The organism is Alkalithermobacter thermoalcaliphilus JW-YL-7 = DSM 7308, from assembly GCA_001584565.1.
Taxonomy (GTDB): Bacteria; Bacillota; Clostridia; order Peptostreptococcales; family Peptostreptococcaceae; genus Alkalithermobacter; species Alkalithermobacter thermoalcaliphilus.
The window spans coordinates 1,390,758-1,621,443 of the sequence record LSFY01000001.1 but is presented as its reverse complement, the minus strand read 5'-3'; the positions used below and the strand labels follow the sequence as shown (position 1 = coordinate 1,621,443).

Genomic DNA, 230,686 nt, shown 5'->3' with positions numbered 1-230,686 from the left:
TCTTCATCAATAGTTCCCTCTTTAGTAAATAATACATAAGTATATATACCTAAAACAGTAATTAAAATCAAAAAAATAAGCCCGACACGTTTCACGATATTTCCTCCTTTTTACATTATATTTTTACAGTATAGTACCATATTTATCAGAAGATATAAATAGATTTTATTGAAATTATTGAAAGAATATGCAAAATATTGTAAGATGGTATTTAGTATATTTAAAGTTTAGTCATAGGAGGATGAAAACATGGAAGAACAAATAGAATTAAGGGAGCTACTCTATATTTTAAGAAAAAGAATAGGAATGATAAGCATAATTACAGTAATAGCTGTAATTATAAGTGCTTTAGTTAGCTATTTTATACTAAAGCCACAATATGAAACAAGCACAACCCTTATAGTAAATAAAGCCTATGAAGAGGATAGAATAAATCACAACGATATAATGCTAAATCAAAGATTAGTTTCAACATATGGAGAGATAGTAAAATCAAGAGCAGTACTTGAAAAAACTATAAAAGATCTAAAACTTGAAAACACATATGAACAACTTCAAGGAAATATAAAAGTAACGCCAGTTAAAGATACACAAATAATGAGAATAACTGTATCTGGAAATGATCCAGCTTTAATAACTAAAATAGCAAATACTACAGCTAAAAACTTCATAGACGAAGTTACTAGAATAATGAACATAGAGAATGTTCAAATAATAGATACAGCAAAACTTCCTAAAAATCCAATTAAACCTAAAAGAAGCCTTAATATAGCAATAGCTTTTGTTTTAGGAATAATGTTAGGAGTATTTATAGCATTTTTAATAGAGTATTTAGATAATACTATAAAGACGCCAAAAGATATAGAAAATCACTTAGATCTTCCTGTGATAGGAGTGATACCACTAAATAAGGAATTAAAAATGTAGAGGTGAAAATATGCAAAACATAATAGTTTTTAAAGATCCAAAATCTCCAATATCTGAAGCATATAGAAATATAAGAACTAATATACTGTTTTCAAATATAGATGAAAACCTTCAAACAATACTAATAACAAGTGCTGGGCAATCTGAAGGGAAAAGTACAACTATAGCAAATATAGCAGCTTCGTTAGCCGAGCTTGGTAAAAAGATTATACTTTTAGACTGCGACTTTAGAAGACCGTCAGTCCATAAAAAATTTAATATAACAAACAACAAAGGAATTACAGATATACTACTAAATAACTATGACTACAAAGACTGCATTCAAAGAATAGTTGAAGGATTTGACATAATAACATGTGGACAAATACCTCCAAATCCTTCAGAAATTATAAGTTCGAATAAATTGAAGAGGTTAGTAGAAGACCTAAAAAAAGACTATGAATATATATTAATAGATGCACCACCAGTAGGAATAGTATCTGATGCAGCGATACTTTCAACATTTATAGACGGAGTTATACTTTTAGCATCATGTGGAGAAACTCAAATAGAACATATAAAAAAAGCCAAAGAAACTTTAGAAAATGTAGGAGCAAAAATTCTAGGAGTAGTTCTTAACAAATTAGAAGTAGAAAAAAATAGAGCTTATGGATACTATGCATATTATTATCAAGACGAAGAAAATACAAAAGGAAAAGGAGCTAAAAATACAAAAGGAAAAAGAGCTAAAAAGAAAAAATAGGTGATAAAATGATAGATATTCACTGCCATATAATAAACAATGTAGATGATGGGTCAAGATCAATAGAAGAATCTATAGAAATGGCAAAAATTGCATCAAATGAAGGGATAAAAAAAATAATAAACACATCCCATTATCACTTATACTCAGATTATATAACAGGAGAGAGTTTAAAAGAAAGAGTAGAAAAATTTAACCATATATTAAAGGAAAAAGGAATAGATATTCAAGTTCTTGTAGGAAATGAAATTTACTATAGCAAAGAACTTATATCAAAACTTGATGAGCTTGACTTTTATTCACTAAACAACAGCAAATATGTTCTTTTAGAATTTCCACCAGATGACTTTCCAGACAACATAGAAGATATAATACATGAATTTAAAATAAGAAATTTTGTTTTAATACTTGCTCATATAGAAAGATATCATAAAACAATAAAAAATCCACTTTTAGTACAAGAGTGTATAGAGCAAGGCGCGTTAATACAAATAAACTCAAACAGTATAGAAGGAAAATATGGAAAAGAAATTCAAAACTTTTGCAAAAAACTTCTTTTAGGTAACTGCATTCATTTTGTAGCATCTGATGCCCACTCGTGCACAAAGAGACCGCCAAAACTAAAAAAAAGCTATGAATATGTGTCGAGCTTAATAGGAAAAGAAAACGCAGACAAAATATTTATCCAAAATCCAAACAAAGTTATAGAAAACGAGGATATACAAATACTACCCTCTAATATACCTACAAATTCAAATTTGCTTCAAAAGATAAGAAATATATTCAAAAAAGGTCGCTAATATTAGCGACTTTTTGAATGGATATACTAAAAAAACATACCTTGCCATGCATTAGATAAACTACTAAAAAAGTCGAATACACTCAAAAATTGTAAAAAGAAAATTGTAAAATATATGGCAGTTTCAATTGAAAAAATAGGCCAAACGGGTTATAATGTATAGGCAAAAAGAAATATACTGTCGTATAAGGGGGAAATATGTGGGATTGATAATAAACAAGATAAGAGTAAGACAAATAATACTCCTAGGACTTGACATAATACTATTTAACTTAGCTGCAATAATATCTTTAGAGCTTATATATAATTTTGATAGATCTGCATCATATATAGCAATCTTTAAACAATGGTCTATTGTATACACAATAGTTGCAGTAGCAATATTTTATACATTTAGATGCTACAAAAGTCTTTGGAGATACGCAAGTATAGAAGAAATGCTATCAATAGTCATCTCATCAATTACAACTATGATAATTATATACCCGATATTTAAACTTAAAAAACTAGACCTATCAGCAAACTTTTATATAATAAATACCTTAATAATGATAGGACTAAACGGAGGACTTAGATTTTCATATAGATTGATTAGAACATTAAAAACAAAACACCTTCTTAAAAAAGGAACTAAAGTCTTAGTAATAGGGGCAGGAGTTGCCGGTACACTAGTTATAAAAGAACTGTTTAATAATCCTCAAATTAAAAAAATACCAGTTGGAATAATAGATGACGACAAAGAAAAACTAGGAAGATTCATACACGGAGTTGAAGTACTAGGAGATAGAGAAAAGATAAAAGAAATAGTCGAAAAGAAAAACATAGACGAAATAATAATTGCAATACCATCTGTAGACAAACAAGAAAAAAGAAAAATAATACAAATATGTAAAGAAACAAAATGCAAACTAAAGATATTACCTGGAGTTTACGAAATAATAGATGGAACAGTAAATATACAAAGTGTAAGAGATGTTGAAATAGAAGATTTACTTGGAAGAGACCCTATAAAAGTTAACTTAAAAGAAATATCAGGATACTTAAAAGATCAAGTAGTTTTAGTAACAGGTGGCGGAGGATCTATAGGATCAGAACTTTGTAGACAAATAGCAAGATTTAACCCTAAAAAGCTTTTAATACTAGATATATACGAAAACAATGCATATGACATACAACAAGAACTAATAAGAAAATATCAGGACAAGCTAAATCTTAAAGTAATAATAGCATCTGTAAGAGACAAAAGAAGAATGGAACAAATATTTACAGAATATAATCCTGACATAGTTTTTCACGCAGCAGCACATAAACACGTTCCACTTATGGAAGCAAATCCAACAGAAGCTATTAAAAACAACGTATTTGGAACTTTAAATGTAGCTGAGCTTTCTGATAAATACAACGTAAAAAGATTCGTACTTATATCAACAGACAAAGCAGTTAACCCAACAAACATAATGGGAGCTACAAAGAGAATTGCAGAGATGATAATACAAACGCTCAATAAACACAGCAAAACAGAATTTGTAGCAGTAAGGTTTGGAAATGTATTAGGAAGCAACGGAAGCGTTATACCACTATTCAAAAAACAAATAGCTGAAGGTGGACCAGTTACAATAACACATCCAGATATTACAAGGTATTTTATGACAATACCAGAAGCTGTGCAGCTCGTAATACAAGCAGGAGCAATGGCAAAAGGTGGAGAAATCTTTATACTAGATATGGGAGATCCAGTAAAAATAGTAGATCTAGCAAGAGACCTTATAAAACTTTCGGGCCTAGAGCCAAATGTAGATATTGAAATTAAGTTCACAGGACTTAGACCAGGAGAGAAACTTCAAGAAGAAACTGCAAGAAAAGATGAAGCAATATTTACCACAGAGTATTATGAAATCTTTATAGAAAAAGACTCTGAAGTTGAAACAGATATAAAAAAGCTTTATACCAAAATACAGATGCTAGAGAGTATATCTAATGGAGATGAATTAGAACTTATGGATATAGTTATAAAGAACATTATTCCAAACTATAAGAAGGTTATTTAGATAAAACAAATCATTATAGGGGGACTCATTATGGAAAAAACAAGTATAGAATCTTATTTTGATGAATGTGCAGTAGCACTTGATAATACTTTATATGTCGAAGATACGTTGATTTACGATTTAATAAAAAGAGCTATAGATATTGTATTGTCTACTATAGGTATTGTTATAGGCATACCCATAATTTTTATTTTTTCAATACTTATAGTATTGGAAACTCCAGGTTCACCTATTTATTCACAAGAAAGAGTAGGAAAAAACGGAAAGAAATTTACTATATATAAATTAAGATCTATGTATAGTGATGCAGAAAAAAATGGTGCTAAGTGGGCAAGCAAAAATGATCCTAGGGTAACAAAAGTAGGTTCTTTTATAAGAAAAACTAGAATAGATGAGTTGCCACAATTATTTAATATACTAAAAGGAGATATGAGTATAGTAGGACCAAGACCAGAAAGACCTGTTTTTACTTATCAATTTAATGAAGAAATCCCTGGATTTATAAATAGGCTTGCTGTTAAACCAGGTCTTACAGGATGGGCACAAGTAAATGGTGGATATGAAATGACACCAAAGGAAAAACTTCAAGCTGATATGTATTATATAAGAAATAGATCACTGATGTTAGATATATATATAATTTTAAAGACAGTAAAGATAATATTTACTGGCGAAGGTGCCAGGTAAGGGGGTAGTATATTGGCAGTATTAGTAACTGGCGGAGCAGGATATATAGGAAGTCATACTTGTGTAGAGCTACTAAACTTAGGATATGATGTAGTTGTTGTTGATGACCTTTCAAATAGTAAAGAAGAATCGATTAAAAGGGTTGAAAAAATAACAGGAAAAAAAATAAAGTTTTATAAAGTTAATTTATTAGAAAGAGATAAATTAGAAAATATTTTTAAACAAAACAAAATTGATGCAGTGATACATTTTGCTGGGCTTAAGGCTGTTGGTGAATCAGTTCAAATTCCTTTAAAGTATTATCATAACAATATTACAGGAACCATTGTTTTGTGTGAAGTTATGAAAAAGTATGGAGTTAAAAAGTTAATATTTAGTTCTTCAGCTACTGTTTATGGAAATGTAGAGAAGGTTCCAATAACAGAAAATTTTCCACTTAGTGCAACAAATCCTTATGGAAGGACTAAGTTGTTTATAGAAGAGATGTTAAGGGATTTATATATTTCAGATAATGACTGGAGTATTGCTCTTTTAAGATACTTTAATCCAATAGGAGCCCATGAAAGTGGTCTTATTGGAGAAGATCCAAATGGAATTCCAAACAATCTAATGCCTTATGTTACTCAAGTTGCAGTTGGGAAATTAGATGAACTTAAAGTTTTTGGTAATGATTATGATACTCACGACGGTACTGGAGTTAGAGATTATATACATGTTGTAGATTTGGCAAAAGGGCATGTAAAGGCATTAAACAAAGTAATGAACTCGAAAGCAATAGAAGCATACAATTTGGGAACAGGTAATGGATATAGTGTGTTAGACTTAGTTCATACTTTCGAAAAGGTTACTGGTCAAAAGGTAGCTTATAAAATTACTGAAAGAAGGCCAGGAGATGTAGCTAAATGTTATGCAGATCCTACAAAGGCAAATAGAGAACTTGGCTGGGTAGCACAAAAGAATTTAGAAGATATGTGTACAGATGCTTGGAGATGGCAAAGTAATAATCCAAATGGATATTAGTGAAGATGCATTATTTATAAATTCGGATATATGTACAAAGATGCAGAAAAAATGGTGCAAAATGGGCAGATAAAGATGACCCTAGAGTAACTAAAATAGGAGCATTTATAAGAAAAACAAGAATAGATGAAATACCACAATTATTAAATGTTTTAAAAGGAGAAATGAGTATAGTTGGCCCAAGGCCAGAAAGACCTTGTTTTACATACGAATTTAATGAAGAAATTCCAGGATTTATAAATAGATTAAAAGTTAAACCTGGATTAACAGGTTGGGCACAAGTTAATGGTGGCTATGAAATGACACCAAAGGAAAAGCTAGAAGCGGATTTATATTATATAGAAAATAGAAGTATATTATTAGATTTGAAAATAATATTTAAAACAATTAAAATTGTATTAACTGGTGAAGGTGCGAGGTAGATTAAAATCGGGTTATAATAAAGGTGGAAATAGTAATGGATAAAAAAGTTAGTGTAATAATACCAACATATAAACGATGTGATTTTTTGCAAAGAGCAATAGATTCTGTACTTAATCAAACATATAAAAATGTTGAAGTTGTAGTCGTAGATGATAATATTCCACAATCGGAATATAGATTAAAAACAGAAAAGATTATGGAGAAATATAAAGATAATATTAATGTAATTTATATAAAAAATACAAAAAATATTGGAGGTGCATTGTCAAGAAATAAAGGTATAAAATTTTCTTCTGGAGACTATATTACTTTTCTTGATGATGATGATATTTATCTTCCTTATAAAATAGAAAAACAGCTCACTTTTATGATTGAACACGATTTAGAAATGTCTTTTACTAATGTTAGAGTGCATAATAGTAAAGATAAACTAATAGATTTTAGAGAACATTCATATATTAAAAATTGGTCCAATGAAGATTTGTTAAAACAACATTTGATGCATCATTTAACACCAACTACAACATATATGTATAAAAAGGATTCACTTAAAAGAATAGGTGGTTTTGAAAAGTCAAAAGTGGGACAAGAATTTATATTAATGTTAAAATCTATTGAAAGAGGATTAAAAATTGGTTATTTGCCTAGAGCAGATGTAATTCAATATGTACATGAAAATGAACGAATATCTGTAGGTCCTAATAAAATGAATAATGAAAGACAAATATATAACTTAAAGAAAAAATATTTTAATAGATTAAAATTTAGAGAAAAACAATATATTAAGTTTAGATATCATGCTGTTATGACAGTTGTTGGAAAAAGGAGTAAAGCATATGTTTTTGCTCTAAAGCACTTATTTCTTGTATTTTTAATATCACCATTAGATTGTGTTTATGAACTTATCAAACAATATAAAAAAATAAAAAAATATAGTAAACAATAAGGGGCGAGAATAAAATGAAAATTGCAGTTGCAGGAATGGGTTATGTAGGTTTATCAATAGCTGTTTTGTTAGCACAACATAACGAAGTGGTAGCAGTAGATATTATTCAAGAAAAAGTAGATATGGTTAATGATAAAACATCTCCAATTGTAGATAAGGAAATACAGGAATTTTTACAATCAAAGAATTAAACTTAAAAGCAACAACAGATACGTATAAGGCATACAAGGATGCTGAATATATTATAATTGCTACTCCAACAGATTATGATCCAGAAAAGAATTACTTTAATACTAGAACAGTAGAAGTAGTTATTGCAAATGTGTTATCTATTAATCCTGATGTAGTAATGGTTATTAAATCAACTATACCATTAGGTTATACAGAAAAAGTGAAAAATATGTTTAATACAGAAAATATAATATTCTCACCAGAATTTTTAAGGGAAGGAAAAGCTTTACATGATAACCTATATCCTTCAAGAATAGTTGTCGGAGAACAGTCAGAGAGAGCGGAGAAATTTGCTAATTTACTTTTAGAAGGTGCAATTGGAAAGGATGTACCAGTATTATTTACAGATTCAACAGAAGCAGAAGCAATTAAACTTTTCGCCAATACTTATCTTGCGCTTCGTGTGGCATATTTCAATGAGCTTGATTCTTATGCTGAAGTGCGAGGGCTTAATACTCAGCAAATTATAGAAGGCGTTGGACTGGATCCGCGTATTGGAAATCATTATAATAACCCATCATTTGGATATGGTGGATACTGTTTACCCAAGGATACTAAACAACTCTTAGCCAATTACCAGAATATCCCTCAAAACATAATGACGGCGGTAGTTGATGCAAATAGAACCAGAAAAGATCATATTGCTGAGATGATATTGAAGAGAAACCCAAGGATAGTAGGTATCTACAGACTTACGATGAAGATGGATTCTGATAATTTTAGACAGTCTGCAATCCAAGGAGTTATGAAGCGTATTAAAGCTAAAGGTATTGAGGTTGTAGTATATGAACCAGCTCTGAAAGAGGATGGATTCTACCACTCAAGAGTGATAAAAGATTTTGATGAATTTAAGCAAATTTCAGATGTTATTGTTGCAAATAGATTATCTGATGAGATTAAAGATGTAGTGGACAAGGTCTATACAAGAGATTTGTTTAGTAGGGATTAATTATAATAGATAGTCCTTACAATTTGGAGGTGCTATATGTATAAGGTAGGAGTATGTGGACATATTGGTATAGGGAAATCCCTTGTAAATGGACAGACTGTCAAGACTAAAGAATTAATAGAAGAACTTAGGATTATACTTGGAGAAGAAGAAGTGTGTTATGTAGATACACATAATTGGAAAAGGAATCCTTTAAAACTAATATTCCAATCAATTTTGCTAATGAAAAAAAGTGAAAATTTGATAATCCTTCCTGCTCATAACGGAGTAAAAATATTCGTTCCATTATTTTCTGTGATGAATAAATTCTACAAGAAAAAAATACATTACTGCGTGATAGGGGGATGGTTGCCTAATCTTGTTGAACGAAATAAATGGTTGATTACATTTCTTCGCCTTTTTAATAATATTTTTGTTGAGACGAATGTGATGCTTAACCAGCTTAATGTAAGAGGATTAACAAATGTTCAAGTAATATCTAATTTCAAGAAGTTAGAGTTTAATGACGAAATTTCAATTGTTGAAAACTATTCAAAACCATATAAGTTATGTATTTTTTCTAGAATCATGAAAGAAAAAGGTGTAGAAGATGCGATCGATACCGTCATGAGAATTAATTCTAAATATAATAACACCATTTACACATTGGATCTTTATGGTCCGATTGAGAGTAGTTATAAAAAAGAATTTGAAGAGTTATTAAAAAAATTACCGGAAACTATTAAGTATAGAGGCGTCATAGAACCTAGCAAATCAGTAGAAATAATTAGCAAGTATTATTTGCTGTTATTTCCAACGCGATTTAAAACAGAAGGAATTCCGGGTACGATTATTGACTCATATACGGCAGGGGTGCCTGTCGTAGCATCAAATTGGGATTCGGCTAATGAAATTATTGAAGATAAAAAAACAGGATTTATTTTTCCGTTAGGCGATTTAGAAAGTTTTTTCTCAATACTAGATGATCTTTCCAAAATGAGTAAGCAAATTGCAGAAATGAGATATGAATGTATCGAAAGAGCGAAAAAATACTCTAGCAATGTTGTTGTAAAAAAAATTTGTGATTTTATGGAAAAATAGTTATGGTTAAGTTTATATTCTTTTGATTTTTAAGAATTAAAATCTTTTACTTATAATTTAGATGAGGTGTGATAATGAAGAAAAAACTGAAAGTAATGCAAATAATTCCTAATTTAGCTCTTGGAGGGGCTGAAATTATGGTTGAAAACTTATCATACGCATTAGATAACGAAGGTGTTGATGTTAAGATCGTTAGCTTATATACTTATTCTTCTCCAATTACTGAGAGGTTGAAAAAATGTAACATCCATGTTTATTTTTTAGGAAAAAGAAAAGGATTTGACATACGAATATTATGGCAATTGTTTAAATTATTCTATAAAGAAAAGCCTGATGTTATACATTCTCATCTTTATGCGACTACATATTCTATACCGGCCGCAATTTTAGCAGGTATTAGTATAAGAGTACACACGATTCATAGCATAGCAAATAAAGAAATAAACTCATTTAAAAGGAAAATTTATAAGTTCTTTTATAAATATTGTAAAGTTATACCAGTTGCGATTAGTTCAAAGGTTAAGGATACCTTTTATGAAGAATATAAGCTACCTAAAATTAGTGTGCCTTTAATATATAATGGAATTAATCTTGCAAGGTGCGAGACGAAACACTACGGACCCAATCCACCAAACATTATTAATATTGTTCATGTTGCCAGTTTTAAAGAAGCTAAAAATCACTCGGGTTTAATAGATAGTTTCAAAATTGTACATAAAAGTAATCCGAGTACAACACTTACACTTATTGGAACAGGGCCATTAGAAGAAAAAATTAAAGAGAAAGTTCGTGACCTAGAATTAGAAAATAGCGTTATTTTTTTAGGGGCTATGGATAATGTATTTCCGTTTCTAAAAGAGGCTGACATATTTGTATTGCCATCCTTATGGGAAGGGATGCCCATGACATTAATTGAAGCTATGGGGACTGGTTTACCAATAGTAGCAACTAATGTGGGAGGTATTCCTGATATGATTGAAGATAAATTTTCAGGTTTGCTTGTTGATGTAAATATTGAAGAAATCGCTCAAGCAATATTGGACTTATCATATAATTATGAACTTAGAAAAGAGATTGGGCATAATGCAAAATCTCAGGTAGAGAGATTTTCTGCAAAAATAATGGCCGTAAACTATTTGAATTTATATTTAGCGAACGATAATAAGAAAGATAGTAGATGACATTAAAGAATAAGGAGTAGACTATGTTAAAAAATAGATACGCAAGTACAAAGTTAAAATTTTTACTAAAGTATTTTTTAATTCTTACATTAGCTCTGGCGCTATCATTACTTTACATAATGGAGGTAATATTGATAGAGTCTGCTTTTGTAGTTGCAATTTTGACTGTAGGGCTTTATCCACTATTAAAGGTGTTGCTAAATAAAAGAATTGAGCCGTTGACCCCAAAGACAATAATTCCTTTTACATATATGTTATATGCGTTAGGACCCTTAGCTTATAAAGAAGAATTTTCATCATCCACTTTATCAATTTATTTATCTTTACAATTATTAGGTATGGTAAGTTTAAATATTGGACTAAGTATGAGGAAAAGAAATAAGCTCAATAAGAATTCATTTAATGAATCCCATCAAAGACAGATCCTAAAAAGGACAAGCATTATATTTTTGTTGGTAGCTTTTGTTTCAACGTTATCTGAGATTATTTCATTCGGTGGAATTGGTAATTTAATAAACATAGGTTATGGTGGAGACAGGTTTTTACATTTAACGACTACTTTTATGATTGGCGGAGGATTTCAATGGTTAATTTTATCAGGAGCAATTATTTGGTATTATGGCTTGAAAACTTCATCAGTAAGTAGTAAACAGTTAGGTATCATAATTATTAGTATCTCAGTAATTGTCTTCTTTCTTATTGGGGGGAGAAGTACACTTGTATATACCTTTATCTTCATAAGTATAGTTTATTATTATCAAAAAAGAAATATTAATGGGAAATTAGTAATTTTTATGCTTATAATTGGAATAATTGCATCTCAGTTATATTCCAATGCTAGGTATTATTTGCCTTATGGCTTTACCGAAACAGTAACAAATACTTGGAGAATTTTCACCAATAATCCAATGGCGTTTATGCCTTTGCCATCAAATATTAATGAATTTAGAATCCCAGCTAAATCGTTACTAGAGGTCATAGAAAATGGAAATGGGTTTGAATTTTACGGACGTTCTTATATATCTGCAATAGGAACCCCTTTTCCATTTATAAATCGATTATTTAATTATATTGGAGTTAACCCGTCGGTATGGTTTTTAGATAAGTACCATCCTGATATTTTAGCAGGAGGTGGTGGTTTAGGTTTTTCTCCTGTAACAGAAGGGTATATGAATTTTGGAATGTTAGGAGTAGTCATTCATATGTTTTTATATGGGTGGACAATCTCATGGATATTTCAAAATTATAAAGAAAAAAGATCAGTTAGCTCATTATTGTTGTATGCAGGAGCTTTGCCAATTTTTGCTCTAGATGGGTTGAGAATACATTTAGGTTCTGCTTTTTATAAATTATTCAGAATCTATCTAATGCCATTTTTCATATATCTTTTAATACATTTATTAAGTAAAAATCGAAGTAAAAATAATGAAGCAACTCGAATTGATTCTTCGAGTAATACGCATTAAGCTTATTTATCTAATAAGTGTTTAAGGAGTAATTATATGAAAAAAACTGCAAAGCAATAATGCTGATAACTATTATTTCTAAAATATTTGGCTTTTTAAGAGACATCATTATATCATATTATTATGGTGCATCTAATGTTAGTGATGCCTATTTGATATCTCAGACAATACCAAGTGTAATTTTCGGGTTTATCATAGCTGGTTTAACAGCAGGATTTATACCAATTTATACAAGTATATTAAAAAATCAAAAAGAAAATGATGCTAATGATTTCATGAATAACATAATTACAATATTACTAATTATATGTACAGTAATAATTGCAATTGTATTTCCGTTCGCTGAAACTGTTGTTAAATTATTCGCAACTGGATTCGAAGGTGAAACCCTTCAATTAGCCATTAGATTATCAAAAATTAGTATATTAGCGATTTATTTTACTGGGGTTATGACTATTTATTCAGGTTTTTTACAAGTTAAAGATAGGTATCTGATACCCGCATTAATTGGATTGCCTTTTAATATTTTAGTAATAGCATCAATTATTTTAAGTAAAAAAATAGACATAATTGTTTTATCAATAGGTTTTGTAGTTGCAACAGCATCACAATTGTTTATATTAGTTCCATTTACGAGGCAAAAAGGTTATAAATACCAATTTAAATTAGATATTAAAGATAATAATATTGTTAATCTTTTCAATATGGCATTACCAGTAATGTTAGGACTCTCAGTTAATCAAATTAATACGTTGGTAGATAGAACATTAGCATCTAATATTGTAATCGGAGGAATTTCATCTTTAAACTACGCTAGTAAATTAACAGGATTTATTCAAGGAATTTTTGTTATGTCAATAGTAACAGTGCTATACCCAAAAATATCTAGAATGATGGTTGATAAAAACACTACCGGCATAAAGGCAGTGTTAAAAAAATCGATTTTAGGAATTATGATTATAGTATTTACCAGCAACAGTAGGGATTATGGTATTATCAAAACCTTTATTCTCTATTTTATTTGGTAGAGGTGCGTTTAATAGCGAAGCTATAGAAATGACTTCAAAAGTACTATTTTATTATTCAATTGGTATGATCGGATATTGGATCTATGTCAATATATTGGACAAAATTTTAGGTTTTTATGATAAAATTACCGCCATCCTTGACAATCCAAACATAAATGCTTTTAAGTTATCACCCGAAGGCGAAGAACTCAAAGCAAACTATGTAAATTCGCCTTCGTGAAGGTGAATTGTAGCATTTATTTATTGGATTATCAAGGACAAGCCCCGTTGGGGTGGCTATTATTCCCCTCAGGCTCGAATCTAAAGCAAACTAAGCTACTTTACATAATTGCTCAAACTCAATAGGTGACATATAATTTATGGCAGAATGAATCCTTTTTCTATTGTAAAAACCTTCTATGTATTTACTGGATTTATTTCTTCGCGAATATAGCCATAGCCTTTTTTAATATTTCATTTTCTTCCTTAAGTCTAGCATTTTCTTTTTTGATTCTATTGATTTCCTCTAGGTTTATAGTACCTTCTTCTGTTTTGATTGGGGCCTTTTTCTTCACCCAATTACGGATTGATGTCTCGCTTAGGCTATATTCGCGGGCTACTTCTTTAACTGATTGTCCAGATGCTACTAACTCAGTAATCATTGTTTTAAATTCTTCTGTAAAAGTTCTTCTTTCAGACATTTTATGGACACTTCCTTTCATGGTTATTAGTATATTAAAAACCTTATTTTGTGTCCATACTTATATACTAACATCACAATTAGTTTTCCATATCATCCAAAGACTATAAGATTCTATAAACAAATTGATCAAGAAGAATTATGCACTACGATTTTAAATATCAAAAATAATAGTGTTTTAAGTATGTTAGAAAGAACACTAGATAAGAATTGGTTAAAAGGTTTTGAGGAAAAAAGAAATTTAATACACCCAAAATTGATGAAAAAAGCATTGCTAAATAAAAACTATATGAAAGAATTTTTAAAACTATAGCTCTTTTTCCAAGCATTAATATTTCCAAGCATTAATAAATGTTTAAATAAATTGATTTTATATAATCTGGTCATAAACTCATCTTAAAAATAATGTAAAGAGGTGAATTGTTTGAAAATACTAATAACAGGTGCAGCTGGATTTATAGGTTTTCACCTATCTAACTTATTACTAGAAAAAAACTATCAAGTAATAGGGATTGATAATTTAAATGACTATTATGATCCAAAATTAAAAGAAGACCGATTAGCAATACTAAAACAAAATTACAACTTTATATTTCACAAAGTAGACCTTAAAGATAAAGTAGAAGTTGATAAAATATTTGAGACATACAAACCAGAATATGTAATACATCTTGCAGCCCAAGCTGGAGTAAGGTATTCTCTTAAAAATCCATATGCCTATGTAGATTCAAATTTAGTAGGATTTATGAATATACTTGAAGCATGTAGAAATTATCCAGTAAAACATTTAATATATGCTTCTTCAAGTTCTGTGTATGGTGGTAATAAAGTTGCTCCATTTTCAACAAATCATAATGTAGATCACCCAGTAAGTTTATATGCCGCTACTAAAAAAGCAAATGAGCTTATGTCCCATACTTATAGCCATTTATACAAAATACCAACAACAGGGCTAAGATTTTTTACAGTTTATGGCCCTTGGGGAAGACCAGATATGGCTTATTTCTCATTTACTAAGGATATAATAGAAGGAAATCCAATAAAAGTATTTAATCATGGTAACATGGAAAGAGACTTTACTTATATTGATGATATTGTAGAAGGAATATATAGATTACTTGATTTAATACCACAACCAAAACTAGATTGGGATGAATCAAAAGATGATATAAGTACAAGTTTTGCACCATATAAGATATATAACATAGGTAATAATAAACCTGTAAAGCTTGAAAAGTTTATTTCAATTTTAGAAGAAAAGATAGGTAAGAAGGCAAATAAAGTGTTTATGGAAATGCAACCAGGAGATGTGCTAAGAACTTATGCAGATGTATCTGACTTAGAAAATGATACTGGATTTAAACCTAGGACAAGCATTGAAGAAGGTTTAGGTAAGTTTGTAGATTGGTACAAAGAATATTATGGTGTATAATTTAAAAACATAAAAAATATTGAATAGGGGGAATTTAAGATGAAAATTGCAGTTGCAGGAATGGGTTATGTAGGTTTATCAATAGCGGTTTTATTAGCACAACATAACGAAGTGGTAGCAGTAGATATTATTCAGGAAAAAGTAGATATGGTTAATAGAAAATTATCACCAATAGTAGATAAAGAAATACAAGAATTTCTAGATACTAAAGAATTAAATTTGGTTGCTACAACTGATAACTTTAAAGCATACAAAGATGCTGATTTTGTAGTTATTGCTACTCCAACGGACTATGATCCAGAAAAGAATTACTTTAATACAAGAACAGTAGAAGCAGTTATTGCTAATGTGTTATCTATTAATCCCGATGCAGTAATGGTTATTAAATCAACTATACCAGTAGGTTATACAGAAAAAGTGAAAAAAATGTTTGAAACTGATAATATAATATTCTCTCCAGAATTTTTAAGGGAAGGAAAGGCTCTTTATGATAACCTTTATCCTTCAAGGATAATTGTAGGAGAACAGTCAGATAGAGCTAAAGTATTTACTGACTTATTATTACAAGGAGCTATAAAAAAAGATGTTCCTGTCTTATTTACTAACCCGACAGAAGCAGAAGCTATAAAACTTTTTTCTAATACATATCTTGCAATGAGAGTTGCATTCTTCAATGAGCTTGATACATATGCAGAACTGAGAGGATTAAATACCAAGCAAATAATAGAAGGGGTATGTTTAGATCCTAGAATAGGAAATCATTACAATAATCCTTCCTTTGGTTATGGCGGATATTGCTTACCTAAAGATACAAAACAATTAAGGGCAAATTATGAAGATGTACCTAATAACATAATTGGAGCAATTGTAGATGCTAATAGAACCAGAAAAGACCATATCGCTGATATGATAATAAAAAGAAATCCAAAAGTTGTTGGAGTATATAGACTTACAATGAAAACAGATTCTGATAATTTTAGACAATCAGCTATTCAAGGGGTAATGAAACGAATTAAAGGAAAGGGTATAGAAGTTGTTATATATGAGCCAGTATTACAAGAAGACACTTTCTACAATTCAAAGGTAATTAGAGATTTAGAAGAATTTAAAAATATATCTGATGTAATTTTAGCTAATAGACTTTCAGAAGATCTACAAGATGTAATGGATAAAGTATATACTAGGGATATTTATTGTAGAGATTAATAGGATGAGGAGAGAACTATTTTGTCAGGAAGTAAAGCAGTAAAATCAATATTTATATTAGCAGTATTTACTCTAATAAGTAAAGTACTTGGATTTTTCAGAGAAGTCCTTATAGCATCAAAATTTGGTGCAGGATTAGAAACAGATGCTTTCTTTGTTGCTTTAACTGCAACAACACTTTTTTCTAGTTTTTTTATTAGTTCCATTAGAACTACTTTAATCCCAATATTATCAGAGATTGAAATTAAAGAAGGTAAAAAAGCAAAAATTAACCATACTAATAACTTTTTAAATTTATTTCTTCTTATATCTTCACTATTAATACTACTTCTCTATTTCTTAGCACCTAATGTTATTAAAATTCTAGCTATTGGATTTGAAGACCAGCAATTATACTTAGCAAAATATCTTATGCGTCTAGGTTTACCTATGATATTCATTACCTGTTTAATAAATATTGTCCGTGGATATTTGCAAAGTGAAATGATATTTACAGAAGAAGGATTATCAAATTTACCTTTTAACATAATTAATATTTTCTTTTTGGTATTTTTATCAGGTATTTTTGGTATCAAAGGATTAATGGTTGCAAGTGTAATTGCTACTTTTTCTCAATTTTTGATTCAAATACCTAATATAAAAAAGATAGGATTTAAATATCAGTTTAAAATCGATTTTAAGGATGAATATCTAAAAAAACTACTTTATTTAATTCCACCAGTATTATTAAGTGTTGCTATTGACGATTTAAATCAAATTATAGACAGATCTTTAGCTTCTACTTTAACAGAAGGAAGTATTTCAGCATTAAATTATGGAAATAGACTAACAAATTTTATTTTTGGAATTTTTATTGCTAACTTATCTACAGTAATTTTTCCTATGCTTTCAAAGGAATCAAACAAAGATAATTTAAATGGTTTTAAAAAGATGTTAAGGTACAGTTTTAATACTATTATACTAATTGCAATACCTGCATCAGTAGGGATGATAGTTTTAGCTGAGCCTATTGTAAGAGTAGCATTTCAAAGGGGAGCCTTTAATCAAGAGGCCACTTATTTAACTGTAGGTGCTATGGTATTTTACTCTGTTGGATTAGTTGGTGTTGCTTTAAAACCTTTGCTAAATAGAGCATTTTATTCATTGCAAGATACCAAAACTCCTATGATAAATGCTGCGATAGCAGTAGCTGTTAATATTATTTTAAATCTTATACTTATAAGATACATGGCCCATAGAGGCTTAGCTTTAGCTACATCTATATCTGCAATTCTAACTTCGATATTATTATTGTATTCTTTAAGAAAAAAAATAGGGCCATTAGGAATCAAAGGATATCTAATTTGTATGTTAAAGTCAGGGATTTCTTCTATTATAATGGGAGTAGTTGTTTATTTTATGTATTATAATTTAGAAGCTATATTTGGTGGAAATAACATAAAAGATTTAATAATACTAATGTTTTCAGCAGGAACAGGTGCTTTATTATATGCAATTTCGATATATTTTATGAAAGTGGAAGAAGTAGAATGGGGTATAAATCTATTTAAAAATAAGTTTTTTAAAAAGAAAGTAGGATAGTAGTAGTTTGTAGTAAGTACTTTTTTCTAGCTGTTTATTTCATGAGGAGGTAATAAAAATGAAAGTACGTAAAGCTATAATACCTGCAGCTGGGCTTGGAACAAGATTTTTGCCAGCAACTAAGGCTCAGCCTAAGGAGATGCTTCCTATAGTTGATAAGCCAACACTTCAATACATAATTGAAGAAGCTGTAGAATCTGGTATAGAAGAAATCCTTATAATAACTGGAAGAAATAAAAAAAGTATAGAAGATCACTTTGACAAATCAGTTGAACTAGAACTAGAACTTGAAACTAAAGGAAAGCATGATCTGTTAGAGGAAGTTAGAAAGATATCTGATATGGTAAATATCCATTATATTAGGCAAAAAGAACCTAAAGGACTTGGGCATGCTATATATTGTGCTAAAAGTTTTATAGGAAATGAACCTTTTGCAGTTTTATTAGGAGATGACATAGTATATAATCCTGATAAGCCTTGTTTAAAACAAATGATAGAGGTTTATGAACAATACAAAACTTCTATACTAGGGGTTCAACAGGTAAAGCTTGAAGATGTAAGTAAGTATGGAATTGTAGATGGAAAGTTTATAGAAGATAGAGTGTATAAGGTTAAGGGATTGGTAGAAAAGCCATCTGTAGAAGATGCTCCGTCTAATGTAGCTATTTTAGGTAGATACATAATTAATCCAGCTATATTTGAAATTTTAGAAGATACAAAGCCAGGAAAAGGTGGAGAGATACAGCTTACAGATGCTTTAAAAGAGCTTGCAAGTAGGGAAGCTATGTATGCTTATGACTTTGAAGGTAAAAGGTATGATGTAGGTGATAAGTTAGGTTTTTTACAGGCAACAGTAGAGTATGCTTTAAGAAGAGAAGATTTAAAAGATGAGTTTCTTAGCTATTTAAAAAGTACTATAGAAAAAGAAAGAGAGTTATCTAAAATAGGAGAAGCTGCGATTACGAAAGAAGTGTAGGTAGTATAAATAGGGCAAAATTTTTGCCCTATTTTTGCATATGAAAACATTTTCATAAAAAATAATTTTTATGATATAATATATAGGAGTTAGTATATATGGAAAGGGGAATTAACATGAGAAAAGTGAAAGCTGAACCTTTTAAGATTAAGATGGTTGAACCTTTAAGACAAATATCAAGACAGGAAAGAGAGAAGGCTTTAATTAATGCAGGATACAATCCATTCTTACTTAAAAGTGAAGATGTGTACATAGACTTACTTACTGATAGTGGTACTGGTGCTATGAGTGATAGACAGTGGGCAGGTATTATGATGGGTGATGAGTCTTATGCAGGTAGTAGAAACTATTATAATCTTCTTCACACATCACAAGATATATTTGGATATGAGTATATAATTCCAACTCATCAAGGAAGGGGAGCTGAGCAGGTTTTATTCCCTCTTTTGATTAAGAAAGGTCAGTATGTTCTTGGTAATATGCACTTTGATACTACTAAGGCTCATATAGAGTTAGCTGGAGGTAGAGCAGTTAACTTTATAACTAAGGAAGCTCTTGATACTATGACTTATCATCCTTTCAAGGGAAATTTTGATCTTTGTGCTATGGAAAGCTTTATAAAAAATACTGATGTTAAGGATATAGCGTTTATACTTATTACTGTAACTTGTAACAGTGCTGGAGGTCAGCCTGTTTCTATGGAGAATATAAAGGGTGTAAAACAGATAGCTGATAAATACGGTATTAGAGTATTTTTAGATGCTGCTAGATTTGCAGAAAATGCTTATTTTATAAAGGAAAGAGAAGAAGGTTATAAGGATAAGTCTATAAAAGAAATAGTAAAAGAAATGTTCTCTTATGCTGAAGGATTTACTATGAGTGCGAAAAAAGATGGTATAGTAAATATAGGAGGACTTTTAGGAATAAAAGAAGACGAAAATCTTTATATAGAAGCTAGAAGTAGGCTTGTTCCACTAGAAGGTTTCCCAACTTATGGAGGTCTTGCAGGTAGAGATATGGAGGCTCTTGCTATAGGTCTTCGCGAAGGAATTGATGAAGATTATTTAGCTTACAGAATAGATCAGGTTAAGTATCTTGGCGATAGACTTATAGAAGGTGGGGTTCCAATTCAGTACCCAACTGGTGGGCATGCAGTATTTGTTGATGCTAAAAAGATGCTTCCACATATTCCATATTATCAATTCCCAGCTCAGGTTTTAGCAAATGAGCTTTATTTAGAGGCTGGCATAAGAGGAGTTGAGATAGGGTCTTTCCTTTTAGGACGCGATCCAGAAACTAATGAGCAGCTTGAATCTCCTCTTGAGCTAGTTAGGCTTACTATTCCAAGAAGGGTTTATACTTACAATCATATGGATGTTATTGCTGAGGCTTTAATTTCTATTAAAGAAAGAGTTCATACTTTAAAGGGTCTTGAGTTTACATTTGAACCAAAAGTTTTAAGACACTTTACTTCAAGACTTAAGCCTGTAGAATAAAAAAAATCCCTAAGGATTAGATTCCTTAGGGATTTTGTGTTATAATACATAAAAATATTCATATAATTTAAAAAATTAAGTTTTTTTGAGGGGTGATATATTGGAAAAGAGAGATCAATGGAAGTCTAGAACAGGATTTCTTATGGGAGCTATAGGGGCTGCAATAGGTCTTGGCAATCTTTGGAGATTTCCGTATCAAGCTTATTCAAGTGGTGGGGGAGCTTTTTTAATTCCTTATATTTTTGCTCTTTTTACAGCAGGAATTCCTCTTATGATTATGGAGCTTGGCTTTGGTAGTAAAATGAAGGGAGCTGCGCCACTTGCTTTTAGAAAACTTGGAGGTAAATGGGAGTTTTTAGGCTGGTGGCAGGTTATGATTCCACTTGTTGTTATGACTTTTTATTCTTGCGTTATTGCTTGGAGTGTAAATTATTTGTTTATGTCTTTTAGTTTAGGTTGGGGAGATGATGCAGGAAGGTTTTTTATTGGAGAGTTTTTAAAGCTTTCTTCTTCTCCTTGGGAGTTTGGAGGTCTTAGAGTTAATATATTGATAGCTGTTTTATTTGTATGGATTATAAATTATAGTATAGTTAAAAGGGGTATTTCAGGTGGAATAGAAAAAGCTTGTAAGTTTATAATGCCGCTTTTAGCTATCTTAATGCTTATTATGACTTTAAGGGGAGTAACTTTACCAGGAGCTAGACATGGTCTTAGTTATTTGTTTAATCCAGATTTTTCAAAGATACTTGACCATAGGGTTTGGATATCTGCATATAGTCAGGTTTTCTTTTCTACTACTTTAGCTGTTGGTGTTATGATTGCATATTCTAGTTATCTTCCAGAAAAGTCTGATATAGTTGGTAATGCTCATATAACTGTACTTGCAAATGCTAGTTTTGATATTTTAGCAGGACTTTGTGTATTTGGTCTTTTAGGTTATTATGCATATAGTTTTAATATTCCTTTTGATGAAGTTATGACTAATGGAGCAGGGCTTGCTTTTGTTGCTTTTCCTACTGCTATTAGTAATCTTCCTATGAATGACTTTTTTAAGAGTTTGTTTGGGTTTATGTTTTTCTTTGCTTTAATTATAGCTGGTATATCTTCAAGTGTTTCTATGCTTGAATCTTTTGCATCAGCTATTCTTGATAAGTATGATATTAAAAGAGATAGATTAATAAAATTTATATCTATATTTGGATTTTTTGGAAGTGCGTTGTTTGCAACTAGAGCAGGGGTATTTTTACTTGATATAGTTGATCACTTTGTAGGAAACTATGGAATAGCACTTATCGGGCTTGTTGAAGCTATTGTGTTAGGATATGTTTATAAGGCTGAGAAAATGAAGGAAGATGTAAATCAATATTCAAGTATGAAAGTTGGAGCTTGGTGGGTATTTTGCATTAAATATATAACTCCTGTGGCTTTAAGTTATTTATTTATTCAAAATGTGATTTCAGAATTTAAAGCACCTTACGGCTCATATCCTATAAGTGCTCTTATTGTATTTGGTCTTAGTGTTGCTTTAGGTATGTTTGTAATATCTCATATTTTAGCTAAGAAACCTTGGAAAAAGGGAGTATTTTCTAAAAATAATTAAAAGGCCTTATTTTAGGCCTTTTATACTCTTTTTCTTCTTTTTAGCATAGCTATATTATACATATTGTTTGCAGTTGCATATTCAACAAAATTTAGATCATTTCTAATTGAGTTCATTTTGCCATCAAGCTTTGATACTTTAAATGTTAAATCATCTATAGCGGCTTTATGAACTTGGCTTGAATGTTCTAAGGCTTTTAGAATTTGTGAATGCTCTTTTTGTTGAATTTTAATTAATTCTACATCTTGTTTAAGAGTATTAACATCAGCTTTAAGAGTATTAACATCTTCTTTAAGAGATCTTATATCTTCTTTCATTTCACTCATATCGCCTTGAATCTGTTTTAATATAGAAAGTATTTCATTTTGCATTTTTATCCCTCCTAAGTGTTATAACAATAATATTTTATCATAAAACTGTAGACTTTGAGAATAATGTATGTAGCTTTCTGATAGCTCTAGATTTTAGCAGTTTTGCATATTTATATGATATATTTAGGTCTTTAGATATGTTTACTAAAGTATCTTTGTTTAGCACATTTTCAATTATGATATATTTTTCTTTATCGCTTAATATAGAAAAAATATCTTGTATATCTATAATAGAAAAGTCTTCTTCATATATGTGTTCTATGTATTCATCTACTATAATTTCTTTTGAGCTTTCTTTTAGCTGCCTTCTTTTTTTGTCCCAGTAAAAACAACTTATCATATATTCTATATATCCTAAAAATCTTGTATTTTTTTCAAAGTCAAAGTCATTTATAAGTTCTATAAGCCTTAAAATGCCATCGCTATAAAGGTCTTCATCGACATATCCAAAGTAGTGTTTACACTTAGCTTTTATAAGTGGGCTTAAAGCATCTATTAAAGACTCTAAAGATTTTTTACATCCATTTTGACAAGATACAACAAGATTATTTATTCTTTCGTAGTTTTTCAAAAATCTCCCCCCTAACACACAAACATATGTTCGGTTAAATTATATAAAAAAATAACGAGTTAATCAATATTTAACTAGTTTTGATATAGAGGTGTTTAAGTGATTTATACTTTCTGTAAGTCTTTCTAGTTTTTCTTCTATTTTAGTAAGTAAATAGATAGAAAGAACTATAGGAAAGCCTACATTAGATATTAAACTTAAAACTTCTGCCATAATATTCTCCTTTCATAAGTTATGAAAAGGCCCAAAGGGCCCTTTTTTAGTCTATATAGACATTGTGAGTGTCTACATTTATGATTTTAGCTTCTTTCTTTTCTGAAATTCCAACTCCTTTAAATGTAAATATATTTTTAGTTACTATAAAGTCCATAAGATTTTTTATATCGGTATCTGTTACATTATCTTTTATATTATCAAATGATATAGTAGTAGTTTTTCCATCTTCTTTTATAAATTTCATCTCAAGTATTCTTTTCATAAATATCCCCCCATTAATATGCTAATTATTCACTTAATATGCTATTGTCTATTCTATTTACTGAAACTAAGAAGTTTTCCTGAAGATTTGAGAGCATATCAGCGAACTGATAAAGGTCATTGTCTAAAATGTTTACCCTAAAGTTTCTTATAGTTTTTGTTTGAAATTTTTCAATTCCATTTTGGTCAAGTCCTAAAGAGTACCTAAGTCTTAAAGATGTTTCTGTTTTGATAGAATTTACTGGCATATTATCAACCCCTTTCACTTATATATATGGACAAGATAAGTTTAAAGGGGAATTAAAATTTAAAAATAATTATACAAAAAAAGTAGTATAATTATATAAATACTTAAAGAAGGTGATGTTGTGAGGATATTTGATGCTCATTGTGATATATTTACAGATATTATTCAAAAAAGAGATATTGGAATAAAAAATGTTTTGCCAAAGCATATTGATAACTTTAAAAAAGGAAATGTATTTGGAAGTATATTTGTTGTATGGACTGAAGAAGAATATAGTTTTTCACAAAAAAGAAGTTTAGATATTTTAAAAGCTGGAGTAGAGGAAATTAAGCTTTGTAGTAAGGATATGACGATTACTAAAAGTTATAAAGAAATATTAAGTGCAATAGATGAAGGAAAGATATTTGCTATATTGGGTTTAGAAGGAATTAGCTTTATTAAAGATAAAATAGATTATATATATGATTTATATAATTTGGGCATTAGACATATTAGCTTAACATGGAATGAAGAAAATTTACTGGCAACAGGAGCTTTAGGAAGCAAAGATAGGGGAGTTACACGTCTTGGAATTGAAGCTATAAATATTATTGAAAGTTTAGGTATAATTTTAGATGTATCTCATTTAAATGAAAAAAGTTTTTGGGATGTTTATAAATATGCTAAAAAGCCCTTTATAGCATCTCATAGCAATGTTTATAATCTTTGCAAAAATGGGAGAAATTTAAAAGATGATCAAATAAAGGCTATAAAAGATGTAGGTGGAGTTATAGGTATAAATGCTTGGCCAAGTTTTGTAGATGAAAAAAATGCTTGTATTGAAAAGGTTGTAGATCATATAGAATATGTTATAGACCTTATAGGATTAGATTATGTAGGATTAGGGTTTGACTTTTGTGAATTTAAATCTCCTAAAGAAATATTAATTTCTAACTTTTATGATCACAGTTATAGTCAAAGTATAATAGATATTTTAAGAAAAAGAGGTCATAAAGATGATGAAATAAGAAAAATAGCTTATCAAAATTTTCTAAGAGTATTAAAGGAAATATTAGTATGATAAAATATAGATATCAAAGGAGGTGTTTTTATGAAGAAAATTACAAGTTTGGCTTTGGTATTAGCTTTAATTTTGTCTATATTTAGTATAAATATATATGGATATGATAAAGATATTCAAATTGTTGTTGATAATAATAGCTACAATGGAGTATTACAAATAAAAAATACAGGTTATAAAAGTTTAGACTCTCTTAGTTTTGATATAATTCCAAAAACAAGCAGTGTTTTATTAAAGGATAGTAAAGAAATAGTTTTGAGAAAAAATATAAGAATATCTAATAATTCAACAAAAGAGGACTTAACAAACTTAAAAGTAATCATAGATATAGGAGAAAGTTTAAGTTCGCTTCATATTAAAGAAAAACAAATAATTTGTAATTATAACTATACTATGGTTTTAGATGAAAATAATGATAGATTAGTCGAGGTTATAATAAATAAAGTTCCAAAAATGTCTAGTGTAGTAGTTAGTATAGATAGAATATATGAAATATCAAATCCTGTTATAGATATAAATAAAGTAAAAGTTAATTATTCACAACAAACTTTAAATTCTTTAAGTAGGTATCTTAGAGAAGAACCAAAAATAGAGGTAAATAATGAGCAAATAAAAAGTAAGGCAATCGAAATTACAAACGGAAAAAATAATATATATGAAAAAGCTTATGCTATATTTTCTTGGGTTAATTTAAACTTAAATTATGATACAAATCCTCAATATGCAAATAAAGGAGCACTTAGTGCTTTCACATACAGAAAAGGTGTATGTGAAGAATTTGCAAAGCTAATGGTAGCAATGTTAAGGAGTGTAAATATTCCGGCTAGAAGTGTAATAGGATACAGACATTATGTAGGCGATTTACATGAAATTCAAGATATTAGTTCATCATACCATGAATGGGTAGAGTTTTATGTGCCTGAAGTTGGATGGGTAGGGGCTGATCCTACAACATTTTGGTATAGAAATGGAAAAAGAGTTGTACCCGATTATGAATTTATAAACTTTAATGGCTTATCTCATATAGTAACAGATTATAATGATGTGAATATAATAAGATTTATTCCTTTGCAAGGATCTAATGCCTTTAAAATTGTAGACGATTTAGATTTTGATAAAGCTGTAATAGCAAGTGGAGAAAACTTTCCAGATGCGCTTTCTATAGCGTCTATTGCTGCAAGTAAGGGTTGGCCGATATTGCTTACTAGAAAAGATAGTATACCAGAAAAAATAAAATCAATTTTAGATGAAAATAATTTAGATAAGGTTTATTTAATAGGAGGAGAAGGCGTTATATCTAAGAAAGTAGAAAATGACATACAAAATTCTCATAGAATTTATGGAAAAGACAGGTTCGAAACTAATGTTCAGATAGCTTCATATTTTAATGACCATATAAATTATGAAAAAGTATATATAGCTATAGGACAAGGACAAATAGGAAATGAGTTTGCAGATGCACTAGCAGCAAGCGCATTAGCAGCTAAGAGTAATTCATTTGTATTTTTAACATCAAATACTATAAGGGAGTTAACTTTAAATCATATAATAAATAATTCAAATAGTTCAACAAACATTATTGCTTTAGGGGGAGAAAAGGTTATTCCACAATCAATTTTAGATGTGATTTTAAGTAAGTTTAGAAATTAATATATGGAGGAATTACATGGAAAAGCTCTTTAATGAGAATTTAATAGTTAAAAAACTTATAACGTTTACAATAAATGCCTCTTTGTTATCAGGCATTTACTTAGCCTCTATACACTTTTTAGACAAATCCTCAATATATGAAAACATTATAGCTTCCATTATAGCGATTATAGTATTTAGCGTTGTAGTGGAAGCTTTGAAAGATAACATAGAATCTTTCATAGATAAAATATTATATAAAGATAATTATTCAAAAATTCAGATACTAAATGATTTTAGCAAAAAAGTAAACAATACATTAGATATAGAGCAGCTTTCTGATCAGATTTTAGAGACAATATTAAGTACTATGAAAATCGATAGTGTTTCACTTTTATTAAAAGAAAATAATAATTATATAACTTTTCAGACAAAGGGTAAGGTAAGCAATATTAGTGATCTTAGACTGAATGAAGAAAGTGATATTTTAAAATATCTTAAAAATAGTGACGTTGTAACGCAATATCAAATATACAAGTTAGCATATTTAGAAAATGATTGTTACAAGGGAATAGGTATTATTGTTCCTATAAGGCTTAGAGAAAATATTATAGGAATGTTTATTTTGCCACAAAGACATAAAGGATATGATAAAAGTGATATAGATTTTCTCCTAGCAATTGCTAATAGCAGTGCTATAGCAATAGAAAATGCAAAACTTTATACTCAAATAAAGTTAGAGTCTATAACAGATAGTTTAACAAAACTTTATAATCGAAGGTATTTTAAGGATGTATTTGAAAATCTTATTGAAAATAAAATTTTAGATAATTTTAGTGTTGCTTTAATTGATGTAGATCATTTCAAACTTTTTAATGATTTATATGGACATTACGAAGGAGATAAAGCTTTAAAAAAACTAGGAGATGTATTAAAAAACTTTACAAGACCTCAAGATATAGTAGCAAGATATGGTGGAGAGGAATTTGCAATAATACTTCCTAATTTATCAGAAAAAGATGCTTTAGAATTATTAGAAAATCTTAGAAAATGTATTCAAAATGAGTTTAATTCATTAAATGATATGAGTAAGTTTTTAACTGTTAGCATAGGGATAGCTAATTTTCCAAGATCAGGAATAACTAAAGAAGATATACTAAAAAAAGCAGATAAGGCTCTTTATTCAGCTAAAAAAAGAGGAAAAAATCAATGCGTTGTATATGAAGAATATGAAAATGAATTTCGAACGGAAGATATAGAGGGAAAAATAGAAAATGCATATTTTTCAGCAGTACATGCTTTAGCTGCAACTATTGATGCAAAAGATAGATATACATATGGGCATTCTGAAAATGTATCAAAATATGCTGTAAAGCTTGCTAAAGCAGCTGGGTTTAGTAAAGAACAAATAGAAATTGTAAAGCATGCGGGCCTTTTGCATGATGTAGGGAAAATAGGAATCCCAGAACATATATTAACTAAGCCGTCTAGGCTTAGTGAAGAAGAAATGGAAATTATGAAAAAGCATGTAGATATGTCTGTAACTATAATAAAGCATATACCAAATTTAGTTAAGGTTTTACCTTCTATAATTTGTCATCACGAAAGGTATGATGGATTAGGGTATCCAAGAAAAATAAAGGGTGAAAGTATACCTATAGAAGGAAGATGTTTAGCTATAGCAGATGCTTTTGATGCGATGACTACAGATAGACCTTATAGGAAAGCTATGAGTATAGAAGATGCACTAAGAGAAATACAAAAAAATAAATCAACTCAATTTGATCCTTATCTTGCTGATATATTTATATCTTTATTTGATAAAGAAACGGTAATATAGTTATATATTTTTTAATAAAACTACATATTCTAATATAGATAATAAATCTTTTAAGTTTTTAAAATTTAAAAGGATAGGAGAAAGTGTATGAAAAAAACATTTATTTTAGCAATATCTATTTTATTAATGTTTGCTATGTTTACTGGATGTACTAATCAAAAACCCGATGAAGATAAGATTAATGATAAGATCGAAGAAAGAGAAAATGATGAGATTAAAGAAGATGAAAATACAAGCAAGGAAAACAAAAGTCCAAAGGAAATAATAGAAGAAAGATCTTATGAAGCTATAAAAGCACTTTCTAAAAAAGATATGAAAACTCTTTCAAATATTGTTCATCCAACAAAAGGAGTTAGATTTACTCCATATACTTATGTAGATGTTGAAAGGGATTTGGTATTTGATAAAGAGAAAATTTCTAATTTCTTTAGTGATGAAAATGTATATATGTGGGGATACTTTGATGGAACTGGAGATGAGATAAAGTTAAAACCATCAGAATACTATGAAAGATTTATATATAGTAAAGATTTTATAAATGCTGAAAAGATAGGGTATAATGAAGTACTAAGCTTTGGAAATATGCTAGAGAATCAATTTAAAGTCTATGACGATCCTATAATTGTAGAGTATTATTTTTCAGGATTTAATCCTGAATATGCTGGAATGGACTGGAGAAGTTTAAGACTTGTATTTGAAGAATATAAAGGTAACTGGTATTTAGTTGGGATAATTAATAATGAGTGGACAATATAAAGAGCAGGTTAATCTGCTCTTTTTTTGTAAATGTTTATATATTTTTAAAAATTACATATCCTAATATAGACATTATAAAAAGGAGGGAGTATATGAATAAAAAAGGATATGTAGTTTCAAAGTTTATAATACTTACAGTTTTGATGGGAATGCTACTTTTTATATTTACTATTTCAAATATAAATACTTCTATTGATGTGTTTAAAACTATAGATTCACATGAATATACTTGGGATCTTACTAAGATATATAAAACAGATAAAGATTGGGAAAGAGATTATAAACGATTAGAACAAATGATACCCGAAATTGAAAAATATAAAGGTAGATTATCAAATTCATCAAAAGATATGAAAAATGCCTTAAAGCATTTAGAAGACATGAAAAGACTAAATGAAAAACTATATATATACGCACATCTTAAAAGCGATGAAGACAAAAGTAATGACAAATACATAGCATTAAAAGAAAAAGCTAAAAACATAAATATAAAACTTCAACTTTCTACTAACTTTATAGAAGGAGAAATTTTAAGTATTCCAAAAGAAAAGATAAATAAGTTTATGAAAGAAGATGATTTTTTAAGAGATTATGATTTTTATTTTAAAGAGCTATTTAGATTAAAGGATAGATATTTATCTGTTGAAGAAGAAAATATAATATCTCTTGCAGGATTTATGGCAAATACACCTAGTAACATATACGATATTTTTAGAAATAGTGAAAGAAACTTTGGAAAGATAAAGGATAGAGATGGAAATGAAATTACTTTAACGCCAGCATTGTATAGAAGTTTGATGGGAAGTAGAGATAGAACTTTAAGAAAAGAAGCTTTTGAAAAAGAGTTTGAAAGTTTTAATCAGAATATAAATATGCTTGCGGCAAACTTAGCAGGAGAAGTTGGAAAAAATATTTTCTACTCAAAAGCAAGAAAATATAATTCATCTCTTGAAGCTTCATTAGATAGAGATAATGTAAGTGTAAAGCTTTATGAAAATATAATAAATACAACAAGTAAAAATTTAAAACCACTTCATAGGTATATATCTTTAAGAAAAGAGGCTTTAGGAATAGATGATAAGGTATATCTTTACGATATGTATATACCTATATCAAATTATCCAGGAAGGAGAATACCTTTTGATGAAGCAAAGGATATTTTGTTAGATGCGTTAAAGCCTTTAGGTCAAGATTATATAAAAGACCTTGAAGTTGCTTTAAATAGTAGATGGATAGATGTATACGAAAGAGAAAATAAAAGAACAGGGGCGTATTCTTTTGGGGTTTATGACACTTATCCTTATGTTCTTTTAAATTATAGCGATAGCTTTTCTGATGTTTCAACTTTAGCACACGAAATGGGTCATGCAATGCACAGTTATTATACTAATAAACATCAGCCTTATATAAAATCAAATTATTCTATATTTACAGCAGAAGTTGCATCTATTACAAATGAAGCTTTACTTTTTGAGTATTTGATAGAAAATGCATCTAGCAAGGAAGAGAAGATATATTTAATAGAAAATTATATAGACCTTATACAATCTGCTATATATACTCAGGTAATGTATGCAGAGTTTGAAAAAATAATTCACGAAAAAGTAGAAAGTGGAAATACATTAAATGCAAGTATTTTAAACGAAATTTGGGCAGATCTTTTAAGAAAATATTACGGAGAAGATTTTGGAGTTCACGAGCTTTCTAAAATTTGGTGGAGTAGAATTCCTCATTTTTATAGAAACTTTTATGTATATAAATATGTTATAGGTTGTAGTGGAGCAATTGCATTGTCAGAAGATATATTAAAAAGCGAAGAGGCAAGGGAAAAATATTTAGAGTTTTTAAAATCAGGTGCAAGTGATTATCCTATTAATCTTTTGAAAAAAGCAGGAGTGGATATGACAAGTAGCAAGCCTCTTGAGAAAGCTTTTAAAAAGTTTGAACAGCTCATAGATGAATTTGAAAAATTATTGAAAGAATAAGGAAAAAGAGCAGGATATCCTGCTCTTTATATATTAAATAGGTTTCTTTTGTACTCTATATAAAGTTTGTTTATTTCATTGATTTTAGAATACATTTCTAGTTGAAGCGAAGATGCAAGGCAGTAATCTTTATTGTCTAGCGCTTCTTTAAGTCTTGTAAATAGGCACTTTCTATCTAAGCTGTTTTTCATCATATATTGTCTTAAATTATTTATTTTTTCCCATCTAACTATATCAAGGTCTGTAGCTTCTTCTATATCGTGAACTTTTTTGCATTCCCTTAAAAAGTTTATATTATCTACAAGTATTCTATCTTTAAGTTCAGTTTCCCATCTTTCGATAGAGCTTGCTATAAATGAGTTTATTATTTCTTCAGTGAATACATCACCATCTAAAAGTACTTTTGTTTTGTCTTCATACTTTTTAAGGTTTAATATATTCTCATAAACTGTTGCAGGAGGTTTTGAAAATAGTGCATTTCTTTCTTCTTCTGTAAAGTGTTCAAAAACATCTTCTTCACTTCTGTAAGCTCTATTTTTTTCAAGATAAAAACTTTCATCTCCAGCTTGTTTTGATATTTCCTTTTCAAGTTCTTTTGCACTTTTTTTGCTCTTAGCAACAGCTAGTATTCCATCTAGCATTGCCTGATACATTGAAGCTATAACTAAATAAGTATTAGATAGTGGGTTAGGAGACCTAAGCTCAAATCTAGTAGCAAGAGGGCTATCTAAATCTCTTATTACACCTACTAGTACAGATCTATTTCTAGTTGGATTTTCAACATCTATTCCTAAAGATGCAACTATACATACAGGAGCTTCAAATCCAGGTTTTAGTCTATTAAATGCATCGTTTGAAGATGTTATAAAAGGATTTAGGGCTTCATAATTTTTCAATAATCCCATAAGTGCCCCATAACCTATTTCACTTAAATAATCTTTTTTCATATCAAGTGGAGAAAATAGGTTCTTAGTTTTTCCATCTTTTAATTTAACACTAACCCCTACATGTGTATGTTCTCCATTTCCAGCAACGCCTTCAAGAGGTTTTGCCATAAATGTAACCTCAAGGCCATAACGTCTAAATGTATCTTCTACTATTTCTCTAACTATTAACTCATTATCTGCTGCTTGAATTGGATTTGAATATTTCCAGTCAACTTCAAGTTGTTCTAAAACATAAGTTGTTTTTCCTTTTATAGATATTTTGCTACTTACTCCTCCAACTTCTTTATGGCCCATTTCAGGTTCTAAGTTATATTTATCAAGCAGTATAAGTGTTTTTTCAAGGGCAGTTCTTACTGTTCCGTGAGTTCTTTTCCAGTATTGTTCTTTTAACATTTGTGATGTTGAAAGTTTTTCTATATCAGCCTTATCATCAGGAGTTTTAACCCAAAACTCAAGTTCAGTAGCACAAGTTAGTACAACATCTTCAATATCTGAAACATCATTTATTCCTATATTTTTCAGAATGTGAGGATATGTTTTTAGTATATCCATTATTTTATTTTTAAAGTTATTTACTGCTTTAAGCAGTATAGATCTTGAATCTACTCTTTTGCCATTGTGAATAAGAAAAGAAGGGATCTCTAGTGTTCCAACAGGAAGGTTATCTTCTATGTAATCATAGTTGTAGTCAATAAACCAGTTTACATCAAGGTCAGGAACAAGATCAACTCTTGCGTTGTTTAAAGATGCGATTTCATGAAGGACAACACTTGATCCATCGGTTTGGATACCATTTTTTAAAAAATCATCTAAATCTTCTAAAAATGCCTTTACAGGAATTTTTTCATCAGTTGCATTTCCGCCTAGATCTATACCAACTAAAGATACAAATCTAATTTCGGGATGTTCATTTAGTATTTTTTTAAGATCACAACTGTTATGCATTTCTTTAGGTATTACATATATTAATTCATCCATGTTTTAACCCCCTAGTAAAATGATTTTTAAATTAATATTTTATTTATACCATAAAAATATTAAGTTTTAAAGAAAAAAATTAAAGAAGATCTTTCGATCTTCTTATGTAAGTTTTAAACTTTTATATACACTTTTTTCTCTATACATCTTTTGATCTGCTAAAAATAAGATTTGTTCGACTGTTTCGCCTTTTTTGCATTCATGTGTTCCATGACTTACACTAATCTCATAAGGTTTTAATTTTTTTTGATTATATTCATAAATATTAGAACATATTCTCCTCCATACATCTTCAGCTTGATTAAACGAGCAGTTAGGAAGTATAACTAAAAATTCATCCCCTCCTAGCCTACAAACTGTATCTTCTTTTCGTAGACTTTGTTTTAATATACGGCCAATTGTTATTATTAGTTCATCTCCTTCTTTATGTCCATACATATCATTAACTAATTTTAAATTGTTTATATCTATAAAAAATACAGAAAGTTTTCCGTTTTCATCTAAAATCTTAAGTTGATTTTTTAAAACTTCTATTCCATTTCTTTTGTTTAAAAACCCAGTCATATAATCTGTTGTAGCATAAATACTTAGAAGGTTATTTTTGTTTTTAAGATCCATACATGTATAATACAAAAAAGAAAAGGCAATACCAATTAAGGAGCTAAGTAAAATATTTATAGCTATAAATGTAGCATTGAAAGTAAAGTCTTTATAAAAAAAAGAATTATATAAAGAAATATAAGTCTAAATGCTATTCCTAAAATGCAACCATTTAATATTATCTTAAACATCTTAAAAACTCCTTTTAGATCCAAAAGTTTTATAGTAATAAAATAACAAATTAGTTCTAAAGACTCAATACATTCGCCAAAAGCAGTCAAAATAACCTAAAAAATTACAAAACAAGTATTTATTGAAAAATAATCCAACTAGTGTAGAATTATTATATGTATAAATTTTATTTTTAAACACTAAGTATATGACAAAAGGGAGGGCAAATCTTTGAAAAAATTAATGTTGATTATTCTTTGTGCTGTATTTGTATTTTCTGGGTGTCAAAAACAGGTAGAGCAACTAGAGCAAGAAACTTTACAAAGTGTGAAAACTTATGAATCTAAAGCTATAGATTTAAGTTTACGTACTGATTTAACAGGTAAAGTAGTTCCTTTTGAAAGGGTTAATTTAAGCCCTAAAATGCCAGGTAAAGTTAGCTCGATAAATGTAAATGTGGGCGATAAGGTAAAAAAAGGAGATATATTATTTACTTTAGACCAAAAGGATATATTAAATGCAATAGCACAAGCACAAGCATCTTATGATTTAGCTTTAGCAAGTTATGAAAATATAAAAAATCAAGTAAAAGTATTTGATGAAAATTATGAAAGAATGAAAAAAATGTTTGAAAGTGGTTTTATATCAAAGGAAGAGCTTGAAAAATACGAAATGAGCAGAGCAAATCTTCCCAATTTAGATATAGCTAAACTTCAGCTTAATCAGTCGAAAGTTATGTTAGATAACGCAAAATCTAATATTGAAGATACTATTATAAGATCTCCTATATCTGGAGTTGTAACTAGTATAAATGTAAATGTAGGGGAAATAGCTTCTTCGGCAGTTTTTTCTGTTGTAGTAATGAATATAGATAAGGTGTATGTAGATGTAAATGTTTCTGAAAGTCTTGTAAATAGATTAAATGTAGGAGATAGTGTTGATATTTACATAGATTCTGTTAAGGCTGATCCTTTTAAAGCAAAAATAAAAAGTATATCTATTTCAAATACTATGACATATCCTGTAAGAATAGAGCTTGATAACAGCGAAAATCTAATAAAACCAGGAATGAATGCAAGAGTAAGTTTTGTTACTGAAAAAAGAGAAAGTGTATTAGCAGTACCATCTTCAGCAGTTGTTGTAAAAAATGGAGAAAGTGTAGTATTTATAGTAGAAAATGATAAGGCAATCATAAGGCCTGTAAAGATAGGTATTGATAATGGAGAATATGTTGAAATAGTAGAAGGATTAGTTGAAGGTGAAAGTGTTGTTGTAAAGGGACAAGAGTATTTAGAAGATAAAAGTAAAGTTGTGGTCGTAGAGTAAAGGAGGAAGTTATGAATATAGCTAAAATATGTGTTAAAAGGCCTGTTACAACACTTATGTTTATGTTAATAGCACTGCTTATAGGGGTTGTATCTATTTTTCAACTTCCTGTTGATTTGTACCCAGAAATAGAAATTCCTGTAGCTATAGTTTCTGTAGATTATTCAGGGGTTGCTCCTGAGGAGATGGAAAAGTTAGTTACAAGACCAATTGAGCAGGCTGTTTCGACGGTAAGCAATCTAAAAAGTGTAAGTTCTTATTCAAGAGAAGGAAATTCAATTGTTATTGTTCAATTTGAGTATGGAACAGATATGGATTTTGCTGCACTAGAGATGAGAGAAAAAGTGGATATGATAAAAAGATTACTTCCAGAAGGATCATCTAATCCATTAGTACTAAAGATAGATCCAAATGCTCAGCCGATAGTTCAGATAGGTGTATCTTCTGATACTCAAATTGATAAACTTCAAAGTATAGTTGAAAACGAGATAGTTCCAAGATTTGAAAGAATAGAAGGGGTAGCATCGGTTTCGATATCTGGAGGCAATGAAAGACAAGTAAAGGTAGAGGTAAGTAGTGAAAAACTAAATGGATATGATCTTACATTATCGCACATTCAAAATATATTAAGATCTGAAAACATAAATCTTCCAGGTGGAACAGTAAATCAAGGAAATAAAAAACTTTTAGTTAGAACTATTGGTGAGTTTGAAAATATAGATCAAATAAGAAATATCCCAATAACTCTTAGAACAGGGGAGGTAATAAGACTTTCTGATATAGCAAATGTAGATCTTGTATTTAAAGATCAAAATAATATATCAAGGGTCAATGGTAAAAATAGTATAGGAATATCTATAACTAAGCAGTCTGTTGCAAATACAGTAAAAGTAGCTCAGAAGGTAATAGATGAAGTATCAAAACTTGATAAAGAATATAAAGATATTGAAATAATAGTTGGAATGGATCAATCAGAATTTATAAATAAATCGATAAAGAATGTATCTCAAAATGCTATATTAGGAGCTATATTTGCTGTAATTGTTCTTTATTTATTTCTTAAAAATATAAGGTCAACCTTTATAGTAGGAGTTGCAATTCCTGTATCTGTAATAACCACGTTTGCTTTTATGTATTTTGGAAAACTTACTATAAACTTAATATCCCTAGGAGGACTTGCTCTTGGGATAGGAATGCTTGTGGATAACTCTATAGTAGTTTTAGAAAATATATACAGATTTAGGCAAGAAGGATATTCTAACGATGAGGCAGCTATAAAAGGAACTAACGAAGTTATAATGGCTGTTTTTGCTTCAACTATGACAACAATAGCAGTGTTTTTACCTATAGTATTTATACAGGGATTTACTGCTATAGTATTTAAGCAGCTTTCGTTTAGTGTAGTTTTTTCTCTTATTTCATCTTTGATTATCTCTTTAACTGTAGTTCCTATGCTTTCGTCTAAAATACTTAAACTAGAAAGTGAATCTAAGAAAAAATTTACATTAACAGATAAAATACTAAATACATTCTCTAAATTTATAAGTAATGTACAAAATAGGTATGAAAAACTACTAAATCTAGCTTTGAGAAAAAGAAAGCTATCAGTTTTTATAGCTATAGCTATATTTATATCATCTATCTTTTTAGTAGGAATGGTAGGAGGAGAGTTTTTTCCAAAACAAGATGAAGGAAGATTTGTTGTAAATATAGAAACTCCATTTGGAAGTAGTATTGATTATTCAAATGAAATAGTACAGAAGGTAGAAAATATAGTAAGTAAAATTCCAGAAAAAGAGAAAATATTTACTCAAATTGGATCATCTGGAGAATTTAGAACATCAGCAGAAAATAGATCAACAGTTACAGTTGTTCTTGTTGACCAAAAGGATAGAAAAAGAAAGACAGAAGATATAGTAATTGATGTTAGAGAAAAGGTAGCAAAAATACCTGGTGCAAAAATAACTGTAAGTGAAGTTTCTTCAATGCAGGGGGCAGGTCCTGAAAGTGATCCTATAGCTATAAGAATAAAAGGAGATGATATAGATAAACTAAGACAAATAGGAGAAGACTTTGCAAACATAATAAGTGATATACCGGGAACATCACAAGTAAATGTAGATATAAAACTAGGAGATCCAGAGCTTAGAATATATGTAAATAGGCAAGTAGCTTCTATTTATGGGATAACTACATTTGAAATAGCAAATACAATAAAAAGCTCTATAGAAGGGGTAAGAGCTACTAGATTTAAGATAGATGCTGATGAAATAGATGTAAATTTATCGTTAGACAGTAATATAAGAAGTTCTGTAGATAATATGAGACAAATAATGATAAGGTCAGCTATGGGTGAAAAAGTTCCGTTAGGAGATCTTGTAACTATTGAATATGGAAATTCTCCAACCCAAATTGCAAGAATAAATCAATCAAGGGTTATAACAGTAACTTCAAAGCTAAAAGGAAGGGACTTAAAATCAGTAACTGATGATATAGAAAGAAAGCTTAACAGCTATAATCTACCAGCTGGATATACATACTCATTTACAGGACAGCAACAAGATATGATAGAAGCGTTTAAGGGACTTATACTTGCTTTGCTGCTTTCAATAGTTATAGTTTATATGATACTTGCATCTCAGTTTGAGTCTTTGATACATCCTTTTACAGTAATGTTTTCAGTTCCATTTGCATTATCAGGAGGATTTATAGGATTGTTTTTAACTAAAAGAACATTATCTGTTCCAGCTTTTATAGGTATAATCATGCTATCTGGTATAGTTGTAAACAATGCAATAGTTTTAGTAGATTATATAAACAAACTAAGAGAAAACTCATTAGAAAGAAAAGATGCTATTATAAAAGCTGGGATTACAAGATTTAGACCTATACTTATGACTACACTTACGACAGTACTTGGTCTTATACCTTTAGCTTTTGGTATAGGAGAAGGAGGAGAAACTCAAGCACCACTTGCTACTGTAGTTATAGGAGGGCTTATTACATCTACGCTCTTAACGCTAGTGTTTATACCAGTTGTATATACAATATTTGACGATATAACTTTAAAATATAAATATAAGCTAAGAAATAAAAGGTAGGAAAGTGTTTTTCTACCTTTTATTTAGTTTCTAAAACTATTATAATTAATATTAAAGATATAAAAACTGGAGGGGCAAAAAGTGAAAAAAAAGATAATGATAGTAGATGATGAAGTGGGGTTAAGATCTCTTCTTAAAGCTATATTTGAATCAGACTATGACATATATTTATGTGAAAGTGGGAAAACTGCAATTGATACAATAAAAGATGAGAATATAGATATTGTATTTTTAGATATGAGACTCAAAGATATGGATGGACTTGAGATACTAAAGAATATAAGAAATATAAACAAAACTGTAAAAGTGATTATTCTAACAGCATTTACAGATCCTAAGAAAGTAGATAGGCTCTATGAGCTTAATATAGAAGATATAGTTCAAAAGCCATTTGATATATTTGAGTTAAAAAATAAAGTTGATAAAATACTATGATAAGGAGTTGAAAAGAATGAAATTATTTATTGATACTGCAAATGTTGATGAAATAAGAGAAGTAAACTCTTGGGGAGTGATAGAAGGGGTTACTACAAATCCTTCTTTAATAGCTAAAGAAGGTAGAGATTTTGTTGAGGTAGTAAAAGAAATAACATCTATAGTAGATGGTCCTATATCAGCAGAAGTTATATCTTTAAATTCTGATGAAATGATAAAAGAAGCACTAGAGCTTTCAAAGATTCATTCTAATATAGTTATAAAAATTCCTATGACTAGTGAAGGATTAAAAGCTGTAAAAGAACTTTCTAAAAAAGGTATAAAAACTAATGTAACTTTAGTGTTCTCACCAAATCAAGCGCTTTTAGCAGCTAAAGCAGGAGCTACATATGTTAGCCCGTTTGTTGGAAGGCTTGATGATATAGGACATGAAGGAGCAAACCTTATATCTGAAATAGCTCAAATATTTGATATACACAAAATAGATACTCAGATAATTTCAGCAAGCATAAGAAACCCTCAGCACGTTATATCATCAGCTCTTGCAGGAGCTCATATAGCTACAATTCCTTATAATGTATTTAAGCAAATGCTTAATCATCCATTAACTGATATAGGTATAGAAAAATTCTTAAAGGATTGGGAGAGTGTACCTAAAAAGTAATGAATTTAAGGTTATGATCAAGATATCTTGGTCATAACCTTTTTTGTTTAGAAAAACATATTAAGAAAAATAAGCTTATTTAATATATCACATTTTTAAAAATATAACACAAACCTTTACAGAATATATAAATATGACATATAATTAATAGTGTAATAAATTAATTAGGGGGTAATAGTTGTGGATAGAAACTTAGCACTTGAACTAGTTAGGGTAACAGAAACGGCTGCATTAGCTTCAGGAAGGTTTATGGGTAGAGGAGATAAAAACGGTGCAGACGGTGCAGCTGTTGAAGGAATGAGAATGGCTTTTGGTACTGTAAAGGTTAGAGGAGAAGTAGTTATAGGAGAAGGAGAACTTGACGAGGCTCCTATGCTTTATATAGGTGAAAAGGTTGGATGTGGAACACAAGAAGATATGGAAGTAGATATAGCAGTAGATCCTATAGAAGGTACAACTCTTATAGCAAAGGGACTTCCAAATGTTATATCGGTTGTTGCTATGGCTCAAAAGGGTTGTCTTTTGAATGCTCCAGATACCTATATGAAAAAAATAATAGTAGGGCCAAGAGCAAAAGGTTGTATAGATATAGATGCTCCTGTAGAGGAGAATGTAAGGAATGTAGCAAAGGCTCTTAATAAAGATATATCTGATGTAACAGTTATAATACAAGATAGAGAAAGACATAGTGATATCATATCTAGTATAAGAAAATTGGGAGCTAGAATAAGAATGTTTGGAGATGGAGATGTTGCAGCAGGTATAGCAACTTGCTTTGAAAATACTGGAGTAGATATGTTGCTAGGAATAGGGGGAGCTCCAGAAGGTGTTATAACAGCGGCTGCTGTAAAGTGTATGGGTGGAGATATGCAGTGTAGACTAAATCCTATGAGTGAGGAAGAAATGAATAGATGTTATGAAATGGGATTTACTGATGAAAAAATAAAAAGAACACTATATCTTGACGATCTTGCAAAAGGTGATGATGTATTCTTTGCAGCAACAGGAATAACAGATGGAGATTTGTTAAAAGGCGTTGTTCACTATGGAAAAAATATGATAAAAACTCATTCAGTAGTTATGAGAAGCAAAACAGGGACTATAAGGTTTGTAGATGCTGTTCATAGGCTTGATAAGAATGAAATAATAAAACACCTTATGGAAAAGTACGGAAAAAAATAATTTAGATATATGGGGGAGAGTATGGATAGAAATTTAGCCTTAGATCTTGTTAGAGTAACAGAGGCAGCAGCTCTTAGTGCTGCAAGGTATTTAGGTAGGGGAGATAAAAATATAGCAGATGCTGCAGCAGTAGATAGTATGAGACGAATGTTTGATACTATAGATATGGATGGAGTTGTAGTTATAGGAGAAGGAGAAATGGATGAAGCACCTATGCTTTACATAGGTGAAAAGATAGGAAACAAAACTCAATCAGCTATAAAGGTAGATATAGCGGTAGATCCTTTAGATGGAACAAACTGTGTAGCTAAGGGTCTACCTAATAGTATAGCAGTAGTAGCTTTAGCTCCTAGAGGACATTTACTAAATGCTCCTGATATGTATATGGAAAAGATAGCAGTAGGACCAAAGGCAAGAGGACATATAAGTTTAGATTTTCCGCTAAAGGCAAACTTGAGCATACTTTCAAGAGCACTTGATAAAAGTTTTGATGATTTAACTGTTACTATATTAGATAGACCAAGGCATGAATGCTTAATTAAAGAGTGTAGAGATGCTGGGGTTAGAATAAAGCTTTTCACAGATGGAGATATAAGTGCTGCTATGGCAACTTGTTTTGAACATTCAGGAGTTGATATGATGATAGGAATAGGAGGAGCTCCTGAAGGTGTATTAGCAGCTGCAGCCATAAAGTGTATGGGTGGAGATTTCCAAGGAAGGCTTGCACCTCAAAATGATCAAGAAAAGAAAAGATGTATTGATATGGGACTTGATTATAACAAGCTCCTAACTCTTGATGATTTAGTAAAGGGCGATGAAGTATATTTTGCAGCAACAGGAGTATCTGATGGTGATTTTTTAAAAGGAGTTGTATACAAACCAAACAAAATAGCTATAACAGATTCCCTTGTTATGAGATCAGAAACAGGAACTATAAGATTTATAAAAGCTATCCATAGATTAGATAAAAAACCTATCTATTAAAGTACTTTGCAAAAGCAAAGTACTTTTTCTTGACCTAATAATTTTATGGTGATATTATAAGTATACTGAATGATTTTCTCTTCATTTCTCACCTTATGTTTTCCCAGTATATAGATTTAAATAACGGAGGCGATAGTTTTTGATAGAAGAACTAAAAGATATGAAACTAGTAGAACTTAGACTACTAGCCAAGGAAAAGGGAATTAAATCTGTTGTAAAATATAAAAAAGATGAGCTTATAGATATGATAATTAAGATAGATAAAGAAAATAGTGAAGAAAAAAAACAAGTAAATACTTTACCAGAGAAGCTTTCAGATGAAGTATGTGATGAAAATATAGCTCAAGGTATCTTAGAGATACTACCTGATGGATATGGTTTTTTAAGAGGAAAAAATTACTTATCAACAGATCAGGACATATACATATCTCCATCTCAAATAAGAAAATTTAATATGAAAACTGGGGACAAGATAACAGGAATAACAAGACCTCCAAAGAGTGGAGAAAAATTTAGAGCACTTCTTTATGTTCAAAAGATAAACGATGAAGATCCTGAAATAGCTTCTAAAAGACCTTCTTTTGATAAATTAACTCCTGTATATCCTGATGAGAGGCTTAACCTAGAAAGAAAAAACTTAGATGTAGCTACAAGGCTTATAGATCTTATATCTCCTATTGGAAAAGGTCAAAGAGGGCTTATTGTTGCACCTCCTAAAGCTGGAAAAACTAGCCTTCTTAAAAATATAGCAAATAGCATAACTGAAAATTATCCTAATATAGAGCTTATAGTTTTACTTATAGATGAAAGACCTGAAGAAGTTACAGATATGAAGGAATCTATAAAAGGAGAAGTTATTTACTCTACATTTGATCAGCTTCCTTCTCATCATATAAAGGTAGCAGAAATGGTTTTAAATAGAGCTCAAAGACTTGTAGAGCAGGGAAGAGATGTTGTTATACTTTTAGATAGTATAACAAGGCTTGCAAGAGCATATAACCTTACAATACCTCCAACAGGAAGAACATTATCAGGAGGTATAGATCCGGGAGCACTTCATGGACCAAAGAGGTTTTTTGGAGCTGCAAGGAATATAAGAGAAGGGGGTTCTCTTACTATACTTGCAACAGCTCTTATAGAAACTGGTTCTAGAATGGATGATGTAATATTTGAAGAATTTAAAGGTACAGGAAATATGGAGCTTCACCTTGATAGAAAATTAGCAGAAAAGAGAATATTCCCAGCTGTAGATATATATAAATCAGGAACGAGAAAAGAAGAACTTTTATTAAAAGAAGAAGAACTTTCAGCTTTATGGAAAGTAAGAAGAGCAATGTCTAACAACACAGTTCAAGAAGTAACAGAAAAAATAATAAACTTACTAGAAAAAACTAAGAATAATGAAGAATTTGTGGCATTAATAGGAAAAAATATTTAGACTTGAAGACAAAACTAAAGTGTGATACAATATAGCAGTTGAATAATCAAAGTATTTAAATAAATATAACATAACGAAAGAGGTGAAACAGAGTGAAAAGAGAAATACAACCAAACTACAAAGAAGTAACTGTACACTGTGCATGCGGAAATACTTTTACAGCAGGGTCAACTAAAGATGAGATAAAAGTAGAAATTTGTTCTCAATGCCACCCATTCTTCACAGGAAAACAAAAGACTGTAGAAAAAGGTGGAAGAATCGATAAGTTCAAAAAGAGATTCAAACTTGACTAATAAAAAGGAGTTGGACGACCCAACTCCTGTTTTTTTTAAGGAGGACGCCAATGTATAGACCAATTCATCATGGATATATAGAAGTTATTATAGGGCCCATGTATAGTGGTAAAAGTGAAGAACTTATAAGAAGACTTAAAAGAGCAAAAATTGCAAAACAAAATGTAATTGCATTTAAGCCTGAAATAGATAATAGATATAGCAGTGAAGATGTAGTATCTCACAATGGAACTAGTATAGATGCTATTCCTATAAAAAGTGCTAAAGAAATTTTATCTTACATAAAGAAAAATGTTCAAGTTGTAGGAATAGATGAAGTTCAGTTTTTTGATGATGAAATAGTGGATATAGCTATCAAACTTGCAGATGAAGGAATAAGAGTTATAGCAGCAGGACTTGATATGGATTTTAAAGGAGAGCCATTTGGACCTACTCCAAAGCTTTTAGCAGTTGCTGAATTTGTAGACAAGCTACAGGCTGTGTGCATGATATGTGGAGAGCCTGCTCACAGAACTCAAAGACTAATAAATGGAGAGCCTGCAAAATATAATGATCCTATAATATTAGTTGGAGCAAAGGAAAGTTATGAAGCTAGATGTAGAAAATGTCATGTTATAGATAAAGATTAGACTGCTTTTTTGGCAGTCTTTTTTTGCACTTTGTGGTATCATAATATAAAGGAGATGAGAAGATGAAAAAAGAATATGTTGGGGGACAGGCGGTTATAGAAGGGGTAATGATGAAAAGCGATAAAAAAGTAGCTGTAGCTGTAAGAAAGCCTGATGGGAAAATAGCTATAAAAAAGAGAAATTTAACTTCAAGGAAAAGTAAGTTTTTTAAAGCCCCGTTCATAAGAGGAAGTTTCATTCTTATTCAGTCTTTAGTTGATGGAATAAAGTCTTTAAATTATTCAGCAGAGTTTTTTGAAGTAGAAGATGAGCCTTCAAGATTTGAAAAGTTTTTAAATAAAATATTCAAAGAAAAAGCAAATGATTTAATGATATATTTTTCTATATTTTTATCGCTTTTGTTTTCTGTAATTTTATTTATGTTACTTCCTACATTCTTAGGCTCGCTTTTTAAATTCTTAGTGAAAAATACACTTGTTTTAAATTTATTTGAAGGAATTATAAGAATATCTATATTTATTGGTTATGTATACCTAATATCGCTAAATGACGATATAAAGAGGGTATTTCAGTATCATGGAGCAGAACATAAGGCTATACACTGTTATGAAAATGATCTTCCTTTAGAAGTAGAAAATGCAAAGAGCTTTACTACTATACATGCAAGATGTGGAACTAATTTTATGTTTGTTGTAATGATAATATCAATGCTTTTATTTTCTTTATTTGGTTGGCCAAATCCATATTTAAGAGTTTTTTATAGACTTATATTGCTTCCAGTAGTTGCAGGTATTTCTTATGAAGTTATAAAACTATTTTCAAAGTATGATAACAAAGTTATTAAAATATTATCGCTTCCAGGTATGTATATTCAAAAGATAACAACTAAAGAGCCAGATGACTCTCAGCTTGAAGTTGCACTTTTAGCATTAAGAGCAGTTATTGAAGATAAGGAGAGTGAATATGACAATAAGGAAGATTTTATTAAAGTCAATTAATGAGCTAAAGCATGAGGATAATATAAAGCTTGATATAGAACTTATGCTTTGCAAAGTACTCAGTGTAGATAGGTTATATATTCATATGAACTTAGATAAAGATCTTACTAAAGAGCAAATAGATGAGTTTAATAAATTACTAGATCAAAGAAAAAAAGGAAGGCCTGTTCAGTATATATTAGGAAAACAGGAATTTATGGGTCTTGATTTTTATGTAGAGGAAGGTGTTTTAATCCCAAGAGCTGATACTGAAGTTTTAGTAGAAGAAGTTATAAATATTTGTAAAAATATAAAAAATCCAACCATACTCGATATTGGAGTAGGTTCAGGAGCTATATCTGTATCATTAGCTAAATATATAAAGGATTGTAAAGTTTATTCTTTAGATATTTCTGAAAAAGCTTTAGATATAGCAAGAAAAAACGCTAAGGCTAATGGTGTTTGTGATAAAATAACATTTATTTATTCAGATTTATTTTCTTCGTTAGATAAAGATTTAAAATTTGATATAATAGTTTCTAATCCACCATATATAAAAAAAGAAGAGTTTGAAACTTTAGATATAAAGGTAAAAAACTTTGAGCCTGAAATAGCTTTACTTGCAGAAGATAACGGACTTATATTTTATAAAAAGATAACTAAAGAAGGATATAATTATCTAAAAAAAGGAGCAGTATTAGCATATGAGGTAGGACATGATCAAGCTAAAGATGTAGGGGCTATTATGAAGGAAAATGGTTTTTTTGATATAAGGTATGTAAAGGATCTTCAAGGAATAGATAGGGTTGTTATAGGGGTTAAATTTTGATATAATGAAATATTGATATGTTTAAAATAGAGAGGTGAAAAAAATGTTTGATAAAGTTGAACTTATAGAGCAAAAATATATTGATTTAACTGAAAAAATAGGAAATCCAGAAATAATTAACAATCAAAGTTTGTGGCAAAAATATATAAAAGAACACGCAGAAATAGAACCAATAGTATTAAAATATAGAGAATATAAACAAATTGTTAATGGAATCAAAGAGTCAAAACAAATACTTCAAGAATCTTCAGATGAAGATTTAAGGGAACTTGCTAAAATGGAACTTTCAGAGCTTGAAGATAAAATAGAAGATGTTGAAAATGAACTTAAGCTTCTTTTAGTTCCTAAAGATCCTAATGATGAGAAAAATGTTATAGTTGAAATAAGAGCAGGTGCAGGTGGAGATGAAGCTGCTTTATTTGCTGGAGACCTTTTTAGAATGTATACAAGATATGCAGAAAGAAGAAGGTGGAAAGTTGAATTTTTAAGTATAAATGAGACAGGAGTTGGAGGATATAAGGAAGTTTCATTTATGATAAAAGGTAAAGGTGCTTATTCAAGACTTAAGTATGAATCTGGAGTTCATAGAGTTCAGAGAATACCAGAAACAGAGTCGGGAGGAAGAATACACACTTCAACGGCAACGGTTGCTGTTTTGCCTGAAGTTGATGATGTTGAAATAGAAATTAATCCAAATGACCTTAGAATAGATGTTTTCCGTTCATCAGGAAACGGTGGACAAAGTGTTAACACTACTGACTCTGCAGTTAGAATTACACACATACCAACTGGAGAGGTAGTATCTTGTCAAGATGAAAAATCTCAGCTTAAAAATAAAGAGAAATGTTTAAAAATCCTTAAAGCTAGGCTTTATGACAGAGCTTTAGAAGAAAAAAATAGAGAAATAGCTCAAGAAAGAAAAAGTCAGGTAGGTACAGGAGATAGATCTGAAAGAATTAGAACTTATAATTTCCCTCAAGGAAGAATTACAGATCACAGAATAAATCTTACTTTATATAAACTAGAAAGTTTCTTAGATGGAGATATAGATGAGATGATAGATACACTAATAACTACAGACCAAACAGAAAAACTTAAAATGGTACAATAATAAGGGGGCATAGTGCCCCTTTTTGCATAAACTTAATATTTTTTTCATACAGTACTACTATAACAGTTATTAGGGGGATTCTTTATGATTTTAGAAATTACTTTGATAGGTTTTGTAGCTGGTATAGTAGGTACTGTTTCAGGAGCTATTATTTCACTTGTATTTAGAAAAAGTATAGATAAATATTTAGATATTTTTATGGGGCTTTGTGGTGGAATAATGTTATCTGTAGTTTCATTTGAGTTAATTACTGAGTCTATACAGCAAATGGGAACGCTAAATTCAGTAATATTCTGTATTGTTGGAGTTTTATCTACATATTTAATAAAAAATTCACTAGAATTTGAAGATAATCTAAGGGGAGGATACCTTATATTTATATCTATGCTTATACATAATTTCCCTGAAGGGCTTGCTATAGGCTCTTCATATTTGTGGAAACAATCTTTAGGTATAACTCTTGCTCTTATAATAGGGCTTCACAATATTCCAGAAGGGCTTGCTATGGCTTTGAGTTTAATAAAAGGAAAGATGAATGTTTTAAAAGTATTTGGGTTAACATTTCTAGCGGGTGTTCCTATGGGGATTGGAAGTTTTGTAGGAGCGTATTTTGGAAATATATTCAGCGATATTATAGGTATATTTTTAGCTATAGCAGCTGGTACTATGCTTTATATAACTATTGATGAAATTTTTCCAAGATCTAAACCAGAATACTGCGTTTTAGGATTTTTGCTGGGTATATTTATAGTTAATTTGAATGGATAAAGGAGATGAAAAAATTGAATACAATAATTACTAGTATAGATAAAGATAATATAGATAATGAAAAAATAGATATACATGCTAATATTTTAAGAAATGGAGGAACGGTTATATTTCCTACTGAAACGGTCTATGGATTAGGAGCTAATGCTTTAGATGAAGAAGCTACTAAAAAAATATTTAAGGCAAAAGGAAGACCTAGTGATAATCCTTTAATAGTTCATATTGCAGATAAAAATGACGTTTATAAGCTTGCTAAAAATGTAAATGAAAGTGCAAAAATAATAATGGATAAATTCTGGCCAGGACCTATTACTATAATACTTCAAAAAAGTGATATACTACCCGCTACAACTACTGCAGGTTTAGATACCGTTGCTATAAGAATGCCATCTCACCCCATAGCACTGAGGTTAATAGAAAGAGCAAATGTCCCAGTGGCAGCTCCATCTGCAAATATATCAGGCAGACCATCTCCAACACAAGAAAGTCATGTTTTAGAAGAAATGAACAAAAAGGTAGAAGGAATAATTCTAGGAGGAGATTGTAGCGTAGGGATAGAATCTACAGTTATTGATATAACTAATGAAACTCCTGTTATATTAAGGCCTGGGAAAATAACTTATGAAGACCTTTTAGAAGCTTTCTTACAAGTTGATATAGATCCTGCTATATTAGAAAAAAATGAAAATATAGTTCCTAGGTCTCCTGGTATGAAATATACTCACTATAGCCCAAAAGCAGATGTATATATAGTAAAAGGAGAAGAAAATAAGGTTATAGAAAAAATAAATAAGTTAATATTAGAAAATAAGGACAAAAAAATAGGAGTTATGTGTCTTGAAAAAAATGCACACAAATATAATGCTCAGGTTATATCGTTAGGAAAAGATATAAATGATGTTGCTAGGAACTTATTTAAAACTTTGAGGGAGATGGATAAAAGAAAGATCGATATAGTCTATTCTGAAAGTTTTGATACTAAAGGTTTAGGACAGGCAGTTATGAACAGATTAAACAAGGCTGCAGGGTATAAAATTATACATGTTTAGGAGGTAATGTTTTGATATTTATAGAAAAAAACTGGAGTATAATAAGTATAGTTTTAATTATGGTAATATTTTCAATATTTTTATATATTCCGCATAGATATCCACAAAAAATATCTAAACTCTTTGACAAAGTAAAAGAGCTTGAAAAAAGATTTGAAAAAAATAAATAAAATAATAAAAAACATATAAAATTAAGAAGGAAAAATTAAATTTATGTAGAAATAATATAAGGTTTATGCTAAATCCTAAATAAGGAGGGAAGTAAATGAAAATAGCTATAGGTAGCGATCATGGAGGATACCTTCTAAAAGAAGAAATAAAAAAGCATCTAATACAAAAAGGATATGAAGTAGTTGATTTTGGGACAAACTCTACTGATTCGTGCGACTATCCAGACTTTGGGTATGCTGTTGCAAAGGCTGTTGTAAACAATGAGTTTGAAACAGGAATACTTTGCTGTGGTACAGGAATAGGAATTTCTATAAGTGCAAATAAGGTAAAGGGAATAAGATGTGCTGTTGTTTCTGATACTTTCTCAGCTAAAATGGCAAAAGCCCACAATAATGCAAATATACTAGCACTTGGAGAAAGAGTTGTTGGAAAGGGACTAGCTTTAGAGATAGTAGATGCATTTATGTCTTCAGAATTTGAAGGAGAAAGACACCAAAGAAGATTAGATAAAATAGCTAAAATTGAACAAAAATACTTAAAATAGTTTAGGGGGAGATAAAAATGGCAGTTATAGTGATAGATCATCCACTTATTCAACACAAATTAACATATATAAGAGACAAAAATACGGGTTCTAAAGATTTTAGAGAAATGGTAAAAGAAGTTGCAATGCTTATGGCTTATGAGGTTACAAGAGATTTACCACTTCAAGATGTTGAAATAGAAACTCCAGTTGCAAAGACTAAAGCAAAGATGATATCAGGTAAAAAGTTAGGTATAATACCTATATTAAGAGCGGGAATAGGTATGGTTGATGGTATACTTCAATTAATACCAGCAGCCAAAGTTGGACATGTTGGGCTTTATAGAGATCCTGAAACATTAAAGCCTGTAGAATATTATTCAAAACTTCCAGCTGATGTTCATGAAAGAGAACTTATAGTTGTAGACCCTATGCTTGCAACGGGTGGTTCAGCAGTTGCAGCTATAGATGTTTTAAAAGCTAAAGGTGCTACTAACATAAAACTTGTTAACTTAATAGCTTCTCCAGAAGGAATTGCTGAGGTTGAAAAATATCATCCAGATATAAATATATATGTTGCTGCTGTAGATGAAAAATTAAATGAACACGGATATATAGTTCCAGGATTAGGAGATGCAGGAGATAGATTGTTCGGAACTAAATAGTAATATTTATAGCATTCGTTTCCTTTAGCGGAAATGAATGCTATAATTGTTATGGGGGTGAATACTGTGAGACCGTCTTGGGATGAATATTTTATGGAAATTGCACAAATAGTAAAGAAAAGATCTACATGTCTTAGAAGAAGCATAGGAGCTGTTATAGTAAAAGATAAACAAATACTTTCAACTGGATACAATGGAGCTCCTAAAAATCTTAAGCATTGTGAACAGTTAGGGTGTGAAAGAGAAAGATTGAATATTCCATCAGGACAAAGGCATGAACTTTGTAGAGCTCTTCACGCAGAGCAAAATGCTATAATACAAGCTGCATATAATGGAGTTAGCGTTAAGGGAGCTACCTTATATACAACGACAAGACCTTGTAGTTTATGTGCAAAAATGTGTATAAATGCAGGAATTGAGAGAATAGTATTTAAAGGAGATTATCCAGATGATATGTCTATAAATTTACTTAAAGAGGCTAATGTAGAGCTTTGTTGCATTGACACAGAGTAATTTAAAGTGTTAAAATTTTAGGGATAATTAAACTTAGAGGTGGATATTATGATTAATTTAATATTAGCTTTAATCACTGCGTTTGGAATATCATACTTTTTCACTCCACTAGCTATAAAGCTTGCACATAAATTAGGAGCTATAGATGTACCAAAAGACAATAGAAGGGTTCACAAAACTCCAATACCTAGACTTGGAGGAATAAGTATATTTTTAGGATTTTTATCGGCTTACTTTTACATAGGAAGCTTTAATTCAAAAATTTTAGGAATGTTTTTAGGCTCTATGTTAATTGTACTTTTAGGAGTAATAGACGATATAAAAGAAATAAATCCTAAAGCAAAACTTACAGGACAGATACTAGCAGCTTTGATAGCTATTTTTTCAGGAATTAGGATATCGTGGGTAACAAATCCTTTTGGAATAGAGTCAAATCTTATTGCCCTAGGAGTTTTGAGCATACCTATTACTATAATTTGGATAGTTGGTATTACAAATACAGTAAATTTAATAGATGGTTTAGATGGACTAGCTGCAGGTGTAAGTGCAATAGCATCTATAACGCTTGCGTTTATTGCATATGTAAACAATCAAGAAATATCAGCTATACTGCTTATGGGTTTAACTGGTGCTGCTTTAGGATTTTTACCTTACAATTTTAATCCTGCAAAAATATTTATGGGAGATACAGGTTCTTTATTTTTAGGATATATACTTTCTGTAATTGCTATAGATGCTGTTATAAAATCAGCTACAGCACTTGCAGTTATTATTCCTGTATTAGCTTTAGGACTTCCTATATTTGATACAACATTTGCCATAGTAAGACGTTTATTAAACGGAAAACCTATAATGCAGGCTGATAAGGGACATCTTCACCATAGACTTTTAAGCAAAGGATTATCTCAAAGACAGACTGTTTTAATACTTTACTGTATTAGTTCGTTTTTATGTATATCTGCTTTGATTTTGAGTAGATCAGATGTATTTGAATCTATACTTGTACTTTCTTTAAATATTGTATTTATATATTATGGAATAACAAAATTAGATTTACTATCACTAGATGATAGCTCTGTTAAAGATAGCAAGGTAATAAAATAGAGGTGAAACTATGAATAAAATAAGAGTCATGACAATATTTGGTACAAGACCTGAAGCTATAAAAATGGCTCCGCTTGTGAAAGAATTTGAAAAAAGACAAGAATTTGAAAGTATAGTTTGCGTTACAGCTCAGCACAGACAAATGCTAGATACAGTATTAGATTTATTTGATATAACTCCTAAATATGATCTTAATATAATGAAGCACGGGCAAAGTATAACAGATATAACAAATAAGGTATTAAAGGGAGTTGAAGATATTTTAAAAACTGAAAATGTAGATATAGTTTTAGTTCACGGCGATACTACTACAACTTTTGCAGGAGCGTTAGCTGCATTTTACAATAAAATTCCTATAGGGCATGTAGAAGCAGGGCTTAGAAGTGACAATATGTATTCTCCGTATCCAGAGGAGATGAATAGAAGACTTACAAGTAAGCTAGCAACGCTTCATTTTGCTCCAACAAATGGAAATAAAGAAAATCTTTTAAGAGAAAATGTAGAAGAAAAAAATATATTTGTAACAGGGAATACAGTAATAGATGCACTTTTATCGGTTGTAAAAAATGACTATAAATTTTCAAATGAGCTAGATAACATAGATTTTGAAAATAAAAAAGTAGTTCTTTTAACTTGCCATAGAAGAGAAAACTGGGGAAGGCCTATGGAAAATATATTTAAAGCTGTAAAAAGACTAGCAATTTCTAATAAAGATATACAAGTAATATTTCCAATGCATATGAACCCTGTAATAAGAGAAGTGGCTACTAATATATTAAAAGATTTAGAAAATGTAAATTTAATAGAACCTCTTGATTATGAGCCTTTTGCGAATTTAATAAATAAATCATATCTTATACTTACAGATTCAGGAGGAATACAAGAAGAAGCACCAGGACTTGGAAAACCAGTTGTGGTTTTAAGAACAGAAACTGAAAGGCCTGAAGCTGTCAAAGCTAAAACAGTAAAAATAGCAGGAATAGAGGAAGATAACATATTCCAAATAGCTAACGAGCTTATAAATGATAAAAAAGAGTATGAAAAAATGGCAAGAGCAATAAATCCATATGGAGATGGAAAAAGCAGTAAAAGAATAGCTGATCATATATTACAATTTTTTCAAAAATAATCTATGTACAAAATATGTCGAATAGTGTAAAATAAAATTGATACATAATATTCATAATGATAAAATTATCTGAGTATACATAGTAATATATTAATGGGCTCTAAATATGAGCCTTTAATTTTAAGACGGAATAACATAAAATTAACAAACATTTAGCAAAAATAAAACAAATCTGAATTTATAAAAAATTTAGAAAAAAATGAAGGTTAATAAAATTGAATGGAGAATATTATTATGAGTAAAAAAAGTAAGTGGATAGATTCTCTCCAAAATTTAAGCTTATTATCTCAGATAGGAATATCTATGGTAACTCCTATAATAGTTTGCGTTCTTATAGGCAATTATATAGACGAGCGTTTAAACTTATCACCTTTGTTTTTATTTATATTTATAGTATTAGGAGTTATATCAGCTTTTATAAATTTATACAAGATAGCATTAAGAGATAAGAAAAAAGGGAAGTGAGCTTTTGAAAGAAACGTTTGATGTTTTTGTGAAAGTTGCTAAAACTGTTTTTTCATTGAATATAATAGCCATTTTAATTGTTTTAATACTCCATAAATTTTCATTAGAATTTTTATACGGATTAATGTTTGGAAGCTTGTTTTCTTTGTTAAATTTTAGGCTCATTTCTATAGCACTTGAAAAGGCAATTTTTATGGATGAAAGCAGTGCCCAAATATATGTATTTACAAGGTATATAATAAGAATGATTATAACAAGTATAATTATTTTAATATCTATAAAAGCACAGCATATAAGTTTATTGGGAACTATCTTAGGTTTATTAATGCCAAAACTAAGTGTATTTGTTATAACTCAAAGAAAACCTTATCTTAAATAAATTTAAAGAAAGGAGGAATAATATGAACGGTCCTAGGATAATGTTTACAATTCCTGTCTTAGGAGGAATACCAGTAACTGAGACCATTACAACTACTTGGCTCATAATACTGCTTTTATCATGTTTTGCGTATTTTGGGACAAGAAACTTTGAAAAACTTCCTAAAGGACTTCAAAATTTTGTAGAGTTAATAGTGGATGCAGTCAACAAACTAGTAAAACAAACTATGGGAGAAGATAAAGTAGGATTTGCACCATATATAGGAAGTATATTTTTATTTTTGATATGTGCAAACCTTGTAGGCCTTTTAGGAATTAGACCACCAACAGCAGACCTTAATACAACTGTAGGTATGGCTCTTATAACATTTATACTTGTTCAATTTAATGGTATAAGAGTTAAGGGACTAAAAGGATATTTAAAAGGATTTTTAGATCCTCTACCATTTTTACTTCCACTTAATGTAATAGGGGAGCTTGCAAACCCTATATCCCTTAGCTTCCGTTTATTTGGTAATATAGCTGGGGGTATGGTTATAACAACTCTTTTATATGGATTTTTATCATTTTTAACTACAAGATTTATAGGAATTTCAATACCTATTCTTCAAGTAGGTATACCAGCAGTACTTCATATATACTTTGACTTGTTTACAGGAGTGTTGCAAGCATTTATATTCGTAATGCTTACTATGGTATTTATTTCTATGGCTATGGATTAAAACAATTACATAAAAATAGTTTAAAGACAAAAAGGAGGAATTTTTTATGGAAAGAGCGTTAATATTAGCAGCTTCAGCTATAGGAGCAGGACTTGCAATGATAGCAGGTATAGGACCTGGAATAGGACAGGGATTTGCAGCAGGTAAAGGTGCAGAAGCAGTAGGAAAACAACCAGAAGCACAAGGAGATATATTAAGAACTATGCTTTTAGGAGCAGCTGTTGCAGAGTCTACAGGTATATATGCTCTAGTTGTTGCTCTTATACTTTTATTTGCTAATCCACTACTTAACTTACTATAATTTTTAGGAGATGATCTTCATCTCCTAAATTATGATTTAAAAAAGGATTAGCAGAAGGGAGGATTAAGATGCAGTTTGCGAGCTTTATATCTCTAGACTGGGGGGTAGTTTTTCAAATTGTAAATACTATAGTGATGTATTTAATACTAAAAAAACTACTATTTAAACCAGTAACTAAGTTTATGAATGATAGACAAGAAAGTATAGCAAACTCTATAAAAGAGGCTGAAGAAACAAAAAAAGAGGCTTATGCTTTAAAAGCAGAGTATGAAGCAAAGATCAATGCTTCAAAAGAAGAAGGACAAGAAATTATAAAAGAAGCTTCTAGAAAAGCTGAAATGAGAGCAGATGAAATCATTAAAAATGCACAAAATGAAGCTAATAGGCTTATGGAAAAAGCTCATATTGAGATAGAAAGAGAAAAGCAAAAAGTTGTAAATGAGCTTAAAGATGAAATCTCTAATATAGCTATTTTAGCAGCTTCTAAAGTTATAGAAGCTGATATAGATAAAAATAAGCACGAGAAGTTAATTAGTGATTTTATTAAAGAGGTAGGGGAAGCTACATGGCAAAATTAGTTGCTACAAGATATGCTAGTGCTATATTTGAGGTTGGTGTAGAGCTTAACAAAGAAGAAATGTTTTATGAAGAACTTAAGATAATATCATCAAATTTTGAAGAAAATGAAAAGTTTTTTAAAATGCTAAAAACACCAATTTTATCAAAACAAGAAAAAAAGGAATTAATAGAAAATATCTATAAAGACAAAGCTTCCTTAGAAATAGTAAACTTTTTAAAAGTGCTTATAGATAAAGATAGAATCTCGATTATAAGGGAAATTGTAGATATATACAAGCAGTTATTAAATGAAAATAAAAATGAAATACAAGCAATTGCAATAACTGCTGTTCCTATGAGTGAGGAAAGCTTAAAAGAGCTTACATATAAGCTTTGTGAAAAAACTAAAAAGAATGTAAAGGTTAAAAATCAAGTAGATCCTACTGTTTTAGGTGGAGTACTTGTTAAGATGGGAAATGAAGAGATAGATGGAACAGTTAAAACTAAGTTAGAAAAACTAAAAAAACAGTTACATCAAATAATTGCTTAGTGAAAGGCGGTGAAACCCATGAATTTAAGACCAGAAGAAATTAGTTCTATTATAAAAGAGCAAATTAAAAGATATGAAAGCAAGATAGAACTTAAAGATGTTGGTACGGTTATTCAAGTAGGAGATGGTATAGCTAGAATTCATGGACTTGAAAAGTGTATGGCAGGAGAGCTTTTAGAGTTTCCAGGTGAAATTTATGGAATGGCTCTAAACCTTGAAGAAGATTTTGTCGGAGCTGTTTTATTAGGTTCTGATGAAAATATAAAAGAAGGAGATACGGTTAAGAGAACAGGAAGAATAGTAGAGGTTCCTGTTGGAGATGCTCTTTTAGGAAGGGTTGTAAACGCTTTAGGACAGCCTATAGATGGAAAAGGCCCTATAAAAGCTGATAAATTTAGACCAATAGAAACACAAGCTCCTGGTATAATCGAAAGAAAATCAGTTCATGAGCCGCTTCAAACAGGTATTAAAGCTATAGATTCTATGATACCAATAGGAAGAGGTCAAAGGGAGCTTATAATTGGAGATAGACAGACAGGAAAAACTTCTATAGCAATAGATACTATAATAAATCAAAAAGGTAAGGATGTTATTTGTATATATGTAGCTATAGGACAGAAGCGTTCAACAGTTGCACAAATAGTTGATAGATTAGAAAAATATGGTGCTATGGATTACACTATAGTAGTTTCAGCTACTGCATCAGAACTTGCACCACTTCAATATATGGCTCCTTATAGTGGATGTGCTATGGGAGAAGAATTTATGCATCAAGGAAAACATGTACTTATAATATATGATGATTTATCTAAACATGCTGTTGCTTATCGTGCAATGTCATTACTTTTAAGAAGACCACCTGGACGTGAAGCATATCCAGGAGATGTATTCTATCTGCATTCAAGACTTTTAGAAAGAGCAGCTAAACTATCTGATGATTTAGGTGGTGGATCATTAACGGCACTTCCTATAATAGAAACTCAAGCTGGGGACGTTTCTGCTTATATTCCAACTAACGTTATATCTATAACAGATGGACAGATATTCCTAGAATCTGAGCTTTTCTACTCAGGTGTTAGACCTGCTGTTAACCCTGGTATTTCTGTATCAAGGGTTGGGGGTAACGCTCAAATAAAAGCTATGAAAAAAGTAGCAGGAACATTAAAGTTAGGATATGCTCAATATAGAGAGCTTCAAGCGTTTGCTCAGTTTGGTTCAGATCTAGATAAAGATACTAGAGAAAGACTTGCTCAAGGAGAAAGAATAGTTGAAGTTTTAAAGCAAGCTGAAACTAAACCAGTAGATGTTGAAAAGCAAGTAATGATAATATATGCTGTTACAAATGGATATTTAAAAGATATACCAGTAGAACAAATCAAAAGATTTGAAGATGAATTCTTTAAATTTATGGACGATATCCATCCTCAAATAGGTAAAAATATATTAGAAACAAAGGATCTAACTAAAGAAAATGAAGAAGCTTTAAAAAATGCCATAGAGGAATTTAAAACTAAGTTCGTAGTTGAAGAGTAGTCCTCTTTACAGGAGGTGATATTATGGCAGGCGTTGGAATGAAAGATATAAAAAGGCGTATGAAAAGTATCAACAACACAAAGCAAATAACTAAAGCTATGGAACTTGTATCTTCTGCAAAATTAAGAAGAGCAAAAGAACAGGCTGAAAAGTCAAGACCTTACTTTTTAACTTTATATAATACTATAAAAAAGATTGCTCAAAATACTAGAGGTGTTTCATCTACATTTCTTGAAAGAAAAGATGTAAAAAGTAAGGCTTTTATTGTTATAGCAGGAGATAGAGGTTTAGCAGGTGGATACAATTCAAACGTCATAAAAACTACACTATCTAGTATGGAAGGTAAAAAAGAAAAAGTAGTCCCTGTAGGAAAAAAATCTATAGACTTTTTCCAAAAGAGAAATTATGACATACTAGGTAAGTTTTCAGGTATTGAAAATATGGACTTTTCTAATGCTAAGGAAATTGCTCAGGTTTGTATAGATGCATATATGAAAAATGAAGTAGATGAAGTATATTTAGTTTATACTGAATTTAAATCTACTTTAATACAAGAACCAAAAGTACTTAAGGTTCTTCCTATTTCTTTTGATAAAGAAGACGAAAACGAGAAAAGAGAAATTATAGAGTATGAGCCTTCTGCAGAAGCTGTTTTAGATTATATAGTTCCAAAGTTTGTAGCAGGAACTATATATGGAGGAATTGTTGAATCATTTGCTTCAGAGCAGGCAGCTAGAAGAACAGCTATGGAGTCTGCTTCTGATAATGCTGATGAAATGATAAGCAAGTTAGAACTTAGCTACAATAGGGCAAGACAGTCCTCTATAACACAAGAAATATCTGAGATAGTTGCAGGAGCAGAGGCCTTAAAATAAGGAGGTATGAAAATGCCAGATAAAAATGTTGGTAAAGTGGTTCAGATAATTGGGCCAGTACTAGACATTAAATTTAGTTCAGATAATTTACCTAATCTACTTAATGCAATAGAGATATATCACGAAGGAAGAAAAATAGTTGCAGAGGTAGCTCAGCATATAGGTGATGATACAGTAAGATGTATAGCTATGAGTTCAACTGATGGACTTGTAAGAGGTATAGATGCTATAGATACAGGAAATGCTATATCTGTTCCAGTTGGAAGAAAAACACTTGGAAGAATATTCAATGTATTAGGAGATCCTGTTGATAACAAGCCTGAAGTTGAAGATGCTCCGAAACTTCCAATACATAGACCAGCACCTTCATTTGAAGACCAAGAAACAGCTACAGAAATTCTTGAAACAGGAATAAAGGTAGTAGACCTTATAGCTCCTTATGCAAAGGGAGGAAAGATAGGTCTATTTGGAGGAGCAGGTGTTGGAAAAACAGTTCTTATAATGGAGCTTATAAACAACATAGCTAAAGAGCATGGAGGTCTTTCAGTATTCTCAGGAGTTGGAGAAAGAACAAGAGAAGGAAATGACCTTTATCACGAGATGATAGATTCGGGAGTTATAGACAAAACAACTCTTGTTTATGGACAAATGAATGAGCCACCAGGAGCTAGAATGAGAGTTGCGTTAACTGGTCTTACAATGGCAGAATATTTTAGAGATCAAGAAGGGCAAGACGTATTATTATTCATAGATAATATATTCAGATTTACTCAAGCAGGTTCTGAAGTTTCAGCACTTCTTGGACGTATGCCATCAGCGGTTGGTTATCAGCCTACATTAGCTACAGAAATGGGTGCTTTACAAGAGAGAATTACATCTACTAAAAAGGGATCTATAACTTCAGTTCAAGCAGTATACGTTCCAGCTGACGACTTAACTGACCCAGCGCCAGCTACAACTTTCGCTCACCTTGATGCAACAACAGTTTTATCAAGACAAATAGCAGCGCTTGGTATATATCCAGCAGTTGATCCGCTAGATTCTACATCAAGAATACTAGATCCAAATATAGTTGGAAGAGAACATTATGAAGTTGCCCGTGGAGTTCAGTCGGTTCTTCAAAGATATAAAGAACTTCAAGATATAATAGCTATACTTGGTATGGATGAACTTTCAGATGAAGATAAATTAATAGTTGCTAGAGCTAGAAAAATCCAAAGATTCTTATCTCAACCATTTAGCGTTGCAGAACAGTTTACAGGAATGGCAGGAAAATATGTACCATTAAAAGAAACTATAAGAGGATTTAGAGAAATTCTTGAAGGAAAACATGATGATTTACCAGAGTCTGCATTCTTATATGTTGGAACTATTGATGAGGCAGTAGAAAAGGCGAAGAAGGGAGAGTAGATTATGGCATCCCTATTCAACCTAGAAGTGGTAACTCCTGAAAGCAAATTTTTCGAAGGAGAAGTAGAAATGGTTGTAGTTAGAACAACAGAAGGAGATGTTGGTATAATGAAAAACCACATAAACTACGTTGCTCCTTTGTCTAAGGGGTTACTAAAGATAAAAAGAAATGGAGAATTCAAAAACGCATCTATAGATGGAGGGTTTATATCTGTAGATAAAGAAAAAACTACTATAGTAACTGATTTTGCATCATGGAATGAATAAAGGACTAATTTAATTAGTCCTTTATTGTTTTTACTTGATTTAAGTTGTCTATAACTATAGGAGCTTTTATATTTATCATTTTCAGATCTTGAGATTGAACAGCTTTTTTAAGGTCCTCTATTGAATATTTTATTTTTAAGAAAGCATCTTTATCTTCTTTTTGAATAGCTTGGCTAACCTTGTTTAAATCATCAGATACATTTTCAAGAGTTTGAAGCGCTTCATCAAATCGTCCTAGATGAGATAAAAGAACTGCCTTTCTAATAGAATATTTCATTCTTTCTATATGAGGATTTACAAGGCTTTTGTAGTGAATATTAAAGTCAGCTATATATTTAGTTAAATTATTAATATATACTAAAGAGTCTAAAACTTTCATTTCATCTACAGATTTTGTAAGAGAAGCTAAATTGTTTTCAAAATTTTCTATTATACTATCTTCGATCGATACAGAATCAAGTTTTGCTTTAACTTCGTTCCAACTTCCATGAATATCTACAACATCTCTTTTTATATCTAGCCAAGCTTGTTCAATTGTAAATGGCAGATCCTTTTTATCTAGATCGTTGACTCTTTTTATGTTCTCTTTTTTGAGTAGTTCATAAATTATTGAATTTTCAAGAGTAAAAGAAGAAATTGAAACCTTTATTTTCTCTTCTTCATGCTTTTTTCTATCTTCTTCTGAAAGTCTGTCATTACTTAAATCGGATATTTCTTTTTCTTTGTTTTGAGCTATTAGATCATTTTTTTTCTTTTCAGAAATTGCCATATTAGTACTAGGAATTAAGTCTATTTTTCCCATTAATATAAGCAAGTCATTAGATAGAGCCTGAATTTCTTCGGGTTGTTTTGGAAGAGAATCATCTTTTTTCTCATTATTTTGTTGGCATCCTGACAGCAAAACTATGCACAATAGCAAAGCAGCTATTTTTTTCATAATATCACCTCATATCTGTATTTTTTCCAAACAGTAATAAAAAATTCAACATATGTAATTATAGATAAAATAATTTTTTAAATTGACGATATATACTTTATGACTAATTTAGATAGAAAGGTTGATGAATGTGTTTTTCCTTAAAAAAGATACGCAGTTAAACTTACAAGAAGATATAATAAAAAAAAGAAAAATACCTTTACTAATAGAAAATGATTCATGGAAAAAATTATTTAATTGTGGAAACAATAATCAAATGCAAGAAATTTATCATAAACTTAAAGATCTTTCGAGAAAAAAGAAAAGTTTAGAAAGTGAAACAACTAAACTTCAGTCTTTAAAAAGAAAATGTATGGCAAAAATAGTATATATATCAGATCAGCTAAATATAAATAGCAGTGAGGAAGCTGAAAAAGAATTGGATAAACTAAAAGATGAAATTAATATTTTAAATGAAAAAATAGAAAAAAGTTTACAGGAGATAGAAGATACATCAAAAGAAATAAAAGAAAAAAATGTTTTGCTTTTAGAAGAGACAATAAAGTTTTCGTACAGTCAAATAAATAGTGGAGAAAAAAGATTAAAAGAAATAGAAAAAACTATATCTGAACTTAGAGAAAAACTAAACAAATCAAGACAAGAAAAGGAAGATATAGAAAAGAAAGTAAATGTTACATACCATTTTCTTCATTCTCTTTTAGGTTATGAAGAAATAGAAAAGCTAGACAAAGAGTTATTAAAATAAAGTATTGGAGGAGAAAATGATTTTTGGAATAGGTATAGATATAGTAGAAATAGAAAGAATAGAAAAAGCAATTGAAAAAAACAGCAAATTTTTGAGCAGAATATTTACAGATAGAGAAATAGATTATTTTAAGTCAAAAAATTTTAAAATAGATACAATAGCAGGTAATTTTGCTGCAAAAGAGGCTGTATCAAAGGCTTTTGGTACAGGAGTTAGAAATTTTAAGTTTAAGGATATAGAAATATTAAGAGACAATCTTGGAAAACCTGAGGTAAAGGTGTATAATAATTTATATGAATTATCTAAAAATTCAAAAATATACAAAATCATGGTATCTATATCGCATAGCAAAAAGTATGCTGTTGCCAATGCGATTTTAATAAAAAAAGGAGATGATACAAGTGAAGGCTAAAGATATAATGACTAGTGAGGTTATAACAGTAAAAAAAGACACACCTATAGAAGATATAGCTAAAATACTTATCGAAAAAAGAATTAGTGGAGTTGTTGTAGTAGATGATGAAAATAAAGTTGTAGGAGTTGTATCAGAAACAGATATAGTTAAAAAAGAAAAGAATATAAAGGTTCCTTCTTTCATAACAATATTACAGGGGGTAGTATTTTTAGACAGTATAAAAGAAATGGAGGAAGATATAAAAAGAGTAGCAGCATATAAGGCAGAAGATATAATGTCTTCGGATGTGCTTACTGTAAATGAAAAAGACGATTTAGAATATGTAGCAAACCTTATGATAGAAAAATCTATAAACAGAGTTCCAGTAGTTGATGATACAAAAACATTAAAAGGGATAATATGTAGATATGATATTATCAAATCTATGTTTAGTAGATAAAGGAGGGATGATGTGAAAAAATGGATATTTTGCTTTCTGATGATAATACTTTTTATCACAGGATGCAGAGAATCCACTGATGAAGAACTGTATTACAAATTACATAAGAAAATATCAAGTATAAACTCTTATACGTGTATAGCTGATATTACAGTTGTAGGAAATAGATCCCCTAGTAGTTATACAGTAATTCACAGCTTTAAAGCACCCGATTATTATAAGTTAGAGGTTTTAGAGCCAGAAAATTTAAAAGGAAAAGTTACTGTATATCAAAATGATAAGGTTATAGTAAAAAACCCTAATATCCCAGATGAATATAAATTTATTCATACTTCAAAAGAAAACAAATACTTATTTATAGGAGATTTTATAAAAAATATACTTGAAAATGAACAGCTCAAGATAAGCTCAAACTCGAATTTTTTAATACTAGATACAATAATACCGAGTAAGTCAATTTATTTTCATTCTTCTAGACTTTATGTAGACAAACAAACACTAAAACCTCATAAAATGGAGATTTTAGACTACAATGGAAAAGTAAGATTTTCCGTAATTTATAGAGAATTTAAGTACAATGTAAATTAGGGGGGCTAACTTTGAGACCAACTTGGGCGGAGATTAATATAAGTAACCTTAGGGAAAATTATAGAAATATAAAAAAATTAGTCAAGGAAGATACAAAAATATGTGGAGTTGTTAAAGCTAATGCTTATGGACACGGATCAGTATACATAGCAAAGGTATTAGTAGAAGAAGGAGTTGATTATCTAGCAGTTGCTACACTTGAGGAGGCATTAGAGCTTAGATTAAACCACATAACCATACCCATACTATGTCTAGGATATATAAATGAGACTGATATACAAATAGCACTAAATCAAGATATAGATATAACTGTTTATTCTTATAATATGGCTAAAAACATAAGCAAGCTAGCAAAGAATCTAAATAAAAAATGCAACATACATATAAAAATAGATACAGGCATGTCTCGACTTGGATTTAAGGCAAATAATGAAACTGTAGAAATTATAGAAAAAATATATAGCCTTCCAGAAATAAATATAGTTGGAATATATACTCATTTTGCTAGAGCTGATGAGATAGATAAAACTTTTACTCATAGTCAATTTGAAGAATTTATGTACATAATAGATAAATTAAAAGAAAAGAACATAAAAATTCCTATAAAACATGCAGCAAATAGTGCTGCACTCATAGATTTGCCACAATATCACTTAGATATGGTAAGGCCAGGAATTATATTATATGGACATTATCCATCAGAAGATGTTAACAAAGAAAAAATTGACCTAAAACCTGTTATGTCTCTAAAAACAAAGGTATCTAATATAAAGGTATTAGACAGCAAAAGAGGGGTTGGATATGGTCATGCATATGTAACAAGTGAAAATGAAAAAATAGCTACTTTGCCTATTGGATATGCTGATGGATTTACTAGAATGCTAAGCTTAAGTGCTGATGTAAAAATAAATGGGAAAAAATTCCCTGTAGTAGGAAGAATTTGCATGGATCAATGTATGATACAGGTAAATAATGCAAATATTAAAGTTGGAGATGAGGTTTTGATATTTGGAGAAGATGAAGATTTAAGAATAGAAAGATTTGGGAAAATACTTAAAACAATAAACTATGAACTTCTATGTATGGTGTCAAGAAGAGTCCCGAGAGTATATTTGGAAGGAAATAGGGTTTTACATATTTTAGATTATTTGTTAAAATAAAATGGTAAGTAGACTCTGGGAGGCGATTTTGTGGCTAATTCTAATCAAAAAAAGATACTAGTAAGTTTACCTAACTCTTTACTTCAGGAAATAGATAGAATAATAGAAGTAGAAAATAAAAATAGATCTGAATTTATCAAGGAAGCTATGAAATTATATTTAAGAGAAAAAAGAAAAGTTGAAACAAGAGAGACTATGATAAAAGGATATAGAGAAATGGGAGTTATAAACCTGGCTTTAGCAGAGATGGGGCTTAGTATGGATGTATCTTCCTTAGAAGGATATGAAGGGAAGATGGCAGAAGGTGAATAATAATGAAGTTAAAAGAGGAGATATATTCTACGCTGACTTAAGTCCTGTTGTTGGATCTGAGCAGGGTGGAGTAAGACCGGTTCTTGTAATTCAAAATGATATAGGTAATAAATATAGCCCTACTGTTATAGTGGCGGCTATAACCTCTCAGATAAATAAAGCTAAACTGCCTATTCACATAGAGATAAAAGCCAATGAATATGGACTGAATAAAGATTCTGTAGTCTTGCTTGAACAAATAAGAACAATAGACAAAAAGAGGCTAAGGGAAAAAATAGGCCATTTTGATGAAGAAAAAATGGAAAAAGTAGATCAGGCAATACAGATAAGTTTAGGCCTTATAGAAATTTAGCGAGTTAAAAGCTCGCATTTTTTATAACACATAGGAAATTATAAGCTTTAATAAATTGCGAGAAAGTCATAATTTCCGTAATGTGTTTCAAAAAAGTCTTCTTTATTAATTATTTGAAGAAGACCTTTTTTATGTTGTTTTGTTCTACAAAAATTTATTATTTCCGGGGAAATATGACTAAAAACAAAAAATAACTAGCAAGGAGAAAAAAGTATGTCGAATAACAAAATAAATATACACAAAATAGGTATACTTATTGCTGTATTTATAGCTCCTTTTGTTTCTACGAGTATACTTACGTTGCTTATGATACTTAATTTATCTTGTTTTATAGGAAAGAAAATATATGATAAAGATTTTAATTTTGAAAAAACATTTCTAGATAAGATTTTACTTTTATTTTGCATAAGCATTATTTTTAGTACAGCTATGTCTAAGAATATAATATCAAGTCTTCAAGTAGCAGTTATGTATTTTTGCATTATAGGTTTTTATTTTATGTGTGTAAATGAAATTAAAACTGAAAAGACTCTATATTTAATTGTTAAAGTCCTAGTTATTAGCGCACTTATAGTATCTTTATATGGAATATATCAAAAAATTGCAGGGGTATATACTCCTGAATCTTGGGTAGATAAGGAAATGTTTTCTGATATACAAACAAGAGTATATTCAACATTTAAAAATCCTAATGTATTGGGTGAATACCTAGTTTTATTAATTCCGGTAACAGTATCTTTATTTTGGCATTATGAAAAAATTACTTATAAAATAGGTGTTATAGTAGTTGCACTTTCCATGACTTTATGCCTTTTATATACTTACTCAAGAGGAGCATGGCTAGGGCTGTTGTTAGCTACTTTAGTTTTTGCTGTTTTGATAAATAAGAGAATGTTGTTAATAGTGGGTCTAATGATTTTAATATTGCCATTTATATTGCCAGGTTCTATATTAAATAGGTTTTTAAGTATAGGAAATATAAGTGAGACATCTTCGTCTTATAGAGTTTTAGTATGGACTTCAAGCTTAAATATGGCAAAAGATTATTGGATATCAGGAATCGGTATGGGGATAGATACTTTCACAAAAGTATATCCTCTTTATGCAGCAAAAGGAGTTTATGTGCTTCATGCTCACAATGTTTATATTCAAATATTAATAGAATTAGGTATTGTAGGTTTAATTTCATTTATAGGTATAATTGCGCTTTTTTATAAAGAAATGCTAAATTGTATAAACAAAAAAGATAAAAATTTATCTAAATTAATTATAGGTATATCCTCAGGAGTTGCAGGATTTTTATTTCAAGGATTTGTTGATAATATATGGTATAATCATAGAGTTAGCTTTATATTTTGGGTTTTATTGTCACTGGGAGTTATATCACAAAGATTATCAAATGAAACTTTGGAGAGTGTAAACAATGATAAAGGTAATACATGTAATTAGTGATACTAATATAGGTGGAGCTGGTATATGGCTTATAAATCTTTTAAAAGGAATAGATAAAGGAAAGTTTTTAGTAAAAGTAGCTTTGCCAAAAGAAAGTATGCTTATAGACTATTTAGACGATTTGGGGATAGAAACTATAAAAATACCTGGAATGAGTGATAACTCATTTGATATAAAATCAGTCAAATTTTTATATGATTTATTTAAAAAAGAAAAGCCTTATATAGTTCATACACATGCAAGTTTTTCAGCTAGGATAGCTGCTAAAATATCAGGAGTTAAAAAAATAATATATACAAAGCACTGTATAGATATTGAAGAAAAAATTTTGATTAGAAAAAAAATAAAAAGCATAATAAACAAGTATACAAGCACTTCAGTAATAGCAGTATCTAATGCTGTAAAAGAAAATTTGATTTTATCAGGTGTTTGTAAAGATAATATAAATATAGTTTATAATGGAGTAGATGAGATAAAACAGATTTCATATGAAGAAAAGCAAAAGATTAGACAAATGTTTGGAATTTGTGAAAAAGACATAGTTATAGGTATAGTAGCAAGACTTGAAAAAGTAAAGGGACACGAATATTTTATAAAGGCAGCAGCGTATGTACTAAAAGAATATAAAAATGTAAAGTTTTTGATAGTTGGGACAGGATCAAGAGAAGAAGAATTAAAGGATCTTGTAAAACAGCTTAAAATAGAAAATAATATAATATTTACAGGTTATATAAAAAATGTAGAAAAAATTTTTAATATCATAGATATAAATGTAATTTCGTCTATATCTGAAGCGTTGTGTTTTTCATTGATAGAAGGAATGAGCATAAAAAAACCTTCTATAGGAACTGATGTAGGAGGAATCAAAGAAGTTATAAAAGATGGATACAATGGATATTTAGTGCCAAAAGAAAATCCTCAAAAACTTGCAGAGTCTATGAAAAAGTTAGCTAAGGACGAAAACTTAAGGAAATATATGGGACAAAATGGATATGAATTCATGAAAAAATTTTTCACATTAGATAATATGGTAAGAAAAGTAGAGGGTATCTATATGAATAGAAAAATACTTTTGGCTCTTATGGGGCTTAACATAGGTGGAGCTGAAACTCATGTTGTAGAGCTTGCAAAAGGACTTAAAAAAGAAGGATTTGATGTAATTGTAGTATCAAATGGGGGAGTTTATGAAAAAGAACTTAAGGAAAGTTTTATAAAGCATTATAATGTTCCACTTCACAATAAAAATCCTATTAATATGATAAAGTCATATATACTGCTCAAAAAAATTATAAAAAAAGAAAAAATAGATTTAGTTCACGCTCATGCTAGAATTCCAGGGTTTATATGTGGAATTTTACATAAAAAAATGAATTTTCCTTTTGTCACAACTGCACACTGGGTATTTACAACAAAATATGGATTAAAATATATAACAAACTGGGGTCAAAAAACTATAGCTGTCAGTGAAGATATAAAAAGGTATTTAATCGACAATTACAATATAAATGAAAAGGATATAAAAGTTACGATAAATGGAATAGATACAGATAAATTTTCAAGTGATATTGATACTAGTGATATAATAAATGAGTTCAATTTAAAGAAAGATAGCATAAAAATTGTTTATATAAGCAGATTAGATAAAGATAGAGCAGATGTTGCATTTGATCTTGTAGATATAGCGAAGGAGTTAAGCTGTGAAATTAATAATTTAGAAATTATAATAGTAGGATCAGGCAATGTATTTGATAAATTAAAGGAAAAAGTAGAAAATATAAATAAGTCTTTAGGAAGAGAAGTTATAAAATTAGCTGGTGCTAGAAGTGATGTAAATAAATTTGTAGCTATAGCAGATGTATTTATAGGGGTAAGTAGATCAGCACTTGAAGCTATGTCTGCACAAAAATGTGTTATACTTGCAGGAAATGAAGGTTATATAGGTGTTTTAGACAAACAAAAACTTGATAGTGCTATAGAAAGCAACTTTACATGTAGAGGCGAGAAAAAAACAGATAAAAAAGTCTTAAAAAAAGATATCTTAGATATACTAAAAGATAATGATAAAAGATTACAAATAGGACTTTGGTCAAGACAAATCATAAAAGATATGTATTCTGTTGAAAAAATGGTAAAAGACAATATAGATATATACACTCAGGTTTTAAAATAATGCTTTTAAAATTATATTATAGTGATATAATATACCCTAGTATATAGGCTTATAAGGGGTGTTATTTTGGAAAAGATACGTATTTTAGGAATTGAAATCGATAAAGTAAGTGAAAAAGATGCCCTAGACAGAGCAGTAAAGTTTTTAGAAAAAGGCAAAAAATGTGTAATTTATACACCAAACAGCGAAATAATAATGCAGTGTCAAAGCAATAAGAATCTTGCAAATGCTTTAAAACAAGCAGACTTAGTAATTCCAGATGGAATAGGACTTGTGCTTGCTTCAAGGGTGATAAAAAAGCCTCTTTTAGAAAGAGTTACAGGAATAGACCTTATGGAAAGTATTTTAAATTATGCAAACGAAAATAATAAATCTATATTTATACTAGGTGCTCAAGATGGTATTTCTCAAAAGTGTGCACAAAATATACTAAAAAAATATCCTAATATAAAAGTAAAAGGCGTTCACCACGGATATTTTAAGGGCTATCATATGGGAATAGAAAATCATCCACAAGAGAAAAAGGTTATACAGCTAATAAATAGCTTAAAACCAGACATATTATTTGTTGCATTTGGAGCTCCAAAGCAAGAGATATGGATACAAAGATATAAAAATGAAATCGATGCAAAAATATTTATGGGCGTAGGCGGAAGCGTTGATGTATACGCAGGAAAAGTCAAAAGGGCACCTAAAATATATCAAAATTTAGGATTAGAGTGGCTTTATAGGTTAATTAAAGAACCTTGGAGATATAAAAGAATGATGGCTTTACCTAAATTTGTTATAGAAGTTATAAAAAGAGGAGAAAATTAGAAAGGAGGTTATATATGAAAAAGCATTGGTACAATTACTTTATGGAATATTTAACTATAACAATAGGTTGTGCACTTATGGCTATAGCTTTAAATATGTTTTTAGAGCCAAACACAATAGCTCCTGGAGGAGTAACAGGTCTTGCTATAGTAGTAAAAAAGATTACAAATATTCCAGTTTCTATAACAAACCTTGTTATAAATATTCCTTTGTTTATAATAGGCCTTATGGTATTGGGAAAAATGTTTGGAGCAAAAACTGCTTATGGTACAGTTGCTTTATCATTTTTTATAGAAATATTTCTTACAGTATTTAAAGATTTTGTCCCAACTACAGACTTATTTTTATCAGCAGTTTATGGTGGTGTTATATTAGGAATTGGTATAGGGCTTGTATTTAAGGCAGGTGGAACAACAGGTGGTACAGATCTTGCAGGTGCTATATTAAATAAATTTTTTCCTAGCTTAAGTACGGCTAAACTTATGATGGTTTGCGACTTATTTATAGTTGTTTTAGCAGGAATTGTTGACAAAAATATAGAAACTTCTTTATACTCTACTATAGCACTTTATATAATAGTTAAGGTTGCAGACTTTATAGTAGATGGTATGGGATATGCAAAAGCATTTTTCATAATATCAGACTGCAAAGAACAAATAAGTAAAGAAATAATGGAAAAACTAGATAGGGGAATTACAGCTTTAAAAGGAAGAGGAATATATAGTGGACTTGATAAAGAAGTCTTATTAGTTGTAGTAGATAGAGCTCAAGAAGCAAAACTAAAGGAAATAGTTAAAACAAATGATCCTGACGCATTTATAATAGTAACAGGAGTTCATGAGGTTTTAGGAGAAGGATTTAAAGCTATTCAGTAAAATTTCTTAGATTGAAAAAGGAGGAAAGCAATGAGAGACTATAATGAACTTAAAAAAATAGCTACAAATGTAAGAAAGAATATTTTAGAAATGATTCACGAAGCAAAATCTGGTCATCCAGGAGGTTCGCTTTCAGCAGTAGAGATTTTGACTGCACTTTATTTTGATGAGATGAACATAGATCCTCAAAATCCTAAAAAAGAAGATAGAGATAGATTTGTGCTTTCAAAAGGACATGCAGCTCCTGTACTTTATGGTGTACTTGCAGAAAAAGGATACTTCCCTAAACAAGAACTTATGAAACTTAGAAAAATAAACTCTATGCTTCAAGGACATCCTGACATGAAAGGAACTCCAGGAGTTGAAATGTCTACAGGATCATTAGGACAAGGCTTATCAGTTGCATGTGGAATGGCTATGGCATCAAAATTAGATAATGCTCCTTGGAGAGTATATGCATTACTTGGAGATGGAGAAATACAAGAAGGTATAATATGGGAAGCTTGTATGAGTGCTGCTCACTACAAACTAGATAACCTAGTAGCTTTCCTAGACTATAATGGACTTCAAATAGATGGAAAAAATGAAGAAGTTATGAATATAGGTCCAGTAGCAGATAAATTTAAAGCATTTGGATGGAATGTAATAGAGATAGATGGACATGACTACGATCAAATATTTGCAGCTTTAGATAGTGCTAGAGAAACTGTAGGAAAACCTACAATGATTATAGCAAAAACAGTTAAAGGAAAAGGCGTATCATTTATGGAAAATGTAGCAGGATGGCATGGAACTGCACCAACAGATGAGGATCTTAAAAAAGCTTTAGATGAGTTAGGAGGCGAAAATAATGAGTAAAATAGCAACTAGAGACGCATATGGTAAAGCACTTGTAAAACTTGGGCAAGAAAACGAAAACGTAGTAGTATTAGATGCTGACCTTTCTAAATCTACAAAAACAGCTGACTTTTCTAAAGCTTTTCCAGAAAGATTTTTCAACATGGGAATAGCTGAGCAAAACTTAATAGGAGCGGCTGCAGGTCTTGCTACAGCTGGTAAAATACCATTTGCAAGTACTTTTGCTATGTTTGCAGCAGGTAGAGCGTTTGAAATAATAAGAAACTCTGTTTGCTATCCTAAATTAAATGTTAAAGTATGTGCAACTCATGCAGGAATTACGGTTGGAGAAGATGGAGCATCTCATCAATCAGTTGAAGATATAGCTATAATGAGAGCAATACCTAATATGACAGTTATAGTTCCAGCTGATGGAGTTGAAACAGAAAAGGTTATATTTGAAATAGCAAAATACAATGGACCTGTATATGTAAGACTTGGTAGATCAGCAGTTCCTACATTATTTGATGAAAATTATAAATTTGAAATAGGAAAAGGTGTAACCTTAAAAGATGGACAAGATGTAACTATAGTAGCTTGTGGAATAATGGTAGCAGAAGCTATGACAGCAAGTGAAATGTTAAAAGAAGAAGGAATAAGTGCAAGAGTTATAAACATGCCTACAATTAAACCAATAGATAAAGATATATTAATAAAGGCAGCTAAAGAAACTGGTGCTATAGTTACAGCAGAAGAGCATAACATAGTAGGTGGACTTGGATCTGCTGTTAGCGAAGTTTTAATGGAAGAAGTTTTAGTTCCACTAAAAAGAGTTGGGGTTAATGATACTTTTGGAGAATCAGGAGTGCCTTCAGATTTAGTTAAAAAGTATGGATTAACTGCACAAGATATAGTTAGGGCAGTTAAAGATGTAATAAAGAAAAAATAGTTATTAAAAAGAGAAAATCTTTTCTGGTAAGGAAAAGATTTTCTCTTTTTTTTCGGATATTTTGATAGATTTTAGAAAAAAGGCTATCTGTGTTGTAATACATAAAAATTTATCGTATAATTAACACAAATACAAGTATAGGAGGTATTATGGTGAAAATTAGCAAAGGACTTATACAAACTTTGATTATATTTATACTAACATTTAATGTATCGTATGCTTCTAGCCTACAGGGAATTAAAATAATGTTAGACCCAGGACATGGGGGTAATGATAGCGGAGCGGTTGTAACAGGGCCTGATGGAAGAAGAGTTACAGAAAAAGAAATTAATAACTCTTTGACTAAAAAATTAGCTGATATGCTAAGAGATAATGGAGCTGAGATAGTTTTTACAAGAGATCCAGACTCTGATATTACTATTTCTTTAGCTGAAAGAGTTAATCTTGCTAATAGTAATAATGTCGACCTATTTATCAGTATACACCACAATGCTGCAACTTCACCATCTGCTTCAGGAACGGAAGTTTTTTATAGTACAAATAGATCGGGAATCAGTTCAACTAGATATGTAGAGTATGAAGGAAATAATTATCAGTATGTAAAAGAGACCGTAGAAAATGGCATAGCTTATGTATATATTTTAGTTGATGGACAAGAAAGAAAAGTAGAAAAAAAAGACGCTAAAATTATAAACTCAACAGTTCCTGTTCAAGCAATAGAAAGTCAAAAGATAGCTCAGATGGTAGTAAACAATATAGCATCTTTAGGATTTAGAAATAGGGGAGCTAAGGATAGCAACCTTTATGTTGTAAGACACACTAATATGCCTTCTATATTAATAGAAACAGGTTTTATGACAAATCCTGACGAGCTTTTAAAGCTTATAGATGAAAATATGCAAATTAATGTAGCACAGCAAATAACTAAGGCTATAGTAGATTATTATGATGAGTATAACAAAAATAAGATGAAAGTCTTAGGAGGCTTAAATACAGCAAGTATAACTAAAAGATTACAAGGGGCAAATAGATACCATACAAATTTATCGATAGTAGACGAAGGATGGACTAAAGCAGACAACGTAATACTAGCATATGGAGAAAACTTTGCTGATGCATTATCTGTTACACCTCTTTCAAGTAAACTTAATGCTCCTATAATACTTACAGATGGCAAAAACCTTACCCAAGATATAAAAGCTAGATTAAGTAAATTAGGTGCCAAAACAGTTTACATAATAGGAGGAGAAACTGTTATATCTAAAAATATAGAAAATGAGATACGTAATTTAGGTTATAATGTAAACAGAATACATGGCCAAAATAGATATGAAACAAGCGTAGAAATTGCAAATGAGTTAAACTCTCCTAAAGAGGCATTTGTTGTTACAGGAAGAAATTTCCCAGATGCTTTATCGGTAGCTTCTATAGCATCTATTAAACAGATTCCAATACTTTTAGTAGATGAAAATAATTACTCTAAAGCCTTACAGTATATCGACAAAAAGCAAATAGAAAAGGTTTATATAGTAGGGGGAACAGGAGCAATATCTGAAAAACTTGCATCAAGATTTCCTAACCGTGAGAGAATTTCTGGAAATAACAGGTATCAAACTAATATAAATGTTTTAAACAAATTTAGAAATCACTTAGAATTTGAAAGAGTGTATGTAGCTACAGGAGAAAATTATCCAGACGCTTTATCAGGAGCTGCTTTAAGTGCAAAGACTAATTCGCCTATACTACTTTCAGGACCAGGAGCTACATCTTTATTAAATTCTATAAATAAAGATATAGGAAATATTAAAATAATAGCTATTGGAGGAACTAAAGCATTATCTGATAGTGAAGTTTTAAAATTATTTAAATAAGTTTTTGGGGGGAAATAAGGTGAAAAAAAGATTAGTATCTATAGTTGTAGCAATAATAGTTTTAGCTACAAATATAACTTTTGCTTTTGACAGCAAGGTTTATTACAACGATATATCTGTTGGGCTTATTAGCATGATGAGTGAAAATATCTCTATAAGAGTGAATGGAAATTATAGAATAAATGGACAGACTATACCATCTGGAACAACATATGTTTTAAAATTCAATGAAGGTAAAATAGAATTCAATGGACAACTGGTAGATTCTATTTTACTTGAACCATTAAATAGCGAAACTACTGTAACTATATCAAGGCTAAATTCAGGGTTAAATCCTATAATTACAAGAAACTATCAAGGCAGGTTTTTATTTAAACTTGAAGGTAAAGAAATAATACCTATAAATATTATAGATTTAGAAAGATATTTATTAGGGGTTGTACCTTATGAAATGAGTGATAGCTTTCATATAGAGGCTTTAAAAGCTCAGGCAGTTGCAGCTAGAACTTATGCACTATATAGTTTAGGAAAATATAAATCTCGAGGGTTTGATGTTTGTGATACTACAGCAACTCAAGTTTATAGAGGGTTTAATCCAGCTTTTGTAAATTCAAAAAAAGCTGTAGATGAAACAAAGGGTATGATTCTTTTATACAATAATCAGGTTATAGGTGCATTTTTTCATGCAAGTAATGGAGGATATACAGAGCTTGTACAGAATGTATGGACTGCATCACTACCATATTTTAACTCAGTAAGAGATGATTTTAGTGTTACAAATTGGCCAGGTGGAGATAGAAGTTTTACAATAGGACAAATTGAGCAAAATCTTAAAACAAGGAGATTTATACTTGAAACGGATACTTTAACCCAGCTAGACCTAGATAGTATCGAATTATATCCAAGTGGTAGAATTAAAAATATAAAAGCTATTTGTATGGATGAAAAAGGTGCTATTAAAGAAGTTGATCTTGTCAAAGAAAGACTAAGAATAGCTTTAGGTCTTCCAAGCAATCTATATACAATTACTTATGATGAATCTACACAAACATATTTGTTTAGTGGTAAGGGGTTTGGACATGGAATAGGACTTAGTCAAATTGGAGCAAGAAATAGAGCAAATGCTGGTCAAAATTTTATAACTATATTAAATTTTTATTATCCAGGTGTAAGTATACGAAGGGTAGCATCTAATATAAGAAATATTAATTTATCAAAATCACAAATTTATACAAATGAAAATATAGATATTACTGTAGATACATTATCAGTAGGAAATGTAGTTTATAGATATGAGGTAGAGAAAGATTCAAGAGTAGTATATAGACAAGATAATACTCAAAGCAATAGCTTTAGCTTTAAACCTTTAGTTGATGGAGATTATACTGTTAAAGTTTATGTGAAAGACTCAAGAGCTAATGATTTTGAAGATATTAAAACTGTAAGTTTTAAAGTATTACCTAGACAGATTTCAGGAATTTCTAATTCATTTAGAGTTTATGGTGATAACAGAATCTTAACATCTGTAGCTGTAAGTCAAAAGGGTTGGAATACTTCAGATTATGCGATAATAACAAGAAGTGATGATTTTCCTGATGCTTTAGCAGCAGGAGTATTAGCTAGAAAATATGATGCTCCTATACTTTTAACAAACAAAAACAGTTTAGATATCAATATAGAAAATGAAATTTTAAGACTAGGTGTTAAAAATGTATTTATAATTGGTGGAGAAGAAGCAGTTTCAACATCAGTTGAAAACAGAATAAAATCTTTTGGAATAAATGTTGATAGAATTAGTGGTAAAAATAGATATGAAACATCAGTTGAAATTGCAAAAAGAGTAGGAAATAAAGGTGAAGTATTCATAGCAACTGGAGAAAATTTTCCAGATGCATTATCTATATCTTCCATAGCAGGAATAAAAGAAGCCCCTATTATTTTGGTTAATAAAACTAATGCAGATATAGCATTAGAATATATAAGAAGTAATGAAATTTCTAAAATATATGTAGTTGGTGGAGAAAATGTTGTTCCTAGCAGTATATTAAATGAATTTGAAGATAAAATAGAAAGATTAGCAGGAGAAAATAGATACAAAACAAACATAGAGGTAGGAAACAGGTTTAGAGATATTATAAATAATGAGAGAGTATATATAGCAACAGGAGAAAATTTCCCGGATGCACTTTCAGGTTCTTCTCTTGCCGCAAAGGATAATAGTATGATTATATTACTATCACCAAACAATAATACTATTTTAGATCAACAAATAGTAAATAGATTTAATAGCAATACTTACAAATATATATTAGGTGGAGAGAGCGTAGTTTCAACTAACAGATTTTTGAATTTATTTAAATAAAGAGAGCGTAAGCTCTCTTTTCCACTTAACTGTAATTTTAATATATGTTATAATATACAAGGTTAAGTAGTTATATAGCGGAGGTTTTTAGATGAATATTATTAATAAAAAAGTTGATATCTATGTTGAATTTATTTTATTGTTTTTATTTATTTTTATCCCATATAGGGAAATTATTTCATATTTGATAACACCACAAATAAAGTTGATACCAGATATATTAATACTTTCTTTATTTATATACGATTTAATTAAAAATAATAGCTTGAAAAAAATCAATGCTGTTGATTTAACGTATGGATTGTTTTTGTTTATTGCATTAATTTCAACACTATATAATGGAAGAGGTATAAAGCCTTTTATTGTTCAAGCTAGAAGTATAACGCTATATTATCTTATATATTTTATAGTTAGAGACAAACAATTCAATGATACATTTTTAACAAGATTTAAGAATGTCATCACATTCAATGTAATAGCTTTGTTTGTTTTTGGGTGCATCGAAAAAATATTTAATAAATCCATTTTGTTTCCTTCAGAGTGGTACGCTTCAATAATACAAACAAGTAACTTTGGGAGAGTATATAGTTATTTTAAAAATCCAAACACATATGGTGCATTCTTGGTACTTAGTCTTTACGTATTGATAATTATAGATAGAAAGTTTAACAAATCAAGTAAATGGACATATAGTTTAATAATTACAAGTTTAATGATGACAGCCTCTAGAAGTTCACTACTAGCACTTGGAATTTTTATTATTATATTTGTAGCTACATTTAGGAGCAAGGATTTTATAAAGTTAATAGCAGTTTCAACTGTTATAGGGATAGCTTTATTTAGCATAATTGAAGTAGTTGACTTTGCTACAGCTTCTTTTGTAGAAAAAAATATTGAATCAGAACAACGTTCAGTAGTACTTGAAAGATTCGGAGAACTTGGAGAAGAGAGGATAGTTGAGCTTAGTAATATAGATGGTAGACTATATTCAGTAAAAACTGGATTAGAAGTTTTTAATGATCATAGATTGCTAGGTTCTGGATTTGGAACATATGGTGATGCTGCTAGTTTAATTTTAGGATCACCAATTTACGAAAAGTATGGTATTAGAAAAAATTTCTATTCAGACAATGAATACATAAAAGTAATAGCACAGACAGGTATTTTAGGAACACTAGCCTATACTGCTTTTATGTTAACTATATTGTTTTATATTATTAAAAATAGGAATTTTTATTTATTAAATTTATATATTGTTTTAGTATTTATAGGATTATTTTATAATGTATTTGAAATTCAGATAATAAGCTTATATTTTTGGTTTTTATATGGTTTGTTAATGAATGAGTCAAATCATAGGAAAAAAATAGTATAAAGTAAATGGAAGGTGAACAAAATGATTAAAGATTCGTTAAAAAATGTAGCCGTATTTGGACAAGGGTTTGTTGGGTTGCCACTTGCACTTAGTTTTGCAATGCGTGGAAGCAATGTATATGGAGTAGATGTAGTAAAAGTATTAGTAGAAGAAATAAATGAGGGAATAACACATCATACAGAACAGTTTGAGGGAAAAACAATTACACAAATATTAAAAGAGCAACTAAAAGAGAAAAGATATAAAGCTACAACAAACGCAAAAGAAGCTCTTGAAGTTTGTAATAACATAGTTGTTACTGTAGGAATTCCAATTAGAGATTCAAAATACGATTTTTCAGATTTAGAAGAATGTGTTGTAACAATAGCTAAAAACCTGAAAAAAGGAGACTTAGTATTAATAAGAAGTACGGTTATTCCAGGAACTACTGAGGAGAAATTATTACCTATTTTAGAAAGAGAATCTGGACTAAAAGCAGGAGAAGATTTTTATCTTGCATATTCTTCAGAAAGAATTGCAGAGGGTAAAGCTTTTGATGAGTTTGCATATATGCCAACAATAGTTGCAGGTATAAATGAAGAAAGCACAAAAAGAGCAAAAGAACTTTTAGAAGTAGTTTGCAAAACTGATGTCATAGTAGCTAGCAATATAAAGGTAGTAGAAACTTCTAAAGTATTTGAAAATGTTCAAAGAGATGTAAATATTGCTATGGTTCAGGAGTTTGCTAGATTTACAGAAAGTCTTGGTATAGATATTTATGAGGTAATTAAAATTGCCAATACCCACAAGAGAGTAAATTTACTGATACCAGGACCTGGAGTTGGTGGATATTGTATACCTAATGCTTATCACTATTTAGCTCCAAAGGCAGAGGAATTAAATGTAGATTTAAGTCTTCTTAAACTAGCAAGAGAAAAAAATAGAAATTTACCAAATGTAATGGTTAATATGTTAGAAAGTATGCTGCTTAAAGAAAACAAGACTTTAGAAAATGCTAAAATTGGAATATTAGGAATAGCTATGAAAGATTATTCTAATGATGATAGGATAAGTCCACCTATAGAAATAATAAATATTTTGAAAAAAAGAGGGGCAATTGTCAGTGCATATGATAGTGCCGTTCCAACTGCATATGATTTTAAGGTAGATAATATAGAGCAAGCATTAAAAGGAAAAGATGCTATAATGATTTTGGCAAAACAAGAAAGTTACGATGATCTAAACGAGAAATATATAGGTATGATAGAAAAAGGAACAGTAATACTAGATACTAGAAATATATTTGAAGGAAAAGAAGATAAGCTTAAAGAGTACGGAATAAAGCTTATGAAGATATAATGGAGGGTAGTATGAATATACTTCATATCATAAGTGGAGGAGAAAAGGGAGGGTCAAAAGTGCATCTTTTGACTCTTTCATTAGAATTAAAAAAAAGAGGTATAAATAGCAGTATAGTTTGTTTTATTGAGTCAGATTTATACAAAGAAGCTAAAAATCTTGGACTTGATATTACTTTAATAAAACAAAAGAAACGTTTTGATTTAAGTGTTATAGAAAAAATCAAGGCTATATGTGAAGATAAAAAAATAGATATTATAAATTGTCATGGAGGAAGAGCAAATTTTATAGCATACTTTTTAAAGAAAAAATACCCTTTAACTTATATTACAACTATACACAGTGATTATTTAAGCGATTATAAAGGAAATACTTATAAAACTCTTGTGTATAGCACAATAAATAAGATAGTATTAAAAACTTTTGATGGATACATAGCTGTATCTGCAAAATTCAAGGAAATGCTGGTTGAAAGAGGATTCGATTCTAAAAAAATACAAGTTGTATACAACGGAATAGACTTTGAAAACAAATATTCATTCAATAAAGAAGAGATACTTAAAAAATACAATATAGGTGGATATGATTCGTATATTACAATGACTGCTAGAATGCAACCTATAAAAGGGCATGAAATCATGTTAAATGCAGCTAGAAAGATTCTAGATGATGGATATAATCCTTTATTTATATTAGTAGGAGATGGGCCTATAATAGAGCAGGTTAAACAAAGAGCAAAAGAACTTAATTTAGATAAAAATGTACTATTTACAGGATTTACAAAACCAGATGAATTTATATATATATCTGATTTTACTTTATTAACTTCATATTCTGAAAGTTTTCCTTTAGTTATACTTGAATCGAGTAAATATAAGAAAACTGTTGTAGCTTCTAATGTTGGAGGAGTTTTAGAAATTATAAGAGATGGTCATAATGGAATTTTGTTTGAATCTAAAAATGTAGATAAGCTGTATGAAGGTATTAAATATTTATTAGATAATAAAGATGTATGTAATAAATTAGGTGAAAATCTGTACACTGATGCATCTAGTAAATATTCAATCAGTAATATGGCAGATTTATATCTAAAAGCATATGAAGATATAACAGCGAATTTAAGAAAAATAGATATAGAAACGTATTTTGGTGTACAAGTATGTGTACTAGATATGAACAAGACTTTAAAAGAAATCGATAATATAATAAATGAAAGAAAGCCAAGTTTTATAGTTGCCATAAATCCAGAGAAAATAATGAAAGCCAAAAATGATGAAAAACTTAAAAATTTATTAAACAGTGCAAGACTAAAAATAGCAGACGGGTTTGGCGTTTTAATAGCATCAAAACTTTCAGGTGGAAAAATAAAAACTAGAGTTACAGGTATAGATTTGATGCAAAATATATGTGAAAGGTCAGCTAAAAAAGGGTATAAGGTATTTTTACTTGGAGCGAAACCAGGAGTTGCTGAGAATGCAGCTCGTATTTTAAAACAAAGGTATAAAGGATTAAATATAGTTGGAGTTAAAGATGGATATTTCAAAGATGAAGATGAGGTTATATCAGATATTAAAGCTAAATCTCCAGATATATTATTTGTAGCAATGGGAAGTCCAAAACAAGAATTATTTATAACAAAAAATATGAAAGAATTGAATGTTCCTCTTTTGATGGGTGTTGGGGGAAGTTATGATGTTATTTGTGGAAATATCAAAAGGGCTCCGAAATGGATGCAAAGTCTAGGCCTTGAGTGGATGTATAGATTGATAAAAGAGCCTTGGAGATATAAAAGAATTATGGTGCTTCCAAAATTTTTGTTTGAAGTTATAATTGATATATTAAAGATTAATTAATCTCTCGCTTTTAGTGGGAGATTTTCTTTTTTTGATAACAATAGTAAACATGAAAATATTGTTCTATAAAAAAACATATATTCATATAATTTCTTATAGAAATCAGGAGGTGGTATATTTTGAAAATCAATTGGAACACTAAAGCTGTAATGTATGGCGTAATTGCAATTTTACTTGTTGTTGGTGGCTTTTTAATGATTCCAAGATTACTAGGAGATAAAGCAGAAGTTGTTGAATTTACTATGGTTGAAAGAAATAATATACCGCAGAAAATACTAGATATAATGCCAAAATACATAGATGAAGAAAGAGCTTTATCTTGTAAAATTGATGAAGAAATATATGTAATAGTTACTAGAGGTCAAAATAAAGAACATGGAGTAGAAATTGAAAAAATAGAACTTGAAAAACAAGAAGATAAAGTTGTTATGAAAGTTTATTCAGTATATAAATCTCCTGAAGATGCTCACCCTTATGTAGTAGTAAAAACAAACTTAAAAGAACTTCCTGATAAAATAGAACTTATAAATAGAGTAGAAGAAAAATAACCTCATCCGAGGTTATTTTTCTTCGTTTTGGGTAAATTAATTAAATAAAACATAATGTAAAGGTGGTTAGTATGGTTGATAAATATAAAGTAGCAGTTGAAGATTTAAAATGTAAATGCACAATTGAAGATTTAGACTTTAAAGCTACGGACAACCTAGATCCATTAAAAGGAATAATAGGTCAGGAAAGAGCAGTTGAGGCTTTAAATTTTGGTCTTAAAATAAAAAAGACAGGATATAACATATATGTATCTGGAATTAGCGGAACAGGAAGGACAAGTTATACAAATTCACTAGTAGAAGAAATAGCAAAAGATAAAACTTCAAATTATGACTGGGTATATGTATACAATTTTAAATCACCTGATGAGCCCATAGCGTTATCATTTGAAAGTGGAAAAGGAAAACAATTCAAAAAAGATGTAGAAGATATAGCTCAAAAACTTCAAGTAGAAATACCAAATGCTTTTGAGTCAAAAGAATACGAAACAGAAAATAGACAAATAGTAGAAAACTTTGAAAAAATGAGTTATTCTTTGGTAGAAGAATTAAATGATTTTGCAAAGAGTAGAGGATTTATATTTCAGCAAACTTCAAGGGGACTTTTTAGTGTGCCCTTAAAACCAGATGGTTCTCCAATGAGTGATGAAGATTATAAAGCGTTAAGTGAAGACGAACTAGAAAAAATAAGAGAAAGATCAAGCGAGCTTAGCAAAGATATAACAGATTATATAAACAAAATAAAAATACTAGATGAAAAATTTCAAGACAAAATAAAAGAGCTTGACAAACAAACAGGAGAAAGAGTAGTAAGTTTTTATATTCAAAATCTACTCGAGAAATATTCAAATTCAGATAAAGTAAAAAAATATATAAGCGATTTAAAAGAAGATATAATTGAAAATATATCTAAATTTAAAAGAAAAGATGATGAAGGACAAAAGAACTTATTTTCATTTTTACAAAAAGACGATACAAAATTTTTCTTAAGGTATAAAGTTAATTTATTTATAGATAATTCTGATCTTAAAGGAGCTCCAATAGTTACAGAAACTAATCCAACATATTATAATCTAACAGGAATGATAGAATATAAAAATGAAATTGGTGTTTTAACAACAAACTTTTTAGAACTTAAGCCTGGAGCACTTCACAAAGCAAATGGTGGATTTTTAATACTAAACGTTAAAGATGTATTTAGTCATCCATTTGCGTGGGAAGGACTGAAAAGATCTCTAAAGTGCTCAACTGTTACTATCGAATCACTAAATAAGCAGTATGGATATATAGTAACATCTACTTTAAAACCAGAACCTATAGACTTAGATGTAAAAGTAATACTTATAGGAGATCCTTATACTTATAGCCTTTTATATCATTATGATGAAGATTTTAGAAAACTATTTAAAATAATGGCTGATTTCGATATAGAAATAGACAAAAATAAGGAAAACATATATAAATTAGCTATGTTTGTAGCAAGTCACTGCGAAAAGGTAGGACTTAAGCATTTTGATAAGTCAGCAGTTGAAAAAATAATAGAATATAGTTTGAGAATTTCTGAAAACAAGAATAAATTAAGTGCAAGATTTAACCAAATAGTAGAAATTCTCTATGAGGCAGATGCGCTAAGTCGTGAAACTGAAAAGTATGTAACAGCAAAAGATGTTCAAAGGGCGATAGATGCAAGGATATATAGAAATAATAAATACGAACAAAAGTTAAATGAAATGTTTGAAGATGGTACACTTCTTATAGACATAGATGGAGAGAAAGTTGGCCAAATAAATGGTCTTGCAGTTATAGGAACAGGTCAGCACACCTTTGGAAAACCATCTAGAATAACTGCATCAACTTACAAAGGCAAAGCAGGCATAATAAATATAGAAAGAGAAATAAAGCATAGCGGAAGTATTCACGACAAGGGCGTACTTATATTAAGCGGGTACTTAGGAGAAAAATATGCAAAAGAAAGAGCTCTTTCCCTTACTACATCGATAACTTTTGAACAAAATTATTCAGGTATAGATGGAGATAGTGCATCGAGTACAGAACTTTATGTAATAATATCAAGTATTGCTCAAATACCTATAAAGCAGTATATAGCAGTTACAGGATCTATAAGTCAAAAAGGAGAAATACAACCTATAGGTGGAGTAAATGAAAAAATAGAAGGATTCTTTGATATATGTAAACTAAAAGGTTTAACAGGAAAGCAAGGTGTAATTATACCAAAGCAAAATGTTAAAAATCTGATGCTAAAAGATGAAATTATTGAAGCTGTAAAAGAAGGAAAATTCCACATATATGCTATAGGGCATGTAAACGAAGGGCTTGAAATACTTACAGGAATGAGTATAGACGAGATAGATAAAAAAGTTAATGAAGCATTAGATAAATTTCATGAAGAAGATGAAGACAAAAAAGAAGATAAAAAAGGAAGAATTTAAACTCCTCTGTTGTGAGGAGTTTTTATTTTTTAATAAATACACTTTTCACTTACTATATAATCAAGTTTTATATCGTGATCTTCTTTAGGTATACAATTAAATATCTGAAGTTCAAATGCAATTCCTATACTAGTGCAGTTTAAATTACTCAAAAATCTATCGTAAAATCCTCCCCCATATCCTAGTCTATAACCTTCTTTATCAAAAGCAACTCCTGGAACTATTACAAGGTCAATTTCATTTTTATCAACTTTTCTTATAAATTCTTTTTTAGGTTCTCTTATACCAAATGTAGATATAATTGTTTCATTTTCAATATCTTTAATTTCGCAAGGAATAATTTGTCTAGTTTTAAGATCAGTTATAGGAATTAATACCCTTTTGCCTGATTTTAAAAAATGGTTTATAATATAATCAGTTTTTACTTCATTATTAAAGTCCATATAAGCCATTATAGTATTACAACTATTAAACACTTCAATTTTAAGCAAATTGTCGAATATCATTTTAGATTTTTCATCGATTTCATCACAAGTCATTTTTTTTCTCAAATTTAAAACTTTTTTCCTAAATTCTTTTTTCAAACCTACCATCCTTTCTTGAAATTACTTGATTATATATTATATAAAACATATAGAAATTCCTTTTAATTTGTTATATTATGGTTACAAACATTGAAAAATGTATAATTTTATTGATATAATATTTGGTGTATAAAGAGAAATGGAGCTGATATACATGATAGAATTTATAGATGTTAAGAAAATATATAAAAATGATAAAATAGCGCTTTCAAATATAAATTTAAAGATAGACAAAGGTGAGTTTGTTTTCTTGATAGGGTCTTCAGGAGCTGGCAAATCTACATTTATGAAATTATTATTAAAAGAAGAAGAAGTAACATCGGGGAAATTGATAATAGATGGTGTAGATATTACAAAACTACCTAGAAGAAAAGTACCAAAACTTAGAAGGAGTATGGGGATAGTTTTCCAAGATTTTAGACTTTTACAAAACAAAAATGTATATGACAATGTGGCTTTTGCAATGGAAATAACAGGTCATAGCCAAAAAGAAATTAGAAGAAAAGTTCCTTCTGTTTTATCATTAGTAGGCCTTAGTGATAAAGCAAAATCGTATCCTAGTGAACTATCAGGAGGAGAACAGCAAAGAGTTAGTATAGCTAGAGCTATAGTAAATAATCCATCTTTATTAATAGCTGATGAACCAACAGGAAATTTAGATCCTCAGACCGCTTGGGAAATTATGGAACTTTTAAAAGATATAAATAAAAGAGGAACAACAGTTATAATGGCAACACATGCTAAAGATGTTGTAGACAAGTTGAAAAAAAGAGTTATAGCACTAGAAAAAGGAGTCATAGTAAGAGACGAAGAAAGGGGAACTTATGATGAATAGCATCATTTATACTATAAAAGAAGGTGTAAAAGGAGCATTAAAAAATGCAACGATGTCTATAGCGTCGATAACTTCTGTTGCATCCTCACTATTTATATTAGGAATAATTTTAAGCATTGTTTTAAACATAAATAACATAACATTACTAGCTCAACAGCAGTTTGATAAAATTCAGCTGTTTTTACATGAAAATATAGACGAAAAAGAAATTGTAAATTTAAGAGAGGATATAAAAAAAATAGAAGGAATAAAAGATATAGAATTCGAATCAAAAGAAGATGCCTTAAAAAAATTTAAAGAAAGATGGGGAGAAGATGCTTATCTTTTAGAAGGTATAGATAATCCACTCCAAAACTCTTTTATAATTACTCTTGAAAACTTAGAAAGTGCAGATAATGTTGTAGAGAGTTTAAAAGATTACGAGCAAATAGAAGATATAAAGTATTATAAAGATATAGTAGATAAACTTCTTAACATATCAAATCTTATAAGAATTTTAGGATTATTTTTAATAGGTTTATTATCTATAGTTTCATTGTTTATGATATCAAATACTATAAAGATAGCTTTACACGCAAGAAAAAAAGAAATAAATATAATGAAGTATGTAGGGGCTACAGATTGGTTTATAAGGGGACCTTTTATAATAGAAGGTATAATGCTTGGAGCAGTTGGAGCAATGTTGTCCTTTGGGATAGTTTATCTTTCTTATGATAAAATGTATGAAAAACTAAATGAGCCTGCCTACTCATTATTTTCTGATTATATACTTCCTATATCTCAAATTTCAGATACATTAATAAAAATATTTCTTATAATGGGGGTAGGTATAGGAGTTTTAGGCAGTATGTTATCCATAAGAAAACACCTGAAAGTCTAGAATAAGGGGGATTTTAGATGAGAAAATTATCAATTACTTTGGCTATATTAATATGTATATCAAGTGTTAATGTATATGCTCAAAGTATATCAGAGTATAAAAATAAGCTAAATAATGTTCAAAAGAGCATAACTAATATAAATAAAGCTAAAACCGAAAACAAAAACAAGCAGGAAAATGTTCAAGAAAGAATAAAAGAATTAGATAAAGAAATAAATGAAATACAAAGAGAAATAGAAAAGATAAACTCAGAACTTGCAGAGACTGAAAGAAAAATTAGCACAACTAAAAAAGAAATAAATGCCCTTGAAAAAAGTATACAGGAAAATAATGAACTTTTAGGACAAAGGCTTAGAGTTATGTATAAAATATCTGAAGTTGGATATTTAGAAGTTCTTTTTTCTGCTAAGGATATAACAGAGCTTTTATCTAATTTAGATATGATAAAAAAAATAGTAGATCACGATAAGCAAATATTACACGAACTAAGAAAAAATAAAGAATCATTAGAAGATAAAAGAAGAAATTTAGAAAATGAGCAAAAGAAAATAGTATCTTTAAAAAATTCAATAGAAATACAAAGACAAAAGCTAGTAGTTTCCAGGGGAGAGCAAAATAGACTTAAAAAACAACTAGAACAAGAATATTCAAATCTTCTAGCTCAAGAAGATGAATTAAATAGATATGCAAAAAGTTTAGAAAAAGAAATATTAAAGCTACAATCTAAAGGAAGTTATGCAGGTGGTGCTTTTGCGTGGCCAACTCCAGGATATACAAGGGTTTCATCTCCATTTGGAAACAGAATACATCCAATATTTAATGTCCCAAGACTTCATACAGGGATAGATATAGCAGCGCCTATGGGGGCAACAGTAGTTGCCGCAAATAGCGGAACAGTTATAATGGCAGATTGGATGGGTGGATATGGAAAAACTGTACTGATTGACCATGGAGGAGGAATTGTAACTTTATATGCCCATAATTCATCATTATTAGTTTCAGTAGGACAGAAAGTACAAAGAGGACAAGCAATAGCAAGAGTAGGATCTACAGGATATTCAACAGGACCACATCTTCATTTTGAAGTTAGAAAAAACGGTGCGTATGTTGATCCTATGTCTTGGTTAAGATAAGGTCTAGGTTTTTCCTAGACCTTATATCATAAAAGATGGTTTTTAACATATAATAAGAATATAAACTATATAAAAGGAGATGCATAATATTGAGATTTAAAAAGGAGAAAATCTTAAAAATTTTGATTGGTATCATACTAGTTATTTCCCTTTCAGCAAACCTGATTTTGCTTACAGGAAGAGCAGTAGTTATTCGAAAAGAAGACTACGAGGAATATAAAAAGCTTTCAAAATTAGTAACCCTTAAAAAATTTATACAAGAAAACTATTATACACAAGTAGATGAACAAAAGCTGATTGATTCTGCCTTGAAAGGTTTATTTGAAGGGTTAGATGACCCTTATTCTCAGTATTTAAATGAAAAAGAGTTTAAAAGTTTAATGGAGTATACTAAAGGTACATATAGTGGTATAGGAATAATAGTAACACCAGGAGAAGATGGCTTTATAACTATAGTTTCTCCTATAGAAGATACTCCTGGATTTAGAGCAGGACTTAAAGCTGGAGATAAAATATTAAAAGTAGATGATAAAGAAGTTACAGCAAAAGAAATTGATAAAGCTATAAGTATGATGAAAGGCCCAGAGGGAACTAATGTAAAGTTAACTATACTTAGAGATGAAAAGGAGATGTCTTTAAATATAAAAAGAGAGGAAATAAGGCTTAAAACTGTAAGGTCAGAAGTTTTAGAAGAAAATATAGGATATATAAGAATAACTACATTTGATGAGAAAACAGCTCAAGATTTCAAACAAAATCTACAAAGTCTTCAATCGCAAGGAATAAAAGGATTAATAATAGATTTAAGAGGAAATCCTGGAGGACTTTTAGATCAGTGTAAAGAAATAGCAGATGAAATATTAGGAAAAGGAACAATTGTATATACAAAGGACAATAAAGGAAAAAAAGAATACTTAAAGTCCGATGGAAGACAAATCGATATACCTTTGGTAGTATTAATAGATGAAGGTTCAGCTTCTGCTTCAGAAATTTTAGCTGGAGCTATAAGAGATCACAAAGCTGGAACTTTAATAGGAACAACTACATTTGGTAAAGGTCTTGTTCAAAGAGTTAGACCTCTTAATGATGGATCAGGATTTAAACTTACAATTTCACAGTACTTTACTCCAAATGGAGAATATATACACGGAAAAGGAATACAGCCTAATATAGTTGTAGAAGATGAACAAGAGCAATTAAAAAAGGCTATAGAACATCTAAAAGGAAAGATGAAATAAATCATCTTTCCTTTTTGTCTTGATTTTATAATTTATCATAATTAAAATTAAATAAATAGAAGTTTTAGGAGTGATAAAATGTTAAAATCTAATGATTATATACAAAATATGTGCGATAATATATCAAAGGTATTAGACCTTGAAGTTACATTAGTAGATAAGAGCTTAAGAAGAATAGCAGGTACTGGAAGTTATTTTTCAAAAATAGGCGAAATAATAGATGAAAACTCTATATACTCAGAAGTTTTAAAAACTGGCAAATGCAGTATAATGCATGAAAAAGAATTAAATGATAAATGTAAAATATGTAAAAGAAAAACTCTTTGTGAGGAAATGGCTGACGTGTGCGCTCCTATAAAAAATGGAAACAAAGTTATAGGTGTTATAGGACTTGTAGCTTTTAATAATGAGCAAAGGGAGAGTATAATATCAAAGAAAGAAGAATTGATGAATTTTATAGAAACAATAGCAAAACTATTATATGTTCAAATGAATGAAGAAGAAACAGAAGTGAAAACTTTTGAGGAACTAGAAAAAAATGAAATACAAAAGGCACTGAAAAAATATGGAACCACAACAGAAGGAATGAAAAAAGCAGCAGATGCATTAAATATTGGAATAGCAACTTTATATAGAAAAGTTAAAAAGTATGATATAAAGTAATAAATTTAAGGAGGAAACATTTGTGCATGAATTTATAAGAACAGAAATGTTAATAGGAACAGAAAATTTAAATAAACTAAAGCAAAGTACTGTAGCTGTATTTGGAATAGGAGGAGTAGGTACATTTGTTGTTGAAGGGCTTGTTAGAAGTGGAGTAGAAAAACTTGTCCTTATAGATTACGATAACATATGTATTACTAATATAAATAGACAAATACATGCTACTACAAAAACAGTAGGAAGACCTAAAGTTGAAGTAATGAAAGAAAGAATATTAGAAATAAATCCTAAAGCACAAGTTATAGCTTACAAAGAGCTTTATAACAGTGAAAATGCATCAAAACTTTTATCTAAAGAATATACTTATGTGGTAGATGCTATAGACATGGTTTCATCAAAACTTGATTTAATACAAAGATGTAAACAGATGAATATACCTATCATAAGCTCTATGGGCGCAGGAAATAAACTAAATCCAACTATGTTAGAAGTTTCGGACATATATAAAACTTCTGTGTGTCCTTTAGCAAGAGTAATGAGATATGAGTTAAGAAAAAGAGGAATAGAAAAATTAAAGGTTGTATATTCAAAAGAAACACCTATAACGCCTAAAAATATGGTAAATGATCCAAATAGAAGACAAACTCCAGGAAGTGTATCATTTGTTCCATCTGTTGCAGGACTTATTATAGCATCAGAGGTAGTTAAAGATATTATAAATAAGTAGTTAGGAGGGGATTTTATGGATTTAAATAGCAAGTATGAAAAATTAAAAGAAATAATAAAAGAATTAAAAAGTGTTGCAGTTGCTTTTTCAGGAGGAGTAGATAGTACATTTTTAATAAAGGTATGCAAAGACGTTTTAGGAGATAATGTTATAGCTGTAACAGCAACATCATCGACTTATCCAGAAAGAGAATTTAAAGAATCTATAAACTTATCTAAACAAATAGGAGTAGAGCAGATAGTTATAGAGTCAGAAGAAACAGAAATAGAAGGATTTAGGAAAAATCCTCCAAATAGATGCTATTTTTGTAAACATGAGCTATTTACCAAAATAAGAAAGGTAGCTGATGAAAAAGGAATAGAGAATATTTTAGATGGATCAAATGCTGATGATTTAAAAGATTTTAGACCTGGAAGTAAGGCAGCAAGAGAACTTAATGTTATAAGCCCTTTAAAAGAAGCTTCTTTAACAAAAGAAGATATAAGACAGTTATCAAAACAATTAAACCTTCCAACTTGGAATAAACCTGCATTTGCTTGTTTATCTTCAAGATTTCCATATGGAGAAGAAATAACAAAAGAAAAACTTTCTATGCTAGATAAGGGAGAAAACTATCTAAGGGATTTAGGATTTAAACAATTTAGAATAAGACACCATGGACAAATAGCAAGAATAGAAGTATCTCCTGAAGAAAGAGTAAAACTATTTGATATTAATCTTTTAGATGATATAAACAAAAAACTGAAACAGTTAGGATTTTTATATGTAACTATGGATCTTGAAGGATATAGAACCGGGAGTATGAATGAAGTTTTAAGTGATGAACAAAAGCGCAGCCTAGCATAAAGCTGCGTTTTTTACTGAAAATAAAACTTTAGAAAAAAATTTGTAAAAAAGTGTTGACTTATGTAGAATAACCTGATATATTATTATTTGTCGCAAGGACAAGTCAAAATGAACTTTGAAAATTAAACAGCAGGTAATTAAGCCAGTTACTAAATATAAAAGTTATATTTGAGAGTTTGATCCTGGCTCAGGATGAACGCTGGCGGCGTGCCTAACACATGCAAGTCGAGCGGAGATAGTGTTTAACACTGAGTATTTATTTAAAGTGCTAATTTGATAGCCTTTGATAGCCGCGTCAAGCGCGCGATAGCGAGCTTGACGCAAATTATGTTTAACACACAATAAGTATTGAGTGTTAAACACTATCTCAGCGGCGGACGGGTGAGTAACGCGTGGGTAACCTGCCCTGTACACTTGGATAACACACCGAAAGGTGTGCTAATACAAGATGATATCAAAGGAAGGCATCTTCTTTTGATCAAAGTTTTTGCGGTACAGGATGGGCCCGCGTCCCATTAGCTAGTTGGTGGGGTAACGGCCTACCAAGGCGACGATGGGTAGCCGACCTGAGAGGGTGATCGGCCACACTGGAACTGAGACACGGTCCAGACTCCTACGGGAGGCAGCAGTGGGGAATATTGCACAATGGGCGAAAGCCTGATGCAGCAACGCCGCGTGAACGATGAAGGCCTTCGGGTCGTAAAGTTCTGTCCTTGAGGAAGAATTCTGACGGTACTCAAGGAGGAAGCCCCGGCTAACTACGTGCCAGCAGCCGCGGTAATACGTAGGGGGCTAGCGTTATCCGGAATTACTGGGCGTAAAGGGTGCGTAGGCGGCCCTTCGAGTCAGAGGTGAAAGGCTACGGCTCAACCGTAGTAAGCCTTTGAAACTGTTGGGCTTGAGTGCAGGAGAGGAGAGTGGAATTCCCAGTGTAGCGGTGAAATGCGTAGATATTGGGAGGAACACCAGTTGCGAAGGCGGCTCTCTGGACTGCAACTGACGCTGAGGCACGAAAGCGTGGGGAGCAAACAGGATTAGATACCCTGGTAGTCCACGCCGTAAACGATGAGTGCTAGGTGTCGGGAGTTACCCCTCTCGGTGCCGTAGTTAACGCATTAAGCACTCCGCCTGGGGAGTACGCTCGCAAGAGTGAAACTCAAAGGAATTGACGGGGACCCGCACAAGCAGCGGAGCATGTGGTTTAATTCGAAGCAACGCGAAGAACCTTACCTAGGCTTGACATCCCTTAGACAGCTCCTTAATCGGAGCCTTCCTTTCGGGGACTGAGGTGACAGGTGGTGCATGGTTGTCGTCAGCTCGTGTCGTGAGATGTTGGGTTAAGTCCCGCAACGAGCGCAACCCTTACTTTTAGTTGCCAGCATTAAGTTGGGCACTCTAAAGGGACTGCCGAGGATAACTCGGAGGAAGGTGGGGATGACGTCAAATCATCATGCCCCTTATGCCTAGGGCTACACACGTGCTACAATGGCCAGTACAGAGGGCTGCAAGGTCGTGAGGCTGAGCTAATCCCTTAAAGCTGGTCTCAGTTCGGATTGCAGGCTGAAACTCGCCTGCATGAAGCTGGAGTTGCTAGTAATCGCGGATCAGAATGCCGCGGTGAATACGTTCCCGGGTCTTGTACACACCGCCCGTCACACCATGGGAGTCGGGGGCACCCGAAGTCAGCTACCTAACCGCAAGGAGGGGGCTGCCGAAGGTGAAATCGATGACTGGGGTGAAGTCGTAACAAGGTAGCCGTATCGGAAGGTGCGGCTGGATCACCTCCTTTCTAAGGAGTTTTACCTGCTGTTTGATTTTGAGAGTTTAACACTTAGTTAAACTGCACTAGCACTTTGAGCAACGGAAATCTTTGATTTCGTTGGCGATGTGCTTTAGCACTTTGAAAATTGCATAGCATTATAGCTGGTCAAGTTATTAAGGGCGCAGGGCGGATGCCTTGGCACCAAGAGCCGATGAAGGACGTGGTAAGCTGCGATAAGCTTCGGGGAGGTGCAAGCAACCTTTGATCCGGAGATTTCCGAATGGGGAAACCCACCTAGAGTAATGTCTAGGTATCCTTAGATGAATACATAGTCTAAGGAGGGGAACCAGGGGAACTGAAACATCTAAGTACCCTGAGGAAGAGAAAGAAAATTCGATTCCCTAAGTAGCGGCGAGCGAAAGGGGATTAGCCCAAACCTATAAAGCTTCGCTTTGTAGGGGTTGCGGATATGCTCTTTAGAAAGTTAGTAGTGTAGTCGAAGAGGTCTGGAAAGGCCCACCACAGAAGGTAACAGTCCTGTAGATTAAACACGAAACCTTTTGAGCATACTCCAGAGTACCACGGGACACGTGAAACCCTGTGGGAAGCAGGGGGACCACCCCCCAAGGCTAAATACTACTTGGTGACCGATAGCGCATAGTACCGTGAGGGAAAGGTGAAAAGAACCCCGGGAGGGGAGTGAAATAGAACCTGAAACCCTGTGCCTACAAGCTGTGGAAGCACATTTTTAGTGTGACCGCGTACTTTTTGTAGAACGGGCCAACGAGTTACGGTAAGTAGCAAGGTTAAGGACTTAAGGTCTGGAGCCGCAGCGAAAGCGAGTCTTAAATGGGCGTTTTAGTTACTTGCCGTAGACCCGAAACCAGGCGACCTACCCATGGACAGGATGAAGCGAAAGTAAAATTTCGTGGAGGTCCGAACCCACGCACGTTGAAAAGTGCGGGGATGAGCTGTGGGTAGCGGTGAAATTCCAATCGAGCTTGGAGATAGCTGGTTCTCCCCGAAATAGCTTTAGGGCTAGCCTCGAGCTTAGAGAAAAGGAGGTAGAGCACTGACTGTCCTAGGGGCCCTTTGGGTTACCGAAGACTATCAAACTCCGAATGCCTTATTCTTTTGCTCGGGAGTCAGACTATGGGTGATAAGATTCATAGTCAAGAGGGAAACAGCCCAGACCGTCAGCTAAGGTCCCTAAGTATGAGTTAAGTGGAAAAGGATGTGGGATTGCACAGACAACCAGGATGTTGGCTTAGAAGCAGCCATTCATTTAAAGAGTGCGTAATAGCTCACTGGTCGAGTGATCCTGCGCCGAAAATTACCGGGGCTAAAACTCATCACCGAAGCTACGGCATCCGTAAGGATGGGTAGGGGAGCATTCTCTAAGGGCTGAAGCTAAACCGTAAGGATTAGTGGACTTTAGAGAAGAGAGAATGTTGGCATGAGTAGCGAGACGTGGGTGAGAATCCCACGGGCCGAAAACCTAAGGTTTCCTGAGGAAGGTTCGTCCGCTCAGGGTTAGTCGGGACCTAAGCCGAGGCCAATTGGCGTAGGCGATGGACAACAGGTTGAGATTCCTGTACCACCAATTACCGTTTGAGGGATGGGATGACGCAGAAGGATAGGCTATCCTACCGCTGGTCGCGTAGGTCCAAGCATCAAGGGAGTTAAGATAGGCAAATCCGTCTTAACATATCCTAAGGTGTGATGGGGAGCGAATTTAAGTAGCGAAGTAGCTGATTTCATGCTGCCAAGAAAAGTCTCTACCGAGGTAAGAGGTGCCCGTACCGCAAACCGACACAGGTAGGTGAGGAGAGAATCCTAAGGCCAGCGAGAGAACCCTTGTTAAGGAACTCGGCAAAATGACCCCGTAACTTCGGGAGAAGGGGTGCCTCGTTAGGGTGTATGCCCGAGGAGGCCGCAGAGAATAGGCCCAAGCGACTGTTTACCAAAAACACAGGTCTCTGCTAAATCGAAAGATGATGTATAGGGGCTGACGCCTGCCCGGTGCTGGAAGGTTAAGGGGATGTGTTAGCTTTTGCGAAGCACTGAACTTAAGCCCCAGTAAACGGCGGCCGTAACTATAACGGTCCTAAGGTAGCGAAATTCCTTGTCGGGTAAGTTCCGACCCGCACGAAAGGCGTAACGATTTGGGCACTGTCTCAACAAGGGACTCGGTGAAATTGTAATTCCAGTGAAGATGCTGGATACCTGCGACAGGACGGAAAGACCCCATGGAGCTTTACTGTAGCTTGACATTGGATCTTGATACTACATGTACAGGATAGGTGGGAGGCCAAGAAGCCGGGACGCCAGTTTCGGTGGAGCCATCCTTGGGATACCACCCTTGTAGTATTGGGATTCTAACCACAGGCCGTGAATCCGGTCTTGGGACACTGTCAGGTGGGCAGTTTGACTGGGGCGGTCGCCTCCTAAAAAGTAACGGAGGCGCCCAAAGGTTCCCTCAGCACGGTCGGAAATCGTGCATAGAGTGTAAAGGCAAAAGGGAGCTTGATTGCAAGACATACAGGTCGAGCAAGGACGAAAGTCGGGCTTAGTGATCCGGTGGTACCGAGTGGAAGGGCCATCGCTCAACGGATAAAAGCTACCCTGGGGATAACAGGCTGATCTCCCCCAAGAGTCCACATCGACGGGGAGGTTTGGCACCTCGATGTCGGCTCATCACATCCTGGGGCTGTAGTAGGTCCCAAGGGTTGGGCTGTTCGCCCATTAAAGTGGTACGCGAGCTGGGTTCAGAACGTCGTGAGACAGTTCGGTCCCTATCCGTCGCAGGCGTAGGAAATTTGAGAGGAGCTGTCCTTAGTACGAGAGGACCGGGATGGACATACCTCTGGTGCACCAGTTGTCACGCCAGTGGCACAGCTGGGTAGCTATGTATGGACTGGATAAGCGCTGAAAGCATCTAAGCGCGAAGCCACCCTCAAGATAAGATTTCCCACTTTTTAAGGTAAGACCCCAAGAAGACTACTTGGTTGATAGGCTCAAGGTGTAAGCACAGCAATGTGTTTAGCTTATGAGTACTAATAGGTCGAGGACTTGACCAAAAATGCTATGCAGTTTTGAATGTGCTAATATATTATGTGGTTACTATAGCAAGGAGGATACACCTGTTCCCATTCCGAACACAGAAGTTAAGCTCCTTTGCGCCGATGGTACTTGGAGGGAAGCCTCCTGGGAGAGTAGGACGTAGCCACATAAAAAAGTTATAAATTTATGTATATATTTTGAAATTATGTTCAAAATATAAGTAGATAGTGAATACTTGATTTACAAATATCCCCCTAGAAAGGCTTCTATCCCCCCATAGAAGTCTTTTTTTTGTTTCTTTTTACTTTACAGGAGGTATATTAATACTATTGAATTATTTTGTCGGTATGTGTATAATCTTAATAGAACTTACGTTCGAAGAGGTGAAAATTTATGTTTAAAATAGATTCAAAGCTAAGACCTATGGGAGATCAACCAAATGCTATAAAAACTATATCTGATGGAATTAAAAAAGGTGAAAAATTTCTAACTCTTTTAGGGGTTACAGGATCGGGTAAAACTTTTACTATGGCTAATATAATACAAGAAGTTCAAAAGCCTACTTTAGTAATAGCTCACAATAAGACATTAGCAGCACAGCTTTATAGTGAGTTTAAAGAATTTTTTCCAAACAATGCAGTTGAATATTTTGTAAGTTATTATGATTATTATCAACCAGAGGCTTATGTCGTTCAAACAGATACTTATATAGAAAAAGATGCTTCTATAAATGAGGAAATAGATAAGTTAAGACACTCAGCAACAGCAGCGATACTAGAGAGAAAAGATACAATAATAGTAGCTTCAGTTTCTTGCATATACGGATTAGGAGATCCTAGTGATTATAAAGATTTGATGATATCCTTAAGACCTGGTATGTTAAAAGATAGGGATGAAGTTATAAAAGAGCTTGTATCTATCCAATACGAGCGAAATGATGTAAATTTCAAAAGAGGAACATTTAGAGTAAGAGGAGATATACTAGAGATATTTCCAGCAAATACAGATGAAAAAGGTATAAGAGTAGAATTTTTTGGCGATGAAATAGAGCGTATAACAGAAATAAATTACTTAACTGGTGAAATAATAGGATTAAGAAAACATGTATCTATATTTCCAGCATCTCACTATGTAACTAGTAAAGAAAGACTAGAAAAGGCAATAATAGCAATTGAAGAAGAATTAAAAGAAAGAATAAGGTACTTTAATGAAAAAGGAAAATTGCTAGAAGCACAAAGAATAGAACAAAGAACAAAATATGATATAGAAATGCTAAGAGAAATAGGATTTTGTCAAGGAATAGAAAACTATTCAAGACATATAACTGGAAGAAAAGAAGGTGAAAGACCTTATACATTGATAGACTTTTTCGAAAAAGATTATTTAATAATAATAGATGAATCACATGTAACTATTCCTCAGATAAGAGCTATGTATGGTGGAGATAGATCAAGAAAAGAATCTTTAATAGAAAATGGATTTAGGCTACCGTCTGCATATGATAATAGACCTTTAAAGTTTGAAGAATTTGAAGATATGATTGATCAAATATTATTTGTATCAGCAACTCCTGCAAAGTATGAAATAGAAAACTCAACAGTTGTAGCAGAGCAAATAATAAGACCTACAGGTCTTTTAGATCCTAAGATAGATGTAAGACCTACAGATGGTCAAATAGATGACCTTTTAAATGAGATATATAAAAGAACAGAAAAAAATGAAAGAGTACTAATTACTACTCTTACAAAAAAAATGGCAGAAGATTTAACTAATTATCTTCAAAATGCAGGAGTAAGGGTAAGATATCTTCATTCTGATATAAATACATTAGAAAGAGTTGAGATAATAAGAGATTTAAGAATAGGTAAATTTGATGTACTAGTTGGTATAAATCTTTTAAGAGAAGGACTCGATATTCCAGAAGTTTCTTTAGTTGCTATATTAGATGCTGATAAAGAAGGATTTTTAAGATCAGAAACATCTTTAATACAAACAATAGGTAGAGCAGCGCGAAATGAAAACGGACAAGTTATAATGTATGCAGACAAAGTAACTGATTCAATGAAAAGAGCAATAGATGAAACAAATAGAAGAAGAAAGATACAAAGCGATTACAACAAAAAGCACAACATAATTCCAAAGACAGTAAGAAAAGATATAAGAGATATAATTGAAGCTACTAAGGTTGCAGATGAAGAAGTTAAATACAATATAAAAGATACAACTGATATAGAAAAGACAATACAAAACTTAAAAGAAGAAATGATGATAGCTGCTGAAAACTTACAGTTTGAAAGAGCAGCTGAAATTAGAGATAAAATAAAAGAGCTTAAAGAAAGGATAGAAAAGTGATATGGAAAGCAAGAATATAGTTATAAAGGGGGCAAAAGAACACAACCTCAAAAATATAGATTTAACTATTCCGAGAAATAAATTCATAGTATTTACAGGCCTTTCAGGTTCAGGAAAATCTTCTTTGGCATTTGATACTATATATGCAGAAGGTCAAAGAAGATATGTAGAAAGTCTTTCAGCTTATGCAAGACAGTTTTTAGGACAGATGGAAAAGCCAAATGTTGAATATATAGAAGGGTTATCCCCAGCTATATCCATAGATCAGAAAACAACATCAAAAAATCCAAGATCAACAGTTGGTACAGTAACAGAAATATATGACTATCTAAGGCTTTTATTTGCAAGAGTTGGAAAGCCACACTGCCCTATATGTCATAAAAAAATAAGTCAAATGACTGTTGAGGAAATAGTGGATAAAATTATGAATTTTCCACAGAAAACAAAAATTCAGATACTTTCTCCAGTTGTAAGAGGAAAAAAAGGAAGACATGAAAAAGTAATTGAAAATATAAAAAAAGAAGGATTTGTAAGAATAAGAGTAGATAATGAAATGTTTGAAGTTACTGATGAAATACAAATCGATAAAAATAAAAAACATAACATAGAAGTAGTTGTGGATAGAATAGTTATAAAAGAAGGGATAGAGTCAAGGCTTAGTGATTCAATAGAAACATCTGTAAAACTTTCAGATGGGTTAGTCATAATAGATGTTGTAGGAGAAGAAGAGATACTTTTTTCAACTAAATTTGCATGTCCTGAGCACGGAATAAGTATACAAGAGCTTTCTCCTAGGATGTTTTCTTTTAATAGCCCATTTGGAGCATGTGATAATTGTAATGGATTAGGTAGTATGAAAAAAGTAGATGAATCTTTGGTTGTTCCAAATAAGGAATTATCTATAAAGCAAGGAGCTATTGCACCTTGGTTTTCTGTTGGAGGAGCTTCAAGTGAGGATACGTATTACTTCAAAATGGTTGAAAATCTAGCTAAAAAGTATAATGTATCATTAGATACACCATTTAAAGATCTACCAGATGAATTTGTAAATGAGCTTTTATATGGAAATGAAAATACAGTAGTTGAATTTGAATATGAATCAAAGTTTGGAGGATATAGATCCTATAAAGGATATTTTGAAGGAGTTATAAATAACCTAAAGAGAAGATATATTGAAACAAATTCAGACCAAATAAGAGAAAAGATAGAAGAGTTTATGATAGACAATCCGTGCAGCAAATGTAACGGAGCAAGACTTAAAAAAGAAAGTTTATCTGTATTAATACAAGAAAAAAATATATCAGATCTTACAAATATGTCAGTTGATGAGCTTATAAATTTTATAGATGATATAAAACTGTCTGAAACAGATCAAATTATAGCAAAAGAAATATTAAAGGAAATAAAAGAAAGAGCAGGATTTTTAAAAAATGTTGGTCTTGGATATTTAACGTTATCTAGAAGTGCTTTTACTTTGTCAGGTGGAGAAGCTCAAAGAATAAGGCTAGCTACACAGATAGGATCGGCTCTTGTTGGAGTTTTATATGTTCTAGATGAACCTAGTATAGGGCTTCACCAAAGAGATAATGATAAATTGATAAAGACATTAAGGAAATTATGCGATATAGGAAATACACTTATTGTTGTTGAACATGATGAAGATACGATGTATGCAGCAGATCATATAGTTGATATAGGCCCAGGAGCAGGAGTACACGGTGGATATATAGTTGCACAGGGAACCGTAGAAGATATAAAAAAGAGCACAGAATCTATAACAGGACAGTATCTAAGCGGAAGAAAAAAAATACAAGTACCAAAAGAAAGAAGAAAGCCTACTGATAAATATATACAAATATTAGGTGCTAGAGAAAATAATTTAAAAAATGTAAATGTAAGCATACCTGTAGGGTTATTAACTTGTATAACAGGAGTATCAGGATCTGGAAAAAGTTCTCTTATAAATGAAATATTATACAAAGGGATAGCCTCAAAAACACAAGGTCTAAGAGAAAAAGTTGGAGAACATGAAGATATAAAAGGTATAGAGCATATAGATAAAGTAATAAATATAGATCAATCACCTATAGGAAGAACACCAAGGTCAAACCCTGCAACATATACAGGAGTATTTGATATGATAAGAGAAGTTTTTTCAATGGTTCCAGAAGCCAAGGCAAGAGGGTATAATAAAGGAAGATTCAGTTTCAATGTAAAAGGTGGAAGGTGCGAATCGTGTAAAGGAGATGGAATAATAAAAATAGAAATGCACTTTCTTCCAGATGTTTATGTGCCATGTCAGGTATGTAAAGGAAAAAGGTATAACAGAGAAACACTTCAAATACTTTATAAAGGAAAAACAATATCTGATGTATTAGATATGAATGTAGAACAGGCTCTAGAGTTTTTTGAAAACATACCTAAAATAAAGAAAAAACTAGAGACGTTAATTGATGTTGGACTTGGATATATAAAATTAGGACAACCTTCTACCCAGCTTTCAGGAGGAGAAGCTCAAAGGGTAAAATTAGCAACAGAACTTAGCAAAAGATCTACTGGAAAGACTATATATATATTAGATGAACCAACAACAGGTCTTCATATGGCAGATATAGATAAACTTATAAAAGTACTTCAAAGACTAGTAGATAGTGGAAATACTGTTGTAGTAATAGAACATAATTTAGATGTAATAAAAACAGCAGATTACATTATAGATTTAGGCCCTGAAGGTGGAGATAATGGTGGAGAAATAGTTGCTGTAGGAACTCCAGAACAAGTATGTCAAAATGAAAATTCATATACAGGAAAATTTTTAAGAAAATACTTATAGGCAAGGCCTATAAGTATTTATTTGTCAGAAAGGAGAAAGGTATGAAAACAAAGGATATAACTTTTATAGGAATATCAGTATCTTTAATAATAACTTTAGGATATGTATTTTACACAGTTGGAAGTATATTTTTACTCCCAGGATCAAAATATATTTTTATGGCCCCATTTTTAGGATTTATGTTTTGTATAGTTGCACTAAAAGTAAGAAAAAGAGGAACAATATTTTTAGTTTCTACAATATTTGGTTTTATAATGATGTTAATTAATATATTTATGAGCTTTGCAATAATACTATCTGGTATATTAACAGATTTGATAGGTTTAATTTTCTTTAGACAGTATGAAAAGAAAGTTGTATATATATCGGCTATTTATCCATTGTTTAGTCTTATAGTATCTTTTTTTGTTTCAAATTACTTAACAGGAAATAAACTTCATCTAATGATATATAATAAATATTCATTTATATTAGCAGGGATAATAACTTATATCTTAGGGCTTGTTGGATCATACCTTGGGTATAAGTTGTTATCAAGAATTTAGGTAGTTTTATAAATGTTTATGATATTATTTATATATTTAATCATTGTGTCAGTAGCTTCTAGAGCATTATAATTTACATGATTATTTAAAATTCTATAAAGAAGCCCTTCATAAATAAGTAAGATCATTTCATTTTTTTAAAGCCTTTAAAGACTATATATTAGCAATTAAAACTTCATAAATAAGTAAGATCATTTCATTTATTTCATGAATATGATCTTTTTTTATTATATTTTCATTTACACAAGACTCTAGTGCAGTTATACATCTATCATAGATATTGTGTTTCAAGAGCATTGGCAATATATCGTCAGAATGATTTGCAAGCTCTTCAGGAAAAATGGCATAGTATTCACTTACAGCATCTTTTATAGAATCTGAAAATTTATAAAAGAATATTCTGTGATAAATTTCGGGCTTTTCAAATGAGTGTTTGCAAAAACATTTCCATATAGCAATATATTTTTCTAAAGCAGTGTTTGTTTTATCTATGTAATTAGGCAAATCTAGGATATAGGGCTTTAGATATTTCATACAAGCAAAGAAAATAAGATGATCTATATTTTCGAAATAGTTATAGATAGTTGCACTATTATATCCAGCTAGATCTGAAACTTTTCTGATTGTAACAGCTTCAATTCCTTCTTGATCTATTATTTTATTAGTTGCTTCTATAAAATATCCCATCATTCTTCGCCTTTGAATTTCTTTTTTGTTCATTCTAACTCACCAACTTGTAATATTTTTCAATGTTATTATATCATATTAAATTTTGTAAAAGTTAAACCTGGGTATAGAATTTTCCTTTTGACCATATATGAAAAATATATAATTAAATAGTAATCATGATTATAAAATAAATAAGTTCATAAAAATTTCATATAAGTTATATAATTTATTAACAAAGAGAATAGGGGGGATAAGGGTGAAGCTAGAAATAGCAAATTTTTATGTTAAAGACATTATATTTTCTGACAAGACATCTTACAAAGAAGGAGTACTTACAATAAATAAACAGGAGGCTTTAGAAATTGTAAAACAGGATAAACATATTACATATGCAGATATAGTAATAGCAAAGCCAGGTGAAAACATACGAATAGTTCCAGTGAAAGAAGCGATTGAACCAAGATACAGAGTTGGTGGAGGAGCATTATTTCCAGGAGTAACAGGAGATATTTTTCAAGTAGGAAATGGAAAAACGTTAGCTCTTAAGGGATGCAGCGTTCTAGTAGTTGGAAAGCATTGGGGTGGTTTTCAAGATGGACTTATAGATATGAATGGTGAGGGAGCAAAGTACACACAATTTTCATCTTTGAACAATATATGTCTTGTCGCTGATACAGATGAAGAATTTGAAAGATATGAACAGCAAAAGAAAAATAAAGCTTTAAGGTGGGCTGGAATGAGGTTAGCGCAGTATATAGGGGAGTGTGTAAAAGATCTTCAATCTCAAGAAGTAGAAGTTTATGAATTAAAAAGCATAGACAAGGAGCTAGTTGAAAATATAGATCTTCCAAAAGTAGTATTTGTTATGCAAGTTCAATCACAAATGGAGGAGCTTGGATACAATGATTTGATTTATGGATGGGATTGTAATAGAATGGTTCCAACCTTTATGCACCCTAATGAAATACTTGATGGGGCTATAATCTCTGGTTCTTTTATGCCTTCATCATCAAAATGGTCAACGTATGATTTTCAAAACTTTCCTATGATAAAAAGGTTATATAAGGAACATGGGAAAACTATAAACTTCCTAGGAGTTATAGTATCAAATTTAAATGTAGCTTTAGAGCAAAAAGAAAGAGCAGCACTATTTGTAACAAAGCTAGCCAAAGTTTTAGGTGCAGATGCAGCAGTTGTAGCAGAAGAAGGATACGGCAACCCAGATGCAGATTTTATAGCTTGTATAAAGTCATTAGAAGAAGCAGGAATAAAAACTGTTGGACTTACTAACGAGTGTACAGGTAGAGATGGAGCATCTCAACCACTAGTTACATTAGATCAAAAAGCTAATGCCATAGTGTCTTGTGGGAATGTTTCAGAATTAATAGAGTTAAAACCTATGGAAAAAGTTATAGGAGATTTAAACTCATTAGCCAGAGATGGATTATCTGGAGGATGGTCAGGAGATGAAGTGCTAGGGCCTTCTGTGAGAGAAGATGGGTCTATAATTATGGAAAATAATTCAATGTTTTGTGGAGATGGAGTAGTTGGTTGGTCCAAAAAAACTATGGTTGAGTATTAGGGGGGATACGATGAAAAAGGCTGTATTATATTTAAATCAGTTTTTTGGCCAAATAGGTGGAGAAGATATGGCCGATTTTGAACCACAAATAATAGAGGGTGCTATAGGACCGGGAGTAGAGCTAGATAGAAGGTTAGGAGAAGATATAAAATTAACTCATACAATAATATGTGGAGACAATTTTATGGGTTCAAGACAAGAAGAAGCTATAGATAAAATATTGAAATTTTTAGAAGGTATAGAATTTGATATATTTTTCGCAGGTCCAGCTTTTAGAGCAGGAAGATATGGAAGTGCATGCGGAAACATATGTAAAGCTGTTAAAGAGAAATTTAATGTTCCTACTATAACTTCTATGAATGAAGAAAATCCAGGGGTAGAAATGTTTAGAAAACATATTTATATATTTAAAGGTGGAGCAAGTGCAGCTTCTATGAGAAAAGATATAGCAACCATGGCAAGATTTGCTGTAAAAGTATTGAATAATGAGAAGCTATTATCTGCCGAAGAAGAAGGATATTATTCAAGAGGTATAAGGCATCAAATATGGATAGATACGCCTGCAACTGAAAGAGTTATAGATATGCTACTTAAAAAGATATATAATCAGCCATATAAAACAGAACTTCCTATAGATCCTCCACAACTAGTGCCTATAGCTAATTATATTAAAGATCTTAGTAAGGCTAAAATAGCTTTAGCCACATCTGGAGGAATAGTTCCAGTTGATAATCCAGACAAAATACAGTCAGCTTCAGCAACTAGATGGGGAAAATATGATATAACGGGTTTAGATAGATTAGAAAAAGGTGTATATAAAACTATTCATGCCGGATATGATCCAGCGGCAGCAGACGAGGATCCTAATGTAGTAGTTCCTTTAGATGCACTCAGACAATATGAAAAAGAAGGGAAAATAGGATGTGTTCATAATTTCTTTTATACAACGGTAGGTACAGGAACAACTCAAGCAGAAGCATCTAGAATGGGAAAAGAAATAGCTAAAGATATGAAGTTAAATAAAGTAGATGCTGTTATCTTAACTTCTACATGAGGAACATGTACACGTTGCGGTGCAACAATAGTTAAAGAGATAGAAAAAGAAGGAATAGCCATTGTTCAAATGGCAAATTTAGTTCCTGTTGCTAAGACAGTTGGTGCAAACAGAATAGTTCCAACTATATCAATACCATATCCACTAGGAGATCCCAATACATCAAAACAAGAACAATTTGAGCTAAGATACCATAGAGTAGGTATTGCTCTGAAAGCATTGGCAACTGACATAAAATCACAAACCGTATTTAGGGTAGATATGTAATATATTGGGGTGAGTGGATATGAAAAGAAATAGTGTGTTTATAATATCCTTGCTTGTAACATTTGTTATAGTTTTATGGGGAATAGTGATTCCAGAAAACTTTGCAATGGCATGTAATGGGCTTTTTAACTTTTTGTTAGATAAATTTGGATGGATGTATCTAATAACTATGTTTTTCTTTGTAGTATTTTCAATATTTCTCGTATTCAGCAAGTATTCAGATATAAAGCTAGGTCAAGATGATTCAACTCCTGAATATAACTATTTATCATGGTTTGCAATGCTATTTAGTGCAGGTATGGGAATAGGTCTTGTGTTTTGGGGAGTTGCAGAACCACTTTATCATTATTTATCTCCTGTAGGATTTACCCCTGCAAGCAGTGAGGCTGCAAACTTTGCGATAAAAACGTCATTTTTCCATTGGGGAATTCATCCGTGGGCAAATTATAGTGTGTTGGGTCTTGCACTTGCATATTTTCAATTTAGAAAAAATTCACCTGGTCTTATAAGTAGTATATTTGTTCCACTTATAGGAGAGAAGAATGTAAAAGGGTGGATTGGAAAGACAATAGATATTCTTGCTATATTTGCAACAGTTGCAGGGGTTGCAACTTCACTTGGACTTGGAACACTTCAGATTAACAGCGGATTAAATTATTTATTTAATATACCTACAAATACACTAGTTCAAATAATTATTATTGCTATAGTAACAGTTTTATTTATGGTATCAGCTATCACAGGTCTAGATAAAGGTATCAAATGGCTTTCTAATATAAATTTAAGTCTTGCAAGTATTTTGATGATATTAGCTTTAATTTTAGGACCTACAGTAAAAATAATAAATACATTCACTAATGGTTTAGGAATGTATCTAAATGACTTTATAGTTGACAGCTTGAATATAAACCCGTTTGGAGACAATAGCTGGATAGGTGGATGGAGAATATTTTACTGGGCTTGGTGGATAGCATGGGCTCCATTTGTAGGAACGTTCATAGCCCGTATTTCAAAAGGCAGAACTATAAAAGAATTTATAATAGGTGTGACATTAGTGCCAGCTTTAGGATCATTTTTATGGTTCGCTACATTTGGAACACTTGGAATAAACTTAGGGCACGAGGTAGCTACTCAAGCAACTCAAGTTACAGAAACAGCATTTTTTGTAGTTATGAATCATTATCCTTTAGGAGGTCTAATATCTCTTGTTGCGGTAGTACTTTTATGCACTTTCTTTATTACTTCAGCAGATTCTGCTACATTTGTTTTAGGCATGATGTCTTCGGATGGAGATTTAAATCCGTCTACAAAAATAAAAGTTATATGGGGAATAGTACAATCTTTATTAGCATTGTCACTTTTACTAGCAGGTGGACTTAAAACTCTTCAAATAGGATCAATAGCTGCAGCATTCCCATTTGCAATAGTTATGGTATTATCTTGCGTATCGCTTTTAAAAGCACTAAAAAAAGAAAAATTATCCTCTTAACCGAGGATAATTTTTTTTTTGAAACCAAATAATAAAAATGTACGTTATAAAATATAGAGGTGAAAAACATGAAGGATCCTGAATTAGAGTTTAGATTTAACGAAATATATAACTTGTTTTGGCCAAAAGTTTACAAATTTATATATTTTAGAATAAAAGATACACAGCGCGCAGAAGAATTAACTCAAGAAGTTTTTAAACGACTTTATATCCAGATGGAAAAGGATATATGTGAAAAAAAGTATACAAAATCATATATATTAACTGCAGCAAAACACATAGTATATGATCTTTGGAGAAAAACAGGGGATAGAAAAGAAGAAAGCCTAGAACAGTTAAGCGAAAGTGGATTTAATATTGAAGGAAAAGAACAAATGATAAATGAAAGAATAGTTTTGAAACAGGCATTAAGCAAGCTTTCACAAGATGAACAAGAGGTTATTAATCTAAGAATAATAAAGGGATATTCAGTAAAAGAAACATCACAGATATTAAAGAAACCATCAGGAACGATAAAAAGTCTACAATATAGAGCTCTTGATAAAATGAGGAAAGAACTCTTGAAAGGGGGATTAATAGGTGAAAAATAAAGAAGAAATAGTATCAGCACTAATAGATGATATTAATAAAGGAAAAAATCCTTCGCTAAATGAACAATCAGATCAAGAACTAAAAGAAATCTTGCAAACTATAAAAATAGTAAAAGAATTTGGAAGGGAGGATATTATGCAGTTTAGAAAAAAAAGAATAAGTAACAGTTTGAAAGTAGCTTCTATATTAGCATTTATTCTTGTAACTATAAACATATTACTTTTATTTCCAAACAGAAATGATAACAATATAGTTTATTCAATGGAAAAGGCATACAGCCAAATAGAAAGTTATTTTGGAATAATAGAAATTATATCACAAACAGGTAACGATATAGAATCTAAAGAAAAAATAACTGTATACTACAAAAAGGATGACAAGTATAATGCACTACATGAAATACAAGGATATAAAACTAGACAGATAAGCGATGGAGAAAAAATATACACTATAAATGGAAAAAATGTTACAATAGAATATACAAATCCGAAAAGAGAGCTTTGGAGATACCACATACAAGAAACCATAGATCATATGAAAAATGCAATAGATATACAAAAAACTGCAAGTGAAGTTGTATCAGGAAGAAAGACAGATGTATATAAATTTAGATACTCAAAAGATGAACCTTTCAATAGAATATGGATAGATAAAGAAACTAATATGCCTATAAGAAAAGAAATAAATACAAATGAAAATTCAAAAGTTATAAATACATTTGTTAAACTAGATATAAATCCATATATAAATGATTCGTTATTTACCTATGAGATTAAAAGTGATGACGTAGTAACATATATAAATAAAAAGATACCACTAGATAATATTGTTGAATCTGATATGATAAGCAAAATACCTGAAGGATTTGATGTTATGTACCTAATACAGCTTCAAAAAGATCATATATATGATTATCTGTTAAGACTTAAAGGAGATAACTCAAAGTTTATAGATGTTTATATATCTTTAAATTCAAATAAAGACTTTAATATTGCAGGAGAAACTATAAATTTAGGGAATAACTATATAATAGTAAGTGAAAATGTGGTAAATTTATTTAAAGTATATATAGGAAAAATTAACACTGTAAGGTATACTCAAGAAAACATAGACATATTAGCTGTAACTAATTTAAACAGACAAGAAATTATAAATATATCAAGACAAATATTAAAATAAGGGGTGATTTTATGAAATTTAAATTCTTAGCTTTAATTTTAATTGCATTTATGTTTTTAACGGGCTGTGAATTAGAACAAGAGCCTAAATCTATATCAGAAGAAAATACAAATGAAACAGTAGTTGAAGAAAGTAAAGATGATAAAATAAATGAGTACAAAGAAGCTATAGGTATATATTTTGAAGAAAAAGACAATAAAATACATGTAAACTTACTAGATACAGAATCTGATGATAATTATTTTGAATTTGACTCATCATTAAATCAAACAATACAAGATTTAAAAAGTCACAGACTAGTAGTTATAGGTTTTGACGAAAACTCTTTAGTAAAAGATATAAAACAAATAGGAAATGCACAAGTAGAAGCTATATTTAACGGAATGGCTGACAATAATTTTGCAGAATTTAATATAAAAGGATATTTAAATGTGTTTCAGATAAGTGATGAGCTAAAAGAAGAATTTTATTCTTTAGAAGAAGGTAAAAAATTATTAATGACTATTACTAATAATGACCAAGAAGGAGCTAATTTAATAGTTACGAATATAGAATAACAAAGTCTTACCTGCCGAATAATTCGGCAGGTTTTTTATAACATATAGGAAATTATGCACTTTAATAAATTGTGGATATTTCAAAATCTACATAAATAAAATATAATATTTTTTATGGAGGAAAAAATGAGACAGTTAAGAGAAAAATTAAAGAAACTTCCAGATTTACCTGGAGTTTATTTAATGAAAGATAGCAAAGGTAACATAATCTATGTTGGAAAAGCTATATCTCTAAAAAACAGGGTAAGGCAATACTTTCAGTCATCTAAAAATCATTCTCAAAAAGTAGTATCAATGGTAAAAAACATAAGTGATTTTGAGTATATAATTACTGACTCAGAGCTTGAAGCGTTAATACTTGAATGTAATTTAATAAAAAAGCATAAACCAAAATATAACATACTATTAAGAGATGATAAAACTTATCCATACATAAAGGTAACTCTAAACGAAAAGTACCCAAGGGTTTTGAAGGTAAGAAAAATACAAAAAGATAAAGCAAAGTATTTCGGACCTTATACAAATACAACTGCAGTAAACGATACACTTGAAATAATAAGAAATCTATATCCTATAAGAACATGCTCATTAGATATACAAAAGGCTATAAGCAAAAAACAAAGGCCTTGTCTTAATTTTTATATAAAAAAATGTCTAGGACCTTGTACTGGAAATATAGATGATAAAAAGTACGAAAAGATGGTAGATGACATAATAGCCTTTTTATCTGGAAAAGGTGAGAATATAATAAAAACATTAAAGGATGAGATGAAAGAGGCATCTTTAAATTTACAATTTGAAAAAGCTGCAAGTATAAGAGACAGGATAAAAAGTTTAGAAGAAATACTTGAAAAGCAAAAGATAACATTTACCCAAAGTGATTTAGATCAAGATGTGATAGGAATAGAAAAGTCTTTAGATGAAGCGTGTATACAGATATTTTTTATAAGAGAAGGCAAGATAGTAGGCAGAGAACATTTTATATTTGAAGGTATATTAAATAGTGATGAAGGTGAGATATTATCTTCCTTTATAAAACAGTTTTATTCATCAGATGTATTTATTCCAAAAGAAATAATACTTGATCATGATATAGAAGATTCTTCTGTTATAATGAGCTTTCTAAGCTCAAAGAAAGGGCAAAAGGTAAATATAAAAGTTCCTAAAAAAGGAGACAAAAAAGAACTTGTAGAGCTTGTAAGAAAAAATGCAAAAGAGTATTTAGAAAAATTTAGTCAAACCAAAAAAGTAAAGTTTGAAAAAACTGTAGGTGCTATTGAAGTTTTAAAGGAAATGCTTAATTTAGAAAAGATTCCAACTAGAATAGAAGCTTTTGATATATCTAATATTCAAGGAGTAGATTCAGTTGGAGCTATGGTTGTTATAACAAATGGAAAGAAGGATAAAAAAGAATACAGAAGGTTTAAGATAAATAGTGTAGATACTCCAAATGATTATAAATCAATGCAGGAGATTTTATATAGAAGACTTAAGAAAGGAAACTATCCAGATCTTTTACTATTAGATGGTGGAAAAGGTCATGTATCGTGTGCAAAAGAAGTATTAAAAGATCTTGGTATAGATATTCCTGTATGGGGAATGTATAAAGATGATAAACACAAAACCAAAGGGCTTGTATCTTTAGATAAAGAGATAAATCTAGATAAATCATCTAATATATATAAATTTATATCTTCAATACAAGAAGAAGTTCACAATTTTGCCTTAACATATCATAGATCTCTTAGAGAAAAAAATCTGAAAAAATCTATATTAGATGATATACCTTCAATAGGAGATAAAAGAAAAAATAATTTACTAAAGCATTTTAAAACTATAGAAAATATAAAAAATGCATCTATTGAAGAACTTGAAAAAGTTGAAGGAATGAATAGTATAAGTGCAAAAAATGTATATGAGTTTTTCAGAAAGAGGTGATAAATTTGAAAAAGGTTTACGTTAGAAATTTAATAAAAGACCTTAATTTAGATATTGTTTACTGTCCTGAAGAAGTAGACTATTATATTGAATCTTCAGATATAAATAGGCCAGGACTTCAGCTTGCTGGTTATTTTGGGGATTTTTCATATGATAGAATTCAAATAATAGGAAAAGGAGAGTATAATTATTTTGAGCATTTAGACGAGAAAATAAGAAAAGAAAGGTTAGACAAGCTCTTTTCATATGAAATTCCTGCTTTAATAGTTACAAGGGGACTAAAGGTCAATAGCGATACAATAGACGCTGCTAAAAAGTATAAAAAAATAATTTTATCTACAAATATGAATACAACAAGATTTATAAATAGGGTATCTAATTATTTAAATGAAAAATTAGCTGCATCTAAGACTATGCATGGAGTATTAGTAGATGTTGATGGTATAGGCATACTTATAATAGGAGAAAGTGGGGTTGGAAAATCCGAAACAGCATTAGAACTTATAAAAAGAGGACATAGATTAGTTGCAGATGATGCTGTAGAGATAAGAAAAATTGATGAAGATTTGTTATTAGCTCAAGCTCCTGAAACAATAAGACATTTAATGGAGATAAGAGGTATAGGAATATTAGATATAAAGAGTCTTTATGGTGTTGGTGCTGTAAAACTTTCTAAGAATGTAGATATGGTAATAGAACTTCAGGTATGGAAAGAAGGACAATATTATGATAGATTAGGAATAGAAGAAAATTATATGGAAATATTAGGAGTTCCTGTTGAACATGTAATTATACCTGTAAGACCTGGGAGAAATATAGCTATGATAATTGAGGTTGCAGCTAAAAATCATAGACAAAAGGCAATGGGGTATAATGCTGCTAGGGATTTTAATGATAGACTTATGAAAAAGCTATCAGAAGATAAATAAGTTGGAGGGGATACTATGTATTATGTAGGAATTGATCTTGGAGGAACAGCTATAAAAGGTGGAATTGTAGATGAAAACGCTAAAATAATACTAAAAAAGGAAGTAAAAACTCCAGTAGAAGCTGGATATGAAGGTGTTATAGGTGAAATAATTTCGCTTATAAATTCTCTTTTAGATGAAGCTAAATTAAATACTAAAGATATAAAATCAATAGGAATAGGTATACCTGGAGTTGCAAGTAAAGAAGGTTTGGTTTATTACGCTCACAACCTATTTTGGAAAAATGTTCCTTTATCAGATATGCTTAAAAAAGAGTTTAAAGATTTACCAATATATGTAGAAAATGATGCAACTGTTGCATGTGTAGCAGAATATGCTTGTGGAGCTATGAAAGATAAAAAGACAGGAGTTATGCTGACACTTGGAACAGGAGTAGGTGGAGGAATAATAATAGATGGAAAAGTATTCAGCGGAAGCCATGGATTAGGATCTGAAATAGGTCATATGGTAGTAGGAGAAAACTTTTATGACTGCAACTGTGGTAAAAATGGATGCCTTGAAACATTCTCATCTGCAACTGCAATAATAAATTATGCAAAAAAACTTATAAAAGAAGAAAACAAAGATACATTGATAATGGAAAAAGTACAAAATGACATGGAAAAAATAGATGCAAAAGTAATAATAGACTCAGCAAAAGAAGGAGACTATATAGCAAATAAAGCTGTAGATAATCTAGTAAAATATCTAGCTATAGGAATTACAAATATTATGAATATAATAGATCCTGAAGTTATATGCATAGGTGGGGGTCTATCAAAGAGTGGTAATTTCCTTTTAAACAAAATAAACAGTGAAGTTTCAAAATACTTATTATTTAAAGATTTAGAATATGGAAAAATAGTCATAGGTAAACTTGAAAACGATGGTGGAATAATAGGAAGTGCAATGCTTGGTAAATAGCAGGTAAATTACCTGCTATTACTTTGTTATCATAACTTCAGTTCCTAGTGGAACTAAATCATATATAGCATTTATATTACTGTTTAACATTCTTACACATCCATTAGAGACAGCTTTTCCAATAGAACTTGGATTATTAGTTCCATGTATTCCATACCCTCTATAAAACCTCATCCATCTAGATCCAAAAACTCCTCCTGGATTTCTTAACTTTTGTATTATCCTAAAATTACCCGTTGGAGTAGGAGTTGAAGCCTTTCCGATAGCTACAGGATAAGAAGAATGAAGAATATTGTTTATATAAAGATATAACTTTCTATCATTAAGATTAATTACTATTTTTACTTTTCTATTCATAAAAATCACCCCAATATACATTTATTAATATATTATGCAGCTACAATAAATATCAGTAGATTTATGAAAAATTTTTCATAGTACTTAGGAAATTATAAATAAAAAAATGTATATATTAATATAAAAAATATATACAAACCTAGTTATATATATACAGCTAACATGAATAAATAGTTAAAACGGTAACATGACAATATTCTAAATTTTGATAAAATTAATAAGAAAAAGTCGAAACATGTTATAGTAAATGAATAAATATACACTAAATATACAAGTTGATAAAAAAACAACAATATATTCTGAAAATTCAAAATATATCACTGAAAACTTTGTAGTGAGGTGATTTTATGGATCAAGATTTGAGAAAAGAGATTGAAATTGCAATGAATTTAAGAGATTTTTGCCTTGAATGTAAGGAGCAGGAAAAGTGTAAAGAAGATATGAAAAAATGCAAAGCCGTACAATTTACAGAATTTATTATCAATAAAATAATTGCAGAGAAAATGAATAATATGTTATAATGGCATTGTCGAGTAAAATAAAATAAGGATAAAAAATTATTATATCCTTATTTTATTTTTATATACGCATGTTAAAAAAATGACTTATTTTTTTGTACATGCAATTTTGAGAATGATTTCCTGGGATGAAAAAAAGGTGTGAGGAGGATTAGGATGGCAAGAGACGTTTTTACGAAGGAGAATTTTGATAAGCTTGAAAAGGTTATCCTGGAAAACAAAGGTAAACAGGGTGCGTTAATGCCAGTACTTACAGAAGCACAGAGAATATTTGGATGTGTTTCTATGGAAGTTCAAAAGAAGATATCTGAAGGACTTGACATACCGCTAGCAGAAATTTATGGTGTTGCAACTTTCTATTCTCAGTTTTCTCTAGAACCAAAAGGAGAATATGTAATAGGGGTATGTCTAGGAACAGCTTGTTACGTTAAAGGGGCTCAAGAAATAATAGATAAAATAGCTAAGAAAATAGATGTAGAAATAGGAAAAACATCTAAAGATGGTAAGTTTACTTTAGTTGGAACAAGATGTATAGGAGCTTGTGGACTTGCTCCAGTATTAACAGTAAACGAAGATGTTTATGGAAAACTTGTAGTTTCAGATGTAGATGGAATAATAGAAAAATATCTTTAATAACTGATAAATCAAGAAAACCACGTAAGGAGGGTATACAATGGCTTACAAAAATGAAGTATTAGTTTGTGGTGGTACGGGTTGTATTTCATCAAGCTCTTTAAAAATATTTGAAAAAATGGAAAACCTACTTTCAGAAAAAGGCATAAAAGATGATGTAAAACTTATAAAAACAGGATGTTTTGGACTATGTGCAGCTGGTCCTATAGTTATAGTATATCCAGAAGGAGCTTTTTATAGTCAAGTTCAACTTGAAGATGTAGAAAGAATAGTTGATGAGCATATAGTAGGTGGAAATGTAGTTAAGGAATTATTATATAAAGAAGCATTAACAGAAGATGGACAGATGAGACCATTTGAAGAAGTTCCTTTCTATAAAAACCAACACAGAGTTGCTCTTAAAAACTGCGGTTCTATAGGAGCTGAAAATATAGATGACTACTTAGAAAGAGATGGATATAAAGCATTAGAAAAAGTTTTAAAAGAAATGACTCCGGAAGAAGTTATAGATGTAGTTAAAAGATCAGGACTTCGTGGTCGTGGAGGTGGAGGATTCCCAACAGGACTTAAATGGGAATTTACTTACAAAGCTCAAGGAGACCAAAAATATGTTGCATGTAATGCTGACGAGGGAGACCCAGGAGCATTCATGGACAGATCTATACTTGAAGGAGACCCACACGCTGTAGTTGAAGCAATGGCTATTGCAGGATATGCAGTTGGAGCAAATATGGGATATGTTTATGTTAGAGCAGAGTATCCAACAGCTGTTGAAAGACTTCAAAAAGCAATAGATTCTGCTAGAGAAAGAGGATTATTAGGAAAAGATATATTCGGAACTGGATTTGAATTTGATATGGAAATAAGACTTGGTGCAGGAGCATTCGTTTGTGGAGAAGAAACAGCTCTTATAAACTCTATAGAAGGTAAAAGAGGAATGCCAAGACCAAGACCACCATTCCCAGCAGTTAAAGGTATATGGAATAAGCCAACACTTTTAAATAACGTTGAAACTTATGCAAATATTCCAAGAATAATATTAAACGGACCAGAGTGGTTTGCTTCGATGGGAACTGAAAAATCTAAAGGAACTAAAGTATTTGCTTTAGGAGGAAAAGTAAACAACGTAGGTCTTATAGAAATACCTATGGGAACAACTTTAAGACAAATAATATTTGATGTTGGTGGTGGAATACCAAACGGTAAGAAGTTTAAAGCTGTTCAAACAGGAGGACCATCTGGAGGATGTCTAACAGAAGAATATCTTGATACTCCAATTGACTACGAATCACTAACAGCTCTTGGATCAATGATGGGTTCAGGTGGTATGGTAGTAATGGATGAAGATAACTGTATGGTTGACATTGCTAAATTCTTCTTAGACTTTACTGTTGAAGAATCTTGTGGTAAATGCCCTCCTTGTAGAATAGGTACAAAGAGAATGCTTGAAATACTTGATAGAATAACAGAAGGACATGGAGATATAGAAGATTTAAATAGACTTGAAAAGTTAGCAAACAGCATAAAATCAGCTGCACTTTGCGGACTTGGTCAAACTGCTCCAAACCCAGTATTATCTACTTTAAAATACTTCAGAGAAGAGTATGAAGCACACGTAAAAGATAAAAAATGTCCTGCTGGAGTATGTCAAGGATTACTTCAATTCTTTATCATTGAAGAAAAATGTAAAGGATGTACACTATGTGCTAAAGCTTGTCCAGTAAATGCTATAAGCGGAGAAAGAAAAGAAGTACACAAAATAGATACTAATGCTTGTGTAAAATGTGGTGCTTGTGTAGATAAATGTCCATTCAAAGCAATAATTAAAAAGTAATAAGGAAAGAGGTGTGCATGATGGAAAAAGTTACTTTAACCATAGACAATATAACTGTTTCTGTTCCTAAGAATTATACAATACTTGATGCAGCAAGAGAAATTGGAATAGATATACCTACTCTTTGTTATCTAAAAGATATAAATGAAATCGGTGCTTGTAGAATGTGTTTAGTTGAAATAGAAGGAGCTAGAAACCTTCAAGCTTCTTGTGTTCACCCAGTTGGAGAAGGTATGGTTGTAAAAACTAACACTAAAAAAGTAAGAGAAACAAGAAAAGATAACTTAGAGCTTATACTATCAAACCACAATAGAGATTGTTTATCTTGCTTTAGAAACGGAAACTGTGAGCTTCAAACATTAGCTGAAGATTTAAATGTTAGCAAAATAGAATATGAAGGAGAAAATAAGGTAAAACCTGTAGATGATAAATCTCATTCTATAGTTAGAGACCCTAATAAATGTATCCTTTGTGGAAGATGTGTATCTGTATGTAAGAGCGTTCAAGGAATTTCTATCTTAGACTTTACTAAGAGAGGAATCGAAACAGAAGTTGCTCCTGCATTTGACAAGAGCATGGCTGATGCTCCATGTATATACTGTGGACAATGTATAACAGTATGTCCAGTTGCAGCTCTTAGAGAAAAAAGCGATATAGAAAGAGTTTGGGATGCTATAGAAGATCCTAATAAGCATGTAGTAGTTCAAACTGCTCCTTCTGTAAGAGCTGCTTTAGGTGAAGAGTTTGGAATGGAAATAGGAACAAGAGTTACTGGAAAAATGGTAACTGCTCTTAAAAGACTTGGATTTGACAAAGTATTTGATACTAACTTTGCAGCTGACCTTACAATAATGGAAGAAGGACATGAGCTTTTAGATAGAATTCAAAACGGTGGAAAACTTCCAATGATAACTTCATGTTCACCAGGATGGATCAGATACTGTGAATTCTATTACCCAGAATTAATAGAAAACTTATCAAGCTGTAAGTCACCTCATCAAATGATGGGAGCAATATTAAAATCTTACTATGCTCAAATAAACAATATAGATCCTAAAGATATATATGTGGTATCTATAATGCCATGTACTTCTAAGAAAACAGAGTCAGCTAGAGAAGAAATGCAAGTTAATGGATTAAAAGATGTAGACGCAGTTCTTACTACAAGAGAGCTTGCTAAGATGATAAAAGAAGCTAGAATCGAATTTAATAAATTAGAAGATTCAGCATTTGATGAGTTCTTCGGAGATTACTCTGGTGCTGGAGTAATATTTGGAGCAACAGGTGGAGTTATGGAAGCTGCTATAAGAACTGTAGCTGACGTATTAACAGGAGAAGATTTAGAAGAAATAAACTATACTGCTGTAAGAGGAATTGAAAACTTAAAAGAAGCTACTGTAAATCTTGGTGGAAAAGAAATAAAAGTTGCAGTAGTTCATGGAACTAAAGCTGCATCTGAGCTTTTAGATCTTGTAAAAGAAGGAAAAGCAGACTATCACTTCATAGAAGTAATGGGATGTTCAGGAGGATGTGTAACTGGAGGAGGTCAACCTCAAGTTCCATCTAAAGTAAGAGATACAGTAGATTTAAGAGTGGAAAGAGCTAAAGCTTTATATGAAGAAGATGTTTTAATGCCAGTTAGAAAATCTCATAAGAACGAATCAGTACAAAAATTATATGCAGAGTTTTTAGGAAAACCAAACAGCCATAAAGCACATGAATTACTTCATACTCACTATACAAAAAGAGAAGTATATCCATTAGATAAAAAAGAAGAATTAGAAGTTGCAGCAACTGAATAATAAAAAGGGCAAGATTTCTTGCCCTTTTTCATAATATATGTTTATTTCAACCTACTTTGGAGTAAATATATATTATGAAAAAAATAAATCTGACTGATGGATTGTATTCATCAGGAGGATAATAAAAAAATTCTAATTGCGAGGATATTATTCTGAGCAAAAGGTAAGAGAGGTGATGAGTATAAACTTTCCTACCTTTAGGAAAGTTTTTTTGTTTAGAAAGGGTGATATCATGAACAAAAGAATTGGAGTAGTTGCGATAATAGTAGAAGATAAAGAAAGTGTTGAAAAGGTAAACAAATTATTAAGCTCTTTTTCAGATATTGTTGTAGGAAGAATGGGAATACCATACAAAGAAAAAGATGTAAGTGTAATATCTATAATAGTTGATGGAACAAACGATGATATAGGAGCTTTAACAGGAAAATTAGGAAGATTAAAAGGAGTTACAGTTAAAAGTGCTTTAACTCAAAAGTGAGGTGGAAAAATATGAATACTTATGAAATAATAAATGAAAATGAAATAAATGAAATTTTAAAAGAATCTAAAGACTTTTCTAAAGAAGAAATCTTAGAAATAATAGAAAAATCTAAAGACTGTTATGGAATAGAAATAATAGAAGCTGCAAAACTTCTTCAAGTTGAAGATGAACATCTTTTAGAAAAAATGTTTGAAGCTGCAAGATATATAAAAGAAAAGATATATGGTAATAGAATAGTGGTATTTGCACCGCTTTATACATCAAATGAATGTACTAACAACTGCTTATATTGTGGTTTTAGAGCAGCAAACAAAAGTCTTCATAGAAAAACATTATCAACTGAAGAAATAATAAATGAAGCTAAAGTTTTAGAAAAACAAGGACACAAGAGAATTTTATTAGTTTGTGGAGAAGACAAAAAAACTACTAATATAGATCACATAGTAGAAAGTGTAAGGGCTATATATGAAAATGCTGATATAAGAAGAATAAATGTAAATGCCGCTCCTATGAGTGTTGAAGAATTTAAAAAGCTAAAAAAGGCAAAGATTGGAACATACCAGATATTCCAGGAAACATATCATAGGCAAACTTATAAAAAAATGCATACAAGTGGCTCAAAGGCAGATTATGATTATAGATTAACAGCAATAGATAGAGCATTTGAAGCTGGAATAGACGATGTTGGTATAGGAGTATTACTTGGACTTTATGATTATAAATTTGATGTTATAGCAACACTTATTCATTCTGATTATTTAGATCAAAAGTATAATATAGGTCCACACACTATATCTATACCAAGACTTAGACCAGCAATTGGATCAGGGCTTGATAAAGTGCCATATCCTCTTTCAGATAAAGATCTTAAGAAAGTTGTAGCTGTTTATAGAATGGCAGTTCCTTATACAGGGATAATTCTTTCAACAAGAGAAGATAAAAATCTTAGAGATGAACTTATAAATTTAGGAGTATCACAAATGTCAGCTGGATCTAAAACAAGTCCAGGAGGATATGAAGAAGATGATAAGTATGCAGACCAGTTTGAAACAAGTGATGAAAGAAGCCTAGATGAGATGCTAAAAGTAATATGCAAGCAAGGCCATCTTCCTAGTTTTTGCACAGCTTGCTATAGGGCTAAAAGAACAGGAGAAGCATTCATGGAACTTGCTAAACATTCACATATACATGAATTTTGTCAGCCAAATTCAATACTTACATTTAAAGAAAATCTAGTAAACAGTGCATCTGAAGAAACTAAAAAAATAGGAGAAGAAATGATACAAAGAGAGCTAGACAAAATAAAAAATGAAAAAATAAAACAAGAAGTAAAGAAAAGATTAGAAAGAATAGAAAAAGGAGAAAAAGACCTATATTTTTAGGAGGATGCTATGAATGAAATAAAATACTACCTTATAATGGCAGGATCTACAAACCATATGTTAAGAGGAGATAAAATACTCAAAGATAATGGTATTGAAACATCTCTTGTTCCAGCTCCTGCTGAATATGGATCGGTTTGTGCTATTGCAATAAGAGTAAAAAAAGAAGATAAAGATATAAGTGAAAAATATTTAAGACAAAATGATATAGTAATATCAGGTATATATGAAGATAAACCTCAAAGGCTAACAGGCCTTCTAGAAAAAGTAAGAAATTCAGTTATAAGAGAAGAATTTCTAAATGCATTAAAAAAGGTAGAACAAGGTATAGAATTAGATTTTGAAGATATAGTAACTTTGCTTAAGGCTGATGGTACTGCTGAAAAGCAAGCACTATTTAGTGCAGCTGATGAAATGAGAAAGAAAATAGTTGGAGATGTAGTAGATATAAGGGGAGCGATAGAGTTTTCTAATTATTGTATAAAGGATTGTAAATACTGTGGAGTTAGAAAAGGACTAACAACTCTTGAAAGATACAGAATGGATGAAGAAGAAATAATGAAGATAGTTCATGAGCTTCATTCATTAGGTCTTAAAACTGTAATACTTCAATCTGGAGAAGATCCATTCTATACTAAAGAAAAAATAGGTAATTTAATAACAAGAATAAAAAAAGAAACAGGTATGAGAATAACTTTAAGTTTAGGAGAAAGACCAAAAGAAGAATACGAATACTTTAAAAAGCTTGGTGCAGATAACTATCTTTTAAAAATAGAAACTACTAATAAAGATATATTTGAATATGTTCATCCAGATGATGATTATAACCATAGGATACAATGCTCAAAGTGGCTAAGAGAATTAGGATATATAAATGGGTCAGGATCTATAATAGGTCTTCCAGGACAAAGAGAAGAAGATATAGCAAAAGATATAATGTTTTTTAAAGATATGGGAATAAATATGATAGGTATAGGACCTTTTATACCAGCAAAATCAACTCCACTTGAAAAATATCCTCCTGGAAGTGTTGAGATGACCTTAAAAGCTGTTGCTGTAACTAGATTAGTTTGTAAAAGAGTATATATTCCAGCCACAACAGCTTTAGCATCCATTGACCCTAATGGACAAACTAAGGCTTTAAAAGCAGGAGCAAACACTATAATGCTTATAAATACTCCAGCTAAATATAGATATAACTATCAAATATATTCAGGTAAAAATATGGTAGATCTAAAGAGTGCATATAAAGCTATAAAAGAGGCTAATAGACAGTTCCCGCCATATTTAAAATTTGATATGGAGGTATTTAGCAATGAATGAAACACCTAGAAGCAATAGACTTCATATAGCGATATTTGGTAGAAGAAATGCAGGAAAATCGTCATTAATAAATGCTTTGACAAATCAAGATATAGCTTTAGTATCTAATGTAGCTGGAACAACAACAGACCCTGTATACAAAGCTATGGAAATTCTTCCTATAGGTCCTGTTGTAATAATAGATACAGCAGGAATTGATGATGAGGGAGCATTAGGAGAACTTAGAGTTAAAAAAAGTATTGATGTTTTAAATAAAACTGACCTTGCAGTACTTGTTATCAACGCAAATGATGGGGTTCGTGATTTTGATAAAGATATATTAGAAAAAATAAAAGACAAGAAAATTCCAGTAATTGCAGCTGTTAATAAGATTGATGAAACTTGCATTGATAAAGAACAAATAAAAGAAATAGAAAACACATTAAATATTGAATGTGTAGGGGTAAGTGCTAAAAATAGATATGGAATAGATGATCTTAAAAACTTAATAATAAAGCATGCTCCTAATACTCAAGAAGAAAAGAAAATAGTGGGAGATTTAATTGAGCCAAATGACTTTGTAGTATTAGTTACCCCGATAGATAAAGCAGCTCCAAAGGGAAGACTTATATTACCTCAGCAGCAGACAATAAGAGATGTTATAGATCACGGGGCAGTAGCTATTGTAACAAGAGAAACAGAACTTAAAAGCACATTAGATAATCTAGGGAAAAAACCTAAATTAGTTATAACAGACTCACAAGCATTTGAGCTAGTAGATAAGATAGTTCCTAAAGATATTCCTATGACATCATTTTCTATATTGTTTGCTAGATACAAAGCTGACCTTGAGGAGCTTGTTATAGGAGTTAAAGCTATAAATACATTAAAAGAAAATGATCATGTTCTTATATGTGAAGGATGTACACATCATAGACAAGAAGGAGACATAGGAAAAGACAAAATACCTAAGTGGATAGAGAAAATAGCAAATGCAAAACTAAATTTTGAGTGGACATCTGGAGTTAGTTATCCAAACCAAGAAGAAATGAAAAAATACAAACTAATAGTTCACTGTGGTGGATGTATGCTAAATGCAAAGGAAATGCAATATAGAATAAGTAAGGCAAGAGAAAATAAAACACCTATAGTAAACTATGGGGTTTTAATAGGACATGTAACAAATGTTTTAGATAGAGCACTTGATCCATTCCCAGTAGCTAAACAGCTTTACAAAGGATAATCCTGTAAAAATTTTTACAGGATTTTTTCACATAATTTACTACCCTCAAATATTATAAAGTGAAAAAATATATAAGAGGGTGGTAAAATGAATAAAAAAATTAATAGTATAAATTTTAAAATAGTATTATCAATACTTTTATGCTCTATCATAATAGGTACAACTGTTGGAAGTATTATACTATCTAGAGCAAAAGATATAGTAAAAGAAAATATACAAAAAGAGCTTATGCTTATATTAGAAAACAAAGGATATGAATTTGAAAATGTAATGGATAATATATCAAGCTTAGTTGAAAACCTATCAGATACAGCAGTAAATTTATTTGATACAAAACAGTTTAAAGAAAATGATTTATACTTAGAAAAATATATAAGCGAAATGGATAAAGTAATAAAAAGATACTCAGAAAATACAAAACAATCAGTTGGAACTTATATAACTTTAAATCCAGAGCTTAAAAATAAGGCATATGGAATTTGGTATACAAATATAAATGGAAAAGTTGAAAAGCAAGAAAGTATAACTATAGAAGAATTTAATAGAGATAATGAATATATGAACTACTACTATAAAGCAGTAGACAACAAAGCTGGAACATGGATAGATCCTTATATGGAAGATGATATAAATAAATATTTAATATCATATACAAAACCAGTATATGTAGATAATTTACTAATAGGGGTTGTAGGAATGGATATAGATTTTGATTTAGTCAAAAATGCAGTAAAAGAAATAAAATTATATGATACAGGATATGCTTTTTTATTATCTAAAGAATATAATTTCTTAGTTCACCCTACATTTAATATTAATGATAATTTAAAAGATGTAGAAAATAGATCGCTTTCTTTATATAGCTGAAGAAATTGCAAAAAATAAATCGGGATGGTTTAAGTACAGCTTTGAAGGAGAAAAAAAGATATTTGGATATTATAATTTATCAAACGGATATACAATAGGAGTATGTATTCCAGAAAAAGAAGTATTTAGTGATTTAAATAAACTCATTAGTATATCTACAATAATAATAATTTTAGGAGCAATAATTTCAATAGCAATATCTTTATATATAGGAAACAAGATAACAAAGCCAGTTTTATCGGTTACACAAGCTTTAGATAAAACAGCTAATCTTGATATAAAAGACAATAAAGAATACGAGTATCTATTAGAATATAAAGATGAATGTAAAGATATGGGAGAATCTATAATTAAGCTACGAAAAACTCTTAAAACCATAATAAAAACATTAAAGGAAGACTCTAAAAAACTTTATGATAACAGCTTTATACTAACAAATAATATGAATGAGTATTCACAGGCCTTAGAACAAATATCAAAATCAACAGATGAACTTTCTCAAGGAACCATAGATCAAGCTAAAAGTATGCAAGAAGGATACGAAAAACTAAAACAATTAGACAATAATATAGATTTGTTGTTAACAGGAATTAAATCTATAGAAGGTGAAATAGAAAAGGCAAAATATACTAATGAGAGTGGTTTGCTGCAAATAGAAAATTTATATAAAGCATCTGAAGATAGCATTAAAGCATCAGATAATACATTAGAAAAGATTGAATCTTTAAATAAAAGCTCAAAACTAATATCAAAGGCTTTAGAAAGCATAAAAGTTATATCAGATCAAACAAACCTTTTAGCACTTAATGCAGCCATAGAAGCAGCCCGTGCAGGAGAAGCTGGAAGAGGATTTTCGGTAGTTGCAGATGAAATAAGAAAGCTTTCACAACTATCTTCAACATATACTAAAGAAATTGAGCAGATAATTTCAAATGTTCAAATAGATATAGAAAGCGTAAAAAAAGAGATAAATTTCGCAGCACAAGCTATTAAACTATCAGATAATGCAGTAAAAAATGCAAAAAACTCTTTTGATGATATAAGTAATGTTATAAACAAAATAGTTGATGAAAGTATTAATCTTATAAAAAATATAGATAAAATAAAATTACAAAAACAAGAAGTAGTTAAATCAATACAGGAAATATCATCAGTAACACAACAGTCAGCAGCATCTACACAAGAAATATCAGCATCTATTCAGGAACAGTTTGCATCTATTCAAGAGTTATCATCATTATCTGAACAACTTTTAAGAATAGTGAAAGAATTGGATGAAATAATTAATAGATTCAATATATAAGTGGTGGATATTGTGCCACTTTTTTTCAATGTTTGTAGAAAAAAACCACACAAAAAATAAAATTTTATATAGAAATATTAAAAAAAATGGAGTATAATCTATAAAGCGATTTAGTTGAAGAAATTGGATAGGGGGAATAAAAGTGGATTTTTCAGAGCATGGGCGAAATGAAAAATTGACTGAAAAAGGCGGGTAGATAATTTCTGAATATTTAAACTTTACACAACTAAAATACTAATAAAATTGAAAGGAAGATGATTAAATGGATAAGAAAATTTTAACCCCGCCAGAGATAGCACAGGCTATAGTAGGTGCAGGAATAAAGAAAGCTAATTTATCGACTACACAAATGGAACTTTTAGGATTGTTTGCAGGTATGTTTATAGGATTTGGTGCACATGCATATATCTCAGTAATGCAAACATTAAAACATATAGATGTAGGACTTATGAAACTTATAGGTGGAGCAGTTTTCCCTGTAGGTCTTATGCTTGTTATAATGGCAGGAGGAGAATTATTTACAGGAAACTGTCTTATGACTTTAGCCCTTATGGATAAAAAGATAACTTTAAAGCAAATGCTAAAAAACTGGGCAATAGTTTATGCAACAAATTGCATAGGAATAGCAACAATGGCACTATTAGTAGTAAAAACAGGATACTACAATGTAGGGGATCCTATGTATGATCTTGCAATGTCTATTGCAAGTGGTAAGATGGCACTTGATTTTACTACTATCTTTTTAAGAGGAGTACTTTGTAATATATTAGTAGTTCTTACAGTATGGATGGTAGCAGGGGCACAAGATATGATATCTAAGATATTTGCTTGCTGGTTCCCTATAGTTGTATTTATACTTGGTGGCTTTGAGCATAGTATAGCTAATATGTTCTTTTTACCTCTTGCAAAATTTGCAGGAGCTGATATGACTTGGGTAGAGATATTTACAAAAAACATAATACCATCAACTCTTGGTAATATAGTTGGAGGAGCAATAATAGTGCCTGTTGTTTATTATTTTGCATATATACTTCCTTCAAAGAACGAGCAAGAATCAGCAAAACTTTCTTCTGAGGTATATGTGCCTATAACTAAAAAAGTTACTCAATAAGCAGCTTAATTGCTGCTTTTTTTGTTTCAACAAAATAAACCTTTGAATAATATATTAGTAAATTTATTATTCAAAGGGTGTGATATGGTGCTAAGAAAGTTTTATAATATACTATGGGGAAAGTTTTTAGATACTAAAAATACTGAATATAAAAAAATGCAAGATAAAATAAAGGAAAGCGAAGAAAAATATAAAAGCTTTTTTGAAAAAAATGGAGCAGCAATGTTTATAATAGATCCTGAAAGTTTTAATATAGTAGAAGCAAATAATGCTGCATGTATATATTACGGATACACATATGATCAGATGAAATCCATTAAAATACAAGATATAAATATTCTCAGTAAAGACGAACTTAAAAGGTATATAAATGATGCAAAATCTGAGAAAAATAAAAGATTTTATTTTAAACACAAATTATCATCAGGAGAAATAAAAGATGTAGAGGTTTACAGTGGAATAATAAATATAAATGGAAAAGATTATTTGTATTCTATTGTTCATGATATAACAGAAAAAATAATGTTTGAACAAAAATTAATGATACAAAAATCTTACTTTGAACAATTATTTGAAAACTCACCTGATGCAATAGCAATATTAACTAATCAATCAAAAGTTATAAAGGTAAATAAAGCTTTTGAAACAATATTTGGATATAATTTAGATGAAATAAAAGGAAAATATATACAAGATTTATTAATCTTTAAAGAAAATATAAAAGAATATGATTTTCTTACAACAAAAGTTATAGGAGGAAATGTTTTAAGACAAGAAATAGTTACTAAAAATAAGTATGGAAAGTTAATATATGTAAGTTTATTATCATACCCTATAATTTATAATCAAGAGCAATTAGGAATTTACTGTATATATACAGACATAAGTGAAAGAAAAGAATGCGAAAAAAAAATAGAAAAGTTAGCATATACAGATAGCTTAACAGGACTTTATAATAGAGCATACTTTATAGAAAAATTAAACTCAGAAATAAGGGAAACTGAAAATAAAAAAATAATGATAATGTTTATAGATATTGATGGGTTTAAAAAAATAAATGATACATTAGGTCATATAGTAGGAGATGAAATACTTAGATACTGTGCAAACATAATAAAAAAAGTTATAAATATCAAAGGGATTGTTGCTAGAATAGGTGGAGATGAATTTGTAGTTTTATTAAAAAATATAACTCAAAAAGAGCTTGTAGATATATCTTATGAGATAACAGAAAAATTAAAAGATGTAGTAATTATGAACTATCAACATATCCATCTTTCAGCTAGCATAGGTGCAAGTATATATCCAGATGATGGAATAGATGCCCATACACTAATAAAAAATGCAGACATAGCAATGTATGAAGCAAAGAAAAATAATGAAGGGAAAGTGCATATATACTCTAGTCAGGATTTAAATAAAATTAAAAAAGAATTTATACTATGTAACGATATAAGATATGCTTTAGATAAGGGAGAAATACAAATACATTTTCAGCCTATAGTAGATATATCAAATTCACAAGTAGTAGGAGCAGAAGCTTTAGCAAGGTGGTATCACAAAGAGTTAGGATACATACCACCTTCAGAATTTATACCTATAGCAGAAAAAAATAAAAGTATAATAGATATAGGAAATTATATAATAAAAACTGTATGTAAACAAAATAAGATATGGCAAGATATGGGTTATAAAAAAATATTTATATCAATTAATATATCAGCAGTTCAACTTCAAGAAGATAACTTTGTGGATAATTTATATAAAATAATAAAAGACACAGGTATAGACCCTAGATATATTGAACTTGAGATAACGGAAAGAGTTTATATAGAAGATATAGATAATATAATACAAAAAATAAAAGATTTAAGAGATATGGGAATAAAAATAAGTATAGATGATTTTGGAACAGGATACTCATCTTTAAGTCAACTTAGCAAATTAGATGTAAATAAGCTAAAAATAGATAAATCATTTATAGATAATATAAAAATGATAGATGCTATAATGTCTGTTGCAACAATTTTAAATTTAGATGTAATAGCAGAAGGTGTAGAAAATGAAGTGCAGCTAACGTTTTTAAAAAGCAAAAAATGTAAAATAGTTCAAGGGTATATATACGGAAAACCTGTTAATTCAACAGAATTTGAAAAATATATAAAAGTTGAGAGCACATAGTGCTTTCTTTTTTTTTCTACAAAATTACAGAAAAATCTGATATAATGTAAAAAAATAAAACAAATTGTTACGGAGGGAGAAGAAATGTCAATTTTTACAAAGAGCGTAAGAAATAGGCTCCTAGCAATAATAGTTTTAGCAATTATGCTTCCTGTAATAGCGTTGGGATACTTTTCTTACAACAAATCAGTTAATATCCTAAAAGATAAGCTTGTAGACACATCAGATCAAATGCTTGATCAGATCAGTGTAGCTTTAGATGAGTACTTTTTCGGAATAGAAAATCAAATAAAAGCTTTAAGTGATAACTCAGCTTTTAGGAATATTCAAGATGAAGATATGAGAAAAATAGCAACAGAATTTATGAAAAATATTCAAGAAAACAATCCAAGTATGATAAATGCATATTTTGGACTTGAAAATAAAGATATGGTTATATATCCTTATACAGAGCTTCCTCAAGGATATGACCCTACTAGTAGGTCTTGGTATCAAGGAGCACTTAAGGATCCTCAAAAAGTATACTACACAGATCCATACATAGATGCTGCTACAGGAGATGTGGTAATAAGTCTTGCAAAGGCTATAGTAGATAACGGAAGAGTAATAGGTGTTATTGGAACAGATATAGACCTTAATATGCTATCTGATAAAATCGAAAATATAAAAATAGGAAAAGAAGGATTTGCAGTTATAATTTCAAGAGAAGGAACAATAATTGCTCATCCAGATAATACATTAATAGGATCTGATCTTCCTATACAAATAGGTATTTGGGATGATATGAAAGATAAAGATAGAGGCTTTATAGAGTATACAGCTCATGATGGGGGCAATAGATTTTCAAACTTCTTAACAGATGAGCTTTTAGGGTTTAAGATAATGACAATTTTAAAAGAAGATGAGCTTTTAAATGATACTAATATTATAAGAGATTTTATATTTTTAATATTAGGTATAGCTATTATAGCAGGTTTAGTTATAGCGTTTTTAATAGCTAAAAATATTCAAGATTCACTAAATGTATTAAACAATGTATTTGAAGATGCAGCAAGAGGGGATTTAACTGTAAAAGCTAAATCTAAATACGATGATGAGTTTGGTAAACTTTCAAATAACTTCAATACTATGATTGAAAATATAAGATCATTAATAAAAGAGGTGAAAAACTCTACAAATGTAGTATTAGATGCATCTAATAATTTATCTGAAGTTACTCAGCAAACTAGCTATTCTGCATCAGAGGTTGCTAAAGCTATAGAAGAAATAGCAAAAACTTCTTCAAATCAGGCAAATGAAACAGAAAATGGAGCAATGAAAATTGATGATCTTGCTAAAAATATAGAAGAAGTTATTTTATCAACAGAGAATATGAATAACTTGTCTAATAAAACTGATAATTTAAGTACTAAAGGACTTGAAATAGTAAATAGCTTAACAGAAAAATCAAAACAAAGTGAAATGGCATCTATAAAGGTAAATGAAATAGTTTTAGATGTTAGCAAATCTTCTACTGAAATTGGAAGTATAACAGATACTATAACTCAAATAGCAGAACAAACTAATTTACTTGCACTTAATGCAGCTATAGAAGCAGCACGTGCAGGAGAAGCTGGAAGAGGATTTTCGGTAGTTGCAGAAGAAGTAAGAAAACTTGCTGTTCAGTCATCAAATGCAGCTAATGAAATAAAATCTTTAATAGATACTATACAGTCAAAAGCTCAAAATGCAGTTAAGATGATGGATGAATCTAAAAAGATAGTTAAAGATCAAGTAGATGCTGTTAATAATACAGAAAATATATTCAATGAAATATCAAGTGCTATAAAAGAGCTTTTAGGAAATGTACAAGAAATAAAGTCTTATACTAATGATATGAATATCAAAAAAGACGATATTATACATGTAATGTCATCGCTTGCAGCATCAGCTCAGGAAACTTCTGCAGGAACAGAAGAAGTTTCAGCTTCAACTGAAGAGCAACTAGCATCTATTGAGCAAGTATCATCTTATGTAGACAACTTAAATACACTTTCAAATAAGCTAGAAGAAGCTGTAAGTAAGTTTAAAGTAGACTAATATAACTTTTGAAAGGAATATTTTATATAATATAAAATATTCCTTTTTCTTTTGACCTAATGTATACTTTAAAGTGTTCTATTTTTATAAAAAGGAGAGATTTATATGAATATTAATTACATCTATGATAGATTATGTGAAATACTAGATAAAGAAGATATATTATTGAATGAACCTATGAAAAACCATACTTCGTTTAAAGTAGGAGGACCTGCAGACATACTTGTTATGCCAAGAGAAGAAAAGCAAATAGTTGACATTATAAATTTGGTAAAACAAAATAATATACCTTTTTTTATAATGGGAAATGGATCAAATCTTTTAGTAAAAGATAAAGGTATAAGAGGAGTTGTAATAAAAATAGCTGAAAATTATTCAGATTTTGAAATAAAAGAAAATGTCGTAAAAGCTAAGGCTGGAATATTACTATCAAGACTTGCCAAAAATATACTAAAGGCTGAACTTGAGGGCTTTGAATTTGCAAGTGGTATTCCAGGAAGCTTAGGTGGAGCTATAGCTATGAATGCAGGAGCTTACGGAGGAGAAATGAAAGATGTTGTAACTTCAGTTAAACTTTTAGACACAGATGGAAATATAATAGAGCTTAACAACGAGCAAATGGAATTTGGATATAGAAAAAGTATATTAAGCTATAAAGATTTTATAGTTCTTGAAGTTACAATGACATTAAAAAAGGGTAAATACGAAGATATAAAATCTATTATAGACGATATAACTGTAAAAAGAACTACAAAACAACCTCTTAATCTACCAAGTGCAGGAAGTACATTTAAAAGACCTGAAGGTTATTTTGCAGCTAAATTAATAGAAGATGCAGGACTTAAGGGTTTAACTTTTAAAGACGCTCAAGTTTCTCCTAAACACTGTGGATTTGTTGTTAATTTAGGAAATGCAAGTGCAAATGATATACTACATTTGATATCTATTATAAAGAAGACTGTAAAAGATAAATTCGATGTTTTATTAGAAGAAGAAGTAAAAATAGTAGGAGAAGATTAAAAGGAGAGTTTTAAAATGAGAGTAATAGCTGACTATCATACTCACACTATTTATAGCCATGGAAAAGGAACTATTGAAGATAATGTAAAAGCTGCTATAGATAAAGGACTAAAGACAATAGGAATATCAGATCATGGCTATAAGCACTTAGGATTTGGAGTAAAGTATAAAGATATACCTAAAATGAGAAAAGAAATAGATGCTCTAAGAGAAAAATATCCCCAAATCAATATACTCATGGGAATAGAAGCTAATATATTAGACGATGAAGGAAATATTGATGTAGATGAAAAAACATTAAAATATTTTGACTACATTATGGCAGGATATCACTTTGGATCTATGCCAACAAGAATTTTAAGGGGAAGTTTTTATCATATTTTAAATTTTATGGGACCACTTAAAAAGCTATCTTTAGACTATAATACAAAAGCAGTCATTAATGCTATGAAAAGACACAACATATTTATAATTACACATCCAGGTGCTAAAGCAATGATAAATTTAAAGGAAGTTGCAAAAGTAGCAAAAGAAACTGATACAGCTTTAGAGATAAATTCACATCATGGACATTTGACAGTAGATGAACTACTTTTAATAAAAGATACAAAAGTCAAATTTGCTATAGGATCTGATGCTCACACTCCAGAAGATGTAGGAAAATTTACAAGTGCTATTGAAAGAGTAAAAAAGGCTAATATAGATAAAGGTCAAATAATAAACGTAGATTAAGGAGATGGAAAAAGTGAGATTTGTTATAGTTACGGGGTTATCTGGAGCAGGAAAAAGTGAAGCTATGAAGGCTTTAGAGGATATAGGATTTTATTGTGTTGATAATCTTCCACCAACCTTGATAACAAAGTTTGCCCAGCTTTGTTATCAGCCTACAAGCTTAATAGAAAAGATAGCTTTAGGAATAGATATAAGAGGAAGAAGGTTTTTTAAAGACTTAAATGACAGCTTAGATAAGCTTTTAGAGTTAGGATATGAATATGAAATATTATTTTTAGACTGTGAAGATGAAGTTTTAGTAAAAAGATATAAAATGACAAGAAGAAATCATCCTCTCTCATCTGAAAATAGTATCCTAGAAGGAATAAAAAAAGAAAGGCAAATGCTTGAAGATCTTAAGGAAAAAAGTAGTCATATAATAAATACTACAAATATGTCTATAAAAGATCTAAAAGAAGAAATTTCTCAGATATACTCTAGTGAAGATAAAAAAAGTTTTATCACAATATCTATAGTATCATTTGGATTTAAACACGGCATACCACTAGATGCAGATTTAGTATTTGATGTTAGGTTTTTGCCTAATCCATATTATATAAAAGAACTAAAAGAAAAAACAGGTGAACAAGAAGAAGTTAGAACATATGTTATGAATTCTCCGATAAGCGTAGAGTTTTTTGAGAAACTAAAAGATATGGTTGAATTTTTAATACCTCAATATATACTAGAAGGAAAAAGGCATTTAGTTATAGCTATTGGATGTACAGGAGGAAGACATAGGTCTGTAACTATAGCTCATTTACTTTATAACTATCTAAAAGAAAAAGGATATAAACTTCTCAAAAAGCATAGAGATCATACACTTAGTTAATCGGAGGATACAGATGGAACTGATTAGTTTGATAACTGATATAGGTTTAATAATATGTATTTTGCTATTTATATATATAAACAATAAAAAGATAAAAAGTGATCAGTTTGAAAAAAAGATACAAGGAGGAGTAAAAGTTGTAGTAATAGGTGGTGGAACTGGTCAATCGATTTTTTTAAGAGGTCTTAAAAAATTTACAGATAATATAACTGCTGTTGTTACAGTAGCTGATGATGGAGGAGGTTCAGGTGTTTTAAGAGAAGACCTAGGAATGCTGCCTCCAGGAGATATAAGAAACTGTATATTAGCTTTAGCAAACATAGAGCCTACAATGGAAAAAGTAATGCAATATAGGTTTGAGGAAGGAACACTAAAGGGTCAAAGTTTTGGCAATTTATTTTTGGCTGCAATGAATGGAATATATGGAAACTTTGAAGTTGCAGTTTCAAAAATATCTGAAATATTTGCAGTAAAGGGAAAAGTTTTACCGGTTTCACTTGAGGATATACAGCTTTGTGCAAAACTAGAAAATGGGAATATAGTTGAAGGTGAATCTAACATACCACTTGAAGTCAAAAGGCAAAAATCAAGGATTGAAAGAGTATTTTTAAATCCTAAAAGCCCAAAGGCACTAAAAGAGGTTATTGTATCTATAAAAAGTGCAGATATTATAGTAATAGGTCCAGGAAGTTTATATACAAGTGTTATACCTAATTTAATGGTAGATGGTATAGTAGATGCACTAGTTGAAACAAAATCACCTAAGGTATATATATCAAACATTATGACGCAACCAGGAGAAAGTGATGACTATAATGTATATGATCATGTCAGTTCTATAATAAAACATACCAAAAAAGGAGTTATAGATATAGTTATAGCAAACTCTCAAATAATATCGGAAGAAATATTGCAAAAATATCACAAAGAAGGAGCAAAACAGGTTTTACTAGACAAAGATCAAACAGAAAAATTGAATTTACTAGGAATAGAAGTTTTACAATCAGATGTTGCTGAAATTAAGAAAAATTATATACGACATAATGCAGAAAAAATCGCAAGTATAATAACTGCATTAGCACTAAATGAGTAAATAAATTTAAAAGAGGAATTACAAAGTTTTTGTAGAAACTCTTATTATTATGCAATTTTAAGGAGTGAACCAAAACATGAGGGAAGAAATTAGTGCTGGTGGAGTTGTAATGTTTGGAAACGCTATACTGCTGCTAAGAAAATACAACGGAGATTGGGTTCTTCCTAAAGGTAAAGTAGAAGAAATGGAAGAAAAAAGTGAAGCTGCATTAAGAGAAGTTTTAGAAGAAAGTGGAGTAAAAGCTGATATAGTAAAATATCTAGGAGAAATTCATTATACTTTTAAAGAAAATTGGGATGAAAATAAAACTGTTCACAAAACTGTTTATTGGTATCTTATGAAAGCTAGGAGTATGGATACAATACCTCAAAGAGAAGAGGGATTTATAGATGCAAAGTTTATTCATATGGATAGAGTTGTAGATATGGCAAAATATGATGATGAAAAAGAAATAATAAAGGTAGCACTAGAAGAAATGAAGAAAATTATATCTTGATTTTAGCAGCGAAGGTGATTTTAATGTCTTTTTCTATTCAAACTAAAAATGAGTTATCAAGAATTACACCTCCTAGTATGTGCTGTGAAATAGCTCAGCTTTCAGCTATGATAAGAACTAGTGGAACTATTCAACTTGCGGGTTTTGAAAAACTAAATATAAAAATGTCAACAGAAAATGCAGCTATAGCAAGAAGACTATTTAAACTATTAAAAAGCTGTTTTAATATCAACACTGAAATAATGGTAAGGAAAAATACCAATCTAAAAAAAAATAACAATTATGTATTAATTGTAAATAGCAGCATGGGAAGTACGGAAATTTTAAAAAAAACTAGAATCTTAAAGCAAAAGAGTGGAATAAGTATAAACAATAAAATTCCTAAAGATTTACTAAAAGATGAAAACTGTAAAAGAGCATATATAAGAGGAGCTTTTTTAGGGTGTGGGTCAATTAGTGATCCAGAAAAAGCGTACCATATGGAATTTGTAACTAATAACAGAGAGTTTAGCGAAGAACTGAAAGATTTAATAAATGAATTTGGGTTTAATTCAAAAATTGTAAATAGAAAAAATAGCTATGTAATATACTTAAAAGAAAGCGAACAAATTTGTGATCTTTTAAATTTAATGGGAGCGTATAATGCACTTTTAGCACTAGAAAATGTGAGAATACTAAAAGAAATGAGAAACAATGTAAATAGAGTTGTAAACTGTGAAACTGCAAATCTAACTAAGACCGTAAATGCTGCAGTAAGGCAGCTTGAAAATATAAGATATATAAAAGATACAGTAGGACTTGATTATCTTCCTAAAAATTTAGCTGAAATTGCAAAAATTAGATTAGAATATGAGGATTTTAGCCTCAAAGAATTAGGTCAAATGTTAGATCCACCAATAGGAAAGTCAGGAGTAAATCATAGATTAAGAAAAATAGAAGAAATAGCCGAAAAAATAAAAGAAGAAAAGGAGGATTTTTGTGATAAAAAAAGAATTTGAAATTTTAAGCTCTATAGGTCTTCACGCAAGACCAGCAGCTTTATTTGTCCAAACAGCGAATAAATTTGAAAGTGAAATAACGGTTATAAAAGATCAAAGTGAAATAAACGGAAAATCTATAATGGGTATAATGGCGCTTGCAGTTTCAAAAGGAGAAAAAATAACTATAATAGTAGATGGAAAAGATGAAAAACAAGCAATGGATGCATTAGAAGAACTTTTGACAAAGAGATTTGCTCAAATGTAGACTTTAAAAAGTCTTCCTTTAAAATTTTAAAGGAAGACTTTGTTTGTTTTGTTTTAGTAAATACTCATGGTAAAATGTAAGAAAGGAGGGTGATTTTTTTGCAAAAAGAGTTTGTCCACCTTCACGTTCATACTGAATATAGCTTATTAGATGGATTTGCCAAAATAGATAAATTAATAAAAAAAGCTAAAGAAATGAACATGAAAGCTGTAGCTATAACAGATCACGGGTGTATGTTTGGCGTTATAGACTTTTATAAAAAAGCCAAAAAAGAAGGAATAAAGCCTATTATAGGATGTGAAGTATACACAGCATCTAGGAGCCTAAAAGATAAAGATCCTAATCTTGATAAATACCAAGGACATTTAGTTCTTTTAGCTAAAGATTATGTTGGATATAAAAATATTATAAAGCTAGTTTCAAAGTCATATACAGAAGGATTTTATTATAAGCCTAGGGTAGATTATGATGAGCTAAAAAAGTATAGCCAAGGAATAATTGCACTTTCTGCTTGTTTAGGTGGAGATATACAAAGAAATATTTTAAATGGAAATTATGAAAAAGCAAAAGATATAGCTTTAAAATTGAACGAGATATTTGGTGAGGGGAATTTTTATCTTGAAATTCAAGATCACAATATAAAAGAGCAAAAACAAGTAAACTTAAATTTAATAAAACTATCAAAGGAATTAAATATACCTTTAGTTGCAACTAATGATGTGCACTATGTAGATAAAGAAGATGCAAAGGTTCACGATATACTATTGTGCATACAAACAGGAAAAACTCTTAAAGATGAAAATAGAATGAAATTTGAAAGTGATCAGTTTTATTTAAAATCTCAAGAAGAAATGTATGACTTATTTTCAAATGTACCTTCTGCTTTAGAAAATACAGTTAAGATAGCTAATATGTGTAATCTTGAATTTGATTTTAATCAAATTCATCTTCCAAGATATGATGTTCCAGATGGATATACACCAAGTACTTACTTGAGAAAGCTTTGTCAAGATGGGTTAAAAGAAAGATATAAAGATATATCAAAACAGCTACTAGATAGACTCAATTATGAACTTACAACAATAGAAAACATGGGTTATGTTGAATATTTTCTAATAGTATGGGATTTTATAAATTTTGCAAAGAAAAACAATATAATGGTAGGTCCAGGTAGAGGAAGTGCTGCAGGTAGCTTAGTTTCTTATTGTCTTAAAATAACAGATATAGATCCTATAAAGTATGGACTTATATTTGAAAGATTTTTAAATCCTGAAAGAATATCAATGCCTGATATAGATATAGATTTTTGTTATGAAAACAGAGAAAAAGTAATAGATTATGTAAAACAAAAATATGGACAAGACCATGTTGCTCAAATAATAACTTTTGGAACTTTAGGTGCAAAGGCAGCTATAAGAGATGTAGGAAGGGTATTAGGAGTTAGCTATGCACAAGTAGATAAAATAGCTAAGGAAATTCCTTTTGCTTTAGGTATGACAATAGATAAAGCACTCCAGATTAATCCTAATCTTAAACAAATGTATGAAAATGAAGAACAAACAAGAGAAATACTAGATATTTCAAGACAACTAGAAGGACTCCCAAGACATGCTTCAACTCATGCAGCAGGAGTTGTTATAGCAAAAGAGCCAGTTGATAATTATGTTCCTCTTTATATGCATGAAAATTCTATCTCAACTCAATTTACAATGACTACACTTGAAGAATTAGGCCTTATAAAAATGGACTTTTTAGGACTTAGAACTTTAACAGTTATAAGAGATGCTATAGATCTTATATCTAAAAATCATAACGTAAAGATAGATTTTTCTAAAATGGACTATGACGATCAAACGGTATACAACCTTTTAAGTGCAGGAAATACTCTCGGAGTGTTTCAGCTTGAAAGTGCAGGTATGAGGCAGTTTATGAAAGAGCTTAAACCAAATAACTTTGAAGATATAATAGCAGGAATATCTCTATATAGACCAGGGCCTATGGACTCTATACCTTTGTATATAAAAAATAAGAATAATCCTGAAAAGGTTGAGTATGCACATGAATTACTAAAACCAATTCTTGAAAATACCTATGGCGTACTAGTTTATCAGGAGCAAGTTATGCAGGTAGTTAGAGATTTAGCTGGATATTCTTATGGTAGGTCCGATCTTGTTAGACGAGCCATGGGTAAGAAAAAAATGGATGTAATGGAACAAGAAAGGCAGTATTTTATACATGGAAAACTAGACAAAGATGGTAACATAGAAATTCCAGGTTGCGTGAGAAATAAAGTAGCGGAGAATATCGCAAATAAGATATATGATGAGATGATAGACTTCGCTAAATACGCGTTAATATATACAAGGTGCCATTTATTGAATATATAACAACTAAATAGTTTAATACAGTTCACTTACGCAAATAATATATTTAAGATGATATTTGAGGAGTGGATAGTATGAAACATTATAATAAACTTACTCAAGTAGATAAAGAGCATATAATCGAACTTTTTAACAAAGGATTGGAATTCAAGGAAATAATGCAGCTACTATGTGTATCTAAAAGGTCAGTTGCAAGAGTGCTCAAAGAAGCTAATATAAATACTAAACGAAGAAATAGATATAATCTAAATGAGTCATATTTTGAAGATATAGATAGTCAAGAGAAAGCATATATATTAGGTTTGATGTATGCTGATGGTTTTGTTGGTAGTGATAAGCACAATAATATAGTCATATCCCTTACTAGAGAAGATAGATATTTATTAGAAAAGATTTGTACTGAAATTCAATTTACAGGGAAGTTGAGAGATGTAGATAAAGGTGGAAATTATGAAAATAGTAAGTCTAAGAGTGTTCTTAATTTTTCATCTAAGAAAATGGCCTCAGATTTAAGAAAACTAGGGTTATATCCAGGAAAAAGTAAGCAATTATCAAATATTCCACATTTAAACAAAGAACTTATTAGGCATTTCATTCGTGGATATTTTGATGGAGATGGATCTATAAGTCTAGGAACGTCTACATCATATTACAAAATGAAGGACGGAACACTAAAGGTATACAAATATAATTCTCCTAGATTTAGCATTATTGGAACTATAGAGTTTCTTAAAAATATTGAAAAATATATGCCTGGAACATTCTCATACAGAGATTCAAAAACAGATTATATGAAGTATATGGAATGTAGTTCAAAAAGAGATATGATTGATATATTCGAATTTTTGTATAATGATTCTACTATCCACTTAGAAAGGAAATTCAATAAATGGCAACAAGTATTAAGCGCCATTAACAAGTAATTGTTAATGAAAACTGGGTGAATTCAGAAAAAGCCTGAGATGGTAATTCTGAGCCAAGCCTACAGAATGGCATAAGAGTATGTAGGAAGGTGCAACGACTAGACTGGTGACGAGCCTACGAATAAACCGGTCCAAGAGCGCCCAGCTCCTTAGATATAAGGATGATGATATAGTCTGAACTATAAGGAATAGGAACTTATAGAAGATAAGATAAAGAGCTTATCGATAACATATTGTTAACAAATCTCACGCAGCAGCTTATGGAGTGTTAGCATACCAAACTGCATATTTAAAAGCGTATTATCCGGTAGAGTTTATGACAGCTTTAATAACTAGCGTAATGGGAAATACAGATAAAGTTGTAGAATATATAAGAGATTGTGCAAATATGAATATAAAAGTTTTAAAGCCTGATATAAATAAAAGTTTTAGTAAGTTTTCTGTAGAAGGACAAAACATAAGATTTGGACTTTGTGCAGTTAAAAATGTAGGAGAAAATGTAGTAAATGACATTGTAATGGAAAGAAACTTAAATGGACCATTTAAAGATTTTGTAGATTTTTGTAAAAGAATAAAATCTAAAGACCTAAATAAAAGAGTAATAGAAAGTCTTATAAAATGTGGAGCATTTGATAGTATAAGTCCAAACAGAGCTCAGCTTCTAGCAGGATTTGAAAAAATAATAAATAGTATAGTTGAAGATAGAAAAAAGAATTTATTTGGCCAAATGTCTTTATTTGATACTACAAATGAAAATGAAAATTTATATAGCCTGCCAAATGTTTTGGAATTTAAAGAAAAAGATAAACTTTTTTTAGAAAAAGAAGTATTAGGAATGTATATAAGTGGACATCCTTTAGCTGAATATGAAAAAGAACTTATGATAAATACATCTATAAATACTAGTATAATTTCAAGTGAAAATTTAGATTACGATCAAATGAAAAAATTAGAAAACAAAGAAATAGTAATTGGTGGAATTTTAATAAATAAGACTATAAAACCGACAAAAAATAATGATATGATGGCCTTTGTTGAAATAGAAGATCTTTATGGAGTTATAGAAGTTATAATTTTTCCAAGTATATTTAAAAAGTATATGAATTTAATAAAAGAAGATAATATTTTGTACGTAAAGGGAAAGCTAAGTATTAAAGAAGATGAAAATCCAAAACTTATAGCAAGCGAGTTTAAGGAAGTTGTAAAAATAAGTGATACAAGCATTTACCTAAGGGTAGATAGTATATCAAACAAAGAATTGATAAAAACTATAAAAGATACTTTAAAAAAATATAAAGGAAACAGTGAAGTTTATCTATATTTTACAGATTTAAAAAAGGCATTTAAAAGTGAGGAAATTATGGTAGATATAAATGAAAATTTAATATATGAATTACAAAAAATTTTAGGGAGGGAAAACGTTAAAGCCAAAAATAAAAGTTTAAAAGATATTTAAAATTATGTTATAATAATGAAAGTCAATACGAAAAATGAAATAAATTGTTTGTAGAAAAATTTTTAACCAGACCGGGATACTAGTGTAAACATAGGGACCGTGAAAGTCCCTACTTTTCAGGAGGTAGAGGTATGAAAAAAATAGCAGTTTTAACTAGTGGAGGCGATTCTCCAGGAATGAATGCTGCCATAAGAGCAGTTGTAAGATCAGCTATATACCATGGATGTAAAGTGTATGGAGTTAACAGAGGATACAGAGGTTTAATCGATGGAGATTTATTTGAAATGGATCTTGCTTCTGTTGGGGATATTATACATAGAGGCGGAACTATTTTAAGATCAGCTAGATGCGAAGAATTCAAAACAGAAGAAGGAAGAAAAAAAGCTGTAAATGTTCTTAATGTGTTTGGAATAGACGGCCTTGTTGTAATAGGAGGAGATGGATCTTTCCAAGGAGCTCAAAAACTAAGCGAATTAGGATTTCCAGCTGTAGGGGTTCCAGGAACAATAGATAATGACCTAGCTTACACAGATTATACTATAGGATTTGATACAGCTCTTAACACTGTACTTGATGCTATAAGCAAAATAAGAGATACATCTTCTTCACATGAAAGAGTAAGCGTAATAGAAGTAATGGGAAGACATTGTGGAGATATAGCTTTATACGCAGGACTTGCTGGTGGTGCTGAAGTTATAATAGTTCCAGAAGAAGATTATGATATAGATGAAATATGCAAAAGATTAATTCAAAGTAATAACAGAGGTAAAAAACACAGCATAATAATGCTTGCTGAAGGCGTTGGAAACGCAAATGAAATCATGGAGCAAATAAAAGAAAAAACAGGTCTAGATTCAAGAGCTACAATTCTTGGACATATCCAAAGAGGTGGAACTCCAAGTGCATTTGATAGAGTATTAGCTAGTCAAATGGGAGCTAAAGCTGTTGAACTATTACTAGAAGGTAAATCTTCTAAAGTTGTAGGTATAAAAAATAATGAAATAATAGATATGGATATACACGAAGCATTAGCTATTGAAAGAAAATTTAATTCAAATCTATATAAATTAGCAAGTATATTAGCAAAATAATTTATAGGAGAGTGTGTTTATGAAAAGAACTAAAATAGTATGTACTATGGGACCTGCTAGTGAAAAAAAAGAAGTATTAAGAGAGCTTATCAAAAATGGTCTTAATGTTTGTAGACTAAACTTTTCTCACGGAGATTATGAAGAACACGGAGCTAGAATAAAAGCTATAAAAGAGTTAAGACAAGAGTTAAATAAACCAATAGCAATCCTTCTAGACACAAAAGGACCAGAAATAAGAACAGGAAAATTCAAAGATCCTGAAGTTTTATTAGAAGAAGGACAAATGTTTACTATAACAATGAAAGATGTAGAAGGTACAAAAGAAATGTGTACTGTAAGCTACAAGGGCCTTGCACAAGATGTAAAAGAAGGAGATACTATCCTTATAGATGATGGACTAGTTGGATTAACTGTTAAAGAAGTTAAAGGTGAAGATATAATATGTCAAGTTCAAAACAGTGGTATAGTTAAAAACAACAAAGGAGTAAATGTTCCTGGAGTAATAATAAATTTACCAGCTATAACAGAAAAAGATAGAAAAGATATAGAGTTTGGTATAGAGCAAGGCATAGACTTTATAGCAGCATCTTTTGTTAGAAAAGCAGCAGATGTACTTGCTATAAGAGCTATACTTGAAGAGAAAAATGCTACAGATATACAAATAATATCTAAAATAGAAAACCAAGAAGGTGTAGACAACATAGACGAAATACTTGAAGTTTCTGATGGTATAATGGTAGCTAGAGGAGACCTTGGTGTTGAAATACCTACAGAAGAAATACCTATAGTTCAAAAGATGATAATCAAAAAGTGTAACGAAGTAGGAAAACCGGTTATAACTGCAACTCAAATGCTTGATTCTATGATTAGAAACCCAAGACCTACAAGAGCAGAAGTTACAGACGTTGCAAATGCTATTTATGATGGAACTGATGCTATAATGTTATCGGGAGAAACTGCTGCAGGTAAATATCCAGTTGAAGCAGTAAAAACAATGGCTACTATAGCTAAAAGAACAGAAGAAACTTTAGATTACAATGCTATATTAAGAAGCAAAGGATTAACAAAAGTTAATATTACAAATGCAATAAGCCATGCAACTTGTACAACAGCTATAGATCTAAACGCAAGCGCAATAATTACATCTACATCTTCAGGAGATACAGCTAGATCAGTTTCTAAGTTTAGACCATCAGCTCCTATAATAGCTGCAACAAACAACGAAAAAGTAATGAGAAAACTTGCATTAACTTGGGGAGTAAACCCAGTACTTGCTCCTAGTGCATCTTCTACAGATGAAGTAATAGAAAGTTCTATACAAGCAGCTATGGATGAAGGATATGTAAAATCAGGAGATCTAGTAGTTATAACTGCAGGAGTTCCAGTTGGAGTTTCAGGAACAACTAACCTTATAAAAGTTCACATAGTAAGTGACATATTAGCAAAAGGTGTTGGAGTTGGAAGAGAATATGCAACTGGTAAAGTATGTGTAGTTAAAGATGCAAATGAAGCTAAAGAAAAATTTAATGAAGGAGATATACTTGTAACAACTTCTACAGATTCAGATATGAACGCTTATATAGAAAAGTCTAGTGCTGTAATAACTGAAGAAGGTGGAATAACTTCTCATGCGGCAATAGTTGGATTAAACTTAGGAAAAGCAGTTGTAGTATCTGCTAAAGGAATCACTGAAGCAGTAAAAGATGGAGAAACAGTTACAGTAGATCCAGTTAAAGGAGTTATATATAGAGGACAGGTAAAAGGACTTTAATACAAAAAACGAGAAAGAATAATTCTTTCTCGTTTTTTTTGATATAATTGAGAAAAGGGGGAGATTGAGTTGATAAAACTTGGAAGAACAGAACTTGAAATAAATAGAATAGGATTCGGAGGAATTCCTATACAAAGAATAACCAAAGAAGAAACAAAAAAACTAATTCAAAAATGTAAAGAAGAAGGTATAAACTTTATAGATACAGCTAGAGGATATACTGTAAGTGAAGAATATATAGGATATGGCATAAAAGAAGATAAAGATTACTGGATAATAGCTACAAAATCTATGGCAAGAGACTATGATTCTATGAAAAAAGATATAGAAATAAGTTTAAGAAATTTAGGAAGAGATTATATTGACTTATATCAAATACATAATTTAAAGGAAGATGAATACGAAAAAATATTCTCTGAAAATGGTGCATATAGGGCATTAGAAGAAGCCAAAAAAGAAGGAAAAATAAGAGAAATAGGTATAACTTCTCACAGTGTAAACTCTATAGAAAAAGCAGTGGAGTGCAATAAATTCTCTACGATACAATTCCCATACAACATAGTTGAAAATCAAGGTGAAAAAGCATTAATAAAAGCTAAAGAGAAAAATATAGGAACTATTATAATGAAGCCATTAGCTGGAGGAGCATTAGATAATGGGAGATTAGCCCTAAGATACATACTGTCAAAAGAATTTGTTGATGTAGTAATTCCTGGTATGGATAATATAGATCAAGTTATAGAAAATATAAAAGCAGGAAAAGAAAACAATATATTAACGGAAAGTGAAATAAAAGAAATAAATAAAATAAAAAAAGAACTAGGAAATAAGTTTTGTAGAAGATGTGGATATTGTCTTCCTTGTAAACAAGGCATAAATATTCCTATGCAGTTTTTACTTGAAGGATATTATACTAGATATAATTTAAAAGAGTGGGCGTTAGATAGATATAGATCTTTAGGAAATGGAGCATCAACTTGCACAAAGTGTGGAGTTTGTGAACAAAAATGTCCATATTATTTGCCTATAATGGACATGCTAGAAAATGTTGCAAATGTTTTAGAAAAAGAATAAATAAATCTGATATATACTACCTAAAATGCAACTATGTAAAATTTTTATTTCAAGTACATGTTAATTTATTAACTTGACATAAAAATAAGTAAAGCAAAATATATATTAAAAACAAGTTGATAAAACATATATAGGGTGAGAATATAAAAAAATAAATGTTCAGAAAATTTTAAAAAATCATTGAAATGAAAAAAATAAGGTGATATAATCACATATAATATATGTTTTATCAACATATAAAGTTCAAAGAAGGAGGCGTGCAAACAGTTAGAAAATATTTATAAATTCATACAAAAACCTTATAATTTTTATAACATCACGTTATGATTATTATGAGGTGATGGAAATGAAGTATTATAGTATAGGTGAATTTGCTAAGTTGATAGGAAAAACAGAGCAAACAAAGCTAAGAAAATGATTAAGGTGCTGGTAGAAGATGATTAAGACTTATAAAGTTAAGCTTTTACCTAACAATAAACAACGAACAAAGCTATTCGAGTGTGCAGGTGTGGCAAGATGGACATATAACTTTGCGTTAGCAACACAGCAAGAAAATTATAAAAATGGTGGTAAATTTTTAAATGATGGTGAGATTAGAAAAAGATTAACAGAGTTAAAAAAACAAAAAGAATACTCATGGCTTAATGACTATTCAAATAATATAACAAAACAAGCTATAAAAGATGTCTGTATTGCATATAAAAATTTCTTTGAAGGTAGAGCAAACTTTCCTAAGTTTAAGTCAAAGAAAAAAAGTAAGCCAAGTTTTTATGTAGATACAGAAAAAATTAAAATAACTGATACTCATGTAAAATTAGAAAAACTAACTAACAGCAAAAAGAAAAACAAACAAAAGTTTAACTGGATTAAACTTGCTGAAAAAGGCAGAATACCAATTGGAGAAAAAATAAAATATTCTAATCCGAGAATAGTATTTGATGGACTCAATTGGTACTTGACAATAGGAGTAGAAGAAGCTGAAATAAAAAATCAAGACTATACCGAAGGTATAGGAATAGATTTAGGAGTAAAGGATTTAGCTACAATAAGTACAGGACAAAAGTATAAAAACATAAATAAAACAAGTAAAATTAAAAAACTTGAGAAAAGACAAAAAAGATTACAAAAAAAGCTATCTAAAAAATATGAATTAAACAAAATTCAAACAGAAGGAGGTGAATATCGTTACAGAAAAACTAACAATATAAAAAAGTTAGAATTCCTTGTTTTAAAAATGAGAAGAAGGCTTAAAAACATAAGGCACGATTATATTCATCAGATAACTACATCTTTGGTGAAAGCCAAGCCAGAGTATGTAGTTATGGAAAACTTAAATACTTGTGGGATGCTGAAAAATAAAAGATTATCAAAATCAATACAAGAGCAGCTATTTTACGAATTTAAAAGACAAATGGAATATAAATGTGCCTTAAATGATATTAAATTTATACTTGCAGATACATTCTATCCTTCATCTAAAACTTGTAGCAGATGTGGTGCTTTAAAAAACAAACTTTCTTTATCAGAAAGAACATTTATATGTGATGAATGTGGGCACGAGATAGATAGAGACTTAAATGCAAGTATAAACCTAAAAAATTATGGTAAATCAATAGCATAGCATCTAAAGCAGTTATTGATATGTACCGATTCGTTAGTCGGGAATTTAAGCCTTCGGAGTGTTAAATAAACAGGAGTAGATTTTTCGAAACTGGACACAATGAACAAGGAAGGAAACATAAACTTTTATAAGGTTTGATAAGAACTTTATAAAGTTTTATAAGTTTTCTGTAACGGGATATTATGGGAGAAAAAAGAGAGAACTGGGGATCGAAGATAGGTCTTATACTTGCTATGGCAGGTAATGCTATAGGACTTGGAAACTTCTGGAGATTCCCTTACCAAGCAGCTAGCAACGGTGGAGGAGCTTTCATGATTCCTTACTTTGCAGCACTTATCATGCTAGGACTTCCGCTTATGCTGGTTGAATGGAATTTAGGTAGATATGGTGGAAAGTATGGCCATGGAACTTTAGGGCCTATGGTGTATCTTCAAGCTAGAGAAGGTACAAAACCTAGAAAAGCAGCAGTTATAGGAGCACTTGCTGGGATGCTTGCTTTTGGAGTAACATTACTTGTTAACTCATATTACAACCACATCATTGGATGGACACTTGGATACAGCTTTTTATCATTAACTGGTGGATATATGGATAGTGCTAAATCTACAGGAGAAATATTTGTAGGATATATCCAAAATCCAGCTATGGTATTTACTTTCTGGATTATAGCTCTTTTAGGGCTTGCACTTGCAGTTATGAGAGGTGTTCAAAAAGGAATTGAAGCTTGGGCAAAACTTATGATGCCAGTACTTTATGTATTTGGAATTATTCTAGCTATTAGATCATTAACTTTAGGAAGCCCAGTAAATCCTGATTGGTCATCTCTTAAAGGATTAAACTTTGTATGGAATCCAGACTTTAGCAAATTAAACTGGACAGCAGCTTTAGCAGCAGCAGGTCAAATATTCTTTACATTATCACTTGGAATGGGTATTATATGTAACTATGCTTCATACCTAAAACCAGAAGATGATGTTGTAGTTTCATCAATTGCTACTATATCTTTAAACGAATTTGCTGAAATAGTTCTTGGAAGTACTATAGTCATCCCTATAGCTTATGCCTTCTTAGGACCAGATGGAGTAGGTGCAGGAGTAGGTCTTTCATTTATAGCACTTCCGAATGTATTTAGAGCAATGGCTGGTGGACAATTATTTGGATCACTTTGGTTCTTACTTTTATTCTTTGCAGGATTCACTTCAGCTATAGCAATGTATAACTATCTAACAGCTTTAGTTGAAGAAGACTTAGGAATAGAAAGAAAGAAAGCTTCTTGGATTATATTTATAGCATACATTATAGTAGGTCTTCCAGTTGGTCTTGAGCCAATACTTACAAAAACAGCAGAACTTGTTTATTTAACTGAAGTAGACAACTGGGTAGGAAGTTATTTACTGCTAGTTTTAGGACTTATAGAAATAATAGTTGCAGCATTCTTGATGGGAGATAGATCTTTAGTTGAAATAAATAAAGGTGGAATATGGCAAGTTCCAACTTGGTTCTTCAATACATTTGTAAAAGGTATAGCTCCTTTAGCATTAGTTATAGTGTTAATATTCTCTACAAAAACATACATGGAAGCTGGATACTTTAATATAGTTCCATCATTTGTTGAAGGAATGCCACAGCTTGTACCTTGGGTTCAAGCAGCTAGATTAGTTATAGCTTTAGTGCTTGTTGCAGGATTTATACAATCATACACATCTATTAAAAACAAATACAAAGATGAGCTCTCCCAAAATAAAATTATAACAAGAGTGGAGGGATAGACTATGACAAGTCAAGCTTTAGGATTTTTAGTAACTGTATGGGTTATAATATTTGCTGTTGCAGGTATTAGTATAAATGCTTTAATAAAAGGAGAACAAGAAAAAAATAAATAAAAAAATCCCACCATATTTGGTGGGGTTTTTGTTACAATATACTAAGGGGGTGGGTATTATGAAAACAGTAGAGATACTACAAGTTTTAAATGAACTAAAAGGAAAAATAGAAACGACAACCTTAATAGAGGGAAGAAGAAAAGAAAAATACCTAAAAGATATTTCAAACTTATATTTAGAATATGAACAAATAGAAATTGACGAAAGCCTAAAACAAATTTATACCTCTTTAGTAAAAAAAGGAAAAGAGCTTAAAGGTGAGTTTAAAATCGACGCAGATGTAAAAGCACTATACTCAAAAATAGAGTATTATATAAGATATCTAAAAGCAGCAAAAGCTGACTTTAAAGGACAAACAAGCTATCTAAATAAATATATAAAATCATTTATATTTACATCTATACTTTTTATGGCATTATCTCCCCAATATTTTGGGTTTATACTACCAGCAGTATTCTTCGTTCCTATATTCTTAGGATTAAGAGGAGTTAAGAGTAGATCAAAGCAAGGATTTAATTTAAGTTTAGCTGTTATTCCTGTTGCACTTATGACTTCATTTATATGGATAAGATATGGACTATATGCTATGACTAATTACCAAAAAGCTATAATGGATGTAGTTAGTGATACAGGCAGATCAATTTCAGTTGCAAAAGCACTAGTTACAGTTCCACCAATACTTGCTATGATTCTTTTAGGATTTGCACTACTTCAAGCGTACAGAGGATATAAAAGTAAAGATTTATTTGTATAGGGGCCTTTATAGGCTCTTTGTTTTTTGGTAATATAATTAAGTTAAATCAAGCAAAGGAGAGATATTATGCTAAAAGAAGGAAAAGAGTATATAGTGGATATAGTAGATATAGGACATAAAGGAGAAGCTATAGGAAAATACGAAGGATTTACCGTATTTGTAGACGGTGGCCTTGTAAAAGACAAAGTAAAGGTAAAAATAACAAAATCTAAAAAAAACTATGCCCAAGGTCAAATACTAGAATTTATAGAAAAATCTCCATATAGAGTAAAATCGCCTTGTGAAGAATCAGTCTATTGCGGAGGCTGTCAAGTTCTTCACTTAGATTACAAAAAACAATTAGAAATAAAAACTAATATGGTAAAAGAAACACTAAAAAGAATAGGAAAACTTGAAAATATAAAAGTATATGACGCTTTAGGAATGGATAGTCCATATAGATATAGAAATAAAGCCCAGTTTCCTATAGGATATAAAAACAATGAAGTAGTAATGGGCTTTTATAAAAAAATGACTCATGAAATAATACCATCAGATAAATGCCTTATACAGCATGAAATAAACGATAAAATAATGAATATAGTAAAAGAATATATAAAAAAATTTAATATAAGTATATATGATGAAAAAAATCACAAAGGCATCTTAAGACACTTAGTTACAAAAGTAGGCTTTAAAACAAAAGAAGTTATGGTAATTTTAGTTGCAAATTCAGATAAATTACCTCATAGCGATAAATTAATAGATTTACTAAAAGAAAATATAGAGGGCTTTAAAACACTAGTGTTAAATATAAACAAAGATAAAACAAATGTAATACTTGGAAAAGAAAACAAAGTGCTTTACGGAGATGGAAAAATACAAGACTATATAGGAAACTTAAAATTTAATATATCGCCTTTATCTTTTTTTCAAGTAAATCCTGCTCAAACTGAAGTTTTATACAATAAGGCGCTTGAGTATGCAAATTTAACAGGGAATGAAAATGTATTTGATATATACTGTGGTATAGGAACTATATCACTATTTTTAGCACAAAAGGCTAAGAGGGTGTATGCAGTAGAAATAGTAGATCAAGCGATAGAAGATGCTAAGATAAATGCTAAGCTAAACAATATAGATAATGTAGAGTTTTTCGTTGGAAAAGCAGAAGATGTAGTTCCATCTCTTTACAAAGAAGGAAAAGTAGCAGATGTTGTAGTCGTAGATCCACCTAGAAAGGGCTGCGATGAGAAAGTTTTAAACACTATTGTAAATATGAATCCTAAAAGGATTGTATATGTTTCTTGCAATCCTTCAACCCTAGCAAGAGATCTAGCATATTTAGATATGAATGGATACAAAACGCTTAAAGTTCAACCAGTTGATATGTTCCCTCACACAATGCATATAGAAAGTGTTGCGTTAATAGAAAAAAATTAAAAAATTTTTTTTAAAAAAGTATAAAGTTTTTTAAAAAACTTTCGATATATATGTTGAACATAAAACAAAATGTTTTTGGCCAAAAACAAATTATAAAAAGTGGACAAGGAAGTTCACTAAAAAATAAAGGGAGGTATATAAAATGAGAATTAACAACAACTTAATGGCAATGAATGCACACAGAAATTTAGGAATAACTAACTCTGGAGCTGCTAAATCAATGGAGAAATTATCTTCAGGATTTAGAATCAACAGAGCAGGAGATGACGCAGCAGGTCTTGCTATCTCTGAAAAAATGAGAGGACAAATTAGAGGATTAAATCAAGCTTCTAGAAATGCTCAAGATGGTATTTCTTTAATTCAAACAGCAGAAGGAGCACTTCAAGAAGTTCATGCTATGGCACAAAGGATGAGAGAGTTAGCTGTTCAAGCAAATAATGATACTAATACTAATGATGACTTAGCTGAAATTCAAAAAGAGATAGATCAGTTAAAAGAAGAAATTACACGTGTTGGAAATAAAACTGAATTTAATACAAAGACTCTTCTAAACGGATCATTAGGTGTTCAAGCGCAAAATGGAACTGCTACAATTGCTAATCTGACAGCTAAAGGGATTTCTTTAGATGTAAGCGGGGTTAAGTCAGGAGCAACATTAACCTTTGCATTAGGTACGACTGCTGATCCAAAATTTATTTCAGTTTCTGATGGAACAGTTACTCAACAAATCAACATTGACCCACAAGATATTAAAGCAGGAGCCACTTTAAATTTTGATAAAATTGGATTAAAGATGTCTTTTGCGGCAGATGTGGATTTGACAGATTACACTGGTTCGGGGATAAGTTTAGATCAGCAAACTATAACGACAACAGGTGATCAAATTAAATTCCAGATTGGTGCTAATGGAGATACTGTATTAAATATAAGTATTAGTGATATGAGAGCATCTGCACTTGGTAAGGGTGCTTCCGGCTTTGTTAATAGCTTAAATGATGTTAATGTAACAAATGCTGGACAAGGATTTGATGAAAATATCAAAGTTATAGATCAAGCAATAAAAGAAATATCTGCTCAAAGATCACAGCTTGGAGCATGGCAAAACAGGTTAGAGCACACTATCAAAAACCTAGACACATCTTCTGAAAACCTACAAGCTGCTGAATCTAGAATCAGAGACGTAGATATGGCGAAAGAAATGATGGAGTTTAGCAAAAACAACATCCTTCAACAAGCTGCTCAAGCAATGCTTGCACAAGCTAACCAAGCTCCTCAAGGAGTACTTCAGTTATTAAGATAATAAAGTTAATTAGGAGTCAGGGGATATATATCCTCTGGCTTTTTTAGAATAAGTATAAAGCAAAAAATATTGGCTCTTTGTCAATAGTTGGGGTAGGGTTGACATCAATCCTACTCCATTACTATATTTGAACCTATTTTAATATAGCCATAGAGTTTTGCATGTTTTTGGGTACACTAAATAAACCTAACTAAAATGTAGGAATTTTATGGTATTTAATTAGTACAGTGAATAATTCTATTTCGGAATCTATGGAAATTCTTAATTCCAAAGGAAACACGTTTTAATACCTTAATCTTGTTATTAAATCCTTCAGTGGGGCCATTTGTATAACCATATTTAAAGGCATTTCTTATTTCATTAACCCATCTTCTATATGTAGCTGCACATTTTTCAAACTCTTCTATTTTAGAGCTTTCTGCATTTTTAATCCAATTGATTAAAGCATCACTTTGATAAGAATAATTATTACTTTGACATATCTCATAAAACCATTCTTTTAACTTATGCGCAACGCGCAGGTCATCGTTATACAATAGCATTAAGTCAACTGCTTTTTTGTTTTCATCTTGAAGTTTATGATAACGGGTAAGTATAAGTTTTCTACTTCGTTTGTAATATTTTCTAAGATTAAGTGGCATATTTTTTTGTATACGCTTTCTAACATTTTCAATAGCCCAAGTGACTTGTCTAATAAAATGATATTTATCAATAATAATTTTAGCATTAGGAAAATAAATTTTTGCTAGATCAGTATATGGTTGCCACATATCACAAACAAAAAATTGAACATTACATCTTTCTTTACGGGAAAATTTGTTAAAGTAACTTATAAGATGATTTTGAGACCTATCCGCAAGGATATCTAATACCTTATTTTTCTCGCCATCAACAAGTATACATTGATACCTTCCGGTTTCAGCATTACCCTTAAACTCATCAATGCAAAGAACTTTTGGAAGAGTAGGTATACTGTAATTAACATAGTTAAAGATACGAGTAACCGTAGAAACAGATACATTAGCAGATTTAGCTATTGAAGTCATACTAGTAACTTTAGTAAGTTCATTGCAAATAAGCGCTTAGTCATGCGGTTATAACGGGGAAGAAAGTCGTAATGCTCATAAAATCTTTTACCACATGAACATACATATCGCCTTTTTCGTAGCACAAGGAATACATGTTTAAACTGCAACGGCAAATCCTTAATTAATTGATTTCTATAATCATGAACCCTAGAAGTTAAGCAGCCGCAGGCAGGGCAAGTATGTTCACGTGGATTGGTTTTTATATATATTTTTATAAAAGAATCCTCATGAGAAATTTTATTTATTTTTACGCCTTGTAAATTTAGTAATTTATTGATAAAATTAGAGTGCACTTGTGAATAAATCTCCTTTCTATGTTTTTTTTTAAGGTCAATTAACATTTTAGCAGATTTATTTCACAAGTGCTTTTATTATGCCAAAAAATAAATGTTGAAGCACAATATTTCATGCCCCCCAACATTTATTATAGAACCAAAATATTTATTATAGTATGAGAGGTTGATTAAAATGAGATGGGATTCCTCAGATGAACAATATTATAGAATTATAGAAATGGTAAGATAATATAATCTTGATACTATAAATGAAAATGCACCTAAGCGAGCAGGTGTGTATGTATTTGTTAATTCTGACTTACAAGTAAAATATGTAGGTAAAGCAGGAGCGGGAAGATTAAAAGATGAAATTTAAAATGCACTATCAAGAGATAAGAGCAAAAGAGCTACAAAATTTGGATGGTTCAGAACTAATTCTGATGATAAAGCACAGTCTTTAGAGAGAGATTGGATTGATAAATATAACCCTCCAAACAATTTAAGATAGTCATAAATTATAGAGGCATTAACTTATAACTATAGAGGAGTGAGGGAAATATTTTCTCTAACTCTTTGTTAAAATGGGGAGGAGCAAAATGAAGGGTGAAGTTTGTGTAGGAGCTTCTATTATTGTTACACAGATGTCTAGTGAAATGTTTAATGATGCTTTATTTTACAAAGAGCAGGCTCAGGCAACAGATGATATATTTTAAAAATGGAGATTTTATAGATCAGCTTTAATTAACTACTGCATTTCAGTAGAAGCTTGGATAAATAAATTAATAACAATTGAGTTAGAAAAAAAGAATAAAGATGGATATCAGGATGAAACTGAAGCTAGCGCAAATGAATATAAAATATTATATAAGGTATTGAGCGAAGAGGATTCTTCAACATATGGTATTAATTTAACTAATTCTAAAAAGTTGAAAAAGTATTTGCCTCATTTATATGAATTTAAAATCATGCCAAATTCAGCTTTGGAAAAAGCAATAGATGAATATATTAGCATTACCAAATATAGAAATAAAATAATTCATTATTCGAAAGGAAATTATAAGAAGGTTTATAATACAGAGGATTTAAAAAAATGTATTGATGATGCACCAGATAAGATAGAAGAACTTTTTAATCAAATATATAGTTCTTCAGAAAAATTTAAAAATGTTGGGTATCCTAATTGGTTTAGAGATAGAGACTATAAAAATATATAGCGTTACTAGTGTCTCAAAAGGACGGAAAAAATTACAAAGTCAAACCCCTAAACCAACCAAGGATATGATTTTTGTGGCTGGTGGAATTGAGCCTCTTAACAATAATAATAAAGGAGTCAAGGGAGGTATCCTCCGGCTAATTTAATATTTGAAAGATAGGTGTTAAGATGAGAACGATTATATCTTTTATTGATAAGCATGAAACACTAATGGGCTCAATTATAGGGGCATTAATAGCTGCATTCTTTGGTATATTAGCACAAGTATGGTTAGATAAAAAAGAGAAAAAGCAGAAGCTAAAAATATTACTGAATTAGTAAAGTATGAAATGGATTTGAATTACCAATTAGCAAAACAAATGGCAATTACAAAAGAAGGTGTATATGAATTTAAAACAGAGTATTATGACAGATTTCTAGATAAAATAATGCTAATAGATAATGAAGATATAAAAAATAGGATATTAGATATTTATATTGGATTAAAATTATATAATAATGGTGTCAATTCTCAATATGACTTGATTATTAAAAAAATTAGAGAATTAAATAATATTGCTAAATGGGGATTAAAAATAGAAACTGAAGAAGAATTAGACATAAAAATTTCGATATATAATGAGAAAAAAATAAGGGAGAAATAAAAGAATTTGAATTAGCTAATTATCAATCTAAAAATAAAAGAGGATACTATGGAATAATATGTACTATTGATAATCTTAGTAAGAAAATAGAAGCAATTTTAAAAGATAAAAATTAATCAAATTAATAAAAATATCAAAACTTTGCAAAATATAATTAAGAGGGTGTTATGATATGAAATATAGGATAAAAGATGTTACTAATCGAAATAATACTGATTTAAGAAATCATTCTCAAAATATAGAACTTGGAGTACAAGCTATTTTTCCTAATGCTTATGTTAACGTTTATCAATATTATTTTGAGATAATAAATTTATCAAGCATACCATCAGACAGTCAATTAAGAAAAATGGGTCAAGAAATTGTAAAAAAAGATTCTTATTTACGTTCATTAGCCAAACAATATAACTATACTAGATCGGATGGGACACCAGGTAAAAGTGTACAGTTATTTGAAAAATTTGATTAATAGGGATAATAACTGAAATAAGACAAAATATTCTTGTTGTTTGATGAAGACCAGGGAATATATTCAACAAAATATGTTACTGGATAAAAAATATTTTTTATAGGTATTTAATTAAATTTAAACGTTATGAATGTATAAACAAGACATATTGTAAATTCCAAAAGATTTTAAAAGTTTTTTAGAAATGGGAATACTTGAAGAAATAAAAGAATTGCAAAAACAAGGTAAATTAAAATAATGGTTTACAGTGAAAGAATTAAAGCGTTATACAAATAATCCAGAAGCTAATAATCTTTCAAATTATGCCTTAGATAATTTAGGTTCTAGTAATCGTAATAAAAAGGTATTAAATAGACGAATCAATGATGATGGAAAATACGAGTATTCGTTTATTGGATCTTATAAAAGTAACAATTGAAGAGTATATAAAAAGTTTAAATTCATATAAAATAAGATGAAAGCAGGTGACATATGTTAAATCAAGAAGTAATAAAACAAACTCTAGACCTTCTAGAAACTATGGAAGAAGGAATGGACTATGTAAAAGCTAAACTAGGAGAGCTTAATATAGAAGCAACAGTAACAGTACTTACAGACCTAATTGAAGCCTTTACAGAAATAGAAAAAAGTATATCACCAATTATAAAAAATCTATCAGAAAAAGAAGATAAGCTAAGAAAAGCTTTTGATATAATAGTAAAAGAATATGAAATTTCTAAAGGACAAAAGGCTTATGAAATAATGCAGTTTACTTTAGAACCAGCATTTAAGAATTGGAAACAGGAAATAGAAAACACTCTAAAACCATATATTTTATCCTAGAATAAAGGAATTTAGCATTATATGTAGAAAAATAAATAGTCAAGAAAATACACAAGGAGTTGTTTCTATGCTTAAAAAAATAATAATGATACTACTCATATCAGTCCTAGTAGTAGGCTGCAGCGCTAATAAAGAAACTGAAAAACAAAAAATAAAAGTTGCTGCCTTAAAAGGCCCTACGGGAATGGGTATGGTACAGCTAATGGAAAAAAATGAAAACAATCAAACAAAATTAGACTACGAAATGTTTATGATATAATAAGTCCGTTTGTTACAGTAATAAAATCTACTCCTGTTTTGTCTTTTATAATTATTGCTCTTATTTGGTTTAAATCTTCTAATGTTCCAATTTTTATTTGTTTTTTAATGTGTTTTCCTATAATATGGACAAATGTTGTAACAGGAGTTAAAAATGTAGATAAAAAGCTTTTACAAATGGCTAAGGTATATAAAGTTAAGAATACAGTTATTCTAAAGAGAATATATTTACCATCAATTACTCCATATGTATCAGCAGCTTTTATAACATCTTTAGGGTTAGGCTGGAAGGTAAGTGTAGCGGCAGAAGTATTAAGTCATCCTAAAAATGTGCGTATATTTTTCAAGAAGAAAGGCTACTACTCTTAAAAGGGATACCACTAACAATAAAAGATCAGATATATAGAAATACTCCTAAGGGCAAAGAGAGAAAAAAAGAGGAGAAACCTCTCCTCTTTTAATCACTCATGATGATGATGAGCATCTTCTTTTGTTTCGTGAACAGTGCCAAATGGATGTTCAGGAGGGGCATATATGACATATACTTTAAGAGGTTTATTTCCTATATTAATTACATTGTGCCATTTGCCAGCAGGTATCATTATTGCAAAGTCTTCATAAACTCTTTCTTCAAAATCTAGATCATCTTCAGTATCTCCCATTAAAACTAAAGCTTCACCTTCTTCTATTCTTATAAACTGATCTCCATCTTCATGAACTTCTAATCCTATATCATCTCCTGGCTCTATACTCATAACGGTAACTTGTAAATACTCTCCTGTCCAAAGAGCAGTTCTAAAAGTTTCATTTTGTTTAGTAGCTTTTTCTATATTGACAACAAACGGCTCAGGGCCATAATCTTTTAGTTTTATGCTGTTATTATTATAGTGATAAGGATACATTCTATAAAAGTTATATGGATTATACATAAAATAATAGTAATATGGATATTTATACATATACCTCATTCCTTTCATTGTTCTCTAAAACTACTATATGAAATATATAAAATTTTGTGATTATCTTCACGGAAAAAAGGTCCTTATTGTGATAAATTAAAATAAAAAGGAGTGAGAAAAAAATGAACAAAGTTCTTCAGTATATAGAAAATTACGGATTTAAGATACATAAATTAAAAGATGAGTCTATACACGGCTATCACTGTATAAATAACCTATCAAATAGTGAATTTATATTAGTCTGTGTAGGAGATGATTTAAAGATAAAGCAACTAGATGACTTATCAAATAAGGTTGTGTATCTAATATGTTTGAATGATAATATCGATAAAGTTATAGATATAGTAGAAAGTGACAAACACCAAGATAAAACTTTCCTAATATATGATGAACAAGATGAAATTGAGTTTTTCTTGAAAGATCTTTGGAATGTTATAGTAGATCTAAATAAATAATCTGTTAAACCATTAACTACAACAGATTATTCTTATGCACTATAAAGAATATTTATTATTTAACAATGCTTTTTTGTTATAAAATTATATAAGTATACATCTATAATTTAGGGAAGGATGATTGGTGTGAATAAAGTAACTTTTAGTGAAGGAGTTATAAAAAACGCTCAGAAGATAGTAGATGAATGTATGGGGCTTGAAGATGCATATTGTCAAAGCAGATGTCCAATGAGTACAGATGTAAAAAAGTATGTTAATTTAATTGCACAAAAAAAATATGATGAAGCGATAAAAGTAATTAGAGAAAAACTATTTTTACCTAATACATTAGGTAGAATTTGTGCTCATCCGTGCGAGAAAGATTGTAGAAGAGGAGTAGAATTTAACCAGCCAATTGCTATAGCTGCCCTAAAAAGATTTGCAGCAGAAAAGGCAGATAATGAGTCTATTTGGGATATAAAAACAGCAGATCCAACTGGAAAAAAAGTTGCAATAGTTGGAGCAGGTCCAGCAGGGGCTCAAGCTGCAATAGATCTTAGAAAAAAAGGTCACTCTGTAACTATATTTGATAAGTTAAATGTAGTTGGTGGAATGATGAGAGTAGGTATTCCAGAATACAGGTTACCTAGACATATTATAGATCATGAATATAGCTATTTAAATAAGCTTGGTGTTGAATTTAAACTTGGAGTTGAAGTAGGAAAAGATATAACTTTTAAAGAATTAACAGAAAAATTTGATGCAGTATTACTTGCTCATGGAGCACACAAAGGAAACATAATACCTATTCCAGGTCATAAGGCTGAAGGGGTATACTCTGCAGTTGAATATCTAAAAGAAATAAGTTTAACTAGAAAGTTTGATAGAGCAGGAAAAAGAATTATGGTAATCGGTGGTGGAGACGTTGCTATGGACTGTGCACGTTCTTCATGGAGAATAGGTGCTAGTGAAGTTTATCAATGTTCATTAGAAGATTTTGATAACCTACCTGCATCAAAAGAAGAAATACATGAATCATTAGAAGAAGGCGTTGTTTTCAATGCTGGTTGGGGACCAATTGAGATTATAGAAAAGGACGGAAAAGTTGCAGGTATTAAGATTCAAAAAGTAAAATCTATATTTGATAAAGAAGGAAGATTCAACCCTCAATATGAAGGAGAACCTAAAGTTATAGAAGTGGATACTGTAATTATGGCAACTGGTCAGTTAGTAGAAGATATTACAGATGGTGCTTTAGTTCAAACAAGAGGTGGAAGATACGAAGTAGATAAAGATACACTTGCAACAAAAATAGAAAATGTATTCGTGGCAGGAGATGCAGCAGGTGGTGCCATTGTTATCGAAGCTATGGCTTTAGGAAGAAAAGCTGCTATAAGTATAGATAGATATCTTAATAACATAGACTTAAAAGCTGATAGAGACTTTAAATATGAATGGGCATATGAAACAAAATTAGAAATACCTTTACCAGAAGGAACTGAAGATAAGCAAAGACTACACACTAATATGAGACCAGCACAAGAACGTAAGAAGGATTTTGAGCAGTGCGACCTTGGTTTTACAGAAGATCAAGCAATCGAAGAAGCGTCTCGTTGTTTAAAATGTGAGTGTAAGCTTTGTATGAGAGAATGTGTTATGATGAATGAATTTGGAAGCTGTCCAAAGGAAATTTTAGAAGGATTAGCTAAAGAAGGTAAAATGGAAGCTTTATTAGCATATTCATGTAATGGATGTGACAACTGTACAATTGTATGTCCACATAAACTTCCTATGAAAGATATATTTATAGGTTCAAGAAAAGACTTTGTTAAAGCAAACGATGGTGAGTCACCAATGAAAGGTCACAAAGCTATAAAAATGCATCAGTTACTAGGATTTTCTAAACTGTTTACTACTAAAGTGCTAGGAGGTAAAAAATAATGAGCATAAAAATAGATAAAAATAAACGTTATGGATTTATGCCTGGATGTAGTTTACCATCTTATAGTCCAGAAGCTGTTGTAAAAACTATAGAATATTTAAGCTCTGTATTTCCTAAATTTTCAGCAGTTCAAAAATGCTGCGGAAAACCAACAAAAGCAGTTGGACAATATGAGCTTTTTAAAGAAAGATTTGCTGATCTTCAAAAAGATATGGATGATGTAAAAATTGAAGAAATGATAGTAGCTTGTCAAAGTTGTAAATTAACTTTCGATGAGGCAAGTCCAACTCCAACGCACTCACTTTGGGAGATACTACCTATTATAGGTCTTCCTAAAGAATTAAAAAATAAAGCAAAAGATAGCGATGTAGTGTTTACTATACACGATTCTTGTTCAACTCGTCATTTAAAAGAGCTTCAAGATGGAGTTAGATGGATATTAGACGAATTAGGATATAAATATATAGAATCTAAGTATTCAAGAGAAAATACAAGATGCTGTGGTTTTGGAGGAATGGTAGTTCCAGCAAATCCTCAAGTAGCTGAGAAAGTTATGAAACGTCGTGTAGAAACTTTAGATAGTGAGTATGTAGTTGTTTATTGTTCGGCTTGTAGATCTTCTATTCTTAAAGGTGGATCAAAAGCTTGGCATATTCTAGATTTAATTTGGGGACCAGTAGTATACTCAAAAGATGCTCCACCAGAAGATGTACTATCATCTCCTGTTAAATCTTGGATTAACCGTTACAAATCTAAAGTAGGAATTAAAAAAGCACTTAAATAAGGCCTGATTTTTATCAGGTCTTATTTTTTTCTAGAATACAGCTTCAAAAGTAAAAAAAGAAGGAATTAAAGAATATTTTGTAGAATAATTGCAGATTATAAAGAAAATATATTGGGGTGAAAGGAGAAATTATGGTTAAAAAAGTTTTAGTCACAGGTGGGGCTAAAGGCATTGGAGAAGCTATTGGTAAGGAATACAAGAAAAATGGATATTTAGTTATAGTAGCTGATATACAGGAATGTAAATATGCAGATTATTGGTATAAAGTTGATTTTTCAAAAGTACATGAAGTTGAAGATATGATGAAAGATATACATTTAAAATTTGAAGATATAGATATATTGATTAATAATGTAGGAGTAGGACAAAGTACATCACTTTTAGAAACAAAAACAGAAGACTTTCAAAAGATTATTACAACTAATTTAACAAGTGTATTTATAACTTCTAGAGAATTTGCGAGAATGAGGAAAAATAACAAAGGAAAATATGGAAGAATAATAAATATTTCATCTACAAGATATCTGATGAGCGAGAAAAATACAGAAAGTTATAGTGCTTCAAAAGGTGGAATTGTATCTATAACCCATGCATTAGCTGTAAGTCTTTCTGATTACAACATTACTGTAAATTGTATTAGTCCTGGATGGATTGAAAATTATAATTACAATGAATTAACTTATGAAGATCACAAACAGCATCCATCTGGAAGAGTTGGAAAGCCAGAGGATATAGCTAGAGCTTGTATATTTTTAAGTCAGGAGGAGAATGATTTTATTAATGGACAAAATATTACTATTGATGGTGGCATGACTAGAAAAATGATATACATATAGCTAAGCAATATAAAAATAGGAGGTCTAAAATGAAAAGGTTACTTTTAGCTTTAACTTTAGTTACAGTATTTATACTGTCAGGATGTAATAAGCAAGATCAAACTTTAGAAGAAAAATTAGATACAGAAAATGAAATAATAATAGAAGATACAAAGGAATATCTAAAAAATATATTCACTGGTGAAGATATAGAACAAGAAAAGATTCCTTTTTTTGTAATTATAGAAAACTCTAAAATGGCAAGGCCTCACAGTGGTTTATCTTCAGCAGATATAGTATTTGAAACATTAGTTGAAGGAGGAATAACGAGATATTTAGCACTTTTTTCAAAAGATGTAGAAAAAATTGGGCCAGTAAGAAGCACAAGGCCATATATTCAAGATATAACAGTTGCATTTGATATTCCATTTGCTCACTGTGGAGGTAGTAATCAAGCTATTGATCTTATAAAAAGAAAGAATCTAAAAAGCATAAATGAAATGTATAATAGCTCTTACTTTTTTAGATCAAAAGATAGAAAAGCTCCTCATAATCTATATACATCATCTGATAAGTTAAGGGATTATATATCTAAAAATGGATATACAAATAGATATAATTTCAATATGAACTTTGATGAAAGTATAGATACATCTTTAGAAAGTGCTAGTATTATAAAAATAATTCCTAGTAAATATACTTATTCAGAATTTAGGTATGAGGATGGAAAATATCTTAGATTTCAAGATGGGAAAGAAGATATAGATATATTAAATAATAAACAGATAAATGTGAGTAATGTATTAGTTTTATTTACGGATATAAAAGATTTAAATAATGAATCAAAACACGTAGATGTAAGAATCTTAGGTAGAGGAAATGGACTTTTATTTAAGGGTGGAAAAGTTGAAAAAGTAACATGGGTTAAAGAAAGAGAAACTGACCATTTTGACATAAGAAATGAAAAGGGACTTAGAGTTAATTTATTAAAGGGAAATAGCTGGATTTATATTATAGATAATAAGTCACAGGTTATATATTGATTTAACCATAAAAAATATTTTTAACATATAAAATATTTTAAACATTTAATGAAAAATTTTTCGTGTAATGTTATAATATTGTTAAGATAAAAAACAGGAGGAGGGGTATTATGAATACTAAAGAAATTATGGATATAGCACTTGAGAAAGCTGGACTAACTGAAGTGCCTGAAGATTCTGGGATTATAGTAGAAGGAGAAAATATAAAAAAAGTAGCAATAGGTGTAGACATGGAGCTAGCTGAAATGATGCTTGCTAGAGAGTTGGGAGTAGATTTAGTAATAACTCATCACCCTAAAGGTGGTAAAGCAGCTATAAACCTTCATAAAGTTATGAAATCTCAAATAGACAGAATGGTTAAAGCAGGGGTACCTATAAATAAGGCTCAAAAGGCTTTAGCAGAAAAAGTTGGGCAAGTAGAAAGAGCTTTACACGTTACAAATTATGATAGAGTAGTTTCTGCTGCTAAGCTTTTAAATATGCCTTTTATGGGAGTACATACACCAACTGATATATTGGCAGAAAATAAGGTTCAATCGCATTTAGATGAAAGATTAAAAGATAATCCAAAGGCTACTTTAGATGATGTAATTAAGGCATTAGAAGAACTACCAGAATATCAGAAAACTTTAGCAAAACCTGTTATTCGTGTAGGAAGCAAAGATGATTTTGCAGGAAAAGTATTTGTAACAATGGCTGGTGGTACTGGTGGAGGAGCAGCAGTAGCTAAAGCGTATTTTGAAGCAGGAGTAGGAACTTTAATATGCATGCATATGCCTGAAGATGTAATAAAAGCAGTAAAAGAGCAAAATATAGGAAATGTAATAGTTGCAGGACATATGGCATCAGACTCTGTAGGAATTAATGAATTTATAAAAGCACTAGAAGAAAAAGGACTTGAAGTAATAAGAATGAGTGGAGTTATTGATCCAAAATAGACTTTATTTTTCTTGACATATCACAATAATAAATGATATAGTCAAGTTGAAAATTAAATACAGAGGCTATTGGTGTGATCATATGATCGCTTAAAAGGGAAGTTCGGTGAAATTCCGACACGGTCCCGCCACTGTGATGGATAGAGCTTTACAAATACCACTGTGCTATGCATGGGAAGGTGTAAAGCTTGTTATTCCTAAGTCAGGAGACCTGCCAATAGTAACAACGCTGCTTAGTACTCACGAGGATGAGGAGGTGTTATTTTGGGGTGTAGTAAATTTGTGCTATGCTTTGTTGATAATGCCTTTCTGATTAGAAAGGATTTTTTTATGCACAAGTATGCTCGGAGTAACTTAGCAAGGTTTTTCCGAGTTATTTTTTTGAAAAAACGGAGGGATCAAACATGAATTTTGGAGCACTTTTATCAAATCCACTCTTACTTATGTGTGTAAGTATATTTGTGGGGCAATTAGTTGGAAAAATTAGTTACAAAAATGTGAAGCTAGGAAGTTCAGGAGGATTGTTTGTAGGTATATTTATAAGTTATTTTGTAACAATTTATCTTCAAAACAATTATCCATCACTAGTAAAAAGTTCATTCATATCATCAGATGTATTTAGTTTAAGTCTTATAGGCTTTATAGCTTCAGTTGGGCTATTAGCATCAAAAAATATAAGAAGAGTCATAAAAGAAAATGGTTATAGATTTATATTTTTAGCCTTTACAATAACATTTTCTGGAGCATTATCTACATTGATATTTTCAAAGTTTTTGACAAATTTAAAAAGCTCTATAATAGGTACATATGTTGGAGCATTGACAAGCTCTCCAGGACTTGCAACAGCTATGGAATCTGCAAAGCTTTTAGGAGAAGAAGCTCAAGCTATGGTAGGGCTTGGTTATTCAATTTCATATATACCTGGAGTTGTATCAGTTATTTTATTTGTTCAGTTACTTGGAAAGTATTCTAAAGAAAAAAATCATATAAAAGAAGCTGATTTAAATAGAAATAATGAAAAAATTAAAGAATCTAACTTTTGCATAATTTCATTTGCTATGGTGTGCCTATTAGGAATTGTATTAGGTGAAATTAATATATATTTAGGAAGTTATTTAGGATATTTTTCATTAGGATCTACAGGTGGAGTTTTGATGAGTGCCTTGATCCTTGGAGATATTAAAAAAATAGGTTTTTTGAATTTCGATATGAATAAAGGGCAGTTAGCTGTAGTTAGAGATATTTCATTAAATATGTTTTTATCTATTGTAGGATTAAACTATGGATATAATGCATTAACTCTTATTAAAACATCAGGAGTTCAACTTTTAATAATGGGTATGGCTACAGCATTAGTTAGTATATTAGTAGGATATTTAGTAGGAAAGTATATATTAAAGTTAAATACAGTAAATTTAGTAGGGGGAATATGTGGAGGAATGACTAGTACACCTGGATTAGCATCTTCTATTGAGGCATTAGAAAGTGATGAAGTAACCGTAGCTTATGGAGCCACATATCCGTTTGCACTGTTTTTTATGATATTGTTTACCAATATCTTATTCAAAATATAAAGGTGGAGGGAAAATATGAATATACATGAGTATCAAGCCAAAGAGGTATTGAAAAAATACAACATACCAGTTCCAAAGGGTACAGTAATATATGATGCAAAAGATGCACAAAAAGCTGCTTGGCAGATAGAAACAGATATAGCTGTTGTTAAAGCCCAAATTCATGCAGGGGGAAGAGGAAAAGCAGGCGGAGTTAAGATAGCTAAGACAATAGATGAGGTAGAAAAATATTCAAAAGAATTATTAGGAAAAAAATTAGTAACTTATCAAACAGGGCCACAGGGAAAAGAAGTTAAGGCAGTTTTGATAGAAGAAGGATGCGATATTGATAAAGAATATTACGTAGCTTTAACGCTAGATAGAGAAAGTTCAAAGGTAGTAATTATGGCATCTGAAGAAGGAGGATGTGATATTGAACAGGTAGCAGCTCAAACTCCTGAAAAGATACATAAAGAAGTGATAGATCCACTAACAGGGCTTACTAAATTTCAAGCTAGAAGGTTGTGCTTTAATATAAATATAAAGTCAGAGTTAGTTGAGGTAGCTTCTGATCTGATGATTAATCTATACAAGTGCTTTATAGATAAAGACTGTACTTTAGCAGAAATAAATCCTTTAGTTGTAACTAAAGATGATAAGATTGTAGCTTTAGATGCTAAGCTCAATTTTGATCAAAATGCTCTTTTTAGAAACAAAGATATACTTGAATATAGAGATTTAAGTGAGGAAGATGAAAAGGAAGCAAAAGCATCAGAATATGGGTTAGCCTACATTGCTTTAGATGGAAACATAGGCTGTATGGTAAATGGTGCTGGATTGGCAATGGCGACTATGGATATTATAAAATTCTATGGCGGAGAGCCTGCAAACTTTTTAGATGTAGGTGGAGGAGCAACAGAGGAAAATGTAACTAATGCATTTAAGATACTTTTATCAGATGATAAAGTTAAAGGAATATTTGTAAATATATTTGGGGGAATAATGAAGTGCGATGTAATAGCAAATGGAATTGTAAATGCAGCAAAACAAGTAAATTTAAGTGTTCCATTAGTTGTAAGATTAGAAGGAACTAATGTAGAGTTAGGTAGACAGATACTAGAAAATTCAAACTTAAGTATAGTTTCAGTATCTACAATGGATGAAGGTGCAAGTAAAATAATAAAGCTAGTTAGCTAGAAGGTAGGGGGCTTATAACAGTTAAAATAAATTTATAAAAACTTGCAAAACTCTATATATAATTTATAATTTTTATGGTAATATTGTATATAGAGGTGATATTAATGAAATATTATAGCATAGGACAATTTGCTAAATTAATAGGCAAAACAGAACAAACATTAAGAAATTGGGATAAAACTGGTGTATTAAAACCTGCACACGTTGCACCATCAGGATTTAGATATTATTCACAGGAACAACTTAATCATTTTCTTGGTATAAAAAATGTTAAACACGAGAGAAAAATCATAGGTTATTGTAGAGTATCAAGCAATAAGCAAAAAGATGATTTAGAAAGACAAATACAATATGTTAAAGAATATATGATAGCAAAAGGTTATCAGTTTGAAATTATAACTGATATAGGAAGTGCAATAAATTACAATAAGCAAGGATTAAACAAACTTATCGATATGATTACAAACAATGAAGTAGAAAAAATAGTTATTCTTTACAAAGATAGACTTGTTAGATCTGGATATGAGTTAATAGAAAATTTGTGTTCAAAGTATGGAACAAGCATTGAAGTAATAGACAATACAGAAAAAACTGAAGAACAAGAACTTGTAGAAGATTTAATACAAATAATAACAGTTTTTAGTTGCAAACTACAAGGTAAAAAAGCAAATAAAGCCAAGAAAATGATTAAGGTGCTATTAGAAGATGATAAAGACTTATAAAGTAATGCTTTTACCTAACAATAAACAACGAACAAAATTATCTGAGTGTGCTTCAGTTGCAAGATGGGCATATAACTTTGCGTTAGCAACACAGCAAGAAAACTATAAAAATGATGGTAAGTTTTTAGGTGATTGCGAGCTTAGAAAAAGATTAACACAATTAAAAAAACAAAAAGAATATGCTTGGCTTAACAATTACTCAAATAATATAACAAAACAAGCCATAAAAGATGCCGGTATTGCATATAAAAACTTCTTTGAAGGTAGAGCAAACTTTCCTAAGTTTAAGTCAAAAAAGAAAAGTAAGCCAAGTTTTTATGTAGATACAGAAAAAATAAAAATTACAGATACACATGTTAAGTTAGAAAAACTGACTAACAGTAAAAAGAAAAACAAACAAAAGTTTAACTGGATTAAACTTGCTGAAAAAGGCAGAATACCAATTGGAGAAAAAATAAAATATTCTAATCCGAGAATAGTATTTGATGGACTCAATTGGTACTTGACAATAGGAGTAGAAGAAGCTGAAATAAAAAATAAAGACTATACTGAAGGTATAGGAATAGATTTAGGAGTAAAGGATTTAGCTGTTATAAGCAGTGGACAGAAGTTCAAGAATATAAACAAATCAAGTAAAGTTAAGAAGTTAGAGAAAAGACTTAAAAGATTACAACGTAAGTTGTCTAAAAAATATGAGTTAAATAAAATTCAAATGAACGGAGGTGAATACCGTTACAGAAAAACTAACAATATAAAAAAGTTAGAATTCCTTGTTTTAAAAATGAGAAGAAAGCTTAAAAACATAAGGCATAATTATATTCATCAGATAACTACATCTTTGGTGAAAGCCAAGCCAGAATATGTAGTTATAGAAAACTTAAATACTTGTGGGATGCTAAAAAATAGAAAATTATCTAAAGCAATACAAGAGCAGCTATTTTACGAATTTAAAAGACAAATGGAATATAAATGTGCCTTAAGTGGTATTAAATTTATACTTGCAGATACATTCTATCCTTCATCTAAAACTTGTAGCATATGTGGTGCTTTAAAAAACAAACTTTCTTTATCAGAAAGAAAATTTATATGCGATGAATGTGGCTATGAAATAGATAGAGACTTAAATGCAAGTATAAACCTAAAAAATTATGGTAAATCAATAGCATAGCACCTAAAGCAGTTATTGATATGTACCGATTCGTTAGTCGGGAATTTAAGCCTTCGGAGTGTTAAATAAACAGGAGTAGCTTATGTGAAACTGAACACGATGAACAAGGAAGGAAACGTAAACTTTTATAAGGTTTGACAAGAACTTTATAGAGTTTTATAAGTTTTCTGTAACGGATATAATGAGTATATGGGTGGATAAAAATACAAAGGTAATAGTTCAAGGTATCACAGGAAAAACAGCTCTTTATCATACAAAGCAAATGTTAGAATATGGAACGAATATAGTTGCTGGTGTAACTCCGGGAAAAAAAGGAACAAAAGTTGAGGGTGTTCCTGTATTTAATACAGTAAAGGAAGCAGCATCAAACACAGGAGCTAATGTTTCTGTTATATATGTTCCTGCAAAATTTGCAGCAGATTCTATTTTAGAGGCGGTAGATGCTAATTTAGATCTAGTAATTTGTATTACAGAACATATACCTATAAATGATATGATAGTTGTAAAAAGGTATATGGAAGGAAAGAAAACTAGACTTATAGGGCCAAATTGTCCAGGAATAATAACTCCTGGTGAATGTAAAATAGGTATTATGCCAGGATATATACACAAAAAAGGTAGAATAGGAGTTGTTTCTCGATCTGGTACTTTAACTTATGAAGCAGTATATCAACTAACTCAAAGAGGGATAGGTCAGTCAAGTGCAGTTGGAATCGGTGGAGATCCTGTTAATGGAACAAATTTTATAGATGTATTAAAAGCTTTTAATGAAGATGATGAAACAGATGCTGTTGTAATGATCGGTGAAATAGGAGGAAATGCTGAAGAAAAAGCTGCACTTTGGGCAAAAGAGAATATGAAAAAACCAATAGTAGGATTTATAAGTGGAAAAACGGCTCCTAAAGGAAAAAGAATGGGGCATGCAGGAGCTATTATTTCAGGGGGAGAAGGTACAGCTTATGAAAAAATAAAGGTTATGAAAGAGTGTGGAATACACATGGCTGAAAATCCTACTCAAATAGGAGAGACATTAGTCAAAGTTTTAAAACAGAACAATATTTGGAAAAGTGAGTACTTAGGTTAAAAAAGATAGGCTTTTGCCTATCTTTTTTGATATAATTATTTAAAGATAGTATATGAGGGGGAAGGGAATAGGAATGAATACTAGATATGAAACTGCAATTTTTGCTGGTGGGTGCTTTTGGTGTATGGTTTCACCATTTCACGTACTAGATGGAATTATCGAAGTAAAGTCAGGTTATATAGGTGGGCATAAAGAAAATCCAACATATGAAGATGTCAAATCTCAAACATCTGGGCATTATGAGGCAGTGAAAATAACTTATGATCCCAATATAATAAGCTATGATAAGTTATTAAAAGCTTACTGGATGCAAATAGACCCAACAGATGATAATGGACAGTTTCACGATAGGGGACCTTCTTATAGAAGTGCTATTTTCTATACAACTGATGAACAAAGAAAAAAGGCTGAAAAGTCAAAAAAAGAGTTAGAAGAATCAGGCAGGTTCCAAGACCCAATAGTTACAAGAATACTTCCAGCTACAACATTTTATGATGCAGAAGAATATCACCAAGACTACTATAAAAAAAATCCTGTTGAATATAAAGAAGATAGAAAAATTTCAGGAAGAGATGAATTTATAAAAAAATATTGGGGAGATGAATACTGGGATTTATTTGAATAATTTAAAAAAATCCTCTAGGTAATACTAGAGGATTTTTTTGTTATACTAATTAGGGGTAATAATTTTGTTATATGGAGGGAATTTATGAAAGTTATAAAAGCTTTAGCAATAATCTTTCTATTACTTGTAACAGGTGCTTGTCAAGATCATAAAATAGATAACAAGCAAATCAAAGAAATAGAAGAAAACATAGAAAATGATGTAGTAGAAAGTCCAAAAAGTTTAATAGTTGACCAAGAAAAACTAGATAAAATTTATAAAAAAGATGGTCAAAAAATAGCTTACTTAACATTTGATGATGGTCCATCTAAAAATATAACCCCAAAAATATTAGATATATTAAAAGAAAATGAAATAAAAGCTACTTTTTTTGTAGTAGGAGAAAATGCACAGAAAAACAGTGGTATCATAAAACGAATGTATGAAGAAGGTCATAATGTAGGAAATCATACTTATTCACATAATTTTAGAGATATTTATAAAAATAGTCAAAACTTTATCGATAGTGTAAAAAAATGTGATGAAATAATAAAGTCAATATTAGGAGAAACTTATGATTTTAATGTAGTTAGATTTCCAGGAGGATCATCAGGAAAAGATCTTAAAGATTTTAAAATTGAGCTAAATAATGCTGGATATAGCTATGTAGACTGGAACTGTTTAAATGGAGATTCAGAAAAAGAAAACAAAACAGTAGATGAATTATTTGAAAGATTTATAGAAACATCTAAAGGTAGAGAAAAATTAGTTATATTGATGCATGATAATTCATCAAAAATTAATACACCTGAATCTTTAGAAAAAATTATAAAATATTTAAAAGAAAATGGATATATTTTCAAACTTTTCTCACAGATAGACTATTAATATATAAAATATTAATAAAGATAAATTTACAAAAAATAATTGACTTTATATTAAAAATCTAGTAAATTTATAAGCATAGTTAATATTTTTTTTTAGACTTCTATGCAACCGTTTGCATTGCAGAGAAGTTATTATTTTAGAGACTATGCAATCGATTGCACAAATTAAATAAAGGAAAGGAAAGATATCATGACAAAAAAATGGTGGAAAGAGTCAGTTGCATATCAAATATATCCAAGAAGTTTCATGGATTCAAATGGAGATGGTATAGGGGATCTAAAAGGAATTATATCGAAATTAGATTATTTAAAAGACTTAGGAATAGATGTTATTTGGATTTGTCCTATGTATAAATCTCCAAATGATGATAATGGATATGATATAAGTGATTATCAAGATATCATGGAAGAGTTTGGAACTATGGATGATTTTGATGAACTATTAAAAGAAGTTCACAAAAGAGGTATGAAGTTAATAATAGACCTTGTTATAAATCATACAAGCGATGAACATCCTTGGTTTATAGAATCAAGATCATCAAAAGATAATCCAAAGAGAGATTGGTATATATGGCGTGACGGAAAGAATGGAAAAGAACCAAACAATTGGGAAAGTATTTTTGGTGGATCTGCATGGGAATATGATGAAAAAACAGATCAATACTTTTTACATCTGTTTTCAAAAAAACAGCCAGATCTTAACTGGGAAAACAAAAATATGCGTAGCGCCATATACGATATGATAAATTGGTGGCTAGATAAAGGGATAGATGGCTTTAGAGTTGATGCTATAAGTCATATAAAAAAAGAAGAAGGATTAAAAGATATGCCTAATCCTAAAAAATTAAGATATGTTCCATCTTTTGATAAGCACATGAATGTAGAGGGGATACATGAGTATTTAAAAGATCTAAAAGAAAATACTTTTGCAAAGTATGACATAATGACAGTTGGAGAAGCAAATGGAGTTAAGATAGAAGATGCTCATCTTTGGGTAGGAGAAAAAGAAGGAAAGTTTAATATGGTATTTCAATTTGAGCATTTATCTTTATGGGATGGAGAAAAAGGGAAAAAGCTAGATATTGTAAAACTTAAAGAGATATTAACAAAATGGCAAGAAGGACTTTATAAGGATGGTTGGAATGCTCTTTATATAGAAAATCATGATATCCCTAGAATAGTTTCTACATGGGGAAATGATACAAAGTATTGGAGAGAAAGTGCAACTTGTTTAGGGGTTATGTATTTTATGATGCAGGGAACACCATTTATATATCAGGGTCAGGAAATTGGGATGACAAATGTTAAGTTTGATAGTATACAAGAATATAACGATGTAAGAACTAAGAATATGTATAAGATAAAAACAGAAGAAGGAGTTTTACATGAAGATATAATGAAAATAATCTGGGCAACATCAAGGGATAATGCTCGTACTCCTATGCAATGGGATAGTTCGTTAAATGCTGGATTTACAAATGGAAATCCTTGGATTAAAGTAAACCCTAATTACAAAGATATAAATGTAGAAAAACAACAAAAAGATCCAAGTTCAATACTTAATTTTTATAAGAAAATGATTAGATTAAAGAAAGAAAATGAAGTTTTAGTATATGGAAAATACAATTTAATATTAGAAAAACATCCTCAGATATACGCATATACTCGCAGGTTAGATGATAAGAAGATTATAATTATATGTAATCTAACAGATAAAGAAGCTAATTATAAATATGACGAAATTTTAGAATATGATAATCTTATGCTTTCTAATTATGATGTTAAAAAGCATGAACCTATAAAACAATTTACACTAAAACCATTTGAGGCAAGAGTTTATAGTTTATAAGGAGGTATAGAAAATGAATAAGTCTAAGATAATATCTTTTGATTTTTGGCAAAAGTTTGGTAAAGCATTGTTAGTTGTAGTTGCAGTTATGCCAGCTGCAGGTCTTATGATTTCTATTGGTAAACTAATAGGTATGGTTGGTGCAGATTTAAATACAGTTTCAATAATTGCTAGAGTTATGGAGGATATAGGTTGGGGTATTATTGTAAATTTAAATGTATTGTTTGCAGTAGCAATAGGAGGTTCTTGGGCAAAAGAACGTGCTGGTGGAGGATTTGCAGCACTGCTAGCTTTTATACTTATTAACCGTATAACAGGAGCAATTTATGGTGTTAATAGCTCAATGTTATCTGACAGTCAAGCTACTGTACACTCTTTACTTGCAGGAAGTTTAGTAGTTAAAGACTACTTTACTTCTATCCTTGGAGCTCCTGCACTTAATATGGGGGTATTTGTAGGTATAATATCAGGATTTTTAGGTGCTACGCTTTATAATAAATACTATAACTTTGACAAATTACCAAAGGCATTATCATTTTTCAATGGCAAACGTTTTGTTCCTTTTGTTGTAATATTAGGATCAACAATTTCAGCTATAATTTTATCTTTATTCTGGCCTTTTATACAAAGTGTGCTAAATGGATTTGGTCGTTGGATTGCAACTTCAAAAGATAGTGCTCCAATTATTGCACCATTTGTATTTGGAACACTAGAGCGTTTATTATTACCTTTTGGTCTTCATCATATGTTAACGATTCCTATGAACTATACAGAGCTAGGGGGAACTTATGCAATATTAACAGGAGAAAAAATTGGCCAGATAGTATCAGGTCAAGATCCTTTATGGTTTGCATGGATTACAGATCTAAATAACTTAAAAGCTATGGGAGATATTTCATCGTACAACAATTTATTATCAACTGTTGTTCCGGCAAGATTTAAAGTAGGGCAAGTAATAGCCTCTACAGCATCATTAATAGGTATAGCATTAGCTATGTATATGAATGTAGATAAAGATAAAAAAGATAAATATAAACCAATGTTTTTATCAGCAGCATTAGCAGTATTTTTAACTGGAGTTACAGAACCGATTGAATTTATGTTTATGTTTATTTCACCAATACTATATTTAGTATATGCTATTATAACAGGACTAGGATTTGCAGTTGCTGATATAATTAGTCTTCGTATTCATGCATTTGGATTTATAGAGTTTTTAACTAGAACTCCTATGATTATACAAGCAGGACTTTTAAAAGATTTAGTAAACTTTATAGTTACATGTTTTATATTCTTTGGATTTAATTTTGTAGCATTTAATATACTTATAAAGAAATTTAATATACCAACTCCTGGTCGTTGTGGAAACTATATAGAATCAGAAGAAGGTGAAAAACAATTAAGCAAAGATGAACTAAAAGATTCATTAGCAACAGAAGTAATAAAACTGCTTGGAGGAGAAGAAAATATACTAGATGTAGATGCTTGTATGACAAGACTTAGAGTAACTGTAAAACAAACAGATCTAGTTGCTAGCGAAAAGAAATGGAAAGAAACAGGAGCTTTAGGACTAATAATTAAAGATAAAGGAGTTCAAGTGATATACGGGCCTAAGGCAGATGTTTTAAAATCTGATATACAAGATGCACTAGGAGTGTAATAAAATTATGAAACTTTTGACTTTAAACTGTCATTCATGGCAAGAAGAAAATCAAATAGATAAAATAAAATATATAGCAAAAGTTATAAAACAAAAAAAGTATGATGTTATAGCTTTGCAAGAAGTTAGTCAGTCGATAAATAAAGGAATTGTATATAAGAATATAAAAGAAGATAATTTTGCCCTTTTACTTTTAGATGAATTAAAAAAACTTACAGTAGATGAATATAGCTTAAATTGGGACTTTTCTCATATAGGATATGATATATATGAAGAAGGAGTAGCTATATTGACAAAGCATCCAGTAATTGAGAATACTTCTTTCTTTGTTACAAACAGCAATGATACTAACTTTTGGAAAACAAGAAAAATATTAAAATCTACAATAGACTATAAAGGAAAAAACATATCATTTTTCTCATGCCATCTTGGTTGGTGGGATGATAAAGAAGAACCTTTTAAATCTCAAGTAGATAACCTTATAAATCAAGCAAAACAAGAAAACTTATTTTTTCTTATGGGAGATTTTAATAACGATGCCCATACAAAAGGTGAGGGATATGATTACTTGATAAAAAAGGGACTTTACGATACTTATAATATTGCAAAAATAAAAGATGATGGAATAACTGTAAAGGGCAAAATAGCTGGATGGGAGAAAAATAAACAAGGATTAAGGATTGATATGATATTTGTCAATAAACCTGTAAATATAGATTATTCAAAAGTAATATTTAACGGTGAAAATGGCGAAGTTGTATCGGATCACTTTGGAGTAGAAATACAAGTTAATATATAATATAAAGGTCTTCTTTAGTAGAAGGCCTTTATATTTTTTTAAATTTATGAATAAAAATGCTTTTTTAAATCGTCTAATATATAGTAGGTAAAAAAGAAAGGGAGTTGAAGAATTTGCTTGTAAAGCTATTTAAGAATAAAGATAATTTACCAGATACAGAAACATTGATTGACTTATACGGTAACGATGTTATAAGAATTTGTATGTATTACATGAAAAATAAGGACGATGCAGAAGATGCGTTTCAGGATATATTTGTGAAAATACACAAAAATAGATCAAGTTATAAAGGCAAATCAGATATAAAGACATGGATAACAAAAATAGCTATTAATACATGTAAAGATATACTAAAGAGCTCTTGGAATAAAAAAGTTACTTATTTAGAAAATGACCTATCAGATAAACTAATTTACCATGACAAAGCTAATGACTATGATCATATATATGAAGTTATCAAAATGTTGCCAGATATATACAAAGATGTAATTTTACTCAAGTACTATAAAGATATGAAAGCAAAGGAAATAGCAAAAGTATTAGGTATATCTGAATCTGCAGCAAATTCTAGAATATTAAGGGCAAAAGCAGAGCTAAAAAGTATATTTTTAAAGAAAGGAATTGATATTGATGGATAAAAAAATAAATAAATCTCTTAATGATAATTTGAATAACATTACTGTTTCAGATGAGCTTAAATCAAAAACTATGAAAAAAATAGAGAAATTAAAGCAAAGAAAATTTAATAAATTTACTTATGTAGCTGCAGTAGGTATAGTTTGCATATTTATTATAAGTTTAAGTCAAAACTTTTCTAAGAATAATTTAAGGGATCAAAAGGTAGCTATACAGGAAAAGTTACAAACTTATGAAAATGCTGATTTAGCTAAAGTAGATATAGATTTTATAACTGATATATACTATGATAAATCAACAGGAATAATTTATTTTACTATAAATAATAATACAGATTCTGATTTATTCTTTGGCGTAGGATTTCATATAGAAAAATATGAAAATGGAAATTGGAAAAAGACTAACCTAACTGATGATTTGGCATTTATTGAGATAGCACTTATAGCAAAGCAAGGAGAAAAACTTCAAGATAGTATAGATCTTTCAATAATTAAAGATAAGATAACTCCTGGTAAGTATAGAGTTGTTAGATCATATGGAAGTGATAATCAAAGAATAATCTCATACATTGAATTTGAAGCTGATAGAGGTGGAAATTTTACAAACTTTAATAGCTACTAAATATAAATTAAAAGGAGGGTATATAATGAAGAAAATTAAGAGTTTAATAATCATTTCAGCAATAACATTATCGATGATAGGTTTCTTTTATGCTGGTAACTTATCTAAGGCAAAAATTACAGATGCTCAAAATCAAGGCTCTATCCAAAATCTAATAAGTGTAGTTGGGGAAGGGAGTGTAAGTGTTAAGCCTGATGTAGCTTATATAAATTTAGGGGTTTATGTACAAAATAAGGATGCTAAGATAGCACAATCTGAAAATACTCAAAAGATGAATAGAGTAATATCAGAACTTAAAAAACATGGTATAAAAGATGAAGATATAAAAACTATAGAATACAGCATTTATCCAGAATACAACTACAATTTTGATAAATCTAATCAACCTAAGATTGTAGGATATTCTGTTAGAAATATGGTCAGAGTAACTATTAAAAATGTAGATAAAGTAGGGATAATTTTAGATGCTGTATCAAAAAGTGATGCTAACTTAATAGATAGTATATCTTTTGGAATTAGTAACACAGAAAAATATTATAAGGAAGCACTAAAAAAATCAGTTGAAAATGCAAAAGGAAAAGCTACTGCTATAAGTGAGAGCTTAGGGGTGAAATTGTCTACTCCAAGTAAGATAATAGAAAATTCTTCTCCGTCATATATTGCATATGAGAGAAGCTATAAAGCTATGGATACTGTAGAAAGTTCTACTCCAGTATATCAAGGACAACTAGAGATAAAAGCTGTTGTAACTGTTGAGTATAATTACTAAAATATATAGTGATGTGAAAATACACATCACTATATTTCTTCTAAAGGAATATTCTCTTGACAAGAAGGGTTATCTAATCTTAGGTTATAGAATAGTCCGATTAGTACTAAAACTCCTCCAACTATTTTACCAATTGATAATGTGTTTAGACTAATGTAGTCGATTATAATTCCTACAAATATTTGACCTATGAATACAAATAGTGTTAAATAAAATGATGATATTTTAGGAGTTATATAGCTAAACAAAACAACTATCAAAACACCCATAGCTCCACCAAAGTAAGCCCAAAGCGGTAAACGCTTAATAGATATATTTAAAGTATTACTATTTATAAATAAGAATATAATTGAAAAAATTAATCCTACCATATAATTAAAGAAAGTACTTTGAAAAAGACCTACTCTTTGTGATAGTTTAAAGTTTACAATTCTAGATAAAACAACACAAACCCCAGCTAAAATAGACATTATTATATAAATCATAAATTACCTCCACTAAAAAAATGTCATTACAAAAATTCCTAAGGCTATAAAAGATAAACCTATCAATTTTCGCTTTTCAAACTTTATAGTTTCTAGTCCAAATAGGCCAAAATGATCTATTACAATAGAAAAAACGGATTGTCCTAAAAGTCCTAAAGCAAGAGGAATTGATACACCTAAAACAGGAAATGTCAAGTTATTAAAAAGAATAGTAAAAACGCCTATAGCACCACCGCTGTATAGGTAAAGAGGTAATTTAAAATCGATTCTAAGTTTTGATCTAGTAAAAATTAGTATAAAGATTATGCACAAAAGACCAACTGAATGAATTATTACATTTGACATATAGCCTCCATAGGCATTAGATAATGTTCCGTTAAACATTACCATAATTGATATCAAACCGCCTATAATACATGAGATTAAATTATTCATAATATTTCCCTCCTTAAACCCTCAACATTTAATTTACCACAAAAGTAAGTATAATTGCAAAGAGTATAAATGTTTATCTATAAAAATATAAAAACCTATAAGAATTTTCAATAAATAAACACATTAGCAATTATTGTACATACATTTATTTTATTATAAACTAGACAAAAATAGGAGTTACAAGGGGGATAAAAAATGAGACCAAAGCTTATGGAAAAAGTAGAAGAATTAAGGGGTATTAACGCTGTAAAAGTAAAAGAAGCTAGCGAACAAGGAAAAAAAGTTGTAGGTATGTACTGTGTGTTCTCTCCACAAGAAATAGCTTTAGCAGCAGGAGCAATTGCTGTAACACTTTGTGGAACAAAGCAAGAGCCTATAGAAGATGCTGAAAAAGATCTTCCAAGAAATTTATGTCCTTTAATAAAATCAAGTTATGGTTTTGCAATTACAGATAAATGTCCTTATTTTTATTTTTCAGACGTTTTACTAGCAGAAACAACTTGTGATGGAAAAAAGAAAATGTATGAATTAATGGGTAAAATAAAGCCTATGCATATAATGAATCTTCCACAAACAGCACAAGGAGAAGAAGCTTTGCATCTTTGGAAAAGAGAGATGGTTCGTTTCATAGAATTTTTAGAAGATAAGTTTAATGTAAAAATTACAGAAGAAAAACTAAAAGAAGCTATAAAACTAATGAATAAAGAAAGAGAAGTTATGAAAAGATTACATCAGTTAAATGCACATAAACCAGCTCCAATGACTGGAATGGATATGATGTTAGCTCAATGGTTAAAAGGATTCAATGTAGATAAACAAGCAGGAATAGAGATAATTGAAAATTTAATTAGTGAAGTTCAAGAGCAGATGGAAAAAGGAATATATGCATTTGATGAAGATGCACCTCGTATATTACTAACAGGATGTCCTATAGGAAGTGGATCAGAGAAAGTTTTAAAAATACTAGAAGAATCTGGAGCAAGTGTTGTAGCACTAGAAAACTGTACAGGATACAAAGGATTAGATGTTTTAGTTGATGAAGAGAAAGATCCTATAACAGCTTTAGCAGAAAAATACTTATCAACGCCTTGTTCATGCATGATGTCAAATAATGGAAGGTTAGATTTAATAGAAAGACTAGCAAAAGAATACCAAGTAGATGGGGTTGTAGATTTGACATGGCAAGCATGTCATACATATAATATAGAATCTTTTGTTGTTAAAAACTTTGTTAAGGAAAAATTAGATCTGCCGTTTATCCAAATAGAAACAGATTATTCTGATTCAGATATTGGTCAGTTAAAGGTAAGAATAGAAGCATTCCTAGAAACATTAATTTCATCGAAAGAAAAAGGATACTCAACTATTTAGTAAAGGAATGTTGTTAATATGTACACAATAGGAATTGACATAGGTTCTGTAGCTACTAAAGTTGCTATTTTTGATGGAAAAGATATTATAGCTACAGATATAACTCCTACAGGGTGGAGCCCAAAAGATTCAGCAAGTTTACTAATAAATAAAGTTTTAGAAAGCTCAAAAATAAGTAAAGAAGAAGTTAAATCTATAACTGCAACAGGATATGGAAGAGTATCTTTACCGTTTGCAACAAAAAAAGTAACAGAAATTACGTCTCATGCAAAGGGAGCACATTTTATAGATTCATCAATAAGAACAATTATAGATATAGGTGGACAAGATAGCAAGGTAATTAAAATAGATAATAACGGCAACGTAGTTGATTTTTTGATGAATGATAAATGTGCAGCAGGTACAGGTAGGTTTTTACAGGTTATGTCACAGATACTAGAAACAGATATAAGTGATCTTTCTACATTAGCAAGTGAGGCTGAGCCTGAGAATATAAATAGTATGTGTACAGTATTTGCAGAGTCTGAAGTTGTAAGTTTGATAGCTAGTGGAAAATCAAAAGAAAGCATAGCAGCAGGATTGTTAAATTCTGTTGCAAAGAAGACGTATGCACTAGTTAGTAAAGTAAAAGTAGAAGATAAAGTTTTTTTCTCAGGTGGAGTATCTAAAAATTATCTACTTAGAAAGTTTTTAAGCGAAAGGCTTAATATAGATATTAATTCATCAGATAAATCACAGTTTCTAGGGGCAATAGGAGCTTGTATAATTGGATATGAAATGTAAAAAGTGTACACATATGTGTACACTTTATTTTTTAGGAGTTCATTAAAGATTTTATTTCATCTTTTAAGCTTTCAGCTTCAGTTCCAAATATTACTTGAACACTTCCGCCACCTACATCTAAAACGCCTGCAGATCCAAGCTTTTTAAGTTTAGCTTTATCAACTTTAGAAGGATCTTTAACTTCAAGTCTAAGTCTAGTTATACAAGCATCTATATGATTTATATTTTCAGAGTCTCCAAGAGCTTTTAAAACAGCTAAAGCTTTATCAGATGCAGATGTTTTATTTTCACTAAGGTCTTTATTTTCTTCTCTACCAGGAGTTTTTAAATCAAGTTTTTTAATTAAGAAGTAGAATGTAACAAAGTAAAGTATAAATATAACTATCCCTATAGGGAAAAGCATAAATGGATTACCTGCGTTACCTGTAGATATACTTACAAAATAATCTATAAGAGAAGAAGTAAATGTTTCTGTAAGTCTAACATTGGCCATATTCATTAACATTCCACCAACAAATGCTAAAGAAATATGAGCAAGGTATAAAACAGGAGCAACAAACATAAATGCAAATTCAATTGGTTCTGTTATACCAGTAATTATAGAAGTAAGAGATGCTGTAAGCATTGCTCCTCCTATTGCCTTTTTATTTTGAGGCAGGGCAGTAAGGTATATAGCTAAAGCAGCTGCAGGAAGACCAAAGATTTTTAAAGGATACTCTGCAGCTGTAATAGATCCTGCGGTAGGGTCTCCTGCAAAGAATCTAGCGATTTCTCCTATAAATACTTCTCCCGTATTAGGATTTACATATTGACCAAATTGAGTTGTAAATGGAGTTTTAAACACGTGGTGAAGACCTGTAGGAATAAGTGCTCTATTTCCAAATGCATATATAGCACCACCTAATCTAAAACCTCCAATTTGAGCATTTATAGCAACCTGACCAAGATAATTTATTCCATCTTGAATTGGTGGCCATATAATACCAAAGATTATACCTAGTACTGCAGATACAGCAACCATAATTATAGGAACTAATCTTTTTCCAGCAAAGAATCCAAGGATTGGATGAAGTTGAGTTTTAAAGTATTTTTGATATACTTTTGCAGATATAATACCTATTATAATACCACTAAATACTCCCATATTTATAGGATCAGAAAGATTTTGAGCAGAGCTCATAATGTCTAATACTCTTATAAGAACTACATGCCCAACTAAAGCAGCAAGACCTGATACAGCTTCTCCACCAGTAAATCCTATTGCAACTCCTATAGCAAATATAAGTGGAAGATTTTCAAATACTACAAGTCCACCACTAAATAAAACTTGAACAAATACCTTTAAAAATACATTTTGAGATACAACATCAGGACCTAAACCTTGTTCAATCATTCTTGAAACAGCAACCATAAGTCCTGCAGCTGGTAAAACAGATACTGGTAGCATCAGAGATTTACCAACTTTTTGAAGAACAGCGAAAAAATTATTTTTCTTCTTCATAAAAATCCTCCTTTATTTATTATTGTTTAAAAATAACAGGCATAAGCTTACAAAGATAACCTAGGTTATTTTCTTATAAGCTTATGCCTGATCGAATCAGTAACACGCAGTATAAAAATAGTATTTTATAAAAAACAAAAGGCATGAACTCATATAAAAACAACAAAAGTCATTTTTATATAAGCTCATGCCTGATCGAGTCAGTAACACGCCAAAACTTGATATCGTTTTCCTTGATACAAGAGTATCACGGTTTTTCTAAAAAGTCAATAATATATTCTAAAAAAATTTGTAGTTTTTTTAGTTTTATTGACACTAAACAGGAGCTTTGGTAATCTTTATATAAAAAGAAAGGGGGGTGCTTGATGAGCAGCTTTGATTATGAAGGCATTATATCTAAGTTATCTAATTGTTGTTTAACAGAATCAAGTTGTGGTTCTTGTGAAAAAGAGGATTGTCTCATAGGATATTCTAAGCAATGTCTAGTCAAATGTCTAAAAGAACAAGAAGAGTACATAGAAAATGGTATGGAGTATATGCCACAGGAAAGCTCAAAAATTTATGATGAAGATTCAGTGGCGCAAACTATTGGATTTTTATTAAATCAGTGTAAAAACTGCAACTTATATCACGATGAAGAATGCTTGATTAATATTATAAGATCATCGCTTGAAATTATCTTATTAGGTGAGGCTCAAGAATATTTAGGAAGTACCTTAATGTATATGAATGATGTAAAAAACATAAATAAAGATGTTGCACAAAAGATATTCAAACATTTCCAAGATTATAAAAAATAGAAAGGTGAATAGCTATGGATAGAATAGATCTTGTTATAGAAAATATTATTGGAGAAACAAAAGGAACTAGTTTAGAAAGAATAGTTAAGCAAAACTTTTCAGGAGAAACTTCTGAGGTAGGTATATATCTTGCTATGGCTAGACTAGCACAAAGACAAGGATATCCAGAAATTGCTGAGGTTTTAAAAACTATAGCATGGGAAGAAGCAGAGCATGCAGCACGTTTTGCTGAATTTAATGGCCTAATAAAAGAAGATATATTTGAAAACATTAGACAAATGTTAGAAGGAGAAACATTTGCTAATAAGTCTAAAAAAGAAGCCGCAGATAAGGCTAAAGAACTTGGATTAGATTCAGCTAGTGATTATTTTAATGAATCAGCCAAAGATGAAGCAAGACATGCTAGAATGCTTGAAGGTATATTAAAAAGATATAATAAATAAAGGAGAGATTAGTATGAAATTTAAAATGGTACACAATAATATTAATGTTTTAGATCTTGAAAAAAGTTTAAAATTCTATAAAGAGGCTTTAGGACTTGAAGAAGTAAGAAGATACGAGCCTGAAGATAAAAGCTTTATACTTGTTTATTTAGGAGATGGTAGTTCTACTCATCAGCTAGAGCTTACTTGGTTAAGAGATAGAAAAGAGCCATATAATTTAGGAGAAAACGAATTTCATTTAGCTTTTGAAACAGATGATTTTGAAAAAGCGTATGAACATCACAAAAAAATGGGATGTATATGTTTCGAAAACAAGGAAATGGGAATTTACTTCATAAGTGATCCGGATGGATACTGGTTAGAAGTTTTACCTAAAAAATAGGGGTGAATAAATGAGATTTTTAAAAAGTCCAGTAGGAATATCACATGAAGTTGTTGAAAAGATTGTAAAACAAGGAGACACAGTAGTGGATGCGACAGCTGGAAATGGAAATGATACTCTGTTTCTAGCAAAATTAGTTGGTGAAACTGGAAAAGTATATTCTTTTGATATACAAAATGTAGCTCTTGAAAAAACAAAACAAAAATTAATAGATTCAAATATGCTAGATAATGTAACTCTTATAAATGATGGTCATGAAAACATAGATAAGTATGTATCGTATCCAGTAAAAGCTGTTATGTTTAATCTAGGATATTTGCCAGGAGGAGATCATAAGATACATACAAAACCCCACACAACTATAACTGCTATTGAAAAAAGTTTAGATATAATAACTAAGCATGGAATTGTAATGCTTGTTATATATCATGGTGGAGATAGTGGCTTTGAAGAAAAAGATGAAGTTTTAGAGTTTTTGAAAGGATTAGATCAGAAAAAGTATAGTGTTCTTATGTACAATTATATAAATAACATAAATTATCCTCCAATAGCTGTTTGTATAGAAAAATTAAAGGAATAAAAGTGTCCAATCAAAAGGACACTTTTTTGTTATATACTTGACAAGTTGCAAAATTATTCAACAAATAATACAATATATATAAGAAAATATTGGGAGGATAATAATATGCCTAAAAATTATATGGAAACAGTAGTTGACTATTTAATACCTAGCGTGTTGAAAAAATATGAAAATATATGTACTTGTGAAAAATGTATAGAGGATATAAAGGCTATAGCTTTAAATAATCTACCACCAATGTATATTGTAACAGATCAAGGAAATGCTTATGCTAAATTAAATGAAATGAGTAGTCAATTTAAGGCTAATGTAATACAAGTTATAGTAGAAGCTATTGAAAAAGTTAAAAATAACGTAAAACATGATTAAATCCACCTTAGGTGGATTTAATTTGTATATATTTATTTATATGATCATATAAATAAATATATAAACTTTAAGGAGTGGTAACATGGTGATTTCGCTAAAGAATATAGTAAAATTTCTAGTAAGTATTTTTATTCCATTAGGGGTTGGTTTTTTAAGTGGATACATAACTAAAGATTCAATGAATATATATCAAAATCTTATAAGACCTTCATTTGCACCTCCAGGGTATATATTTTCTATTGTATGGACCATACTTTATATACTTATGGGAATTGCATCGTATAGAGTCTATGTTTCTGAAAAAAGTAAATATGAAGTTAAAGATGCATTAACTTTTTACTTTATTCAACTGGCATTAAACTTTCTATGGCCTATAGTATATTTTAATCTTGGTTTTAGATTTTTAGCCTTAATTTTAATTATAATTCTTTGGATATTAATATTAGTAACAACAATAAAGTTTTTTCAAATTGATAAGATAGCAGGATACTTAATGGTTCCATATCTATTATGGGTTAGTTTTGCAGCTATACTTAATTACTCTACTTGGAAATTAAATAGATAAGCAGCCTACCTAGGCTGCTTAAACTATTTTACCATCTGGTGATATTGTTACTTCTTTATATGGAACTATTTTTTGAGCATTTAGCATAGCTGTTTTTACTGCATTAGCAATTCCTTGACAGCAAGGAACAGACATTTTTACAACTGTTATACTTTTTATATCTTTAGTTTTAAATATTTCAGTAAGTTTTTCTATATAGTATTCATTATCATCTAGTTTAGGACATGCTATAAGAGTTAATTTACCCTTTATAAAGTCTTCGTGGAAATTAGCATAAGCATAAGCGCAGCAGTCAGCAGATATTAACACATCAGCATCATCCCAAAAATCAGCCATTGGACTTATTAATTTTAATTGTACTGGCCATTGTCTAAGTTGAGATTGAAGTTGAACAGATTGAGTATTTTTTTTATCTTCATCTTCAGAAGATTTTAAAACTTTATTTACAGAAGAAGGACAAGCATTTAGTACTCTATTTACAGAAGAAGGGCATCCTCCTGAATGCTTTTTATTTGCAAATCCTCTTCTTGACTCATCGAATTTTTCTGCATCTTTCTCTACTAATTTTATAGCATCAACAGGACAAGCAGGAAGGCACATTCCTAGTCCATCACAGTAAGAATCACTTATAAGTTTAGCTTTTCCATCTATCACTTTGATAGCTCCTTGATGACAAGCATTTGCACATAGTCCACATCCTATGCATTTTTCTTCATTTATTTCAATTATTTGTCTTTTCATGATTAAAACCTCCTTTTGATTTGATAATTAAATAATACTACAAAATTAAAAATTAGAAAGTGACTTAAATCACACTAAAAAAAAAGAGTCTTTGAAAAGACTCTCTAAAATAAGATAGATAAAATGAAAGATAAAAGAGCTACTCTAAATAGTAGTGAAGAAAGAGAACTTAAAAGACCTATTGCAATAGCTGTATATCCTAAAGTTTTAGCTCCGGAAAAAACAGATACAAATCCTAAAAATGCACCTAAAATTCCAAGTGTGACAGGATACGTAAATAAAGAAATGATGGAGGCTATAACTCCTAGATATCCCCAAATTCCCGTTACATACGCAGTTTCATCGCCTCTAAATTCTTTATAATTCATTTTATTAGGAACAAATTCGGCTGCGTGTTCAGTTTTGAATTTATCATTTTTTTTATCCATAATTTCACATCCTTTTTATATAATCTAAAGATACAAATAGTTTTTGTAATTTAGATTATATAAATCGAGTTAAATTTTTATAATGGTATCATTAATTTCCCTATAAAGAATATTATGGATAGTTAATTTACTATATGAAAGTCTTTTAGCATATTATCAAATCTAACACCATATCCTTCAGAAGCTTCTAAAAATAGTTGTTGCTTAATCAAAAATGTTCCACCTTTTTGATCACTAATAACATAGAATTTTAAAACAGTATCATCCCAGTTATATCCAGATGAAGCATATATAAATAAACCATTTATAGGAGTTGTGATTTTTTCAGGAGCATTCAATATATTGTATTTACCTTTTAAAGTTTGGTATATATCAAGAGAAACTTCATCAGGAGATTTATCTTTTATTCGACTAATTTCCATAAATATTTCAGGAAGATTTGATGAATTACTCTGTATCTTAGGTATTATTTTGTCTTTTTGATTATTATTTTCTAAGATATATTCTTCCTTATCAAAATAAATAACATATCCTAGTTGACCTGTTTGAAGGTCTACTTTATTTTTTTCCTTTATTCCCTCTATTAATTCTATGTTATTTTTTTCTTGAACAAAAATTTCCTTGATTTTATCAATAGCAGCCTGACCATAGTTTGTATTAAGTAAAAATATTATACTTATAGATGCAGCTATGGCTAAAAGTTTTATGTTTTTAAATATATTGGTTTCCTTTCTTATACTATTGTCTTTTTCAGTATTTATCTTCATTTCAATATCTTTCCAAATAATATCTTTTAACTGTTTAGCTTCATCAGTATTCAAAATCAAAGATTGTTTGATTTTTTCATCGTATTTTTCATTCATATTTTTCACTCCTTTTCTCAAATTCTTCTATCATTTTTTTAAGCTTTTGTCTTCCCTTGAATAGTCTAGATTTTACAGTATTTATGTTTATTGTAAGTATAGAGCTAATTTCTTTTTCAGAAAAATCGTTTAGGTATTTTAGTATTATAGGGATTTTGTTTATGTCTTCAAGATTTTGTATTGCTTTATAAAGAAATTCATATTCTTCAAAACTATAAATGTCATTACTTGAAAGGGAATATTCATTTTCTAAAAACAAGCTATCTACTTTAAATGCTTTATTATTTTTATCAAGTATTCTCCTACACTCATTCAAAAGTATGGTATAAAGATAAGTCTTAAAAGACTTAGTTTCGTCAAGAGAATCCATATTTTTATAAATTCGTATAAAAGTCTCTTGTACGGCATCTTTAGAAAAAGATGTATCTTTTGTTATAGCTATTGCAGTTCTTAATGCATATTCAAAGTATTCCTCGTATAAAGATTTAAACTTTTCATTATTATTCAATTTTGCACCTCCTTTAATTTTTGCTCTCATAATATATACCTTTAAAATAAGCAAAAAGTTTTCAAAATATATTATTTTTTATAATAATACATAGCAAATTATATACTTTAATAAATTGTAAGAAAGACTTTGTTTAAATATAAAGAATTTGGACAATTAAAGATAAATTTAGTAAACTATTTATAAAGAATAAAGGGTTATAAACGGAGGGCGGTAAGTATGATAAAAAATGAAGATTTAATAAAAAAAGCTAATAAAGAAATAGAAAAAAATAAAAGTTTAGTTAATAGTGATTATTATAGATTAAAATATCATATAATGCCACCTACAGGACTTTTAAATGATCCTAATGGTTTTATTCAATTCAAAGGAGAGTATCATTTATTTTATCAATTTCACCCATTTGGAACAAATCATGGTTTAAAGTACTGGGGCCATTATAAAAGTATAGATTTAGTAAACTGGGAAGCTATGCCAATAGCTTTAGCTCCTAGTGAGTGGTATGAAAGTCATGGATGTTATTCAGGAAGTGCTATAGAAGATAATGGTATTTTAACCTTAATATACACAGGTAATGTAAAAGATAAACAGGGAAATAGAGAAACATACCAGTGTCTTGCTATGAGTGAAGATGGAGTAGAGTTTGAAAAATATAAAGACAATCCTGTAATACATAATCAACCTAAAGGATATACGAGACATTTTAGGGATCCAAAGGTATGGAAAAAAGATGGAATTTGGTATATGGTAATAGGAGCCCAAACTATTAAAGAAGAGGGAAGAGTTTTACTTTTCAAATCTAAAGACTTAAAAAGTTGGGATATGGTAGGAGAGGTAGCAGGCTCTAATATAAATAATCTAGGAGATTTTGGATTTATGTGGGAATGTCCAGATTTATTTGAACTTAACGGTAAAGATATATTAATATCATCTCCTCAAGGGATAAAACCACAAGGAGATTTATATAACAACATATATCAGTCAGGATATTTTGTTGGAAAGGTAGATTATAAAACTGGAAATATGCAACATGAAGATTTCGTTGAGCTTGACAGGGGATTTGAGTTTTATGCTCCTCAAACTACTTTAGATGATAAGGGAAGAAGAATACTTATAGCTTGGATGGGGCTTCCTGAAGAAGAAGATCATCCTACAACTGAAAAGGGATGGATACATGCAATGACAATTCCAAGAGTTCTAGAGCTTAAAGAAAACAAAATTATTCAAAAGCCAGTTGAAGAAATGGAAAATATTAGAAAAAATCTAGCAAAATATGAAAATATAAAAATAAATAGTAGTGAGATAATGTTAGAAAATATATCTGGAGACGTTCTAGAGATGGAAGCTATATTTGAGGTAGATGATGCTTATGAATTTGGAGTAAAACTAAGATGTTCAGATGATGAAAAAGAAAAAACAATTTTATATTACGATAGGAAAATGCAAAAATTTATATTTGATAGAGAAAATTCAGGAAAGGGATATAAAGGAGTAAGAAGGTGTTATATAGAAGATAAGAAAAAATTAAAGCTTAATATATTCTTAGATACATCATCAGTAGAAGTTTTTATAAATGATGGACAAGAAGTTTTTACAGGAAGAATATATCCAGATAAACAAAGTTTAGGTATAAAATTCTTTGCAAAAGGTGGAAGTGTAATATTAAAGGAGTTGAGAAAATGGGATATAAAACCAGTGTTTTAAGGGGGATATGTATGAAAGCTATAAGGGTTAGAACTGAAATACAAAAGTTTGACTATCTTGCAAACTTTACAAATGAATTTAATATTGGGAAAGATGATTTAATTTTTACAAGCAAATCTTTATACGATAAATATATTAAAGAACTTAATCTAGAGAGTGATATTGTTTTAAAAGATACATACGGAAGTGGAGAGCCTTCTGATGAGATGATAGACAATATATTAAACGATATAAAGAATAAGGAGTACTCAACAGTAGTAGCTATAGGTGGGGGATCAATAATAGATATTGCAAAGTTTTTAGTTTTAGAAGGATTTGAAAAAGTAGTTGATTTATTTGAAAGAAAAGTTTCTCCTGTTAAGAAAAGAAAGTTAATAGCAATTCCAACTACCTGTGGGACAGGAAGTGAAGTTACGAATATATCTATTGCTCATATAACTTCAAAAGATACTAAAATGGGAATAGCAAAAGATGAGCTTTATCCAGATTATGCAGTCTTAATACCCCAGCTTCTTAAAAATTTACCTTCTAAGGTGTTTGCAAGTAGCTCAATAGATGCACTAATACATGCTGTAGAATCTTTCTTGTCGCCTAAATCTAATGAATATACAGAGCTATTTAGTATAAATGCTATAAAACTAATATTGCAAGGTTATATAAAAATTATAGAAAATGGATTTGAATATAAAGAAAGTATAATAGAAGACTTCATAGTTGGAAGTAACTATGCAGGGATTGCTTTTGACAATACAGGAGTTGGAGCAGTTCATGCTTTATCATATCCTTTAGGTGGAAAATATCATGTACCTCACGGTGAAGCTAATTATCAGTTTTTTACTAGCGTGCTTAGAATGTACTTTGAGAAAAATCCTAAAGGGAAAATAGTAAGATTAAATAAAATTTTTGAAGATATATTAGGAAAAGAAAAAAATGTATATGATAGATTAGAAGAAGTTTTAGATAATCTTTTAAAGAGAAATAGATTAAGAGAATATGGAATGAAAAGTGAAGATATAAAAGTTTTTACAGATACTGTAATTAATACTCAACAAAGACTTCTTTCAAACAATTATGCTTATCTTTCAAAAGAAGATATATATAATATATATAAAGATTTATACTAAAAATAGTCCCAGACGGGACTATTTTTTGGTTAATTTAAAGAATTTTAAAAACGATGTATTAGATTCTTTTTCAATCTTATGAACAGAATCTATTTGTATATCATTTTGTTTACAAATTAAAAGTATATCTTCTTTTCTATCACAAGGAAACTGAGCAGCTGTTCCACAGCTTGAGCTAATTTGCCTTGGAATAGGCATTAACTTTATATTTATATCAGTATTTTTAAATACATCTTCAAATCGTAGAGCATGATATGTTGAGTGAAATGATACAACGCAATAATAATCTTTCAAGTTAATCACCTATTTTTTAATAAGAATGTAGTAATCTTCATCATTTTGCTTTACTTCAATACCAAAACCTTTAGATTTTACAAATCTTTTTATATTTTCTAAAGCAACAACAGAATCAACAATAACCTCAACAAAAGGAGCATCAACATTTTCTACAGCTTGTTTAGTAATTAAAACAGGTTCAGGACAAGATCTTCCTCTAGCATCAAAAATATTATGACTCAACTTTAACTCCCCCTTGTTTAGTAGATTTTACAGTATAAATTATGCTATAAGCTATAGAAAGAACTATTATTATACCAATAATTACAGCTATTTTTCCGTTAGGAGTAACCCCTTTTGGACTAGAAGCAAGCCCAAAGTTATGAGCAAAAGCAGCTCCTGACATTAATCCAAGGATAGTTATAGCTGCGTCGCTATCACCTTCACCAGCTAAGATAGTTTGTCTAAGAGGACAACCACCTAATAAAACAGAGCATATACCAACTAAAGTCATTCCTAAAAAGTTCCATAAGTGGTCATTATGAGCTATAGGTTGGTCTATAAATGCTATTTTAAATGTTTGAGGATTAAATAATAAATTTCCTATTAAAGAGAATATGAATATCCCAACAAGTCCCCATAAAAAATGAAAATCTTTTAATAATATAGCATCTCTTATTCCGCCAGCAGTACAAAGTCTAGTTCTTTGAATAACAGCTCCAACTATTAAACCTACTGCTAAAGAAATTATAAAAGGAGCTTTCATAGATCCAGGGCCACTTTCACTAAAGAATATAAAAGAAGGTTTAGTTATTAAAAACACTAATATAGCTACTGAGAATAAAGGCATTATATATCCTTCGAATTTAGGTTTTTTAGTACTTTTTCCTAAGCTAAATCCTTCTTTTAATAACTTAATACCAACTATTATACCGAAAGAGTATCCAAATAGCCCAGTCAAAGCATTTAAATCACCGTTAGATAATCTTAAAATCATTCTCAAAGGACAGCCAAGGAAAACTAAAGCACCAATCATTAAAAAGAATCCTAAAACAAATCTTAAAATAGGAGATGAACCACCACGAGGTTTGAATTCACCACTTAGTTTTGAAATTATGAATGCTCCTAAGATAAATCCAGGAATTTCAGGTCTTAAGTATTGAACAACATCAGCTCTATGAAGACCCATTGCACCTGATATATCCCTGTAAAAACAAGCAACACACACTCCCATATTGACAGGGTTACCAAGTTTAACTAAAATAGCTGATAAGATACCTAGTATTCCTCCAAGAGGAATAGTTTTAAGTTTTGATTCAACCACAACAATACCCCCTTATTTTTCAATGTTCAAGATAATTATAACAATTTAGTTAAATTTTTGACAATTGAAGATATCTATAAGTAACACTAATATCTATAAATAAAATTTATAATAACAATGCTCAAAGTTTATCACTAATCAACTGAAAAAATGTGTGGTATAATGAAAAATAAACCTTTCTAATAAACGAAAAAGGAGAATTCCTATGAGAATAAAAAAGATACTAAATAATAATGTTGTTGTTGTTAATGACGGACAAGAAAAGATACTTATGGGACTTGGAATAGGTTTTCAAAAGAAAGTAAATGATTTAGTAGATAAATCTAAAATAGAAAAAATATTTGTAATGAAAGATGATAAGGAAAATAAAAAATTTCAAGAATTGATGCTAAATACTCCACTTGAATATATAAATATAACAGAAAAAATAATAACTTACGCAGAAAATACACTAAATTGTAAGTTAAACGATCATATACATATAGCCTTAACAGACCACTTAGCTTATGCAATAGAGAGATTAAAAGAAGGAGTACAAATAAAAAATAAGCTTTTAAATGAAATAAAAGTTTTGTATAAAGAAGAATACAGTGTTGGCCTTTGGGCTAAAGATTTAATTAAAAAAGAAATAAATGTAGATATATCTGAAGATGAAGTTGGATATATAGCTCTTCATATATATACTGCTAGATTAAATTATAAAAATATGAAATATACAATAGATACAACTAGAATAATACAAGATATAGTAGATATCATTCAAAGTGATTTAGATATTTATATAAATGAAGAAAGTATATCTTATCAAAGGTTAGTAACTCACTTGAAATTTACTATTCAAAGGCTATCTGAAAATGAGCAAATACATGATATGGATGAAAATATGATGAAAGTTATAAAAGAAAATTATAAAGAATCTTTTGCTTGTGCTAACAAAATAGTTGCTTACTTAGAAAGCGAGCTTGGATATGAAATTCCAGAAGGAGAGATAGGATATATAACTCTTCATATAGAAAGAATAAAAACAAAATAATATAATTGACAAATTGTAGCTTATAAATTAAAATTATGCTTGAAAATATAATATATCCTCAAGGATTGTGACTGGTTAAGCAGGCAAGACCTAGAATGATAAAACTATCATTTTAGGTCTTTTTGTATTTTGATATAATATTTATGTAAATTTTTTCTTGGAGGATATATAAATATGGATAGTTTACAACTTTCAAAGGAAATACTAAAGGCTTTAGGAGGAAAAGAAAATATACAAGAATTCGATATATGTGCAACAAGGCTTAGAATTTTTCTAAAAGACAATGAAAAGGCAGATTTAAGAGCAATAAAGCAATTAAAAGGAGTAATAGCAGCAGTATTTAGACTAGGACAAGTTCATATAATACTTGGTACAGGATTAGTATCTAAAGTGTACGAAGATTTTAAGTATTTAGTAAGTGATAATGAATTAGACACAAAAGATATTAAAAACAAAAATTTTTTTAGAAGAATAGCCAATATCTTTATACCATTAATACCTGCATTAGTTGGAAGTGGGATTATTATTGGAATAAGTAATACTTTAAAAAATATAGGATTAGTTAGTGAGCAAAGCGATATATATAAGCTTTTAGAAATGTTTTCAAGTTCTGTATTTGTTTTTTTAAATATATTTGTAGGAATAAGTGCTGGTAGAGAGTTTGGAACAAATCCAATGCTTGCTGGAGTAGTTTCAGGAATACTAATGCATCCTATGCTTGAGAGTATAGGTCAAATTAGTATATTTGGATTTAGAGCTTATACTAAAGTTGGAGCAGGTGGGATATTTGCTGTTTTACTTGTAGTATTTTTTATGAGTTATGTAGAAAAGACATTAAGAAAAATTATTCCAAATTCTCTTGACCTAATAATAACTCCTGCCACAACAATAATAATAACTGGTTTATGTGCAGTTTATATACTTTCGCCTTTAGGTATTTATCTTACAAGTGCCTTTTCAAGTATAATTAGGTTTGCATTTTATAAATGGAAGGTTGTAACAGGTTTTTTACTAGGAGGAGTTTATTCAGCACTAGTTACAACCGGACTTCATCAAGGGTTAAATCCTTTGTATCTAGAGATGCTTTCAACAACGGGAGTTAATCCTATACTTCCGATAATAGCTATGGCAGATACTGCTCAGGCAGGAGCAGGTCTTGCAGTTTATTTTAAATCAAAAAATATAAAGCTAAAGAAAATATCACTAAACTCTGTTGTGATATGTCTTTTAGGAATTACAGAGCCTATGATGTTTGGCTGTAACATACCTTTAGTAAAACCTTTTATAGCAGGATTGATGGGTGGAGCAATAGGAGGATGTTTTGTAGCTTTCTTTGAAGTTAATGCTATAAGTTTAGGACTTTCTAGTATTCCTATTATTTCTATAATAAAACAAGGCGATGTACTAAAATATATAGTTGGGTTTTTTATAGCATTTTCAACGGCATTTATAGGAACATATTTAATGGGGTTTGAAGATGACATAAAAATAGATGATATAAAAATAAAATAAGAAAGGAGAACACTATGAAGGGAATTGTATGTTTAGGAGAAGCACTTATAGACTTTATTCCAGCTGATAAAACTAATACACTCTATGAAAAATGTCCAGGAGGAGCACCAGCTAATGTATCTGTTGGACTAGCAAGGTTGTCTTCAAAAAGTATATTTGTAGGAAAATTAGGTGATGATATATTAGGCAGATTCTTAGAAAATACTCTAAAAGAAAAAGGAGTAAACACAGAGTATATAAAATATACAAACGATGCTAGAACAGGGGTAGTATTTGTTGAACTTGATGAAAGTGGAGAAAGAAGCTTTTCTTTTTATATAAATCCTAGTGCAGATAGATTTTTAAGTGAAGAAGATATAGATGAAAATTTATTTAAAGAAAATAAAATACTTCATATAGGATCTATTTCTATGATAAGTGGGCCGTCAAAGAGTGCAACTAAAAAGGCAGTAAATTTAGCTAAATCTAATAATATGTTAATATCTTATGATCCTAATTTAAGGTTAGGCCTTTGGGATAACGAACAAAATGCAAAAGATACTATAATATCTATGCTTTCTTATACAGATATACTTAAAATATCAGATGAAGAACTTAAGTTTATAACTGGAGAAAGTGATATAAAAAAAGGACTTGATGCAATGGATATATATAATATACCTTTAATATTTGTAACTATGGGAAAAGAGGGAAGTTATTTTAAATTTAAAGGTCAAATAGAAAAGGTTGAGTCTATGAAAGTTGAAACAGTTGATACAACTGGAGCAGGAGATGCATTTGTATCAGGAGTTTTGCATATGATCGACAAGCAAGAAAAAAACATTTTAGACTTATCTAAAGAAGAAGTTGTAAATATAACTAAATTTGCAAGTGTATGTGGAGCATTAGCAGCATCTGCAAAAGGAGCTATGACATCTTTGCCAACTATTGATAAAGTGAATGATATTATGAAAAGGTAGCTAAGCTACCTTTTTTCTAATACAATTATAAGTAAAAGTCATGGTTTGCTATTTTTTTATAAAATGGTCTATTATTTGTTATCCAAGGCGAAGTTGCTGTAGATGGATTTAAGAAAAATAAAGCATTTTCTATATTGTTAATTCCTCTTAAAGCATCTAACGCAGCATTTATACTTTCTTTGTTTGGATTATTATAAATTGTTCCATTTGATATAGGCTGAAATTGTACTCCGTTTGTCGTATCAAATATAACTGATTTAATGTCATTAGGGAAATCTCTGCTTTTAACTCTATTAAGTATAACATTAGCAACAGCTAATTTTCCTTCATAAGGTTCACTTTCAGATTCTGCGTGAACAATTCTAGATAACCAATATAAATCAGCAACTGTATATCCTGAAGGGATATTATACGAATAAAATTCAGAAGGAATATTATCTGTAGATTGAGTTGGTATTTTTAAAATTTGTCCTACCATTAACACATCACTAGTTAGGTTATTTAGCGACTTTAGAGTATCAACTGAAGTATTATACCTTTGAGATAATCTCCAAAGCGTATCCCCAGCTTGTACTGTATAATTAGTAGTATTTATGAAATTTGAATTAGTAGTATTTGTTACATTTGATTTAGAAGGAATAATTAGATTCTGACCAACAATTATAGTATCACTAGTTAGGTTATTAGCTCTTTTAAGATCATCTATTGATACATTATAAGCTCTAGATAATCTCCAGAGAGTATCACCAGGTTGTACTACATGATTTTTTCCAGATGTATTTATAGTAATAGTTTTAGTTTGTTCATTCCATATAGCAGTAAAACCTAGATGTTCACTTAAGAATCTAACAGAAACCATTGTATGGTTGTTTATTGACATAGATCTATCCATAGGAACTTGAACTCCATTTTTTCTAGCAACAGAAGATCCTATTACAAAAGCAATTCTTGTATCACCCTTGTTTATACCAACAGTATTAGAAGTACTATTAAACCATACACTAGCTCCTATATGTTCAGCTAAAGCTCGTATAGGAACATACACTATACCATCTATTAGTACTGGGCTTTGTTCAAAGTTTTGAAGTTTATTGTCTATAACTATATTCACATTATTTGAAGTTATATTCTGAGCATAAGATTGGCTAAAAGGTCTAAGGGTAGGAAATGATGTTACAAGCATACATCCTAACATTATTTTAATAGCATTTAGTTTAAGATCAGGATATTTTGATTTAGCATATTCAAGCGCACTTTCATTTAGTTTTTCTCTTTTTTTGCTATTTGAATATCCAAACTCACTTGCAAATTCAACAAGAGTTAAATTCGGATTAAGATAAAGAACTAAGGTAGTTTGACCGTTATTATTTTCTATTTTATCGTTTACAAAAAGTTGCATCTAAAACACCTCTTAAAAAGTTTTAGTATATTTTTCTAAATGTAGTTTTAACAAAAACATAGCTAATGATACATGAGGTGTTTAAAGAAATAAAAAAAGATAATAGAAATTTCTATTATCTTTAAACTATACTACAATTTTTAGGAACCAAAAACTTCATAGCCTTAGGGATTACTTCAAATTCAACAGGTAAAATTCCTCCATCTTCACCATCTATATCTATATGAATCTGTGATGAGTCTAAAGGTCTTACACAGAGTTTGTCGGTTTGAAAATAAATAACATTTTCGTCGTTTATGTGTTCACCTCTAATTATTTTTAAAAATATAGATGCAGCATCTAAAATATCTGATTTTTTTATAATACATACATCAAACCTTCCATCATTAATTTTAGCATGAGGAGCAAAACTTCTAAATCCTCCAGTAGAAGAAGTGTTTAAGACTGCAAACAAATAAGTATCGCATATGATAGATTTATCGTAATATTTAAATTCAAGAGAGATAGAATTAAATATTTGCCTTTGAAGCTCTTTTACAGCTTCTGCATAGTATGCAAATTTTCCAAAAGTAGTCTTAGCATCTACTGATGCTTTAAAGGGAACATCTGTTAAAAAACCTGCTGCAGCAACGTTTGCAAAGTAATTATTATTTACCCTACCAACATCTACATCAATTATTTTTCCGTTTTTTATCATATTACAAAGTCCGTCTACATCGTTAGGAATAGATAGATAATTTCCAAAATCGTTTACAGTTCCAGCAGGAATTAATGCAACAGGAGTATTATTTAGTTTAGCTTTCATAACTCCATTTACAACCTCGTTTAAAGTTCCATCTCCACCTACGGCTAATATAAGATCATATTCTCCATCTTTGATATTTAGCAATTCATTAGTAGCATCAAATTTTTTAGATGTATTAAAAGTATCTATATATTTAAATACTCCATCTAAAACTAATTTTCCAACAACAGTATGAAGATATTTTTGAACAGTAATCTTTCCAGAAGATGGATTGTTTATAATTTTTACTCTCATACTGACCTCCTTTATTCTTCTAAGACTTGTTCATCTAAGTTTGTTTCTTTCTTAAAAATTGACTTTATATCAACTTCAGACACTATCATTCCTAAAAGAATAAGAATACTACCTATTATACCTTTTGCTGATAAAACTTCTCCTAAAAGTATATATGCAAATATAGCAGAAAAAACAGGTTCACCACTGTATATAAGTGCAGTATGAGTAGGAGATGTAAACTTTTGCATAGTAGTTTGAATTATATAAGCTCCAGATGTAGCTAGAATACTAGTTATTAAAATAGCATTCCAAGCAGTAGCATTTTTAGGAATTATAGGATTTTCGAATAAGAATGTAAATATTGTGCTAAATAAAGCTACAGTACCTATTTGAATAACAGCAAAAGCAATAGAATCAACTTCGTTAGTATATTTTCCGACAAGTATTATTTGAAAAGCATATCCAAAAGCACAAAGTAATGTGTAAAAATCTCCTATGTTTAGTTTAAGGTTTGAATCTAAGCTTAAAAGCCCAAGGCCTATTATAGCTAAAGTAACACCTATTATACTTTCTTTTTCAGGCATTTTTTTAAGAAGTAAAGTAGAAATAATAGGTACTATAACTACTGAAAATCCAGTTATAAATCCGGATTTTGATGCACTAGTATATAAAAGACCTACTGTTTGAGTTGCATAAGCTGAAAACAAAATTATTCCAACTAAAAATCCATATTTTAAAGTATTTTTATTGATAGTTTTCATATTTTTCCAAAATACAATAGATGAAACAGCAAAAGCTATTATAAACCTTATAGCTAAGAAATTGTAAGTTTGAAGACTTTCTAATGCATTTTTTGTAAGAACAAATGTAGACCCCCATATTATAGTAACTAATAACAATGCTAAATCTGCCTTGATTTGTTTTTTCATTTTATTCCCCCCTTAACCTTAAGAATATTATATCACCTACATATTAAAAATAAGACACCTATTGGAAACAAAAAAAATATTATTTTTCTACAAAAAAAGGTATTGAAAAATATTATCAATGAATATATAATATTAAATGTGATTGATAATGAAAAACAATATCAAGGAGGGAAATACATATGAAAAAGATATTTTCAATTTTTATGGTATTATTAACTTCAATATCTTTATTAGCAGGTTGTACAAACGAAAGTGTAGAAGAAAAGGAGCAAAGCAATAACGAGCAAAGCCAAAAGCTAGTTATATACTCAGGAAGAAAAGAGCAGTTTGTTCTTCCGCTAATAGAGAAATTTGAACAAGAAACAGGTATAAAAGTAGAGCTTTTATCAGGAAAATCATCTCAGTATGCACAAAAGATTATAGAAGAGAAAAATAATCCTCAGGCAGATTTATTAATAGCTAATGATGCAGGGGTTATGGAATATTTAAGACTTCAAGGGGTTTTAGCTCCTAACGATTCAAAAGAGTTAGAAAAAATTCCAGCAAATTTCAAATCAGAAGATGGATCATGGGTAGGAGTTTCAGCTCGTTCGAGAGTATTAATGTATAATAAAGATCTAATAAGCGAAGAAGAGATGCCAAAGTCTATATTAGATTTAGCAGATCCAAAATACAAAGGACAATTTGCTATAACAAAAGCATCAAGTGAGGCTATGGTATCTCACATAGCAGCTATAAGATCTATATATGGGGATGATAAGACAATAGAATTTATAAAAGGAATGCTAGCAAATGAGCCTTTAATATTAGAAGGACATACAGATATAAGAAAAGCTGTAGGAGCAGGAGAAGTTAAATTTGGATTAGTTAACAATTACTACTTCCACTTACAATTAGAAGAAGAAAAGGATAATAATGTAGGAGTTATTTATCCAGATCAAGGTGAAAACGAAATGGGAACATTTGTAAATGTAGCAGGAGTAGCTTTAATAAAAGGAGCACCAAATGAAGAAAATGCTAAAAAGTTTATAGAATTTTTACTTAGAGATGAACAACAAGAGATGTTTGCATTTGACAGTAAAGAAACTCCAGTTCTTCCTCATATAAAAACTTTAGACTATGCTAAGAAAATAAATGAATATAAAGTTATGGAAAAACCTTTAAGTAATCTAGGTTCAGTATGGGAGGATACACTAAACCTAATGGAAAAGGCAGGGTATGTAGATTAAAATGAGCCTAGCAAAATGCGAAACTACCATAGAAAATAAAAAGGTCCGATCTAATCATCGGGCCTTATGCTATATATTAAAAGATATATGGCATAAAATATGGCTTGATAATCCTCCCTCAAATTATATTTTACTTTTCTCTAGCATAGTAGCTATTTTTATGTTTATACCAGTTATATATGTTATTTTAAAAGTTTTCGAAGCTGACAAGGCTAGATGGTCTTTATTATTAGGAAGTAGGATTTTACCCCTTCTTATTAATACTTTTAAACTTGCATTTGTTGTAACTACACTTACTATAATTATAGGAGTTAGTTTGGCTTGGTTTATTAATAGAACTGATTTACCTTTTAGAAAGTTCTTTAAGGTAGCATCAGCTCTTCCTCTTGCTGTGCCACCGTATGTTGGAGCCTTAACCTATATAATAGTATTTGGACCAAGAGGACTTTTAAGAGATATATTTGGAACTGTTCCATTTAATATATATAGTTTTTGGGGAGTAAGTCTTGTTATGACAATTTTTACTTTCCCTTATGTATATCTTATAGTTTCTTCTGCTATACAAAGGCTGAATCTAAATTATGAAGAGGCAGCTTTATCTTTAGGTCTTTCATATAAGGAGATATTTTTTAAAGTAATTATGGTTCTTCTTAGACCAGCAATTGGATCTTCAGCACTTTTAGTATGTTTATATATATTTTCAGACTTTGGTGCAATAGCTATGATGAGATATAATACCTTCGCAAGTAGTATATATTATCAAATGACAGGAAGATTTGATATGGTTGCATCTTCAGTGTTGAGCTTATTTTTAATGATGATAACACTTGTAATTATAATATTTGAAAACAAAATGAAAAGAAAAAGCTATGCCCAGTCTGCAAAGTCAGCTAGAAAGATAAATATTATACATTTAGGAAAATATAAATATTTAGCATTTGCATTTGTATCATTTATATTCTTCTTATCAGTAGTTATACCTTTTTCAGTTTTAATATCATGGTCTGTAAGAGGAATATTAAATGGAGCTATAAATGCTAGGTTTATAGGGTTTGTAAAAAATAGTTTATATTCAGCAACAGTTGCAACGTTAATTTGTATGATTGTAACTATTCCATTAGTATATTTAAAATCTAGATACAATTCATTTATAAGCGAAATTATAAATAAAATGATTTATTCAGGATATGTTCTTCCAGGTGTTATTACTTCATTAGGAATAGTTGTATTTTTTATAAGGTATTTTCCAAGATTTTATTCTACTCCATTTATAGTAATAACAGCATATATAATAAGATTTTTACCTCAGTGTATGAAATCAGCTGAAGCAGCTATTGAGTTAGTTCCAAAAAATTTAGATGAAGCTGCAAAAAACTTAGGTAAAAACGAAGGATATATTCTTTCAAAGGTTATATTTCCACTGATAAGACCAGGTATTTTTTCTGGAGGGGCGTTAGTTTTTGTAAATTCACTAAAAGAGCTTACAACAACACTTATACTAAGGCCTGCAGGATTTGATACTTTAGCAGTTAGAGTCTGGATGGAGGCAAGTGAAGGGTTTTATCAATTTGCAGCTCCGGCAGCTCTTTTGATAGTTTTAGTATCTATATATCCTCTAATGGTTCTTATAAATGAAAAATAGGGGGGATATTATGTCCAGTATAGAACTTAAAAATATATCTAAAAGATATAAAGGAGAAAAAAGATATGCATTATCAAATGTAGATTTACAAATAAAAGATGGAGAAATAGTTACTCTATTAGGGCCTAGTGGGTGTGGAAAGACTACAACATTAAGGCTTATAGCTGGATTTGAAAAACCTGAAAGCGGCACAATAAGATTTGGTAATGAATATATAGTAGATGATAACACATTTATACCACCTCAAAAAAGAGGTGTTGGAATGGTGTTTCAAGATTATGCTTTATTTCCTCATTTAACGGTTTATGAAAATATATCATTCGGAATGAAAAAAGATAAAGATTTAAGCTCAAAAATGCAAAGTGTATTACATTTGGTAAAGTTAAGTGGACTTGAAAAAAGATACCCATCAGAACTTTCAGGAGGACAACAACAAAGAGTAGCTCTTGCAAGGGCTTTAATTAGAAGTCCTAAGGTAATATTGTTTGATGAGCCTTTTTCTAACTTAGATACAGATCTTAGAACAACTATGAGAGGAGAAATAGTATCTATTATAAAAAAGACTAAATCTACAGCAATATTTGTAACCCATGATCAAAAAGAGGCTATGGCAATATCAGATAGAGTAATAGTTATGAATAATGGATTTGTAGAGCAAATAGGCACTCCAAAGGAAATATTTGAAAAACCAAAGAACAAGTTTGTAGCTGAGTTTATAGGTTTTAGTAATATATTTAAAGGAAAAATAAATAATAATATATTATCTTGTGATTTTACAGATATAAACATAGAAAATAAAGAGAATATGTCAGGACAAGTATATTTTTCTATCAAGCCAAGTGGTATAAGAATAAATGATGAAGGTAACTTAAGTGGAGTAGTAAGATCAACTTCGTACTTTGGAGATTATTTAGAAGTATTTATAAGTTATATAACTAAAGATAAGGAAATATTAGATTTAGTATGCTATGAAGATCCTTCAAAGGATTTGAAAGTAGGAGATAGTGTTAGATTTAGTATAGACAAAGATAAAATAGTAATATGGAAAGAATAAGGCGAAAAATCGCCTTATTCTTTTGGAAATTTAAGTATGAATTTAGTTCCAAATCCAAGTTTACTTTCTACACTAATACTTCCTCCATGGGCTTTGACTAATGATTTTGTTATACTAAGTCCTATCCCATAGCCCCCAGTTAATTTACTTCTTGATATATCTCCTCTATAAAGATAGTCAAATATATGTGGTAAGTCTTTCGAGTTTATACCAACGCCAAAATCTTGTATTGTTATAATAATATCTTTATCTACTATAGACTTAATGTTAATTGAAGAATTTTCATGAGAATATTTATATGCATTAGATAAAATGTTATACATTATTTGTTTAAACTTATCTTTGTCCATAAAAACTTCAAAATCATCATCTTTTATATAGTTAATGTTTATATTTTTTTTAGCAAATTGAATTGATAATATTTTTATTATTTCATTTATTGTGTCTTTCAAAGAAAATTTTTCTTTGTTTAGTAAGTAATTTGAGTTTTCAAGTTTTATTACTTCGTTTAGATTATTAATTAATCCTGATAGTCTATTTACTTCATCAAGACAGCTTTGCACATTTTTTTTATTTAATTCAAAAATTCCATCTATAAAGGCTTCTAGATATCCTTTTATATTAGAAAGAGGGGTTCTAACTTCATGGGATATATCACGAATTAGTCTTTTTCTTAAATCGTATTGTGATTTTAGTGTTTTTGCTAGTATATTTATAGATGAAGAAAGCTCATTTATTTCATCTATATTTGTATCAACGCAAGTATCTATAAGTAAATTTCCCCTTGTTATTTGCTTAGATATAGATGTAACTTTTTTTATAGGAATTGAAATTTGTCTTGATAAAGTAATACTTATAAATAGACTTATAATTATAGAAATACAAGAAGAAATTACCATAGATTTATATAGAGAATTTTTAAATATAATAGCTGAAGATGAAATATTAGAAGGACCGAAGTATCCTATTATAACAGTTCCTACTTTTTTGTCATTTACAATTAGATCATAAATTTCTTCTTTGTAATCTCTAAATACATATTCTAGTTGTCTTTTCATCATTCGGTGATTTCTCATTTTGTTTTTTAGAATCATGTGTTTATTTCCAGAAGTATATATAGTTTTTTCGTTCAAATCTTTGATTTCTATATAATATTTTTCAATCATAGCATATTGGGTTAAAGTATCACTTTTTAAGATATTGTTATTTTCTTCAAATGAAGATTGTATGATTGATTCTATTTTTTTAACTTTATTTTTATGTTCTCTTTCTAGATAAATATCAAATTCTTTATCTATAATATAATTAGATATAAATCCAGTTGCAACTAATGATATTAAGGTTACAATTATAAAGTTTATTATAAGTTTTTTACTTATATTAAGTTTCATTGCTTCCTCCAAATTTATATCCAACTCCATATACAGTCTTTATATATTTTGGAGATTTAGGATTATCTTCTATCTTTTGTCTTATATTCTTTATGTGTGTGTCTATAGTTCTATAAAATCCATCGTAATCAAATCCAAAGGCAGTTTCAATTAAAACTTCTCTTGAAAAAACTTGATTAGGATTAGAAGCTAAAGTTAATAGTATTTTGTATTCATTTGGGGTTAAATAAACTAGCTTGTTATTTTTTCTTACTTCTTGTCTTCTTATATCTATTTCAAGATCATTATTAAAAGAAATTATGTCTGCTAAAATAGAGGATTTACTCTCTGTTCTTCTAAGTAAAGCTTTTACCCTACTTACAAGTTCTCTAGGACTAAATGGTTTAGTTATATAATCATCAGCTCCTAGAGCAAATCCTTCAAGTTTAGATTCTTCATCTGACTTTGCAGTTAACATTATTATTGGTACATTTGAAAATGTTCTCAGTCTTTTGCATATTTCTTCTCCTGAAATCCCTGGAAGCATCAAATCTAAAATAACAACATCGAACGATTTATTACTAAATGTATCAATTACTTGTACTCCATTTTTACATATATAAGCATCAAAACCTTCATTTTCAAGATAAGCTTTTACTATATCAGCAATTTTATCTTCATCTTCAACTATTAAAACTTTCTTTTTCATAAAATCACCTCTTTTAAAAGTATATCTAATATATACTAATTAATAAATATGAAGATTTTATGAAGAAAGTTTTTTGATACCTTCATAAGATCTTCATATTTTATGCCTATAATAAGCTTAAACAAAATAAAAAATGAAAGGAGAAATGAAAAATGAAAAAAGTTGTATTTTTCGCATTAGTAGCAACTTTAATTTTATCAGCTTCAATATTTTCGTTTGCTGATACAAAATCAGAGGAACCATCATGGTTTAATGAAATGACTACTTGGAAAAGAGAGAAAATTGCTCAAGCTTTAAAAGAGGGAAGAATAACTCAAGAACAAGCAGAAAGAATGAATGAAAGACTAAATGAGAAAATTGAGTATCACAGACAAAATGGATTTGAATGTCCTAACAATTTAGATGAAAGAAATAATGGATTTAGAAAACAAAGAAAAAGATTTAAAAAAGAATGTCAAAATTGCACAAATGAAAACCTAAATATAATAGAAAGTGCTCCTTTACAATAGAAATAAGGGCTTTGGAAGTATTCCAAAGCCCTTATTTTTTTGGATTAAATTGTATAAAATTAATATATAATAATTGTTGTAAACAGAATAATTTAATGGGAAAGGGGTATTCATTATGAAGAAAATATTATTTATTTTATTATTTACACTTACACTTTTTACAGGATGCTCTAGTGAAGATGTAGTTGAAACTACAAATGTAAGTGAAGAAAAAATAAAAGTATATGCAAGTTTTTACCCTATGTATGATTTTGCAAACAAAATAGGAAAAGAAAAAATAGAGCTAAATCTTATAATTCCACCAGGAGCAGAACCACATGAGTTTGAACCTAGTTTAAAAGTGTTAACATCTATTAAAGATTCAGATTTATTGATTTTAAATGGTCTTCAAATGGAGCCATGGGCTGAAAAATTAATACCAGATCTTGAGAAAAATAATGTAAAAATAATTAAGATAGGAGAAGTTGCTGATCCTATAAAAATACATAATCATAAAGGATGTAGTCATGATCACGGTGAATATGATCCACATATATGGTTAGATCCTATAAGAGCTATAAGAATGTGTGAAGAAATAAAAAATGCTCTTTGTAAGATTGATAGTGAAAATAAAGAATATTACATGCAGAATTTTGAAGACTTTAAAAATAAATTGATAGAGTTAGATAAAGAATACAAAGAGAATTTATCGAATACAAAAAGAAAAGAAATAATAGTATCTCACGAAGCATTCAATTATTTAGCAGATAGATACGGAATAAATATAATAGGTATTTCGGGAGTATCGTCTCATCAAGAACCTAGTTTAAAAGTTCTTTCAGATTTAACTAGAATAATGAAAGAAAAAGAAATAAAAACTGTATTTTTTGACAAATTAGTTACGTCTAAGCTATCCGAAACTTTAGCTAAAGAAGTGGGAGGAAAAACAGAAACACTGTATACTATAGAAGGAATTACTGTAGAAGATATGAAGGAAGGAAAAGATTATATATATAAAATGAAAGAAAATTTATATAAGATGAAAAATGCATTAAATGAATAGCATTTTTCTAGTATAATTAAAATTTAAGGATAAAAAATAGAGCTTGAAAGGTAGGAACAGTATGGAAATACAAAAGAAAATAAAAGAACTTGTTGATATTATAAATTATCACAACCACAAATATTATGTAGAAGATAATCCTGAAATTAGCGATAATGAATACGATGATCTTATGAGAAAGCTAATAGATCTTGAAGAAAAATATCCAGAATATAAATTACAAGATTCTCCAACTCAAAGAGTTGGAGGATATGCTGTTGATAAATTTAATCAAGTAGTTCACACAGTTCCTATGCTGAGTTTATCCAATGCTTACTCAGAAAGTGATATAAAAGACTTTGATAAAAGAGTAAAAGGAGTAGTTTCTTCTAATGTAGAGTATGTAGCAGAGCTTAAAATAGACGGACTTTCTGTTTGTCTTTCATATGAGAATGGAATATTAAAAACTGGAGCTACAAGAGGAGATGGACAAGTAGGGGAAGATGTGACATTAAATTTGAAAACAATAAAATCTATACCTATTAAGTTAAAAGACAACATAGATATACAAGTTAGAGGTGAAGTTTTTATATCAAAGGAAAGGTTTGAAAAATTAAATATATATCAAGAAGAAAATAACTTACCTAAATTTGCAAACCCTAGAAATGCAGCAGCTGGATCTTTAAGACAATTAGATCCTAAAGTTACAGCTAAAAGAAACCTAGATATATTTGTATTTAATATACAATCGATAAAAGGGAAAGACATACAAACACACAGTGAAGGATTAGAATATCTAAAGAATTTAGGATTTAAAGTAAGTCCTAATTATAAAGTGTGTAAGGATATAGATAGCTTAATGGAATTTATAAATTATTATCAAGAAAATAGGTATAAACTAGATTTTGAGATAGATGGTATAGTAATAAAAGTAAACGACTTAAATCAAAGACAGATATTAGGAAATACTGCTAAAAGTCCTAGATGGGCAATAGCATACAAGTTTCCAGCAGAGAAAAAGAAAACAAAAGTTTTAGATATAATAGTTCAAGTAGGAAGAACGGGAAATTTAACACCAACAGCAATTCTTAGCCCAGTAAGTGTAGCAGGATCAACTATAAGCAGGGCAACTCTTCATAATGAAGATTATATTAAGCAAAAAGATATAAGAATAGGAGATACGGTTATAATTCAAAAAGCTGGGGATGTAATTCCAGAAGTTGTTGAGGTTGTTCTAGATGAAAGAACAGGAGATGAAATAGAATTTAATATGCCAGATATTTGTCCAGAATGTAACTCAAAGGTTTATAGACAAGAAGGAGAAGTAGCTGTTAAGTGTATAAATAGTCTTTGTCCTGCTCAAATAAGAAGAGGTATTATTCACTTTGTATCTAGAAATGCTATGAATATAGAGGGGTTAGGAGAATCTATTGTAACAATGCTTCTTGATAAAAAACTTATAAAAGATGTAGCAGATCTTTATTATTTAGAAAAAAAAGATTTGATTAATTTAGAAAGAATGGGAGAAAAGTCAGCACAAAATCTAATTAGTTCTATTGAAAAATCTAAGCAAAACGATTTATCAAGATTAATATTTGGCCTTGGAATAAATTATATAGGAGAAAAGGGAGCTAAAATACTTTCAGATAATTTTAAGACTATTGACAACATAATAAATGCAAAGTTTGAAGACTTAATAAAAATAGATGAATTCGGAGAAAAAATGGCACAAAGTGTTGTAGAATTTTTCAATAATAAAACTAATCTTGAGGTTATAGAAAAATTGAAAAATGCAGGAGTAAACCTAAAATCTCTAAAAGAGGAAGATAATATAAAAATATTTGATGGATTAAAGATAGTATTAACAGGAACATTAGAAAAATTCAAAAGAAATCAAGCAAAAGAAATAATAGAAAGTCTAGGAGGAAACGTAACATCAAGTGTTAGTAAAAATACATCATTTGTACTTGCAGGAAGTGATGCAGGATCAAAATTACAAAAGGCTACAGAGCTTGGAATAAAAGTAATAGATGAGGAAAAATTCGAAGAAATTATAAAGATGAAATCAAAAGAAGATGTTATGAAAAATATATCATAAAAATATGGGGTGATAATGATGATAGATTTTCTAAATGAAAGTGAGATGGAGTTTTTAAATAAAAACATGATTGTAAAAGAGTATAAAAAAGGAGAGCAAATATATACCCCTCTTAATATATGTAAATATTTATCGTTTGTACTAGGTGGGAGTGTAAGGCTTGTAAAATATTCAACAGATGGAAGAGAGCAGATAGTTGCTATATTAAAAAAAGGAGCTTTTTTTGGAGAAGCATTGGTATTTGAACAACTTCATTATCCTGTATATGTTATAGCAGATAAAGACTGTAAGATAGGTAATATTACTAAAGATACACTTATACAAATATCTAGTATGAATAAAAAGTTTATGGAAGTATTCTTAAGTGAAATAACTACAAAGATATTTATTTTAAATAACCAAATAGAAATACTATCATTAAAGACTGTTAAGGATAAACTAATAAAATTTTTGTATAACCACTATGAGCTTAAAAAAACTCATATATTTAAACTTCCTTATACAAAACAAAAGATAGCAAATATGATAGGAAGTTCAAGAGAGGTAGTTTCGAGAAACTTTAAAGAGCTTGAAGAAGAAGGAGCTTTTCATTATGATAAAGATAAGATAGTTCTTAACCTAGATTATTTTAATGAAAAGATGTATAATTTTTCTTAGACTTTTATATCGAAAGGAGTGAAATTATGGTAGATAAATCAACAATACAAAATGTAGCAAAACTTGCAAAACTAGAATTTAGAGAAGACGAAATAGACATGATAGTAAAAAAGCTTGATAATGTATTAAGTTATGTAAAAATGCTCGATGAGGTAAATGTAGATAATGTAGATATTACATATAATCCTATAGATCTAAAAAATGCCTTTAGAGAAGATAATGTAGGAAAATCTCTAGATAGAGAAAAAGTTCTTCAAAATGCACCAGATAAAGAAATGGGATGTTTTAAAGTGCCTAAAGTATTAGACTAGAAAGGAGTGAGTAATTTGGATTTACATAAAATGACTATAAAGCAAATAAGCGAAAAAATTAAAAATAGAGAAATAACAGCGCTTGAACTTACAGAAAAAATGCTTGAAAAAGCGAAAGAAATAGAAAAAAAAGTAGATTCTTTTTTATGTATAACAGAAGATGTTGCTATTGAACAAGCAAAGAAAGTAGATAAAAAAATAGCAAATGGAGAAAAAGTATCTTCTCTTGCAGGAATACCTATAGCTATAAAAGATAATATATGTACAGAGGGAATAAAAACTACTTGTGCATCAAGAATGCTAGAAAATTTTATTCCTCCATATAATGCAACAGTTGTAGAAAAGTTAAATAAAAGCGGGACTGTTCTTATAGGGAAAACAAATATGGATGAATTTGCTATGGGTTCTTCAACAGAAACATCAGCATTTAAGAAAACAAAAAATCCATGGGATTTAAATAAAGTTCCAGGTGGTTCATCAGGTGGTTCTGCTTCTTCAGTTGCAGCAGGTCAGGTATTTTGTTCATTAGGTTCAGACACTGGAGGATCTGTTAGACAACCAGCAGCTTTAACAGGAATAGTTGGGCTTAAGCCAACTTACGGAAGAGTATCAAGATATGGACTTATAGCATTTGGTTCGTCTTTAGATCAAGTAGGGATATTTACTAAAGATGTATATGACTGTGCATTAGTATTAAAAGAAATAGCTGGGAAAGATGATATGGACGGGACAAGCTCGCCAATAGAAGTACCAGATTATACTAAATTTTTAGATGGAAATGTTAAAGGAATAAAGATAGGAATTCCTAAAGAGTATTTTGCACAAGGAATAGATGAAGATGTAAAAAAAGCAGTACTTGCAGGAGTTGAACAATTAAAGGAACTTGGAGCTATTGTTAAAGAAATATCTCTTCCTCATACTAAATATGCAGTAGCAACATATTATATTATAGCTCCTAGTGAGGCTAGTTCAAACCTTGCAAGATTTGATGGAATAAGATATGGATATAGAACAAAAGAATTTGATTCGTTAGATGATTTATATATAAAAAGTAGAAGTGAAGGATTTGGAGAGGAAGTTAAAAGAAGAATAGTTATAGGAACTTATGCGCTTAGTTCAGGATATTATGATGCTTATTACAAAAAAGCACTTCAGGTTAGAACTTTAATAAAGCAAGATTTTGAAAAGGCATTTGAAGATGTAGATGTTATAATAGCTCCTACAGTTCCTAATGTTGCATTTAATTTTGGAGAAAAAAATCAAGATCCACTTTCTATGTATATGGAAGATGTATGCACAATACCTGCTAATATGGCTGGAGTTCCAGCAATATCTATTCCGTGTGGATTTAAAAACTCTCTTCCAATAGGAATGCAAATAATAGGAAAGCACTTTGATGAAGCTACTGTTTTAAAAGTTGCACATGCATATGAAAGTTGTGGAGACTTTAAAGACAAAAGACCGAACTTATAAGATGGAGGTGAAAAAGATGAATTATAAAACTCTTATAGGACTTGAGATACACGCAGAACTTTTAACTAATACAAAAATATTTTGCTCATGCAAAAACGAGTTTGGAGCAGATGTAAATACCAACTGTTGTCCTGTTTGCTTGGGGCTTCCAGGTTCTTTACCAGTACTAAATAAAAAAGTTTTAGAGTATGCAATAATGGCAGGACTAGCATTTAACTGTAATATAGCAAGACATACTAAAATGGATAGAAAAAATTATTTTTATCCTGACCTTACAAAGGCATATCAAATATCTCAGTATGATATTCCACTTTGTGAAAATGGATTTATACAGATAGAAAAAGAAGATAAAACAACTAAAAATATAAGAATAAGAAGAATACATATAGAAGAAGATACAGGTAAGTCTTTACATGATACCTCTGGGGATACATTATTAGATTATAATAGAAGTGGAGTGCCTCTTATAGAGATAGTTACAGAACCTGATATGAACTCTCCTGAAGAAGCATATAAATTCCTTGAGAAATTAAAGGAAGTACTTTTATTTACAGGAGTATCAGATGTAAAAATGGAACAAGGATCTTTAAGATGCGATGTAAATATAAATGTTGTAAGAGAAGATGGATTAAAGTCAAACATAGTTGAACTTAAAAATTTAAACTCTTTTAAAGCTGCAGTAAAAGCTATGGAGTATGAAATTAAAAGACATATAGATCTTTTAGAAAGCGGACAAAATACAGTAAGAGAAACTAGAAGATGGGATGATAGTGAAAATAGAACAATATCTATGAGAAGCAAAGAAACTGTTCAGGATTACAGATATTTCCCAGAGCCAGATATTGTTAACATAAATATAAGTGATGAATTTATTGAAAATGTAAAAAAATCTTTACCAGAGCTTCCTGATCAAAAAAGAGAAAGATTTATAAAAGAATATATGATACCAGAATATGATGCTAAGATACTTACATCAAGTAAGGAGCTGTCAAGTTATTTTGAAGATATAGTAAAACTGTTCAATGAGCCTAAAGTAGTTAGCAACTGGATAATGACAGAACTTTTAAGAAGAGTCAACGATGAAGGAATAACCCTTTCAGATCTAAAATTTGAAAAAGAAGATTTTGCTGATCTTTTAAGTGCAATATCACAAGGCAAAATAAATAATAATGCAGGTAAAAAAGTATTTAGAGCTATGTTTGAAACAGGCAAAAAACCAAATGAAATAATAGAACAGATGGGACTTGTTCAGCTTCAAGATGAAAATGAAATAAAACAGATAATAATAAGTGTTCTTGAAAATAACAAACAATCAATAGAAGATTATAAAAATGGAAAACAAAGAGCGTTTGGATTCTTAGTTGGACAAATAATGAAAGCAAGTCAAGGTAAAGCAAATCCTCAAATAGTAAACAGTATGTTAAAAGAAATAATAGATAATATGTAGACAAATAATATATTGCTTATATATTAACAAATACTTGGCATAAACTCATGAAATATTAATATATCAATAAATGAAAACACCTTAAAATAGGGTTTTTGGATATCCAAAAACCCTATTTTTTTGTTAATAAATAGATAAAAGCTAGTAATACCATAATTTTCAGACATAAAACATATTTATTTAATATATAAATTCAAGATGAATTAGGGGGTAGATTGATGAAAGATTTTAAAAATAAATCACTAGAGAGTAAATTTAAAGAATTAGAAGACTTTATAGACTCATTAGAAGATAAAAAAGCTGAGCTTATAATAGTACTTCATAAGGCTCAAGAAATTTTTGGATATATTCCAAGAGAAGTTCAACAGTTTGTTGCACAAAAGTTAGGAGTACATACCTCTAAGGTTTATGGGGTAGTAAGTTTTTATTCTTTTTTTAATATGACTCCCCAAGGGCAGTATCCAATATCTATATGTATGGGTACAGCTTGTTATGTTAGAGATTCAGAAAAAATATTAGATGAATTTAAAAAAATACTAGGAATAACAATAGGAGAAGTTACAGATGATGGAAAGTTTTCTATAAACGTATTAAGGTGTGTTGGAGCTTGTGGGCTTGCTCCGGTAGTTATGATAGGAGAAAAAGTTTATGGAAGAGTTACACCTGATAAGGTATCAAAAATTATTCAAGAGTGCGAATAAAACTAAATTGCCTGGAGGTAGAAGATGAGAAAGATAAGATGTATTAGTGACTTGGCAAATATGAAAAATGATTTAAAAAGTAAAAAGTCTAGTGAAGAATTAGTAATTATAAAAGTAGCTATGGCAACTTGTAGTATAGCAGCAGGGGCTAAAGAGGTTATGGATGTTTTAACCGAAAGTATATCTCGTAAAGGTATCAAAAATGTGATTGTAGAAAAAACAGGGTGCATGGGATATTGTTATGCAGAACCTACCATTAAAGTAATAAAGGCAGGTGAAGAAGTAGTATTTGGAAATGTAGACAAACATTTAGCAAAAAATATAGTAGATGAGTATATAGAAAATAAGTCAGAGATCGAGGGAGTTTTAACAGATAAAGACAATAAACAAATGAAGATAGTTCTTAGAAATTGTGGATCAATAGATCCAGAAAGTATAAATGATTATATATGTGTAGATGGATATGAAGCTTTAGGAAAAGTTTTATTTGATTTAGATCCCGACAAAGTAATTGAAGAAATAAAAAAATCAGGCCTTAGAGGAAGAGGTGGAGGAGGATTTCCAACAGGAGTTAAATGGGAGTATGCAAGAAAAAGTAAATCAGATAAAAAATATGTAATTTGTAATGCTGATGAAGGAGATCCAGGAGCATTTATGGATAGATCTATATTAGAGGGAGATCCACATTCAATAGTTGAAGCTATGATTATTTGTGGTTATGCAATAGGTGCAGATGAAGGAAAAGTATATATTCGTGCAGAGTATCCTCTAGCAATAAAAAGGCTTCAAAAAGCTATAGATGATGCTAGAGAATATGGACTTTTAGGAAAAAATATAATGGGTAGCGAGTTTGATTTTGACATTGAAATTAAATATGGAGCAGGAGCATTTGTATGTGGAGAAGAAACAGCTTTGATACATTCAATAGAAGGAGAAAGAGGAGAGCCTACTACAAAACCACCTTTTCCAGCAGAAAGTGGACTTTGGGGCAAACCTACTAATGTGAATAATGTTGAAACATTTGCAAATATACCAGTTATAATTTTGAATGGTTCGGATTGGTTTAATAAAATAGGAACAGAAAGGTCTAAAGGAACTAAAGTATTTGCATTAGCAGGAAAGGTAAAAAATGTTGGACTTATAGAAGTAGCAATGGGAACAACTCTGAGAGAAGTTATATTTGATATAGGTGGAGGAATAGTAGGCGACAAAAAATTTAAAGCAGTTCAAACAGGAGGACCGTCTGGAGGGTGTTTAACTGAAAACGATCTAGATACTCCAATAGACTTTGAAAGTTTAGTTAGTAGGGGATCTATGATGGGATCAGGTGGAATGATAGTTATGGATGAAGAAGATTGTATGCCAAGTGTTGCAAAATTCTATTTAGAATTTATACAAGATGAGTCCTGTGGAAAATGTACACCATGTAGAATAGGAACAAAAAGATTGTGGGAAGTATTGGAAAAAATTACAACTGGAAAATCAACAATAGAAGACTTAGAGCAGTTGAAAGTATTATCAGAAGTTATAAAAGACACAGCTTTATGTGGACTAGGTCAGACTGCTCCAAATCCAGTTTTATCGACTTTAAATACCTTCTTAGATGAGTATGAAGATCATGTAAAATATGGAAAGTGTACAGCTGGAAAATGTAATGCACTCTTAAAATACAGAATAATAAAATCAAAATGTGTCGGTTGTGGAGTTTGTTCTAAAGTATGTCCAACATCCGCCATATCAGGAAGACTAAAGCAAGCTCATGTCATAGATCAAATAAAATGTATAAAATGTGGTGCATGTATGGATAAATGTAAGTTTTATGCTATCAAGAAAGATTAGTGTAAGGGGGATCATATGGTAAATATTATAATAGATGGTAAAAGAATCAGCATAGAGGAAGGAAGTACTATATTACAGGCAGCTGAAAAAGTTGGGATAGATATTCCTACTCTTTGTCATCTTGACTTGCATGATATAAAGATGGTTAATAAATGTGCAACTTGTAGAATATGTGTTGTAGAAGTTGAAGGAAGGAGAAATTTAGCACCAGCATGTGCAACTCCTGTTTATGAAAATATGGTTGTAAAAACTAATACATTAAGGGTATTAAATGCTAGAAGAACTATTTTAGAATTAATGTTATCAGATCATCCTCAAGACTGTTTGATATGTAAAAAGTCAGGAAATTGTAAGTTACAAGACCTAGCACAAAGGTTTGGATTAAGACAGGTTCACTATTATGATGGTGAAAAATCAACCTATATAAAAGATATTTCAACTTCTATAGTAAGAGATATGGATAAATGTATAATGTGTAGAAGATGTGAAACTATGTGCAATAATGTTCAAACTGTAGGTGCTCTATCAGCAATAAATAGAGGATTTAATGCTGTTGTATCTCCTGCATTTGAAGAAAAACTAGAAAACACTGTATGTACTTATTGTGGTCAATGTGTTGCAGTATGTCCAGTAGGAGCACTAACTGAAAAAGAGAATATATGGGCTGTTGTAGATGCTCTAGTGAATAAGGATAAGGTAGTTATAGTACAAACAGCTCCTGCTGTAAGAGTTGCACTTGGAGAAGAATTTGGATTAGAGGCAGGGCAAGTAGTTACAGGAAAGATGGTAGCTGCACTCAGAAGATTAGGATTTGATTATGTATTTGATACTGATTTTGCAGCAGATTTAACTATTATGGAAGAAGGTGCAGAGTTATTAGATAGAATTGAAAGGTATATAAATAAAGATGAAACAGTAAAGCTTCCTATGTTAACTTCCTGTTGTCCAGGTTGGGTAAATTTTCTTGAAAGTCAGTTTCATGATCTTTTAGATACACCTTCTTCAGCAAAATCTCCTCAACAAATGTTTGGGTCGATTGTAAAATCATATTTTGCACAAAAGCTTTTGATACCAAGAGAGAAAATGGTTGTAGTATCGGTTATGCCTTGCCTTGCTAAAAAGTTTGAGGCATCTAAAGAAGAATTCAAAGTAAATGGAAATCCAGATGTAGATATATGTATATCTACAAGAGAATTAGCTCACCTTAAAATCCATATATAAAAGAAATATATGAAAAATTCTTATGGGAGCCTCTAAGTAAAAAGTCACATCATCTTCTTCATACAAAGTATTCATATAAAAACAAAGTCTAAGAGACAGATTATCTGTCTCTTTTTTGTAGCAAAAAATCTTGTCATAAAAAATTATTTAGTCATTAAACTTAATTGACATCTATATAATACATATTAAAAATACATCATGTAAAAAAATTACATAAGGAGGGGGTAACGGGTGCTAAAGTATATTTTAAACAGATTTGTATCTATGTTTATCACAATTTTTTTAGTAATTACAATTACATTTGTGTTAATGCATGCAATACCAGGGGGACCTTTTACTGGAGAAAAAAAATTGCCACCTGCAACAGAACAGGCCTTAAGAGAAAAGTATAAGCTTGATGATCCGCTAATTAAGCAATACACAGATTATTTACTTAGTGTAGCTAAGGGAGATTTAGGACCATCTTTTAAACTAAAAGGGCAAAGTGTTAACGACATAATATCAAGGTCATTTCCAGCATCAGCTCAGTTAGGGGGAGTAGCTATAATATTGATACTTGCTATTGGAATACCAATAGGTGTAATAGCTGCTTTAAAACAAGGTACATGGATAGATAGTGCAGTAATGTTGTTTGCTGTCCTTGGAGTTACTATACCTAGCTTTGTTGTAGCAACAGTTATGATTTATGTATTTTCTGTTAGACTAAATATTCTTCCATCAGCTAGATGGGGAACTATTCAACATATGATTATGCCTACTATAGCTCTTTCGGCTTACTCTTTAGCATTTATAGCAAGATTGACAAGATCTACTATGCTAGAAGTTATATCTCAGGATTATATAAGAACAGCAAGAGCAAAAGGATTAAGTGAGGGAGTAGTAATATTTAAACATGCTCTTAAAAATGCACTAATTCCGATAATTACTTATGTAGGGCCATTAGTTGCAACTCTTTTAACAGGATCATTTGTTATAGAAAAAATATTTGCAATACCTGGACTTGGAAGATTCTTTGTAGAAAGTATAACTAACAGAGACTATACAGTTATAATGGGAGTTACGATATTTTATGCCGTATTTTTAGTTGGAATGATGTTTATTGTAGATATACTTTATGGATTGGTAGACCCAAGAATAAAACTCGATGAGTAGGAGGGAAAGCAATGGATTGGGAGTTTATAAGTCAAGAAGAAAAAGATTGTGAACAAATAGTAAGGCCATCTATGACTTATTGGCAAGATGTTTGGAGAAGGCTAAAAGCTAACAAAGTGGCCATGGGTGGATTGATATTTTTAGTATTTTTAATATTACTTGCAATAATTGGCCCTATGTTGTCTAGATATTCATATTCAGATCAAAACTTAGCTTTAGCAAATCAAGGACCTAGCTCAAAACATTGGTTTGGAACAGATAAACATGGAAGGGATCTTTTTGTAAGAGTATTATACGGAGCTAGAATATCGCTTACAGTTGGAATAGTAGCATCCATTATAAATTTAGTTGTTGGAGTATTATATGGAGGAATATCTGGATATTTAGGTGGAAAAGTAGACAATATTATGATGAGAATAGTAGATATACTATCAACTATCCCCCTAACTTTATATGTAATACTTTTAATGGTAGTTATAGGTTCAGGACTTAAAAGTATATTAATAGCAATAGGATCGGTATATTGGCTTTCTATGGCCCGTATAGTTAGGGGTCAGATATTATCTTTAAAAGAACAAGAATATGTTCTTGCAGCAAAGACACTTGGAGCTAGTGGAATGAGAATAATTTTAAGGCACCTTATTCCAAATGCTATGGGTCCTATAATAGTAACTATGACAATGTCAATACCATCAGCAATATTTACAGAAGCATTTTTATCATTTATAGGGCTTGGAGTATCAGCACCACAAGCATCTTGGGGAGTTTTAGCAAGTGATGCATTAGGTAGCATAAGAGTTTATCCATATCAATTATTTTTTCCTGCACTTGCTATATCAGTAACTATGCTTGCGTTTAACTTTTTAGGTGACGGATTAAGAGATGCTTTAGATCCACGTATGCGTAAATAAAGGGGGGATAAATGTGAAAGAGAAATTACTTGAAATAAAGAATTTAAAAACATCTTTTTTTACTCATGTAGGAGAGGTAAAGGCTATAAGAGGAGTAGATTTTGATTTATATAAAGGGGAAGCTTTAGGAATAGTAGGAGAATCAGGAAGTGGAAAATCTGTAACATCTATGTCTATAATGAAACTTCTTCAACATCCAGGACAAATAATAGATGGTCAAATATTGTTTAATGGTGAGGACCTAGTAAGAAAAAGTCAAAAACAGATGCAAAGTATAAGAGGAAATAAGATAAGTATGATTTTTCAGGATCCTATGACATCTTTAAATCCAGTTTATACAATTGGAGATCAAATAATGGAAGCTATAATAAAACATCAAAAACTATCAAGACAAGATGCAAGAAAAAAAGCTATCGATATGCTTAGGATAGTTGGAATACCAAGTCCAGAAAAGCGTATAAATCAGTATCCTCATGAGTTTTCTGGTGGTATGAGGCAAAGAGCTATGATTGCTATGGCATTATCTTGCGAACCAGAGCTTTTAATAGCTGACGAACCAACAACTGCACTAGATGTTACTATTCAGGCACAAATTTTGGAATTAATGAAAGAGTTAAAGAATAAACTTAATACAGCTATAATTTTAATAACTCATGACTTAGGAGTTGTAGCAGATGTTTGTTCAAGAGTAATTGTAATGTATGGTGGTCTTATAATGGAGGAAGGAACAGTTGAAGAGATTTTTTATAAACCTAGACATCCATATACATTAGGTCTTTTAAAATCTATACCAAAGCTTTCAGATAAAAAAGATAAGCAAAGATTAGTTCCTATAATAGGATCTCCTCCAGATCTTTTAAAACCTCCAAAAGGATGTCCTTTTGCACCAAGATGTGAATATGCAATGAGAATATGTTTAAACAAAGTACCAAATTATACATATGTAAGTCAAACACAAAGATCTATGTGTTGGTTACTTCATAAAGATGCTCCAGTAATTGATGCTATAAACAAGGATTTAAAGGGGGCAAAAACAGATGAACAATAAACAAGATATATTACTTGAAGTTAAAAACTTAAAAAAATATTTTCCTGTAAAAAAAGGCTTATTTAAAAACTCAGTTCAGTATGTCAAAGCAGTAGATGATGTAAGTTTTTATATTAGAAAGGGAGAGACATTAGGCCTTGTTGGAGAGTCTGGCTGTGGAAAATCAACTACGGGAAGAACAATAATAAGGCTTTATGATCCAACTGAAGGGCAAATAATATTTGATGGTCATGATATAGCTAAGTTGAACCAAAACCAGTTAAAAGAGTTTAGAAAAAAAGTTCAGATGATATTTCAAGATCCATATGCATCATTAAATTCACGAATGACTGTAGGAGATATAATAGGAGAGGCTCTAGATATACATAAGATAGCAACTGGAAAGGAAAGGCTTGAAATAATACATGATCTTTTGCAAAGGGTAGGACTTCAGCCAGATCATGCAACTAGATATCCTCATGAGTTTTCAGGAGGACAAAGACAAAGAATAGGAATAGCTAGAGCACTTGCAGTACAGCCACAATTTATAATAGCAGATGAGCCTATATCTGCACTGGATGTTTCTATACAGGCACAAGTTGTAAATATGCTTGAAGATTTACAAAAAGATCTAAATCTTACATATTTATTTATTGCACACGATCTTTCTATGGTAAAACATATATCTGATAGAATAGGAGTTATGTATTTAGGTAAATTAGTTGAAATTACAGATAGTGATGAACTTTACAAAAATCCTATTCATCCATATACAAAAGCACTTTTATCAGCAATACCTATTCCAGATCCAAATATTGCTAAAGCAAGTAAAAGGATAATACTACAAGGAGATGTTCCAAGTCCATTAAATCCACCTTCAGGGTGTAGATTTAGAACAAGATGTAAATACGCAATGCCTATATGTAGTGAATATGAACCTAGTTTAGTAAATGTAAGTGAAAATCATAGTGTAGCTTGTCATTTAGTTAACAAATAAACAAGATATAAAAGCTATAATAAAGCTTTTATATAAATACATATTAAAAAGGGAGGAGATTTTGTGAGAAAACTACTTTCACTACTTCTTGTCGTAGTGTTAGGTCTAGCATCTTTAGTTGGATGCTCAGGAAATAACACAGGACAAAATGAAAAGAAAGAGCCTATGATAGTAAGACATAATCTAGGTTCTGACCCAGAAACAATAGATCCAGCATTAAATGCAGCAGTTGATGGAGCTATAATACTTGTTAATACGTTTGAAGGTCTTATGAGACTAGATGAAAATGATCAACCAATTCCAGGAGTAGCAACAGAATATACAGTTTCAGAAGACAGACTAACTTACACATTTAAACTAAGACAGTCTAAATGGTCAGATGGAGAAGAAGTTACAGCACATGATTTTGAATATGCTTGGAAAAGAGCTTTAGATCCTGCTACAGCAGCTGACTATGCATATCAATTATATTATATTAAAAATGGGGAAAAATTTAATAATGGAGAAGTTAGTGCAGATGAAGTAGGAGTTAAAGCATTAGATGATTATACTTTAGAAGTTGTTTTAGAAGCACCAACTCCATATTTCCTAGAATTAACAGCATTTCCTACTTATTTCCCAGTTAGAAAAGATATAATAGAAGCTCATGGAGAAAAATGGGCACTAAATCCAGAAACTCATATTTCGAATGGACCTTTTAAAGTTGTTAAGTGGGAGCATAATGATGTAATGGAGCTTGTTAAAAATGAAAACTATTATGATAAAGATAGGGTAAAACTTGATGGAATTCATTTTTACTTTATGACTGAAGCTTCTACAGCACTTGCTGCATTTGAATCAGGAGAAGTTGATTATATAGAATCTGTTCCATCTGAAGAAATACCAAGACTTATGGAAGAAAGTGATGAATTTAAAATATTCCCAAATCTTGGAACATACTTCTATGTATTTAATACAACTAAAGAACCTGTTAACGATGTAAGAGTAAGAAAAGCTTTATCTATGGCAATAGATAGAAAAGCTATAGTTGAAGTTATAGCTAAAGGTGGTCAAATACCAGCATTATCATTTGTTCCTGAAGGAATAACAGAGCCAGATGGATCAGACTTTAATAAAAATGCTAAGGATTATGGATTAGCATTAACACCAAAAGTTGAAGAAGCTAGAGAGCTTCTTGCACAAGCAGGATATCCAGACGGTAAAGGCTTCCCTAAATTAACAGTTATATACAATACAAGTGAAGGACATAAGGCAATAGCAGAAGCTATTCAAGCTATGTGGAAAGATAATTTAGGAATAGAAGTAGAACTTCAAAATCAAGAGTGGAAAGTATTCCAGCAAACTAGAGACAATGGAGATTTTGTTATAGCTAGACATGGATGGCTTGCAGACTATGTAGATCCTATGACATTCTTAGATATGTGGTATTCTACAAGCGGAAACAATAATGCTCATTGGAAAAATGAAGAATTTGATAGATTGATAAATGAAGCAAAATCTTCAGCAGATGAAAAAACTAGATTTGAAATAATGCATAAAGCACACGACTTAATGATGGAAGAAATGATAGTAATGCCTATATACTACTATACAAATCCTGAAATGATAAAATCTTACGTGAAAGATGTAAGAGTATCTCCACTTGGATTTGTTTACTATGATGAAGCGTATATAGAAAAATAAAAAGGCAAAAAATAAATGGAGTCTATATAGACTCCATTTATTTTTGAAAGGAGAGGATTTATGGAATACATATTTGAGGATTATACAAAAACAAAAAAAGTATATCATATAGTTAGTTTAAATGATCTAGATAGAGTAATAAAAAATGGAATATGTTATGATGATAAGATAACATATAATACAAAGTATAAGGGATTTCATGATTATATAGATAAATTTAAAGGAAAGAATATTCCTTCCTGGGTTATGAGAAGTAAGTGTATATTTGCAAGTTTAAATTATAAAAAGGACCACAATTTTCACTCTCATAGTGCAATTTTATCTGTGAATATAGATGAAGAAAGATGCTGGATTGCAAATGAAAATCTAGCAAATGTAATATATGAGCCATTTGCTTTAAGAAATACTGTAACGTTTGAAAATTGTAAAAGTTTTTTGGACAAAAATGGAGAAAGAATATTAAAAAAATATTGGGATACATCTATTAGCTTCAAAGAAAATTTGAAGGTTAGAAAAGATTTAAAAAAGGGATATGATGCAGAAGTTTTGATATGTCATCCTATATCAAAAGAAGATATACAAATTTTATATATTTGTTCAGATCATAAAATAATGAGTTTAGAACAATTTAATATGTATTTTTCTTAGTATATCCCTAAGGGATATTTTTTTTTAACTTGTTGTAATGGTATAATTATTGTATTAAATTTTTAGGGGGTAATTAAAATGCAAGTAGGAAAACTTACATCAGATCAACTTAAAAGTATTATTTTCAGCACCTTAAATAAAAAAAGAAAAGAAGTTATTGTAAGGCCTAATATAGGTGAGGATTGTGCAATATTAGACTTTGGAGAATATGTATGTGTAATGAGTACAGATCCTATCACAGGAACAAGTGAGGAGATTGGAAAGCTTGCAGTTCATATAACATGTAATGATATAGCAGCAAGTGGGGTAGAGCCGCTTGGATTAATGCTTACAATAATGGCTCCAGTTGGAACTAAAGAAGAGGAAATCAAAAAGATTATGTTAGATGCGTCAAATGAAGCTGCAAAGCTTAATGTAGATATTATAGGGGGCCACACAGAAATAACAAGTGCAGTTAACAGAATTGTACTTTCATCTACTGGAGTTGGTAAAGAAAAGAAAGATAAAATCATGCAAAGAAAGTCTTTAAAGCCTTCAGATATACTAGTACTTACAAAAGGTGCTGGAATAGAAGGAACAGGTATAATATGTTTTGAAAAATATCAAGAGCTTAAACAGTTATATGGAAAAGAAATTGTAGAAGAAGGAAAGAAGCTCCTTGATAGTATAAGTGTAGTAAAAGAAGGGATAATAGCAGGTAAGGTTGGAGTAAGTTGTATGCACGATGTTACAGAAGGTGGAGTTTTAGGAGCTATATGGGAAATGTGTGAACTTTATAAATTAGGATGCACTATATACAAGGAAAAAATATATATACATAAATCTACAAAATTAGTGTGTGATCATTATAAAATAGATCCATTAAGACTAATATCTAGCGGATCTATGATAATTGGAGTTTCTAAAGATAAACTAGACTTATTAAAATCAGAGTTTGAAAAAGAAAATATAGACTACTTTATAATAGGAGAGTTTACAAAAGAAAAAGAAATTATATTAAAAGAAGGCAAACAGCAAACGATTGTTTTGCAACCACAAAGCGATGAGCTGTATAAAGTCTTGTAGTTTACATGTTTTACCTTTTAATAATAAAGCAGTTAGTGTATAATAATTCAGTAAATAAATGGAATGAGAAAGGATGGTTTTTTTGAAGAGAATCGGTGGCAGGAAAAGCGATGAATTGAGGAAAATAACTATAACAAGAGACTATACAAAATACGCAGAAGGATCTGTTTTGATAGAAATGGGAGATACAAAGGTAATATGTACAGCTTCTATAGAAGACAAAGTTCCACCATTTTTAAAAAATACTGGAACAGGATGGATTACAGCTGAATATTCTATGCTACCAAGGTCAACTCATTCAAGAAAAGTGAGAGAATCATCTAAAGGAAAAATAGATGGAAGAACTCAAGAAATACAAAGACTTATAGGAAGAGCATTAAGATCTGTTATAGATTTAAAATCACTTGGAGAGAGAACTATATGGATAGATTGTGATGTAATACAAGCAGATGGTGGAACGAGAACAGCATCTATAACTGGTGCTTTTGTAGCTATGGCAGATGCAGTTTATAAACTTTATAAGGATAAAGTTATAAAAACTATGCCCATAACATCTTTTGTTTCGGCTGTTAGTGTAGGAATAGTAAACGGTGAAAAAATATTAGATCTTTGTTATGAAGAAGATTCAAACGCACAAGTTGATATGAATATAGTTATGACAAACAAAGGAGAATTTGTAGAAATCCAAGGAACAGGAGAAGAATTCCCATTTACAAAAGAAGATTTAGACTGTCTTATAAATTTAGGTCAGATAGGAAACAAAAATCTAATAAAGGCACAAAAAGAGGCATTAGGAGAAATATCAAAAGCTATATTAGGAGAAGAGATTGAAGTTGTAATTGCTACTAATAATGCTCACAAATTAAATGAAATGAGAAATATGTTGAGTGAACTTAATATAAAAGTTTTATCACTAAATGACCTTGGTTTTAAAGAGATAAAAATAGAAGAAACTGGAAGTACATTTGAGGAAAATGCACTTATAAAAGCTAGAGAAATTATGAAAAGAACAGGAAAAATATCAATAGCGGATGATTCAGGACTTATGGTTGATGTATTAGGAGGAAGACCAGGAATCTATTCAGCTAGATTTGCAGGAGAAAATTCTACAGATAAACAAAATAATGAAAAACTATTAAAGCTTTTAAATGGTTATCCTCTTGAGAAAAGAGGTGCAAGATTTGTATCTTCAATAGCTGTTGTATTCCCTGATAAACAGGAGTTTACAGTAAAGGGAACTTGTGAAGGAAAAATAGCATTAAGCCCAAGAGGAGAAAATGGTTTTGGATATGATCCGATATTTATAGTTGATGGATATGACAAAACTTTTGGAGAAATTGAAAAAGATGTAAAAAATAGAATAAGCCATAGAGCAAAAGCAATGGAAAAAATGAAACTTGAATTAGAAAAGAGGATCTTGCTATGAAGATAGGAATATTAGGAGATACTCATAGAAATAAAAATTATATAGATAAAGCAATAAAGCATATGAATGATTGCGATTTAATTTTGCATACAGGAGATAATTTTCAAGATTCAATATATATACACAAAACAACAAATATAACAACCCTTGGAGTTGTAGGAAACTGTGATTTCGAAGAAGCAGAAGATGAAATTTTATTTGAAACTAAAGGTTATAATATATTTATCTGCCATGGACATAAATACGGTGTTAAGTATGGAATAGAAAAATTAAAAGATAAAGCTAAAAAGCTAAATGCAGATGTAGTAGTATTTGGGCATAGTCATGAGTATTTACATGAATTTCATGATGGTATTTTATTTTTAAATCCAGGAAGTATATCCCTTCCAAGAGGAAGCATAGATAGAAGTTTTATTATAATGGAGTTAGATTATGAAAATATAAATATAAATAAAATAATACTTTAAAAGGAGCGGTTATGGGGTACATTTTAGGATATTTATTTATATTTTTTGCAAGGTGTTTAGATGTTTCAATGGCAACTACAAGAACCATAATGGTAGTTAAAGGGAAAAAATTTACTGCAGCAACTATAGGATTCTTCGAAATAATTATATATGTATTTGCTATAAATAAGGTTTTAAGTGGAATGAACAATATAGGAAATGTACTTTCTTATGCGCTAGGATTTGCAACAGGAAATTATCTTGGAGTAGTAATAGAAGAGAAAATGGCTCTTGGAACTTTAATAGTTCAAATAGTTACGACTAAAGATGTAGAAAAGTTCTCAAAATACCTAAGAGAAAATGGATTTGGGATAACTGTTATGGAAGGTCATGGAAAAGAAGGAAAGATACACATATTACAAAGTGTTCTTCACAGAAAGGACTTAAATAGCTTTGAAAGATATGTAAATAAATATGATGAATCAGCTTTTATGACTATTTCAGATGCTAGAACAATAAGAGGTGGATATTTTAAAAATAGGATAATAAATAAAAAATGACCGCATGGTCATTTTTTTATAACTTGTATTTTTATAGATAAAATAATATAAGGTAAATAGTAGACAAAATTATAGATACTATCATAAGAGGAAATCCTATTTTAAGATAATCTATAAAGGATATTTCGTTATTATGTTTTTTTAGCATACCAGCTACTATAACATTAGCTGATGCTCCTATTAAACTTCCATTTCCTCCAAGACAAGCTCCAAGGGATAATGCCCACCAAAGAGGAGTTATATCAGTAGATGATAGCAAAGCAATCTTTTTTATAAGAGGAATCATAGTAGCAACAAATGGTATATTATCTAAAAAAGCAGAAGCAATAGCTGACGTCCATAAAATTAAAATAGTAGATAAAAACAAGTTATTTTTTGTAGAAGAAGTTATAAAATATGCCAACTTATCTATAATACCTACTTTTTCTAATCCTCCAACTAAAATAAATAAAAATACAAAGAAAAATATAGTTGGCCATTCTATATCATGAAATACTTCTTCAACTTTAGATCTACTTACTAAAAGCATAATAGAAGCTCCAATAAGAGCAACAGAAGAAGATTCAAGACCAAATCTTTCATGGGTTAAAAAACCTAATACAGTTAAAAGTAAAATAGTAAGAGATTTAACTAAAAGTTTTTTATCTTTTATTGCTAACTTTTCATCAAATGAGAATACTTTTTGCTTTACATCATCTGTTACATGAAGTTTGTCTTTATATATAAACTTAAATGAAAATATAGTTACTATTAATATAATCAACGATATAGGTCCAGTATTAAATATAAAATCTAAAAAACTAAGGTTTGTAGAACTTCCTATCATTATGTTAGGAGGGTCACCAACTAGGGTTGCTGTCCCACCTATGTTTGATGATAATATTTGAGGAACTAAAAAAGGTATAGGATTTACTTTTAAAGTATCAGTTATAACAAGTGTAACAGGAGCTATTAAAAGCACTGTTGTAACATTGTCTAAAAATGCAGATAAAACAGCTGTAACTATACTAAATATAACTATAATTCTTAGTGGTTCTCCTTTAGCTATCTTAGCAGATTTAATAGCTATATATTGAAAAAGTCCAGTACTTTTTAGTATACTTACAACTATCATCATTCCTATTAAAAGACCTATTGTATTAAAGTCTATATAGTGGATAGCTTCTTCTTGAGTTACTATACCAAATAAAATCATAAGGCAAGCTCCAAAAAAAGATATAGCTGTTCTATCTATTTTTTCTGACACTATAAATACGTAAGTTAAAATAAATATAAAAACAGCTATAAATGACTGAGAAAACATATTTAATTCATCTCCTTAAGGTTAATTTATGGAATAATTATAATCCTGATTCAACCTAAAGTAAAGATTTTAGTTTATATTATTAACTCCATAACAAAAACTTAAAAATTTGGTAAATTTATTGAAAGAAATGATTGATATATAACTTATCTTTTAATAAAATTTTATATGTGATATAATGTAAAAGTTACAATATAGGTATAAGAAAATTATTTACATAGGAGGAAAAAATATGAGCAGTAAATTAATAAAAAAAGAAAATAACGAAGCAACATTAGAGTTTACTATAAGTAGTGAAAAATTTGAAGATGCTACACAAAAGGCATATCTTAAACTAAGAGGAAAATTTGATATACCAGGATTTAGAAAAGGTAAAGCTCCAAGAGCTATAATAGAGTCAAGATACGGAAAAGGAGTATTCTTTGAAGAAGCTTTAGATATAGCTTTCCCTCAGGAGTACAAATTAGCTTTAGATGAGCATAATCTAGAGCCTGTTGATAGACCAAATGTAGATATAAAAGAAGTAAACGAAGAAGGAGTAACTTTAGAAGTTACAGTTACAGTAAGACCAGAAGTTAAATTAGGAGAATATAAAGGTATAGAAGTTGAAAAAATTGAATATACTTTAGAGGAAGATGCAGTTGATAAAAGATTAGAGCAAATGTTAGATCAAAATGCAAGATTTGTGAATGTAACAGATAGACCAGTTCAAGAAAAAGATATGGTTTGCATAGATTTTAAAGGATTTGTTGATGGTGAAGCTTTCGAGGGAGGAACAGCAGAAAATTACAATCTAGTAATAGGATCTAAAACATTTATACCTGGATTTGAAGAGCAATTAATAGGAGCAAATGTTTCAGATGAAGTAGATGTAAATGTTACTTTCCCTGAAGAATATCATGCAGAAAACTTAGCTGGAAAAGATGCTTTATTCAAGGTAACTATAAAAGAAATAAAAGAAAAACAACTTCCAAATCTTGATGATGAATTTGCTAAAGATGTAAGCGAGTTTGATACATTAGATGAATTAAAAGAAGATATAAAGAAAAGACTTATGGAAGATCAAGAAAAAAGAGCTAAAATGGAACTAAGAGATAAAGTAGTAGATAAAGTAGTTGAAAATGCTACTGTAGATATACCTGAAGCTATGATAAGAACTCAAATAGACAGCATGGTTAGAGACTTTGACTATCAACTAAGATATCAAGGACTTGATATACAAAAATACTTAGAATTTACAAATACTAAAATAGAAGATTTAAGAGAACAAATGAAAGAAGAAGCTTATACAAGAGTTAAGACAGGATTAGTTTTAGAAGAAATAACTAAAGTAGAAAATATAGAAGTTTCTCAAGAAGAGTTAGATAAAGAAATAGAAAATATGGCTTCTATGTATAGAATGGAATTAGATAAATTTAAAAATACACTAAAAGAAGAAGACAAAGAATACCTAAAAGAAAATGTAGCTATCAGAAAAACAGTTGATATGTTAGTAGAAAACGCTAAGGTGGTATAATATTACAGTAGCCATATGGCTACTGTATCTGTATAAATAGAAACTAGGAGGGGTAGTTTATGGCTTTAGTACCTATTGTAGTTGAGCAAACAGGAAGAGGAGAAAGGTCTTACGATATATATTCTAGACTCTTAAAGGATAGAATAATATTTTTAGGAGAAGAAATAAACGATACTACAGCAAGCTTAGTAGTAGCTCAACTTTTATTTTTAGAATCAGAAGATCCAGATAAAGATATTTATCTTTATATAAATTCACCAGGTGGGAGCATAACTTCAGGAATGGCTATTTATGATACTATGCAATACATAAAACCAGATGTATCTACAATTTGTATAGGAATGGCAGCTTCAATGGGAGCATTTTTACTTGCAGCAGGAGCAAAAGGAAAAAGATTTGCTCTTCCAAATTCAGAGATAATGATACATCAACCATTAGGTGGAATGAGAGGACAAGCTACAGACATTAAAATACATGCTGAGAGAATTTTAAGAATGAAAGAGAATTTAAACAAAATATTATCAGAAAGAACAGGTCAACCTCTTGAAAAGATAATGGTGGATACAGAAAGAGATTACTTTATGGAAGCTGTTGAGGCAAAAGAATATGGAATTATAGATGAAGTTATTACAAACAGACCATAAGTAAAATTTCTTTCAAAATATATGTCAGAGAGGTGTAAAAATGTCTAGATTTGATGATAAAAAGCATCTTAAGTGTTCGTTCTGTGGCAAAAGTCAAGAGCAAGTTAAAAGATTAATAGCAGGACCAAATGTGTACATATGTGATGAGTGCGTTGACCTTTGTGATGAAATAATAAAAGAAGAGTTTGATGATTCTTTTGATAGAGAAATTACAGAACTTCCTAAACCTAAAGAAATAAAGAAAATACTAGATGAATACGTTATAGGTCAAGAGCAAGCTAAGAAGGCTCTTTCAGTAGCAGTTTATAATCACTATAAAAGAATATTTAGAGCAAATAAAAAGTCTAAAGATGTAGAACTTCAAAAGAGTAATATTTTACTTTTAGGACCTACTGGTTCAGGTAAAACACTTTTAGCTCAAACTATGGCAAAAATTTTAAACGTTCCTTTTGCAATAGCAGATGCTACATCTTTAACAGAAGCTGGATACGTTGGAGAAGATGTAGAAAATATATTACTTAAACTTATTCAGGCTGCAGATTATGATATAGAAAGAGCAGAAAAAGGAATTATATACATAGATGAAATAGATAAAATAGCTAGAAAATCTGATAATCCTTCAATAACAAGAGATGTAAGTGGAGAGGGAGTTCAGCAAGCTTTACTTAAAATATTAGAAGGAACAGTAGCTAATGTTCCACCTCAAGGAGGAAGAAAACATCCTCATCAAGAATTCTTACAAATAGATACTACAAATATCCTGTTTATCGTTGGTGGAGCATTTGATGGTATTCAAAAAATAATTCAAAAAAGAGTAGGGCAAAAATCTTTAGGATTTGGAGCAAAGATAGAAAGTAAGAAAGAGATGAATCTAGGGGAGCTTTATAAACAGGTACAACCAGAAGACCTTTTAAAATTTGGTCTTATACCAGAGTTTATAGGAAGAGTTCCTGTAGTTGTGTCACTAGATTCATTAGATGAAGCTGCTTTAGTAAAAATTCTAAAAGAACCTAAAAATGCTTTGACAAAGCAATATAAAAAGTTATTTGAAATGGATAATGTAGAGCTAGAATTTGAAGATGATGCACTTTTAGAAGTAGCTAAAAAGGCTATAGATAAAAATACAGGTGCTAGAGGATTAAGAAGCATACTAGAGGGTATAATGCTAGATGTAATGTTTGAAATTCCGTCAAGAAATGATATAAGTAAAGTTAAAATTACTAAGGAAACGATAAGAGAAGGAAAAGAACCAATAATTTTACTTAAGGATGGAAATAGCAATTCAGGAGAAAGTGCGTAAAAAAGGGCCTTTAGGCCCTTTTTTATAATACTTAATTTTTCAAAGAAGACTTTTTTATATTAAAAAATTTTGTGCAGTATAGCTGAGATTGATCCACATAACAGTATTACAGATATAGGATGAACTTTTTTGTAAAATAATAAAATAGATGACAATAAAAATATTATCAAAGAATAATAGTCTACTATGCTCTTAGAAAACAAAGAAATTATAGATGAAAGTATCAAACTTATAGTAATAGGCCTTAAAGATTTAAATGCCATTAAAATATATTTGTTTTCTTTATATTTTTCTATTTTAGGAGATATACTACTTATACATATTAATGAAAAAAATATAACTCCAAATGTAGCGAAAAAACTTCCTAAAATTCCTAAATGCTTATAACCTATAAAAGTAGCAGAATTTATTGCTATAGGGCCGGGTGAGGCTTGAGATATAGCTAGAATATCTAAGAATTCTTCAAAAGTTATCAACCCTTTAGATAAAACAAGTTCTCTTTCTATGAATGGAAGCATACTGTATCCTCCACCGAAGCTAAATGCTCCAATTTTAAAAAATGAAAAAAATATATCTATTAAACTTTTGAAAGTATCCATACGCCTAAAAAACCTCCTATTAGAATAACAAATATAGGATTTATATTTAAGAATGATACAGATATAAATGATAAAGCTATAAAAAATATATTAAACTTATTTTTCTCTATTTTTTTTGATAGATTAAAAAACGAATAAATTAATAATGATACAATAACAGGTCTTACTCCGTAGAAAAACCCATTTAAAACATTAGAATCTTTAACTAAGTTGTAGTAATAAGCTAAAATTAGTATAGATATAAAAGATGGAGAAACTATTCCTATAAGACAAATAATAGCTCCTTTTAGTTTATAAAGTTTATATCCCAAAAGCAGTGATAAATTTACTGCAATAGCTCCTGGAAAACTTTGAGCAACTGATATATAGTCTAAAAATTCTTCAGACTTTACTAATTTTTTATTAATTACAAGCTCCTTTTCTATTATAGGAATCATAGCATATCCACCACCAAAAGTAAAAAAACCTATTTTTAAGAAAGTAACAAATAATTCAAGCAATTTTACACCCCCTTGTTTTTAGTTTTATT

At 30.2% G+C, this 230,686-nt stretch carries 227 protein-coding genes, 3 rRNA genes, 2 pseudogenes and 1 riboswitch (1 of these 233 running past the window's edge); of the genes and pseudogenes, 196 read left to right on the top strand and 36 right to left on the bottom strand.

The window, feature by feature from the left end; genetic code table 11:
- Positions 1-95 carry the 5' end (the start) of an LCP family protein gene (locus JWYL7_RS08365; RefSeq protein WP_066071678.1) on the bottom strand. The gene continues 766 nt to the left of window position 1, outside the view, so the window shows 95 of its 861 coding nt (coding positions 1-95); the start codon lies at positions 93-95; its stop codon lies beyond the left edge, outside the window.
- Between the two features lie 154 nt (positions 96-249).
- Between JWYL7_RS08365 and JWYL7_RS08360 the strand changes: the two genes are divergently transcribed.
- The 15 genes from JWYL7_RS08360 (at position 250) to JWYL7_RS10945 (ending at position 13,747) form a co-directional block, all read left to right on the top strand.
- A complete protein-coding gene (locus tag JWYL7_RS08360; protein WP_066071675.1) occupies positions 250-927 on the top strand; it encodes a YveK family protein in 678 nt (225 codons plus the stop codon).
- A 10-nt stretch (positions 928-937) separates the two neighbouring features.
- A complete protein-coding gene (locus JWYL7_RS08355) occupies positions 938-1,669 on the top strand; it encodes a CpsD/CapB family tyrosine-protein kinase (protein ID WP_066071671.1) in 732 nt (243 codons plus the stop codon).
- 8 nt (positions 1,670-1,677) lie between these two features.
- A complete protein-coding gene (locus tag JWYL7_RS08350; RefSeq protein WP_066071668.1) occupies positions 1,678-2,469 on the top strand; it encodes a tyrosine-protein phosphatase in 792 nt (263 codons plus the stop codon).
- Positions 2,470-2,668: 199 nt separating this feature from the next.
- Positions 2,669-4,516, top strand: a complete 1,848-nt coding sequence (locus JWYL7_RS08345) for a polysaccharide biosynthesis protein (RefSeq protein WP_331721859.1) — start codon at positions 2,669-2,671, stop codon at positions 4,514-4,516.
- A 30-nt stretch (positions 4,517-4,546) separates the two neighbouring features.
- Positions 4,547-5,203: an exopolysaccharide biosynthesis polyprenyl glycosylphosphotransferase gene (locus tag JWYL7_RS08340; protein ID WP_066071665.1), complete on the top strand. Its 657-nt coding sequence runs from the start codon at positions 4,547-4,549 to the stop codon at positions 5,201-5,203.
- A 12-nt stretch (positions 5,204-5,215) separates the two neighbouring features.
- Entirely contained in the window at positions 5,216-6,223 is a 1,008-nt protein-coding gene (gene galE / locus JWYL7_RS08335; RefSeq protein ID WP_066071662.1) for a UDP-glucose 4-epimerase GalE, read from the top strand.
- Between the two features lie 20 nt (positions 6,224-6,243).
- Positions 6,244-6,645, top strand: coding sequence for a sugar transferase (locus JWYL7_RS08330; protein ID WP_083528362.1), 402 nt, complete (start codon positions 6,244-6,246; stop codon positions 6,643-6,645).
- 35 nt (positions 6,646-6,680) lie between these two features.
- Positions 6,681-7,592: a glycosyltransferase family 2 protein gene (locus JWYL7_RS08325; protein ID WP_066071659.1), complete on the top strand. Its 912-nt coding sequence runs from the start codon at positions 6,681-6,683 to the stop codon at positions 7,590-7,592.
- A 14-nt stretch (positions 7,593-7,606) separates the two neighbouring features.
- A complete protein-coding gene (locus JWYL7_RS10910) occupies positions 7,607-7,783 on the top strand; it encodes an NAD-binding protein (RefSeq protein ID WP_349254366.1) in 177 nt (58 codons plus the stop codon).
- Positions 7,762-8,772: a nucleotide sugar dehydrogenase gene (locus JWYL7_RS08320; RefSeq protein WP_349254371.1), complete on the top strand. Its 1,011-nt coding sequence runs from the start codon at positions 7,762-7,764 to the stop codon at positions 8,770-8,772. Before JWYL7_RS10910 ends, JWYL7_RS08320 begins: the two co-directional genes overlap by 22 nt.
- 36 nt (positions 8,773-8,808) lie before the next feature.
- On the top strand, positions 8,809-9,852 hold the full coding sequence (locus JWYL7_RS08315) for a glycosyltransferase family 4 protein (protein WP_066071656.1): 1,044 nt from the start codon (positions 8,809-8,811) through the stop codon (positions 9,850-9,852).
- Positions 9,853-9,926: 74 nt separating this feature from the next.
- The gene (locus JWYL7_RS08310; protein ID WP_066071654.1) at positions 9,927-11,033 is read left to right on the top strand and encodes a glycosyltransferase; all 1,107 of its coding nucleotides are present in this window, start codon (positions 9,927-9,929) and stop codon (positions 11,031-11,033) included.
- Between the two features lie 23 nt (positions 11,034-11,056).
- Positions 11,057-12,499: an O-antigen polysaccharide polymerase Wzy gene (wzy, locus tag JWYL7_RS08305; protein ID WP_066071652.1), complete on the top strand. Its 1,443-nt coding sequence runs from the start codon at positions 11,057-11,059 to the stop codon at positions 12,497-12,499.
- 59 nt (positions 12,500-12,558) lie between these two features.
- Entirely contained in the window at positions 12,559-13,527 is a 969-nt protein-coding gene (locus JWYL7_RS08300; protein WP_066071649.1) for a lipid II flippase MurJ, read from the top strand.
- Positions 13,487-13,747 (top strand): lipid II flippase MurJ, encoded by a 261-nt coding sequence (locus JWYL7_RS10945; RefSeq protein ID WP_066071647.1) that lies wholly within the window; start codon positions 13,487-13,489, stop codon positions 13,745-13,747. The genes JWYL7_RS08300 and JWYL7_RS10945 overlap by 41 nt, the downstream gene beginning before the upstream one ends.
- Before the next feature lie 90 nt (positions 13,748-13,837).
- Here the strand turns inward: JWYL7_RS10945 and JWYL7_RS10940 are convergent.
- Positions 13,838-13,933: pseudogene (locus JWYL7_RS10940) on the bottom strand (IS3 family transposase); the annotation flags it as partial.
- Between the two features lie 7 nt (positions 13,934-13,940).
- Entirely contained in the window at positions 13,941-14,228 is a 288-nt protein-coding gene (locus JWYL7_RS08290; protein WP_083528360.1) for a transposase, read from the bottom strand.
- 27 nt (positions 14,229-14,255) lie between these two features.
- On the opposite strand from JWYL7_RS08290, the gene JWYL7_RS10420 reads away from it, so the two are divergent.
- The 7 genes from JWYL7_RS10420 to JWYL7_RS08260 all read left to right on the top strand — a co-directional run bounded on the left by JWYL7_RS10420 (position 14,256) and on the right by JWYL7_RS08260 (position 22,497).
- Positions 14,256-14,519, top strand: a complete 264-nt coding sequence (locus JWYL7_RS10420) for a hypothetical protein (protein WP_153011574.1) — start codon at positions 14,256-14,258, stop codon at positions 14,517-14,519.
- Positions 14,520-14,630: 111 nt separating this feature from the next.
- Positions 14,631-15,638, top strand: a complete 1,008-nt coding sequence (locus JWYL7_RS08285) for an NAD-dependent epimerase (protein WP_066071641.1) — start codon at positions 14,631-14,633, stop codon at positions 15,636-15,638.
- A 39-nt stretch (positions 15,639-15,677) separates the two neighbouring features.
- Entirely contained in the window at positions 15,678-16,844 is a 1,167-nt protein-coding gene (locus JWYL7_RS08280; RefSeq protein ID WP_066071638.1) for a nucleotide sugar dehydrogenase, read from the top strand.
- A 21-nt stretch (positions 16,845-16,865) separates the two neighbouring features.
- A complete protein-coding gene (gene murJ / locus JWYL7_RS08275) occupies positions 16,866-18,425 on the top strand; it encodes a murein biosynthesis integral membrane protein MurJ (RefSeq protein WP_072280214.1) in 1,560 nt (519 codons plus the stop codon).
- A 58-nt stretch (positions 18,426-18,483) separates the two neighbouring features.
- Entirely contained in the window at positions 18,484-19,401 is a 918-nt protein-coding gene (gene galU, locus JWYL7_RS08270; protein WP_066071633.1) for a UTP--glucose-1-phosphate uridylyltransferase GalU, read from the top strand.
- Positions 19,402-19,499: 98 nt separating this feature from the next.
- The gene (locus JWYL7_RS08265) at positions 19,500-20,897 is read left to right on the top strand and encodes a tryptophanase (RefSeq protein ID WP_331721861.1); all 1,398 of its coding nucleotides are present in this window, start codon (positions 19,500-19,502) and stop codon (positions 20,895-20,897) included.
- 100 nt (positions 20,898-20,997) lie between these two features.
- The gene (locus JWYL7_RS08260) at positions 20,998-22,497 is read left to right on the top strand and encodes a sodium-dependent transporter (protein WP_331721862.1); all 1,500 of its coding nucleotides are present in this window, start codon (positions 20,998-21,000) and stop codon (positions 22,495-22,497) included.
- Positions 22,498-22,517: 20 nt separating this feature from the next.
- Here the strand turns inward: JWYL7_RS08260 and JWYL7_RS08255 are convergent, their stop codons facing one another.
- From JWYL7_RS08255 to JWYL7_RS08240, 5 genes are all read right to left on the bottom strand, one after another.
- Positions 22,518-22,868: a hypothetical protein gene (locus JWYL7_RS08255; protein ID WP_066071630.1), complete on the bottom strand. Its 351-nt coding sequence runs from the start codon at positions 22,866-22,868 to the stop codon at positions 22,518-22,520.
- Positions 22,869-22,905: 37 nt separating this feature from the next.
- Positions 22,906-23,439 carry a sigma-70 family RNA polymerase sigma factor gene (locus tag JWYL7_RS08250; RefSeq protein WP_066071627.1) on the bottom strand — a complete coding sequence of 178 codons (534 nt, stop codon included), beginning with the start codon at positions 23,437-23,439 and terminating at the stop codon, positions 22,906-22,908.
- 63 nt (positions 23,440-23,502) lie between these two features.
- Positions 23,503-23,652 carry a YvrJ family protein gene (locus JWYL7_RS10210; RefSeq protein WP_072280213.1) on the bottom strand — a complete coding sequence of 50 codons (150 nt, stop codon included), beginning with the start codon at positions 23,650-23,652 and terminating at the stop codon, positions 23,503-23,505.
- Between the two features lie 46 nt (positions 23,653-23,698).
- Positions 23,699-23,917: a DUF2922 domain-containing protein gene (locus JWYL7_RS08245; RefSeq protein ID WP_066071624.1), complete on the bottom strand. Its 219-nt coding sequence runs from the start codon at positions 23,915-23,917 to the stop codon at positions 23,699-23,701.
- Positions 23,918-23,942: 25 nt separating this feature from the next.
- Complete coding sequence (locus tag JWYL7_RS08240) at positions 23,943-24,164, bottom strand: DUF1659 domain-containing protein (protein ID WP_066071619.1); 222 nt, start codon at positions 24,162-24,164, stop codon at positions 23,943-23,945.
- Positions 24,165-24,284: 120 nt separating this feature from the next.
- Between JWYL7_RS08240 and JWYL7_RS08235 the strand changes: the two genes are divergently transcribed.
- The 5 genes from JWYL7_RS08235 (at position 24,285) to pepF (ending at position 31,433) form a co-directional block, all read left to right on the top strand.
- Positions 24,285-25,223 (top strand): dipeptidase, encoded by a 939-nt coding sequence (locus JWYL7_RS08235; protein ID WP_066071616.1) that lies wholly within the window; start codon positions 24,285-24,287, stop codon positions 25,221-25,223.
- Positions 25,224-25,253: 30 nt separating this feature from the next.
- Positions 25,254-26,873, top strand: a complete 1,620-nt coding sequence (locus JWYL7_RS08230; protein WP_066071613.1) for a cell wall-binding repeat-containing protein — start codon at positions 25,254-25,256, stop codon at positions 26,871-26,873.
- 16 nt (positions 26,874-26,889) lie between these two features.
- A complete protein-coding gene (locus tag JWYL7_RS08225; protein ID WP_066071611.1) occupies positions 26,890-28,692 on the top strand; it encodes a sensor domain-containing diguanylate cyclase/phosphohydrolase in 1,803 nt (600 codons plus the stop codon).
- A gap of 87 nt (positions 28,693-28,779) precedes the next feature.
- A complete protein-coding gene (locus JWYL7_RS08220; protein ID WP_066071608.1) occupies positions 28,780-29,448 on the top strand; it encodes a hypothetical protein in 669 nt (222 codons plus the stop codon).
- A 92-nt stretch (positions 29,449-29,540) separates the two neighbouring features.
- Positions 29,541-31,433: an oligoendopeptidase F gene (pepF, locus tag JWYL7_RS08215; RefSeq protein WP_066071605.1), complete on the top strand. Its 1,893-nt coding sequence runs from the start codon at positions 29,541-29,543 to the stop codon at positions 31,431-31,433.
- 26 nt (positions 31,434-31,459) lie between these two features.
- Here pepF and JWYL7_RS08210 read toward each other — a convergent pair whose 3' ends face one another.
- Both JWYL7_RS08210 and JWYL7_RS08205 read right to left on the bottom strand, forming a co-directional pair.
- Positions 31,460-33,358 carry a type I glutamate--ammonia ligase gene (locus JWYL7_RS08210; protein ID WP_066071603.1) on the bottom strand — a complete coding sequence of 633 codons (1,899 nt, stop codon included), beginning with the start codon at positions 33,356-33,358 and terminating at the stop codon, positions 31,460-31,462.
- Between the two features lie 102 nt (positions 33,359-33,460).
- Positions 33,461-33,976, bottom strand: coding sequence for a GGDEF domain-containing protein (locus JWYL7_RS08205; RefSeq protein WP_066071600.1), 516 nt, complete (start codon positions 33,974-33,976; stop codon positions 33,461-33,463).
- Between the two features lie 384 nt (positions 33,977-34,360).
- On the opposite strand from JWYL7_RS08205, the gene JWYL7_RS08200 reads away from it, so the two are divergent.
- From JWYL7_RS08200 to atpC, 30 genes are all read left to right on the top strand, one after another.
- Positions 34,361-35,455: an efflux RND transporter periplasmic adaptor subunit gene (locus tag JWYL7_RS08200; RefSeq protein WP_066071597.1), complete on the top strand. Its 1,095-nt coding sequence runs from the start codon at positions 34,361-34,363 to the stop codon at positions 35,453-35,455.
- A gap of 11 nt (positions 35,456-35,466) precedes the next feature.
- Entirely contained in the window at positions 35,467-38,556 is a 3,090-nt protein-coding gene (locus JWYL7_RS08195; RefSeq protein WP_066071595.1) for an efflux RND transporter permease subunit, read from the top strand.
- An 81-nt stretch (positions 38,557-38,637) separates the two neighbouring features.
- Positions 38,638-38,991 carry a response regulator gene (locus JWYL7_RS08190; protein ID WP_072280212.1) on the top strand — a complete coding sequence of 118 codons (354 nt, stop codon included), beginning with the start codon at positions 38,638-38,640 and terminating at the stop codon, positions 38,989-38,991.
- A gap of 16 nt (positions 38,992-39,007) precedes the next feature.
- Positions 39,008-39,655, top strand: coding sequence for a fructose-6-phosphate aldolase (fsa, locus tag JWYL7_RS08185; RefSeq protein WP_066071592.1), 648 nt, complete (start codon positions 39,008-39,010; stop codon positions 39,653-39,655).
- Between the two features lie 180 nt (positions 39,656-39,835).
- Complete coding sequence (gene glpX, locus JWYL7_RS08180) at positions 39,836-40,837, top strand: class II fructose-bisphosphatase (protein ID WP_066071589.1); 1,002 nt, start codon at positions 39,836-39,838, stop codon at positions 40,835-40,837.
- A gap of 21 nt (positions 40,838-40,858) precedes the next feature.
- Positions 40,859-41,821, top strand: coding sequence for a class II fructose-bisphosphatase (glpX, locus tag JWYL7_RS08175; RefSeq protein WP_066071586.1), 963 nt, complete (start codon positions 40,859-40,861; stop codon positions 41,819-41,821).
- Positions 41,822-41,963: 142 nt separating this feature from the next.
- Positions 41,964-43,259 carry a transcription termination factor Rho gene (gene rho / locus JWYL7_RS08170; protein ID WP_072280255.1) on the top strand — a complete coding sequence of 432 codons (1,296 nt, stop codon included), beginning with the start codon at positions 41,964-41,966 and terminating at the stop codon, positions 43,257-43,259.
- Positions 43,260-43,351: 92 nt separating this feature from the next.
- Positions 43,352-43,552 carry a 50S ribosomal protein L31 gene (gene rpmE / locus JWYL7_RS08165; RefSeq protein ID WP_066071583.1) on the top strand — a complete coding sequence of 67 codons (201 nt, stop codon included), beginning with the start codon at positions 43,352-43,354 and terminating at the stop codon, positions 43,550-43,552.
- A 50-nt stretch (positions 43,553-43,602) separates the two neighbouring features.
- Positions 43,603-44,181 (top strand): thymidine kinase, encoded by a 579-nt coding sequence (locus JWYL7_RS08160; RefSeq protein ID WP_066071580.1) that lies wholly within the window; start codon positions 43,603-43,605, stop codon positions 44,179-44,181.
- Positions 44,182-44,243: 62 nt separating this feature from the next.
- Positions 44,244-45,179 (top strand): DUF1385 domain-containing protein, encoded by a 936-nt coding sequence (locus tag JWYL7_RS08155; RefSeq protein ID WP_066071577.1) that lies wholly within the window; start codon positions 44,244-44,246, stop codon positions 45,177-45,179.
- Complete coding sequence (gene prmC / locus JWYL7_RS08150) at positions 45,145-45,987, top strand: peptide chain release factor N(5)-glutamine methyltransferase (protein WP_066071574.1); 843 nt, start codon at positions 45,145-45,147, stop codon at positions 45,985-45,987. The genes JWYL7_RS08155 and prmC overlap by 35 nt, the downstream gene beginning before the upstream one ends.
- Positions 45,988-46,030: 43 nt before the next feature.
- Positions 46,031-47,098 carry a peptide chain release factor 1 gene (gene prfA / locus JWYL7_RS08145; protein WP_066071570.1) on the top strand — a complete coding sequence of 356 codons (1,068 nt, stop codon included), beginning with the start codon at positions 46,031-46,033 and terminating at the stop codon, positions 47,096-47,098.
- 84 nt (positions 47,099-47,182) lie between these two features.
- The gene (locus tag JWYL7_RS08140; RefSeq protein ID WP_066071568.1) at positions 47,183-47,866 is read left to right on the top strand and encodes a ZIP family metal transporter; all 684 of its coding nucleotides are present in this window, start codon (positions 47,183-47,185) and stop codon (positions 47,864-47,866) included.
- A 14-nt stretch (positions 47,867-47,880) separates the two neighbouring features.
- The gene (locus JWYL7_RS08135; RefSeq protein WP_066071565.1) at positions 47,881-48,915 is read left to right on the top strand and encodes an L-threonylcarbamoyladenylate synthase; all 1,035 of its coding nucleotides are present in this window, start codon (positions 47,881-47,883) and stop codon (positions 48,913-48,915) included.
- An 11-nt stretch (positions 48,916-48,926) separates the two neighbouring features.
- On the top strand, positions 48,927-49,085 hold the full coding sequence (locus JWYL7_RS10595; RefSeq protein ID WP_161937497.1) for a hypothetical protein: 159 nt from the start codon (positions 48,927-48,929) through the stop codon (positions 49,083-49,085).
- Between the two features lie 95 nt (positions 49,086-49,180).
- A complete protein-coding gene (rpiB, locus tag JWYL7_RS08130) occupies positions 49,181-49,630 on the top strand; it encodes a ribose 5-phosphate isomerase B (RefSeq protein ID WP_066071561.1) in 450 nt (149 codons plus the stop codon).
- A 17-nt stretch (positions 49,631-49,647) separates the two neighbouring features.
- Entirely contained in the window at positions 49,648-50,274 is a 627-nt protein-coding gene (gene upp, locus JWYL7_RS08125; RefSeq protein WP_066071558.1) for a uracil phosphoribosyltransferase, read from the top strand.
- A gap of 66 nt (positions 50,275-50,340) precedes the next feature.
- On the top strand, positions 50,341-50,787 hold the full coding sequence (locus JWYL7_RS08120) for a deoxycytidylate deaminase (RefSeq protein WP_066071556.1): 447 nt from the start codon (positions 50,341-50,343) through the stop codon (positions 50,785-50,787).
- A gap of 48 nt (positions 50,788-50,835) precedes the next feature.
- On the top strand, positions 50,836-51,891 hold the full coding sequence (locus JWYL7_RS08115) for a glycosyltransferase family 4 protein (protein WP_066071553.1): 1,056 nt from the start codon (positions 50,836-50,838) through the stop codon (positions 51,889-51,891).
- Between the two features lie 10 nt (positions 51,892-51,901).
- Positions 51,902-53,020, top strand: coding sequence for a non-hydrolyzing UDP-N-acetylglucosamine 2-epimerase (gene wecB / locus JWYL7_RS08110; protein WP_066071551.1), 1,119 nt, complete (start codon positions 51,902-51,904; stop codon positions 53,018-53,020).
- 234 nt (positions 53,021-53,254) lie between these two features.
- Positions 53,255-53,485 carry an AtpZ/AtpI family protein gene (locus JWYL7_RS08105; protein WP_066071546.1) on the top strand — a complete coding sequence of 77 codons (231 nt, stop codon included), beginning with the start codon at positions 53,255-53,257 and terminating at the stop codon, positions 53,483-53,485.
- 4 nt (positions 53,486-53,489) lie between these two features.
- Positions 53,490-53,864: an ATP synthase subunit I gene (locus JWYL7_RS08100; protein WP_066071545.1), complete on the top strand. Its 375-nt coding sequence runs from the start codon at positions 53,490-53,492 to the stop codon at positions 53,862-53,864.
- Positions 53,865-53,886: 22 nt separating this feature from the next.
- A complete protein-coding gene (gene atpB, locus JWYL7_RS08095; RefSeq protein WP_066071539.1) occupies positions 53,887-54,585 on the top strand; it encodes a F0F1 ATP synthase subunit A in 699 nt (232 codons plus the stop codon).
- 46 nt (positions 54,586-54,631) lie between these two features.
- On the top strand, positions 54,632-54,886 hold the full coding sequence (atpE, locus tag JWYL7_RS08090; RefSeq protein ID WP_066071536.1) for an ATP synthase F0 subunit C: 255 nt from the start codon (positions 54,632-54,634) through the stop codon (positions 54,884-54,886).
- A gap of 68 nt (positions 54,887-54,954) precedes the next feature.
- Positions 54,955-55,464: a F0F1 ATP synthase subunit B gene (locus JWYL7_RS08085; protein ID WP_066071533.1), complete on the top strand. Its 510-nt coding sequence runs from the start codon at positions 54,955-54,957 to the stop codon at positions 55,462-55,464.
- On the top strand, positions 55,452-55,994 hold the full coding sequence (locus JWYL7_RS08080; protein WP_066071530.1) for a F0F1 ATP synthase subunit delta: 543 nt from the start codon (positions 55,452-55,454) through the stop codon (positions 55,992-55,994). Before JWYL7_RS08085 ends, JWYL7_RS08080 begins: the two co-directional genes overlap by 13 nt.
- Positions 55,995-56,012: 18 nt before the next feature.
- Positions 56,013-57,527, top strand: coding sequence for a F0F1 ATP synthase subunit alpha (atpA, locus tag JWYL7_RS08075; RefSeq protein ID WP_066071528.1), 1,515 nt, complete (start codon positions 56,013-56,015; stop codon positions 57,525-57,527).
- A gap of 23 nt (positions 57,528-57,550) precedes the next feature.
- The gene (gene atpG / locus JWYL7_RS08070) at positions 57,551-58,402 is read left to right on the top strand and encodes an ATP synthase F1 subunit gamma (RefSeq protein WP_066071524.1); all 852 of its coding nucleotides are present in this window, start codon (positions 57,551-57,553) and stop codon (positions 58,400-58,402) included.
- A gap of 12 nt (positions 58,403-58,414) precedes the next feature.
- Positions 58,415-59,812, top strand: coding sequence for a F0F1 ATP synthase subunit beta (atpD, locus tag JWYL7_RS08065; RefSeq protein WP_066071521.1), 1,398 nt, complete (start codon positions 58,415-58,417; stop codon positions 59,810-59,812).
- 3 nt (positions 59,813-59,815) lie between these two features.
- Positions 59,816-60,079 carry an ATP synthase F1 subunit epsilon gene (gene atpC, locus JWYL7_RS08060; protein ID WP_066071517.1) on the top strand — a complete coding sequence of 88 codons (264 nt, stop codon included), beginning with the start codon at positions 59,816-59,818 and terminating at the stop codon, positions 60,077-60,079.
- 13 nt (positions 60,080-60,092) lie between these two features.
- Here the strand turns inward: atpC and JWYL7_RS08055 are convergent, their stop codons facing one another.
- Entirely contained in the window at positions 60,093-61,016 is a 924-nt protein-coding gene (locus JWYL7_RS08055) for a hypothetical protein (RefSeq protein WP_066071512.1), read from the bottom strand.
- Between the two features lie 124 nt (positions 61,017-61,140).
- On the opposite strand from JWYL7_RS08055, the gene JWYL7_RS08050 reads away from it, so the two are divergent.
- From JWYL7_RS08050 to JWYL7_RS07955, 20 genes are all read left to right on the top strand, one after another.
- Positions 61,141-61,761: a hypothetical protein gene (locus tag JWYL7_RS08050; RefSeq protein ID WP_149683712.1), complete on the top strand. Its 621-nt coding sequence runs from the start codon at positions 61,141-61,143 to the stop codon at positions 61,759-61,761.
- A gap of 16 nt (positions 61,762-61,777) precedes the next feature.
- Positions 61,778-62,173 carry a holo-ACP synthase gene (gene acpS / locus JWYL7_RS08045; protein WP_066071505.1) on the top strand — a complete coding sequence of 132 codons (396 nt, stop codon included), beginning with the start codon at positions 61,778-61,780 and terminating at the stop codon, positions 62,171-62,173.
- Positions 62,154-62,615, top strand: a complete 462-nt coding sequence (locus JWYL7_RS08040) for a CBS domain-containing protein (RefSeq protein WP_066071502.1) — start codon at positions 62,154-62,156, stop codon at positions 62,613-62,615. The genes acpS and JWYL7_RS08040 overlap by 20 nt, the downstream gene beginning before the upstream one ends.
- A 12-nt stretch (positions 62,616-62,627) precedes the next feature.
- Positions 62,628-63,203, top strand: a complete 576-nt coding sequence (gerS, locus tag JWYL7_RS08035; RefSeq protein ID WP_066071499.1) for a germination lipoprotein GerS — start codon at positions 62,628-62,630, stop codon at positions 63,201-63,203.
- 11 nt (positions 63,204-63,214) lie between these two features.
- Positions 63,215-64,363, top strand: a complete 1,149-nt coding sequence (gene alr, locus JWYL7_RS08030) for an alanine racemase (protein WP_066071496.1) — start codon at positions 63,215-63,217, stop codon at positions 64,361-64,363.
- A gap of 30 nt (positions 64,364-64,393) precedes the next feature.
- Complete coding sequence (locus tag JWYL7_RS08025) at positions 64,394-64,675, top strand: CopG family ribbon-helix-helix protein (protein ID WP_066071493.1); 282 nt, start codon at positions 64,394-64,396, stop codon at positions 64,673-64,675.
- The gene (locus JWYL7_RS08020; RefSeq protein ID WP_066071490.1) at positions 64,647-65,027 is read left to right on the top strand and encodes a type II toxin-antitoxin system PemK/MazF family toxin; all 381 of its coding nucleotides are present in this window, start codon (positions 64,647-64,649) and stop codon (positions 65,025-65,027) included. Before JWYL7_RS08025 ends, JWYL7_RS08020 begins: the two co-directional genes overlap by 29 nt.
- Positions 65,028-65,240: 213 nt before the next feature.
- Entirely contained in the window at positions 65,241-66,476 is a 1,236-nt protein-coding gene (locus JWYL7_RS08015; RefSeq protein ID WP_066071488.1) for an O-antigen ligase family protein, read from the top strand.
- A complete protein-coding gene (locus tag JWYL7_RS08010) occupies positions 66,451-68,649 on the top strand; it encodes a glycosyltransferase (protein WP_066071485.1) in 2,199 nt (732 codons plus the stop codon). The genes JWYL7_RS08015 and JWYL7_RS08010 overlap by 26 nt, the downstream gene beginning before the upstream one ends.
- A gap of 66 nt (positions 68,650-68,715) precedes the next feature.
- Positions 68,716-69,465, top strand: coding sequence for a WecB/TagA/CpsF family glycosyltransferase (locus JWYL7_RS08005; protein ID WP_066071482.1), 750 nt, complete (start codon positions 68,716-68,718; stop codon positions 69,463-69,465).
- Positions 69,466-69,479: 14 nt separating this feature from the next.
- Positions 69,480-70,340 carry a YitT family protein gene (locus JWYL7_RS08000; RefSeq protein WP_066071479.1) on the top strand — a complete coding sequence of 287 codons (861 nt, stop codon included), beginning with the start codon at positions 69,480-69,482 and terminating at the stop codon, positions 70,338-70,340.
- A gap of 30 nt (positions 70,341-70,370) precedes the next feature.
- The gene (locus tag JWYL7_RS07995) at positions 70,371-71,198 is read left to right on the top strand and encodes a transketolase (protein ID WP_066071476.1); all 828 of its coding nucleotides are present in this window, start codon (positions 70,371-70,373) and stop codon (positions 71,196-71,198) included.
- On the top strand, positions 71,191-72,126 hold the full coding sequence (locus JWYL7_RS07990; protein WP_149683713.1) for a transketolase family protein: 936 nt from the start codon (positions 71,191-71,193) through the stop codon (positions 72,124-72,126). Before JWYL7_RS07995 ends, JWYL7_RS07990 begins: the two co-directional genes overlap by 8 nt.
- A 152-nt stretch (positions 72,127-72,278) precedes the next feature.
- The gene (locus JWYL7_RS07985; RefSeq protein ID WP_066071470.1) at positions 72,279-73,997 is read left to right on the top strand and encodes a cell wall-binding repeat-containing protein; all 1,719 of its coding nucleotides are present in this window, start codon (positions 72,279-72,281) and stop codon (positions 73,995-73,997) included.
- A gap of 19 nt (positions 73,998-74,016) precedes the next feature.
- On the top strand, positions 74,017-76,359 hold the full coding sequence (locus JWYL7_RS07980) for a SpoIID/LytB domain-containing protein (protein ID WP_066071467.1): 2,343 nt from the start codon (positions 74,017-74,019) through the stop codon (positions 76,357-76,359).
- A 91-nt stretch (positions 76,360-76,450) separates the two neighbouring features.
- The gene (locus JWYL7_RS07975) at positions 76,451-77,734 is read left to right on the top strand and encodes an O-antigen ligase family protein (protein WP_066071464.1); all 1,284 of its coding nucleotides are present in this window, start codon (positions 76,451-76,453) and stop codon (positions 77,732-77,734) included.
- A 21-nt stretch (positions 77,735-77,755) separates the two neighbouring features.
- Complete coding sequence (locus JWYL7_RS07970) at positions 77,756-79,072, top strand: nucleotide sugar dehydrogenase (protein WP_066071461.1); 1,317 nt, start codon at positions 77,756-77,758, stop codon at positions 79,070-79,072.
- Between the two features lie 11 nt (positions 79,073-79,083).
- On the top strand, positions 79,084-80,925 hold the full coding sequence (locus JWYL7_RS10315) for a WecB/TagA/CpsF family glycosyltransferase (RefSeq protein ID WP_161937496.1): 1,842 nt from the start codon (positions 79,084-79,086) through the stop codon (positions 80,923-80,925).
- Positions 80,926-81,044: 119 nt separating this feature from the next.
- On the top strand, positions 81,045-81,473 hold the full coding sequence (locus tag JWYL7_RS07960; RefSeq protein WP_066071458.1) for a hypothetical protein: 429 nt from the start codon (positions 81,045-81,047) through the stop codon (positions 81,471-81,473).
- 71 nt (positions 81,474-81,544) lie between these two features.
- Positions 81,545-83,923 carry a Lon protease family protein gene (locus tag JWYL7_RS07955; RefSeq protein WP_066071455.1) on the top strand — a complete coding sequence of 793 codons (2,379 nt, stop codon included), beginning with the start codon at positions 81,545-81,547 and terminating at the stop codon, positions 83,921-83,923.
- 29 nt (positions 83,924-83,952) lie between these two features.
- On the opposite strand, the gene JWYL7_RS07950 is transcribed toward JWYL7_RS07955, so the two are convergent.
- Positions 83,953-84,507, bottom strand: a complete 555-nt coding sequence (locus JWYL7_RS07950; protein ID WP_066071453.1) for a 5-formyltetrahydrofolate cyclo-ligase — start codon at positions 84,505-84,507, stop codon at positions 83,953-83,955.
- Between the two features lie 154 nt (positions 84,508-84,661).
- On the opposite strand from JWYL7_RS07950, the gene ftsE reads away from it, so the two are divergent.
- The 13 genes from ftsE (at position 84,662) to JWYL7_RS07885 (ending at position 101,384) form a co-directional block, all read left to right on the top strand.
- Positions 84,662-85,342 carry a cell division ATP-binding protein FtsE gene (gene ftsE / locus JWYL7_RS07945; RefSeq protein ID WP_066071450.1) on the top strand — a complete coding sequence of 227 codons (681 nt, stop codon included), beginning with the start codon at positions 84,662-84,664 and terminating at the stop codon, positions 85,340-85,342.
- Positions 85,335-86,222: a permease-like cell division protein FtsX gene (ftsX, locus tag JWYL7_RS07940; protein WP_331721865.1), complete on the top strand. Its 888-nt coding sequence runs from the start codon at positions 85,335-85,337 to the stop codon at positions 86,220-86,222. Before ftsE ends, ftsX begins: the two co-directional genes overlap by 8 nt.
- Before the next feature lie 17 nt (positions 86,223-86,239).
- The gene (locus JWYL7_RS07935; RefSeq protein ID WP_066071444.1) at positions 86,240-87,355 is read left to right on the top strand and encodes a murein hydrolase activator EnvC family protein; all 1,116 of its coding nucleotides are present in this window, start codon (positions 86,240-86,242) and stop codon (positions 87,353-87,355) included.
- A gap of 89 nt (positions 87,356-87,444) precedes the next feature.
- On the top strand, positions 87,445-88,593 hold the full coding sequence (locus JWYL7_RS07930) for a S41 family peptidase (RefSeq protein WP_149683714.1): 1,149 nt from the start codon (positions 87,445-87,447) through the stop codon (positions 88,591-88,593).
- A 78-nt stretch (positions 88,594-88,671) separates the two neighbouring features.
- Positions 88,672-89,256: a helix-turn-helix domain-containing protein gene (locus JWYL7_RS07925; RefSeq protein ID WP_066071437.1), complete on the top strand. Its 585-nt coding sequence runs from the start codon at positions 88,672-88,674 to the stop codon at positions 89,254-89,256.
- A 46-nt stretch (positions 89,257-89,302) separates the two neighbouring features.
- Entirely contained in the window at positions 89,303-89,983 is a 681-nt protein-coding gene (locus tag JWYL7_RS07920) for a tRNA threonylcarbamoyladenosine dehydratase (RefSeq protein ID WP_066072457.1), read from the top strand.
- 15 nt (positions 89,984-89,998) lie between these two features.
- Positions 89,999-90,829 carry an ATP-dependent sacrificial sulfur transferase LarE gene (gene larE / locus JWYL7_RS07915; protein WP_066071434.1) on the top strand — a complete coding sequence of 277 codons (831 nt, stop codon included), beginning with the start codon at positions 89,999-90,001 and terminating at the stop codon, positions 90,827-90,829.
- Positions 90,830-90,993: 164 nt separating this feature from the next.
- A 16S ribosomal RNA gene (locus tag JWYL7_RS07910) occupies positions 90,994-92,618 on the top strand.
- Between the two features lie 136 nt (positions 92,619-92,754).
- Positions 92,755-95,671: ribosomal RNA gene (locus JWYL7_RS07905) — 23S ribosomal RNA — on the top strand.
- 35 nt (positions 95,672-95,706) lie between these two features.
- A 5S ribosomal RNA gene (rrf, locus tag JWYL7_RS07900) occupies positions 95,707-95,823 on the top strand.
- The 16S, 23S and 5S rRNA genes sit together here, the layout of an rRNA operon.
- A gap of 224 nt (positions 95,824-96,047) precedes the next feature.
- Positions 96,048-98,006, top strand: a complete 1,959-nt coding sequence (gene uvrB, locus JWYL7_RS07895; RefSeq protein ID WP_066071432.1) for an excinuclease ABC subunit UvrB — start codon at positions 96,048-96,050, stop codon at positions 98,004-98,006.
- A 1-nt stretch (position 98,007) separates the two neighbouring features.
- Positions 98,008-100,839 carry an excinuclease ABC subunit UvrA gene (gene uvrA, locus JWYL7_RS07890; protein WP_066071428.1) on the top strand — a complete coding sequence of 944 codons (2,832 nt, stop codon included), beginning with the start codon at positions 98,008-98,010 and terminating at the stop codon, positions 100,837-100,839.
- A gap of 41 nt (positions 100,840-100,880) precedes the next feature.
- Positions 100,881-101,384: a hypothetical protein gene (locus JWYL7_RS07885; protein WP_066071425.1), complete on the top strand. Its 504-nt coding sequence runs from the start codon at positions 100,881-100,883 to the stop codon at positions 101,382-101,384.
- 153 nt (positions 101,385-101,537) lie between these two features.
- Here the strand turns inward: JWYL7_RS07885 and JWYL7_RS07880 are convergent, their stop codons facing one another.
- On the bottom strand, positions 101,538-102,104 hold the full coding sequence (locus JWYL7_RS07880; protein WP_072280208.1) for a TetR/AcrR family transcriptional regulator: 567 nt from the start codon (positions 102,102-102,104) through the stop codon (positions 101,538-101,540).
- Positions 102,105-102,309: 205 nt separating this feature from the next.
- Between JWYL7_RS07880 and JWYL7_RS07875 the strand changes: the two genes are divergently transcribed.
- The 9 genes from JWYL7_RS07875 to JWYL7_RS07830 all read left to right on the top strand — a co-directional run bounded on the left by JWYL7_RS07875 (position 102,310) and on the right by JWYL7_RS07830 (position 112,602).
- Positions 102,310-103,635, top strand: coding sequence for a glycine/sarcosine/betaine reductase component B subunit (locus tag JWYL7_RS07875; RefSeq protein ID WP_066071422.1), 1,326 nt, complete (start codon positions 102,310-102,312; stop codon positions 103,633-103,635).
- Between the two features lie 10 nt (positions 103,636-103,645).
- A complete protein-coding gene (gene grdH, locus JWYL7_RS07870; RefSeq protein ID WP_083528348.1) occupies positions 103,646-104,956 on the top strand; it encodes a betaine reductase selenoprotein B in 1,311 nt (436 codons plus the stop codon).
- Between the two features lie 19 nt (positions 104,957-104,975).
- Positions 104,976-106,445 (top strand): glycine betaine uptake BCCT transporter, encoded by a 1,470-nt coding sequence (locus JWYL7_RS07860; RefSeq protein WP_066071415.1) that lies wholly within the window; start codon positions 104,976-104,978, stop codon positions 106,443-106,445.
- A gap of 68 nt (positions 106,446-106,513) precedes the next feature.
- Entirely contained in the window at positions 106,514-107,035 is a 522-nt protein-coding gene (locus JWYL7_RS07855) for an RNA polymerase sigma factor (protein ID WP_066071412.1), read from the top strand.
- Positions 107,025-108,215, top strand: coding sequence for a LolA family protein (locus tag JWYL7_RS07850; protein WP_066071409.1), 1,191 nt, complete (start codon positions 107,025-107,027; stop codon positions 108,213-108,215). Before JWYL7_RS07855 ends, JWYL7_RS07850 begins: the two co-directional genes overlap by 11 nt.
- Before the next feature lie 11 nt (positions 108,216-108,226).
- Complete coding sequence (locus tag JWYL7_RS07845) at positions 108,227-108,772, top strand: hypothetical protein (protein WP_066071407.1); 546 nt, start codon at positions 108,227-108,229, stop codon at positions 108,770-108,772.
- 126 nt (positions 108,773-108,898) lie between these two features.
- The gene (uvrC, locus tag JWYL7_RS07840) at positions 108,899-110,710 is read left to right on the top strand and encodes an excinuclease ABC subunit UvrC (RefSeq protein ID WP_066071404.1); all 1,812 of its coding nucleotides are present in this window, start codon (positions 108,899-108,901) and stop codon (positions 110,708-110,710) included.
- Between the two features lie 5 nt (positions 110,711-110,715).
- Positions 110,716-111,639 carry an HPr(Ser) kinase/phosphatase gene (gene hprK / locus JWYL7_RS07835; RefSeq protein WP_066071402.1) on the top strand — a complete coding sequence of 308 codons (924 nt, stop codon included), beginning with the start codon at positions 110,716-110,718 and terminating at the stop codon, positions 111,637-111,639.
- A gap of 15 nt (positions 111,640-111,654) precedes the next feature.
- Positions 111,655-112,602 carry an ROK family protein gene (locus tag JWYL7_RS07830; RefSeq protein ID WP_066071399.1) on the top strand — a complete coding sequence of 316 codons (948 nt, stop codon included), beginning with the start codon at positions 111,655-111,657 and terminating at the stop codon, positions 112,600-112,602.
- Between the two features lie 18 nt (positions 112,603-112,620).
- Here the strand turns inward: JWYL7_RS07830 and JWYL7_RS07825 are convergent, their stop codons facing one another.
- Complete coding sequence (locus JWYL7_RS07825) at positions 112,621-112,959, bottom strand: L,D-transpeptidase (protein WP_331721914.1); 339 nt, start codon at positions 112,957-112,959, stop codon at positions 112,621-112,623.
- Between the two features lie 347 nt (positions 112,960-113,306).
- Here JWYL7_RS07825 and JWYL7_RS10590 point away from each other — a divergent pair, with 347 nt between their 5' ends.
- From JWYL7_RS10590 to JWYL7_RS07785, 9 genes are all read left to right on the top strand, one after another.
- On the top strand, positions 113,307-113,480 hold the full coding sequence (locus tag JWYL7_RS10590) for a hypothetical protein (protein WP_161937495.1): 174 nt from the start codon (positions 113,307-113,309) through the stop codon (positions 113,478-113,480).
- A gap of 153 nt (positions 113,481-113,633) precedes the next feature.
- Complete coding sequence (locus JWYL7_RS07820; RefSeq protein WP_066071395.1) at positions 113,634-114,110, top strand: NADH-quinone oxidoreductase subunit NuoE family protein; 477 nt, start codon at positions 113,634-113,636, stop codon at positions 114,108-114,110.
- Positions 114,111-114,150: 40 nt separating this feature from the next.
- Positions 114,151-115,944, top strand: coding sequence for an NADH-quinone oxidoreductase subunit NuoF (gene nuoF, locus JWYL7_RS07815; RefSeq protein WP_066071393.1), 1,794 nt, complete (start codon positions 114,151-114,153; stop codon positions 115,942-115,944).
- Positions 115,945-115,964: 20 nt separating this feature from the next.
- Positions 115,965-117,746, top strand: coding sequence for an NADH-dependent [FeFe] hydrogenase, group A6 (locus JWYL7_RS07810; protein ID WP_066071390.1), 1,782 nt, complete (start codon positions 115,965-115,967; stop codon positions 117,744-117,746).
- A gap of 232 nt (positions 117,747-117,978) precedes the next feature.
- A complete protein-coding gene (locus JWYL7_RS07805) occupies positions 117,979-118,224 on the top strand; it encodes a TM1266 family iron-only hydrogenase system putative regulator (protein WP_066072454.1) in 246 nt (81 codons plus the stop codon).
- A gap of 11 nt (positions 118,225-118,235) precedes the next feature.
- Entirely contained in the window at positions 118,236-119,609 is a 1,374-nt protein-coding gene (gene hydG / locus JWYL7_RS07800; RefSeq protein ID WP_066071387.1) for a [FeFe] hydrogenase H-cluster radical SAM maturase HydG, read from the top strand.
- A gap of 9 nt (positions 119,610-119,618) precedes the next feature.
- Positions 119,619-120,932, top strand: coding sequence for a [FeFe] hydrogenase H-cluster radical SAM maturase HydE (gene hydE, locus JWYL7_RS07795; RefSeq protein ID WP_331721913.1), 1,314 nt, complete (start codon positions 119,619-119,621; stop codon positions 120,930-120,932).
- Entirely contained in the window at positions 120,925-122,154 is a 1,230-nt protein-coding gene (hydF, locus tag JWYL7_RS07790) for a [FeFe] hydrogenase H-cluster maturation GTPase HydF (protein ID WP_066071384.1), read from the top strand. The genes hydE and hydF overlap by 8 nt, the downstream gene beginning before the upstream one ends.
- 87 nt (positions 122,155-122,241) lie before the next feature.
- Positions 122,242-123,021 carry a cache domain-containing protein gene (locus tag JWYL7_RS07785; RefSeq protein WP_066071382.1) on the top strand — a complete coding sequence of 260 codons (780 nt, stop codon included), beginning with the start codon at positions 122,242-122,244 and terminating at the stop codon, positions 123,019-123,021.
- Between the two features lie 69 nt (positions 123,022-123,090).
- On the opposite strand, the gene JWYL7_RS10415 is transcribed toward JWYL7_RS07785, so the two are convergent.
- Entirely contained in the window at positions 123,091-123,309 is a 219-nt protein-coding gene (locus JWYL7_RS10415; protein WP_153011573.1) for a hypothetical protein, read from the bottom strand.
- A gap of 46 nt (positions 123,310-123,355) precedes the next feature.
- Here JWYL7_RS10415 and JWYL7_RS07780 point away from each other — a divergent pair, with 46 nt between their 5' ends.
- From JWYL7_RS07780 to JWYL7_RS07675, 22 genes and pseudogenes are all read left to right on the top strand, one after another.
- Positions 123,356-124,324: a methyl-accepting chemotaxis protein gene (locus tag JWYL7_RS07780; protein ID WP_066071379.1), complete on the top strand. Its 969-nt coding sequence runs from the start codon at positions 123,356-123,358 to the stop codon at positions 124,322-124,324.
- Positions 124,325-124,586: 262 nt separating this feature from the next.
- Positions 124,587-125,435, top strand: a complete 849-nt coding sequence (locus JWYL7_RS07775) for a formate/nitrite transporter family protein (protein ID WP_066071376.1) — start codon at positions 124,587-124,589, stop codon at positions 125,433-125,435.
- 42 nt (positions 125,436-125,477) lie between these two features.
- Positions 125,478-127,616, top strand: a complete 2,139-nt coding sequence (locus tag JWYL7_RS07770; RefSeq protein WP_331722125.1) for an EAL domain-containing protein — start codon at positions 125,478-125,480, stop codon at positions 127,614-127,616.
- An 84-nt stretch (positions 127,617-127,700) separates the two neighbouring features.
- Positions 127,701-129,695: a methyl-accepting chemotaxis protein gene (locus JWYL7_RS07765; RefSeq protein ID WP_066071370.1), complete on the top strand. Its 1,995-nt coding sequence runs from the start codon at positions 127,701-127,703 to the stop codon at positions 129,693-129,695.
- Positions 129,696-129,800: 105 nt separating this feature from the next.
- Positions 129,801-130,715, top strand: a complete 915-nt coding sequence (murB, locus tag JWYL7_RS07760; protein ID WP_066071368.1) for a UDP-N-acetylmuramate dehydrogenase — start codon at positions 129,801-129,803, stop codon at positions 130,713-130,715.
- Positions 130,716-130,730: 15 nt separating this feature from the next.
- Complete coding sequence (locus JWYL7_RS07755; protein ID WP_066071365.1) at positions 130,731-131,447, top strand: PHP domain-containing protein; 717 nt, start codon at positions 130,731-130,733, stop codon at positions 131,445-131,447.
- A gap of 13 nt (positions 131,448-131,460) precedes the next feature.
- Positions 131,461-132,318 carry an RNase adapter RapZ gene (gene rapZ / locus JWYL7_RS07750; RefSeq protein ID WP_066071362.1) on the top strand — a complete coding sequence of 286 codons (858 nt, stop codon included), beginning with the start codon at positions 131,461-131,463 and terminating at the stop codon, positions 132,316-132,318.
- Positions 132,319-132,331: 13 nt separating this feature from the next.
- Positions 132,332-133,411: a gluconeogenesis factor YvcK family protein gene (locus JWYL7_RS07745; protein ID WP_066071359.1), complete on the top strand. Its 1,080-nt coding sequence runs from the start codon at positions 132,332-132,334 to the stop codon at positions 133,409-133,411.
- A 76-nt stretch (positions 133,412-133,487) separates the two neighbouring features.
- Positions 133,488-133,907, top strand: coding sequence for an NUDIX hydrolase (locus tag JWYL7_RS07740; RefSeq protein ID WP_066071355.1), 420 nt, complete (start codon positions 133,488-133,490; stop codon positions 133,905-133,907).
- A 23-nt stretch (positions 133,908-133,930) separates the two neighbouring features.
- A complete protein-coding gene (gene whiA, locus JWYL7_RS07735; protein ID WP_066071352.1) occupies positions 133,931-134,905 on the top strand; it encodes a DNA-binding protein WhiA in 975 nt (324 codons plus the stop codon).
- A complete protein-coding gene (locus tag JWYL7_RS07730; protein WP_066071349.1) occupies positions 134,886-135,152 on the top strand; it encodes an HPr family phosphocarrier protein in 267 nt (88 codons plus the stop codon). Before whiA ends, JWYL7_RS07730 begins: the two co-directional genes overlap by 20 nt.
- Before the next feature lie 98 nt (positions 135,153-135,250).
- Positions 135,251-137,503: pseudogene (locus JWYL7_RS07725) on the top strand (DNA polymerase III subunit alpha); the annotation flags it as partial.
- A 107-nt stretch (positions 137,504-137,610) separates the two neighbouring features.
- Positions 137,611-138,459 (top strand): LAGLIDADG family homing endonuclease, encoded by an 849-nt coding sequence (locus JWYL7_RS07720; RefSeq protein ID WP_066071347.1) that lies wholly within the window; start codon positions 137,611-137,613, stop codon positions 138,457-138,459.
- A 316-nt stretch (positions 138,460-138,775) separates the two neighbouring features.
- The gene (locus JWYL7_RS07715) at positions 138,776-139,915 is read left to right on the top strand and encodes a helix-hairpin-helix domain-containing protein (protein WP_161937494.1); all 1,140 of its coding nucleotides are present in this window, start codon (positions 138,776-138,778) and stop codon (positions 139,913-139,915) included.
- Between the two features lie 131 nt (positions 139,916-140,046).
- Entirely contained in the window at positions 140,047-141,006 is a 960-nt protein-coding gene (pfkA, locus tag JWYL7_RS07710) for a 6-phosphofructokinase (protein ID WP_066071341.1), read from the top strand.
- Positions 141,007-141,025: 19 nt separating this feature from the next.
- Positions 141,026-142,777: a pyruvate kinase gene (gene pyk / locus JWYL7_RS07705; RefSeq protein ID WP_066071338.1), complete on the top strand. Its 1,752-nt coding sequence runs from the start codon at positions 141,026-141,028 to the stop codon at positions 142,775-142,777.
- 69 nt (positions 142,778-142,846) lie between these two features.
- Entirely contained in the window at positions 142,847-143,851 is a 1,005-nt protein-coding gene (locus JWYL7_RS07700) for an aldo/keto reductase (RefSeq protein ID WP_149683758.1), read from the top strand.
- A 436-nt stretch (positions 143,852-144,287) separates the two neighbouring features.
- Positions 144,288-145,472, top strand: a complete 1,185-nt coding sequence (locus JWYL7_RS07695) for an RNA-guided endonuclease InsQ/TnpB family protein (RefSeq protein ID WP_066071332.1) — start codon at positions 144,288-144,290, stop codon at positions 145,470-145,472.
- Between the two features lie 182 nt (positions 145,473-145,654).
- Positions 145,655-147,241, top strand: a complete 1,587-nt coding sequence (locus tag JWYL7_RS07690; protein WP_066071329.1) for a sodium:neurotransmitter symporter family protein — start codon at positions 145,655-145,657, stop codon at positions 147,239-147,241.
- Between the two features lie 172 nt (positions 147,242-147,413).
- Positions 147,414-148,109, top strand: coding sequence for a hypothetical protein (locus tag JWYL7_RS07685; protein ID WP_066071326.1), 696 nt, complete (start codon positions 147,414-147,416; stop codon positions 148,107-148,109).
- Between the two features lie 66 nt (positions 148,110-148,175).
- On the top strand, positions 148,176-149,531 hold the full coding sequence (gene rlmD, locus JWYL7_RS07680) for a 23S rRNA (uracil(1939)-C(5))-methyltransferase RlmD (protein ID WP_066071323.1): 1,356 nt from the start codon (positions 148,176-148,178) through the stop codon (positions 149,529-149,531).
- 142 nt (positions 149,532-149,673) lie between these two features.
- Positions 149,674-150,831 (top strand): flagellin N-terminal helical domain-containing protein, encoded by a 1,158-nt coding sequence (locus JWYL7_RS07675; RefSeq protein WP_066071320.1) that lies wholly within the window; start codon positions 149,674-149,676, stop codon positions 150,829-150,831.
- Between the two features lie 215 nt (positions 150,832-151,046).
- Here the strand turns inward: JWYL7_RS07675 and JWYL7_RS07670 are convergent, their stop codons facing one another.
- Both JWYL7_RS07670 and JWYL7_RS10805 read right to left on the bottom strand, forming a co-directional pair.
- Positions 151,047-151,877, bottom strand: coding sequence for an ISL3 family transposase (locus tag JWYL7_RS07670; protein ID WP_331722124.1), 831 nt, complete (start codon positions 151,875-151,877; stop codon positions 151,047-151,049).
- Positions 151,874-152,260, bottom strand: coding sequence for a transposase family protein (locus JWYL7_RS10805; RefSeq protein WP_331722123.1), 387 nt, complete (start codon positions 152,258-152,260; stop codon positions 151,874-151,876). Before JWYL7_RS10805 ends, JWYL7_RS07670 begins: the two co-directional genes overlap by 4 nt.
- Before the next feature lie 806 nt (positions 152,261-153,066).
- Here JWYL7_RS10805 and JWYL7_RS07665 point away from each other — a divergent pair.
- The 7 genes from JWYL7_RS07665 to JWYL7_RS07640 all read left to right on the top strand — a co-directional run bounded on the left by JWYL7_RS07665 (position 153,067) and on the right by JWYL7_RS07640 (position 155,969).
- Complete coding sequence (locus JWYL7_RS07665; protein ID WP_149683684.1) at positions 153,067-153,408, top strand: hypothetical protein; 342 nt, start codon at positions 153,067-153,069, stop codon at positions 153,406-153,408.
- A gap of 167 nt (positions 153,409-153,575) precedes the next feature.
- The gene (locus JWYL7_RS10585) at positions 153,576-153,725 is read left to right on the top strand and encodes a hypothetical protein (RefSeq protein ID WP_161937493.1); all 150 of its coding nucleotides are present in this window, start codon (positions 153,576-153,578) and stop codon (positions 153,723-153,725) included.
- A gap of 11 nt (positions 153,726-153,736) precedes the next feature.
- Entirely contained in the window at positions 153,737-154,051 is a 315-nt protein-coding gene (locus tag JWYL7_RS07660) for a hypothetical protein (protein ID WP_066071315.1), read from the top strand.
- A 172-nt stretch (positions 154,052-154,223) separates the two neighbouring features.
- Positions 154,224-154,520, top strand: coding sequence for a hypothetical protein (locus JWYL7_RS07655; protein WP_066071312.1), 297 nt, complete (start codon positions 154,224-154,226; stop codon positions 154,518-154,520).
- Positions 154,521-154,991: 471 nt separating this feature from the next.
- Positions 154,992-155,342, top strand: a complete 351-nt coding sequence (locus tag JWYL7_RS07650; RefSeq protein WP_066071310.1) for a DUF8042 domain-containing protein — start codon at positions 154,992-154,994, stop codon at positions 155,340-155,342.
- A gap of 67 nt (positions 155,343-155,409) precedes the next feature.
- Positions 155,410-155,601 (top strand): hypothetical protein, encoded by a 192-nt coding sequence (locus JWYL7_RS07645; RefSeq protein ID WP_066071307.1) that lies wholly within the window; start codon positions 155,410-155,412, stop codon positions 155,599-155,601.
- 38 nt (positions 155,602-155,639) lie between these two features.
- On the top strand, positions 155,640-155,969 hold the full coding sequence (locus JWYL7_RS07640; protein ID WP_072280206.1) for an ABC transporter permease: 330 nt from the start codon (positions 155,640-155,642) through the stop codon (positions 155,967-155,969).
- A 92-nt stretch (positions 155,970-156,061) separates the two neighbouring features.
- Here the strand turns inward: JWYL7_RS07640 and JWYL7_RS07635 are convergent, their stop codons facing one another.
- Positions 156,062-156,559 carry a cupin domain-containing protein gene (locus JWYL7_RS07635; protein ID WP_066071301.1) on the bottom strand — a complete coding sequence of 166 codons (498 nt, stop codon included), beginning with the start codon at positions 156,557-156,559 and terminating at the stop codon, positions 156,062-156,064.
- A 122-nt stretch (positions 156,560-156,681) separates the two neighbouring features.
- On the opposite strand from JWYL7_RS07635, the gene JWYL7_RS07630 reads away from it, so the two are divergent.
- The 19 genes from JWYL7_RS07630 (at position 156,682) to JWYL7_RS07540 (ending at position 176,064) form a co-directional block, all read left to right on the top strand.
- Positions 156,682-157,014, top strand: coding sequence for a hypothetical protein (locus JWYL7_RS07630; RefSeq protein WP_066071298.1), 333 nt, complete (start codon positions 156,682-156,684; stop codon positions 157,012-157,014).
- A gap of 126 nt (positions 157,015-157,140) precedes the next feature.
- Complete coding sequence (locus JWYL7_RS07625; RefSeq protein ID WP_066071295.1) at positions 157,141-158,934, top strand: FAD-dependent oxidoreductase; 1,794 nt, start codon at positions 157,141-157,143, stop codon at positions 158,932-158,934.
- Positions 158,934-159,719: a heterodisulfide reductase-related iron-sulfur binding cluster gene (locus JWYL7_RS07620; RefSeq protein WP_066071291.1), complete on the top strand. Its 786-nt coding sequence runs from the start codon at positions 158,934-158,936 to the stop codon at positions 159,717-159,719. The genes JWYL7_RS07625 and JWYL7_RS07620 overlap by 1 nt, the downstream gene beginning before the upstream one ends.
- Positions 159,720-159,850: 131 nt before the next feature.
- Positions 159,851-160,555 carry an SDR family oxidoreductase gene (locus JWYL7_RS07615; protein WP_066071288.1) on the top strand — a complete coding sequence of 235 codons (705 nt, stop codon included), beginning with the start codon at positions 159,851-159,853 and terminating at the stop codon, positions 160,553-160,555.
- A gap of 29 nt (positions 160,556-160,584) precedes the next feature.
- Entirely contained in the window at positions 160,585-161,577 is a 993-nt protein-coding gene (locus tag JWYL7_RS07610; RefSeq protein ID WP_066071285.1) for a DUF3048 domain-containing protein, read from the top strand.
- 110 nt (positions 161,578-161,687) lie between these two features.
- The gene (locus JWYL7_RS07605) at positions 161,688-162,515 is read left to right on the top strand and encodes a Nif3-like dinuclear metal center hexameric protein (RefSeq protein ID WP_066071282.1); all 828 of its coding nucleotides are present in this window, start codon (positions 161,688-161,690) and stop codon (positions 162,513-162,515) included.
- A gap of 53 nt (positions 162,516-162,568) precedes the next feature.
- Positions 162,569-162,748: riboswitch (cobalamin riboswitch) on the top strand.
- A gap of 171 nt (positions 162,749-162,919) precedes the next feature.
- Positions 162,920-164,089, top strand: a complete 1,170-nt coding sequence (locus JWYL7_RS07600; protein ID WP_066071279.1) for an aspartate-alanine antiporter-like transporter — start codon at positions 162,920-162,922, stop codon at positions 164,087-164,089.
- A gap of 15 nt (positions 164,090-164,104) precedes the next feature.
- Positions 164,105-165,265 (top strand): ADP-forming succinate--CoA ligase subunit beta, encoded by a 1,161-nt coding sequence (sucC, locus tag JWYL7_RS07595; RefSeq protein WP_066071277.1) that lies wholly within the window; start codon positions 164,105-164,107, stop codon positions 165,263-165,265.
- A 104-nt stretch (positions 165,266-165,369) separates the two neighbouring features.
- Entirely contained in the window at positions 165,370-165,987 is a 618-nt protein-coding gene (locus JWYL7_RS07590) for an IS607 family transposase (protein WP_066071275.1), read from the top strand.
- Entirely contained in the window at positions 165,971-167,155 is a 1,185-nt protein-coding gene (locus tag JWYL7_RS07585; protein WP_066071273.1) for an RNA-guided endonuclease InsQ/TnpB family protein, read from the top strand. The genes JWYL7_RS07590 and JWYL7_RS07585 overlap by 17 nt, the downstream gene beginning before the upstream one ends.
- Positions 167,156-167,336: 181 nt before the next feature.
- Positions 167,337-168,239: a succinate--CoA ligase subunit alpha gene (gene sucD, locus JWYL7_RS07580; RefSeq protein WP_066071270.1), complete on the top strand. Its 903-nt coding sequence runs from the start codon at positions 167,337-167,339 to the stop codon at positions 168,237-168,239.
- Between the two features lie 73 nt (positions 168,240-168,312).
- A complete protein-coding gene (msrA, locus tag JWYL7_RS07575) occupies positions 168,313-168,864 on the top strand; it encodes a peptide-methionine (S)-S-oxide reductase MsrA (RefSeq protein WP_066071267.1) in 552 nt (183 codons plus the stop codon).
- An 84-nt stretch (positions 168,865-168,948) separates the two neighbouring features.
- Entirely contained in the window at positions 168,949-169,731 is a 783-nt protein-coding gene (locus JWYL7_RS07570) for a polysaccharide deacetylase family protein (RefSeq protein ID WP_066071264.1), read from the top strand.
- Between the two features lie 189 nt (positions 169,732-169,920).
- Positions 169,921-171,579 carry a glycoside hydrolase family 13 protein gene (locus tag JWYL7_RS07565; protein WP_066071261.1) on the top strand — a complete coding sequence of 553 codons (1,659 nt, stop codon included), beginning with the start codon at positions 169,921-169,923 and terminating at the stop codon, positions 171,577-171,579.
- 13 nt (positions 171,580-171,592) lie between these two features.
- On the top strand, positions 171,593-173,239 hold the full coding sequence (locus JWYL7_RS07560; RefSeq protein ID WP_066071258.1) for a PTS transporter subunit IIBC: 1,647 nt from the start codon (positions 171,593-171,595) through the stop codon (positions 173,237-173,239).
- 7 nt (positions 173,240-173,246) lie between these two features.
- A complete protein-coding gene (locus JWYL7_RS07555) occupies positions 173,247-174,038 on the top strand; it encodes an endonuclease/exonuclease/phosphatase family protein (protein ID WP_066071255.1) in 792 nt (263 codons plus the stop codon).
- A gap of 113 nt (positions 174,039-174,151) precedes the next feature.
- A complete protein-coding gene (locus tag JWYL7_RS07550; RefSeq protein ID WP_072280205.1) occupies positions 174,152-174,676 on the top strand; it encodes an RNA polymerase sigma factor in 525 nt (174 codons plus the stop codon).
- Positions 174,669-175,295 carry an immunoglobulin-like domain-containing protein gene (locus JWYL7_RS07545; protein ID WP_066071252.1) on the top strand — a complete coding sequence of 209 codons (627 nt, stop codon included), beginning with the start codon at positions 174,669-174,671 and terminating at the stop codon, positions 175,293-175,295. Before JWYL7_RS07550 ends, JWYL7_RS07545 begins: the two co-directional genes overlap by 8 nt.
- Before the next feature lie 25 nt (positions 175,296-175,320).
- Entirely contained in the window at positions 175,321-176,064 is a 744-nt protein-coding gene (locus JWYL7_RS07540) for an SIMPL domain-containing protein (protein WP_066071249.1), read from the top strand.
- A 29-nt stretch (positions 176,065-176,093) separates the two neighbouring features.
- Here the strand turns inward: JWYL7_RS07540 and JWYL7_RS07535 are convergent, their stop codons facing one another.
- Together JWYL7_RS07535 and JWYL7_RS07530 are read right to left on the bottom strand one after the other, a co-directional pair.
- A complete protein-coding gene (locus JWYL7_RS07535; RefSeq protein WP_066071246.1) occupies positions 176,094-176,549 on the bottom strand; it encodes a DMT family transporter in 456 nt (151 codons plus the stop codon).
- Between the two features lie 12 nt (positions 176,550-176,561).
- Positions 176,562-176,984, bottom strand: coding sequence for a DMT family transporter (locus JWYL7_RS07530; protein WP_066071241.1), 423 nt, complete (start codon positions 176,982-176,984; stop codon positions 176,562-176,564).
- 195 nt (positions 176,985-177,179) lie between these two features.
- Between JWYL7_RS07530 and JWYL7_RS07525 the strand changes: the two genes are divergently transcribed.
- A complete protein-coding gene (locus JWYL7_RS07525) occupies positions 177,180-178,355 on the top strand; it encodes a double-cubane-cluster-containing anaerobic reductase (protein ID WP_066071238.1) in 1,176 nt (391 codons plus the stop codon).
- 18 nt (positions 178,356-178,373) lie between these two features.
- Entirely contained in the window at positions 178,374-179,138 is a 765-nt protein-coding gene (locus tag JWYL7_RS07520; RefSeq protein ID WP_066071235.1) for an acyl-CoA dehydratase activase, read from the top strand.
- Positions 179,139-179,169: 31 nt separating this feature from the next.
- Here the strand turns inward: JWYL7_RS07520 and JWYL7_RS07515 are convergent, their stop codons facing one another.
- Complete coding sequence (locus tag JWYL7_RS07515; protein WP_066071232.1) at positions 179,170-180,639, bottom strand: PTS transporter subunit EIIC; 1,470 nt, start codon at positions 180,637-180,639, stop codon at positions 179,170-179,172.
- Positions 180,640-181,004: 365 nt separating this feature from the next.
- Between JWYL7_RS07515 and JWYL7_RS07510 the strand changes: the two genes are divergently transcribed.
- From JWYL7_RS07510 to JWYL7_RS07485, 6 genes are all read left to right on the top strand, one after another.
- On the top strand, positions 181,005-181,439 hold the full coding sequence (locus JWYL7_RS07510; RefSeq protein ID WP_072280204.1) for a hypothetical protein: 435 nt from the start codon (positions 181,005-181,007) through the stop codon (positions 181,437-181,439).
- A gap of 14 nt (positions 181,440-181,453) precedes the next feature.
- Positions 181,454-181,882 (top strand): ferritin-like domain-containing protein, encoded by a 429-nt coding sequence (locus JWYL7_RS07505; protein WP_066071227.1) that lies wholly within the window; start codon positions 181,454-181,456, stop codon positions 181,880-181,882.
- Between the two features lie 13 nt (positions 181,883-181,895).
- Positions 181,896-182,264 (top strand): VOC family protein, encoded by a 369-nt coding sequence (locus JWYL7_RS07500; RefSeq protein ID WP_066071223.1) that lies wholly within the window; start codon positions 181,896-181,898, stop codon positions 182,262-182,264.
- Between the two features lie 10 nt (positions 182,265-182,274).
- A complete protein-coding gene (mnmM, locus tag JWYL7_RS07495; RefSeq protein WP_066071221.1) occupies positions 182,275-182,844 on the top strand; it encodes a tRNA 5-(aminomethyl)-2-thiouridylate-methyltransferase MnmM in 570 nt (189 codons plus the stop codon).
- 105 nt (positions 182,845-182,949) lie between these two features.
- The gene (locus JWYL7_RS07490; protein ID WP_066071219.1) at positions 182,950-183,213 is read left to right on the top strand and encodes a late competence development ComFB family protein; all 264 of its coding nucleotides are present in this window, start codon (positions 182,950-182,952) and stop codon (positions 183,211-183,213) included.
- A gap of 85 nt (positions 183,214-183,298) precedes the next feature.
- Positions 183,299-183,778: a TspO/MBR family protein gene (locus JWYL7_RS07485; protein WP_331722122.1), complete on the top strand. Its 480-nt coding sequence runs from the start codon at positions 183,299-183,301 to the stop codon at positions 183,776-183,778.
- 18 nt (positions 183,779-183,796) lie between these two features.
- On the opposite strand, the gene JWYL7_RS07480 is transcribed toward JWYL7_RS07485, so the two are convergent.
- From JWYL7_RS07480 to JWYL7_RS07465, 4 genes are all read right to left on the bottom strand, one after another.
- A complete protein-coding gene (locus tag JWYL7_RS07480) occupies positions 183,797-184,519 on the bottom strand; it encodes an ATP-binding protein (RefSeq protein ID WP_066071211.1) in 723 nt (240 codons plus the stop codon).
- Between the two features lie 104 nt (positions 184,520-184,623).
- Positions 184,624-184,947, bottom strand: coding sequence for a hypothetical protein (locus JWYL7_RS07475; protein WP_066071208.1), 324 nt, complete (start codon positions 184,945-184,947; stop codon positions 184,624-184,626).
- Positions 184,948-185,069: 122 nt separating this feature from the next.
- Entirely contained in the window at positions 185,070-185,810 is a 741-nt protein-coding gene (locus JWYL7_RS07470; RefSeq protein WP_066071205.1) for a hypothetical protein, read from the bottom strand.
- Entirely contained in the window at positions 185,803-186,318 is a 516-nt protein-coding gene (locus tag JWYL7_RS07465; protein WP_331721826.1) for an RNA polymerase sigma factor, read from the bottom strand. Before JWYL7_RS07465 ends, JWYL7_RS07470 begins: the two co-directional genes overlap by 8 nt.
- Positions 186,319-186,537: 219 nt before the next feature.
- Here JWYL7_RS07465 and JWYL7_RS07460 point away from each other — a divergent pair, with 219 nt between their 5' ends.
- Together JWYL7_RS07460 and JWYL7_RS07455 are read left to right on the top strand one after the other, a co-directional pair.
- Positions 186,538-188,022: a glycoside hydrolase family 32 protein gene (locus JWYL7_RS07460; protein ID WP_083528340.1), complete on the top strand. Its 1,485-nt coding sequence runs from the start codon at positions 186,538-186,540 to the stop codon at positions 188,020-188,022.
- A gap of 11 nt (positions 188,023-188,033) precedes the next feature.
- Positions 188,034-189,146, top strand: coding sequence for a 4-hydroxybutyrate dehydrogenase (locus JWYL7_RS07455; protein WP_066072442.1), 1,113 nt, complete (start codon positions 188,034-188,036; stop codon positions 189,144-189,146).
- Between the two features lie 18 nt (positions 189,147-189,164).
- On the opposite strand, the gene JWYL7_RS07450 is transcribed toward JWYL7_RS07455, so the two are convergent.
- From JWYL7_RS07450 to yedE, 3 genes are read right to left on the bottom strand one after another with little or no spacing between them, the layout of a single operon-like run.
- On the bottom strand, positions 189,165-189,449 hold the full coding sequence (locus JWYL7_RS07450; protein ID WP_331722121.1) for a putative Se/S carrier protein: 285 nt from the start codon (positions 189,447-189,449) through the stop codon (positions 189,165-189,167).
- The gene (locus JWYL7_RS07445; protein WP_066071194.1) at positions 189,450-189,665 is read right to left on the bottom strand and encodes a sulfurtransferase TusA family protein; all 216 of its coding nucleotides are present in this window, start codon (positions 189,663-189,665) and stop codon (positions 189,450-189,452) included.
- On the bottom strand, positions 189,655-190,746 hold the full coding sequence (gene yedE, locus JWYL7_RS07440) for a YedE family putative selenium transporter (RefSeq protein ID WP_066071191.1): 1,092 nt from the start codon (positions 190,744-190,746) through the stop codon (positions 189,655-189,657). Before yedE ends, JWYL7_RS07445 begins: the two co-directional genes overlap by 11 nt.
- Before the next feature lie 205 nt (positions 190,747-190,951).
- Between yedE and licT the strand changes: the two genes are divergently transcribed.
- From licT to JWYL7_RS07425, 3 genes are all read left to right on the top strand, one after another.
- Positions 190,952-191,779: a BglG family transcription antiterminator LicT gene (gene licT / locus JWYL7_RS07435; RefSeq protein ID WP_066071188.1), complete on the top strand. Its 828-nt coding sequence runs from the start codon at positions 190,952-190,954 to the stop codon at positions 191,777-191,779.
- A 174-nt stretch (positions 191,780-191,953) separates the two neighbouring features.
- Positions 191,954-193,291 (top strand): PTS transporter subunit EIIC, encoded by a 1,338-nt coding sequence (locus JWYL7_RS07430; RefSeq protein WP_066071185.1) that lies wholly within the window; start codon positions 191,954-191,956, stop codon positions 193,289-193,291.
- A 14-nt stretch (positions 193,292-193,305) separates the two neighbouring features.
- The gene (locus JWYL7_RS07425; protein WP_066071182.1) at positions 193,306-194,250 is read left to right on the top strand and encodes a carbohydrate kinase family protein; all 945 of its coding nucleotides are present in this window, start codon (positions 193,306-193,308) and stop codon (positions 194,248-194,250) included.
- Between the two features lie 25 nt (positions 194,251-194,275).
- Here the strand turns inward: JWYL7_RS07425 and JWYL7_RS07420 are convergent, their stop codons facing one another.
- From JWYL7_RS07420 to JWYL7_RS07410, 3 genes are all read right to left on the bottom strand, one after another.
- Complete coding sequence (locus JWYL7_RS07420) at positions 194,276-195,649, bottom strand: LysM peptidoglycan-binding domain-containing protein (RefSeq protein WP_066071179.1); 1,374 nt, start codon at positions 195,647-195,649, stop codon at positions 194,276-194,278.
- A 121-nt stretch (positions 195,650-195,770) separates the two neighbouring features.
- Complete coding sequence (locus JWYL7_RS07415; protein ID WP_066071176.1) at positions 195,771-196,688, bottom strand: diacylglycerol/lipid kinase family protein; 918 nt, start codon at positions 196,686-196,688, stop codon at positions 195,771-195,773.
- Positions 196,689-196,699: 11 nt separating this feature from the next.
- Complete coding sequence (locus JWYL7_RS07410; protein WP_066071172.1) at positions 196,700-197,599, bottom strand: DMT family transporter; 900 nt, start codon at positions 197,597-197,599, stop codon at positions 196,700-196,702.
- 179 nt (positions 197,600-197,778) lie between these two features.
- On the opposite strand from JWYL7_RS07410, the gene JWYL7_RS07405 reads away from it, so the two are divergent.
- From JWYL7_RS07405 to JWYL7_RS07395, 3 genes are all read left to right on the top strand, one after another.
- Positions 197,779-198,828: an extracellular solute-binding protein gene (locus JWYL7_RS07405; protein WP_066071169.1), complete on the top strand. Its 1,050-nt coding sequence runs from the start codon at positions 197,779-197,781 to the stop codon at positions 198,826-198,828.
- Positions 198,829-198,988: 160 nt separating this feature from the next.
- Positions 198,989-200,470: an ABC transporter permease gene (locus JWYL7_RS07400; protein WP_161937492.1), complete on the top strand. Its 1,482-nt coding sequence runs from the start codon at positions 198,989-198,991 to the stop codon at positions 200,468-200,470.
- A 10-nt stretch (positions 200,471-200,480) separates the two neighbouring features.
- Positions 200,481-201,524 carry an ABC transporter ATP-binding protein gene (locus JWYL7_RS07395; protein WP_066071163.1) on the top strand — a complete coding sequence of 348 codons (1,044 nt, stop codon included), beginning with the start codon at positions 200,481-200,483 and terminating at the stop codon, positions 201,522-201,524.
- Positions 201,525-201,538: 14 nt separating this feature from the next.
- Here the strand turns inward: JWYL7_RS07395 and JWYL7_RS07390 are convergent, their stop codons facing one another.
- Both JWYL7_RS07390 and JWYL7_RS07385 read right to left on the bottom strand, forming a co-directional pair.
- Complete coding sequence (locus JWYL7_RS07390; protein ID WP_066071160.1) at positions 201,539-202,915, bottom strand: HAMP domain-containing sensor histidine kinase; 1,377 nt, start codon at positions 202,913-202,915, stop codon at positions 201,539-201,541.
- Positions 202,905-203,603 carry a response regulator transcription factor gene (locus JWYL7_RS07385; protein ID WP_066071157.1) on the bottom strand — a complete coding sequence of 233 codons (699 nt, stop codon included), beginning with the start codon at positions 203,601-203,603 and terminating at the stop codon, positions 202,905-202,907. The genes JWYL7_RS07390 and JWYL7_RS07385 overlap by 11 nt, the downstream gene beginning before the upstream one ends.
- Positions 203,604-203,755: 152 nt before the next feature.
- On the opposite strand from JWYL7_RS07385, the gene JWYL7_RS07380 reads away from it, so the two are divergent.
- The 21 genes from JWYL7_RS07380 (at position 203,756) to JWYL7_RS07285 (ending at position 224,795) form a co-directional block, all read left to right on the top strand.
- The gene (locus JWYL7_RS07380; protein WP_066071154.1) at positions 203,756-204,112 is read left to right on the top strand and encodes a hypothetical protein; all 357 of its coding nucleotides are present in this window, start codon (positions 203,756-203,758) and stop codon (positions 204,110-204,112) included.
- A gap of 115 nt (positions 204,113-204,227) precedes the next feature.
- The gene (locus tag JWYL7_RS07375) at positions 204,228-205,154 is read left to right on the top strand and encodes a metal ABC transporter solute-binding protein, Zn/Mn family (protein ID WP_066071151.1); all 927 of its coding nucleotides are present in this window, start codon (positions 204,228-204,230) and stop codon (positions 205,152-205,154) included.
- Positions 205,155-205,215: 61 nt separating this feature from the next.
- Positions 205,216-207,231, top strand: a complete 2,016-nt coding sequence (gene ligA / locus JWYL7_RS07370) for an NAD-dependent DNA ligase LigA (RefSeq protein WP_066071149.1) — start codon at positions 205,216-205,218, stop codon at positions 207,229-207,231.
- An 18-nt stretch (positions 207,232-207,249) separates the two neighbouring features.
- Positions 207,250-207,888, top strand: a complete 639-nt coding sequence (locus tag JWYL7_RS07365; protein WP_066071146.1) for a Crp/Fnr family transcriptional regulator — start codon at positions 207,250-207,252, stop codon at positions 207,886-207,888.
- 26 nt (positions 207,889-207,914) lie between these two features.
- Positions 207,915-208,199: an Asp-tRNA(Asn)/Glu-tRNA(Gln) amidotransferase subunit GatC gene (gatC, locus tag JWYL7_RS07360; RefSeq protein ID WP_149683686.1), complete on the top strand. Its 285-nt coding sequence runs from the start codon at positions 207,915-207,917 to the stop codon at positions 208,197-208,199.
- 15 nt (positions 208,200-208,214) lie between these two features.
- Positions 208,215-209,672 carry an Asp-tRNA(Asn)/Glu-tRNA(Gln) amidotransferase subunit GatA gene (gene gatA / locus JWYL7_RS07355; RefSeq protein WP_066071140.1) on the top strand — a complete coding sequence of 486 codons (1,458 nt, stop codon included), beginning with the start codon at positions 208,215-208,217 and terminating at the stop codon, positions 209,670-209,672.
- Between the two features lie 16 nt (positions 209,673-209,688).
- Positions 209,689-211,119, top strand: coding sequence for an Asp-tRNA(Asn)/Glu-tRNA(Gln) amidotransferase subunit GatB (gene gatB / locus JWYL7_RS07350; RefSeq protein ID WP_066071138.1), 1,431 nt, complete (start codon positions 209,689-209,691; stop codon positions 211,117-211,119).
- A gap of 218 nt (positions 211,120-211,337) precedes the next feature.
- Positions 211,338-211,820: an NADH-quinone oxidoreductase subunit NuoE family protein gene (locus JWYL7_RS07345; protein ID WP_066071136.1), complete on the top strand. Its 483-nt coding sequence runs from the start codon at positions 211,338-211,340 to the stop codon at positions 211,818-211,820.
- Positions 211,821-211,844: 24 nt separating this feature from the next.
- The gene (gene nuoF / locus JWYL7_RS07340; protein ID WP_083528334.1) at positions 211,845-213,659 is read left to right on the top strand and encodes an NADH-quinone oxidoreductase subunit NuoF; all 1,815 of its coding nucleotides are present in this window, start codon (positions 211,845-211,847) and stop codon (positions 213,657-213,659) included.
- Positions 213,660-213,674: 15 nt separating this feature from the next.
- Positions 213,675-214,880, top strand: a complete 1,206-nt coding sequence (locus JWYL7_RS07335; RefSeq protein ID WP_083528332.1) for a [Fe-Fe] hydrogenase large subunit C-terminal domain-containing protein — start codon at positions 213,675-213,677, stop codon at positions 214,878-214,880.
- The gene (locus JWYL7_RS10935) at positions 214,877-214,972 is read left to right on the top strand and encodes an iron hydrogenase small subunit (RefSeq protein ID WP_072280252.1); all 96 of its coding nucleotides are present in this window, start codon (positions 214,877-214,879) and stop codon (positions 214,970-214,972) included. Before JWYL7_RS07335 ends, JWYL7_RS10935 begins: the two co-directional genes overlap by 4 nt.
- Before the next feature lie 139 nt (positions 214,973-215,111).
- Positions 215,112-216,032 (top strand): ABC transporter permease, encoded by a 921-nt coding sequence (locus JWYL7_RS07330; protein WP_066071133.1) that lies wholly within the window; start codon positions 215,112-215,114, stop codon positions 216,030-216,032.
- Positions 216,033-216,043: 11 nt separating this feature from the next.
- A complete protein-coding gene (locus JWYL7_RS07325) occupies positions 216,044-216,943 on the top strand; it encodes an ABC transporter permease (RefSeq protein ID WP_066071130.1) in 900 nt (299 codons plus the stop codon).
- Between the two features lie 13 nt (positions 216,944-216,956).
- Positions 216,957-217,991, top strand: coding sequence for an ABC transporter ATP-binding protein (locus tag JWYL7_RS07320; RefSeq protein ID WP_066071127.1), 1,035 nt, complete (start codon positions 216,957-216,959; stop codon positions 217,989-217,991).
- Positions 217,981-218,967, top strand: a complete 987-nt coding sequence (locus JWYL7_RS07315) for an ABC transporter ATP-binding protein (protein ID WP_066071124.1) — start codon at positions 217,981-217,983, stop codon at positions 218,965-218,967. Before JWYL7_RS07320 ends, JWYL7_RS07315 begins: the two co-directional genes overlap by 11 nt.
- A gap of 63 nt (positions 218,968-219,030) precedes the next feature.
- The gene (locus JWYL7_RS07310; RefSeq protein ID WP_331721827.1) at positions 219,031-220,650 is read left to right on the top strand and encodes a peptide ABC transporter substrate-binding protein; all 1,620 of its coding nucleotides are present in this window, start codon (positions 219,031-219,033) and stop codon (positions 220,648-220,650) included.
- 60 nt (positions 220,651-220,710) lie between these two features.
- Positions 220,711-221,298 (top strand): hypothetical protein, encoded by a 588-nt coding sequence (locus JWYL7_RS07305; protein WP_066071118.1) that lies wholly within the window; start codon positions 220,711-220,713, stop codon positions 221,296-221,298.
- Between the two features lie 78 nt (positions 221,299-221,376).
- Positions 221,377-222,363, top strand: coding sequence for an AIR synthase family protein (locus JWYL7_RS07300; RefSeq protein WP_066071115.1), 987 nt, complete (start codon positions 221,377-221,379; stop codon positions 222,361-222,363).
- 73 nt (positions 222,364-222,436) lie between these two features.
- Positions 222,437-223,789, top strand: coding sequence for a ribonuclease PH (rph, locus tag JWYL7_RS07295; RefSeq protein WP_066071113.1), 1,353 nt, complete (start codon positions 222,437-222,439; stop codon positions 223,787-223,789).
- Positions 223,786-224,256: a YfcE family phosphodiesterase gene (locus tag JWYL7_RS07290; protein WP_066071110.1), complete on the top strand. Its 471-nt coding sequence runs from the start codon at positions 223,786-223,788 to the stop codon at positions 224,254-224,256. Before rph ends, JWYL7_RS07290 begins: the two co-directional genes overlap by 4 nt.
- A gap of 11 nt (positions 224,257-224,267) precedes the next feature.
- A complete protein-coding gene (locus JWYL7_RS07285; RefSeq protein WP_066071108.1) occupies positions 224,268-224,795 on the top strand; it encodes a DUF2179 domain-containing protein in 528 nt (175 codons plus the stop codon).
- Between the two features lie 31 nt (positions 224,796-224,826).
- Here JWYL7_RS07285 and JWYL7_RS07280 read toward each other — a convergent pair whose 3' ends face one another.
- Positions 224,827-226,098, bottom strand: coding sequence for an ArsB/NhaD family transporter (locus JWYL7_RS07280; RefSeq protein ID WP_066071105.1), 1,272 nt, complete (start codon positions 226,096-226,098; stop codon positions 224,827-224,829).
- Between the two features lie 232 nt (positions 226,099-226,330).
- Between JWYL7_RS07280 and tig the strand changes: the two genes are divergently transcribed.
- The 3 genes from tig to clpX are packed head-to-tail and all read left to right on the top strand — an operon-like array spanning position 226,331 to position 229,558.
- Positions 226,331-227,614 (top strand): trigger factor, encoded by a 1,284-nt coding sequence (gene tig, locus JWYL7_RS07275; RefSeq protein ID WP_066071102.1) that lies wholly within the window; start codon positions 226,331-226,333, stop codon positions 227,612-227,614.
- Positions 227,615-227,673: 59 nt separating this feature from the next.
- Entirely contained in the window at positions 227,674-228,258 is a 585-nt protein-coding gene (gene clpP, locus JWYL7_RS07270; protein WP_066071098.1) for an ATP-dependent Clp endopeptidase proteolytic subunit ClpP, read from the top strand.
- A gap of 40 nt (positions 228,259-228,298) precedes the next feature.
- Positions 228,299-229,558, top strand: a complete 1,260-nt coding sequence (gene clpX, locus JWYL7_RS07265; RefSeq protein ID WP_066071095.1) for an ATP-dependent Clp protease ATP-binding subunit ClpX — start codon at positions 228,299-228,301, stop codon at positions 229,556-229,558.
- Positions 229,559-229,617: 59 nt separating this feature from the next.
- Here clpX and JWYL7_RS07260 read toward each other — a convergent pair whose 3' ends face one another.
- Together JWYL7_RS07260 and JWYL7_RS07255 are read right to left on the bottom strand one after the other, a co-directional pair.
- Entirely contained in the window at positions 229,618-230,157 is a 540-nt protein-coding gene (locus JWYL7_RS07260; RefSeq protein WP_066071091.1) for a chromate transporter, read from the bottom strand.
- On the bottom strand, positions 230,136-230,657 hold the full coding sequence (locus JWYL7_RS07255) for a chromate transporter (protein ID WP_066071088.1): 522 nt from the start codon (positions 230,655-230,657) through the stop codon (positions 230,136-230,138). The genes JWYL7_RS07260 and JWYL7_RS07255 overlap by 22 nt, the downstream gene beginning before the upstream one ends.
- Positions 230,658-230,686: the final 29 nt, after the last annotated feature.

Coding starts and splice junctions, on each gene's coding strand:
- JWYL7_RS08360 (WP_066071675.1), top strand. CDS start 250: ATGGAAGAACAAATAGAATTAAGGGAGCTACTCTATATTTTAAGAAAA.
- JWYL7_RS08355 (WP_066071671.1), top strand. CDS start 938: ATGCAAAACATAATAGTTTTTAAAGATCCAAAATCTCCAATATCTGAA.
- JWYL7_RS08350 (WP_066071668.1), top strand. CDS start 1,678: ATGATAGATATTCACTGCCATATAATAAACAATGTAGATGATGGGTCA.
- JWYL7_RS08340 (WP_066071665.1), top strand. CDS start 4,547: ATGGAAAAAACAAGTATAGAATCTTATTTTGATGAATGTGCAGTAGCA.
- JWYL7_RS08325 (WP_066071659.1), top strand. CDS start 6,681: ATGGATAAAAAAGTTAGTGTAATAATACCAACATATAAACGATGTGAT.
- JWYL7_RS10910 (WP_349254366.1), top strand. CDS start 7,607: ATGAAAATTGCAGTTGCAGGAATGGGTTATGTAGGTTTATCAATAGCT.
- JWYL7_RS08315 (WP_066071656.1), top strand. CDS start 8,809: ATGTATAAGGTAGGAGTATGTGGACATATTGGTATAGGGAAATCCCTT.
- JWYL7_RS08310 (WP_066071654.1), top strand. CDS start 9,927: ATGAAGAAAAAACTGAAAGTAATGCAAATAATTCCTAATTTAGCTCTT.
- wzy (WP_066071652.1), top strand. CDS start 11,057: ATGTTAAAAAATAGATACGCAAGTACAAAGTTAAAATTTTTACTAAAG.
- JWYL7_RS08300 (WP_066071649.1), top strand. CDS start 12,559: ATGCTGATAACTATTATTTCTAAAATATTTGGCTTTTTAAGAGACATC.
- JWYL7_RS10945 (WP_066071647.1), top strand. CDS start 13,487: ATGGTATTATCAAAACCTTTATTCTCTATTTTATTTGGTAGAGGTGCG.
- JWYL7_RS08290 (WP_083528360.1), bottom strand. CDS start 14,228: ATGAAAGGAAGTGTCCATAAAATGTCTGAAAGAAGAACTTTTACAGAA.
- JWYL7_RS08280 (WP_066071638.1), top strand. CDS start 15,678: ATGAAAATTGCAGTTGCAGGAATGGGTTATGTAGGTTTATCAATAGCG.
- galU (WP_066071633.1), top strand. CDS start 18,484: ATGAAAGTACGTAAAGCTATAATACCTGCAGCTGGGCTTGGAACAAGA.
- JWYL7_RS08265 (WP_331721861.1), top strand. CDS start 19,500: ATGGAAAGGGGAATTAACATGAGAAAAGTGAAAGCTGAACCTTTTAAG.
- JWYL7_RS08255 (WP_066071630.1), bottom strand. CDS start 22,868: ATGCAAAATGAAATACTTTCTATATTAAAACAGATTCAAGGCGATATG.
- JWYL7_RS10210 (WP_072280213.1), bottom strand. CDS start 23,652: ATGGCAGAAGTTTTAAGTTTAATATCTAATGTAGGCTTTCCTATAGTT.
- JWYL7_RS08245 (WP_066071624.1), bottom strand. CDS start 23,917: ATGAAAAGAATACTTGAGATGAAATTTATAAAAGAAGATGGAAAAACT.
- JWYL7_RS08240 (WP_066071619.1), bottom strand. CDS start 24,164: ATGCCAGTAAATTCTATCAAAACAGAAACATCTTTAAGACTTAGGTAC.
- JWYL7_RS08230 (WP_066071613.1), top strand. CDS start 25,254: ATGAAGAAAATTACAAGTTTGGCTTTGGTATTAGCTTTAATTTTGTCT.
- JWYL7_RS08225 (WP_066071611.1), top strand. CDS start 26,890: ATGGAAAAGCTCTTTAATGAGAATTTAATAGTTAAAAAACTTATAACG.
- JWYL7_RS08220 (WP_066071608.1), top strand. CDS start 28,780: ATGAAAAAAACATTTATTTTAGCAATATCTATTTTATTAATGTTTGCT.
- pepF (WP_066071605.1), top strand. CDS start 29,541: ATGAATAAAAAAGGATATGTAGTTTCAAAGTTTATAATACTTACAGTT.
- JWYL7_RS08210 (WP_066071603.1), bottom strand. CDS start 33,358: ATGGATGAATTAATATATGTAATACCTAAAGAAATGCATAACAGTTGT.
- JWYL7_RS08205 (WP_066071600.1), bottom strand. CDS start 33,976: ATGGATCTTAAAAACAAAAATAACCTTCTAAGTATTTATGCTACAACA.
- JWYL7_RS08195 (WP_066071595.1), top strand. CDS start 35,467: ATGAATATAGCTAAAATATGTGTTAAAAGGCCTGTTACAACACTTATG.
- fsa (WP_066071592.1), top strand. CDS start 39,008: ATGAAATTATTTATTGATACTGCAAATGTTGATGAAATAAGAGAAGTA.
- glpX (WP_066071586.1), top strand. CDS start 40,859: ATGGATAGAAATTTAGCCTTAGATCTTGTTAGAGTAACAGAGGCAGCA.
- JWYL7_RS08160 (WP_066071580.1), top strand. CDS start 43,603: ATGTATAGACCAATTCATCATGGATATATAGAAGTTATTATAGGGCCC.
- JWYL7_RS08155 (WP_066071577.1), top strand. CDS start 44,244: ATGAAAAAAGAATATGTTGGGGGACAGGCGGTTATAGAAGGGGTAATG.
- prmC (WP_066071574.1), top strand. CDS start 45,145: ATGACAATAAGGAAGATTTTATTAAAGTCAATTAATGAGCTAAAGCAT.
- prfA (WP_066071570.1), top strand. CDS start 46,031: ATGTTTGATAAAGTTGAACTTATAGAGCAAAAATATATTGATTTAACT.
- JWYL7_RS08140 (WP_066071568.1), top strand. CDS start 47,183: ATGATTTTAGAAATTACTTTGATAGGTTTTGTAGCTGGTATAGTAGGT.
- rpiB (WP_066071561.1), top strand. CDS start 49,181: ATGAAAATAGCTATAGGTAGCGATCATGGAGGATACCTTCTAAAAGAA.
- upp (WP_066071558.1), top strand. CDS start 49,648: ATGGCAGTTATAGTGATAGATCATCCACTTATTCAACACAAATTAACA.
- JWYL7_RS08115 (WP_066071553.1), top strand. CDS start 50,836: ATGATTAATTTAATATTAGCTTTAATCACTGCGTTTGGAATATCATAC.
- wecB (WP_066071551.1), top strand. CDS start 51,902: ATGAATAAAATAAGAGTCATGACAATATTTGGTACAAGACCTGAAGCT.
- JWYL7_RS08105 (WP_066071546.1), top strand. CDS start 53,255: ATGAGTAAAAAAAGTAAGTGGATAGATTCTCTCCAAAATTTAAGCTTA.
- atpB (WP_066071539.1), top strand. CDS start 53,887: ATGAACGGTCCTAGGATAATGTTTACAATTCCTGTCTTAGGAGGAATA.
- atpE (WP_066071536.1), top strand. CDS start 54,632: ATGGAAAGAGCGTTAATATTAGCAGCTTCAGCTATAGGAGCAGGACTT.
- JWYL7_RS08085 (WP_066071533.1), top strand. CDS start 54,955: ATGCAGTTTGCGAGCTTTATATCTCTAGACTGGGGGGTAGTTTTTCAA.
- JWYL7_RS08080 (WP_066071530.1), top strand. CDS start 55,452: ATGGCAAAATTAGTTGCTACAAGATATGCTAGTGCTATATTTGAGGTT.
- atpA (WP_066071528.1), top strand. CDS start 56,013: ATGAATTTAAGACCAGAAGAAATTAGTTCTATTATAAAAGAGCAAATT.
- atpG (WP_066071524.1), top strand. CDS start 57,551: ATGGCAGGCGTTGGAATGAAAGATATAAAAAGGCGTATGAAAAGTATC.
- atpD (WP_066071521.1), top strand. CDS start 58,415: ATGCCAGATAAAAATGTTGGTAAAGTGGTTCAGATAATTGGGCCAGTA.
- atpC (WP_066071517.1), top strand. CDS start 59,816: ATGGCATCCCTATTCAACCTAGAAGTGGTAACTCCTGAAAGCAAATTT.
- JWYL7_RS08055 (WP_066071512.1), bottom strand. CDS start 61,016: ATGAAAAAAATAGCTGCTTTGCTATTGTGCATAGTTTTGCTGTCAGGA.
- JWYL7_RS08050 (WP_149683712.1), top strand. CDS start 61,141: ATGAATGTGTTTTTCCTTAAAAAAGATACGCAGTTAAACTTACAAGAA.
- acpS (WP_066071505.1), top strand. CDS start 61,778: ATGATTTTTGGAATAGGTATAGATATAGTAGAAATAGAAAGAATAGAA.
- JWYL7_RS08040 (WP_066071502.1), top strand. CDS start 62,154: ATGATACAAGTGAAGGCTAAAGATATAATGACTAGTGAGGTTATAACA.
- JWYL7_RS08020 (WP_066071490.1), top strand. CDS start 64,647: ATGAAGGGAAGATGGCAGAAGGTGAATAATAATGAAGTTAAAAGAGGA.
- JWYL7_RS08015 (WP_066071488.1), top strand. CDS start 65,241: ATGTCGAATAACAAAATAAATATACACAAAATAGGTATACTTATTGCT.
- JWYL7_RS08010 (WP_066071485.1), top strand. CDS start 66,451: ATGATAAAGGTAATACATGTAATTAGTGATACTAATATAGGTGGAGCT.
- JWYL7_RS08000 (WP_066071479.1), top strand. CDS start 69,480: ATGAAAAAGCATTGGTACAATTACTTTATGGAATATTTAACTATAACA.
- JWYL7_RS07995 (WP_066071476.1), top strand. CDS start 70,371: ATGAGAGACTATAATGAACTTAAAAAAATAGCTACAAATGTAAGAAAG.
- JWYL7_RS07990 (WP_149683713.1), top strand. CDS start 71,191: ATGAGTAAAATAGCAACTAGAGACGCATATGGTAAAGCACTTGTAAAA.
- JWYL7_RS07975 (WP_066071464.1), top strand. CDS start 76,451: ATGAATATTATTAATAAAAAAGTTGATATCTATGTTGAATTTATTTTA.
- JWYL7_RS07970 (WP_066071461.1), top strand. CDS start 77,756: ATGATTAAAGATTCGTTAAAAAATGTAGCCGTATTTGGACAAGGGTTT.
- JWYL7_RS10315 (WP_161937496.1), top strand. CDS start 79,084: ATGAATATACTTCATATCATAAGTGGAGGAGAAAAGGGAGGGTCAAAA.
- JWYL7_RS07955 (WP_066071455.1), top strand. CDS start 81,545: ATGGTTGATAAATATAAAGTAGCAGTTGAAGATTTAAAATGTAAATGC.
- ftsE (WP_066071450.1), top strand. CDS start 84,662: ATGATAGAATTTATAGATGTTAAGAAAATATATAAAAATGATAAAATA.
- ftsX (WP_331721865.1), top strand. CDS start 85,335: ATGAATAGCATCATTTATACTATAAAAGAAGGTGTAAAAGGAGCATTA.
- JWYL7_RS07935 (WP_066071444.1), top strand. CDS start 86,240: ATGAGAAAATTATCAATTACTTTGGCTATATTAATATGTATATCAAGT.
- JWYL7_RS07925 (WP_066071437.1), top strand. CDS start 88,672: ATGTTAAAATCTAATGATTATATACAAAATATGTGCGATAATATATCA.
- JWYL7_RS07920 (WP_066072457.1), top strand. CDS start 89,303: ATGTTAATAGGAACAGAAAATTTAAATAAACTAAAGCAAAGTACTGTA.
- larE (WP_066071434.1), top strand. CDS start 89,999: ATGGATTTAAATAGCAAGTATGAAAAATTAAAAGAAATAATAAAAGAA.
- uvrB (WP_066071432.1), top strand. CDS start 96,048: ATGTTTAAAATAGATTCAAAGCTAAGACCTATGGGAGATCAACCAAAT.
- uvrA (WP_066071428.1), top strand. CDS start 98,008: ATGGAAAGCAAGAATATAGTTATAAAGGGGGCAAAAGAACACAACCTC.
- JWYL7_RS07885 (WP_066071425.1), top strand. CDS start 100,881: ATGAAAACAAAGGATATAACTTTTATAGGAATATCAGTATCTTTAATA.
- JWYL7_RS07880 (WP_072280208.1), bottom strand. CDS start 102,104: ATGAACAAAAAAGAAATTCAAAGGCGAAGAATGATGGGATATTTTATA.
- JWYL7_RS07860 (WP_066071415.1), top strand. CDS start 104,976: ATGAAAAGAAATAGTGTGTTTATAATATCCTTGCTTGTAACATTTGTT.
- JWYL7_RS07855 (WP_066071412.1), top strand. CDS start 106,514: ATGAAGGATCCTGAATTAGAGTTTAGATTTAACGAAATATATAACTTG.
- JWYL7_RS07845 (WP_066071407.1), top strand. CDS start 108,227: ATGAAATTTAAATTCTTAGCTTTAATTTTAATTGCATTTATGTTTTTA.
- uvrC (WP_066071404.1), top strand. CDS start 108,899: ATGAGACAGTTAAGAGAAAAATTAAAGAAACTTCCAGATTTACCTGGA.
- JWYL7_RS07830 (WP_066071399.1), top strand. CDS start 111,655: ATGTATTATGTAGGAATTGATCTTGGAGGAACAGCTATAAAAGGTGGA.
- JWYL7_RS07825 (WP_331721914.1), bottom strand. CDS start 112,959: ATGAATAGAAAAGTAAAAATAGTAATTAATCTTAATGATAGAAAGTTA.
- JWYL7_RS10590 (WP_161937495.1), top strand. CDS start 113,307: ATGGATCAAGATTTGAGAAAAGAGATTGAAATTGCAATGAATTTAAGA.
- JWYL7_RS07820 (WP_066071395.1), top strand. CDS start 113,634: ATGGCAAGAGACGTTTTTACGAAGGAGAATTTTGATAAGCTTGAAAAG.
- nuoF (WP_066071393.1), top strand. CDS start 114,151: ATGGCTTACAAAAATGAAGTATTAGTTTGTGGTGGTACGGGTTGTATT.
- JWYL7_RS07810 (WP_066071390.1), top strand. CDS start 115,965: ATGGAAAAAGTTACTTTAACCATAGACAATATAACTGTTTCTGTTCCT.
- JWYL7_RS07805 (WP_066072454.1), top strand. CDS start 117,979: ATGAACAAAAGAATTGGAGTAGTTGCGATAATAGTAGAAGATAAAGAA.
- hydG (WP_066071387.1), top strand. CDS start 118,236: ATGAATACTTATGAAATAATAAATGAAAATGAAATAAATGAAATTTTA.
- hydE (WP_331721913.1), top strand. CDS start 119,619: ATGAATGAAATAAAATACTACCTTATAATGGCAGGATCTACAAACCAT.
- hydF (WP_066071384.1), top strand. CDS start 120,925: ATGAATGAAACACCTAGAAGCAATAGACTTCATATAGCGATATTTGGT.
- JWYL7_RS07785 (WP_066071382.1), top strand. CDS start 122,242: ATGAATAAAAAAATTAATAGTATAAATTTTAAAATAGTATTATCAATA.
- JWYL7_RS07780 (WP_066071379.1), top strand. CDS start 123,356: ATGGGAGAATCTATAATTAAGCTACGAAAAACTCTTAAAACCATAATA.
- JWYL7_RS07775 (WP_066071376.1), top strand. CDS start 124,587: ATGGATAAGAAAATTTTAACCCCGCCAGAGATAGCACAGGCTATAGTA.
- JWYL7_RS07765 (WP_066071370.1), top strand. CDS start 127,701: ATGTCAATTTTTACAAAGAGCGTAAGAAATAGGCTCCTAGCAATAATA.
- murB (WP_066071368.1), top strand. CDS start 129,801: ATGAATATTAATTACATCTATGATAGATTATGTGAAATACTAGATAAA.
- JWYL7_RS07755 (WP_066071365.1), top strand. CDS start 130,731: ATGAGAGTAATAGCTGACTATCATACTCACACTATTTATAGCCATGGA.
- JWYL7_RS07745 (WP_066071359.1), top strand. CDS start 132,332: ATGGAACTGATTAGTTTGATAACTGATATAGGTTTAATAATATGTATT.
- JWYL7_RS07740 (WP_066071355.1), top strand. CDS start 133,488: ATGAGGGAAGAAATTAGTGCTGGTGGAGTTGTAATGTTTGGAAACGCT.
- whiA (WP_066071352.1), top strand. CDS start 133,931: ATGTCTTTTTCTATTCAAACTAAAAATGAGTTATCAAGAATTACACCT.
- JWYL7_RS07720 (WP_066071347.1), top strand. CDS start 137,611: ATGAAACATTATAATAAACTTACTCAAGTAGATAAAGAGCATATAATC.
- JWYL7_RS07715 (WP_161937494.1), top strand. CDS start 138,776: ATGACAGCTTTAATAACTAGCGTAATGGGAAATACAGATAAAGTTGTA.
- pfkA (WP_066071341.1), top strand. CDS start 140,047: ATGAAAAAAATAGCAGTTTTAACTAGTGGAGGCGATTCTCCAGGAATG.
- pyk (WP_066071338.1), top strand. CDS start 141,026: ATGAAAAGAACTAAAATAGTATGTACTATGGGACCTGCTAGTGAAAAA.
- JWYL7_RS07695 (WP_066071332.1), top strand. CDS start 144,288: ATGATTAAGACTTATAAAGTTAAGCTTTTACCTAACAATAAACAACGA.
- JWYL7_RS07690 (WP_066071329.1), top strand. CDS start 145,655: ATGGGAGAAAAAAGAGAGAACTGGGGATCGAAGATAGGTCTTATACTT.
- JWYL7_RS07685 (WP_066071326.1), top strand. CDS start 147,414: ATGAAAACAGTAGAGATACTACAAGTTTTAAATGAACTAAAAGGAAAA.
- rlmD (WP_066071323.1), top strand. CDS start 148,176: ATGCTAAAAGAAGGAAAAGAGTATATAGTGGATATAGTAGATATAGGA.
- JWYL7_RS07675 (WP_066071320.1), top strand. CDS start 149,674: ATGAGAATTAACAACAACTTAATGGCAATGAATGCACACAGAAATTTA.
- JWYL7_RS07670 (WP_331722124.1), bottom strand. CDS start 151,877: ATGACTTCAATAGCTAAATCTGCTAATGTATCTGTTTCTACGGTTACT.
- JWYL7_RS10805 (WP_331722123.1), bottom strand. CDS start 152,260: ATGTTAATTGACCTTAAAAAAAAACATAGAAAGGAGATTTATTCACAA.
- JWYL7_RS10585 (WP_161937493.1), top strand. CDS start 153,576: ATGAGAACGATTATATCTTTTATTGATAAGCATGAAACACTAATGGGC.
- JWYL7_RS07660 (WP_066071315.1), top strand. CDS start 153,737: ATGGATTTGAATTACCAATTAGCAAAACAAATGGCAATTACAAAAGAA.
- JWYL7_RS07655 (WP_066071312.1), top strand. CDS start 154,224: ATGAAATATAGGATAAAAGATGTTACTAATCGAAATAATACTGATTTA.
- JWYL7_RS07650 (WP_066071310.1), top strand. CDS start 154,992: ATGTTAAATCAAGAAGTAATAAAACAAACTCTAGACCTTCTAGAAACT.
- JWYL7_RS07645 (WP_066071307.1), top strand. CDS start 155,410: ATGCTTAAAAAAATAATAATGATACTACTCATATCAGTCCTAGTAGTA.
- JWYL7_RS07635 (WP_066071301.1), bottom strand. CDS start 156,559: ATGTATAAATATCCATATTACTATTATTTTATGTATAATCCATATAAC.
- JWYL7_RS07630 (WP_066071298.1), top strand. CDS start 156,682: ATGAACAAAGTTCTTCAGTATATAGAAAATTACGGATTTAAGATACAT.
- JWYL7_RS07620 (WP_066071291.1), top strand. CDS start 158,934: ATGAGCATAAAAATAGATAAAAATAAACGTTATGGATTTATGCCTGGA.
- JWYL7_RS07615 (WP_066071288.1), top strand. CDS start 159,851: ATGGTTAAAAAAGTTTTAGTCACAGGTGGGGCTAAAGGCATTGGAGAA.
- JWYL7_RS07610 (WP_066071285.1), top strand. CDS start 160,585: ATGAAAAGGTTACTTTTAGCTTTAACTTTAGTTACAGTATTTATACTG.
- JWYL7_RS07605 (WP_066071282.1), top strand. CDS start 161,688: ATGAATACTAAAGAAATTATGGATATAGCACTTGAGAAAGCTGGACTA.
- JWYL7_RS07600 (WP_066071279.1), top strand. CDS start 162,920: ATGAATTTTGGAGCACTTTTATCAAATCCACTCTTACTTATGTGTGTA.
- sucC (WP_066071277.1), top strand. CDS start 164,105: ATGAATATACATGAGTATCAAGCCAAAGAGGTATTGAAAAAATACAAC.
- JWYL7_RS07590 (WP_066071275.1), top strand. CDS start 165,370: ATGAAATATTATAGCATAGGACAATTTGCTAAATTAATAGGCAAAACA.
- JWYL7_RS07585 (WP_066071273.1), top strand. CDS start 165,971: ATGATAAAGACTTATAAAGTAATGCTTTTACCTAACAATAAACAACGA.
- sucD (WP_066071270.1), top strand. CDS start 167,337: ATGAGTATATGGGTGGATAAAAATACAAAGGTAATAGTTCAAGGTATC.
- msrA (WP_066071267.1), top strand. CDS start 168,313: ATGAATACTAGATATGAAACTGCAATTTTTGCTGGTGGGTGCTTTTGG.
- JWYL7_RS07570 (WP_066071264.1), top strand. CDS start 168,949: ATGAAAGTTATAAAAGCTTTAGCAATAATCTTTCTATTACTTGTAACA.
- JWYL7_RS07565 (WP_066071261.1), top strand. CDS start 169,921: ATGACAAAAAAATGGTGGAAAGAGTCAGTTGCATATCAAATATATCCA.
- JWYL7_RS07560 (WP_066071258.1), top strand. CDS start 171,593: ATGAATAAGTCTAAGATAATATCTTTTGATTTTTGGCAAAAGTTTGGT.
- JWYL7_RS07555 (WP_066071255.1), top strand. CDS start 173,247: ATGAAACTTTTGACTTTAAACTGTCATTCATGGCAAGAAGAAAATCAA.
- JWYL7_RS07545 (WP_066071252.1), top strand. CDS start 174,669: ATGGATAAAAAAATAAATAAATCTCTTAATGATAATTTGAATAACATT.
- JWYL7_RS07540 (WP_066071249.1), top strand. CDS start 175,321: ATGAAGAAAATTAAGAGTTTAATAATCATTTCAGCAATAACATTATCG.
- JWYL7_RS07535 (WP_066071246.1), bottom strand. CDS start 176,549: ATGATTTATATAATAATGTCTATTTTAGCTGGGGTTTGTGTTGTTTTA.
- JWYL7_RS07530 (WP_066071241.1), bottom strand. CDS start 176,984: ATGAATAATTTAATCTCATGTATTATAGGCGGTTTGATATCAATTATG.
- JWYL7_RS07525 (WP_066071238.1), top strand. CDS start 177,180: ATGAGACCAAAGCTTATGGAAAAAGTAGAAGAATTAAGGGGTATTAAC.
- JWYL7_RS07520 (WP_066071235.1), top strand. CDS start 178,374: ATGTACACAATAGGAATTGACATAGGTTCTGTAGCTACTAAAGTTGCT.
- JWYL7_RS07515 (WP_066071232.1), bottom strand. CDS start 180,639: ATGAAGAAGAAAAATAATTTTTTCGCTGTTCTTCAAAAAGTTGGTAAA.
- JWYL7_RS07510 (WP_072280204.1), top strand. CDS start 181,005: ATGAGCAGCTTTGATTATGAAGGCATTATATCTAAGTTATCTAATTGT.
- JWYL7_RS07505 (WP_066071227.1), top strand. CDS start 181,454: ATGGATAGAATAGATCTTGTTATAGAAAATATTATTGGAGAAACAAAA.
- JWYL7_RS07500 (WP_066071223.1), top strand. CDS start 181,896: ATGAAATTTAAAATGGTACACAATAATATTAATGTTTTAGATCTTGAA.
- mnmM (WP_066071221.1), top strand. CDS start 182,275: ATGAGATTTTTAAAAAGTCCAGTAGGAATATCACATGAAGTTGTTGAA.
- JWYL7_RS07490 (WP_066071219.1), top strand. CDS start 182,950: ATGCCTAAAAATTATATGGAAACAGTAGTTGACTATTTAATACCTAGC.
- JWYL7_RS07480 (WP_066071211.1), bottom strand. CDS start 184,519: ATGAAAAGACAAATAATTGAAATAAATGAAGAAAAATGCATAGGATGT.
- JWYL7_RS07475 (WP_066071208.1), bottom strand. CDS start 184,947: ATGGATAAAAAAAATGATAAATTCAAAACTGAACACGCAGCCGAATTT.
- JWYL7_RS07470 (WP_066071205.1), bottom strand. CDS start 185,810: ATGAATGAAAAATACGATGAAAAAATCAAACAATCTTTGATTTTGAAT.
- JWYL7_RS07460 (WP_083528340.1), top strand. CDS start 186,538: ATGATAAAAAATGAAGATTTAATAAAAAAAGCTAATAAAGAAATAGAA.
- JWYL7_RS07455 (WP_066072442.1), top strand. CDS start 188,034: ATGAAAGCTATAAGGGTTAGAACTGAAATACAAAAGTTTGACTATCTT.
- licT (WP_066071188.1), top strand. CDS start 190,952: ATGAGAATAAAAAAGATACTAAATAATAATGTTGTTGTTGTTAATGAC.
- JWYL7_RS07430 (WP_066071185.1), top strand. CDS start 191,954: ATGGATAGTTTACAACTTTCAAAGGAAATACTAAAGGCTTTAGGAGGA.
- JWYL7_RS07425 (WP_066071182.1), top strand. CDS start 193,306: ATGAAGGGAATTGTATGTTTAGGAGAAGCACTTATAGACTTTATTCCA.
- JWYL7_RS07420 (WP_066071179.1), bottom strand. CDS start 195,649: ATGCAACTTTTTGTAAACGATAAAATAGAAAATAATAACGGTCAAACT.
- JWYL7_RS07415 (WP_066071176.1), bottom strand. CDS start 196,688: ATGAGAGTAAAAATTATAAACAATCCATCTTCTGGAAAGATTACTGTT.
- JWYL7_RS07410 (WP_066071172.1), bottom strand. CDS start 197,599: ATGAAAAAACAAATCAAGGCAGATTTAGCATTGTTATTAGTTACTATA.
- JWYL7_RS07405 (WP_066071169.1), top strand. CDS start 197,779: ATGAAAAAGATATTTTCAATTTTTATGGTATTATTAACTTCAATATCT.
- JWYL7_RS07400 (WP_161937492.1), top strand. CDS start 198,989: ATGTTTATACCAGTTATATATGTTATTTTAAAAGTTTTCGAAGCTGAC.
- JWYL7_RS07395 (WP_066071163.1), top strand. CDS start 200,481: ATGTCCAGTATAGAACTTAAAAATATATCTAAAAGATATAAAGGAGAA.
- JWYL7_RS07390 (WP_066071160.1), bottom strand. CDS start 202,915: ATGAAACTTAATATAAGTAAAAAACTTATAATAAACTTTATAATTGTA.
- JWYL7_RS07385 (WP_066071157.1), bottom strand. CDS start 203,603: ATGAAAAAGAAAGTTTTAATAGTTGAAGATGAAGATAAAATTGCTGAT.
- JWYL7_RS07380 (WP_066071154.1), top strand. CDS start 203,756: ATGAAAAAAGTTGTATTTTTCGCATTAGTAGCAACTTTAATTTTATCA.
- JWYL7_RS07375 (WP_066071151.1), top strand. CDS start 204,228: ATGAAGAAAATATTATTTATTTTATTATTTACACTTACACTTTTTACA.
- ligA (WP_066071149.1), top strand. CDS start 205,216: ATGGAAATACAAAAGAAAATAAAAGAACTTGTTGATATTATAAATTAT.
- JWYL7_RS07365 (WP_066071146.1), top strand. CDS start 207,250: ATGATAGATTTTCTAAATGAAAGTGAGATGGAGTTTTTAAATAAAAAC.
- gatC (WP_149683686.1), top strand. CDS start 207,915: ATGGTAGATAAATCAACAATACAAAATGTAGCAAAACTTGCAAAACTA.
- gatB (WP_066071138.1), top strand. CDS start 209,689: ATGAATTATAAAACTCTTATAGGACTTGAGATACACGCAGAACTTTTA.
- JWYL7_RS07345 (WP_066071136.1), top strand. CDS start 211,338: ATGAAAGATTTTAAAAATAAATCACTAGAGAGTAAATTTAAAGAATTA.
- nuoF (WP_083528334.1), top strand. CDS start 211,845: ATGAGAAAGATAAGATGTATTAGTGACTTGGCAAATATGAAAAATGAT.
- JWYL7_RS07335 (WP_083528332.1), top strand. CDS start 213,675: ATGGTAAATATTATAATAGATGGTAAAAGAATCAGCATAGAGGAAGGA.
- JWYL7_RS07325 (WP_066071130.1), top strand. CDS start 216,044: ATGGATTGGGAGTTTATAAGTCAAGAAGAAAAAGATTGTGAACAAATA.
- JWYL7_RS07315 (WP_066071124.1), top strand. CDS start 217,981: ATGAACAATAAACAAGATATATTACTTGAAGTTAAAAACTTAAAAAAA.
- JWYL7_RS07305 (WP_066071118.1), top strand. CDS start 220,711: ATGGAATACATATTTGAGGATTATACAAAAACAAAAAAAGTATATCAT.
- JWYL7_RS07300 (WP_066071115.1), top strand. CDS start 221,377: ATGCAAGTAGGAAAACTTACATCAGATCAACTTAAAAGTATTATTTTC.
- rph (WP_066071113.1), top strand. CDS start 222,437: ATGGTTTTTTTGAAGAGAATCGGTGGCAGGAAAAGCGATGAATTGAGG.
- JWYL7_RS07290 (WP_066071110.1), top strand. CDS start 223,786: ATGAAGATAGGAATATTAGGAGATACTCATAGAAATAAAAATTATATA.
- JWYL7_RS07285 (WP_066071108.1), top strand. CDS start 224,268: ATGGGGTACATTTTAGGATATTTATTTATATTTTTTGCAAGGTGTTTA.
- JWYL7_RS07280 (WP_066071105.1), bottom strand. CDS start 226,098: ATGTTTTCTCAGTCATTTATAGCTGTTTTTATATTTATTTTAACTTAC.
- tig (WP_066071102.1), top strand. CDS start 226,331: ATGAGCAGTAAATTAATAAAAAAAGAAAATAACGAAGCAACATTAGAG.
- clpP (WP_066071098.1), top strand. CDS start 227,674: ATGGCTTTAGTACCTATTGTAGTTGAGCAAACAGGAAGAGGAGAAAGG.
- clpX (WP_066071095.1), top strand. CDS start 228,299: ATGTCTAGATTTGATGATAAAAAGCATCTTAAGTGTTCGTTCTGTGGC.
- JWYL7_RS07260 (WP_066071091.1), bottom strand. CDS start 230,157: ATGGATACTTTCAAAAGTTTAATAGATATATTTTTTTCATTTTTTAAA.